The sequence below is a fragment of the Ruegeria sp. BF6 genome (genome assembly GCF_056538665.1).
Genome location: NZ_JBQFTN010000003.1, coordinates 1 through 226,634, shown reverse-complemented (window position 1 = coordinate 226,634; position 226,634 = coordinate 1). Strand labels below are relative to the sequence as shown.

Genomic DNA, 226,634 nt, shown 5'->3' with positions numbered 1-226,634 from the left:
ACGTGCAGCGTGCCGGTGATGCGGCGCGTCTGCTCGTGATCGCCTTGGGTGACGTGTCTGTTACGAAAGGAGATCATGATGACACACACCCGCTATGCTTTTGTCAAAGCCAACTGGCATTCCGATATCGTCGACCGCGCGCTGGACGGGTTCCTTGAACTCATCCCTGCCGAACAGGTTGATGTTTTCGACGTCCCCGGTGCGTTCGAAATGCCGCTGATCGCACGCGATCTGGCACAAACCGGCCAATACGCTGCCGTCGCCTGTGCCGCTTTTGTGGTGGATGGGGGCATCTATCGGCACGATTTCGTGGCACAAGCCGTGGTCGACGGCCTGATGCGTGCCGGAATGGATACAGGCGTTCCCGTCCTCTCGGTCTCGCTCACCCCGCACCAATATCAGGAAACCGATCACCACAACGCCATTTACCGCGCGCATTTCGTGGAAAAGGGGCGTGAGGCTGCACAGGCAGCACTGAATATCACTAAAACCCGCGCCACTCTGACCCGTGCGGCATAGGCACACCTGGTTGGGGCGACCCCGCCCCAACCGCAAATCCGCTTGAGGCCGCGAGCCTTGCCCGCTAATCACGTCGCGCAAAGGAGCACGCCCCATGTCGATGAACAGCTTTGGACACCTCTTCCGCGTCACCACCTGGGGTGAAAGCCACGGGCCCGCCTTGGGTGCCACAGTTGACGGCTGCCCGCCGGGCGTCGCGATTGACGCGGCGATGATCCAGCACTGGCTGGACAAGCGCAAACCGGGGCAGAACAAGTTCACCACCCAACGGCGCGAGCCCGATCAGGTGAAAATCCTGTCGGGCGTGTTCGAAGGTCAGACAACGGGCACCCCCGTGCAGCTGATGATCGAGAACACCGATCAGCGCTCAAAAGACTACGGCGATATCATGGACAAGTTCCGTCCGGGTCACGCCGATATCACCTATTGGCAGAAATACGGGATTCGCGACTATCGCGGCGGTGGGCGTAGTTCGGCCCGTGAGACCGCATCGCGCGTGGCGGCGGGCGGGCTGGCGCGTGAGGCGATCAAGCAGATCGCGCCGAACGTGCAGATCACCGGATACATGACCCAGATCGGCCCGCACAAGATCGACCGTGCCAATTTCGACTGGTCGCAGATCGAACAGAACCCGTTCTGGACGCCGGATGCGCAAGCCGCCGAAGACTGGGCCGTGTATTTGGACGACCTGCGCAAATCCGGCAACTCGGTCGGAGCTGTGGTCGAGGTCGTGGCCCGCGGCGTTCCCGCCGGGCTGGGCGCACCGGTTTATGCCAAGTTAGACACTGATCTGGCCGCAGCGATGATGTCGATCAACGCCGTCAAAGGTGTCGAGATCGGCGAAGGCATGGCCGCCGCCGAACTGACCGGCGAGGCCAATGCTGACGAGATTTTCATGGGTCAGGATGGCCCGCAATACAGCAGCAACCACGCGGGCGGCATTCTGGGCGGCATCTCAACAGGGCAGGACGTCGTCGTGCGGTTTGCGGTGAAACCGACCTCGTCGATCCTGACCACCCGCAAGACCATCACCAAGTCCGGCGAGGAAACCGAGATCATCACCAAAGGCCGCCACGACCCCTGCGTCGGCATTCGCGCTGTGCCGGTGGGCGAGGCGATGATGGCCTGCGTGATCCTCGACCACCTGCTGCTGCACCGTGGCCAGATCGGAGAGAACCGTGGACGGATCGGCTGATCTGCGCTCGCGCCTGCGTGCAGTGGTCGCGCAGCGGATGGAGACCGATCCCGCGCATGACCTGGCTCATTTGGACCGTGTCTGGGTGAATGCTCAGAACATTGCCGATGAGGTAACGGACCGATCCGTGTTGCTGGCCGCCAGTTATCTGCATGATCTGGTCAATCTGCCGAAAGACGACCCCGAACGCCATCTGGCCTCGCGCAAGTCGGCACAAGATTCAGAGCCTATCCTGAGGGAACTGGGCTACAACGAGACCCAGATCAGCGCGATTCAACACGCCATCGAAGCGCATAGTTTCTCGGCAAATATCACCCCGGAAACGCCCGAGGCCTGCATTCTGCGCGATGCCGATCGGCTGGATGCGCTTGGGGCAATCGGGGTGGCACGAAACTTTTCCGTATCGGGCGCACTGGGGCGGACACTATACGATGCGGCGGACCCGTTCGCCGCAAACCGTCCTCTTGAAGATCTCCATTATTCGATCGACCACTGGAAGGTGAAGTTGTTGAACCTTCCGGATGACATGCTGACAGACGCGGGAAAGCGGATCGCCAAGAAGCGCGTTCAGCGTATGATCCGTTTCCTTGAGGAATTTGCAGAAGAGATCGGCAGCCCCCTGCCTCAATCCTGGGCGACCCACCGTTCGGACCGTTGATCTTTGCAAGGTAAAAGCGCAGGGTCGCGCCGATGGCAAAACCCTTAACATCGCATCGACCGGTTCTGGCCGTATCGCTGAAACTTTGCGCGCTGGTGCTGTTCACGGCAATGCAGGCGCTGGTCAAAGCGTTGTCGGTCGATTTCCCGCCCGGAGAGATGGTGTTCTTCCGTTCGCTCTTTGCGGTTCCGGTGATCATCGGCTGGCTGGTCTATCGGGGTGAGCTGGTGCAGGGGTTGGTGGTCAAAAAGCCGATGGGGCATTTCTGGCGCGGCGTTCTGGGCACCAGTGCCATGGGTCTGACCTTTACCGGCCTCAGCCTGCTGCCCCTGCCCGAGGTCACGGCGATTGGCTATGCCACACCGATCTTCACGCTGATTCTGGCCGCGGTCATGCTGGGCGAACGGATCCGCATGATCCGCATTGGCGCGGTCGCCATCGGTCTGCTGGGGGTGCTGATCATGATCTGGCCACGGCTGGGCGGCAACAACATGGACACCGCGGCCACCATCGGCGCGCTCTGCGTGCTGGCGGCCACCATCGCACGGGCGTTCGTGCAAATCCACATCCGGCAACTGGTGCAGGTCGACCATCCCGCTGCTGTGGTCTTTTATTTCTCGCTGACTGCCACGCTGTTATCATCCCTGACAGCCTTTTGGGGATGGACAATGCCGACGTTGGAACAGGCTCTGATACTGGCTTGTATCGGGTTGATCGGTGGCGTGGCGCAGATCCTTGTGACCTCGTCCTATCGTTTCGGGCAGGCGTCAATGCTGGCGCCATATGATTACACGACCATGCTGTTTGCCATTGTCATCGGCTATATGTGGTTCGATGAGTTGCCGACCCTTGTCATGCTGGGTGGTGCGGCGCTGGTGATTGCTGGCAACGTGCTGGTCATTCTGCGCGAACGGCAGTTGGGCGTGGATCGGGGCAAGGACAAATCGGCCCCGGACCCAAAGGCCTGATCTTTACCTTTGGCAAACTTCGCTTAGGTTGGGCGCAAATCAAGAGAGGTTCCGCCGATGAGCGACGCACAAGATCACAAGGAAAAGATGCAGAAGGTGCAGGCCCAGCACCGCAAGAAAGTGTCCGAAGCCGTCGACCCGGAGCGCGGGCTGGTTCTGATCAACACCGGCAAGGGCAAGGGCAAATCCTCGGCCGCGTTTGGCGTGGTGATCCGGGCGTTGGGCTGGGGCCAGAAAGTTGCCGTGGTGCAGTTCATCAAGGGCAAGTGGAAAACCGGCGAGCGGCGCTTTTTCGAAGAGCGCGATCTGGTGACCTGGCACACGATGGGCGAAGGCTTCACCTGGGACACGCAGGACAAGGAACGTGATATCGCCGCCGCCAACGCCGCCTTTGACAAGGCCCGCGCGCTGATGGCCAGCGGTGAGTATGATCTGGTGGTTCTGGACGAGATCAACATCGCCTTGCGCTACGAATACCTGTCGGTGGATCAGGTGATCGACGGGCTGAATGAGCGGTCCGACAAGACCAGCGTGTTCCTGACCGGCCGCGATGCCCCGCAAGCGCTGCGTGACTATGCTGATCTGGTCACGGAAATGACCGAGGAAAAGCACCCGTTCCAAGCCGGCATCAAAGCCCAGCGCGGCGTGGATTTCTGAAGTTTAGAGATTGAACAGCCCCGGCCCAGGGCTGTTACCCCGCCGAGGTTTCATTGAGAAACCGAACCGATCCGCGACGGCTTGTGACGCTGGTCGGCAGGATTTCCGGCAGCTGGTTTTCTGATTTTGGGGTCTTGTCGACATAGGCACAAAAATCATCGTCGCAGCAGCAACCACAAGCGGTGGCTGCCTCGTGCCGTGCCATGATTTCGTCCAGCGGATCACCCATGTTTTACCCTGATCATTCGTTTTCGAGGCGGCGGCGGGCTCTCACCATTTCATGCGCTAAGCCCGCAAACCGCCTCGAAACCCTGTGCCGGATACCTGCGCATCTGGCGTTATGTACTATCTGACTATTTTAGTCGGGAATTTCAAGGGTAAAATGCGCCCCAAAGAACTCTCTGGGGCGCGACGTGGCGGGCGCTCAGATTCCTTGCCGCTGCGGGTCCAGTGTTACCGACCACAGCTCGGTATCGGCGCGATCCATCAGGCGCACGGTCATCTGCTGGGTCGCCCCATCAATGTCGACCAGACCAAAGAACTGCAGGCCCGCACTGGGCGGCAGGTTGGCGCCTTGCTCTTCGGTTGGTGCTTTAACGAATTTCACCTGCGGCCCGAAAGTGCCGTCCAGCGCGTTCGGGCCGAATGTTCCTGCGTGCAGCGGGCCGGAGACGAACTCCCAGAACGGGTTAAATTCCTGAAATTGCGCCTTGTTAGGATCATAATAGTGCGCCGCAGTATAGTGCACGTCCGCCGTGAACCAGACCGTGTTGGTGATGTCTTCGGTCTTGATGAAGCGCAGCAGATCAGCAATCTCCAACTCGCGGCCCTTTGCCGGGCCATTATCCCCGTTCGAGATCGCCTCGGACCCCTTCTGATCCTTCCACCGGTCCCAAACGATCAGACCGATCGGCATGTCGGAAGCGATCACCTTCCACGTGGCCGGAGACGCAGATAGCGCGCGCTTGAGCCAGGCCAGTTGCTCGGCCCCCAGAATGCGGGACTGATCGGTGATTTCGCCCTCCATCGACGGCCCGTTTGGCCCGCGATAGCTGCGTAAATCCAGAAAGAACACGTCCATCATCGGCCCGTACGAGATCTTGCGATACACGCGCCCCGGCTCGGCTGGCGTGATCCGCAGCGGCGTCATCTCGTGGAACGCACGGCCCGCGCGCGATTGCAGGACATGCACCGATTTTTCGGTATAGCGGTCGTCCGAGATCAGGTCCTTGGCGTCCGACCAGTTGTTGACAACCTCGTGGTCATCCCACTGGAAGAAGGTTGGGCAGACGGCATTCATCGCCCGCACATGCGTGTCCATCATGTTGTACTTCCACTGGGCGCGGAATTCGTCCAGCGTTTCAGCCACCTTGCGTTTCTCGTCAATCAAGGTGGTGTTCTTCCAGATCAGCTGGCCATCTTTCTCGACCTGGTCCCGCATCGGGCCGTCGGCATAGACCGTGTCGCCCGAGTGGATAAAGAAGTCCGGTCGATGCTGCGCCATGGTCGCATAGGTGCGCATCCCGTCGTCATCGATGCCCCAGCCCTGCCCGGCGGTGTCACCCGACCACGCAAAGCGGATATTGCGACGCTTGGAGGGTGCAGTGCGGAATTGGCCAATAATAGGCTCTGATACGATGTTGATATCGCCCAGATCAGCGGCCACGAAACGGTAGAAGATATCCTGATCCGAAGCCAGCCCTTCGACCAGCCGCTTCACCGCAAGATCGTTGTTCGGGATGGCGTCCATCGGCGTCAGCTTGCGGGCGTCGGCAAAGCTCTCGGTGGTCGACACCTCCATCATCACCCGGGCCGGACGGTCCGTGCGGGTCCAGATCATGCCCGAACTCATGTCGACATCGCCCGACTGAACGCCGTGCGTGAACGCGGGTCGGGATGATGCACGGCTGATCGCAGGCATGGACAGCGACGCGGCAAAGGCGGTGCTGCCTGCCAGAAAGGCACGGCGGTTGGGGCGAAGGATTGGAGTCATTGGGGCTCTCCTGTCTGGTAACCATTGTTGGCCACGCGATTGGTGAGCGGCAGTGAGCCGCCTGTTTGTAAAACAAGCGGCTCAGATTCTTGAAAGTATCACGATGATTTTGTGACACCTGTGGAAAACCTGCTCAGGCAACCACACCCTGTTCCGGCGTGCTGAGCGATATGACAGCGACCACCGCCGCGCCGTTCAACCAGTAGTATATCGCATCCAGGCCCGAGAACCCAAACAGGCTCGGCGTAGCCAGGAACACGACACCGACCAGCAGATCAACGGCCAGATGGAACTTGTAGGGCAGCACCCGCCAGACGCCGAGATGGTGATCGGTCAGTACGGTCAGCACAAAGGCCGCGACACCGGTGACTACGGAAAGCCACAAGGCCATCGGGTTGGATTGCCCCAACCCCAGAACAAAGGGCAGCCCCATCAGGGCAAGGGCGACAGGGTAATCCAGGTAAGCGTGTATGGTGCGGGTAACGAAACGAACAGACATCGAAATTTCCTTTCCTTGTTTGGCATGAACCCAAACTAGGAAAGAACACTCGGACGCTTAATTCCGGATCGTCCGTGAAACCGTGCAGATCGTTCAGAATTTGGTCGGATCAGTGCATGGATCGATACGCTGCGGGGGACAGGCCGATCTGCTTTTTGAACACACGGGAAAACGCAGCCTCTGACGCATAGCCGACCTCGGCCGCAGCGTCGGCCACATTCCAGCGGTTCTCGGTCAAGCCGTGGCAGGCGATCTGCATCCGCCAGTCGGTCGAGTATTGCATGGGCGTGGTGCCCATCTTCTCGGCAAAAAGCTGAGCAAAGGCGGTGCGCGACATACCAGCTTCCCGGGCCAGCGATTCGACACTCCAATCCTGAGCCGGGGCCTGATGGAACGCGGTCAGCGCGCGGGATATCCGCGGATCAGCGAACCCTGCCAAAGCGGACTCGCTGGGGCTTTGATGTTCAAGGTGAGCTCGGATGGCCTGGGCGAACAACACCTCGGACAGTTTCAGGGCGATCAGGTCGCCACCGATCCGGGCATCGCTGATCTCGGACCCGATCATGCGCAGTGTAGCCTCGATCCAGGCTCCGGCCTCTTCGCCGTAGTTCTCGATCAGGATGTAGGGCGGCAGCCGGTCAATCAGCATATGGCCCGTGCCCTGCCGCCCCGGCGGACCGGTGAACGAGAAATGACCGCAGATCAATTGCGTATCTCGGCTTTTGTCCTCTCCACCATAAATCAGTACGCCATCGCCCTGATACCCGGCGTCATCCAACACCTGCTCAAGCGGCAACGCGTCCATCGGTCTGACTTCGTTGCACAGCAGCGCATGGGCCGAGCCATGCGGGATCAGGATCAGGTCACCTTGCCTTAGACGAAGTGTTTCCCCCGTGTTAGAGACGAAAACCTTCAGTTCTCCGCGCTGCACGAAATGAAATCGGGCCACATTTTCAAAAGCAGGAACCTGGATCCCAAATGGCGGCGTGAAAGAGGTGCGGAAGTAGAATGTACCGCGCAGGGACAAGCGGGTGAGGATATCGCTGAGCAGGTCTAACATGAGGTTAACCTATCCTCAGCTGTGCGTTCGTCCAGCCGGCTGAACGATCTGCACAAAAGTTTGAACGTCAGGCAAAGAAAAACCCCCGCATTTGGCGGAGGTTCAAGAAACATTGGCTTGCGCGGATCAGGCGCGCACGAGCGCCTCATACTCGGCGGCGATCTCGCGGGTCAGGTCTCCGACCTCAAACGTATAGTCACCGATCTGGCCGACCGGGGTAACCTCGGCGGCGGTGCCGGTCAGCCAGCATTGTTCGAAATCAGCCATTTCCTCAGGTTTGATACGGCGTTCGTGAACGGTGATGCCCTTGTCCTTCAGCATCTCGATTACAGTCTGGCGGGTGATGCCGTTCAGGAAGCAATCGGCCAGCGGCGTGTGAACCTCTCCATCCTTGACGAAAAACACGTTGGCCCCAGTCGCCTCGGCCACGTAGCCGCGCCAATCCATGAACAATGCGTCCGAACAGCCTTTGGCCTCGGCTTTGTGCTTGGAGATGGTGCAGATCATATAAAGACCCGCCGCCTTGGCGTGAACCGGAATGGTTTCCGGGCTGGGGCGCTTCCATTCCGCGATGTCCAGCTTGGCGCCCTGCATCTTGGCGTCGCCGTAATAGGCCCCCCAGGGCCAGACCGCGACAGCCATCCGCACCGGGTTCCTGGCCGACGCCACACCCATATCCTCACCCGAGCCGCGCCATACCAGCGCGCGAACATAGGCATCCTTCAGACCGCTGGCTTTCAACGCCTCTTCCTTGGCCGCTTCGATCTCATCGACAGAATAGGGCATCGGCATGTCCAGCGCCTCGGCCGAGGCAATCAGACGTTCAGAATGCTCGCGGCTTTTAAAGATCTTACCGTTATAGGCACGCTCACCCTCGAACACGGATGAGGCGTAGTGCATCGCATGCGTCAGGATGTGCACATTGGCGTCGCGCCAAGGGACCAGTTTGCCATCCAACCAGATGGTGCCATCACGATCATCATACCCCGCCATGCGAAACCTCCAGCCTCGGGTTGAATTTTCCGATTATTGCGCCAATTAAGTCCGATGCGGACATAAAGTTGCGCAGAAACTGCGGTTCGATACCTGTCCACTCTTGGAATGTCAACAACGCTGACATAAAGTCGGTCCGGAGTAACGAATGAGGCAAACCATGTCGGATACGCGCCCCGCACAAGTCTTTGGCGGTGAAAGCCTTTTGTTTCTGACCGACGAACAACTGCGGCAAGGCATCGAGGCGATGTTCTTTGCCTATCGCGGTTTCACCGCAGACCCCGATCGCATTCTGGCGCAGATGGCTTATGGCCGTGCGCATCACCGGGCCGTGCACTTCATCAACCGGGCGCCGGGGACAACGGTCAACAACCTGCTGGCTATACTTGGGGTCACCAAGCAATCGCTGAACCGGGTGCTGCGGACCTTGATCGAGGATGGCCTGGTCGAAAGTCGCGTAGGTACGGTGGACAAGCGCGAGCGTCATTTGTTTCTGACCGAAAAGGGCAAAACGCTTGAGGCCAAACTGTCCGAGGCCCAGCGCGTGCGGATGCGCGCGGCGTATAAAGATGCAGGTCCCGAGGCCGTGTCGGGATTTCGTAAAGTGCTTGAAGCGATGATGGATGCTGATATGCGTCATGCTTACACGAAACTACGGGATACGACCTCATGAGCGATTTGGATGCCCATCTGCTGATCGTCGACGACGATGAGCGTATTCGTGATCTGCTCAAGAAATTCCTGATGCGGAGCGGGTTTCTGGTGACCGCCGCCCGCGACGCAGCCCATGCGCGGCGGGTGTTGTCGGGGCTGGATTTTGACATGATCGTGCTGGATGTGATGATGCCCGGTGAAGATGGCGTGAGCCTGACCAGGACGCTGCGCGAAACCCATACTACACCGATCCTGCTGCTGACCGCACGGGGCGAGACCGAGCACCGCATCGCCGGGCTTGAGGCCGGGGCGGACGACTATCTGGCCAAGCCGTTCGAGCCGAAAGAGCTGCTGCTGCGGATTAATGCGATACTGCGGCGGATGCCGGAAACACCGGCGCAGGACACCGCGACCAAGATATTGAACCTTGGCCCGATCCGCTATGACGTGGAACGCGGCGAGATGTGGCAGGGCGAAGATCCCGTGCGGCTGACCGCCACCGAGAGCCAACTGATGAAGATCTTCTCGGCACAGCCGGGAGAGCCGATCAGCCGCGCCAAGCTGGTCGAAGATCTGGGCCGTGACAAGGGTCAGGCGCAGGAGCGGGCGGTGGATGTGCAGATTACCCGCCTGCGTCGCAAGATCGAACAGGATCCCAAGCAGCCTCGGTATCTGCAGACGGTGCGCGGCGCCGGATATATGTTGGCGCCGGACTGATCTTAGGCAAATGAACAGGGGATCGTGATGAAAACTGCCCTTCTGACTCATGCGGATTGTTTGGGTCATGTGACGCCCAATGGGCACCCAGAGCGAGTCGCACGGCTGGAGCATATCCTGCATTCGCTTGAGGGGTTGGACCTGAACCGGGTGACGGCGCCTCTGGCGGCAGATGATGATCTGTTGCGGGTTCATCCGGAAAGCTACATCCGGGACATTCGCGCCGCGCGCCCGGACGAGGGGTTCGCCCAGATTGACGGGGATACGTTCATGTCTCCGGGCTCGGTGGATGCGGCCTATCGCGCTGCCGGGGCCGTGGTACGGGCGGTGGACATGGTGCTGGGCGGAGACGCTCCGAATGCGTTTTGTGCGATCCGGCCCCCAGGGCATCATGCTGAAACCGACAAGGCAATGGGGTTCTGCCTGTTTGGTAATGCCGCTCTGGGGGCGAAGCATGCGCTGGATCATCACGGGTTGAACCGGGTCGCCGTTGTGGATTTCGACGTGCATCACGGCAACGGCACGCAGGACTTGCTGTGGGATGAAAAACGTGCGCTGGTGATCACCAGCCAGCAGATGCCTTTGTGGCCCGGATCGGGGCGCCCGGACGAGACCGGCGCGTATGAGACAATTCTGAACATTCCCCTGGCCCCAGGTACGGGTGGGGCCGAGATGCGCGCGGCTTATGAAACGCTGGCTTTCCCTCGCCTACGCGCTTTCAGGCCTGAACTGATCATCCTCTCGGCCGGGTTTGACGCCCATCAGGACGACCCGCTGGCCAATCTGAACTGGTCCACCGGCGATTTCGCCTGGGTCACCGCTGAGCTGTGCAGGATTGCTGATGAGCTGTGTGAGGGACGTATCGTCTCGACTCTGGAAGGCGGGTATGATCTGAACGCACTGGCCGAGGCCACACGCGCCCATGTGGAAGAATTGATGAAGGCAGCCCGATGACCGATACCCCCGTTGATCAAATGACATTCGAACAGGCGATGAAAGAGCTGGAGGCCGTGGTCGGCCAGCTGGAGCGCGGTGACGTGGCGCTGGACCAATCCATTGCGCTGTATGAACGCGGGGCGGCATTGAAGAAGCGCTGTGAAGATGAGCTGAAGCGGGCCGAGGAAAAGGTGGCCGCGATCACGCTGGACGCCAATGGTCAGCCGACCGGGACGACCCCTGTCGAAGGTCAGTAAATGTTTCGCGAAAGGCTAGCGCAGGACGCGGCGCGCATTCAGGATCAGTTCGATCTGGTTCTGAGCGCGCTGGACGATCTGGATGTGACCCGGGCGATGGCCTATGCCACCGAAGGCGGCAAGCGGCTGCGCGGGTTTCTTGTGCTGGAAAGCGCGCGTCTGCTTGGCGTGGACGCGCACCGCTCTATCTGGCCCGCGGCGGGGATCGAAGCGCTGCACGCCTACTCGCTGGTGCATGACGATCTGCCCTGTATGGATGACGATGACCTGCGTCGCGGGCGCCCGACCTTGCATGTGAAATGGGACGAAGGCACCGCCGTTCTGGCCGGGGATGCATTGCAGACTTTGGCCTTCGAACTATGTACCCGCCCCGAGGTCGGGAATGCCGAGGTCCGCGCGGACCTGGCCCTGACACTGGCCAAGGCCAGCGGGGCGCAAGGCATGGTGCTGGGGCAGGCGTTGGATATTGCGGCAGAGTCGGCTGCTGCTCCGCTGACACTTGCCGAAATCACCCGTCTGCAGGCCGGTAAAACCGGCGCCCTGATCGAATGGTCCGCCTGTGCGGGGGCTCGGCTGGCGCAGTCCGATCCGGCCCCGTTGCGCCAATATGCCCAAGCTCTTGGCCTTGCTTTTCAGATCGCGGATGACATCCTTGATATTGAAGGTGATGCCGAAAAGGCCGGGAAACGCCTGCAAAAGGATGCTCGGGCCGGCAAGGCCACGTTTGTCTCATTGCTGGGTCTGGACGCGGCAAAAGTCCGTGCTGCGGAGCTGATTGATCAGGCCTGCACTGCACTGGATGGGTACGGACCTTCGGCTGAAACCTTGAAGGACGCCGCCCGCTTCGTTATTGCCCGGGACAGCTAAGCCAGGAATGCGCCACATGTCTGACCGCCCGAACACGCCCCTGCTGGACCTTGTGAACCGCCCTGCGGATCTCAAACAGTTCTCGGACAAACAGCTGCATCAGCTGGCGCAGGAATTGCGGGCCGAGACGATCTCGGCCGTGTCGGTCACCGGTGGGCATCTGGGGGCAGGTCTGGGTGTGGTCGAACTGACTACTGCGCTGCATGCCGTGTTTGACACACCACGCGACAAGATCATCTGGGACGTCGGCCACCAGTGCTATCCGCATAAAATCCTGACTGAGCGGCGCGATCGTATTCGCACCCTGCGTATGAAAGACGGCCTGAGCGGCTTCACCAAACGCAGCGAGAGCCCCTATGACCCGTTTGGCGCGGCGCATAGTTCAACCTCGATCAGCGCGGCGCTGGGATTCTCCGTCGCTCGAGATTTGGGCGGCGTCACGCCCGAAGGTCTGGGCGATGCGATTGCGGTGATCGGCGATGGTTCCATGTCAGCGGGTATGGCGTTCGAGGCGATGAACAACGCGGGCCACCTGAGGAAACGCCTGATCGTCATCCTGAACGACAATGAGATGAGCATCGCCCCCCCGGTCGGCGCGCTGTCTAGCTACCTGTCGCGGATTTACGCCGAAGCCCCGTTCCACGACTTGAAAGCCGCCGCCAAGGGGGCCGTGTCGCTACTGCCCGAACCTTTCCGCGAAGGGGCGAAACGTGCCAAGGAAATGCTGAAAGGCATGGCCGTGGGCGGCACGCTGTTCGAAGAACTGGGCTTTTCCTATATCGGGCCCCTCGACGGCCACGACATGGACCAGTTGCTACCGGTACTGCGCACGGTCAAGGCGCGGGCGACCGGTCCGATCCTGATCCATGTGCTGACCAAGAAGGGCAAAGGCTACGCCCCTGCCGAACAGGCCCGGGACAAAGGCCATGCGACGGCCAAATTCGACGTGGTGACGGGCCAGCAGCACAAAGCGCCATCCAACGCGCCATCTTATACCTCGGTCTTCGGCAAAACGCTGGTCGAAGAAGCCGGGCGCGATGACAAGATCGTGGCAGTGACCGCCGCGATGCCCGATGGCACCGGGCTCAGCCTGTTTGCGGAGCGCTACCCCTCGCGCTGTTTTGATGTGGCAATTGCCGAACAACACGGCGTGACCTTCGCGGCGGCGCTGGCCGCCGGGGGGATGAAGCCGTTCTGCGCGATGTATTCGACCTTTTTGCAGCGCGGTTACGATCAGGTGGTTCATGACGTGGCGATCCAGCGCCTGCCAGTACGTTTTGCCATCGACCGCGCGGGGCTTGTGGGTGCCGATGGGGCAACCCATGCGGGGTCTTTTGACATCGCCTATCTGGCCAACCTGCCCGGCATGGTCGTGATGGCCGCAGCGGATGAGGCGGAGCTGGTGCACATGGTGGCCACTGCCGCTGCCCATAATGAAGGCCCCATTGCTTTCCGCTATCCGCGCGGTGAGGGTGTGGGCGTCGATTTGCCCGAACGCGGCGAGGTGCTTGAAATCGGCAAAGGCCGCATGATCCAGAAGGGCGCGCGGGTGTCTTTGCTGTCCTTTGGCACCCGTCTGGCCGAAGTGCAAAAGGCAGCCGAGGCGCTGTCAGCCCGCGGGATAACCCCTACCATCGCAGATGCCCGCTTTGCCAAACCGCTGGACCGCGAGCTGATCCTTGATCTGGCGGCGAACCACGAAGCCCTGATCACCATCGAAGAAGGCGCGATCGGCGGCTTCGGCAGCCACGTGGCGCAACTGCTGGCGGATGAGGGCGTGTTTGATCACGGGCTGAAATACCGCTCGATGGTGTTGCCGGATATCTTCATCGACCAAGCCAGTCCAGCGGATATGTACGCTGTCGCGGGTATGAACGCCGCACAGATCGAAGCCAAGGTGCTGTCGGTTCTGGGCGTGACAACCATCGGCGAAAAACGCGCCTAAGCGTTAGCAATCTCACCAATCGGGAAAAACGTGTTGCCTAACGAGGGCATCCAATCTTTGTTTTACGGCGTTTCACCGCATCTCAAGAAATCACAAAAAAAATTGATTTTCAGTGATTTTTCAATGTCACTGTGTGCCACTGTGCCCCGCCTATACTATTTGTAGAGGGTGGTTTCTGAGGGGGAAATCACGCCGCTGGAGGGGGCAACTGTCATGGGGCTGGTCGAGCAGTACAGGCGGGTGCTTGAAACCACAGAACTTAAACGCCGGATCACAGCATTGGAGGCAGCAAAGCGAACATCAGGAACCGTATCAACAAGCTGGAAAAGAAGTTTGGCGACGAATTCAAAGTCGTCATCACTAAGGGTGAGTTCTTTGACAAACAAGGAAACCCAATCTCAACAGAGGGTGAATATCCTCAAAATCTGGAGGAAGATGTCCATCGTGCCATCGTGAGCGTTTCGGATTCAGAGGAAACTGTCACTTTGGAGCGAAAAGAAGGCGAGTCAGGCGCTGAATTCATGCGCCGTTTTGATCGAACGGGCGCGCAGATAGGAAGTAGAGCCGGAGCATCAGTGACTTTGCTTTGGAGTGCCAAGTGGATTTGAATGGGATTAAGCACAAACTTGGGCAACCGTTCCCGGCCAAGTTCGGTTTTGTGATGGTGCGTCTGTTGAAGGCATTGCTCCGGCAGTGGGCACGCTCCTGTCAAGTTCAGCTCGGCTCGCAAGCTAGAGCGCATGATTGATGGCGACTAGAGTGTTGTATTGATAGGATTCGGCCAATGCGCGCGTTTGAAATTCTTTGGATCGTCCTTTTCAGGTTCAAACCGGTTGCGAGAGTTTGGGTCATTTGCCTAGTTCTCGTAAATCTGGCCTCGCTGCTTTTCCTCGACACCTTCTATGCATGGTACAACCTGTTTGCGGTTGGGATCGGGATTTCAATAATGATTGCAATCTACCTGAAGCTGGGGTTTGTGAGGCTGCTTGGTCTAGGCCACATTCTGTGGATTCCAATGATACCTTATTTCCTGACGAACCTCCCGAACGTAGAAACCGAACCCACACTTTACTGGTGGGTCATTCTTCTTATCGGCTTCAATACGACTTCACTGGTCATTGATACAGTGGACGTTGCGCGGTTTTGGAATGGCGAGCGGGCTCCGCACTACAAATGGTAGTTTGAAAGTGGTGGCGTTTCGCTTGAATAAACTGAAGATGCGACACGCCGAACTCGTACCCCCTCGTTGAAATCGCTAATCCCCATCAGGCGCGCCGCGTCCTCTTGGTATCTGCTGGCTCTGTCCGAAATGTGTTCGAAAGATTAATTTTGCCAAATACGGGGAACCCCCAATATCGCGGACACGCATAGTTCGTTAATTCTGAGTTAACGGAGCAACCACACACACAACTCCGGGACCCCCAGAGTTTGAGGGGCTGGCTTTACCCCCTCGTCCAGCCCCTCACTCCACCCATCACCTTTAAATTGACGTGACAGGCGGATTCGGTTCTCGGCGGCAGCTTGGTCTAAGTGCATCCTGTTAACCAATCCAGGTACACTCGCTATTTTTGGGGAGGCCATCCGTCCAGCAAAGTGCACCGTTCAACTCTTTTCACTTGCCGAGGTCGCGAAGCGAAACCGTCAAATCGTCCATTACGTAGAAACGGTTTTGGTCCGAAGAGGCGGTCACAGAGATATCTACGAACCCCTCGTTCTGCGGTGCCCCGTCTAGTTCTCTCAGGTCTGCTTCTGCAAATCCTGAATCCAACGATGTCTCGCCAAACATAGCGAGGCGGTACACCATGTTTTCTGGAAACAGGGAAATTAAGACAGTGTGACTGTCACCAATGTTGTAGCTGCCGACTGGGGTGTCGAACATCAACACTTGGCCGTTATCGAACATCACTCTGCCAAAGTATTCCCCCACTACGCCGCTATCTATTATCATTCCTCCGGCATCGAGGAACTGCCCCTGCCACCTTATGTAGATTGGCGCAGCGTCGTCGTTTATGGGCGACGTTCTGAAAATGATGTGGTCCCCGGAAGTGTCTGTAGCAGGGGGTCGCTCGCGGAAATTGAGGGAGAGGTCGCCTTCAATTGCGTCGGCTGTCCCGACAAAGAAGAACTCGTCTGATCCCACGCTGATGCTGTCGCCTGGAGGTGGGCCGGGCGGGTTTGAAAGCGGCGACTGGCCGGGCGTTCCATTTTCGAAATTTGCATGGAAGACATCGCTGCAGGCGGACAGGCTGAAAACAGACCCAAGCAAAAATGCAAGTACTGAATCGAATTTCATTGGGGTGGCTCCAATTACAATTTGGCTTGAAGCGAATACAGAAAGCCTAACCGAATTAATCGTCGCAGCCAAGAAACTCACTGGCACCTTAGTTGCATTCGGCCCCATTTGTTCCGTCCTTGTTCCTTTCTTGTTCTTGCTTTGTATGGGGCGGCTGGTTACCTAATTGCACGTAAACAACAGGGTGGCGACGAAGCTTGCACGGTCGCGAATTGGGGCAATCATGACCACATTCAACGTTTCAAACGCTTCGGAGATAACAACGGCGCTCGGCAACGCAGTTGGCGGGGACAACCGCGCAGTTTCCCGCGCCGAGCTGGTGTGCCAAGAGGCCCACGACCTAATCCGGGAGGTTTGTTTCGTATTATCAGAACGGCAAGTCTTGAGGTAAACCACTTACGACAATTGCCGAAAGTATGACAACAAACCCAGAGGCGTAGTCCGTTAGTTTTCGCTCACGCTTCTTTGGGCGCATAGTCCATTCAGACCACTTGTTTTGGCTATCGCTCAGATCAATGTTCACACCAGTTGACATAACGGCCACCCCTAAACTCGTGCCTTGTATTTTCACATATTTGGAAACAATGCCCCAGCATGGCTGAACTCAGCGAGAACACGTCATTCATGCTGTGTTAATCATACACTATCCGGGCCTCTTCTTTTTTAGGAAGCCAGAGACTCCATCAGGGGTACGACAAGGGGCTGGAAACAAGAATTAGGGCGCGCTCACCACAAGCGCGCCCCAGATGCAGGGAAGATAATGAAAAACTGCGCTCTCAAAACACCATGAGCGCCAACTCGTTAACTGCAATCAGTCTGGCCGATTCTGCGGGGTTGGTCAGTGATGAGGATTACACACTTCGGTTTTTCTTGTTTGAAACTGCTGGGCTGCTTTTAGTGATAACTCCTTCACCTCAACTTAGGAAATCAGACAGTGCGAGTTCTGCAATCAGTTTGCATCATACTCCTTTCAACGGCACCGGCAGCAGCCGATTCCACTAAGCAAAAAGCCAAGGACAACTATTTTCGGTATCTCTTTCGGGAGGAATTGTCAGAACAACAAAACATCGTATTGGCCGATTGTATGATTGAGAAGCTTTCAGTCATTGGCCGAAAAACTATGACATTCGTGAAGTCCCAGAGGGACGCTGAAATTGCCATGCTGTCAGGTGGGCGTAACCCAGTCGATCACGATTGCTAATCCCGGGCGATTAACGAAACAGATTGAAATTCATTTGGGGATGAACCCTTTTCCAGCTTAAAGCCAGGATCGCCGGTTTCATCGATGAATACGAGCAATCCGTTTATCTCCAGCATGCGAAAAGATGAGCCTGCTCAGCAGCGGATTGCAAATCCGACTACCATGCATTCGAACTATTCTTTGTGCCACCCCATTCTTTGTCAGCCTCTGTTGTGGCCTCGGTGTATTCATCCTCGTATGACAATTGATCCGCGTAAGCATCAAGATCTCTAATGTCATACAACTTGTTTCCCACACACACCTTAGCCGGAATTCCCAAAGTTCTAAGCTTGGATGCTGAAACGCCAAGGTAGTGTGCGGCGGCTTTTGCCTGCATGAGACGTGGAGAAAAGTAGAACGGCACTTATTAGTCAACTGTTCCAGCCAAAGCCACACCTGATGGTCCTCAAATTCGGAACCGTTGGCCAGCACAGTACGCATCCAACCTTGCCGACGATCCGGGTAGCTCTGTTTTGACATTTACGTCGTATGGACTGATCGAGAAATCAAACAAGCAAGGACACTTACCCGCAAACCACTCAATCGCAATGTGGAAGGACGACACGGGAAACATCGTTGAAATACCAAGGCCTTCCGGGAGTAAAAGTAGAGGAGTTCTACTGTCACTTTGGTCAGAACATGTTAAAGACATGACAATTATGGGTAAACAATCAGAAGCTCGTGCTTGGCGCTATTCGAGCCATTTTCCAATTTCACTAGACTGAAGTGTCATTAGTTTAACGAAGAGTTTCAAAACCCAGAATGGCTATCGCTACCTTCAATCTTGGAAACCCTAAACACTAACTACATCGACTGTAGAAAGGTGGTTTGAAAGGTGGATTGCTTCACTATGAAAAATGCTAAGTGTGAGAAAATTGACTTTTTATTTCTTTGTCGTGGTGCCTCAAGAGGGACTCGAACCCCCGACCTTGTCCTTACGAAGGACCTGCTCTACCAGCTGAGCTATTGAGGCAAGCGATGGCCCGTTTAAACGGTCGGGGTAGCGCGCGCAAGTCTTGATCTTTGTGATTTTTCCCGCGGCGATTGCGGCGATTCACAGTATCACACCGCCAACGCAACCAGATCTTTTGACCCGAGCCACGACGCCTGCAAGTTCTGACTGTGAAATTTCTGTAACGGCGCATTTCCCGGATTGTCGTGCCATCGTTATTTCTATATTTCATGAAATATGATAGAACAAGTAACTGACCAACTTGCCATCCTCGGGCACCCGCAGCGCATCTCGGTGTTTCGCATGTTGATGCGACGTTTTCCTGACACTGTGCCCGCCGGAGAGCTGGCGGCAGAGCTGGATATCAAGGCCAGCACCCTGTCGAACTACCTGAACGCGTTGCAACGCTCGGGGTTGGTGACGCAGGAACGGTCGGGAACCTCTCTGCTCTATTCGGTCGATATGAAGAACGTGCAGCATATGCTGGATTTTCTGGTCCTCGATTGCTGCCGTGGCCGCCCTGATATCTGCATGCCTTTCAGCCAAGGAAGTGACACCATGACGGACCGCAAGTTCAATGTACTGTTTCTGTGCGTGGGTAACTCTGCCCGCTCGATCTTTGCCGAATCGCTGCTGCGCGAATTGGGCGGCGATCGGTTCAATGTATATTCCGCTGGAACCCAGCCAGCGACCGAGCTTAATCCAATTGCTGTTCAGGTCCTGAGCGACAAGGGGCACGATACCTCGGTCCTGCGTTCCAAGCATATGTCCGAGTTCGCCGCACCGGGCGCGCCCGAAATGGATTTTGTCTTTACCGTCTGCAACCAGGCCGCCAACGAAGAATGTCCGGCCTGGGAAGGCCAGCCGATCAGCGGCCATTGGGGCATGGTGGACCCGGTCAAAGCCACCGGTACCGATGCGGAAAAAAGCCTGGCTTTCCAGAATGCCTATGGCGCGCTGAAGCGCCGGATCGAGGCCTTTACCTCTCTGCCGGTCGAAAGCCTGGACCGAATCGCATTGCAAACTGCTGTCGATGACATCGGCAGAACGTCACTTGAGGACACGAAATGACGACTTACGCTGTAAACGGCCTGGGCCGGATGGGAAAACTGGCCCTGAAGCCGTTGCTGGAAAAGGGCGCAAAGATCGCCTGGATCAATGACGGGGTCGGCGACCCCGAGATGCACGCGCACCTGCTGGAGTTCGACACGGTACACGGGCGCTGGGACGCGGAGTTCTCGCACGACGCGGACAGCGTCACCATCAACGGCACCCGCCTGCCTTTTATCGGCACCAAGAGTCTGAACGATCTGCCTCTGGATGGTGTGGACGTGGTGATCGACTGCACCGGTGTCTTCAAGACCGAGGCCAAGCTAGCCCCCTATTTCGCAGCAGGTGTGAAAAAGGTTGTCGTCTCGGCTCCGGTCAAGGACGGTCCCACCGCCAATATCGTCATGGGCGTCAACGAAGACACCTATGACCCGGCCACGCATCACATCGTGACGGCAGCGTCCTGCACCACCAACTGTCTGGCCCCTGTGGTCAAGGTGATCCACGAAAACCTAGGCATCCGCCACGGCTCGATGACCACGATCCATGACGTGACCAACACGCAAACCATCGTGGACCGCCCGGCCAAGGACCTGCGCCGCGCGCGTTCGGCGCTGAATTCGCTGATCCCGACCACCACCGGCTCGGCCACCGCGATCACGCTGATCTATCCGGAACTGAAGGGACGGTTGAACGGCCACGCGGTACGAGTGCCTCTGCTGAACGCCTCGTTGACCGACTGCGTTTTCGAGGTGGAGCGCGAAACCACCGTCAAAGAGGTCAACGCCTTCTTCAAAGCCGCAGCCGAGGGCGAGTTGAAAGGCATTCTGGGATATGAAACGCGCCCGCTGGTCTCGACCGATTACACCAATGACGAGCGGTCTTCGATCGTCGATGCGCCCTCAACCATGGTGGTGGACGGGACGCAGGTGAAAATCTATGCGTGGTATGACAACGAGATGGGATATGCGCACCGTCTGGTCGATGTCGCGCTCAAGGTTGGAGCCTTGCTGTGACATCCCGGCCCGAAGGACTATCGGCCTATTTTGCGGTCACGGCGGCCTATTGGGCCTTTATGCTGACCGACGGGGCGCTGCGGATGCTGGTGCTGCTGCACTTTCATACGATGGGTTTCTCGCCGGTTCAGTTGGCATATCTGTTTGTTCTCTATGAAATCGCCGGGATGGGGACGAACCTTGCGGCGGGCTGGATCGCGGCGCGGTTCGGCCTGGCTTCGACGCTGTATGCCGGGTTGGCTTTGCAGGTGGGGGCGCTACTTGTTCTAACCCAACTAGACCCTAACTGGGCGATTCCGGCCAAAGTTGCCTTTGTGATGATCGTGCAGGGGGCCAGTGGGGTTGCCAAGGATCTGGCCAAGATGTCGTCGAAATCCGCCGTGAAACTGCTGGCGCCGACCGAAGGCAGCGGGCTGTTCCGCTGGGTCGCTGTTTTGACCGGCTCGAAAAACGCCGTCAAAGGCTTGGGCTTCCTGCTGGGGGCCGCTTTGCTGGCGACGCTGGGTTTTGTCTGGGCCACGCTGGCTATGGCGATCGCGCTGGCGATCATTCTGGTTGCTGTGATCCTGATGATGCCACCCGGCCTGCCCAAGGGGCGCAAGGGAGCGAAATTCTCCGAGGTTTTCTCGAAATCGTCAAATGTGAACTGGCTGTCGGCAGCGCGGGTGTTTCTGTTCGGCGCGCGGGACGTTTGGTTTGTGGTCGGCATCCCGATCTATTTCTATGCGGTCCTGTCCGACGGCACCGAAGAAGGCAACCGTGCTGCGTTTTTTATGATCGGCACCTTCATGGCCGTCTGGGTTATCCTCTACGGAGCCGTTCAAGCCAGCGCACCCAAGATCCTGCGCGCGTCGGAGCGCAGCGAAGGCGACCTGATCTACGCCGCCCGCAGCTGGGCCACTGCCCTATTCTGTGTTCCGGCAGCGCTGACGGTTGCAGTGCTGGTGTCCTCGGGTCCGCAGACATGGCTGACCGTCACGCTGGTTATGGGCCTGCTGGTGTTCGGGGCTATCTTTGCGGTCAACTCTTCGCTGCATTCTTACCTGATCCTGGCGTTTACTAAATCCGAACGGGTGACAATGGATGTGGGCTTCTATTACATGGCCAACGCGACGGGTCGCCTTGTGGGCACCGTGCTGTCCGGGCTGACCTATCAGATCGGCGGGCTGGCATTGGTTCTGGGCACCGCCACCGTGATGGTCGCGCTGGCGGCGCTGACGTCGGGCAAACTGACCGATCAGACCACCGAGGCCTACTCATGAGCATTTTCGAACGCTACCTGACCGTCTGGGTCGCCCTTGCCATGGTTGGAGGCGTACTGATCGGTCTGGCCGCACCGGGTCTGGTCGGGTTGATTGCCTCGGCCGAGGTGTCCAGTGTAAATCTGGTGGTAGCCCTGCTGGTCTGGGCCATGGTCTATCCGATGATGGTCAGCGTCGATTTCGGCGCGGTTGCGGGCGTGGCACGCCAGCCGAAAGGGTTGATCGTGACACTGGTGGTCAACTGGCTGATCAAGCCCTTCACCATGGCACTGCTGGCGGTGTTGTTCTTCGACTATGTTTTCGCACCGTGGATTCACCCCGAAGACGCAGCGCAATACACCGCCGGTCTGATCCTGCTGGGCGCGGCCCCCTGCACCGCGATGGTGTTTGTCTGGTCGCAACTGACCAAGGGGGATGCGACCTACACGCTGGTGCAGGTCTCGGTCAACGATCTGATCATGGTCGTGGCCTTTGCACCCATCGTCGCATTTCTGCTGGGTGTCACCGATATCGCGGTCCCGTGGAAGACTTTGGTGCTGGCGACCGTGCTTTATGTCGTGCTGCCCCTGATCGCGGGGTTGATCACGCGGTGGAAACTGGGCTCGCAAGACGCCATTGACGCGTTTTCGGCCAAGGTGAAACCGTGGTCGGTGCTGGGCCTGATTGCCACCGTTGTTATCCTGTTCGGCCTGCAGGGGCAGACCATTCTGGCGAAACCGCTGGTGATTGTCCTGATCGCCGTACCGATCCTGATTCAGAGCTACGGGATTTTTGCCCTGGCCTATGCAGCGGCCCATGCGTTGAAAATCCCCCATCGTATTGCCGCCCCTTGCGCCATGATCGGCACGTCCAACTTCTTTGAGCTGGCGGTCGCGGTCGCCATCAGCCTGTTCGGACTGAACTCGGGCGCCGCCTTGGCCACCGTGGTGGGCGTTCTGGTCGAAGTGCCGGTGATGCTGTCACTGGTGGCGTTCGCCAACCGCACGCGTGCCCGGTTCCCCGAACCTTCCGATTTCAACAGGCTGAGCACCAAGAATCTCAAACCTTAACGCGAGCACCGCAAGTGATCAGTGGGTCCCGCGCGGCACGAAATAGGGATCGATCAGAAGGGTTTCGCTCGCCTTGCCGGGCTCGGATAGCCGGCGTTCAAGCAAGTGGATCACGTGCTCGACCGACTGGTCGATGGGATTGTTCACGGTGCTCAGATTGAAGGTGGGCCATCGGGCCATTTCGATATCGTCGAAGCCTACAATCGACAGCGCACCGGGTACATCCAGCCCGATTTCCCGCGCCGCGGTCAGCGCGCCGATTGCGCTGGCATCATTGGCACAGACCAGCGCATCCAGGCGGTGATCCCGCAGCAGTTTCATCGACGCTTTATACCCGGCCTCGACGGTAAATTCCCCGGTCTCTTCCGCGATCAGGGATAACCCAACCTTTTCAAGGACAGCCAAAATACCCGCCCGGCGGTCAGCGGACGAAGCAAAGCAAGTCGCGCCTGCGATGTACCCGAAGCGTGTGCGTCCGCGATCAATAAGTGTTTGCGTCGCGATCCGCGTACCCTCGGCGTTTCGACAGCACACGTTATCGACCCCCGGCGCATCCACGATACGGCCGGATGAGATCATGGGGACGCCGAACTTGCTGCACTGCTCGACCAGCGGTCCGGGCATACTACCGCCGCGCAGAATCAGGGCGTCCAGCGGGTATCGCATCACCTGGTCAATTGCTGCTTCGGCGCGGTCATCACCGCCATCAATCAGAATCGGCCACTTGTTCAATGCGTTCAGCCGACCCACCAAACGGTTCACGAATTCGGAATCGTACGTACTGCGCATGTTGCCGACAAAAACTGCCACCAGATGCGACCGCCCCCCCTTTAACCCTGCCGCCAAAGCGTTGGGCTGATAACCCATGCGCGCGGCTATCTTATGGATTTTTTTTCTTTTGTTTACATCAAGATAAGCGCCCGGCGTAAAGGCGCGTGAGACGGCGGAACGCGACACTCCAGCCGCGTCGGCGACGGCTTGCGCCGTCACGCGGCGGGGCCTTTCGGCGGATTTGCTGCTGTCGTCTGTCACGCCAAATCTGTCCTCTTTTTTGGATTAATTTGTCAATATTGCTAGAAATCTTTCATCGAACTGTCATACGTTAACATTATGTGAGCACGTGTGCAGAATCCAGACACGGCTCGCCATGCAGGTCGGAGGGCTGCACGTTGAACAACGCTGCAGGAGAGCCTGCGCAACAACCTGGCATCTGTTGCCACCGGTCTCTTTGCTGCAAGGGGCCGAAATCGAACCGGAGGATCGAAATGACCAACCTGAAGTTTTGCGCAACAGCCGCAGCACTCGCGTTCACCGCGACTGCGGCCTTTGCAGAAACCGAAATCACCTGGTGGCACGCCCATGGCGGACAGTTGGGGGAAACCGTCAACAAGGTTGCCGAGAAGTTCAATGCTTCACAGGACGAATACAAAATCACTCCGATCTACAAAGGCAGCTACGAAGAGACGCTGACCGCAGGTATTGCGGCCTTCCGCGCCGGAGAACAGCCAAACATCATGCAGGTTTTCGACGCCGGTGCTGCCACCGTGATCGCCGCCAAAGGCGCGACCGTTCCGGTTCAGGACCTGCTGGCCGATAACGGCGTTGATTTTGATATCAACGACTACATCGCTGGTGTTCGCTACTTCTACGCCGACAGCGATGGTAAAATGATCGGCATGCCTTTCAACTCTTCGACGCCGATTTTGTATTACAACGTCGACGCGCTGGAAGCTGCAGGCGTGACGCCGCCGAAAACCTGGGAAGAGTTCCAATCGACCACCGCTCCGGCACTGAAAGAAGCGGGCTACATTGCGCTCAGCCAGTCACACCTGCCGTGGATCTTTACCGAGAACTTCATGTCGCGTCATGACCTGCCGTTTGCAACCAACAACAACGGCTATGACGGTACCGACACACAGATTCTGGTCAATAACGATGCGATCAAGGCACATTTCACTGCCGTGAACGAGTGGAAAGACAACGGCCTGTTCGAATGGTACGGCACCGGTTGGGGTGACAACGCCAAGCCGTTCGAAGAAGGCAAAGTTGCCATGTGGCTGGGCTCGTCGGGTTCGTTTGGCGGTCTGCTGCAGAAAGACCTTGGCTTCGAATTCAGCGCAGTTGAACTGCCCTATTGGGAAGCCGTGACAGCTGAGCCGACCCAAACCTTCATTGGTGGTGCTGCCCTGTTCGCGATGTCGGGCAAGTCGGACGAGGAAAACAAGGCGACGGCCGAATTCTTCCGCTTCCTCACCGCGCCCGAAACCCAATACTTCTGGCATCAGGAAACCGGTTACGTACCGATCACCGAGGCCGCCTATGAGCTTGCCAAAACAGAAGGCCACTATGACCGTTTCCCGGCCGCCGAAGTTGGTGTGAACCAGCTGCAGGACAAAGCCGGCGAGAACACCAAGGGATACCGCATGGGCTTCTACGTCCAGATCCGCGACATCATGAACCGCGAATATGGCCGTATCCTGACAGGTGAAACCGACGTGGAAACCGCTTTCAAAACCATCGAAGAGGAAGCCAACGAACTGCTGGCCCGCTTCGCCAAGACCCAGGGTTAAGCTCCGGGATCACCCCCAGGGTGGTCGCGTCTTCTCGGCGCGGCCATCCCTTCTATTCTGAACGGACGGGTCATGAAACGCGCGGGCTTCGACAATATCTGGCTACCTGTGGCGCTGCTGCTGCCACAATTGATGATCATCGGCATCTTCTTCTACTGGCCCGCGGGCTGGGCGCTGCAATCATCGTTCTTTCTGCAGGACCCGTTCGGGTTCGGATCGACCTTTGTCGGGGCAGACAACTACACCTCGCTTATGGGCAATGATCAGTACAAGCGCATCGCCTGGTTCACCGTTGTCTTTTCTATCCTGGTCACCTTTTTCTCGCTGGCCATCGCTCTGTTGCTGGCGGTGAAGGCCGACAAAGTGCTGCGCGGGGCCAAGACCTATCGGACGCTGCTGATGTGGGTCTACGCCATTGCGCCGCCGGTCGCGGGCTTCCTTGGCATCCTGTTTTTCGACCAGAGCACCGGCCCGATGACCAAGTTCTTCCAGATGTTCGGCTGGGATTTCAAACTGGGCGTCGATTACAACGCCACCGCGACCGCAATGATCATCGTGTCGGTCTGGAAGCAGATCCCGGTAAACTTCATCTTTTTCCTGTCGGGCCTGCAATCCATCCCGCGTTCCGTGCGCGAGGCAGCGATGATCGACAACCGCTCGGCCACTGGACGGTTCTGGCAAGTCACCTTCCCCCTGCTGGCGCCGACCGCATTCTTCCTGTTGATCATTAACATCACCTATGCGCTGTTTGACACATTCGGCATCATCGACGCGCTGATGAAGGGCGAACCCGGCAACAACCCGATGACGTTGGTCTACAAGGTCTATCTGGACGGGTTCCGGGGTAATGACCTTGGCGGTTCCTCGGCGCAATCCGTTGTCCTGATGGTTCTGGTACTGATCCTGACCGTCTTTCAGTTCCGGCTGGTTGAACGCCGGATTCACTATACCTGAGGGGGCTTGTCATGGCTGACACAACGCTTGAAACAACCGCCGAGACCCGCCCCCGCCGCATTCGCTGGGAAACAGTCGGAGATCACGTCGTCCTGATCCTCGGCTCCCTGCTGATGATCCTGCCGCCGTTGCTGGCGCTGACCACAGCCAGCCACGATGCGGTGACGATCCACCGCGAAGGGTTGCAACTGACGCTGGGCGACGATCTGGGCAAGAATTTCCACGCTGCCATGCTTGAAAAGGGCGGCTTCACCCAGACGGTCGACGGCACATTGATGCTGATGAATTCGTTCATTCTGGGCATCGGTTTTGCGGTGGGCAAGATCATCATCTCGATGATGGCCGCCTATGCGATCGTCTATTTCCGCCTCCGCTTTGCCACGCTAGCCTTCTGGATGATCTTTACCACTCTGCTGCTGCCGCTCGAGGTGCGTATCCTGCCGTCCTACGAAGCGATTCAGAAGCTGGGCCTGACCAACACCTATACCGGCCTGATCGTGCCACTGATCGCTTCGGCGACCGGCACCTTCTTCTTCCGTCAATTCTTCATGTCCGTGCCTGAGGAACTGGCCGAGGCCGCCCGCATCGACGGTGCAGGCCCGTGGAAGTTCTTCATCGACATCCTCGTGCCCCTCAGCCGGACGATGATCGCGGCGATCTTCATCATCATGTTCGTCTTTGGCTGGAACCAGTATCTGTGGCCGACCCTGATCACCACCGATGAAAGCTTCTTCACCCTGGTCCGGGGCATCAAGCAGATCGTACTGTCCTATACTGACAGCCAGATCCCCGAACATGGACAGGCTTTGGCGCTGGCCATCGTGGCGATGATCCCGCCTGTGGCCATCGTCATCTTTTTCCAGAACTGGTTCGTCAAGGGCCTCACAGAATCCGACAAATAAGGAATACGCGCATGGCTCAGGTTTCTTTAGAGGGCATCCGCAAGGTTTATCCCAACGGCTTTAAGGCGGTAGAAAGCACCAGCTTCACCATTCACGATGGCGAGTTCGTCGTTCTGGTCGGCCCCTCGGGCTGCGGTAAATCCACCCTGTTGCGGATGATCGCAGGGCTCGAGGATATCACCGAAGGTACTCTGAAAATCGGCGACCGGGTGGTCAACGATGTGGACCCGGCGGATCGGGACATTGCAATGGTGTTCCAGAACTATGCTCTGTACCCGCATATGACGGTGCGCAAGAATATCGGCTATGGGCTGAAGAACCGCGGCACACCGGCCGCGGAAATCGCGGCCAAGGTGGAAGACGCCGCCAAGATGCTGAACCTGACCGAGTACCTGGACCGCAAGCCAGCACAACTGTCCGGCGGTCAGCGTCAGCGCGTTGCCATGGGCCGCGCGGTGGTCCGCGATCCGGCATTGTTCCTGTTTGATGAACCGCTGTCGAACCTCGACGCCAAGCTGCGCAACCAAATGCGGATCGAGATCAAGGCCCTGCAGCGCCGCCTTGGCACCACTGCGGTCTACGTGACCCACGATCAGGTCGAGGCGATGACGATGGCGGATCGCATCATCGTTTTGAATGCAGGTCAGATCGAACAGATCGGCACCCCGTATGAAATCTATCACAACCCGGCCTCGACCTTTGTTGCATCCTTCATGGGCGCACCACCGATGAATCTGATCGAGGCTGAGGTGGCCGAACAGCTGGTCCGGATCAACGGGTATGACGGGCTGATGCCCGCCCCCGCCGCCTATGTCGGCCCCGTCACACTGGGCATCCGACCCGAGGATGTAGAACTGGACGATCAGGGTTCCGTCACGTTCCGTGTCGACATTCTTGAAGAACTGGGCGCCCACCGCCTTTTGCACGGCGCGATCGCAGATCAGCCCTTTACTGTGATGGTCGGCAAGGACCACGAAGTTCAAACCGGTGAGATCCGCGTCACCCTCAAGCCAGACGCTCTTAGGCTGTTCGATGTGGAAACGGGAAAAGTCCTTTGATTACTGAAATATTGAAGGTTCTTCCCGCTGTGACTCCGGATCAGCGTCAGGAAATTCTGGACGCGCCACGCACGTCTGAGGCTCACCGGGGCCTGTTGTCCGGCCTGCCCGCCATGAACGCTCTGCAGGTAGGGGGTGACGCTTCGGCTACTCAGTTACCCGCGCAATTCACCGTGGCCGCCTGGAATGTGGAACGCTGTCTGTTCCCCGAAGACACCGCCGCCCACCTGAAACCGATCATTCCGGACGTTGTTCTGTTGTCTGAGGTTGATTACGGCATGGCCCGCACCGCGCAGCGCCACACTACCGAAGAGATGGCGCGCGCACTGGGCATGGTCTACGCCTTCGGGGTCGAATTTCACGAGCTCGACCTGGGCGGCCCGACCGAACGATCCTTCTGCACCGATGCGTTCAACGAATGGGGCTGGCACGGCAACGCGATCCTGTCTTCAGTCCCGTTTGAACGCACTGCCCTGATCCGTCTGGACGATCACGGCCACTGGTTCACGCCCGAGGCCGGCGCGGTCGACCCCGATCAACCCCGTGTCGGCGGTCGAATGGCCATCGCCGCAGTGATCCCCGGTGCCAGCGGCCCTGTCTGCGTGGTCTCGACACACCTGGAAAGCAACGCGGACACGGCGCACCGGCATGCTCAGTTTGAACGGTTGCTGCAAACCGTGGATGCTTTTGCACCCGGTCTCCCGGTTCTCATCGGCGGAGACCTGAACACCGGCAACCACCTTCCGCCCGATTTCGACTGGCGGCAGGAAACCCTGTTCGATCTGGCCGAGGGTCACGGCTATTCCTGGGCTTTCACCCCGCCGGGGCACACGACGCGGCCAAGCCTGATCACCCCGCACCCGAACCGCAAAATGAAACTGGACTGGCTGGCAGGTCGCGGATTCGCACCTGTCGAAAGCGGGCTTCTGACCTCTATTTCCGCCTCAGGCACCCCCTTGTCGGACCACGATTGCGTCTGGAGCACCATTCGCCTGCAGAACGAAACAGCCTGAAACTGGCGACCCCGGCAGGATTCGAACCTGCAACCTGCCCCTTAGGAGGGGGCTGCTCTATCCAGTTGAGCCACGGGGCCGCGCAAGGCCCTCTGTAACGCGGTTTTTTTCGGTTGTCATGAGTTTTGCACAACAGTTGTAAAACGCGTCCTGTTCACGCTACCATCAGGCAAAACAACAGTGCAGGTGCCCTCCGTGACCACAGAAACAAAACGCCCGCTTACCCTTCGTGATGTCTCGGAAGCGTCCGGAGTGTCAGAGATGACGGTCAGCCGGGTTCTGAGAAACCGGGGCGACGTGTCCGACGCCACCCGCACACGCGTTCTGGCCGCCGCGAAAGAGCTTGGATACGTGCCCAACAAGATCGCGGGCGCGCTGGCTTCGAGCCGGGTCAATCTGGTCGCGGTGATCATCCCGTCGCTGTCGAACATGGTCTTTCCCGAGGTTTTGACCGGTATCAATCAGGTGCTGGAAGATACCGAATTGCAGCCCGTAGTCGGCGTCACCGACTATTTGCCCGAAAAGGAAGAAAAGGTCCTGTACGAGATGCTCTCGTGGCGGCCTTCGGGGGTGATAATCGCAGGGCTGGAGCATACCGAGGCCGCCCGTGCCATGCTGGATTCGGCAGGTATTCCGGTGGTTGAGATCATGGATACCGATGGCAAACCGGTGGACGCAATGGTTGGCATCTCGCACCGCCGGGCCGGGCGCGAAATGGCTGAGGCGATTCTGAAAGCGGGTTACGAACATATCGGTTTCATGGGCACCAAGATGCCGCTGGACCACCGCGCGCGGAAACGTTTTGAAGGCTTCACCGAAGTTCTCGGCAAGAACGGTGTCGAGATCGAGGATCGCGAGTTCTATTCCGGAGGTTCGGCCCTTGCCAAAGGGCGTGAGATGACACAGGCCATGCTGGATCGCTCTCCGGATCTGGATTTCCTTTATTATTCCAACGACATGATTGGCGCGGGCGGACTGTTGTACCTGCTGGAACAGGGCATCGACATACCGGGGCAGATCGGCCTGGCCGGGTTCAACAATGTCGAGCTGCTGCAAGGCCTGCCGCGCAAGCTGGCCACGATGGATGCCTGCCGGTTGGAGATTGGACGGAAGGCGGCTGAGATCATCGCCCGGCAACTGGCCGATCCGGAAGCCGAGATCGACACCCGCGTGACCCTGACCCCCAAGATCAGCTTTGGTGACACTCTGAAACGGCGCTAATGCCATGGCGCTGCAACGGCTGGACAACAAGGCGGCTCGTGCTCTGTTCATGGACCGTCATGCGCTGGCCGAACAGCCTTCGGGTGGGGCCAAGGGTGCGGACCTGCTGGACCTGATCCACCGGCTGGGTTTTGTGCAGCTGGACAGCATCAACACCGTCGCCCGCGCCCATGACATGATCCTGTTTTCGCGGCGGTCTTCTTACCGCGCGAAGAACCTCAAACGTCTATTTGAGCGCGACAAGGCATTGTTCGAACACTGGACCCATGACGCAGCGGTCATTCCGATGGAGTTCTATCCGCACTGGCACCTGCGGTTTCAACGGGATGCCGATCTGCTGAAATCTCGCTGGAAGAACTGGCGTCGCGACGGGTTTGAACAGCAATTTGCCACTGTCCTGCAACATATCCGCGACCACGGGCCGGTATCGTCCTCCGATGTGGGCAAAGACGAAAAGAAAGGATCGGGCGGTTGGTGGGACTGGCACCCCTCGAAAACTGCGCTGGAGTTTCTGTGGCGGTCGGGGGCCCTGACGGTGATTGGCCGCAACGGGTTTCAGAAACGCTATGACCTGACGGAACGGGTGATCGACACGCATCTGTGCCCGGGCAACATGCACTGCGATGCCGAGGTAACCGCGGACTGGCTGTGCAATGCCGCGCTGGACCGGCTGGGCTTTGCCACGTCCGGAGAGCTGGCGGCGTTTTGGGACACGGTCAGCGTGTCCGAGGCGAAAACTTGGTGCCAACAGGCTCTAACACGCGGAGATTTGGAGGAAATCGAAGTGACCTGCGCCAACGGGCAGGTGCGGAAACTGCTGGCCCGACCAGAGCTGACCGAGACTGACCTGCCCGCATCACCGGGCCGTATCCGGGTTCTCAGCCCGTTCGACCCCATGCTGCGCGACCGCAACCGGGCCGAGCGGCTGTTCGGCTTCCACTATCGGATCGAGGTCTTCGTCCCTGCCGCCAAGCGGACCTACGGGTATTATGTCTTCCCTCTTCTGGAGGGCGACCGGATGATCGGCCGCATCGATATGAAGGCGCAGCGTGACCGGGGTGTTCTGCAAGTCAGCGCACTGTGGCCGGAACGATCCGTGCGCTGGTCGGATGCCCGTACTCGGCGGCTGCAATCGGAACTGGACCGGGTCCGCCGGTTTGCCGGGCTGGATGACGTAGAATTTGAAAAAGCCTGGCTGAAAGACCCTAAATAAGTTCTATTCTGCATCCGTCAGTGTCAATTGGATCGGCTGCAACCCATCACTACCACCATCTATCACATCGCCAGCCTGCACAGGGCCGACACCGACAGGTGTGCCGGTCAGGATCAGGTCTCCGGGCCGCAGGTGGTAGTAGCCGGGCAGATGGCCGATGATCTCGTCAATCTTCCAGATCAGCTCACTCAGCGTTGCATCCTGACGGACCTCACCATTCACGCTCAGATGAATGCGGGTGGCATCTTGCGGCGACCAATCCGCCGCACGAGTCAGCGGCGCAAACACAGTTCCGGCCTCAAGGTCCTTGCCCTGATCCCAGGGACGCTGCTTGTTTCGCTCGCGGATCTGCAGGTCGGGGCGGGTCATGTCCAGCGCACAGCCATAGGCGTAAACCGCATCCCAAGCCTGCGTACTGGTGGCGCAGAAGACGGGTTTGCCAAGGGCCACCGTCAATTTCATCTCGTGATGAAAATCCCCGGTGCCCGGCGGATACGGCAAGGTCGCCCCGGTCAGCACCGCATTTGGGGCGGATTTGGTGAAATAGAACGGAGCCTCACGATCGACCCCGTGCCCCATTTCGGCCGCGTGTACCGCGTAGTTGCGTCCGACACAGAAAATCCGCCCCACCGGATACGCCTCCTGCTGCCCTAGAACCGGAATTGCAATCGGTTCGGGAAGAGAAAACACAGTGACTGGCATCATGGCTCCCATTTATTTCAGGCAGCCCGCTTCTTGGTGCCGCAATCGGGTAGGACAAGACTCTCGGTATTGCGCATGCCCAAGTGCAGCAGAACAAGCTGTCAGTCCAAGAAAACTTGAGCAATACCTGTCACAATCCAGGCGTTCTGCCTTGGAAACCACCGGAACAGTTCTAAATTGATGAGTGGCAGAGCGATTTCGCCGACTAATCGGGGTACGGCGAGCTCTGGCCGCCGCTCACAAGTACGGCGGGTAAACATGCACCCGTCTGGACGTGAAGACATCCTATAATCCCGCGAACCACGCGGCGTTACCGGGTGCGAATACTTCAGAGAACTACGGCCAAAGACTTTACCCCCAAAGACTTTGCGTCAGAGAGCCGGGTTATTTCGGTCCGGCACGTTTTCTGAAGCGCAGGCCGGACCGTCGGTATCTATCCGACGCAACCGGCCTCGGGCCAGGCACATAATCCAGTACACGTCTGGCCGCCCCGCCGGAGAGAATACCTTTCTCCGGCGGGGTTCGAAGGTGAGGCGTCACGTTTCCAGATCACGCAGTTCATTCAACAGATCTAGCAGCGTCTCATGCCGTTCCGGGCCCAGCTTGGTGCGCAAATCCTCGGCCAGATGAATGGTCACCTGTATGTTGTCGCGGATAATCTGCTTTCCCTTTACCGAGATGTCGACGATCTGCCTGCGCCTGTCACCGGGGTGGACTTCCCTTAGGATCAGGCCCTTGACCTCGAGCTTTTGCAGAATGCGGGTAAGGCTGGGCAACAGCAGGCACGCCCGGTCCGCAAGATGGGTCGGCTCTTGCGGTCCTTCCTCTTCCAGAACGCGCAACACGCGCCATTGCTGTTCGGTTACACCGACATCCGCCAGCATCTTGCGAATGGGCCCCATGACCCGTTCTCTGGCCCGAAGTAATGCAATGGGCAATGAACGTGACGTCAATGGTACTTCATTGGTCATAGGAAATTCTCGCCGAATTCCGGCTGCACTGCAACGGGCCAATCCGTTTTTCTGGGTGTTTATGCGGATTTAGCCCAAAATAGACACTGAATTGTCATGCGCACTTTACTGTGTTCAGGGCTATTGAAAGGTTACATGATCGAAAGATCGTTGACCTTAGGCCACGGATGACCATCACTGTCGGCGGAGTAAAATCCGGCCAGGTAAGACGTGCGCCGGGTCAATAATGAGGTCTGCGATGAAGTGGGATGAGTTCACTGACTGGGGTAAGAAAATTACCGAATGGGCGCAGGATTACCACCTGACCGTGGGTGACAGGCCCGTTCGCGCCCGAATCGAACCGGGCGAGGTTCTGGACGCCCTGCCTGCCCATCCACCGGAACAGGCGCAGGCGATGGAGGATATCTTCCGCGATTTTGAGGATATCGTGATGCCGGGGATCACCCATTGGCAACACCCCCGGTTCTTTGCTTATTTCAATGCCAACACATCGCCTCCGTCGGTTTTGGCCGAGTTTCTGACCAGCGCCATCGCGCCGCAATGCATGTTGTGGCAGACCTCACCCGCCGCGACCGAGATGGAAACGCGGATGATGGACTGGCTGCGTCAGGCGCTGGACCTGCCCAAAGGGTTTGCTGGCGTCATTCAGGACTCAGCCTCCTCGGCGACGCTGGCGGCGGTGCTGACCATGCGGGAAAAGGCGTTGAACTGGCAGGGAAACCAGCAGGGTTTGTTCGGGCAGAAGCCACTGCGCGTCTATTGCTCGGCCGAAGTACATACCTCGGTGGATCGCGCCATCTGGGTGGCCGGGGTCGGACAGGACAATCTGGTGCGCATCCCGATCAAGGGAGACTGGCGCGGCATGGACCCCGAGGCGCTGGAAACGGCGATTCAAGCTGACTTAGACTCTGGTCTACAGCCCGCGGGTGTCATTCTGTGTGTCGGGGGAACCGGCACCGGGGCGACCGATCCGGTGGATGAATGCCTGAAGATCGCGCAGAAATACGGGCTGTATTCCCATGTTGACGCGGCTTGGGCGGGGTCGGCGATGATCTGTCCGGAATACCGCCACTATTGGCCCGGGATCGCGCAGGCCGACAGCATTGTGTTCAACCCGCATAAATGGCTGGGTGTGCAGTTCGACTGTTGCGCACATTTCCTGAAGAACCCCGACGATCTGGTGCAGACGCTGGCGATCAGTCCGGAATACCTCAAGACGCACGGCAAGGACGGGATCATCAACTATTCGGAATGGTCAGTGCCTCTGGGCCGCCGGTTCAGAGCGTTGAAACTGTGGTTCGTGCTGCGCGCCTATGGGTTGGAGGGGCTGCGCGAAAGGCTGCGCAACCATGTCAACTGGTCCATTGACCTGCATGACCGGCTGGCGGCTGCGCCGGATTTTCAAATCGTCACTCCGCCAATGTGGTCGCTCTGGACCTTCCGCTACATACCTGATGGGCATACGGACCTGGACGATCTGAACTTGCGTTTGATCAACTCGATCAACGATGATGGCCGCATCTATCTAACCCAGACCCGCGTCGATGGTGATCTGGTGATCCGCTTTCAGGTCGGTCAGTTCGAAACCACCGAGGATGACGTCCGCATGGCCTATGATGTTATCACCGAAATCGCCCGCTCACTTACCTAGAGGTTCCCATATGGCTGCACCTGATAACTCGTTTAAACAGGCTCTAATAAAGGGAGATCAGTTGATCGGCTGCTGGAGCAGTTTTGCCGAACCCGTCGCGGCTGAGATCATGGGCACCGCAGGTTTCGACTGGCTGGTGATCGACGGAGAGCACGCGCCGAATGACATCCGCTCGCTGCGGGATCAGCTGATGGCGCTTGCCGCCAGCCCCTCGCACCCGGTGGTGCGGGTGCCGGTGGGCGATACCGCACTGATCAAGATGGTGCTGGATATCGGCGCGCAGACCATTCTGGTGCCAATGGTCAACAGCGTCGAACAGGCACGCGAGTTGGTGCGGGCCTGCCGATATCCGCCCGTAGGCCTGCGCGGGGTCGGTGCCGGGGCGGCACGGGCTACGGGTTATGGCTCGGTCTCGGACTATATTCAGACCGCGGATGAGCAGATTTGCCTGCTGGTGCAGGTGGAAAACCGCGCCGGGATGGCGGCACTGGACGACATTCTGCAGGTTGATGGCGTCGATGGCGTGTTCATCGGCCCGGCGGACCTGTCCACCGATATGGGATTTCAGGGCAACAGCGCCGCGCCCGAGGTGCGCGCCACCATCGCCGATGCAATCGTGCGGATCAAAGCCGCGGGCAAAGCGCCCGGCATTCTGGGCACCAATGACGAAACCAATCAGGCTTATCTGGAGATGGGTGCACAGTTTCTGGCGGTTGGGATTGATGTGATGCTGCTGGCGCAAGCCGCAAGGGCACTGGCTGCTAAGTGGAAGGCAAAATAGCGCGCTAACCCTGCATTGCAGCAGCAGCCTGCGCGTAACCGCCCGAAGCCCCGTCAACGAAATGCACATGGTCGTCCCGCATCGCCGAGGGCACAAAACAGGTCATCATCGCCTCGTCCTGTGCGTGCAACCCATAGCGGACCTTGCCCTGTTCGCGCGCCTGTTCCAGCATAATCCTGATTTGCTTGAGCGTCGCCGGATCGCAATCCAGTGTCATCTTCAGCCCGTCATCAAACTTGCGGAAGTCTGCGTTCCGACTGACCATATGTTTATAGTGGCCGGGATCGAACTCACCCAACCGCTTACCGGTTTTGAACAACAGCGCGATGAGCAAGTTCTGCCCCAGCAGCTTTATCCTTTGCCCAAGCAGGTTACGCCCAGCGCGGGAGACACGCGCGTCAAGCTCGACATCCGGGGGTGGCCAACTGATCGGAGGGCCGTTTTCCGGCACCGGGTGGCCGGCACGCTCCAACCGTTCCGAGGCGGTCAGAACCGACCGGGCCAGATCGGCAAAGTCGCTCTCGGTCGCTTTCTGCGTCGGCTGCACCACCAGCGACACGATCTGCCCATGACGCGCCTTGCTGTTGGACCAGCGGCAGGACAGGCCGGTCAGATCAGGCAGTGCGCCCGGTTCGGCGGGCGGCACTTCGAACGTACCGGATTTCATCTGGGTTTCGGCCCAGACCAGCCCGCCGCCCGAGAACATGGCGTAATCCACCCCGTCCGAGGGCGCATAGCGCGCCACTCGCAAGTCCCGGCCCGCCAAGCGGATTTCGGATACCGGCACCAATGCCCCGCGCAATGCGATCGAGAACTCTTCATCGGCCCAGCGCCGCAGCTCGGCCAGCACCGTGCGGGCGGTATCGACGGCGCTTGCGGGGATCGCAAACCCGGCGCCATCGCCACCGAAAACATAGGGAAACTCCTGCCCCTTCAGCGCGTTTATCATGGCCGAGATCACCGCCGCGCCCACCATGTTGACGGTTTTGTAACGACCCCTTGCAATCTCACCGGTGGAATCGACGATATCGGCCACGCCCAGCGCCCAGTCACCCGGCACGGGCGTAAGCCGCGCTGGTTGCGCCAAACTGGTGAAGTCCCGCTGTCGGGGAAGGCTGTCATAAAAGGCGGCCTGTGCGTCTTTCATCGGCACCTCGGGATCATGGGTATCGGAACAAATAGCCCGAATGTGAACGCTGTCCGGTGAAAACAGTATAACACACAAGCTTGTGTGGCGCACCGGGACGTGCCAAGCGTTTCTGCGCAGCTTGGGGGAGAAGGGGCGGTTCATGAAGGCAGGTCTGGTAGTCTTGTGCCTGGGCTATGTGCTCAGCCAGTTCTTTCGCGCCTTTCTGGCGGTGCTGAGCGTTGATCTGGGCCGCGATATAGGCGCCACGCCCGAGGATCTGGCCTTTGCCTCGGGGCTTTGGTTTCTGGTTTTTGCCGCCATGCAGTTGCCAGTGGGCTGGGCACTGGATCAGATCGGGCCGCGCCTGACAGCAGCAGTTCTGTTGCTGGTCGGCGGCGCGGGCGGCGCGGCACTGTTTGCCCTGGCCAGTACACCGTTTCATGTCGCTGTCGCCATGGGGTTGATCGGTGTCGGGTGTTCTCCGGTGCTGATGGCATCTTACTACATCTTTGCGCGGGAATACCCGCCCGCGCGCTTTGCGACGTTGGCGGCGGTGATGCTGGGCGTGGGCTCGGTGGGCAATCTGGTGGCCTCCTACCCCACCGCGCTGGCGGTCGAGCTGATGGGGTGGCGCGCGACGATGTGGGTGCTGGCGCTGTTCTCTGGTGCCATTGCGCTGGGCATCTGGATCACCGTGCACGATCCAAAACGGGTTGAGACCGAGCACCGGGGGTCTGTACTGGACCTGCTGAAGGAACCCGCGCTTTGGGCGATCCTGCCGCTGATGCTGGTGGCCTATGCGCCCGCGGCGGCCACGCGTGGGTTGTGGGCCGGGCCATATCTGAGCGATATCTTCAAACTCAGCACCACCCAGATCGGTACGGCGACGCTGATCATGGGGGCGGCGATGATTGCGGGCACCTTTGCCTATGGTCCGCTTGACCGGATGCTGGGTACGCGGAAATGGGTGATCTTCGGCGGCAATGCGCTGGGCACGGCGGCGCTGGTGCTGCTGTGCCTGTGGATCAACAGCGTGGTCTGGCTGTCAGTACTGCTGATGGCGGTGATTGGCTTCCTCGGGGCCAGCTTTCCGGTCATCATGGCGCATGGCCGCGCCTTTGTGGCTCCGCATCTGGTGGGGCGGGGCATGACCCTGCTGAACCTCTTTGGCATTGGCGGCGTTGGCATTGCGCAATTCGTCACGGGACGCATCCATGCGGCCACAGTGGACATCAGCCCGACCGCGCCCTACACAGCGATATTCGGCTTTTTCGCGATCACGCTTGCCATTGGCTGCGTGATCTACCTATTCAGCCGCGACAGCGTCGACTGACGCTGAAACCGTCAGGAGCACCCATGTCCGACCCGCGCGTCATTGCCCCCAATCTAAAACGCAGGCTTTCGGGCGTGACGGCGACGATTGCCCGGCTGGTGCCTCTGCAGGTTCAATGGATCGACATCGCCGCGACGGGGCCGGGCCTGCCATCGGGCATCCCGCATATCCCTCTGGGCCGCCTACCCTTTCTGTCGCGCAAAACCCAGCGTGTCTGGCACGCCCGCCGCAACACCGAGATGCTGCTGGGCCTGTTCCTGCGCAACATCCTGCGGCTGAAGCTGAAACTGCTTTTCACCAGCGCCTCGCAACGGGCCCACACCGGTTACACCAAATGGCTAATCGAGAAGATGGACGCGGTGGTCGCCACCTCGCGCAAGACGGCCGGGTATCTGGAGCGCGACGCGCAGGTGATCATGCATGGCATCAACCTGCAGGATTTCACTCCGCCCGAAGACAAATCCGCTGTTCGGGCAGAACTGGACCTGCCCGAAGGCCTGTTGCTGGGCTGCTATGGCCGCATTCGCCACCAGAAAGGCACCGACGCCTTCGTTGATGCGATGATCGACCTGTGTGGCCGCTTTGAAGACGTGCACGGCATCGTTATGGGCCGCGCCACCGAGAAACACACCGACTTTCTGGCCGAACTGAAAGACAAGGTCGCCAAGGCGGGCCTGTCCGACCGTATCCTGTTCAAACCCGAGGTGACCGTGGACCAGATCGCCGAGTGGTATCAGGTGCTGGATCTGTTCATCGCCCCGCAACGGTGGGAAGGGTTCGGCCTCACCCCATTGGAGGCGATGGCTTGCGGCGTGCCGGTTGTCGCCACCGATGTGGGCGCGTTTTCCGAGATTGTCACCAACCCGTCGCTAGGCCGCGTGGTGGAGCCCGGTGACATCCCCGCCTTGGCTGATGCCGCCGCCGAAATGCTGACCGACCGCGATTCCCTGACGCAATCCGGCATCGCCGCCCGCGCCCATGTCGAGCAGAATTTCGATATATATGGCGAGGCCAAGACCCTAGTGGCGCTTTACGAACGGCTTCTGAACGACGCCTGACGCTCCTTGCCGCGTAAAATCGGCGTCATTGGGGGAATATCGCCCCGAAAACCCTTTTTTCTTTCTCGCCGCGCGGCTATGAACGCGCGTCCTTAACTTTGGAGACATGAAATGGGCTATCGCGTCGTTGTCGCCGGCGCCACGGGTAACGTGGGCCGCGAAATGCTGAACATCCTGGCGGAACGCCAGTTCCCGGTCGATGAACTTGCCGCCCTGGCAAGCCGTCGTTCGCTGGGTACCGAAGTAAGCTTTGGCGACAAGACACTGACGACCCAGGACATCGACACCTTCGATTTCACCGGCTGGGACATGGCTCTGTTTGCCATCGGCTCAGACGCAACCAAGACGTATGCCCCCAAGGCGGCAGCGGCTGGCTGCGTGGTGATCGATAACTCGTCGCTCTATCGCTATGACCCGAAGATTCCGCTGATCGTGCCGGAATGTAACCCTGAGGCGATCCACGACTACAAGAACAAGAACATCATCGCCAACCCCAACTGTTCGACTGCGCAGATGGTTGTCGCGTTGAAGCCCCTGCACGACCGCGCCAAGATCAAGCGCGTTGTGGTGTCGACCTATCAGTCGGTCTCGGGCGCCGGTAAAGAGGGTATGGACGAGCTGTGGGATCAGACCAAAGCGGTCTACAACCCCACCACCGAGGTTGAACCGAAGAAGTTCCAGAAGCAGATCGCCTTCAACGTCATTCCGCAGATTGACGTCTTCATGGAAGACGGCTCGACCAAGGAAGAGTGGAAGATGGTTGTGGAAACCAAGAAGATCGTCGATCCGTCGATCAAGGTCACGGCAACCTGCGTCCGCGTTCCGGTCTTCGTTGGCCACTCTGAGGCTGTGAACATCGAGTTCGAGGAATTCCTGGACGAAGACGAAGCCCGTGACATCCTGCGCGAAGCACCGGGCATCATGGTGATCGACAAGCGCGAGGCCGGCGGCTACGTCTCGCCGGTCGAATGTGCGGGCGATTTCGCCACCTTCATCAGCCGCATCCGTCAGGACTCGACCATTGAAAACGGCATCAACCTGTGGTGCGTCTCGGACAACCTGCGCAAGGGTGCTGCACTGAACGCAGTGCAGATCGCCGAATTGCTGGGTCGTGAAGTACTGAAAAAGGGCTGAACCCGTTCCAACAGAAATGCCACAAGGGCCACCAAATCCGGGTGGCCCTTTTTCTTTTTCTTGTAGTGAAATAAAGCGCCTGCAACCTTTGCGGGTAGCCGGAACCTTTTCTCTGCGAGCACTTATGAAAAACCTGTTTTATCTGTTGGCGCTTGCGCCGACGTTGCTGTCTGCCGAAACTTTCACAATCGACACCAAAGTCAGCGAAGTGACAGTATACCCACAAGGAGTCGAAGTTCTTCGAACCGGAAGCTATTCGATCCCTGCCGGCACACATCGGCTGGTACTGTTGGGCGTCCCGGCCAGTGATCCGGATACCCAGTTGTCAACGATGCAGGTTCAGGCCGATGGGCTCAGCCGATCCGCGCTCATTGTTCGCGGAGATGATGTGCCCTGGCATGACTACGTCAGCGATGAGGTCAAACAGGCCGAGGATCGCGTCACTGATATCGAAAACCAGATCGCGGCGGTAGAGGACAGGGCCGAAACTGCGCGGCTCAGGGCCGAGGCGGCCCGTCATAAGATCGCATTCCTGTCCAATCTGGGCCGGAACGAGGGTCTGGCAGGTTCAGATGCTGAAAACCTGCGCAGAATTGCTCAAATGGTTGGAGAAGAATCTCTGAACGCCGAGAACACTGCCCAAACCGCCGAAATCGAAGCACGCAAAATCGAAGAGAAACTGGTCGATCTGGAAGAGCAACTGGACGCAGCACAAGCCGATCTGGCTGCCTTGCTGCCAGAAACGGGCGAGCGACTGTTCATCGCTGTGGACGTCACTGCCAAAGCGGCGTCCGAGGGCGCTATTTCCCTGTCTTACATCGAATTCTACAACGCGGAATGGCAACCCGGGTACGAATTTGATCTAAAGACCACAGACACGCCCGAAGTCCGGATCGACCGACGCGTTCTGGTGACGCAGGAGACTGGCGAGAACTGGCAGGACGTCAGGCTTAGCGTGTCGACACTTCAACCCGTTGGGCAAAACAGCGCATCGCGTATCTTTTCCCAACGCAGGTCAATCAGCGAATACGTTGCAAATCTTGAAGAACCAGTTGTCGAAGCCCCGGTGGTGGTGGAGGAAACTGCGGGCTTTGCACCCGATCCCGCATCCGTTCAGGGCACCGGCATTACCTATACCTTGTCCGAGCCGATCTCGATCGCGAGCGGGTCTGAAATTGCCGAATTCGCCCTGGACAGCATGACCCAGTCGGTTGAACTGTTTGCGCTGGCAAACCCACGTCGCGATGAAACGGCGTATCGCACAGCACGTTTCACCAATCCTTACGACCAGATGTTGCTGTCGGCGAACTATGCCAGATGGCGGGTCAACGGAGTGTTGGTGGCAGCGGACAGCACCGCAAGCATTGGTCCACGGGAAGAGGTTGAGATGGGGTTTGGCCCGCTTTACGCCCTGACCGTCAACCGCAACATCCTGGGGCGTAGCCAAGGCGATGTTGGTCTTATTTCACGCTCCAATCAAAGTCAGGAACGCGCCCAGATTAAGATTGAAAATCTGACAGGCGAAACCTGGCCGCTCCGCATTTTGGACCGCGTGCCTTTTTCCGAACAGGACGATCTTGAGATCACCTGGACTGCCCAGCCGAAACCAAACGAAGAAAACGTAGACAACCGGCGCGGCATTCTGGCATGGGAGCTGGAGCTGGCGCCGGGTCAATCGGAGACGATTCAATTGGATACCAAACTCAGTTGGCCCGAAGGAATGGAGCTGCACTGATACGCTCCATCCCATGTCACCTACAGCGCCTGCCCCTCCTCATCAAAAAACTGAAGCTTTTCAGGCGCAAAGTGCAGGCCGATCTTTGCTCCGGCCTTGATCTCGGTATCGCCACCAAGGCGGACGGTGACTTTCTCCTCGGTGCCGCAATCGACAATGACGAACATATCGGCACCGAGGTATTCGACCACCTCGACCAGCCCGTCGCTGTGGCCCGCGCCGGGTTCGACCACACTGATATGCTCCGGGCGAATGCCCAGCATCGTGGCCGTACCGGTGCGGTCGAAAGGTCCGCTGCCGCCGTTTTCCAGTTGGAATTGGTCACCTGACACGGTGCAGGGCAGGACGTTCATTTTCGGGCTGCCGATGAACTGTGCCACGAACAGGTTGGCGGGGCGCTCGTATAGCTCACGCGGCGTACCGACCTGCGCGATTTTGCCGAATTCCAGCACGACGATGCGGTCGGCCAGGGTCATCGCTTCGACCTGATCATGGGTCACATAGATCATGGTGCGATTGAGGCTCTGGTGCAGCTTGGCGATCTCATACCGCATCTCGACCCGCAAAGCGGCGTCGAGGTTGGACAGAGGCTCGTCGAACAGGAATGCGGTGGGGTCGCGCACGATCGAACGCCCGATCGCCACGCGCTGGCGCTGCCCACCGGACAGGTCCTTGGGGCGACGTTCCAGATATGGTTCCAGCTTGAGCACTTCGGCGGCCTTGCCCACACGCTCGGTTATCTCGGCCTTTGGAACACCTGCCACCTTCAACGAAAAGCCCATATTCTCGGCCACGGTCAGATGGGGGTAGAGCGCATAGGACTGGAACACCATCGTCAGCCCGCGTTTCGAGGGCGGGTGATCGGTGACGTCGTCCCCGTTGATCAGAAGCGACCCGCGCGAGATATCCTCGAGCCCGCCGATCATCCGCAACAGGGTGGACTTGCCACAGCCCGAGGGGCCGACGAAGACGACAAACTCACCCTCTTCGATCTGCAGGTCGATGCCTTTGATCACCTGCACTTCGCCGAACCATTTTTCGACGGATTTGAGCTCGATGCTGCCCATCAGTTCCTCCCTGCCCAATGCAGCCAGACGGCGGCTGTCCAAGTGAACGAATTGCCCCCGGCCGGGCTGCCGGTGATCGGGTCGTAATATTCCGCAAAGCCGTGGCCCGCGATCAGACGCGCGGTTTTCAGGCGCAAGGTTTCGGCTTCGACGCCGTGGCCCATTTCCGCCAGTCCGAACCCTATCAGCATGTTCATGAAAGCCCAGGTTGGCCCGCGCCAATACCGGCGCTCATCAAACTTGGGCATGTTCGGGTCATAGCTGGGGATCGGGTGCGGGACGGTGGTCAGCACAGTCTTCACACGGTCCAGCATCTGAGGGGCTTCAATCCCTCCAAACCAGCACAAATAGCTTGCGTTAGAGACACTTTCGGCCCATTCGCCAGTATGCGCATTGCGGGCATCAAAGGCAGCCAGCGGCTCATTCCACAGCGACCGTGCACCGGCCTCAAGCCGGACCACATCCGCGTCAAGACCCTCGGCTTCGATCCCCAGTTCCTCGCTTATCGCCAACAGATCACGGGCGGCGCGCAGTGTGGCGAAACTCATGGTCGGGTCGGCGACGCGGAACGGGTTGACCTCCAGCAGTTTCTGCTGATCCCAACCAACCTCGCGCCCGATCTTCACCAGTTTGATATAGCGATCATAGTCGTATTTGGTGGGCCGGTCGGCGCTGTTCACATGGCTGGTGTCGCGGCGCTGATACTCGCCCACATCCGAGGCATCGATCCCCGCCATCGCGCCATCCCAGTCCGGCGCATTGTCGCGCCCGGCTTCCCAAGGATGGGTGGTGCAGACAGCGCCGTGCTCATCCAGACGCCACGCCATGAACCAGCGATGCCAGGCCAGCATGGCCGGGAACAGAGCACGAAGGCGCACCTCACCGGCCGCACGGTCCTTGTCCCAAACCCGCCGCGCCATAGTGGCGGCCAGCGGTGGCTGGGTGACGCCCGATGACGCAATCGGCCCGGTGCCGCCCCAGACATCCGGCCCGGGGAAATAGCCTGGATCGGGCTGATGAAACAGAATGTGGGGCACCATGCCGTTGTCCCACTGGCCCGAGAACAGCGTTTCAAGCTCGACCCAGGCGCGGTCAATATCGAATTCTGCAAAGCCCAGCGCTGCCACGGCACTGTCCCAGTTCCACTGATAGGGATAGAGGCCGCTGGTCGGGATCGTGTAACCACCCCGATCATTGGCAATCAGAATATTGCGGGCCGATTCACCCGGTGTTGTATAATAGTTCATCTCAGTCATCCTTTGACCGAGCCTGCGGTCAGGCCTTTGGTCATGAAACGTTCAAGCCCCAGGAACAGGGCCATGATCGGAACGGTGGCAATCACCGCACCGGCCATCAGGTGTTGGCGGGGAATTTCCGAGGAGTTCAGCATCGTGACGCCTCGGGTCAGGGTAAATTTCGACGGATCGTCCAGCAGCATGAAAGCCAGCAGGAATTCATTCCAGGCGATCATGAAGACATAGAGCGAGACCGACGCCAGCGCTGGCAGGCTGAGCGGCAGGGTGATTTTCCAGATCACCGCCAGCCGCGACAGGCCATCCATCAGACCGGCCTCTTCCACCTCGGTCGGCAGGCCGCGGAAATAGCCTTGCAGCATGTACAGCGCGACCGGGATCGTGGTGACCGGGTAGATCATGACGATGCCAAGGATCGAATTGCGCAGACCTGTCAGAGAGAACGCGATATAGATCGGCAGTGCCAGCACGATCATCGGCACCATGTAGATCAGCAGGATCGAGCGTGAGAACGCTTTTTGCCCCTGAAACCGGAATCGTGCCACTGCATAGGCACCCGGCACGCTGAACAGCAACGTGATGAACACCGTCAGGACCGAGACGTAGAAGGATGTCAACAGGTAGCTGCCGAAATTGAAATCGCGGAACAGCTCGGTATAGCTGCGGAACAAAGCCATGCCCTGGCTCAGATCGACCGAGAAATCCAGCGGGTTCTGCAGCAGTGCCTGCTGCGACTTCAGGCTGGTCATCACCATGACGTAGAACGGGATGACCACGATGGCGGTGAAGAAGATATAGCCGAAGCCGGTGCAGAAGCGGATCACCGCGTCCTCGTATTCGTGGCGGGTCAGCTCTGCAAACGGCAGGTCCTTGAGGATCGCGGCCAGTGACATATGCATTACCACGGCCACCGCGACCACAGTGACCAGCACCGATTGCAAGGTCGTTTCCGATCCGATCAGAACCGGGCCAAAGCCGGTCAGGCAAGACAAGCCCAGCAGGGCTGCCACTCCCAAACGCGAAGGCGCGCGGCGGGCCGCAAAACGGACATAGACCAGCCCGGCAACCGCGCCCCAGATCAGGCTTAGCAGAACCTGCGGTCGAAACGCCGCACCGGTGGCGAAGGACATGGTGACCGCGATGGTGGTGGCGATTACCAGCATCCAAAGCGCGCCCAAAACCGGGCCGGTGATGTATCCTTTGCGCATCACAGACCCTCCTCACGGCTGATGAACTTGAAGAAGACGAAACTGAAGGCGATCAGGCACATCAGGATTACGACGGCCACCGCAGCGCCTGCCCCGATGTTCGAGACCGCAAAGGCCTGTTCATAAACATTCACGGTCAGCGTGCGCGTGCCTGCATTGCCGCCGGTCAACAGGAAGATGTCGTCGAACTTGTTGAACGTCCAGATAAAGCGCAGCAGGAACAGCACCGACAGGATACCCAGCAATTGCGGGATACTCAGCAGCCAGAATTTCTGGAACGGAGAGGCACCGTCCATATCCGCCGCCTCATACATACTGGAGTCGATGGACTGCATCCGCGCAAGGATGAACAGGAAGGACAGCGGAAAATAGCGCCAGATTTCGAATACGGTAACCATGATCAGGGCTAAGGGCCGTTCCCCGAAGAAATTGATCGGCTCACTGCTCAGCCCCATCTGCACCAGCAGCGCATTGGCCGAACCCGAGAAAGGATCAAACAGCGTGACCCAGGTGAAGGCCACGGCGATCACCGGGGCCACATAAGGGAAAAGGTAGAGACCACGGATAAAGCCTTGCCCCTTGAAGCTCTTGTTCAACAGCAGCGCGGCAAACAGGCCCATCACCAGTGCGCCGATGGTGCCAAAGACGGTGTAGAACAGCGTCACCCACAACACGCCCCAGAATTCGGAACCGTCAAACACGCGGGCAAAGTTCTCAAGGCTGAATTCCAGATTGGTCAGGACACTCGGCCCGCTGCCGGTCACGCGGGGTTCAGACGCTTCGACCAGTTCTTCGAACGCGTCCGGATCGCCATCGAATTCAACCGGAATGCGGATACGCTCACGCTGACCGCCTTCCAAAGTGCCGAAATCGCAGAACAATTCCTGACCATTCAGAACACAGGGCGCGGCGACCTCCCCGGCGGTCACACCGTCGGGCAGCACATCACTCAGGGTCACGCCGTCGATGGCGAACTCCTGACTGGAGTTGCGCAGGCGGTATTCGATCCGCAGTTCGTCGCCTGATCCGCGCAGGCTTTCACGCACGACCGGTGCGGGCGGGCGCAGGTCGGACAGGGTAAACGGTTTGAAGCTGATCCAGATGATCGCCAGCAAGGGCAGGATCACCACAAGAGACACGCTGATCACGGTCGGAGCCAGCAGCGCCCAGGCCAGACGCGCCTCGCGTTTGGCAAGAGCCCCGGTTCCGGTCGGTGGGGTGGCCGAAGACATGGGGTACCTCGAAGGGTTGTGCGCAGCGGCGCAGACGCCGCTGCAGGTGCTGGTTGATTACTGAACCTTGGCCAGTTCGTCGTTCATGGCCGCAACGGCGGCGGCGGCGTCGATTTCGTCATCGATATACTGACGCACGATCCGGTTGATGGCCTGAGAGTTGATCATCTTCGAGGCCAGCGACAGCTGCCCCTCGGCCACGCCCCAACGCTGTGCCACGTCCAGACCGCCAACGATTTCGTCGATCATCGCCTGCTCGTAAAGCTCGCCCAGCGGGGCCTTGCGATCCACGCCCACGGGCAGCTCAGCCCATGCATCGGCAAAGGCGGTCGGGTTATCTGCATTGCCGCGACGGACCGGGAATTTGCCTTCGGGCGCAATGGCCAGCGTCTGGGTATAACCCTGATCCATGGCGTATTTCACGAAGTCCATTGCCGCGTCGGTATCCGCGTCGTTGGTGATACCAAAGTAACGCACGTCCCCCCAGGCCGCGCCATCAGGATTCGACGGGCCGGACAGTTTGGTGACAATACCGGTCTTGCCCGCCAGATCGCGCGAGGTCGGGTCGTCGGTGATGGTTGGCGGGGCGCTGTCGCGCAGACCTGCGAGCTCATCCAGAATGAAGGGCGACCAGATAATCATCGCGGCCTTGCCGTCAAAATACAATTCGCGCGATTGCTTCCAATAGAGCTCTCCCGGAGGCGAGGCCTTGGAAATCGCCTTGTAGAAATCCAGAACCTCGGTGGTCTTGGCCTCATCCAGCGGTTTGAACCCATCGGGGCCAACCGGGCTGACGCCGTTGGCGAGGAAGACATGTTCCAGCACCTGGCTCATGAAGTTTTCGTCGACCTTGGTTGCCGAGACAAAGCCGTACATCTCCGGCGGGTTATGTAGGGCTTCAAGCGCGACCTGAATGTCGGCAAAGCTGTCGGGTGCGTCCAGACCGGCCTCATCGAACAGGTCCTTGCGGTAGACGACCATCTGGGTCCAGCCATCCACTGGTACCGACGCGGTTTCACCGTTGAAAGCAGCCATGGCCAACGCGCCAGGGGCAAAAGTGTCGGTGCCCAGTTCCTCGATCACTTCGGTGGCAGCTTCGGTGTCGAGAATGCCGGCTTCTGCCCAGGGCAGAGCGTATTGCAGCGTGTGATAAACTACATCCGGCAGATCACCAGCAGCAAACGCCGCTGTGGCGCGGGTGCCCAGGTCGCTTTCGGTGACGGGGATCACCTCGACCGTGGTGCCGGTTTCAGCCTTGAACTGATCGGCCATCTCCTGCTGTTTGGCCAGACGCTCGGGCTGTTCCTCGGTGGTCCAGAACCGGATTGTGTCAGCCTGCACGGACAGCGCAGTTAGCGCCAGCGCCAACGACGATCCAAGCATCAGCCTGGCGACTTTGGGTGTCAGTTTCATGTGTGGTCTCCTCCCGGTTAGTCTTTATTGAGCTGTGTGCGTTTTACCGCCAGTTCCGCTGATGTCAGATGCGGCGGCCCGTCCGATTCCCCTTCGACCAGAGTCGCCTCGGTCAACTCGCGCAGGGTGCCGGGCGCCTCACCCCGGATCTGCCGGATCAGCAAGGTTGCCAGCCGCTGCCCGGCCATGCGGGAATCAACGGCGAAAGTGGTCAGCGCGGGGCGGGCGTAGCGGCATTCCGGAATCCCGTCATAGCCGATCACCGCAACGTCACGGCCAATCTCGAACCCTCGATCTTGCGCGGCCGAACAGAACCCCAAAGCGGCCAGGTCGGTGGCAAACACAATCGCGGTCGGCGGCTGATCCAGTTGCATCAGCGCCATCGCCTGCGTCGCACCGTCTTCCCGCGTCCGGGCGCCTTCGCGGATCAAATCGGGGTCTAGCGGCAGACTTGCCTCGTGCAGACCCTCGGCATAGCCGTCGCGTCGCAGATGGCTGTAATTGAACTTGGGGTCGCTGCCGACATAGCCGATGCGCGTATGCCCGAACCCTGCCAGCCGCAGCACCGCCTTGCGCATGGCGGTTTCGCCCGCGATGTCAAACCACGAGGTCTCCTCCCACGTGTTCGACTGCCCGTACCCGGTTCGGCCATAAAGAATATGCGGCACTTCGAGGTTGCGCAAAAGCCCAACGCGCGCATCCTTGACCATCGTTCGCGGCAGGATGAAGCCGTCCGCTTTTCGTTCCTCGAACAGGCGGCTGAGCACTTTCAACGCGTCGCGCTCCGAGGTCGCCGTGGATATGGTCATCGTCCAATCAAGGTTGCTGGCGGCCTCACAGGCACCGGCCAGAAAATCCTGCAGGAACGGGTTGTGCTGGTCGGGCTCTTCGCTGTTCAGCACCATCGCAATGGCGCGCACCTGTCCGGTTCGGATCGCCTGCGCATGGCTCAGCGGCCGGTAGCCCAGCTTGCGGGCGGCGGTCTCGACCCGCGTGCGCGTAACTTCGGAGATATCGGAATAGCCGTTCAGCGCCCGCGACACCGTGCTTTTCGACAGGCCCAGATGTGCCGCCAATTCGTCCAGCTTGACCCGGCCAGAGACCGAGGTGCGATTCGCGGATTCGAGCGATTGATATGATAGATTCGGAGCCATTTCTTACATTTGTTTGCTCCGAAACCGGTTTCGGCAACAAAAAAGTTAAAAAAAGTGCAAACTGGTCAATTTTTAGCGCCTATGCGGATTTCTTATTCCGTTGCTGCGACTTACCGAGGGGCCGAGGTCTTTAACTCTGTGTTTCGACCAGCATTTTCAAATTGGACAGTCCCCGTTCGTAGTCACCGCCCACCCATTCATCCATCATCAGCCCCATCCACCGCGCCATCGGATTCAGGCCCAGATCGGTGACAAAACCCCAAGTCACCTGCGTCTGATCGCCCTCGGGCACCAGGGCGAACGACGCCGAAGCGGTACCCATCGACCCGAAATCCAGCGCCGTTCTGACCGTTTGATCGGGGACGCTTTCGATGATCTCCTGCGATCCGGTCCCGACCTGCGGATGCTCCGAGCTCCAGTTAAGGGTATTGCCCACCCCGGCCTCGGGGCCGCTGTATGTCAGTTGCGTTTCAGGATCGCGCTCCAGCCAGGGCGACCATTTCTCGGTCTCCTGCATTGAATTCACGTAAGGAAAGATGGCAGCGGGTGGGGCGTCGATCGTGATGCTGCGTGATACTTCGGCTTTTCCGGGCAACAGGTAGGAAACCCCTATCAGCAGCAAAACAAGCACAAGCAGAGCCAGAAGAATGCGTTTGATGAATCGCATGATACGTCCCCGATCCAAACCCGGATAAGGCGACTATAGCAAAAAATCGCGCGGAATCAGAGGCCTGATCCCGCGCCTGTCAAAACTGCGGACTATTCCTGCGGATCAGACGACCACGAATTTCTTTTCCTTTGGGTCATAGCATTGCAGCCCGCCCTCACCGATATCGGTCCACAGCCCATGCAGGCTGAGCGAGCCGTCCTGCACCGCCGAGGACACAAACGGGAATGACATCAGGTTCTCGAGCGAGGCGACAACCGCCTGCCGTTCGAACTGCCGCGCCTGATCGACACTGTCTTCGATATCGGCCACCAGCTCGTATTTCGGCTTCAGAATATCCATCCAGCGACCGACAAAGCTGTCTTTGGCTTCCAGTTGCGGGGCCTGGCCCTTGCACATGTCGATGCAACCCTGAACGCCACCGCATTGCGAATGGCCCAACACTATCAAATGTGCCACCTTCAACGCAGTAACGGCGTATTCGATCGCGGCACTGGTACCGTGGTGATCACCATCTGGTGCGTAAGGCGGCACCAGATTGGCGATATTGCGGTGGATGAAGAAATCGCCCTGGTCCGCCCCAAACATTGACGTCACATGAACGCGGCTGTCGCAGCAGGAAATCACCATCGCGCGCGGACGCTGCCCTTCGGTCGCCAGGCGGCGGTACCAGACCTGGTTTTCGGAATAGGTGGTGGCTTTCCAGCCGTGGTACCGTTTGACCAAATAGCCCGGCAGGGGTTTCGCTAAATCCATTCTTCTGTCCATTTTCGAGTTCCTGAAGGCTGCTCTACCCGGAATTCGCAGAAAATTCGAGCCATTATCCTGCGCGGATGCAAGGTTTTGCAAAGGAAATCACGTTCAAAGTCGGTCTGTGCCGTGGGGGCGAAAAGAATTGGGGTGAATGTGGTGGATAAGATACTCACGCTTGAACACAAGGAAACCGTCCGGCTGGATCCGGACCAACTGAACGGATTGTACCGGCAACTGGGGGACAAGAACGCGCTGGACGTGCTGTGCCGCACGGTGGAGGAACTAGCCGTACGCCTGTCGAACTGCGAACGGTTCTGGCGGCAGCGCGACTGGGCGGGGCTGCGCAAATGCGCGCGGTCACTGGTCGCGATTGCGGACCAGATCGGCATGGTTGCGCTGGCCCGCGTCGCCGGGGATGTGGCGCAGACCGTCGACAAGGGCGATGCGGTGGCTACTGGAGCCACTCTGTCGCGGCTGATCCGGGTCGGAGAAAAATCGCTGACCGTGATCTGGGATCAGCAGGATCTTTCCGTCTGACGGGGCTTGCGGACAAGCCGTAGGCGGATAGGCTGGGCGCAAACCAAACCAGTCGAGATTTCTATGACCCTGTCCTTTGCTTCGCCCTCTGACCCCTCGCTGCCGCTGCATGTCGTCGCGCAACCCGATCTGGACGATTGGCTGCTCAACCAGCCGGATCGCGTGTCGAATTGGGTGCAGGCCGGCGGCTTTACCGGCGCACTGGGACAGGCCGCGCTGATCCCCGGTTCGGACGGCGCGCCTGAATTCGCTTTGGCGGGCTATGGCAATGCCGCAGGCCGCGCGCGTAAACGGTTTCCCTTGGCCGCCGCAGCCGAATCCCTGCCCAAAGGCACCTATCACATCGCCTCGGGCGTGCCCGTGGGTGCGTTGGGCACCGAATGTCTGGGCTGGCTGCTGTCCGGCTATGCGTTTGATCGCTACGCCGCGCAATCTCCGGCCAAGGCCCGTCTGGTTGCGCCCGAAGGAATTGATGCCGTGCGGATTGAGGTTCTGGCACAGTCCGAGGCCCTGACCCGCGATCTGGTCAACACGCCCACCTCAGATATGGGACCGGACCAGTTGCAAGCCACTGCCGAGGCACTGGCGCAGGAGTTCGGTGCGTCCTGCGAGGTGATCAAGGGGCAGGCTTTGCTGGAGCAGAACTTTCCGATGATCCACGCCGTCGGTCGCGCCGCCGCGCAAGAGCCCCGCCTGATCGAGATGAATTGGGGCAGTTCCGGCCCCAAACTAACGCTGGTCGGCAAAGGCGTGTGTTTTGACACCGGAGGGCTGAACCTAAAGCCCGGCAACTCGATGGCGCTGATGAAGAAAGACATGGGCGGATCGGCAAATGTTCTGGGTTTGGCGCGAATGATCATGGCTCTGAAACTGCCGGTCCAAATGCGCGTGCTGATACCGGCGGTTGAAAACTCGGTGGCTGGAAACGCGTTTCGCCCGGGCGACATCCTGACCTCGCGCAAGGGTCTGACGGTCGAGATCAACAACACCGATGCCGAGGGGCGGCTGGTGCTGGCCGATGCACTGGCGCTGGCGAATGAGGGCAATCCGGATTTGGTGATCTCGATGGCCACGCTGACCGGCGCGGCGCGGGTGGCCGTCGGCGCTGATCTGGCACCGTTTTACACCGATGACGACAATGCCGCCGAAACACTGGTGCGGGCCGGGCAACAGGCCGCCGATCCGGTCTGGCGGATGCCCTTCCACGAGCCCTATGAGGCGATGATCGAACCGGGTATCGCCGATCTGGACAATGCGCCCTCGGGCGGGTTTGCTGGATCGATCACCGCCGCGCTGTTCCTGCGACGCTTTGTCGGCGACTGCCGCTATATGCATTTCGACATCTATTCCTGGCAATCCAGCAAAGCGCCGGGTCGCAGCAAGGGCGGCCTCGGCCAAGGCCCACGGGCGCTGCTGGCCGCCCTGCCCGAGATTCTGGACCTATGACCAAGCAGCGCATCATAAACCCCGTGGTCGACCTGCTGCGCCACCCCGATGGCCCCCGCGACCGGCAGGTGTTGTTTGGCGACGCCGTAACCGTGACCGAAACCCAAGGCGGCTGGAGCCGGGTCATCGCGGAAAAGGACAGTTACTCCGGCTGGGTGGCCTCGGACCAGTTGGGGGCACCGGTTGCCGATACCCACTGGATCACCGCCCCCGCAACCCATGCCTATGCAGAGCCGGATATGAAAAGCCCCGACCAGGTTTCGCTGAGTTTCGGTAGCAGGGTTCAGGTTCTGTCGGAACAGAACCGGTTTCTGGAAACCGAGCTGGGTTTCATCCCTGCCGTGCACGCCAAGCTCAATGCTACTCACCTGACTGATCCGGTCGCAGTGGCCGAACTGTTTCTCGGCACACCCTATCTGTGGGGTGGCAACAGCCGGTTCGGGCTGGATTGTTCGGGTCTGGTGCAGGCCGGGCTATTGGCTTGCGGCATCCCCTGCCCCGGCGACAGCGGTGATCAGGAACGGGAACTGGGCGAGTCCCTGTCCGCAGGGACGGAACCGAAACACGGCGATCTGCTGTTCTGGAAGGGCCATGTCGCTTGGGTCTATGGTAAAAACATGCTGCTGCACGCCAATGCCTATCACATGGATGTGACATTCGAGCCGATGGATCAGGCAATCACCCGCATTCTAGACCAGGGCGACGGGCCTGTTACATCCCACAAAAGGCTCTAATCAAGGTCAACCGAGCGGATCAGCTTGCGTTCCAGCACTCGCAACACGGTGCGCAGGTCGTGGCCGCGCTTCAGGATGCGGCCATCCATGCCAATCACTGAATACATCCCCTGCCTTTGCCGCAGGCGCGGGTGTTTCTCGACCCGGTAAATCGGATGCTCGGTCGTGCGTCTAAAAATGGAAAACACCGCCATGTCTCGAAGGTTGGAAATTCCGTAATCGCGCATTTCTCCGGCGGCGACCATCCGGCCATAGACGGACAGGATATGGGACATCTCGTGCCGGTTAAACGCGACGGGCATCTGTGCCGAGTTAGCAGAAAACCGGCTGGGAGGCTGCATGTTCATACCCTCAGCCTTGCCGGAAAATGCGTTTGAATCAAGCCCGAGCACAACAAGGTGTGGTTTTTTGGTCAATCGTGACCTAGCGCCGCCCGACCTGACGACAAATCAGAATCACCGGCAACAACCCCACCGCAAGGATGACCAGAGAAGGCACGGCCGCCCCCTCGAGTCGTTCGTCCGAGGCCAGCCGATAGGCCTGCACCGCCAGCGTGTCAAAGTTGAAAGGGCGCATGATCAGGGTCGCTGGAAGTTCTTTCATCACGTCGACAAAGACGATCAGCAGCGCCGTCAGCAACGATGGCGTCAGGATCGGCAAATGCACCCGGCGCAACGTGCCCAGCGGTGTCTGCCCCAAGGACCGCGCGGCCGCGTCCATATTTGCGTGAACGGTGCTTTGCCCGCCCTCATAGGCGCTGAGCGCTGCGGCCAGAAAACGCACCATATAGGCAGAGATCAGCAGCCAGATCGAACCGGTCACCAGCAACCCGGTCGAGATATCGAAAGTCTGCCGCATCCACGCATCCAGCGCGTTGTCGAAGCTGGCAAATGGCACCATCAGGCCCACGGCGATCACCCCGCCCGGCACCGCATATCCCAGCCTTGCCAGATAACCCGCGGTGGCCGATCCCCGACCCGGACGCAGGCGTTGAAAGAAGCCTACGCAGATCGCGGCAAACACAGTGACCACCGCCGCTGTACCCGCAAGCGTAAGTGAGTTCTGGATGAAACCGATATAACGGCGCGACAGCAGGTTCTGTTCCGACTGAAGACCCATCTGGATCAGGATGAAGACCGGCAGCAAAAAGCCTAGAAAAACCGGAACGGCGCAGAGCGTGAAGGCCGCCGCAGATTGCCAGCCTTTCAGTTGCGCCGAAGGCAGCGAAGCATGGCTTTTACCCGCCTGATAGTATTTCGCCCGGCCCCGCTGTATCCGCTCGGCCATCGCCATGACCAGCGCGAACCCTAACAGGCACAGGGCAAGCTGCGCAGCGGCGGCGCGGTCTCCGATCGAGAACCAACTGGTGTAAATACCCGTGGCAAAGGTTTGGACGCCGAAATAGGCCACCGTACCGAAGTCGGCGATGGTCTCCATGATGGCCAGCAGGACACCCCCTGCAATCGCCGGGCGCGCCATCGGCAGCGAGACGTGCCAGAAAGCCAGCCACGGGCTTTTGCCCAGTGCGCGGGCAGCCAGAAAGGCGGTGGCGCTTTGCTGCAGAAACGCGGCACGGGCCAGCAAATAGACATAGGGGTACAGCACGAGGATCAGCATCACCGCCGCGCCCTCGGTCGAGCGGATCTCGGGGAACCAATAGTCGCGCGGCCCCCAACCCGTCAGGTCACGCAAGGTGGTCTGGACGATGCCGGGATGATCCAGAATGAAGGTATAGGCATAGGCCAGAACATAGGCCGGAAACGCCAGAGGCAGAACCAGAGCGATCTCAAGGAAGCGCACACCGGGAAAACGACACATCGTCACCAACCACGCCGCGCCCACGCCGATGGAAAAGGTGCCCGCGGCAACCAGAACCACCAGGATCACCGTCGTCAGCGCATAACGGGGCAGAACCGTGTCCAGCAGATGCGAGATCGTGTCCGTCCCACCCGTCACCGCCGCCAGAACAACCGCCACCATCGGCAACAGACAGGCGGCCGCCACCAGACAGGCCACCGTGCCAACCAGCCGGGTGCCAAACACGCCCCTATGGCGTGTTCCGTGTTCTGAGAATTCGATTTCGGCCATGTTTCCGGTCGTGACAGGCAAAGGCGCAGGTTCCGCCTTTAATTGACCAAAACGCTAAGAAACACCAGTGGGCTGCGAAACAAATCTGCGGCGCATACTGCCGCAGAGCCGTTTTTCTGGGTCACTCGTAAACCCGCTGATCCTCGATCACCAAACCGTCCTTGGGCAGCGATCCGGGGGCCACCACCTCGATCGCACCTTTCAGCTTCAACACTTCGACCACCGATTTAGCATAGGCCACATCGTCGTCGCGGGGGCTTTCGATCTGAACGGTCATGGTGTCCATCTCGCCCTGACGGGCGGCGATAACGCGGGCCTTTACGATCTCTTCATGCTTGTCGACCAGCGCGGCCACCTGCTCGGGGCGCACGAACATGCCTTTGATCTTGGTGGTCTGATCGGCCCGGCCCATCCAGCCCTTGATCCGCAGATTAGTGCGGCCACAGGGGGATACCCCCGGCATAATCGCTGACAGATCACCGGTGGCAAACCGGATCAGCGGATAGTCGGGGTTCAGCGAGGTCACCACGACCTCACCCACCTCACCCTCGGCCACGGGGGTTCCGGTACCCGGTGTTACGATCTCGACTATGACATGCTCGTCGATAATCATCCCCTCCATCGCGGGGCTTTCATAGGCGATATTGCCAAGATCGGCGGTGGCATAGCACTGCAGGCAGGAAATGCCGCGGTCGGCATATTCCTGACGCAAGGACGGGAACAGCGCGCCGCCGCCTACAACGGCTGCGTTGAAGCCCAACGCCACGCCCATTTCATCCGCCTTGTCCAGAATGACCTTCAGATAATCCGGGGTTCCCGCATAAGCAGTGCAGCCTACGTCGCGCGCGGCAGTCACCTGCAGCTCGGTCTGGCCGGTGCCGGCGGGCAGCACTGCTGCCCCCACAGCCCGCGCGCCGCTTTCAAAGATCATGCCCGCAGGGGTCAGGTGGTAACCAAAGCAGTTCTGCAGGATATCGCCCGGACCTACGCCCGCCGCATGCAGGAACCGCCCCATGCGCCACCAATCGGGGTCGGTGCTGCCGGGTTCGTAAATCGGGCCGGGGGATTGAAACACATGGTGGAAATGCCGCGCCGGTTTGACGGTAAACCCGCCAAACGGAGGCCGCGACGCCTGCGCTTGCGCCAGATCGGATTTACGCAAAACCGGCAACTTTACCAGATCCGCAACCGAGGCGACGGCATCGGTGTCTGCCTCGGCCAGATGCGCCTCGAACCCCGGCGCGGACAAGGCCCGCTGAAGCTGTACGCGCAAGGCCTGCGCCTGATCGGAGGCACGTTGGTCGGCTGAACGGGTCTCGAGCGCGTCGTAGTAATTGGTCATGACCATATCCTCCATCCGCTTACAACCACCTCTTGCGGCGGCGATATGAGCGTACGTCGCGGAAGCTTTTGCGCCCCTCATCCGACATGCCCAGATAGAATTCCTTTACGTCCGGGTTTTCACGCAGATCGGCCGCCGGGCCATCCATCACCACGCGGCCCGATTCCAGAATGTACCCGTAATGGGCAAACCGCAGCGCCACATTGGTGTTCTGTTCGGCCAACAGGAAGGACACGCCTTCTTTCTCGTTCAGATCCTTCACGATACCGAAAATCTCTTCGACCAGCTGCGGCGCCAGTCCCATCGAGGGTTCGTCCAGCAGGATCGTTTCGGGGCGCGACATCAGGGCCCGGCCCATCGCCACCATCTGCTGTTCACCGCCCGAGGTATAACCCGCCTGACTTCGGCGGCGTTCCTTGAGGCGGGGGAAATAGGTATAAACCAGATCAAGGTCCTGCTGGATTGCCGCTTTCCCGTCCTTACGTGTATAGGCACCAGTCAGCAGGTTTTCTTCGACCGTCAGATGCTCGAAACAATGGCGACCCTCCATCACCTGGATGACGCCCTTTTCCACCAGATCAGCCGGATCACTTTCATGCACGCTGGTTCCGCGATATTTGATCGAGCCCTTGGTGACCTCGCCGCGTTCCGATTGCAGCAGGTTCGACACCGCCTTGAGCGTCGTGGTCTTGCCCGCCCCGTTGCCGCCGAGCAGGGCGGTAATGCCCCCTTTGGGCACGGTCAGGCTGACACCCTTCAGAACCAGGATGACGTGGTTGTAGATCACCTCGATGTTGTTCACCTCAAGCAGGGTTTCTGCCTGAACTTCGGTGTTTTGAGCCGCATCCAGCATCTGCGCGTGTCCTTGTGCGAGTGTGGGGTTCGGGGCGGCAGTTCACCGCCGCCCCGGTGTTTAAAAGCGCCTTAGTTGCAGCGCGAGTCGATGTTGTTTTCCGCTGCGTAAGCCGCAGAATCTTCGTCTATCAGCGCGCCGATCACTTCACCGTCGGTCGGCTTGAAGTCAGAAACAACATTCCACGTTTGTGCAGATGCATCCCATTGCGTGACACCAACCAGACCGGGGCCACCGTGGTTTTCACAACTGACATCGAATGTCGGGCCAAAGCCGCTCATTCCAAGCTCGGCCATTCTATCCTCGGTGATGCTGAGTGCTTCCATTCCATCGCGCATCATGACAGGCGTGATATCGGCGACGCCGTGAATTTCCTGCGCTGTCCGGATGGCTTCGGCCGCCAACATCGCGGCGTAGACCGCGCGGTTGTACTGAACAGTACCTACCTTGTCACCGGCGCCAGCCGCCTTACCTGTTTCGTGGACGTATTTCTTGATGTCGTCGAAAACAGGAAAATCATCGCCCGTTGCGGTAAAGGCCAGCGCTTTATACCCGTTGGACGCCTCACCCGAAGGGATAACGTCCGGTTCCGCGCCAGACCACCAGATACCGATCATGTTCTCCATCGGGAAGCGGATATTCGCAGCTTCCTGAATGGCAACCTGGTTCATAACGCCCCAACCCCAGAGAATGACGTAATCAGGTCGATCACGACGAATTTGCAGCCATTGCGACTTCTGTTCCTGACCGGGGGAATCGACGGGCAGCAGGGCAAGCTCGTAGCCGTGCTTTTTGGACAGTTCTTCCAGCGTGCGGATCGGTTCCTTGCCGTAAGCCGAGTTGTGATAAACCAGCGCGACTTTCTTGCCGCTAAGATCGCCGCCGTTTTCCTCCAGCAGATGATTGATCGCGCCGGATGCTCCGTTCCAGTAATTGGCGGGGTAGTTAAAGACCCACTCAAAGACCTTGCCATTGGCGGCCGATGTCCGGCCGTAGCCCATTGTGTGCAACGGAATGCCATCCGCCGAAACCTTTGGAATCAACTGATACGTGATGCCGGTGGACAGTGGCTGATACACCAGTGAACCTTCGTTCTTTGTGGCTTCGTAACATTCGACGCCCTTTTCGGTCGTGTATCCGGTTTCGCATTCAACCATGCGGATTGGAACGCCGCCGATGCCACCATCGCGTTCATTGAGCATCGTGAAATAGTCGTTGTAGCCATCCGAGAACGGAATGCCGCCAGCGGCAAATGGACCAGTACGATAGCTCAGATCGGGGATCACTAGATCCGCCAGAGCCGGCCCTGCGGCCATCAGGGCGCCAAGCGCCGCGGTTGCCAGTTTCAATTTCATCGGGTGTTTCCTCCCTTGGTTTATCCGATGTTGGGGTCGGGCTTTTGCACCCGTTATCTGATTGGGCCTGCCCCTTAGTGCGGGAACGGCCAGAGTCTGAGTTTTTCTTTCGCCACGCGCCACAGCTGCGCCAGACCATGCGGTTCAAGGATCAGGAACAGGATGATCAGCCCGCCAACGATCACCAGCTGCAGATGCGCCACGATATCCGTGGGCCAGCCCAGCCAGTCAGCGCCGACCACTTTCAGTACCACCGGCAGCAGCACCAGAAACGCCGCCCCCGCGAACGAGCCGAAAATCGAGCCCAACCCGCCGATAATGATCATGAACAGCACCAGGAACGATTTCTGGATTCCAAAAGCCTCGCCGACCTCGACCGCGCCCAGATAGACCGCAAAGAACAGTGCTCCTGCGATGCCCACAAAAAACGAGCTGACGGCAAAGGCGGTCAGTTTCGCCTTCAGCGGATTCACCCCGATGATCTCGGCCGCGATATCCATGTCGCGGATTGCCATCCAGCTGCGCCCGGTGGTGCCGCGCGTCAGGTTGCGTGCGATCAGGGCACAGACGGTCAGAAAGATCAGGCAGAACAGGTAGGTCGCCCATGCGGGCGCGTTCGGCCCGGTGATGATGATGCCAAACACGTCACGTTCCGGCGCGTTGATCTGACCCGAAGCCGAGTAGTTGTAGAACCACGGCACCCGGTTGAACAACCACACCAGAAAGAACTGCGCTGCCAGCGTGGCCACCGCCAGATAGAAGCCCTTGATCCGAAGTGATGGCAGACCGAACAACACGCCGACAAAGGCCGTGATCCCCCCGGCCAGGATCACATGGATGAACATGCTGACATCCGGGAAAGCGGTCATCAGCTTGTAGCAGGCATAGGCGCCCACGGCCATGAATCCCCCGGTGCCCAACGACACCTGACCGCAATACCCCACTAGAATGTTCAGGCCGATCGCCGCGATCGCGTAGATCAGGAACGGCAGCAACAGCGCGTTGGCCAGATAGTCGTTGATCAGGAACGGAATGATCCCGAACGCCACCGCCAGCACGACATAGTACCGATATCGGTCGAACTTAATCGGAAAGGTCTGGCTGTCATCAATGTACGAGGTTTTGAAGTCCCCGGCCTCACGATAGAACATGTCTTACTTTTCCCATTCTTCCTGCGCCCGATTGCGGGCTTCGGTGTCAAGTTGATTGGACCCTTTGGCGTACCCGCTCGCCTCGGAAGCGCGGACCAGTTTCAGATAAGCCAGCACGCCCATGATCAGCCCGGCGAAGGCCAAGATCGCAGCGATGGTCAGCTGACCGTCCGTCAGATCTTCCGAGGTGATGGCGATGTACCCAAAGGCCCAGAACCCGGCCCATGCGATCACGTTGATGATGGCGATGAGTTTGGTCATTACGAACCCCACCACGTAAACCACATCACCAACACGAACATCACAGCAGCTGAAATCCCCATGAGCGCTATCGTACCTATCGTATCCAGTGCAGGTTCTACGCCGGGTCCGCGATACTTGCCGCCCGAATGAACAGCGATACCCGACACCATGGCTGCAACACACGATACGGCCACGGCGAACATCAGACGGCTCCTAAACCCTCTCAATGATCTTCTCCCCAAACAGGCCCTGGGGACGGAACACCAGGAAGATCAGCGCCAACACATAAGCAAACCAGTTCTCGGTTGCGCCGCCGACCAGTGGGCCGATGGCAAACTCGAACAGTTTCTCACCCACGCCGATGATCAACCCGCCCACGATGGCTCCGGGGATCGAGGTGAACCCGCCCAGCATCAGCACCGGCAGCGCCTTGAGCGCGATCAGCGACAGCGAGAACTGAACGCCCGACTTGGTGCCCCACATGATGCCCGCGACCAGTGCCACAAATCCGGCCACCGACCACACCATGATCCAGATGAAGTTCAGCGAGATGCCCACCGACAGCGCCGCCTGGTGGTCATCGGCCACAGCGCGCATTGCCCGGCCCTGTTTGGTATATTGGCTGAACGCCACCAGAGCCGCTACCAGCAGAGCTGCAATCACCGTCGCCACGATGTCCAGATTGTCGATGAAGAAGCCGTAACCAAAGATGTTATAGGTGCTTTCATCGATCCACAGGTTGATGCCCTGCGGCAGGCCTACATCCAGCGTCTTGATCTCAGAGCCCCACATCAGGTCGGCCACGCCCTCAAGGAAATACGCCAGGCCGATCGTGGCCATGAACAGGATGATCGGTTCCTGCCCCACCAGATGGCGCATGACGAACCGCTGCACCGCCCAGGCCAGCAGCACCATGACACCCATGGTCAGGATGATCGCCAGCAGTGCCGGCACATTCCAGCCGAACTTGTGCACATGCGTTCCGAAGGTCGCGTTGATCATGTGCGCAAATGGAACTTGGCCGCTCATGATTCCGACCAGCGTCATTGCCGCGAAAAGAGCCATAACCCCTTGGGCGTAATTGAAAATTCCGGAGGCCTTGTAGATCAGTACAAAACCCAGCGCGACCAGCGCATACAGCACCCCGGCCATCAGACCGTTGAGGATGACCTCCATCGCGAATACGAGTTGTTCAGGCATCTGCGCCGCTCCTCATGTCTGTCGGATGCTTAGTCATGGCTGACCCCCAGATAGGCATCGATGACGTCCTGATTGCTGCGCACCTCGTCTGGTGTGCCGTCGCCGATCTTCTTGCCGTAATCCATCACGACCACCCGGTCGCTCAGGTCCATCACCACGCCCATGTCGTGCTCGATCAGGGCGATTGTGGTGCCGAACTCGTCATTCACATCGAGGATAAAGCGGCTCATGTCCTCTTTCTCTTCGACATTCATGCCGGCCATCGGTTCATCCAGCAGCAGCAGCTTGGGTTCGGCCGCCAGCGCGCGCGCCAACTCGACCCGTTTTTTCAAACCGTAGGGCAGGCGGGAAACGGGTGTCTTGCGGATGTGCTGGATTTCCAGAAAGTCGATGATCTTCTCAACGGCTTCGCGGTTTTGCACCTCTTCCGCCTCGGCCTTGCCCTTCCACCAGGCCTGCTGGAACATGTTGGTCTTCATGTAGTTCAGCCGCCCGGTCATGACGTTGTCCAAAACGCTCATGCCTTCGAACAGGGCAATATTCTGAAACGTGCGGGCAATGCCCTGACGTGCCACCTCATAAGGCCGCATCGGCGGGCGCTTGGCGCCGTGAAACCAAACCTCGCCCTCCTGCGGGACATAGAACCCCGAGATCACGTTCAGCATCGAGGACTTGCCCGCCCCGTTCGGCCCGATGATGGCGCGAATCTCGCCCTCACGAATGTCGAACGAGATATCCTTGATCGCAATCACACCGCCAAAGCGCAGGGTGATGTTTTTCATCTCCATCACCACGCCGCCGATCTTGCGACCGTCCTCGGTGACATATCCTTCGGTACTATCCAGCATCAGTCACTCCCTGACTTTTGCAAAAACGGGACGGCGGGCGGGGCGACGACCAGAGGTCGAGCGGCGCACGACCGGCACTCATTCCGCAGCCACCTTGTGCTGCGCCACCGGCACCACCGGTGCGTCCACAATCTCCAGCGTCGCCGAGATCGACCCCTTACGGCCGTCCTCATAGGTCACCTCGGTCGTTGTTGAGACACTCTTGGACCCGTCGTAAAGCGCATCAATGATGTCCTGGAACTTCTCTTCGACGAACCCGCGCCGCACCTTCCGCGTGCGGGTCATCTCACCGTCATCCGCATCCAGTTCCTTGTGTAGAACTACAAAGCGATGCACCTGGCAGCCCGACAGCATCTCATCCGCCGCCACGGATTTGTTCACCTCTTCCACGTGGGATTTTATCGTCTCTAACACACGGGGATGACCCGCCAGTTCCTGGTAGGACGCATAGGCCACATTGTTGCGCTCGGCCCAGTTCCCCACTGCGGTAAGGTCGATATTGATGAAGGCGACGCAGCGATCCTTGCCATTGCCGAACAGCACGACCTCCAGAATATCTGGATAGAACTTCAGCTTGTTCTCGACATATTTCGGCGCGAACATCGAGCCGTCGGCCATCTTGCCTACATCCTTAGCGCGGTCGATGATACGCAGATGACCCGAGCTTTCCTCGATGAATCCAGCGTCTCCGGTGGCCACCCAGCCTTCGGCATCCTTGGTCGAAGCGGTGGAATCGGGGTTGTTGTAGTACTCGACGAACACACCGGGCGAGCGATAATAGATCTCGCCATTATCGCCGATCTTCAACTCAACCGCCGGCGCGGGCACACCAACCGTATCCGCACGCACCTCACCATCCGGCTGTACCGTGATGAAAACGGTGGCTTCGGTCTGGCCGTAGAGCTGCTTCAGGTTGATGCCCAGCGAACGATAGAAGTCGAAAATCTCCGGCCCGATCGCCTCACCAGCAGTATACCCCACACGAAAGCGGCCATAGCCCAGCGTATCCTTGAGCGGGCCATAAACCAGCAAATTGCCCAGCGCATATTTCATACGGTCCCCAAAACCGACGGGCTTACCGTCCAGCAGCAAGCCGCCGACTTTCTTGGCGTGCGCCATGAAGTGGTGAAACATGCGTTGCTTCAACTTGCCCGCATCCTCCATCCGGATCATCACATTGGTCAGCTGAGTCTCGAACACGCGCGGCGGGGCGAAGAAATAGGTCGGCCCGATCTCGCGCAGGTCGGTCATCATCGTGTCGGCGCTTTCGGGGCAGTTCACGCAGAACCCGCACCAATAGGCCTGACCGATGGAGAAGATGAAATCGCCCACCCAGGCCATCGGCAGGTAAGACAGGATGTCCTCGTTCCGGGTCAGGTGATCAAATTTGGCCGAATTCTTGGCGCTTTCGATCACGTTGCGGTTCGACAGCACCACACCCTTGGGCTTACCCGTGGTGCCCGAGGTATAGAGCATCACGCAGGTGTCGTCATAGGTGATCGCAGCAGTTCGCTGGTCCAGTTCCGCATCAAAGCGCTGATGGCCCGCGCTGCCCTCGGCCTTCAGGTCTTCCAGCGCATTCATCTGGGAGTGGTCGTATTTCCGCATCCCGCGCTTGTCGGTATAGAGGATGTGTTTGACCTGATGCAGGTTTTCCTGAATCTCGATGACCTTGTCGACCTGCTCCTGATCACCGCAGACCACGTATTTCGCGCCGCAATGCTCCAGCACATAGGCCATCTCTTCGGCCACCGAGTCCTGATACAGAGGCACCGGAACCGCACCGACCATCTGTGCGGCAACCATCGACCAGTAATGTGCCGGACGGTTGCGGCCGATCACGGCAATATGGTCACCCTTTTCAACGCCAATCTCCAGAAATCCAAGCGCCAGCGCGCGGACCTCGGCAGCGGTTTCCGCCCAGGTCCAGCATTGCCAGATGCCGAATTCCTTTTCCCGATAGGCCGGGGCATCCCCGAACTGTGTCGCATTTCGATGTAGCAGCGCCGGAAGGGAGGCCATCCCGTCCGCGCCCGACTGCGTCTGAGCCAATCTCTTTCTCCTCCCCACCCGACCCCTCCTCCGGGTCGGAAATGGCGGGTCCGGGATGGTGCCCGAACGCCAATGCCCCGATAAGGGACGCGAGAAAGATCAGCGTCAAGTTTTGCCTGATGTTTTCTCAATTATTACGAATTGTAACAGGCGACCGGAAAGGTGCTGCGCCAAACCAATGTAGTCTCATTGGGAAAGGGTGAGGTGGCAACAATCGCATCTCTCCCTCCACGATGCCCGAAAGTTGACGTAAGGACACTCGAATGCGATCCTGAACCTTATTTTCTTTGGGAGAGTAATTATGAAACATATTGTAGCCGCCATGATACTGGCCTTTGCGTCAACCGGCGCTTTGGCGGATGATCAGAGTTCTGACGACGTCCACTGGAGCATTGTTATGTCCATCAACGAAGGCATGGGGGACAACGTTGTGCCACTGTTGACCCGGATGTCGGACGCAACGATGACCAACGAACCTGACGCATTGATCTATGAATACATGCGGTCCGGCGACACGGTACATATCTATGAACGTTATGCCAACAATGCGGCAGCAATGGTCCATATGGGGAATTTTGGATCAAATTTTGCTGACGATTTTTTTGCCACCTTCACTGTCGAAAGCATAGCCGTCTATGGCCCGGCCGAAGATGACCTCAAAGAAGTCTTTGCAGACGCACCAGCGGTCTACCTGGAGAAAATTGCAGGCTTTGCCCGCTGAGCATCCCAAGGCATTGATTGATGCGGTTTGCCTAATTCAACAGAGTTCGGCACCGGCGGCGCAGTGCTGCTACAACCAATCCCGCAATATCGGGATCAGCGGCACGTCCGCCGCAGGCATCGGGTAATTGCGCAGCTCTTTCGCATGCGCCCATTTCAGCGCCTGACCTTCTTTGGACTGAGGAATGCCTTCCCACTTCCGGCAGGCAAACAGAGGCATCAGCAGGTGGAAATCGTCATAGCTGTGGCTGGCAAAGGTCAGTGGCGCGAGGCACGAGGCCCAGGTGTCGATGCCCAGTTCCTCGTGCAATTCGCGGATCAGGGCGGCCTCGGGGGTTTCGCCGGGTTCTATCTTGCCGCCGGGGAACTCCCACAAACCGGCCATGGATTTGCCCTCCGGGCGCTGCGCCAGCAGCACCCGGCCCTCAATATCGATCAGGGCGACAGCAGATACCAGAACAGTTTTCACGAGCGGTAATCCGCGTTGATCTCAATATATCCATGGGTCAGGTCGCAGGTCCAAACGGTGGATTGCCCCTCACCCAGCCCCAGATCGACGGCGATCACCAGATCCTGACCTTTCATATAGGTGGCCGCGTCTTCCTCGCGGTAGTCCGGGCTGACCCAGCCTTTTTCGGCCACCAGAATGTCGCCGAAAGAGATGCTCAACAGGTCGCGATCCGCTGCCGCACCGGATTTACCGATGGCCATGACGACGCGGCCCCAATTCGGGTCCTCACCCGCGATGGCGGTTTTCACCAGCGGAGAGTTGGCGATGGCCAGCCCGTGCACCTTGGCATCCGCGTCCGAGGCGGCCCCGGTCACGCGGATTTCCACGAACTTCGTGGCGCCTTCCCCGTCGCGCACAACCTGCTGCGCAAGGTCCAGCATTACGGTTTCCAACGCCTCGGCAAAGGCGGCGTTGCCGGTGGCAACCACACCTGACGCGCCGGTGGCGCACAGCAGCAGGCTGTCCGAGGTCGAAGTATCGCTGTCCACGGTGATGCAGTTGAAGGTCCGGTCGGTCTGCGCACCCAGCATCGCCTGCAATGCCAATTGCTCGACCTGCGCATCGGTGAAGATATAGACCAGCATCGTCGCCATATCCGGCGCGATCATGCCGGAACCCTTAGCAATCCCTGCAATAGAGACTGTTTTGCCGTCAATCTCGACCTGAGCCGAGGACCCTTTCGGGAAAGTGTCGGTGGTCATGATGGCGCGTGCGGCATCCTCGATGGCATGGCGGCTGAGCCCCGCTTTCAGCGTCTCAAGCTGGGCAACGATGCGGTCGTGGGGCAGCGGTTCGCCGATCACTCCGGTAGACGAGGTAAAGACTCGCTCGACCGGAACTCCAGTGGCTTTGGACACAGCCTGCGTCACCTCGGCCACCGAAGTCTGACCGTAATGCCCGGTGAAAGCGTTGGCATTGCCCGAGTTCACAAGAATCGCCGCCGGGCCGTCACTGGCCCCACCGATCTTGTCCTGACAATCCAGCACCGGTGCCGCGCGGGTGGCAGACCGGGTAAAAACCCCGGCCACCGAAGTGCCCGGATCCAGAACCGCCAGCATGACGTCGGTGCGTCCCTGATAACGCACGCCTGCCTCGACGGTGGCGAAACGCGCACCGTCAATTGCGGGCAATTCGGGAAAAGCCGCCGGAGCCAGCGGAGAGACCTTGGTGATCGTGGCCACGAGTGTTTACTCCTGAATCAGATCGGTCTGACGCAGAACCTCGGGACCGGCGCCTTCCAGCGCGGGGCGTTCGATCTCGGCCTGCTGTGTCAGTTCGTCGATCCGGGCCTGAATGACTTCTTGCTGCAGGGTCTGGCTCAACTCGGCACGGACCTGCTCCAGTTCGGGCGCTTCGGATTTGCGCTTGTCGTTCAGGGTGACCACGTGCCAGCCGAACTGGGTTTTCACCGGCTCAGATACCTGACCCTTTTCCAGGCTGATCACGGCCGCCTCGAAGGCTGGAACCATCTGGCCCGAGCCGAACCAGCCCAACTCACCCCCATTCGGACCGGAGGGGCCGGTCGATTTTTCCTTGGCCAGCTCGGCAAAATCGGCGCCGTCGTCCAGTTGCGCCTTGATCTCTTTGGCTTCTTCTTCAGTTTCCACGAGGATGTGGCTGGCGTTGAATTCATCCGCACCTTTGAAATCGGCGTATTTCGCGTCATAGGCCGCCTGGATCGTCTCATCCGTCAGCTCTTCTTCGATCAGCGCATTCACTGTCTGCACCGCCCGCAGGGACCGCGTCTCGTTTTCGATCGCCAGCGTATTCAGCTTGGACAATGCATCCTGCTGCTGGCCCAGCAGGGTCTGCTGGATCAACTGGTCGACTATCAGTTCGTACAGGACGTCGTCTTCGATCTGCTGGTATTGTTCCGGCAGAACCGCTCCGGTGGCGATGACGTGACCCAATGTGATCTCATCCCCGTTCACGCGCGCGATGACAGTGCTGGCGTCGGGTTTGGTTTCGGCGGCCAATGGCAGGGCCATCGTTGCGGCAAGCGCCAGCGATGGCAGAAAAGTGAGGCCTTTGGGCATGGAATCATCCTATTTCTTTGCCGCGACAGGGCGCAGCGTTGACACTCTGGGACCTGCCGCTTACATCGCTTTGAAGCCTTGGACAGGGCCGCCTTTCACCCCCCGTATCTATGGGTTGCGCGCAAGGTGGGCAAGCCTGTCGCAACCACGATAAGAACAGATCCGCTGGAGTGAACATGCTGGGACTCGGAACGCTCGCCAAAAAGGTGTTCGGAACACCGAACGACCGCAAGATCAAGGCGACCCGCCCGCTGATCGAAAAGATTAACGCGCTGGAACCCGAGTTCGAGAAGCTGTCCGACGAAGGCCTGATCGAAAAGACCGCCGAGTTGCGCAAGCGCGCGCTGGATGGCGAAAGTCTGAATGATCTTCTGCCAGAAGCCTTTGCCAACGTGCGCGAAGGCGCCAAGCGCGCGTTGGGTCTGCGTGCCTTTGACGTGCAGCTGATGGGCGGAACCTTCCTGCATCAGGGCAACATCTCGGAAATGAAAACGGGTGAGGGCAAGACGCTGGTCGCCACCTTCCCTGCCTATCTGAACGCGCTGACCGGCAAGGGCGTGCATGTGGTCACGGTGAACGAATACCTGGCCAAACGGGACTCGGAATGGATGGGCAAGGTGTTTGCTGCCGTCGGCATGACCACCGGCGTGATCTGGTCGGGCCAGCCCGATGCCGAAAAGAAAGCCGCCTACGCCTGTGACATCACCTATGCCACCAACAACGAGCTGGGCTTCGATTACCTGCGCGACAACATGAAGGCCGATCTGGCCGAGATTTACCAGAAGTACCACAATTTCGCGATCGTGGACGAGGTCGACTCGATCCTGATCGACGAGGCGCGGACGCCGCTGATCATCTCGGGTCCGTCGCAGGACCGCTCGGACCTGTATACCGCCATCGACGCACTGATTCCGTCGCTGAGCGATGATCACTTCTCGCTGGACGAGAAATCTCGCAACGTGACTTTCACCGACGAGGGCAACGAGTTTCTGGAACAGCAGCTGATTGCCGCAGGCCTGATCCCCGAAGGCCATTCGCTTTATGATCCCGAAAGCACCACGGTCGTGCATCACGTGAACCAGGGCCTGCGCGCGCACAAGCTGTTCACGCGCGACAAGGATTACATCGTGCGTGACGGCAATGTCGTGCTGATCGACGAATTCACCGGCCGCATGATGCCGGGCCGCCGCCTGTCGGAAGGCCTGCATCAGGCCATCGAAGCCAAGGAAGGCGTACAGATCCAGCCCGAGAACGTGACGCTGGCCAGCGTGACCTTCCAGAACTATTTCCGCCTGTACGACAAGCTGAGCGGCATGACCGGCACCGCGCTGACGGAGGCCGAGGAGTTTGCCGAAATCTACGGTCTGGGCGTGGTCGAGGTTCCAACCAACAAGCCGATCGCCCGTGTGGACGAAGACGATCAGGTCTATCGCACCGGTGCCGAGAAATACAACGCGATGATCGAACAGACCAAAGAGGCGCAGGAAAAGGGCCAACCGGTCCTGCTGGGCACCACGTCCATCGAGAAATCCGAACTGCTGAGCCAACTGCTGCAAAAAGAAGGAATCGCGCATAACGTTCTGAACGCCCGCCAGCACGAGCAAGAGGCGCAGATCGTCGCCGATGCCGGCCGTCTGGGCGCGGTGACCATCGCCACCAACATGGCCGGCCGCGGTACCGACATTCAGTTGGGCGGCAATGTGGAAATGAAGGTTCTGCAGGCGCTGGCGGAAAACCCCGAAGCCGACCCGGCACAGTTGCGCGCCGCCGAAGAGGCGCGTCACGCGGAAGAAAAAGAAAAGGTTCTCGCCGCAGGTGGTCTTTACGTGATGGCGTCCGAACGCCACGAAAGCCGCCGCATTGACAACCAGCTGCGTGGCCGTTCGGGCCGTCAGGGCGACCCGGGCCGCACGGTGTTCTACCTGAGCCTCGAAGACGACCTGATGCGCATTTTCGGGTCAGAGAGGCTGGACAAGGTCCTGACCACACTGGGCATGAAAGAGGGCGAGGCCATCGTTCACCCTTGGGTCAACAAGTCGCTGGAACGCGCGCAATCCAAGGTCGAAGGCCGCAACTTCGACATGCGCAAGAATGTTCTGAAATTCGACGACGTGATGAACGATCAGCGGAAAGTGGTGTTCAGCCAAAGGCGCGAGATCATGTCCTCGGATGATCTGTCCGAGATCGTCTCGGACATGCGCGAACAGGTGATCGACGACCTGATCGACGAATACATGCCGCCGAAATCCTATGCCGATCAGTGGGACACCGACGGCCTGCACGAGGCGATCAAGGAAAAGCTGACCATCGATGCACCCGTACAGGACTGGGCCGCCGAGGAAGGCGTCGATGATGAACAGGTGCGCGAACGTCTGGTCAATGCCGCCGACGAGATGATGGCGCAGAAGGCAGCTGCCTTCGGTCCCGAAAACATGCGCAACATCGAAAAGCAGGTTCTGCTGCAGACCATCGACAGTAAATGGCGCGAGCACTTGCTGACGCTGGAACATCTGCGCTCGGTCGTAGGCTTCCGCGGTTACGCCCAGCGCGATCCGCTGAACGAATACAAAAACGAAAGCTTCCAGCTGTTCGAAGGGATGCTTGACAGCCTGCGCGAAACCGTGACCCAGCATTTGTCGCGCGTGCGTCCGTTGACCGAGGAAGAGCAAAAGGAAATGCTGGCGCAGATGGCGGCTCAGCAGGCACAGGCGCAAAAGTCCGTTGATCAGGCTGCGGACCGTGCCGAAGCCACGGCCGAGGCCCAAGCCTCGGGCGATCCGCTGCCCGGTTTTGACGAGAACGATCCCAGCACATGGGGCAACCCGTCGCGCAACGACCGGTGCCCCTGTGGGTCGGGCAAAAAGTTCAAACATTGCCACGGACGCCTGACCTAACGTCAGCTAATCGCAGACACATTGAGTCCCCGCCACGGCCACATATTGGCCGTGATTGACCATCAATGTCCGACTCGCTCCTTCAACTGGGGAGGGTGTCTTGTTTGTAATTAAGAACTACGTGACCACCGGCGGCACTGTCGTATGCGCGTTGGCGATTGGTTACCTGATGCAAAACGGGTTTCCTGCCGGACCAAACGGTTCGCAGGATCCTGAAATTGTGGCCACCGCCCCGAACGCAGCTGTGTCCGGGCTCGAGGACATTGTCCTGACTTCCTCGCCACCCGCCCCGGGAACGGACCAGATCACATCATCAACGCAACGGACGTTAAAGCCCCGCCGGTCAACGCCCTCTGACCGCGCCGATTGTGGCCTCAGCGCCCGGGCTCGTGCCGTGCCCGGTGCCGCCGCCCGCCTGATCGTCAAAGCCCCCTGCCACGGCAATGAGCGGATCGAGGTGCATCATAGCGGTCTGACCGTCACGCAGGAAACAGACGCAAACGGCACATTGGATCTGACTATACCGGCCCTGTCGGAATACGCGATCTTTCTGATCTCGCTTGACGATCAGAAAGGGACCGTAGCCACCACTCACATTCCCGACATTGGCCAGTATTCCCGCGTCGCCCTGCAGTGGCAGGGTGAAACCGAGCTACAGCTGCATGCGCTGGAATTTGGCGCCAGCTATGGCGACGCGGGTCATGTCTCGGCCGGGTCCGACACGCAGGGTACGGGCAACGTCGTGCATCTGGCACAGCCTGCATTTAATGATGCCCGCAACGTGGAGGTCTACTCTTTTCCAGCGGCGCAGTCGCCCCAATCTGGGTCGATCGTTGTGACGGTCGAGGCCGAGGTGACCGAGGCCAATTGCGGTCAGGACCTGAGCGTTCAGTCCCTGGAACTTCAGTATGACCGGAGCTTGCGTTCGCGTGACCTGACGCTGAACTTTCCGGATTGTTCCAGAACCGGTGAGTTTCTGGTGTTGAATAATCTGTTTCAAAACCTGACAATCGCGGCAAACTAAACCCGCAGGCAGGCTCGATTTTCCAATGACATTTCTTCGTGTGGCGGCGGCCGCACTGTTTTCGGCAACATTTGCCTCAGCTGTTCAGGCGCAAGACATTACGCTCACCTCTCATGACGGCAAGGTCGAGGTGACCGGAACCCTTCTGGGCTTCGATGGCGAGTTTTACCGCGTCGACACCCAGTTCGGCGAGCTGACCGTCGACGGCTCAGGGGTCAGCTGCGACGGACCCGCCTGTCCCAACCTGATCGACTTCGTGGCTGAACTGCGGTTTTCGGGATCGTCCGTTATGGCCGAGAAGGTGCTGCCCGCGCTTCTGATGGGCTTTGCTGAACAGGAGGGGTTGTCCGCAAAGCCCCTTACGAAGCAAAGCGACAAACTGATGTATGAACTGCACCAGACCGGGCGCGAAGCCCCGCTTGGACGGTTCTTTTTCGACATCGGCAATACAGGTCGCGGTTTTACCGACCTGATCGCAGGGCAAACCGATATCGTGATGGCCTTACGCGAAATCCGCCCGGCTGAGCACAAGGCCGCCGAGGCCGCCGGTCTGGGAGACCTGACCCGTGCGCGCCGGTCGCGGGTTGTGGCACTGGACGCGCTTGTTCCCATTGTGGCACCCGGCAACCCGGTCCCGCATATTTCCCTATCCGATCTCGCGCTGGTGCTGTCCGGTGAGATTGCCAACTGGTCTGCCCTGGGTGGGCCGGACGCACCGATTGCCTTGCATCTGCCCGATGCCGGGTCGGGATTGGCGCAAGGGGTCGAGGATCGTTTTCTAACCCCCGCCGACGCTTCCCTGTCGGAAGCCGTCCTTCGACATACGCGCAGCAGCGACCTGGTACGTACAGTGGCCGATGATCCCTTTGCCATCGGTATCGCCAGTCAGGCCGAGGCCGATATGGCCCGTGCCTTGCCGCTGGCTGGAGGGTGTGGTCATGCTCTGATGGCCACCCGGCAAACGATCAAGACCGAGGATTACCCGCTGACCTCGCCCATGTTCCTGTATCTGCCCCAGCGCCGCCTGCCCCGTATCGCCCGTCAGTTTCTTGCCTATACCCAAAGCTCTGAGGCACAGATGGTGATCCGCGATGCGGGTTTTGTCGATCAGGCACCCGAGAGGATGCCCATCGAACTGCAGGGAAACCGGTTTGCAAATGCCGTTGCCACGGGTGGCGCCGAGGTTGGTCTGGAAGAGCTGCAGCGTATGGTCACGACGTTGCGGCCTTTGTCCCGTTTGTCGTTGTCTTTCCGGTTCGAGGCAGGGTCCTCGCGGCCCGACGCGCAATCGCGGTCAAACATCCAGCACCTGGCCCAGCAGCTTGAGGCTGGTACGCTGAATGCACGCAAACTGGTCTTTGTCGGCTTTAGCGACGGCGAAGGCGAAGCAGCGGCCAATGCGCAGATTGCCCTGCTGAGGGCAAAAACGGTGCGCAATGCGGTGCTGGCTGCGGTGGAAACCGCGATCCCCGAAAGTATCGAACTTGAGGTCGACGGGTTCGGCGAGGCCATGCCGATGGCCTGCGACGACACCGATTGGGGCCGCAAGGTCAACCGCCGGGTCGAGGTCTGGGTTCGGTAACCCGCTACAGATACCCTTCCGATCGAAAGCTCAGTTCATTTGATTTTCCGATGATCAGGTGGTCATGCAGTGTCAGGCCCAATGCCAGACAGGCGTCCTGAATCCGGTTGGTCATGTCGATATCTGACTGCGACGGGGTCGGATCGCCTGATGGGTGGTTGTGCACAAGAATCAGGGCCGATGCATTCAGTTCCAGTGCCCGTTTCGCCACCTCACGCGGGTAGACCGGCACGTGATCGACGGTGCCCTTGGCCTGTTCCTCATCTGCGATCAGTACGTTCTTGCGGTCCAGATAGAACACCCGGAACTGCTCGGTCTCGCGATGGGCCATGGTGGTATGGCAGTAATCCAGCAGCGCGTCCCAGCCCGAGATCACATGTCGCTGCATCACCCGCGCACGCGCCATGCGGTGGGCGCAGGCCTCGAGGATTTTCAGATCGGTGATAACCGTATCCCCAACGCCCTTGATCTGGCGCAGCCGTTCTTCGGGTGCGGTCAGCACCCGGTTGAAATCGCCAAATGTATCCATCAGCGCCCGTGCCAGTGGTTTGACGTCCTGCCGGGGGATGGATCGGAACAGGGCCAGTTCCAAAAGCTCATAATCCGGCATCGCCGCTGATCCACCGGACATGAACCTTTCGCGCAGCCGCTTGCGGTGATCTTCGATATAGGATGGCAACCGCCCCGAAGGCAGCGGCTGCACCGGGGCTTCGTCAGTTTCAAACAGCATCGGGGCTTCGGCAAAGGCGTCCTGGGTCATACGCCAAGACTGGCGCAGAATCGGTTTCCGAAAGGTTAACGCGCCTCACCCGCCATGCGGGCCGTGGCGCGGCGGACCAGCATATGCAGCAGGATCGAGAACACCCCCAGCGTCAGCATCGCCGCAAACATCAGATCGGTCTTGGCCCGGCCATTGGCCAACAGCATCAGATACCCCAAACCTTGCGAGGAACCGACCCATTCACCGATCACCGCCCCGATGGGCGCATAAACCGCCGCCAGTCGCATCCCCGACGCCAGCGAGGGCAAGGCGGCCGGTATCCGGATATGCCACAACACAGCGCGCGGGTTGGCCTGCATGGTGCGCGCCAGATCGAGATACCCGGCTGGCGTCCGCATCAGCCCGTCGAAAAAGGACGAGGTAATCGGGAAATAGATGATCAGCACCGCCATCGCCACCTTGGACCACAACCCGTAGCCCAGCCAGAGGGTCAACAGAGGAGCCAGCGCAAAAACCGGCAGCGCCTGCGTGAACACCAGCATCGGTTGCACCAGAACCCGCGCGGCGCGGGAATTGGCCAGTTGCAACGCAGTGACCACCCCCAGAACCGTGCCACAAGCAAGCCCGACCACCACCTCAATCGCAGTGATCCACGTGTGTTCGGCAATCAGCCAACGGTTCTGCCACCATGTTTCTGCGACCAAGGCGGGTCCGGGCAGGATGAATTTGGGCAGACCGGTCAACGAGACAATGGCCTGCCAGACCGTCAGTGCAAACAGGGTCGCGGCAAGGGCCGAAAGGTACTTCACGCCGCCTCCTCTCGCAAAAGACGCAGCAGCGCACCTTGTGTCTCCAGCGACCCAAGGTCATCGACCTTGCGCGGAACGGGCGCGGCTGGCGGCTGGCAGGGGGTCAGGCCGTGCTGAGTCATCACCAAGATGGACTGGCCCAGCCGGGCGGCCTCGGCCGGGTCATGGGTGACCAGCAGGACGGTCCGCCCCTGCAAAGCCTCAGCCGCCAGATCCTGCATGTCCGCGCGGGTGCGGGCGTCGAGCGCTGAAAACGGCTCATCAAGCAGCACAATCGGCCGATCTTCCATCAACGTGCGCGCCAAGGCCACGCGCTGCCGCTGCCCTCCCGAGAGTTCGCGGGGTCTCTTGGTCACGTGATCCTGCAGGCGCATCCTTTCGATCAGCCGGTCGCGGCGGGCAAGATCCGGCTTCTCACCCCGCAGCCGCGCGCCCAGTGAAACATTCTGCGCCACCGTCGCCCAGGGCAACAGCAGATCGTCCTGCGCCATATAGGCTACGCGCTCGGTCACCAGTTGGATATCGCTGGCCGCAATCTTGCCGGTGAACTCAGCCCCGGTGTCCAGCCCTGCAATCAAGCGCAGAACCGTGGTTTTTCCAACACCCGACCCGCCCAACAGGCACGTCCATTGCCCCGCCCCAAGGGTCAGCGTCAACGGTGCGAACAGAGTCGCGCCACCGATTGTGGCCGAACCGCTGATGGTCAGGTCGGGTGCCGGGGTCACGGGGTCAGGCCCATTTGCCAGAAATTCTCCTCAAGCTCGGTCGCGGTGCGGAAGGTCCGACACAGACGTTGCCACCGCGGTGAGGCCTCAAAATCCACCCCAATGCGACGTGTTAGAGCCGTATCCAGCAATTCTCCGACCGCCTGGCACGCCTCTTGAAAGTCTGGACTGGCATAGGTGTTGATCCAGTCCTGATAGGTGACGGATGTGGCCTCGGTGGCCAACCGGGCACCGATCTCACCATATCCCATCACACAGGGCGTCAGCGCGGCCAGCAGGTCCAACAGATCGCCACTATACCCGGCCTCGAGCACGAAGCGGGTATAGGCCATGTTTTCCGCCCGTTCCTCGGTCGCGAACAATTCTTCGCCCGAGATGCCTTCTGCCGCGCAAATACCGATATGCAGCTGCATCTCTTCGGCCACCAGCGCGTTTACCGTCGCAACAGATGTCAGCATCTCGGAATGGGTCTCGGATTTCACCACCGCCAGTGCCCAGGCGCGGGAAAAGTGGATCAGGAACACGTAGTCCTGCCGAAGGTAATGCAGAAACGCCGCGCGCGGCAGGGTGCCGTCCTTCATCCCTTCGACAAAGGCGTGGCGGGTATAGTCCCGCCACGGCCCCTGCGCAGTGTCACGCATAAGCGTGAATGCTTTGCCGTATCCGCTCATTGCACGGTCACGTCGATGGTGATGTCGCTGACCGGGTTGATGCCGTCGATCATGCCGCTGTCTTTCAGGAATGCCTCGAACCGGGCATATCGGCCAGCGTCAAAGCCCGCGGGACGCAGGGCAAAGCGGGGCAGCGTGTCGACCCAGGCGCGGGCGTTCAGCTCATCCTGCAACTCGGGCGAGGTGGCGGCGAAAATCTCCCAGCTTTTCTCCGGGTTGTTGACGATGAACTGGGTCGCCTTTTCGGTGGCAGCCAGAAAACGTGCAACCTTTTCGGCGTCCATTGTTTCGGGGTTGGCCACATAGATCAGCTCATCGTAGGGCGGTACACCTTCTTCTTCGATATAAAAGCACCGGCCCGCTACGCCTTCGATATCCATCTGGTTCAGTTCAAAGTTGCGGAAAGCCCCGATCACCGCGTCCACCTGACCGCTCATCAGTGACGGCGACAGCGAGAAGTTCACGTTGATCATCTCGATATCGTCCAGCGCGACGTCATGGGTGTTCAGCATCGCCGACAGAACCGCCTCTTCCACACCGGCGACAGAGAACCCGACTTTCTTGTCCTTGAGGTCGGCCAGCGTTTCAATCGGACCATCCTCAAGCACCAGCAGGCAGTTCAGCGGAGTGGCAACCAGTGTGCCGACGCGTTTCAGCGGCAGGCCCTCGTGAATCTGCAGGTGCAACTGGGGCTGATAAGACACCGCCAGATCCGCCTGACCAGCGGCCACCAGACGCGGTGGCGCCGAGGGATCGGCGGGCGGAATGATTTCGACCTCAAGCCCCTCATCGGCGAAGTAACCGTTTTCCTGTGCCACGATAATGGGACCGTGGTCGGGATTGATGAACCAGTCCAGCAGAACGGTCATCTTGTCTTCGGCCCAGGCGGGCGCGGCGGCCAGCAGGGCGATCATTGTGATCAGTTTCTTCATGTCTCGCGTTTCCTTTTCGCTCATGAGGTCGAGGCCGCGACGAGGACAATCTCGCCCGGCCAATCCGGTTGCAGTTCTTCAGCGGCCCGCCACGCGCGAAGGCCGGTAGCGCAGCAAAGCGCCAGTCTTTTCCCTTTGTTTGGCTCTGATTTGAGTGACTCCACGGATTCGCGCCGGACATTGGGATGGATCGGACCTGGGACCTCATCCGGACCGCGCAATTCGATGATCAGGTCTTCTGAGGTCAGTTGATTGGCCGATATGAAAGCAAAGTGCCGTTCTGGCTCGGGAGCTCCGTCAAAGCGAAATGTGGTGCTGCGGAACGTTTGCCCATCGATCTGCAACATCTGTCCCAGCGGCGAAGGCTGAAGGCCAAGGATCAGGTTCAGTGCCATCTGCGCCTGCATCGCGCCGATAATTCCCACGACGGGGCCGAGCACACCAGCCGTCGCACAGCTTGCACCGCTGTCAGGTGCATCGGGAAAGACCGCCCGCAGGGACGGCGCTCCACCGCAAAAGCCGCCAACATATCCCGTGAACCCCAGCACCGATGCTGAAATCAAAGGCTTACCGAGCGCGAAACAGGTGTCAGACAGGACATAGCTGGCCGCATAGCTGTCAGCGCAATCAAGAACCAAATCAACCTGTTCCACGGATTCAGTCACATTTTTATTTGTCAGAGTCTGTTTTTTGGCAATCACAATGACTTCCGCGTTCAGGGATCGACAGCGATCCGCCGCGACCTCAACCTTCGAACGGCCGCTGTCTGCCTCGGCAAACAACGTCTGCCGGTGCAGGTTCGACAGCGCGACCTCATCACGGTCCATGATGGTCAATTGACCTACCCCAGCCCCCGCCAGTAGTGGCAGCGCCGGGGCAGCCAGCCCGCCCGCGCCCACCACCAGAACGCGCGCGACGGACAGGCGGGCCTGTCCTTCTGCCCCGACCTCGGGCAGGATTGTCTGACGAGAGTAGCGGTTCATCGCGTGGCCTCGATCCATTGGCGCACGCGGGCCTCTGGATCAGCGTTCAACGTGATATCAGTGACGGCTGATACGATATCGGCCCCCGCCTGCAACACACCCGGCGCGCGTTCAACGCTCATCCCGCCGATACCGACCAGAAGGATTTTACCCACCCGCGCCTTCCATTCGGTGACCCGGGGCAAACCCTGCTGATGCCACTTCATCTTTTTCAGGATCGTCGGATAGACCGGCCCTAACGCCACATAGTCCGGGTCTATCGCCAGAACTCGCTCCAACTCATCGTCATCGTGGGTCGAGACGCCCAGTTTCAGCCCCGCCTTGCGGATGGCAGTCAGATCGGCCTCGTCCAGATCCTCCTGCCCGAGGTGAATCCAGTCACACCCGGCCTCAATCGCCTGCTGCCAGTAGTCGTTGATCACCAGAACCGCGCCATGCTGGCGGCAGAGATCGCGCGACAGGGCAATCTGTTCGCGCACCACCGCATCGGGCTGGTCCTTGATCCGCAACTGTACCAGTTTCACACCCAAGGGCAGCATCCGGCGCAGCCAATCCGAGTGGTCGAAAATCGGGTAAAACCGGTCGAGGGTCATGACAGAAAGGCCTTTCCGATCACCGGGGTGGAGGGTTCCGCCATATCGCGCGCTTCGATCGGGTCAGCCTGATAGGCCAATTGTCCGGCTTCAATCGCCAGCATCATCGCGCGGGCCATGGCGGTAGGATCTCCGGCCCGGGCCACCGCGGTGTTCAGCAGAACCGCGTCATATCCCAGCTCCATCGCCCGCGCCGCATGGCTGGGCAGTCCGATCCCGGCGTCGATCACCAGCGGTACCTCCGGGAATTCAGCCCGCATCGCGCGCAGAGCGTATACGTTGTTCAAGCCCCGGCCTGACCCAATGGGCGCGCCCCAGGGCATCAGAACCTCGCAACCCGCCGCCAGCAGACGTTCTCCCACAATCAGGTCGTCAGTGGTGTAGGGGAAAACCTGAAACCCGTCCCCGGTCAGGACGCGTGCGGCCTCGACCAGTTGAAACACATCCGGCTGGAGGCTGTCGGTGTGACCGATCAGTTCCAGCTTGATCCACCTTGTTTCAAACACTTCCCGCGCCATATGGGCGGTGGTCACGGCCTCTTTGACGGTGTGGCACCCGGCGGTGTTCGGCAGGACCAGCACGCCCAGGTCGCGGATCATCTGCCAAAAGGTTTGCCCGGCCCCGGCTTCGCGCCGCAGCGACACAGTGGCAACCCCGGCACCACTGTCCCGAAACGCCTGTTCCAGGATCGCGGGGCTGGGATATTGCGCCGTACCCAGCATCAGAGGGTTGGGCAGTTGGGTGCCGTAGAAGCTCTTCATTTTCACCCCCCCTGCATCGGCGCGACAACCTCGATCCGGTCGCCGTCAGCCAGTTTGTGGGTAATGCGCAGACCCGAGGGCACGAAATCCTCGTTGACGGCCGTCGCCACCCGGCCTGAGAACCCGCATTCGACCAGCAGGTCCGAGAGGGTTTCGGCGAGCACCTCGCGCGATTCACCATTAAGCTCGATCTTCATCGACCATCTCCGAATGTTTGTTATCCAGCGCCAGATCTGCCGCGCCCTGCGCCAGCGCCGGGGCCAGCAGATAGCCGTGGCGGTATAGTCCGTTGGCATAAATCGTGCGCCCCAGCCGCCGGATACGCGGCAAGTTGTCAGGAAAGGCCGGGCGCAGATCGACCCCGATCTCGAGCACTTCGGCCTCACCAAAGGCGGGGTTCAGCGCATAAGCCGCGCTGAGCAGTTCCAGCATCGAGCGCGCGGTGATGCGGCTGCTGTCCTCGCTTTCGATCATCGTCGCGCCCAGCATGTAAATACCGTCGCCACGGGGTACGATGTAAAGCGGCATCCTTGGGTGCAGCAGACGCACGGGCCGCGTCAGGGTCACGTCCGGGCAGCGGATTACCAGCATCTCACCCTTCACGCCCCGCAGATCATGCAGCACTTCGCGGGCGTGCAAACCCCGACAGTCGATTGCGTTTTCAAGCCGCGATGGAGCGAGTTTGCGGTGAAATTGAACCCCGTGTTCCAGCAAATGCTTATGAAGGTCCCGCAAGGCCTGGCGTGGGTTTAGATGCGCTTCATTCGTGAAATGGAGACCCTTGCTGAATCCGTTCAGATCAGGCTCTAACTTGGCGATTTGGGGCTGCTCGACGTCCCTGTAGCCTTCGGTCCGGCGGGCAAACCGGCGCAGATCGGGCAGGTCGCGCGGGCGGGCCACGACCAACGTGCCCCGCCGGTCCACCGGCGTTCGCTTCGCCCACCAGCCCAGCGCAGCCTGACCCAACCGCAACACCGGCTCCTCGGCGTTTTCATACTCACACCACGGGGCCAGCATGCCACCCGCCCACCAGGAACACCCATGCGGACCCGGCGGGCCAGCGGGATCGAAGACCTGAACCTTGACGCCGCGCGAAACAAGCTCGCTGGCCACGGCCAAACCAGCCACACCCGAGCCTATGACCGACCAGACCGTCACGCGGGCCAGACCCGGTGAAAATGGTGGACCGGCCCGTGTCCATGTCCGATCATCAGACCGTCCGCCCGGGCAATAGCGCCCTGCAGGTACTCATGCGCCTGCGCGACGGCCTCAGTCAGGCCGAAGCCCCGAGCCAACCCCGCTGCAATCGACGACGACAAAGTGCACCCGGTGCCATGTGTATTGCGCGTTTCCCTCCGAGGGGCGGTGAACTCGGCCACCCGACCGGAGGTATCAACCAGCAAGTCATAGCAGATTTTCCCGTGGCCATGTCCCCCTTTCATCAGCACCGAACCCGCGCCCAACCCACACAAGGCAAGCCCTTGCGCGATCATCTGATCGGGAGAGTCGGCCTCGGCACCACCCAGTAAACAGGCGGCTTCGGGCAGGTTCGGGGTCAGTACGGTAGCGCACGGCAGAAGAAGATCGCGCAAAGTCTGCACCGCGTCCCGCGCCAACAACGCATCGCCGGATTTCGCAATCATCACCGGGTCCAGCACGACGGGGCCATCAAACCCGGCAATGGATTCCGCAACCGTTTGTATAATCTCTGGCGTCGCCAGCATCCCGATCTTGATCGCGCCGACGTCCAGATCGGTCAGAACCGCCTCGATCTGGGCGGACACCACATCCAGCGGTATCCCATGCACTGCCGTCACCGCTTGGGTATTCTGCGCCGTCACTGCCGTAATCACGCTGGCGCCGTACACGCCCAAGGCGGACATCGCCTTGAGGTCTGCCTGTATCCCGGCCCCGCCACCACTGTCCGAGCCCGCAATTGTCAGGGCAATATGCGCCATATCGTTGCTCCAATTCAAAATGGGCAACGGGGCATGGAAAACGTCTTAGCACTGTGAGACCGTTCCCTACGCCGGTATTGCCCGGATCAGGTTCGATGGGTTAGCGCATTCACGCCTCTCAGCCCTTTGATCAGGGCACCCCAACGGTTGGGCGGACAATCTCAGGGGTTGGCAGGGGAATCAAGGGCCAATTTTGGCGCAGTTGACAGGCAAACTGGACTTATGGGGTGAAAAAAAGCCGGCCCATTGGACCGGCTCATTTATTACAATTACTGGATGCGGACTCAGCCTTTCATCCCGTCCCAAAAGGACTTGACGGAAGAGAAAAAGCTATTCGATTCCGGGTGGTTATCCTCACCCAGATCGTCGAACTCGCGCAGAAGTTCTTTCTGGCGAGCGGTCAGGTTGACCGGAGTTTCCACAGCCAGTTCGATGAACATGTCACCAACACCGCCGCCGCGCAGGGCAGGCATACCCTTGCCGCGCAAGCGCATCTGACGGCCCGATTGGCTACCGGCCGGAATCTGCACGCGACCACGGCCACCGTCAATGGTCGGCACTTCGATCGATCCGCCCAGCGCGGCCTTGGCCATGCTGACCGGCACGCGGCAATACAGGTTCACGCTGTCGCGTTCGAACAGTTTGTGATCGGACACTTCGACAAAGATATACAGATCACCCGGAGGACCACCGCGCATCCCGGCCTCACCCTCGCCTGCCAGGCGGATTCGGGTACCGGTTTCGACACCGGCGGGGATATTGACGGACAGCGCGCGTTCTTTTTCGACGCGACCTGCTCCGCTACAGGACTTGCAGGGATTCTTGATGATCTGGCCCAATCCGGAACATGTCGGACATGTGCGTTCAACAGTAAAGAAACCCTGTTGCGCACGAACCTTGCCCATGCCCGAGCAAGTTGGACAAGTGACTGGTTCCACACCACCTTCAGCACCCGAACCGTCACAGGCCGAACAGGCAACGGCTGCGGGCACGCTGATGGTTTTCTGCAGGCCCGAGAACGCCTCTTCCAGTGACACCCGCAGGTTATAGCGCAGGTCGGACCCGCGTGCGGCCCGACGTCCGCCACCAGCGCCACCGCGTTGGCCACCCATGAAATCGCCGAACAGATCGTCGAACACATCAGAGAACGCGCTGGAGAAATCGCCTTGACCGAAGCCGCCGCCGGGACGACCGCCGCCACCGCCCATGCCGTTTTCAAAGGCGGCATGACCAAATCGGTCATAGGCGGCCTTTTTGTCGGCATCGCGCAGAACGTCATAGGCCTCGTTGGCTTCTTTGAACTGCGATTCAGCGTCCGGGTTGTCCTTGTTGCGATCGGGATGCAATTCTTTGGCCTTCTTGCGAAAGCCCTTCTTGATCTCGTCCGCCGATGCGCCCTTGGACACGCCGAGCACATCGTAGTAGTCGCGTTTTGACATCAGTGTTTCCTTCTGCCTCAACGTAATCGGGCCGGCCCGGCAACCGGACCGGCCCGAATTGGCCCGGTTACCCGTTAGTTACGCTTATCGCCGTCCAGATCTTCGAACTCGGCGTCGACGATGTCGTCATCACCAGCCGGAGCAGCATCTGCCGCTGCAGGTTCGTCGTCGGCCTCTTCGGACTGCGCCTTGTAGATGGCCTCGCCCAGCTTCATCGCAGCTTCGGTCACGTTCTGGATACCGGACTTGATCTTGTCAGCATTTTCGGTTTCCAGCTCGTCCTTCAGTGCGGCAATCGCCAGCTCGATGGCTTCGATGGTGGTCGGGTCGACCTTGTCGGCATGCTCTTCCATCGACTTCTCGGTCGAATGGATGAGGCTTTCCGCCTGGTTCTTGGCATCGACCAGCTCGCGGCGTTCCTTGTCGGCTTCCGCGTTCTCTTCGGCATCCTTGACCATCTTTTCGATGTCCTCGTCGGACAGACCGCCCGATGCCTGGATGGTGATCTTCTGCTCTTTGCCGGTGCCTTTGTCCTTGGCCGAAACCGAGACAATACCGTTGGCGTCGATGTCAAAAGTCACCTCGATCTGAGGCATGCCACGCGGTGCGGGCGGGATGTCTTCGAGGTTGAACTGACCGAGGATCTTGTTGTCCGCAGCCATTTCACGCTCACCCTGGAACACGCGGATGGTTACGGCGTTCTGGTTGTCCTCGGCGGTCGAGAAGACCTGAGACTTTTTCGTCGGGATCGTGGTGTTACGGTCGATCAAACGGGTGAACACGCCACCCAGCGTCTCGATACCCAACGACAGCGGGGTCACGTCCAGCAGAACCACGTCTTTGACGTCACCCTGCAGAACACCGGCCTGAATGGCGGCACCCATGGCAACCACTTCGTCCGGGTTAACACCTTTGTGCGGCTCTTTCCCGAAGAACTTGGTGACCTCTTCGATCACTTTCGGCATCCGGGTCATGCCACCGACCAGAACAACTTCGTCCACGTCGGCGGCCGACAGACCGGCGTCTTTCAGAGCAGCGGCACAAGGCTTCATCGACTTCTTGATCAGGTCGGAGACCAGCGATTCCAGCTTGGCACGGGTCAGTTTCATGACCATGTGCAGCGGCTGACCGTTCGAGCCCATCGAGATGAACGGCTGGTTGATTTCGGTCTGCGAGGTCGAGGACAGCTCGATCTTGGCTTTTTCAGCGGCTTCTTTCAGACGCTGCAGGGCCATCTTGTCGGCAGACAGATCGACACCGTGTTCCTTTTTGAACTCGTCCGCCAGGTAGTTGACGATGCGCATGTCAAAGTCTTCACCACCCAGGAAGGTGTCACCGTTGGTCGATTTGACCTCGAACAGGCCGTCATCGATTTCCAGAATGGTCACGTCGAAGGTACCGCCACCAAGGTCATAGACCGCGATGGTTTGGGTTTCCTGCTTGTCCAGACCATAGGCCAGCGCGGCAGCAGTCGGCTCGTTGATGATCCGCAGCACTTCCAGACCGGCGATTTTACCGGCGTCCTTGGTGGCCTGACGCTGTGCGTCGTTGAAATAGGCCGGAACGGTGATGACCGCCTGCGTGACTTCCTCACCCAGATAGCTCTCGGCAGTTTCCTTCATCTTACCCAGAGTGAAGGCCGAGATCTGGCTTGGGGAGTACTTTTCACCGCGAGCTTCCACCCACGCGTCGCCATTGCCGCCATCGACGATGGCATACGGCACCATTTTCTTGTCTTTTTCGACTTCTGCATCATCCACACGACGACCGATCAGACGCTTGACGCCAAAGATCGTGTTGTCAGGGTTGGTGACCGCCTGACGCTTTGCAGGCTGACCGACCAGTCGCTCATCTTCGGTGAAGGCGACGATCGAGGGCGTGGTCCGCGCCCCTTCTGCGTTTTCGATGACCTTGGGCTGCGAGCCGTCCATGATGGCCACACACGAGTTGGTGGTCCCGAGGTCAATTCCGATTACTTTTCCCATATGTTCAATCCCTTTCTCTTCAAGGCGATGTCCGAGGTCCGAACCCGTTATGGCACCCGGCCCCGATCTGATATGCACGAACGGTCCTACACCATCGCGCGTCCCGGCGTATATAAGGGCGTGAAACGAGCCCTGCAAGCGGTGTAAAAGGCAGGTTTTCGGGAATCTGCAGCCTTTTTGGCAAGGTTTTGGTTAGGATTGGGGAATCTTGAATGGCGCGACTACTTTTGCGCGGTTTTGAAATCAGGAAAGGCTATCTGGACAGCGCAGCCCAAGTGCAGTTGATCGAGGTACTGCGCCCGATTCTGAAATCGGCCCCCTTGTTTCGGCCAGTGACGCCTTCGGGCAAAGAGATGTCGGTGCGCATGACTTCGGCCGGGTCGCTGGGCTGGGTGACCGACAGGGCCGGATACAGATACCAAGGACAGCACCCCAAAGGGGCGGACTGGCCCGCGATCCCTGATCCCATCCTTGATATCTGGCACCAATTGGCCAGCCCTGACCGCGACCCCGATTGCTGTCTCATCAACTATTACGGTGAAGGTGCCCGGATGGGGCTGCATCAGGACAAGGACGAGGTCGATTTTTCCTGGCCGGTGCTGTCGATCTCATTGGGGGATGACGCGCTGTTTCGCATCGGCAACCAGACGCGCGGCGGCAAGACCGAGTCGATCTGGCTGAACTCCGGCGACGTGGTGATCATGGGTGGTCCGGCCCGGCTGACATATCACGGGATTGACCGTATCCGGTTCGGGTCTTCGAAACTGCTGCCCAAGGGCGGTCGGATCAATCTGACCCTGCGCGTGGCAGGCTAGCGGCGCGCGCTCCAGCTCTGGGATACATGCTGACGCGAGAAAAAGATCCCCAAAAGCCCGATCAGCAGCAAGGCCAGCCCAACCCAAAGCGCATATTCCCAACTGGTATTGCGGGGAAAGTAGTTGCGGAACACGAACCCCCTGCACTGGTCGATGATGTGAAACAGTGGGTTCCACGCAAACATGGCCAGCGTGGCGCCACCCAACGCATTTGCCAGAAACATTTTCCCCGAAAAGATCATGTTCAGACGGCGGTAGATGTTGCTTAGAATCGTGGAAACGGTTGGCAACCATGGTTTCAGGGCCATGAATACCACACCGACGGAACATCCGGTGAACCAGGCCAGTATCAACATCCCAAAAGCACCGCCTGGGTCCTGAATCTCAATTGGCGACACAGTGACACTGTAAAGGAACAGTATGATGATGATTGTGACCATCTGCGTATAAAGCGTGCCGAACGCGGTCGCCAGCAACATGACCATCATGTTCATCGGCGAGTGCAGCATCATCGGGTTACCCCCGGTGCTGACCCCCGCCACCGAACTGACAGATCTGATATGCGTCACAAACAAGAAAACGCCGGACAGCAGATACAAAACGAACTCGCCCCGGATTCTGGCAATACGCGGGCCCATGAAGGACATGATCACGTAAATCACCGCGACCAGGGCCAGGACTTGCAGAATATTGACCAGGATGGCCAGCACCGCGTTGCTGTGTTGTGATCGCACACTGCGCACAACGGCATGGAAAATAAGCTCGGCGGTTGTGAACGCGCCGCCCAGTAATGTCTGGTTTCGCTTGAAATAATACACCCGAAGCGTCTTTCCCGTTTTTCGCCTGTAATCTGCCACGAATTTCTTGCCGATCCGTAACCGGCACATCATAAGACCGTCAGGATATTCGATCAACAAATCGCAGGAACGGAGCATTTTTGTGACCTACGACGCCCTCATCCCCGTCATTCGTCGTCTGGCCCTGGAAGCGGGCGACAAGATCATGGAGATTTACAATTCGGATGATTTCGACGTCAAAGTCAAATCCGACGCCAGCCCTGTGACCGAAGCGGACGAGGCCGCCGATGCGTTGATCTCGGCCGGTCTGCGCGACGCCTTCCCCGACATCCTGCTGGTGACCGAGGAACAGGCCGCTTCACATTCGAAAAAGGGTGACACGTTCCTGATCGTCGATCCGCTGGACGGCACCAAGGAATTCATCAACCGCCGCGGCGATTTCACGGTGAACATCGCGCTGGTGGAAAACGGCGTTCCAACCCGCGGCGTGGTTTATGCGCCTGCGAAAGAGCGAATGTTCTATACGCAGGCCAATGGTCAATCGGTCGAAGAAACCGGCGCGCTGGACAAAGCGCAAGCCGGGGATGCTTTGCCGATATCAGTCTCTAAACCAGACAATTCGGCGCTGTTGATCGTGGCGTCGAAATCGCACCGGGATCAGGCGACCGAGGATTACATCAACAAATACCAGGTACAGGACAGCAAGAGCGCGGGCTCGTCGCTGAAATTCTGTCTGGTGGCAACGGGTGAGGCCGATCTGTATCCCCGTGTAGGTCGCACGATGGAGTGGGATACCGCCGCAGGTCACGCCGTTCTGGCGGGCGCCGGCGGTAAGGTTGTGCGCTTTGATGACCACACACCGCTGACCTATGGCAAAGACGAATATGCAAACCCGTTCTTTATCGCTTACGCTCCGGGCGTTGAGCTGAAGGAGGCCTGATGTCCGTTCTGATCGCCATTCCCGCCCGTTACGCCTCGACCCGGTATCCGGGCAAACCGCTGGTCCCGCTGACCGGCGCCAGTGGCAATGCAATGACCCTGATCGAACGGTCCTGGCGCGCGGCATGTTCGGTCTCGGGCGTCGACAAGGTGGTTGTCGCCACCGATGACGACCGCATCCGCGAGGTGGCCGAAGGCTTCGGGGCCGAGGTTGTGATGACTTCGGAAACCTGCGGCAATGGCACCGAACGCTGCGCCGAAGCGCATACTGAGCTTGGTGCCGGTTACGACATCGTGGTGAATCTGCAGGGCGATGCGCCGCTGACCCCACACTGGTTTGTTGAAGACCTGATCGCCGGATTGCGCGCCGCGCCCGAAGCCGGGGTAGCGACACCGGTTCTGCGTTGTGACGGCAACGCGCTGAACAGCCTGCTGAACGACCGCAAGAACGGGCGCGTCGGCGGCACCACCGCGGTGTTCGCCGCCGACAACAGCGCGATGTATTTCTCGAAAGAGGTCGTCCCCTATACCGCCGAAACCTTTGCCGGAGACGACGCAACCCCGGTTTTCCACCATGTCGGCGTCTATGCCTATCGCCCCGATGCGCTGGCCGCCTACCCCGCATGGCCCGTTGGTCCGCTGGAGCAACTGGAAGGGCTGGAACAGCTGCGTTTCATGGAAAACGGCCGCAAGGTTCTGTGCGTCGAGGTCGAGGCCAAAGGCCGCCAGTTCTGGGAGCTGAACAACCCTCAGGACGTCCCCAAGCTGGAAGAAATGATGGCCGCCATGGGGTTGGAGTGAGGTTATTCCCCCAATCGACATAGGCCTGACGGCGTAGCTGTGCACAGTTAATAAACCTGGAAGAATAGATGACCAACATTCTTGTAACCGGCGGTGCCGGATATATCGGATCGCACGCCTGCAAGGCGCTGGCGCAGGCAGGCTATACACCAGTGACCTATGACAACCTGATCACTGGCTGGCAGGACGCAGTAAAATTCGGCCCGTTTGAACAGGGTGACCTGCTGGATCGCGCCCGACTGGATGAGGTCTTTGGCAAGTACAAACCTGCCGCCGTGATGCACTTTGCCGCCCTCAGCCAGGTGGGTGAAGCCATGTCCGAACCCGGCAAATACTGGACCAACAACGTCACCGGCTCGCTGTCCCTGATAGAAGCTGCGGTCGCCGCAGGTTGCCTGAACTTTGTCTTCTCGTCGACCTGCGCCACCTATGGCGAACATGACAATGTGGTGCTGGACGAAGACACGCCGCAGGAACCGCTGAACGCCTATGGCGCATCGAAACGCGCCATCGAGGATATCCTGCGCGATTTCCAAGCCGCACACGGTCTGAATCACGTCATCTTCCGCTATTTCAACGTCGCCGGCGCCGATCCGGACGGCGAGGTGGGCGAATTCCACCGCCCCGAGACCCATCTGGTGCCGCTGATGCTGGACGCCATCGACGGCAAGCGCGACGGGCTGACCGTGTTCGGCACTGATTACGACACGCCGGACGGCACCTGCATCCGCGACTATGTGCATGTCTGCGATCTGGTCGATGCACATGTGCTGGGTCTCAATTGGCTGGAACAGGGCAAAGGCAGCCGGGTGTTTAACCTGGGAACCGGCTCGGGCTTTTCGGTGATGGAAGTAATCGGCCATTCCAAAGCCGTCACCAATCGCGAGGTGCCGTATTCTATCGGCCCCCGCCGCGCCGGGGATTGCACCAAACTGGTCTCGGGCTCGGTCCGCGCCGGGCAAGAGCTGGGCTGGACGCCGAAAAAATCAACGTTAGAGACAATGATCGGCGATGCCTGGCGCTGGCATCAGAACGGCAATTACGCGAAATGAGCCGCCCATGACCGACCGTGCAACCGATACTCTTCCGGCCATAGGATGGGTGCAGAAATACCGGTTGCGTCTGAAACGGCGGCGGCTGCTGTGGCGATCCTTCCGCAGCCGCCATCAACTGACCAGCCTGAACGATCAGACTGCACAGATCAGGCCCGGTGCCGTTCTGGCATTCACCACGCTGCGCAATGAACTCAACCGCCTGCCGTGGTTCTTCCGCCACTATCGCGCGCTGGGGGTAGATCATTTTCTGATCGTGGATAACGGCAGCGATGACGGCTCGGTCGATTTCCTGCGTGATCAGCCGGATGCGTCGCTGTGGCAAACCCCGACCAGCTATCGCGAGGCGCGATACGGGCTGGATTGGCTGACATGGCTGCAAATGCGCTATGGGCATGGTCACTGGACCTTGATGGTGGATGCTGATGAGCTGCTGATCTATCCCCAGCACGACAGCAAACCCCTGCAGGACCTGACCGCAGAGCTTGACCGGCAAGGCCGTGCCGCCATTGGCGCGCTGATGCTGGATCTTTATCCCAAGGGTCCGCTGGGTACGCAAAGCTTTGACCCTGAAACCGACCCGACCGAGGTTCTGAACTGGTTCGATCCCGGCCCCTACCGGGCGCAGCGGCAAAGCCCTTTGGGCAACCTGTGGGTACAGGGCGGCGCGCGGGAACGCATGTTCTTTGCCGACCGGCCCCGCCATTCGCCGACGCTGAACAAAATCCCTCTGGTCCGGTGGTCGCGACGCTATGCCTTTGTGAACTCGTGCCACTCGGCCCTGCCCCGGTATCTGAACGCGATCTATGACGGACCCGGGGGCAACACCCCTGCAGGGGTGTTGCTGCACACCAAATTCCTGCCCGAAGTGGTCGGCAAGTCAAAATCCGAGAAAGCGCGGCGTCAGCATTTCCACGATCCCGACCAGTTTGCTGCCTATTATGATGCAATCGCCGATCGTCCCGACATGTGGACGCCCCAATCGGTCCGCTTTCAAGACTGGGCCCAACTGCAGAAACTGGGCCTTATGGGGAATATTTGCTGAAAAGCCGCATATGTGACTAACCAATTTTAAATGCGTTGCTATGAAAGATGCAAAGGTGGCATAAATCGGCAATTGCCCGGCACCACTCTGGATCGTCCAGCCCCCGGGCAAGCTCGCGGAACAAAAAAAGGCAGAGCGCACGCGTGAGCCTGTTGGATTCATACCGAATGAGATTGCGGCGCAAGCGCCGCCTTGCGCGCTGCGTTCTGAAACAGCGACAGCTGAAGCCGGTGTCCGACAAAACCGCCAACATCCGAAGCAACGACGTGTTGTTGATGAGCGTGTTGCGAAACGAAAAAATCCGCCTGCCCTATTTCTTGGATTATTACCGCAAGCTGGGCATCGACCATTTTCTGTTCGTCGACAATGACAGCGATGACGGATCGCGCGAATATCTGGTCAGTCAGCCCGACACCTCAGTCTGGCACGCGCAAGCCAGCTACAAACGAGCCTCGTTCGGGCTGGACTGGTCTAATTACCTGCTGCGCAAATACGCGCATGGGCGCTGGGTCCTGACCGTCGATCCGGATGAGTTCTTCATCTACCCGTTCTGCGACACCCGCCCGATCGGTGCCCTGACCGATTGGCTGGATGGCTGCGCTGTGCGCAGTTTCGGCACCATGCTGATCGACATGTACCCGCAGGGGCCGGTGGATGCGGAACCCTATCGTGAGGGGCAGGATCCGTTTGAGATCGCCCGCTGGTTCGATTCCGGCAATTACATGATCACCAAAAACCCGGATTACGGGAATCTGTGGATTCAGGGTGGCCCGCGCGCGCGGGTGTTTTTCCGTGACACCCCCTCGAAGGCGCCGGCGCTGAACAAGATCCCTTTGGTCAAATGGGACCGGCGCTATGTCTATGTCAGTTCGACACACTCGTTGCTGCCGCGCGGGCTGAACCAGGTCTATGACGAATGGGGCGGCGAAAAGGCCAGCGGCGCCTTGCTGCATGCCAAGCTCATCAACACTTTGGGTGAAAAGGCGCAGGAAGAGATGCAGCGCCGCCAGCACTTCCGCCGGTCGGGCGAGTACCGCGCTTATGCCGAGGGATTGGGGGACAAGCCGGTTTTCTGGTGCGAGCAATCCGAGAAACTCATCAACTGGCGGCAGCTTGAGATCCTTGGCCTGATGTCGAAAGGAAACTGGGCATGAGCCGTCTGGGCGTCATCATGCTGGTCCACACGGCGCTGCACCGGGCCGAGCAGGTGGCGCGCCATTGGACAGCCTCAGGCTGCCCGGTGGTGATCCACGTGGACCGCAAAGTGCCCGCCCGGGTCTACGCCGAATTCACCGCTTCATGCGCCAACGACCCGCTGATCCGGTTTTCCGACCGTCATGTCTGCGAATGGGGTAGTTGGGGCATCGTTGCGGCCTCGCAATCCGCTGCGGAACTGATGCTTAGCACCTTTCCGGACGTGCATCATGTCTACCTGTCATCAGGCGCCTGCCTGCCGTTGCGGCCGGTAGAAGAACTGATCGACTATCTCGCGGACCGGCCCCGCGTTGATTTCGTCGAAAGCGCCACCACCGCCGATGTCAGCTGGACCATTGGCGGGTTGGATCAGGAACGATTCACCCTGCGGTTCCCGTTTTCCTGGCGCAGGAACCGCAAACTGTTCGACGCCTATGTGAAGTTGCAGCGCGCGCTCGGCATACGCCGAAAAATCCCCGACGGGTTGGTGCCGCATATGGGCAGCCAGTGGTGGTGCCTGACTCGCCAGACCCTCTCGGCCATTCTGCAGGACCCCAGGCGACAGACTTATGACCGCTATTTCCGGCGTGTCTGGATTCCGGATGAAAGCTATTTTCAGACGCTGGCGCGGCTCTATTCCACCCATATCGAAAGCCGGTCGCTGACCCTGTCCAAATTCGACTATCAGGGTCGGCCGCATATCTTTTATGACGACCATCTGCAGCTGCTGCGCCGCTCAGACTGCTTCGTGGCGCGGAAAATCTGGCCGCACGCAGATCGGTTGTATCAATCCTTCCTGACCGATCAGAACAGCGCCATGCGACCGGCCGAGCCCAACCCGGGCAAGATCGACCGTGTGTTTTCCAAAGCGGTCGAGCGTCGGACCTGTGGGCGCGACGGGCTGTATATGCAAAGTCGCTTCCCGCGCCACGGCAGCGAGAATGGACTTACCTCTTTCCCCTATTCGGTGTTCCAAGGCTTTACAGAGCTGTTCGAAGGGTTCGAGCCCTGGCTGACCGAAACCACGGGTGCGCGCGTGCACGGGCATCTGTTCGGCCCCGAACGTGCCGAGTTTTCCGGAGGTCAATCGATTATCAACGGGTCGCTCAGCGATTGCGCCGTTCTGAGGGACTATAACCCCACGGCCTTTGTCTCAAACCTGATCTGGAACACCCGAGGCGAGCGGCAGTGCTTTCAGTTCGGTCCCGCGGATACCCAGCAAATCAACTGGTTTCTGACCCGGGACAGGAACGCGCAAATCTCGGTCATCACCGGGGCCTGGGCGATCCCGCTGTTTCGGTCAAACAGGAACTTTGCCGACATCCGCAATGAAGCCGCCCGCCTGCAGCAAATCGAGACCAAACAGCTTGAGGTTCTGAACTCGGTCTGGACCAAGGCGCGGGTGCGTATCTGGTCGCTGGCCGAGTTTGTGGAATCTCCGATGGAGCCCTTGCAGACGGTGATCGAGGAAATCGGTACCTCACGCGCCAGCCACCTGACAAAAGCACCGTTGATGGTGGATCTTTCGGGGTTCGGGAAATTCCTTCAAAATCTCAAGAATCAGGGGATGCACCCCTATCTGATGGGCGACTTCCCCACCGATGATGTGTTTGGCGCCCGCGCCCGGCCGTTCAAAAAACCCTATCTGGTGCAATAGCCTGTGATGACGTCGGAATTTGACTATTTCATCGTTCTTGCCGCGATGCGCACCGGGTCCAACCTGTTGGAATTCAACCTGAACGCACTGGATGGGGTTACCTGCCATGGCGAAGCGTTCAACCCGCATTTCATAGGCCGCCTCAAATCCGAAAGCTTGCTGGACGTAACGCTTGAGGAACGGGACGACGACCCGATGAAACTGGTCCAGGCGATCAGGTCCGCACCGGGCGAGATCAACGGGTTTCGGTTCTTTCAGGGGCACGATCCCCGTGTATTAGAGCCTGCATTGTCCGACCCGCGTTGTGCCAAGATCATCCTGACGCGCAACCCGCTGGACAGTTACGTTTCGCTGAAAATCGCGCGCGAAACCAAGCAGTGGCAACTGAAGAACATCAAACGTCGCCGCGAGGCACAGGTTGAATTCGAGCCGCAGGAATTCGAGAAGTACCTGGACCAGCAGCAGGAGTTTCAACTTCTGCTGCTCAACGCGCTTCAAACCTCCGGGCAGACCGCGTTTTACATCGCCTATGACGACCTGACCAATCTGGACGTTCTGAATGGGTTGGCCGCATGGCTGGGGGTTCCGTCGCGGCTGTCCTCGATCGACGACACGATCAAGCCGCAGAACCCTGAAACGGCCCTGTCAAAGGTGACTAATCCGGAAAAGGCCGAGCAGGCGCTGGCCCGGATCGACAGTTTCAATCTGCACCGCACTCCGAATTTTGAGCCCCGTCGCGGGCCCGCGATCGGCACTTATGTCGCCACACCTGAAACGCCGCTGATGTACCTGCCAATACGCGGCGGGATCGAGGGACCCGTGACCCAGTGGCTGGCCGATCTGGATGCGACCAAGACCGACAAGCTGATCACAAATCAGAACCGCAAACAGACGCGGCGCTGGCTGCAGTCCCACACCGGACACCGGAAATTCACCGTGCTGCGGCACCCGCTGGCGCGGGCGCATTCGGCTTTTTGCTCCTATATCCTCAGCACCGAACCCGGTGCCTACCTGAAAATCCGCAACATGCTGCGCAACCGGTTCAAGATGCCGATCCCCGGCCAGCTGCGTAAAGGTAACTATTCGCGCGATCAGCACTATGAGGCGTTTTCTGCCTTCCTCACCTTTCTGCGGCAAAACCTGGCCGGACAGACGCCGGTGCGGGTGGACGGTGTGTGGTGCAGCCAATCTCAAGCCCTTGAGGGGGTGGCTACTTTTGCTATCCCCGACCTGATCCTGCGAGAGGACGAGATCACTGCCGCCCTGCCCGATCTGGCGCGCCGGATGGGGCACGACCGCCCGCCGACACCCGGCCTTAGCGCACCGGATGTCCCGTTTACGCTGGCCGAGATTTTCGACGACACGCTTGAGGCGCTGGCGGCGGATGCTTACCAGCGCGATTACTTGCAATTCGGGTTCGAGGCTTGGAAGCCGCTTACGGGCGCAGCGTGATCAGCGTACCCCGGTTTACCATCGCATAGATCTCTTCGATCTCTTCATTCTTGACTGCGATGCAGCCCGCGGTCCAATCCGGCGTCTTTTTGGCGCGCTTACGCTCGGACCGTTTCTTGGGCTCACCGTGAATGAAAATATCACCGCCCGGATCCACACCCGCCGCCTTGGCCTGCGCAATGTCATTCGAATTTGGATAAGAAATGCCCAGCGAAAGGTGATAGCTGCTATTGGGGTTGCGCCGATCAATCAGATAGCTGCCCTCGGGCGTGCGACCATCGCCACGCTGGGTCTTTGTCCCCGTCGGAGCAAACCCAAGTCTGACATCGTATGATTTGAGGATTTTCTCATTGTGCAGAAGGTACATCTTCCGCGCACCCTTGTTGATGACCAGTGAGGTCACTTCGGGTCCATCATAAGTTAGAAATCTGGGGCTTGCCGAGGCACAAGCTGAAAGACTCAGCGTTGCCATTGCGCCCAATCCAAATGCTCGACGATCCATGTTTCACTGCCTGCTCATTTTTTTCAGCATTATGCCAGAAAATGGAAAAACTGAAATCACTTTTTGCTGTGTGATTGTTCGGTCAGACGACGTTCGATGCTTTCCAACCGTTCCAAAACCTCATCACGATAGGCGTCGGTTTTCACCTCATCCTCGGCATGGTGTGCATCCTGCATCGAGTTCACGATCAGACCCACCAGCAGGTTCACCACCGCAAAGGTGGTGACCATGATGAAGGGCACAAAGAACACCCAGGCATACGGGTACACCTCCATGACCGGGCGCACGATGCCCATCGACCAGCTTTCCAGCGTCATGATCTGGAACAGCGTATAGGCCGACTGACCCAAGTCACCGAACCATTCAGGGAAAGACGTCGAGAACAGCTTGGTCGAGATTACCGCACCGATATAGAACAGGATCGCCATCAACAGGAACACGCTGGCCATGCCCGGCAGAGCCGAAATGAAGCCTTCGACAACCCGCCGCAGGCGGGGTGCCACCGAGATAACACGTAAAACCCGCAATATTCGTAGCGCCCGAAGCACCGACAGCCCCCCGGCACTGGGAATCAGGGCAATGCCGACGACGATGAAATCAAAGACATTCCAGCCGTTTAGAAAGAACCGCCGCCCAGTGGCCAGCAATTTCATGGCGATCTCGGCCACAAAGATGGTCAGACAGATGCTGTCAAGCGTCACGATCAAGGGGCCGGCGGCCTCCATCAGGGTGGGTGATGTCTCCATCCCCAGCAAAATTGCATTGAAAATGATGACCCCGGTGATGAACCGGCCGAAGATGGGATTTTCAATGATGCCAAGCAGGCGTTGATTGAATCCCATTGTGACTTTCTCCTGTGTGCTCATGATGTGGGCCCCAAGACAAACCGCGCGGCCAGTTCGGTGTGTGATGACCATCGAAATTGGTCCACCACCTGTACCCATTCAAGGGTGTAGCCCGCGTTAACCAGCGTTTTTGCATCCCGGGCGAAGGTGACCGGATTGCACGACACATAAGCGATCACCGGGCGCTGCGCCTGCGCCAGTTCGGATATCTGTGCCTCGGCCCCTGCGCGGGGCGGGTCGATGACGACAGCGTCAAAGCTCTTCAATTCATCCGGCATCAGCGGGCGGCGGAACAGATCGCGGGCCTCGGTGGTGACGCGTTTCAAGCCTTGCGCACGACGCCAGCCCTGATCCAGGGCGTCGGTCATCGCCGCCTCACCTTCGACCGCGTGGACCTCAGCAGTTTCGGCCAGGGGCAGTGAGAAGGTACCGCTGCCTGCAAACAGATCAACAACCCGCTTTGCACTCTGCGTGGCCAGCAAAACCGCCTGCATTAGAGCCTGTTCACCGTCTTTTGTCGCCTGCAGGAACGCACCCGACGGCGGCACAACCCCGGCCACGCCAAACCGCTGCACCGGAGGATGGCGCATCGCGATCACCTCACTATCCCAGCTCAGCCGCGCCAGCCCGTGTTTCTCGGTTGCCTGCGCCAGCGCCAGTTCCAGAGGACCATCCAGAGGCTTGCCGCCCTTGACCGCCACATCCAGACCGCCTTCGGACAGGGTCAAAGTCACCGCCAGTACACCCTTGCGGCTGCCACCCAGAACAGCAAGCGCTTCGGCCACCGGAATGGCCGCGATCAGGGCCGGGTCCAGCAAATGACAGTCAGGAATCTCGGTAATCGTGTCCGAGGCGCGGCCATGAAACCCGGCCAGCGTGCCCTTTTTCGTCCGTCTTACCGCGATTGTCGCCCGGCGGCGCGAGCGTTCCGCAGAGGTGTGGATCGGACGCATCGGCGCCTCCAACCCCTGTGCCGTCAAGGCGGTACGCACTACCTCGACCTTCCAATCGGCCACGAATTCATCCGCGGCGTGCTGCAACTGACAGCCACCGCAGGCCTTGTAGTGGCGGCACCGAGCCTTCACCCGCTCATCCGAGGGCGTTTCAACCCGGATATCGGTCAGCAACTGGCCAACCAACGTGCCGCTGACCACCTCACCCGGCAGGGTCCGGGGTGCGTAAACAGGGCCGTCGGCGATGCCATCGCCCTGATGGCCCAAGCGGGTTATGGTGAACTGCTGCGTCATGGAAGGCCTGATACCGGGGCTTTGCGCGCAACAAAACCCCTTTGCACGCAATGCGCGTTATTCGGCGGCTTCAGCCTGAATGAACCCGCCGGATTGACGGTGCCAGAACCGGGCATAGAGCCCGCCTTGATCCAACAGCGCGTCATGAGTGCCTGTCTCCACAATCCGCCCTTCATCCAAGACAATGATCCGGTCCATCTCGCTGAGCGTGGACAAGCGATGTGCAATCGCCAGCACGGTTTTGCCCTGCATCACCCGGTGAAGCGCTGTCTGGATCGAGGCCTCAACCTCAGAATCCAGCGCGGACGTCGCCTCGTCCAACACCAGTATCGGCGCGTCCTTGAGAATGGCACGGGCCAGGGCGATCCGCTGCCGCTGTCCACCGCTGAGCTTCACACCGCGCTCGCCCAGATGCGCGTCATAGCCGATGCGACCATGGGCATCCTGCAGGCTGAGAATAAACTCATGCGCCTCGGCCTTTTTGGCGGCCGCGATCATCTCATCCTCGTTGGCATCCGGGCGGCCATACAGGATGTTCTCACGTGCTGATCGATTGAACATCGCGGTTTCCTGCGTAACCATGCCGATCTGCCCGCGCAGACTGTCCTGCGTCACATGGCGCACATCCTGCCCGTCAATGCGAATTGCGCCATTTTCCCCGTCATAGAGCCTGAGTAGCAGCGACACCAAAGTCGATTTCCCCGCCCCCGAGGCGCCAACAATGCCCAGCTTCTCTCCCGGGTGAACGGTCATGGTCACTTCAGTTACACCGCCCACATCGCGGCCATAGGCAAAGCTGACATGGTCGAAATCAATCTGTCCTGCCGTTACGGTCAGGCCGGTCGCGTCGGGCACATCCTCGACCCGCTCGCGCTTGGCCAGCGTTTTCATTCCATTTTCGATCTCGCCCACATTGGCATAGAGCCCCATCAGCGTAAAACTGACCCAGCCGGTCATCTGCGAAACACGGATCGAGATCGCACCCGCAGCCACAATATCCCCCGCCGTCGCAACTCCGTTGCGCCACAGCAACAGCGTTGCACCGATCAACAGAACTGGCAGAACACCTGCCAATACCATCAGAATAAAGCGGAAGCTGGCAGACAGTTTGCCGAAGGCCAGCATTTTCTCGCGCAGATCGACCATCGAGCTTCGCGCGGCCTGATCCTCGAACGCGGAATGAGCGAACAGCTTGACGGTCTTGATATTGGTGATCGTGTCGACCACCTGCCCCGACACCATCGCCCGCGCTCCCGCCCGCGCCGAGGACCGCACGCGAATGCGCGGCAGATACCAGCGGATCAGCAGGAAATAGACCGACAGCCAGGCAGCAAAGGGCAGGATTACCAGCGGATGAATAGACCCTAACAAAAGCAAAGAGCCTACAAGTGAGGCCAAGGCGAACACAATTGCGCTGATCGTCTCGGACACCACCGAGGCCATCGCGTTCGACGTCTGCATTTGTTTCTGAGCAATTCGGCCCGCGAAATCGTCATCGAAATAAGTGACCGACTGGCCCAGCGTCCAGCGGTTCAGCTTCGCCAGAACCAGAGGTGGGATGTTGGGCATGACGACATAGTTGTTCGAAAACGCCGAAACCCCGAAAAACACCGGGCGCAACAGCATGAAAAAAGCGGCAACACCCAGAATCGTCCACAAATTGCTGCCTGTCAGGATGTTCTGTGGACCGCTCTCGGTTGCAAGATCGATCACGAGTCCCAGCATCCAGGCCGTCCCGGCCTCCATCGCGCCCGCCGAGGCCGAGAAAAAGGCCGCAACAAAAATCATCGGCCACGCACCCGACAGGCACCAGCGAATAAACGCCCCCAGCGTTTGCGGCGGGGGCGTTTCAGTGTTTTTGAACGGATCGATCAGGTCGGCAACCTTCATTCCGCGGCCTCCGGGTTCAGGAAGCCTCCAGATTGCCGCGCCCAGAACTGGGCGTAAAGCCCACCATGCGCCAACAACTCGGAATGTCCGCCCTGTTCCACGATCCGGCCGCCATCCATGACCAGAATGCGGTCCATCTGGGCAATCGTACTCAGTCGGTGGGCAATTGCGATCACGGTTTTACCTTGCATCATGCCGTAGAGAGTTTCCTGAATCGATGCTTCGACCTCGGAATCCAGGGCGGATGTCGCCTCATCCAACAACAAGATCGGCGCGTCTTTCAGGATCACCCGCGCCAACGTCACCCGCTGCCGCTGACCACCAGAGAGTTTCACGCCGCGTTCCCCTACATGCGCGTCGTAGCCGGTGCGCCCCTGCGGGTCCTGCAGATCGAGGATAAACTCATGCGCCTCAGCCTGTTTTGCAGCGCCGATCATCTGCTCTTCGGTGGCCTCGGGACGGCCATAGAGAATATTGTCCCGCACCGAGCGGTGCAGCAAAGCGCTGTCCTGCTGCACCATACCGATATGACTGCGCAAACTGTCCTGCGTGACGCTTGCAATGTTCTGCCCGTCGATCAGGATCGCCCCCTTTTCCACGTCGTAGAACCGTAAAAGCAGCTTTACTAGGGTCGATTTCCCGGCACCAGACCGCCCGATCAACCCGATCTTTTCGCCGGGATGCATTGTCAGGTTGATATGATCCAGGCCACCTGTCTTGCGCCCGTAATGGTGCGACAGGTCGCGAATGTCGATCTGTCCTTTGGTGAGTTGCAACGGTTTGGCCGCTGGCGCATCCAACAGATCGATGGGTTGGGCAATTGTCTCCATCCCCTCGGCCACAACACCCAGTTGGCGGAAGAAACTGGTCAGTGCCCACATGATCCATCCGGTCATCGCGTTCAGCCGCAGCGTGAGCGCGGTGGCTGCAGCGACCACACCGACAGAGGCACTGCCCTGCATCCACAGGGCAATCGCCCAGCCGACAACGCCGACGATCAGCAGACCGTTCAGCGTGACCAGAACCGCATCCATGATGGTGAAAATCCGCATCTCGACCTGAAAGGTCCGGCGGGTTTCCTCGATGGCTTCGCGGGCATAGTCCAGCTCTTGATCGTCATGGGCAAACATCTTGACCGAGTGGATGTTGGTATAGCTGTCTACGACGCGACCCGTTACCGCTGAGCGCGCATCGGACGCCGCCTGCGATGCCGGGCCAACCCGCGCCACTGTCCAGCGCACCAGCAGGCCATAGAGCACGAGCCAGATCAGCAGCGGCAGAAGCAGCCGTGGATCTGCCGCCATCAACAAGATCGCCGCCCCGATCAGATAGGCCAGCGAGAAAGAAATGGCGTCAAACACCTGAAACACCGCCTCACCCGCCGCGGGCGGTGTTTGCATGATCCGGTTGGCGATGCGACCGGCAAAGTCATTCTCGAACCACCCCACCGATTGCCGCAGCACGTGCTTATGTGCCCGCCAGCGGATCAGGGTGCCGAAGTTCGGCAGGATCGTGTTGTTCAGCAACAGCACGTCGACCACATGCAGCATCGGGCGCAGCAGCAGCACGAACACAGCCATCAGGATCAGTTCAGTGCCGTGGGCCTGCCAGACCTCGGCAGGTGACCCGGACAACAGGTCAACAACCCGACCCATGTAATAGATCAGACCGACTTCGACTGCCGCAACAATGACCGAGATCAGCGCGGCCCAGAAGAAAACCCGCACGAACGGCCGGGAATAGTCCAGCATGAACGGCCACAACCGCGTGTGCGGCGTGTCGGTCTCTTCATACGCAACAAAAGGGTCAACTAGGTTTTCGAAATAGCGAAACATGGAGGATGCTCCGATTGAGCAGGAAATTCAGGACGTGCGAAAACAGATGGCGCCAGAACACCACCCTTACGGGTCAAAGTGTTCCGGCTTTAGCCGAACCAGATCCCGTAATACATTCGCATGCCTCCCTCCAAATCAGGTAACAGGGGCACGTAACCACAATATGATTATTTTGTCATCCCTTTTTGAGACTTCGTCTCAACCGCCCAGCAGGTCCTTGCGATTCAAGGAAAAGCCAGAAGCGATCCAGCGGGTTTCAAGCTCGGCCAGTTTTTTACCCAGCGCGGGGCCGGTGAAGTCAGGGATCAGGTCGGTCGCCTGAACCGGAAAATCGGCGGCGGCACCTTTGCGCAAATCCTGCCGCATGTCTTCGGACCAGGGCTGTTCCAGAAAAGCGCAGCGCAACAGGGTTTCGTGCATCCCGCCTTCTTCCCCATAGCGGAAGCCCAGTTCGGCAATACTGGCGGTGCCTGCGGCCTCATCCCGCATCCGGGTCAGCCGTTGCAACTGCGCCTTGCTCAGGCGCAAGGTTTTGGCGATCTCAGGGGTGGCAATGGCGGCCAGACGTCGGATCGGCTCGGGGGTGACCCCGGCCTGGTGTTCCAAAACGACCAGAGGCGCCAGCGACCGGTCTTCGGCCCCCGGGGTCAGCTGTGCCAGGACACCCGCCTGACGCATGGCAGCAACCGAAGGCGCGGGATCGGGTGCGCCCATAAGCTTCAGCAGCTCGGCCCCGACCCGTTCGCGCGACAGGCCAGCCAGCCCGTCCAGATTGGCCGCAATCGCCGCCAGTGCGTCCGGGTCGAACCCGGCCTCGGCATCGCCATACCAGGCGTGGAACCGGAAATAGCGTAGCGAGCGCAGGTAATCCTCGCGAATTCGGTTTTCGGCCGTGCCGATGAACCGCACCCGTCGCGCCTGCAGGTCGGGCAGACCATTCAACGGGTCCAGCACTGTGCCATCGGGCCGGGCATAGATCGCGTTCATGGTGAAATCGCGGCGCGCGGCGTCCTCTTCCACCTTGTCAGAAAAGGCCACCACAGCACGGCGGCCATCGGTTTTTACATCGCGGCGAAAGGTGGTGATCTCGTGCGGGGCACCACCACTGACCACGGTAATGGTGCCATGATCAATGCCGGTGGGAATAGCCTTGAGACCTGCCGCCTGTGCCAGTTCCATCACCCGCTCAGGGTGCGCATCAGTGGCAATGTCGATATCCGAGACTGGTGCACTCAGCAGCGCGTTTCGAACGCAGCCACCCACAAACAGCGCCTGTGCCCCAGCCCCGGTCAACGCCGCGCAGACCTTTTGTGTTGCCGGGTCAGTAACCCAGTCTTCCGATATTTGCGTCATTCACTCACCCGCGCGGCCAATCCCCGCAACATCCGGGCCGTCGCGCCCCAGATGTAATAAGGACCGAACGGCACAGTGTAATAATTCCTTTTGTGACCCCGCCAACGGCGCGATTCAACGATATAATTCGCAGGGTTGAGCACATGTGCAAGCGGAACCGAGAATACCTCATCAACTTCACCGGGTTCCGGGGTCAGTTGGAACGGTGCCCGTAAGATCGCGACAACCGGCGTCACGGTAAAAGATGTGACGGTCTCATGGGTCGGCAGGTGTCCCAGAATCTCGGGCAAGTCAGGCGGCAGACCGATTTCCTCCTGCGCCTCACGCAGGGCAGTGGCGGTGACATCCACATCGCCCTCATCCTGCTTGCCGCCAGGAAAGGCGATCTGGCCGGGGTGATGTTTCAAGGCCGAGGACCGTTTGGTCAGGATCAGCCGTGGTATTCCGGTTGAAACCGAGATCGGCACCAGAACGCCTGCCGGGCGCAACTTGCGGCCCTCGGGTAAAACGGTTTCCGGGTTAAGGTCGAAATCGCTCGACCCGGGACCAGGGCGGCTGAGCGCCACCCGTAATTGCTCGGTTGGATCAGGTGTCGTCCGCATCAAATCCGACCGTGCCCGGTTCCAGCACATAATGGGCACCGCAGAACTGGCAATCGGCGGTCACTTTGCCCTCGGGCGTTGTCATCTTTTCGATGTCCTTGGCCGAGTAGATCGACAGGCTTTGCCGCACGCGGTCCTCGGAACAGGTGCAGCCGAACTGCACCGCTTGCGCGTCGTAAACCCGCGGCTGTTCCTCGTGAAACAGGCGGACCAGCAGGTCGGTCGGTGCGATCGAAGGCCCGATCAATTCCAGATCTTCGACTGTATCCAGCAGGATATTGACGCGGCCCCAGTTTTCACCCTCTTCACCATCCACCAGATCTTCGGCGGTCAGGATCTGGCCTTCACCCTCGCTGGTTGCCACAAACGGCGAGGCTTTGGGCATGTGCTGTAACATGACCCCGCCGGCGCGCCAGTGCTCACCAACACCCGGCTCGGTCGATTTGCCGAAGCTTAGCGAGAACCGGGTCGGCAGCTGTTCGGACTGCGCAAAATATGCCTCGGCACAGGCGCTGATCGAACCACCGGCCAGAGGTGTGATCCCCTGGTAGGGCTGCGAACCCTTGCCCTGATCGATCATGATGGCGAAATAACCTTCACCCACCTGATCAAACGGCGCGCCATTGGTCAGGCGGTCGCGGTCGAAACTGGCATAGGCGCGGATCCGGGCCGGTTCACCCTCTTGCTTGGGTGCGTAATAATCGGTGGCAATCATGCGCACCGGGCCCTTGGACTGAACCTGCAACGACAGTTTCCAGCGCAGCGAAATGGTCTGGCCGATCAATGCGGTCAGCAGGGCCATCTCGGCCACCAGCGCCTCGACCTTTTCTGGATAATCATGCTGCTTCAGGATGCCGTCGAGTACGCCATCCAGACGGGCCACACGGCCGCGCATATCCGATACATCAAGTTGAAAGGGCAGGACGGTATCGTCCCACGCTATTTTCGTTCCAAGAGACATGGGGTTTCCTTAAACGCCACAGGTTGGCATACCGCCACCATATAGGTCGAACACTTCGGGTTGTAAGGGGCCATACATGATCAGACGGTTCGGTGAAACCCCGCAAGCGGGGCAGAAATACATCAGACGTGTGGGTGTTTATGCATTGTTGCCTCGTGGTCGGCACCTTTTGCTGACTTGTCAGATGGAGCCCGGCCCCGACCTGCAACTGCCCGGCGGCGGGATCGACCCCGGCGAATCACCTGTCACCGCCCTGCACCGCGAAGTGTTCGAGGAAACCGGCTGGCTTGTGGCCGCGGCACGTCGCGTTGGCGCGTTCCGGCGGTTCACCTACATGCCCGAATACGACCTGTGGGCGGAAAAGGTCTGCCTGATCTACCGCGCCCGCCCCGTACGCCGTATCGGCCCGCCGACCGAGCCGTTTCATGAGGCGTTGTGGATGGATACCGCAGATGCAACGCAAATGCTGGGCAATGCCGGTGACCGTCACTTTGCCGCTCAACACCTGAACCGGCTCTAGGGCCCGTTATATTCAAAGAATACGGCCGAGACGTCGTCATCCGTGCCGCTGCCGGGGGCCATGGCCTGTGTCAGGCGCCAGAACATGTCGTCCAGAAACTCGGTCCCGCTGCGGCCGGGGGCGCATTCCAAAGCCATCCGGCGCAGCCCTTCCTCTTCCAACAGCCCGCCACTGGCGAGCCCGCATTCGGTAAAGCCATCTGAATACAGCAACAGCTTGTCGCCGGGATGCAGATAGGTTTCGGTCTGCTGAAACGAGACGTCCGACAGCAATCCGATGGGCAGCCCGCCTTCGCCCAGAAACTCGGTCCTGCCATCGTGGCGCAACACCAGCGGGTGTGGGTGCCCGGCTTGCACCATTTTCAGATGCCCATTGCGCAAGTCAACGATCGCATAAACCATGGTAAAATACTCTTCGACACCCGCATCGGCCATCAGGCGGCAATTGAGCATTTCGGCCACCTGCTCGGGCGGTAGCAGCGCATAGAACTTGTCCATCCGCTTTTCCATCGCCACGTTCTGGTCAAAATGCTTGCTGGACAGATAGCCTCCCAGCCGCGCTGTCATCATCGCCGAGGTGATGCCGTGGCCCGACACGTCGATGCTGTAGAACCCAAGCCGATTGACCCCGGGCGAGAACATTCCCACCAGATCGCCGCCAATATGGCCACAGGGTTTCAGCAACATGCTGACCCGCGACTTGCCGAATTCGCGGGTCAGTTCCGGCACCAACGAGTCCTGAATTTTCCGGGCCTGCATCAGATCCTTGTCGATGGCATCATGCGCCACGCGCAGTTCTTCCAGAGCGGTTTCGATCAACCGGTTTTTCTCGGACAGTTCCCGCTGCATATCTAGAATACGCGCCCCAGCCGAAATGCGCGCGCGCAGCTCATCGGCCTCAAGCGGTTTGATCAGAAAGTCGTCGGCCCCTGCATCCAGTCCTTTTGCCACCTCCTGCTTTTCGCTTTTTGAGGTCAGCAGGATGAAGTAGCTGTACTGCTCACTGTCCAGCGCCCGGAAGGCGCGGCAGAATTCCAGCCCGCTCATCCCCGGCATGACCCAGTCGCTGACCACCAGATCCGGGGGGTAGGCGTGGCACATCTCGATGGCCGCATCACCGCTGTCGGCCTCAAGCACTTCGAAGCCCCATTTTTTTAGCGAGGCAACCAAAATCCGCCGTTGCAGGCGACTGTCATCAACGACAAGTACCTTTTGGATCGCGCCAAAATCCAGCTCTGTCCTGGCCTCTGCCTGACTGCCTTCTGCCACCTGTACCCTCTGCACTGCAACCATACCTGAACGCGCCGACCCTAGCGCGCGGCTATTTAACATCCCGTGAAGGCGTCTTGATTGCGTTGCTTAACCCGCTCTTTACCCGCCTCGGGCTACGCAGGTCATGTCGCGATAAGTGTGGAGAGGCAGAACATGATCGACTGGTCCAGGGTCAGACAGCTGCGGAATGAGGTGGGCGCCGGTGAGTTTGACGAGGTGGTGCAAGTCTTTCTGGACGAAGTGCAGGAAACCATTGAACGGGTGCACCGGGACACAAACCGGGCCGAGTTCGAGCAAAACATGCATTTCCTCAAGGGCAGCGCGCTGAGCCTTGGGTTCGACCGCTTCTCAAGCCTCTGTCAGGATGCCGAACGCAACGCCGCCGCTGGCAAGGCGGCTGAGGTTGATCTGCCCGCGATTTTGAAGATCTATGACGAGTCCCGCACTGTGTTCCTGACTGCCAAGGCCGTGAACCTGACCTAGATCACGAACTGCGCCAATGTCTCGTCTTCGGTGATGTCGGTATAGGTGAACCCGGCCTCATCCAGATGCGCGAACAGGCGGGCGAAGTTTTCGGGCTTGCGGGTTTCGATTCCGATCAGGACCGAGCCGAAATTGCGCGCCGATTTCTTCATGTATTCGAACCGGGCGATGTCATCCTCAGGGCCGAGAATGCTTAGAAACTCCTTCAGCGCGCCGGGGCGCTGCGGCAGGCGCAGGATGAAGTATTTCTTGACGCCGGAGTAACGCTGCGCCCGCTCCTTGACTTCGGGCAGACGCTCGAAATCGAAATTACCGCCTGAGGTGACGCAGACCACAGTCTTGCCACGAATAAAGCTTTGGACATCAACAATGGCCTCGATCGCCAGTGCGCCGGCGGGCTCCAGCACGATGCCTTCGACATTCAGCATCTCGATCATGGTAGTGCAGATGCGGTCTTCGGACAGGACCAGCACGTCGGACAGATGGCGATCCTTCAACAGCTCAAAAGGTTTCGCACCGATTTTCCCCACAGCCGCGCCGTCGACAAAGTTGTCCACCTGATCCAGCGCCACCGGATGCCCCGCCGCCATCGCCGCGTGCAGGCAAGCCCCACCCTTAGGCTCGACAAACAGGCAATGGGTCCGGTCGCCGAACCACGTCGCCACGCCCGAGGACATGCCACCGCCACCCACCGGCAGGATCACGTGATCGGGCAAGCCGCCCAACTGGGCCTCAATCTCAACGGCCAATGACGCCTGACCTTCGATCACATCCTCATCGTCGAACGGAGACAGAAAATGCCCGCCCTGCTGTGCACACCAAGCTTGCGCGGCCGCCAATGTGTCGTCGAAATAGTCGCCGATCAGGTGAATCTCGGTATTGTCGCCGCCAAAGATGCGGGTCTTTTGGATTTTCTGCTGCGGCGTCGTCACCGGCATGAAGATCACACCCTTCACGCCCAGATGCTTGCACATATAGGCCACGCCTTGCGCGTGGTTGCCCGCACTGGCGCAGACAAAAAGGTCCTGCCCCTGCTGCTTGCGCATGGCATTGAACGCGCCGCGGATCTTGTAGGACCGCACCGGGCTCAGGTCTTCCCGCTTGAGCCAGATATCCGCGCCATAGCGGTCGGACAGATGGGCATTCCGCTGCAGAGGTGTGGGCGGAAACACGGTGCGCATTGCCTGTTCGGCGGTGCGGGCGCGGGTCATGAAATCAGTCATGACCGTTTCACTGCCGTATCACCGCCGAAAGGGCAAGGAATACATATGTGTACGTGGCTCAGGAGAGGTCGCGTTTTTCAACACAAACCCCATAAAACGTTGTCAGAACGCTCAAACTGGTCATTGCAATCACCCAGTTCACAACAGACTGAAGCACAAACCCAAGAAGTTCAGAAAACGCTCCGAAAAACCCTGATACAAGACCAAGAGCAAAGCCAAACGCGCCCAAAATTACAAAAACGAGCAGGACCGCCGTCGCAATGGGCCGCGTAGCACGCCACGAGTCATCAAGCTTAATTGGCTTACCTACAGCGCTTGCTGGAAGCACCAAGCTAAGCCGCTGAATAACCCAAAACATGAAAATCAACCCGACGACCAAAAGAGCTCCGCCAAACAATGAAAGCGAACCGCCTGCAAAACCTCCGGCTGCGTAAACTACGCCGAACAGCAGAGCTCCCAAACCTATGAGGATCGCCCCCAACAAGAAACCCCATCCAAAATACGAAACGATGCGTGCCCCGTTGAAATCCGGAAATGTTTTTTCCGGGTACTCTTCCAGCAGGCAATAACGATGCCATGAAACGGCCACCCAAAGGGCCGCAACGTAGTTCAAAAGGCCAAACAGCAATACGCCGCCAAACTCTCCTTGTTCTCCGCTGAGATAGGCCGGCCCCTTAACAATGAACAGCACCACCCCCAGTAAGGAAACTGCAATGATCGGAGAAGACACGCGCAACGCAGTTCCGAAATCATTGAAAATCATCCCAAGCGCATGTTTGAAAATCTGCCAACTCAACATCGAAAACCGCCCTCTCAACCAATCCTTGTTCTCTTTGCACCCGTTTCACCCCAATTCCCGCCCAGCGTCAACGCAGATAACTTGCCCCCGCTTTCAAAACCCGTTAGGGGCCAAGCGTTCTACGCATAAAGGGAAGTCAGATGTCCGCGCCCAAGAAAGTTGTTCTGGCCTATTCCGGTGGCCTTGATACCTCGATCATCCTGAAATGGTTGCAGACCGAGTATGGCTGTGAGGTCGTCACCTTCACCGCCGATCTGGGTCAGGGTGAGGAACTGGAACCCGCCCGCAAGAAGGCCGAGATGCTGGGGATCAAGCCCGAGAACATCTATATCGAGGATATCCGCGAAGAGTTCGTCCGGGACTTCGTCTTCCCCATGTTCCGCGCCAACGCACAGTACGAAGGCCTGTATCTGCTGGGCACCTCGATCGCGCGCCCGCTGATCTCGAAACGTCTGGTTGAGATTGCTGAAGAAACCGGTGCTGACGCCGTAGCACATGGCGCGACCGGCAAGGGCAACGATCAGGTTCGCTTTGAGCTGGCAGCTTATGCGTTGAACCCCGAGATCAAGGTTATTGCCCCATGGCGTGAATGGGATCTGACCAGCCGTACCAAGCTGCTGGAGTTTGCCGAAGCAAACCAGATCCCGATTGCCAAGGACAAACGCGGCGAGGCACCCTTCTCGGTCGATGCCAACCTGTTGCACACCTCGTCGGAAGGTAAGGTTCTGGAAGACCCCGCCGACATGGCGCCCGACTATGTCTATCAGCGCACCGTCCACCCCGAGGATGCGCCGAACGAGCCCGAGTACATCGAGATCGGTTTTGAAAAAGGCGACGCGGTCAGCATCAATGGCGAAGCGATGAGCCCCGCCACCATCCTGACCAAGCTGAACGAATATGGCGGCAAGCACGGTATTGGCCGTCTGGACCTGGTCGAAGGTCGTTTCGTGGGTATGAAATCGCGCGGCATCTATGAAACGCCGGGCGGCACCATCCTGCTGGAAGCACACCGTGGCATCGAATCCATCACCATGGACCGCGGCGCGATGCACCTGAAAGATCAGCTGATGCCGCAATATGCCGAATTGATCTATAACGGTTTCTGGTACTCGCCCGAGCGTGAGATGCTGCAGGCCGCAATTGACAAGAGCCAAGAACACGTCACCGGCACCGTCCGCGTGAAACTGTACAAAGGCCTGGCCTCGACCGTTGGCCGCTGGTCGGATCACTCGCTCTATTCCGAAGCACATGTGACCTTTGAGGAAGATGCAGGCGCTTACGATCAGAAGGACGCGGCAGGCTTCATCCAGTTGAACGCGCTGCGCCTGAAACTGCTCGCAGCACGGGACAAACGCCTGAAGTAGAGGAACTTCTGCACAAAAAAGTTGAATTGACCGGACGGGTCGCAACTTTGCCGCAGAATTGCCCGGTTGGTTGAACACACAGAACGGGTCGGCCCAGTAAGGAGTCCGGCCCGTTTTTCATTCAATCCAATCGAGGCATTCATGCAGGCAGATCACCGACAGGAACCCCCGGCAGAATTTGAGTTTCGGGGATCAGCGAGCGAGTACTTCGGCATCTGGATCGTAAACCTGCTGTTGTCGCTATTGACCTTTGGCATCTACAGCGCCTGGGCCAAGGTGCGCACGAAAAAGTACTTTTACCAGAACACCTATGTCGCCGGGCGCAGCTTTGACTATCACGCGACGGGCGCGCAGATCCTGATCGGGCGGCTGATCGTGATCGCCGGGATCATCGCCTTCACCGTTCTGGGCGCAATTCCGCTGGTGAACCTGGTCATGTTGCTGGGTTTGGTGTTCCTGATCCCCTACCTGCTGGTGCGGTCCTTGCGGTTTCAGGCACGCATGTCCAGCTGGTCGAACGTGCGGTTCGATTTTCAGGGCACATGGGGGTCGGCCGCGGCCAACTATTTCCTATACCCCCTCATCGCGGCGCTGACGATCTATACCACATGGCCCTTCGTGACCCGCTCGATCCAGAGGTTTCACGTGAACGGGCACAGCTTCGGCACCACGCCTCTGCATTTCGACAGCCCGATCGCGCCTTTTTACAAGGCCTTTCTGGCAACAGCTGCCTGGGTCATTGTCAGCGTTGCCGTGATCGGTACCCTGCTGGGAGTGAACCTGTCCACGTTCGACGCATTTCTGGCCCTTGAAGACAACCCCGAAGACATCACGGCAATCCTGGCCGTTTTCACGATCTACGCATTTCTTCTGCTGGTGCTGGTTCCAGCAACGATCATTTATCGCGCCATGGTTCGCAATACGGTCTACAACTACACTATTCTGGGCGACGGGCACCGGTTCTATTCGGATGTGAACGCCCTGCGTCTGCTGTGGATTTCCGTTTCGAATGCTGTAATTGTCGCGATTACACTGGGTCTGATGCTGCCCTGGGCGCATGTACGCCGGGTACGCTATCTGGCCAATCACACCACATTCGTCCCTGCCGGTCCGCTGGATGATTTCGTGGGCGACGTCAGCGCACAAGTCAGTGCCATTGGCGACGCCTACGGGGATATCGAGGGCTTTGACATCGGCATCGCGGTCTGACCTTTGAGCACGTTTCCCGAAGATATCGGCGCGCCTGTCCACGGGCGCGCCTATCCGCCTCTCAGCTCGCGCGAGATCCCTGCGCGGCTGGCAGTGGGCACCAATACCGTCTGGCTGATTGGCGATCAGGGTCAGATCCAGACCCGCTGCACCCCCGAAGAGCTGTCGGTGGAGACCCGCGTCGGATCAACCGAACGGCGGGTGAAATTCCCGGACGGCACCCTGTTTCTGACCGACAAGCACGCAGCGCTCGAGCATCTGATCGCCGACTCCAGCGGATCGCGCCTGCATCAGGCAGAGAAGTTCCACCCCCGTCTTATCCTTGTCACACTGGCCAGTCTGGTCGCGATCTGGGGTGTGTGGAAATACGGGCTTTCGGTGCTGGTGGCGCTGGCGGTGTGGATGACCCCTCCGCCGCTTGTGGCCGCCATTGATGCCGGTGTGATGCAGGCGCTGGATCAGATCATGACCGAGCCCAGCGCCCTGAGTGATCGGGACAAAGCCAGGGTTCAGGACAGCTTCGACCGGGTTCTGGCGGCGCTGGGTCCCGCAGCCGAGGATCACGACTACACTCTGGAATTCCGCGACCTTCCGGGAATGGGTCCGAACGCTTTTGCCCTGCCGGGTGGCACGATTGTGGTGACCGACGACCTGGTGCGGCGGGTCTCAACCGATGCGCTGGCCGGGGTGATCGGGCATGAGATCGGGCATGTGGCCGAACAGCACGGGCTGACACAAATCTACCGCTCGCTTGGAGCGTTTGTGCTGATCGGGATGATGGCGGGCGATACCGGCCCGGTGCTGGAACAGGTGCTGCTGGAAGGTAACCTGATCCTGTCCCTGTCCTATTCCCGCCAGCACGAGTTGGCAGCGGACCAGTTCGGCGTCGATCTGGCCAAAAAGGCTGGTTTCGACCCCAATGGCCTGTCGGACTTCTTCGAGTTGCTGGAACAGGAATTCGGCGATCAGGATATAGATTGGCTCAGCACGCACCCACGGTTCGAGGATCGTCTGGAAAACCTGAAATCCGTGACCCAAGGTCACTAGGCGCGGGCTATTGCCTGCGCCCCGACTGCCCCCTAACCCTGTGGCTGAAACAGGAGGGGCCCCCATGACACTTGCCGCTATCGCCGATGGCATTCAGAAAAATCTGGTCGGGCGCAGCTTTGAAGGCTCGTTGAAATTCGACTGCGGCGATGACGGCGTCATCGTGCTGGCCGACAATCAGGCCAGCACGCAGGATCGCGACACCGATTGCACCATCCGCATCTCGCAGGACAACCTGACCAAGCTGCTGACCGGCAAGCTGAACCCGATGACCGGGGTGGCACTGGGCAAGCTCAAGATCTCGGGCAATATGGGTGTGGCGATGAAGCTGGGGCAACTGTTGGGCTGAGGCGATAAACTCGTCTCACCACCGCGTGACAAACCATGTCAGCGGATTGCGCCGGTGCATAAGTCAGGGCAGCCTGATCCCGAAAGGAGCCCTGCCATGACCCGCATCGCCTATTTCGACTTCGTCAAGCCAACGCTGCTGTTTGCTTTGATCGCGCTGGCCGCCCTGCTGCGCGCCGCGCCCGCGCCGGCCGCCGGGACCGAGACCCTGACAGTTGCGGGGGGCTGTTTCTGGTGTGTCGAATCCGATTTCGAATCCGTACCAGGCGTGATCGGAGCGGTCTCGGGCTTTACCGGCGGTAAAACCGCAAACCCGACCTATGATCAGGTTACCAAAGGCGGCACCGGTCATTACGAGGCGGTCCAGATCACCTTTGACCCGGCCCGGGTGTCCCGTGAAACGCTGCTGAACATGTTCTTCCGCTCGGTCGATCCAACCGATGCAGGCGGTCAGTTCTGCGACCGGGGGGACAGTTATCGCACGGCGATTTTCGTCTCTAACGCGGGGGAAAAGGCGCTGGCGCAGCAGGCCAAGGCTGATGCGCAGCGCGCCTTGGGGCAAACGGTTGTCACGCCGATCCTGCAGCAAGGCGCGTTCTTTCCGGCAGAAGCCTATCATCAGGATTATTACAAGGGCACCAAGCTGGTCCTGACCCGCTTTGGCCCCAAGCGCCAGCACAGCGCCTACAAAGCCTATCGCAAAGCCTGTGGCCGCGATGCCCGGGTCAAGCAACTCTGGGGCAGCGCGGCGCCGTTTGCCGGGTCTTAATCGAACCGCGCCTCGTGCACTTCTTTGAGGTCGGGGATCACATCCGCCGTTCCGTGCCGCGTGACCATCAGGGCCGCGGCACGATTTGCCTGGGCGATGGCTTGCGCCATCGGCATCCCGTGATCCATTCCCGCCAGGACATATCCGGTGAACGTATCGCCGGCACCTGTAGTATCCACGGCTTGCACCTTATGGGCGGGAAAGTCCGAGGCCTCGCCGCGATGGTAATACCGCGCGCCTTTTGAGCCCAACGTGACGATCACATGTTCGATATTCAGGTCGGTCACCGATTGTCCGGTGGCATCGCGCAACTGCTCGGCCTCGACCTCATTCAGGATCAGAAAATCCAGATAGGGCAATACGGCCTGCACCGCCGCGGCCTGAAACGGGGCTGCGGCGTAGCAGACGGACAAGCCCAGCGCACGGGCTATCTTTGCGGCCTCGACCTGCAGGGTGGTTTCGTTCTGCATCACCAGCAGATCACCCTGCGATGCAGAGGACAGCGCCTGCCCTAGCTGGTCCGGCGTGATTGCGTGGTTCGAACCCGGAAACAGGATGATATTATTCTCGCCCTGCGCATCCACAGCAATGATGGCGTGACCGGTGGGTACATCGACCTCAGCAACATAGCGGGTGTCGACGCCGTATTCCGTCAACCGATCCCGCGCCCAGCGCCCATCTGGCCCCACGGCCCCGATATGCGCCACCTGTGCCCCGGCTCGCGCCGAGGCCACGGACATATTTGCCCCCTTGCCACCCAGAAACCGATCCAGTCGATTGGCCGAAAGGGTCTCTCCCGGCCCAGGCAGGTGCGGCACATCATAAATCATGTCCGCGTTGATCGAGCCGAGATTCCAGATCGTCATGGTTTGCCCGAAATATCGCACGAGGCCAGAATGGCCATGTTCAGGATGTCATTCGCCGTCGAGACGGTCGAACAGATCTGGATCGGCTTGTCGACACCCGACAGGATTGGGCCGATCACCGTGGCGCCACCCATTTCCTGCATCAGCTTGGTCGAAATCGACGCCGAGTGCCGTGCGGGCACGATCAGGATATTCGCAGGGCCGGTCAGACGCTGGAACGGGTAACCCGCCTGTTGGTCCACGTTCAGGGCCACATCCACGGTCATTTCGCCTTCGTATTCGAAATCGACACCGCGTTGGTCCAGAACGGCAGGAGCGCGGTGCATTTTCTCGGCCCGTTCCGACACCGGGTAACCGAAGGTTGAAAAGCTGACGAAAGCCACGCGCGGCTCAAGCCCCATGTGGCGGGCCACGGCGGCCGCCCGTTCGGCAATATTCGCCAAGTCGTTCTCATCCGGCCATTCATGCACCAGCGTATCCCCGATCAGAACGATGCGGCCCTTGTGCAGCAGCGCGGTGACACCGGCCGCACCATGGGCCGCGTCAGCGTCGAACACGTGGTTGATCCGGTCCAGAACATGCGCCGATTTGCGCGTGGCCCCGGTTACCAGACCGTCGCCATGCCCGTGCGCCAGCATCAGGGAGGAGAACACATGCCGGTCGCGGGCGGCCAGCCGGTGAATGTCCTTGCGGTCAAACCCCTTACGCTGCAGGCGTTTATACAGGAAGTCGTTATAGGTATCGAGATGCGCGGTGTTGGCGGCATTCACCACTTCCAGCTCGCGCACGGCATCGCCCAGACCGGCCTCTTCCAGCTTTTTCTTGACGTCCTCGACACGACCCACGACCAGCGCCTTGCCAAAGCCCGAACGCTGATAGGTCACCGCCGCGCGCAGCACGCGGGGATCGTCGCCCTCGGCAAAGATCATGCGGCTTTGGGCCTGGCGCGCACGGGCGTTCAGGCCGCGCAGGATGCTGGCGGTCGGATCCATGCGGGATTTCAGACTCAGCTCATACGCGTCCATGTCGATGATCGGACGGCGGGCCGCGCCGGTATCCATACCCGCCTTGGCCACGGCGGGTGGGATACGGTGGATCAGACGCGGATCGAACGGCGTTGGAATAATATAGTCGCGACCAAAGGTCAGCGATTTGCGATAGGCCATGGCGACCTCATCCGGCACATCCTCGCGCGCCAGACGGGCCAGCGCGTGTGCACAGGCGATCTTCATCTCGTCATTGATGGCGCGGGCGTGAATATCCAGCGCGCCCCGGAACAAGTAAGGGAAGCCCAGAACGTTGTTCACCTGATTCGGGTAGTCGCTGCGACCGGTAGCGACGATGGCATCCACGCGGACCTCATGGGCTTCTTCCGGTGTGATCTCGGGATCGGGGTTCGCCATGGCGAAGATCACCGGGTTGTCGGCCATGCTGGCAACCATATCCTGCGTCACCGCCCCTTTGACCGACACGCCCAGGAACACGTCGGCACCTTTCATCGCATCTTCCAGCGTTCGCAGATCGGTGGTGATCGCGTGGGCCGATTTCCACTGGTTCATGCCCTCGGTCCGGCCCTGATAGATCACACCCTTGGTGTCACAGACGATGCAGTTCTCATGCCGCGCGCCCATCGACTTAAGCAGTTCGATGCAGGCAATCCCCGCCGCCCCCGCACCATTCAGGACGATCTTCACATCCTCGATCTTCTTACCCGAGATATGCAGCGCGTTCAGCAGGCCCGCCGCACAGATCACTGCTGTGCCATGCTGGTCATCGTGGAAGACCGGAATATCCATCTCTTCCTTTAGGCGTTGTTCGATGATGAAACACTCGGGCGCCTTGATGTCTTCCAGATTGATGCCACCGAAGGTCGGTCCCATCAGCCGCACCGCACGACAGAACTCATCCGGGTCCTCGGTGTCCAGCTCGATATCGATCGAGTTCACGTCGGCGAACCGTTTGAACAGGACTGATTTGCCTTCCATTACCGGTTTCGACCCCAGTGCGCCCAGATTTCCAAGGCCCAGAACCGCGGTCCCGTTCGAGATCACCGCAACAAGGTTGCCCTTGTTGGTATAGTCATACGCCGTCTCAGGCGCTTCGGCGATGGCTTCACATGGAACAGCAACTCCCGGGCTGTAGGCCAGCGACAGATCGCGCTGCGTGGTCATGGGAACGGTGGCTTGCACCTCCCACTTGCCGGGGGTCGGATCGAGGTGAAAGGCCAGCGCCTCTTCTTTGGTGATCTTCGTTTTGGGCATCTTTTTGGTCGTTTCCATGACTTCGGGGCTGTCGCCTCATAACGCAGGAGAACGCGCGCCTCAACGAGAATGAGTTTTCGGCTTTTACAGAAGATGCGGGATTTGTAAGGTCGCGCCCGGAACACGCCAGAAAGGGACCGCTTTTGTCCATAGTCACGCCGATGATGGCGCAATATCTCGAGATCAAAGAGGCCCATTCGGACGCCCTGCTATTTTACCGCATGGGCGATTTCTACGAGATGTTTTTCGAAGACGCGGTGAACGCGGCCGAGGCGCTGGACATCGCCCTGACCAAGCGCGGCAAGCACAATGGCGAAGATATCCCGATGTGCGGTGTCCCAGTGCATTCGGCCGAAGGGTACTTGTTGACCCTGATCCGCAAAGGCTTTCGCGTCGCCGTCTGCGAACAGATGGAAAGCCCGGCTGAGGCGAAGAAAAGAGGCTCTAAATCGGTTGTAAAACGCGATGTGGTGCGTCTGGTGACCCCCGGCACACTGACCGAGGACGCCCTGTTGGAAGCCCGTCGCCACAACTTCCTGGCCGCCTATGCCGAAGTCCGGGACGAGGCGGCGCTGGCCTGGGCAGATATCTCGACCGGCGCGTTTCACGTGATGCCTTTGACCTCCGTCCGCCTCAGCCCAGAGCTGGCGCGGCTGGCCCCGTCCGAGTTGATCGTGGCCGATGGTGTACAGGACAAGCTGGGAGAACCGGTGCGCGATCTGGGGATCTCATTAACCCCGGTTGGGCGGGCCAGCTTCGACAGCACCGCCGCCGAAAAACGCATCTGCGGATTGTTTCACGTGGGCGCGCTGGACGCGTTTGGTTCGTTTGGGCGCGCCGAGATTTCGGCCATGGGCGCGCTGATCGACTATCTCGAGATTACGCAAAAGGGCAAACTGCCCCTTTTGCAAACACCGCTGAAGGAATCCGAAGACCGCGTTGTACAAATTGACGCCGCCACGCGCCGCAATCTGGAACTGACGCGATCCCTGTCGGGGGGTCGCGCCGGATCACTGTTGTCCGTGATCGACCGAACCGTGACGCCGGGCGGCGCGCGCTTGCTGGAGCAACGCCTCTCCAGCCCCTCACGCAATTTAGATGTAATCCATGCCCGGTTGGACGCGGTGTTCTACGCCACCGATGACAGCCTGACCGCCTCGGACCTGCGCGAAGCGCTGCGCAAAACCCCCGATCTCGACCGCGCCTTGTCTCGCCTGTCGCTGGACCGCGGCGGCCCCCGCGATCTGGCCGCCATTCGCAACGGGCTGACCCAAGCCGCGGCAATTGCCGGAATTTGCGAGGGTCAGGACCTGCCGGTTTTGCTGGCGACCGCTTTGCAAAACCTCGTGGGTTTTGATGATCTGCTGAACCTGCTGAACGAGGCCCTTGTCGCTGAACCGCCCCTTTTGGCCCGCGACGGCGGTTTCATCGCCCCCGGTTTCGACGCCGAGCTGGACGAAGCCCGCACCCTGCGCGACGAAGGCCGCTCGGTCATCGCCGGATTTCAGCAGAAATACGCGGAACATACCGGCATCACCTCGTTGAAGATCAAACACAACAACGTGCTGGGCTATTTCATCGAAACCACGGCCACCCATGCCGAGAAGATGCTGAACCCGCCATTCTCCGAGACCTATATCCACCGCCAGACCACCGCCAATCAGGTGCGGTTCACAACTGTGGAACTCTCCGAGATCGAAACCCGCATCCTGAACGCCGGAAACTTGGCGCTGGAGATCGAAAAGCGGCTCTATCAAAGGCTTTCTGATGGTATTCTGGCCCTTGCTGCCCATCTTAACCAGGCCGCCCGCGGGCTGGCCGAGCTGGATTTGACCACTGCTCTCGCCGATCTGGCGCGTGGAGAAAACTGGTGCCGTCCGCAGGTCGACACCTCGCGCGCCTTTGATATACAGGGTGGCCGTCACCCCGTCGTGGAACATGCGCTGCGCCAGCAAAGCGGCGACGCCTTTATTGCCAACGACTGCGATCTGAGTGCTGACCAAGGCGCTGCGATCTGGTTGCTGACCGGTCCCAACATGGCTGGTAAATCGACTTTCCTGCGCCAGAACGCCTTGATCGCACTGCTGGCCCAAATGGGCAGCTATGTCCCTGCGGAACAGGCGCATATCGGTGTCGTCAGTCAGCTTTTCAGCCGGGTCGGAGCCTCGGACGATCTGGCCCGGGGCCGCTCGACCTTTATGGTCGAGATGGTTGAAACCGCCGCCATCCTGAATCAGGCAGATGACCACGCGCTGGTCATTCTGGACGAAATTGGTCGCGGTACCGCCACTTATGACGGCCTGTCCATCGCCTGGGCCACGCTGGAACATCTGCACGCCGCTAACAAATGCCGCGCGCTTTTCGCCACCCACTACCACGAATTGACTGCTCTGGCCGGTAATCTGGAAGGTGTCGACAACGCCACCGTCGCCGTCAAGGAATGGGAAGGCGAGGTGATCTTCCTGCACGAGGTTCACAAAGGCGCCGCCGACCGGTCCTATGGTGTTCAGGTTGCGCAGTTGGCTGGCCTACCTGCCTCGGTCGTGGAGCGCGCCCGCGTGGTTTTGGATCAACTGGAGAAAACTGAACGCGAAGGTGGCAAACAGAAAGCCCTGATCGACGACCTGCCGCTGTTCTCAGCCGCCCCGCCGCCGCCTCCGGCGCCCAAAACCTCACCGGTTACGGATTTGCTGGATGACATCCTGCCGGATGAATTGACCCCGCGCGAAGCCCTGGATCTGATCTACAAACTGAAAGAGGCGGCCAGAACCTGACCGCCTCGACACTGTTCAGTACCATAGCCTCTTAGCTTGCGGGCGTCGATGACACGCCAACCTGCGCCGGGCGCAGCAAGCGGTCATGCAGCATGAAACCTTCGGCTGAAACCTGAATGATGTCACCAGCACGGGTACCGGGCACCGGCGCTTCGAACATGGCTTCATGGATATTCGGATCGAATCGGTCACCAACCTCGGGCGTGATGACTTCAATTCCGTGTTTCTGGAACACGTCCTTCAGCGCGCGCATGGTCAGTTCCACTCCTTCCAGCAGGCCAGCAGCAACTTCTTTCTGCTCATCGGTCGCCGCTTCAAGTGCGCGTTTCATGTTGTCATAGACCGGCAGCATGTCACGCGCCAGCTTCGACCCACCATACTGTTCCGCATCCCGGCGGGCTTTGTCACCACGCTTGCGCGCATTCTCGGCATCCGCCAAGGCGCGCATGAACTTGTCCTTGTAATCGTCACGCTCGGCACGCAGCTCATCCAGTTCCAGCGCTTCGTCGCTGAATTCCGCGATTTCTTCCGCCAGCTCTTCCGCTTCGGCCGTTGCGATATCGTCCAGAAAATCTTCGTTCTTGGGCTCTGCCATCTCTTACCCTCTAGCTCCGGTCGGATATCAGCTTGCCGACCAGTTGCGCCGTATAATCCACGATCGGCACGATCCGTCCATAATTCAGACGCGTAGGCCCGATGACCCCGACCGCACCGATTATCTTTCGATCAGCGTTCATATAAGGAGACACCACCAAAGAGGAACCCGAAAGTGAGAAAAGTTTGTTCTCAGAGCCGATAAAAATGCGCACACCCTCGCCTTCTTCGGCCAATTCGAGGAATTCGGCGATGTCACGCTTGCGTTCGAGATCGTCAAACAGGGTTCGGATACGGTCCAGTTCCTCTTGCTGACCCGGTTCATTCAGCAGATTCGCCCGTCCGCGTACGATCAGACGGGCCGAGTCGCCTCCGTCCCCGTCCCAGGCGGCCATACCGCTTTCGACCATCGCCCGCGCCAGCGCGTCGATCTCTTGCTTACGGGCGTCGATCTGGGTCTGCATCTGACGGCGTACTTCACCCAGTGTTCGCCCCTCGATCAGCGCGTTCAGGAAATTCGCCGCCTCGCGCATAGAACTGGGCGTCTGCCCGGGTGGCGGCGTGAACAGGCGGTTTTCCACCTGACCGTCCGAGAACACCAAAACCACCAAAGCCCGGTCATGACCCAGAGAAACGAACTCAATATGCTTGATCTCGGCCTCATGCTTGGGTGTCAGCACCAGCGAGGCGCCTTGTGTCACGTGTGACAATGCCGCACCCACACGATCCAGCATTCCGCCCACATCACCTGCGTTAGAGCCTAACGTCTCGTCCAGTTTCTGCCGATCATCCGCACCCAGATCGCCGACTTCAAGCAACCCATCCACGAACATACGCAGACCCTGCTGTGTTGGAATCCGTCCCGCACTAACATGCGGGCTGTCCAATAAGCCCAGAAACTCCAGATCCTGCATCACGTTCCGCACTGTCGCGGCACTGACCTTTTCCGATAGGGTACGGGTCAGGGTACGGCTACCGACGGGCTCGCCGCTATCCAGATAGCTTTCTACGATCAACCGGAATACTTCGCGTGACCGGTCGTTCATCTCATTCAGAATTTTGCTCGCTTCGCTCATCGGCGGCCCCCTGCTGGGTCGTCATTAAATCGCAGGCAAATGAAAGGTCAATCGGGGTTGCATCGTAACGCCGCGGGGCGTTATCCCCAACCCAGCAATCAAAGGATTTTTCATGCGACCCTCAGGACGAGATTTAAGCGAAATGCGCACCGTTTCAATCGAAACGGGGTTCACCAAACATGCCGAAGGTTCCTGCCTGATAAAAATGGGCGACACCCACGTGCTGTGCACCGCCACGATCGAAGATCGCGTGCCGCCCTTCATCAAAGGCTCGGGCCTGGGTTGGGTAACTGCCGAATACGGAATGCTGCCCCGTGCGACCAACACCCGGATGCGGCGTGAGGCTGCAAGCGGCAAGCAGGGCGGTCGCACCGTTGAAATCCAGCGCCTGATCGGCCGCGCCCTGCGCGCCGGTGTGGATCGGGTTGCGCTGGGTGAACGCCAAATCACTGTGGACTGCGATGTGATCCAGGCCGATGGCGGCACCCGCTGCGCGTCGATCACCGGTGGTTGGGTTGCACTGCGCCTGGCCGTGAACAAGCTGATGAAGGCGGGTGACGTGATATCCGATCCGCTGGTCGATCCGGTTGCCGCAGTGTCTTGCGGTATCTATGCCGGTCAGCCGGTTCTGGATCTCGACTACCCCGAGGACAGTGAGGCAGGCGTGGACGGCAACTTCATCATGACCGGTTCCGGCAAACTGATCGAAGTGCAGATGAGCGCCGAAGGCTCGGTCTTCAGCCGCACCCAGATGGATCAGTTGATGGATCTGGCTGAAAAAGGCGTGGCCGAACTGGCTGCTGCGCAAAAGGCCGCCACTGCATGACCCGCAAGTTCGACAGCGACAAGCTGCTGGTGGCCACGCATAACAAAGGCAAACTCGAGGAGATGGCCCATCTCCTCGAACCCTTTGGCGTGACGGTCATTGGCGCGGCAGAGATGAACCTGCCCGAACCGGAGGAAACCGAGGACACATTCGTCGGCAACGCCCGGATCAAAGCCCATGCCGCCGCCAAGGCGACCGGCCTGCCTGCCCTGTCGGACGATTCCGGGATCACTATCGATGCGCTGGGCGGCGCACCAGGTGTTTACACCGCCGATTGGGCCGAAACCGGCAACGGCCGCGATTTCCTGATGGCGATGACCCGCGCCCATGACGAGCTGGAGGCGAAGAACGCCGCCCATCCCCGCACCGCACAGTTCCGCAGCACGTTGGTTCTGGCCTGGCCAGACGGCCATGACGAGGTGTTCGAGGGTATCGCCCCCGGCCATCTGGTCTGGCCGATCCGGGGCGAAGGCGGATTTGGTTATGACCCGATGTTTGTCCCCGACGGGTACGACATTACCTTTGCCGAAATGGATCGCTGGGAAAAGAACAAGATCAGCCATCGCGGCCGCGCGGTGGAGATGTTCGTGAAAGGCTGCTTTGGCGGATGATTGGCGCAACGGGGGCTTTGGCCTGTATGTGCATTGGCCTTTTTGCGAGGCCAAATGCCCCTATTGTGACTTCAACAGCCATGTTTCCCATAATATTGATCAAAAACAATGGCTTAGATCTTACTTAAGCGAGTTGCGCCGTTCGGCCGCTGTAACGCCTGACCGCGTCCTGAACACGATCTTCTTTGGCGGCGGCACCCCGTCCCTGATGGAGCCCGACACCGTCGCCGCCGTCATCGACGAGGCTCGTGCCCTTTGGCGGCCATCCAATGACATGGAAATCACGCTCGAGGCCAATCCCGGATCAGTTGAGGCTGGTCGCTTTGCCGCCTATCGCGATGCTGGCGTGAACCGCATCTCGATGGGTGTGCAGGCCTTGAACGACGAAGACCTGCGCCGACTGGGTCGCATTCACACCGTGGCCGAGGCCCGCGTCGCCTTTGACATCGCCCGCAATTGTTTTGACCGGGTGAGCTTTGACCTGATCTACGCCCGCCAGCATCAAACCCCGGATGCCTGGCGCGCGGAACTGACCGAGGCACTGTCGATGGCCGTCGACCACCTGTCGCTGTACCAGCTGACCATCGAGGAAGGCACAGCGTTTGGCGACCGCTACGCCATCGGAAAACTGCGCGGGTTGCCTGAGGATGACAGCGCCGCCGATATGTATCTGGCGACGCAAGAAATCTGCGAGGCACACGGCCTGCCCGCCTATGAGGTGTCCAACCACGCCAGACCCGGCGCGGAATCGCTGCACAACCTGATCTATTGGCGCTATGGCGATTATGTCGGTGTCGGACCCGGGGCGCATGGGCGCATCACGCTGAACGGTCAAAAACTGGCGACGGAAACCTATTTGTCGCCTGCCGCGTGGCTGAACGCTGTTGAAAGCGGGTCCGGAGAAAAAGAGCGCACCACACTTTCACGGCAAGATCAGGCAAATGAATACCTTATAATGGGTCTACGTATCAGGGAGGGGCTAGATATTGATAGATATAACAATTTATCAGACCTACCTTTGCCACAGGATAAACTGTCTGATCTGGCTGGGTTTGGCATGATCGATCAGACAAACGGACGACTAATCGCCACCAAAGACGGGCGAGCCGTGCTGAATGCGGTTATCCGGGAATTGTTAGGATAGATGATGCAATATATCTGGGCCATTCTGGGATTGATCTGCGTCGGCCTTGCGATGGTGGGCATCGTCCTGCCCCTGCTGCCAACGGTGCCATTTCTGCTTTTGGCAGCGTTCTTCTTCGCTCGGTCGTCCTCGCGCCTGCATAATTGGCTGATCACGCACCGCTCCTTCGGGCCGTTGATTGTAGACTGGCAATCTTCGGGCGCCATTCGCCCGGGCGCAAAAAAGGCGGCGACCATTTCGATCGCCGCCGTATTTGGCTTGTCTATCTTGTTGGCCTTGCCCTCCCATGTCCTGATCATCCAGGCCTTGGTGTTGGGCTGCGTAATGGTCTTTATCTGGACCCGGCCTAACGGCTGAGCTTGCCGCAAAGATCGTCCAACTGATCCAGGTTTTCATAGGTCAGCACCACCTGCCCGGTTTCGGTTCCGGCCTTGTGGTTGATCACAACCTTCATCGCCAGAATCGCGGACAGATCCTTCTCAAGCGCCCGCGTGTCTGCGTCCTTACCTGCATCCAGGTTTCTGGAGCGTGGTGCAGCCTTAACCTGATCGCCCTGCTGTTTCTTCACCAGCGCTTCTGTCGCCCGCACCGAAAGCCCGTCGCGCACTACGATTTTCGCCAACTCAGACGGGTTTTCCGCGGTAATCAGCGCCCGTGCATGGCCCGCCGACAGCTTTCCTTCGATCACCAGAGTCTGCACATCCAGCGGCAGCGACAGCAAACGCAGCAGGTTCGCGATATGGCTGCGGCTTTTGCCCAGGGCTTCGGCCAGTTTTTCCTGCGTATGCCCGAACCGATCCATCAGCTGTTTGTAGCCTGCAGCCTCTTCTACGGCATTCAGATCTGCCCGCTGAATGTTCTCGATAATCGCGACTTCCAGCACCTCGGTATCGTCAAAATCACGCACGATGACCGGAATATCGTGAAGCTGTGCCATCTGAGCGGCCCGCCAGCGGCGCTCACCAGCCACGATTTCATATTGGCTACCGTTAACTTCGCGCACGATCAGCGGCTGAATGATGCCTTTTTCTTTGACCGAGGCCGCCAATTCGTCCAGCTGGTCCGGCGAAAAGGTCCGGCGCGGCTGGTTCGGGTTGGCCCGCAGCTTTTCGATCGGGACTTTCATATCCGGCCGACGGGGTTCCGACGGGACAAGACCTTGGGATTCCTGCGTCACATCTGCCATCAGAGCGGACAATCCGCGGCCCAAACCTCGGGGTTTTGATTTCTTGACAACCACTGAGCCCTCCTCACTGCCGCTCAGGCGGCGGCTTTCTTATTCTTATATATGACTTCGCGCGCCAGGTGCCGATACGCCATCGCCCCCAACGACCCCGAATCATACTGCAGAACCGGCAAAGCGTAAGACGGCGCCTCGCTGACCCGCACATTTCTGGGTATCTTGGTCTTAAATACCATCTCACCCAGATTGTCACGTGCATCCTTTTCGACCTGACGGGACAAGTTGTTGCGGTTATCATACATGGTTAACACAACACCTTCGATTCTGAGATCCGGGTTCGCGGTTTGGCGGACTTCCCGTATCGTCAGCATCAACTGCGACAACCCCTCAAGTGCAAAGAACTCGCTTTGCAGCGGAACCAGAACGGAATGAGCCGCAACCATGGCGTTTACGGTCAGCAGGTTCAACGAAGGCGGGCAGTCGATAAGTACAAAATCAAGCTCGAACTTATCAATTGACGTCTGCCGCAGCGCGTCATGCAAAAGGTAGCTGCGCTTTTCGTTCGAAATCAGTTCGATGTCGGCCGAACTCAAGTCGACGGTTGCGGGGATTACAAACAGGCCTTCTATTTCTGTCTCTTGCACGACCGCCTCAAGCGGCGCGTCGTCAAGGATCAAATCGTAAGTCGTCCAGTCCCGGTCTTCGACACCTAGGCCAGTTGACGCGTTTCCTTGTGGATCGAGGTCGACAACCAGTACCCTGCACCCGGCTTCGGCCAAACCTGCAGCCAGATTGATAGCCGTCGTCGTCTTTCCCACCCCACCCTTCTGATTGGCAACCGCAATTATCCGGGGCCCTGAGGGACGAGACAGATCAACCACGCGATACTCCTTTGATCCTTAGGATAACAGCTTGGGGTTCAGTTAAACTTGTAATCGCCTCGCACTCGAAATTCCATTCCTCACGTGCGGCTTCCAGCTCTTTTTTCCAGCTTGCACCTTTCGGCAACAAAGCTGTACCAGTTTTTCCTAAATGCCTGTCACAAAATGACAATAATGCTTTAAGATCAGCAAGAGCCCGCGCAGAAAGAACGTCCGCTAGTATCGGTTCCACGGTTTCGATTCGCTTTGAAACGACAGTACAATTGGCGCCGCATTCTCTTGCCACGCTGCGCAGGAACGCCGATTTACGCTGATCGCTTTCCACGAATGTGAACTTGGCTTCTGGCGCTTCTTCGATGCCCATGATTGCGCAGACCATACCGGGGAACCCGCCCCCGCTGCCCAAATCCACCCAGGTTTTGAACGCATCTGCACAGCGGTAAACCTGTACGGAATCCAGAATGTGCCGCGTCCAGATGTCCTTTAAACTGTTGCGGGATACCAGATTGATCTTCGGATTCCAGCGTTGCACCAGATCTACATAGGTCTCGAGCCGCTCGAATGTTTCACGTGAAACACTCAAACCATCAAAGATTTCGTGGCTCATGCCTTGCGTACCTTTTGCCCGCGCCTCAATTTGGCCAACAGCAATGTAAGTGCTGCTGGTGTCACTCCTTCGACGCGCCCGGCCTGAGCGATATTCACCGGTCGGGCCTGTGAAAGCTTTTGTTTCATCTCGGAAGACAGACCTTCCAGCGAAGAATAGTCGAAATCCCACGGAATTTCATAAGATTCATCACGTTTCATCGCTTCGACATCTTTTTGCTGACGCGCGATGTAGTTTGCATAAAGCGCGTCACGCTCAACTTGAAGCCGGATATCTGTTTCGACATCTCCCAATTCAGGGACAAGGGGAACCAGATCATCAAACGAGACATCTGGGAACGCCAATAGCGCCATACCATCCCTGCGATTGCCGTCCTGATTGACGTTAATTCCCACGGCGCGCGCCTCTTTCGGCGTGTATGTGCGATCCGTCAACATGGATTTGGCAGAGGTGAGTTTGCCCATCTTCTCGGCAAACCGGGCTTGGCGTTCCTCTCCCACGCACCCAAGGTCTGTACCCAAAGGTGTCAGCCGCTGATCGGCATTGTCTGCTCGCAAGGACAGTCGAAACTCCGCCCGAGAAGTGAACATACGGTACGGCTCCGCCACACCACGTGTGGTCAGATCGTCAATCATCACACCGATATAGCTGTCGGCCCGGGTGAAATGAACGGGATCTCGTCCAAATACAGCCAAAGCGGCATTCAGCCCCGCGACGAGGCCTTGGGCAGCAGCTTCCTCATATCCTGTTGTACCGTTGATCTGACCCGCAAGGTATAGTCCCGGTGCTTCAGGTAAGGACAAAGAGGATGTCAGAACACGTGGGTCGACATAATCGTACTCAATTGCATAACCAGGCTGCAGGATTTTGGCATTCTCAAGCCCTTTAATTGAGTGCACATAATCTTGCTGCACATCTTGAGGCAAAGACGTTGAAATGCCGTTTGGATAGATCGTGTGATCATCAACCCCTTCGGGTTCAAGGAAAATCTGATGGGAGTCCTTTTCCGCAAATCGCACGATCTTGTCTTCTATCGAAGGGCAGTATCTGGGCCCCACCCCATCGATATGTCCACCATACATAGCAGATCGAGACAGGTTCTTTTCGATGATCTCATGGGTGCGCGCGTTTGTATGCGTGATGCCGCATGAAATCTGCGGTGCGACAACGGACGTGGAGAGAAAGGAAAACAGCGTGGGGTCGTCGTCTCCGTCCTGACGTTCAAGATCGGACCAATCGATTGTCCGACCGTCCAACCGTGGCGGTGTCCCGGTTTTCAAACGACCCATTGGTAGATCAAGACTGTCCAACCGTTCTGCCAGCTTGACTGAGGGCCGGTCCCCCATCCGCCCCCCTGGCCGGGAAACATCGCCAATATGGATAATACCGCGCAGGAACGTGCCCGAAGTCAGAATAACTGCGCCAGCGTGGATTTCAGAATCGTCTGCCATCCTGATTCCAACCACCTTGTGCCCGTCCATCAGAAAGTCGACGACCTCTCCGACTACGACAGACAAAAGATTCTGTGCCTGCGTTTCCTTTTGCATGGCAGCCCGGTATAGCGCACGATCAGCCTGGGTTCGGGGGCCTTGTACTGCCGGACCTTTGCGGCGGTTCAGCAAGCGAAACTGAATACCGGCCTGATCCGCGACCCGGCCCATAACGCCATCCAGCGCATCGATTTCACGGACCAAATGGCCTTTTCCCAATCCGCCGATAGCCGGGTTACAAGACATCACACCAATATCGGAGGCGGATAGGGTGACCAGCGCAGTCTCGGCTCCCATACGTGCTGCAGCATGAGCAGCCTCAGTACCAGCGTGGCCAGCCCCAACAACGACAACATCAAACTTCGAATGTTTCACGTGAAACACTCCCTACTTACCCAGGCAGAAACTGGAGAATATCTCGTCAAGAAGGTCTTCAACCCCGATCCTGCCAACCAGTGTTTCCAAGGCACGGATCGCCGTGCGCAGTTCTTCAGCAGCGATATCATACAAGTCCGGGCCTGATTCCAGAACCGCCATCGCCGCAGCCAATGCTGACCGGGCATCAATCAGCGCAACGCGGTGCCGTTCACGGGTTGCAATACCATGTTTGGTAGACCGATCACCAAGAACGCACGATATATGGGAAATTAGCCGATCAATCCCCTGCCCCGTTTTTCCGGAGATTCCGCCATTATGATCTTTCCGAAGGTCAGATTTCGGCAACATCTGAATATCGCCGTCCAGCATTTGAACGCCAAGCTCTGAGGGGTCTTCGGTCAAAAACACCCGCAAATCAGCCGCGTCTGCGCGTTTGCGAGCCAACTCGATCCCAAGGTTTTCGACATGATCCTCGGTTTCGCGCAGCCCGGCCGTATCCAGCAGTGTCACCGGCAGGCCGGCCAAATCCATGCGAACCTCAATGACATCACGGGTTGTACCAGCATATTCCGAGGTGATTGCGGCCTCTCGCCCGGCCAAGGTATTCAGCAAGGTCGACTTGCCCGCGTTTGGCAGGCCAACAATCGCGACCTCAAAACCGGTCCGGATGCGTTCGGCAATTTTCACGCCCTCCGCTTCACGCTGCAGGTCCTGCATGACACCGGTCACCAACATACGCACTTCGGGTGTGACATCCGTCGGCACCTCTTCGTCGGCAAAATCAATGACGGCTTCCAACAACGAAGCCGCCCGGATCAAATCACGACGCCAGCGTTCGGCCAATCCGCCCAGCTCCCCGGCCAGAATGGTCTGCGCTTGCTTGCGCTGCGCCTCGGTTTCGGCGTCAATCAGGTCGGCAAGCCCTTCGACCTGGGTTAGGTCCATCTTGCCGTTTTCCAGCGCCCGGCGCGTGAACTCACCGGGTTCTGCCAATCGCAACCCGTCCGTATCCGACAGGCACCGCATCACGGCATTAACCGAGGCGGTGCTGCCGTGAATTTGCAGCTCGGCCACATCTTCACCGGTGAAACTGACCGGCCCCTGAAAGGTCAGGACCAACCCATCGTCCAAACGCGAGCCATCAGCCGCATGCAAGGACCGAACCCGCATACCACGGAGTGGCAGCGGGCCGCCGGTCAGGCCAGCCGCAGCGGAATGCGCCAAAGGGCCTGAGAGGCGGATGACCGCCACCCCTGCTTTGCCTTGTGCGCTGGCCAAGGCGAATATCGTATCCATTCGAAGGCCTCGCGTCAGTTAAGACCTGTGTCAGGTGTTCATCGAATCGAAGAACTCGCCATTCGTCTTCGTTTGCTTCAACTTCGACAACAAGAACTCGATTGCGTCTGTGGTTCCCATCGGGTTGAGGATACGACGCAGAACGAAGGTCTTGGCCAGGTCGCCCTTGTCGACCAGCAGGTCCTCCTTCCGGGTACCGGACTTGAGGATGTCGATCGCCGGGAACACGCGCTTGTCTGCGATCTTGCGATCCAGAACGATTTCCGAGTTACCGGTGCCTTTGAATTCTTCAAAGATAACCTCATCCATACGGCTGCCGGTATCGATTAGCGCGGTGGCGATGATGGTCAGCGAACCGCCCTCTTCTATGTTCCGCGCCGCACCAAAGAACCGCTTGGGCCGTTGCAGGGCGTTTGCATCCACACCACCGGTCAGAACTTTACCCGAGGACGGTACCACTGTGTTAAAGGCCCTACCAAGTCTTGTGATCGAATCGAGAAGAATAACAACATCTCGTTTATGTTCGACCAAACGCTTGGCTTTTTCGATCACCATCTCAGACACGGCCACGTGACGCGTTGCCGGCTCGTCGAAGGTCGAAGATACAACTTCACCCTTCACCGAACGCTGCATGTCGGTCACCTCTTCCGGGCGTTCGTCGATCAGAAGGACGATCAGGTAGCACTCCGGATGGTTCTGTTCGATCGAATGCGCGATGTTCTGCAGGATCACCGTCTTACCGGTCCGCGGCGGCGCCACGATCAGAGACCGCTGGCCTTTACCGATAGGCGAGACCAGATCGATCACCCGGGCGGACTTGTCCTTGATGGTGGGATCTTCGATCTCCATCTTCAGACGTTCGTCCGGATACAAAGGCGTCAAGTTGTCGAACAGGATCTTGTGCTTGGCTTTTTCAGGTTCTTCAAAGTTGATCTTGGTGACCTTGATCAGTGCAAAGTACCGCTCGTTTTCATCCGGTGCTTTGATATCGCCTTCGACCGTATCGCCGGTCCGCAGCGAGTGCTGGCGGATCATGTCGGGTGAGACATAGATGTCATCCGGACCCGGCAGGTAGTTCGCCTCGGGCGAGCGCAGGAAGCCGAACCCGTCCTGCAGGACCTCAAGGACACCGTCGCCGCCGACGGTCCAGCCTTCATCCGCGCGTTCGCGCAGGATCTGGAACATCATCTCGCCTTTTCGCATTGTCGAGGCGTTTTCGATCTCCAACTCTTCGGCCATCGCCAGAAGGTCTTTGGGGCTTTTGGCCTTCAGGTCGGCCAGATTCAGGGCATCAGTTGTCATGATATATACCTTCACCGCTGACAGCGCGGCACGAAGTGGAATTTCAGTACGGAAGATACGCCGCCCGGACGGGCGAGTTGATCCCTACATAAGCGCGGCAGCCGTCGGAGTCAAACAGGCCCTCAGAACTTCAGAATGACCGCCAGAACGATGGCAACCATCAGAATGGTCGGAACCTCGTTCATCATGCGGTACTGCCGCCCAGTGAGCTTGTTTCGGCCTTCCACGAAGTCCTTGCGCCGCGCCATCAGCCAATGATGGAACCAGGTCATCCCAAGCACCGCCGCGCCCTTGACCCAGGGCCAGGACCAGTCCCAGCCGACAATGCCCGGTGTGAAGACCATGATCAGCCCGCAGATCCACGCCACGTACATTGCAGGACGCATGATCACACGCAGTAGCTTGTCTTCCATTTCAAAGAAAATGGTTTCAGCCCCATCGACTGCCTGTGCCTTTTCTACGTGATAGACGAACAGTCTTGGCAGATAGAACAGGCCTGCCATCCACGAGATCACGGCCATGATGTGTAAAGACTTCACCCACGGGTAAATCGTGAAAAGAAGATCGGTCATTCTGGCTCCGGGCGTTGCTCGGAACTCTCCCTATTAAAAAAATAAGAAAAGAAAAAGGATGATGGTTTTGTAGGGTGAACAAAATCCGTGGATTACTTTTTTAAACATGTGTTTTCCCCAGGTGGAAAATTATCCGGTACAGGGGAGCGATTCTGTGAGTTACAACAATAATCGTTTAATTACAGTCAGATACCATGTATATTCTGCAATCTGTCTGGGGATAAATCGCGGGGTATCTGTGGAGTTTCCGCTTATCCCCCCTGTTCGACTTATCCTTGTCCCGGATGGACTGCGTTCGAGCGACTCAGGGAAGTTTTGCGCGAAATTCCCGGGGTTGCGTGTCAATCGGAAAACCATACAAACCGTTCAAGAACGCTCAACGATTTGCACACGGGGTTGTCCACATGTCTGTCCCCATGATCCTGGCCTCGGGGTCATCCATTCGCGCGCAGTTGCTGGAAAACGCAGGCGTGCCGTTTTCCGTTCAGGTCGCGCGCGTGGACGAAGAGTCCATGAAACGCGCGCTGCTGGCCGAAGGTGCCCCGCCCCGCGATATCGCCGACGCTCTGGCTGAGATGAAGGCGCGCAGGGTCAGTGACAAGACCCCCGGGGCGATGGTTCTGGGCTGTGATCAGGTGCTGGATTTCGACGGGCAGTTGCTGTCGAAACCCGAAACGCCCGAGGATGCGCTGGCACAGCTCAAGACAATGCGGGGCAAGCGGCACATGCTGTTGTCGGCTGCGGTGATCTATCAGGATGGCGAGCCGATCTGGCGCCACGTTGGCCAAGTACGCCTGCGGATGCGGATGAGCTCGGACGCTTATCTGCGCGACTATATAGAACGCAACTGGGACAGCATTCGCCACGCGGTCGGCGCTTATAAGCTGGAAGAGGAAGGCGTTCGCCTGTTCGCCACCATTGACGGCGACTATTTTAATGTCTTGGGTATGCCCCTGTTGGAACTGCTCAATTTTCTGGCCGCCAAAGGGGTGATCGATCAATGACGCATAACCGTATTCCGTTGGCAGGCGTGATCGGGCACCCGATTGCGCATTCCAAATCGCCGAAACTGCATGGCCACTGGCTAAAGAAATACGGACTGGATGGGCATTACGTCCCGATGGACGTAGCCCCCGAAGATTTTGAAACCGTTCTGCGGTCCCTGCCCAAGGCCGGGTTCGTCGGCACCAATGTGACGGTCCCCCATAAAGAGGCCGCGCTGCGCGTTGCCGATCACGTATCCGAGCGGGCCTCGGTCATCGGTGCGGCGAATACGCTGGTGTTTCATGAGGACGGCACGATCCACGCGGACAACACCGACGGCTACGGGTTCCTGGAGAACCTGCGCAGCGGCGCGCCGGATTGGACGCCCTCGGATGGCCCGGCCGTGGTGTTTGGCGCAGGCGGCGCGGCGCGGGCGGTGATACAGAGCCTGCTGGACGCGGACGTGCCTCAGATCTTGCTGACCAATCGCACCCGCGCCCGTGCAGACCAGTTGCAGAAGGAATTCGGCGACCGCGTTACCGTGGTCGATTGGCTGCAGGCTGGGAATGTCATCGAAAATGCGGAGCTGGTGGTCAACACGACCTCATTGGGTATGCAGGGGCAGCCCGAGTTGCGGGTGCCGCTGGATGGACTGCAACCCGGTGCCGTTGTGACCGATCTGGTCTACGCCCCGCTGAAAACCCATCTGCTGCAAGTGGCAGAAGAGGCCGGCTGTACCACTGTCGACGGGTTGGGCATGCTGCTGCATCAGGCGGTTCCCGGGTTCGAACGCTGGTTCGGTACCCGCCCCGAGGTGACAGATGACCTGCGCGCGGCGGTTTTGGGATGAGTTTCGCGCTTGGCCTGACGGGCTCGATCGGAATGGGCAAAAGCACGACGGCGCAGATGTTCGTCGCCGAAGGCTGCGCGCTGTGGGATGCAGATGCGGCCGTACATAGACTCTATACAAGGGGCGGAGCCGCTGTTGAGCCCATGCGGGCGGCCTTTCCCGGTGCCATTGTCGAGGAAGCGGTCAGCCGAGAGGCGCTGAAACAGATCATCGCGCGGGACTCGTCTGCGCTGAAACAGATCGAAGCCATCGTGCATCCGTTGGTGGCCGCTGATCGCGCTGCTTTCCGGGAACAGACCAAGGCCGATATTTTGGTGTTCGACATTCCGCTGCTGTTCGAAACAGGCGGAGATGTGGCGATGAATGCGGTTGCCTGTGTCTCGATTTCGGCCGACGAGCAAAAGCGCCGGGTGATGGAGCGTGGCACCATGACCGAGGCGCAGTTCGAGCAGATCCGCGCCAAGCAGATGCCGAATGAGGAAAAATGCGCGCGGTCGGATTTTGTGATCGTGACGGATACGCTGGACCACGCCCGCGCGCAGGTGCAGGATGTGGTCAGGCAGATACGGGCGGGACTGGCTGATGCGTGAGATTGTACTCGATACCGAAACCACGGGGTTTGATCCCGAAAGCGGCGACCGGATCGTAGAAATCGGTGCGGTTGAGCTGTGGAACCACGTGGCCACAGGCGAAACCTACCACGTCTACATCAACCCCGAGCGTTCGATGCCTGAAGAGGCGTTTGGCGTGCATGGAATTGGTCCCGACATATTGGAAACGCCGCGCCCGCCGGAAAAGGGTGAGGTCACGCTGAAGGACAAGCCGGTTTTTGCCAAGGTCGGTCAGGGGTTTCTGGATTTCGTCCGGGATTCCAAGCTGGTCATCCACAACGCGTCCTTCGATATGAAATTCCTGAATGCGGAACTCAGATGGATGGGGTTGCCGCAGCTTCCAATGGATCAGGCGCTGGACACTCTGGCGATTGCACGCAAACGGTTTCCGGGCTCGCCTGCCTCTCTGGACGCATTGTGCCGGCGGTTCAATATCGACAATACGAACCGGGTGCTGCACGGGGCGTTGCTCGACTCCGAAATTCTGGCCGAGGTCTATCTGGAGCTGATTGGCGGACGGCAGCCTGATTTCGGCCTGTCCACCAGCGCGGCGTCTGCGGGTGGCGGAGGCGACGACTGGCGTCCAACGGCGCGCCCGACAGCCCTGCCGTCAAAGATCACGGCGGAAGAACGCGCGGCGCATGATAAATTTGTAGAGAAACTGGGCGAAAACGCCCTGTGGACCCGCGCCTGAGCCCCTGCCCGGCGCGGGTGCAACCGATTAGGCTTCGGTTTTCTGAGATTCGGCCTGACGGCGCATCAGCTCATTGCGATACAGCGCAACAAAGTCGATGTTGTCCAGGTTGACCGGCGGGAAACCACCGTCGCGGGTGATGTCGCTGACGATGCGGCGCAGGAACGGGAACAGCATGCGCGGGCACTCGATCATCAGGAACGGATGCAGCTGATCTTCGGCCACGCCTTCGATGTGAAACAGACCGCAATAGTCCAGCTCGCACAGGAACAGCACGTCTTCCATGCCTTTGGCCTTGGAAGTCAGGTTCAGTTTGACGGCAACTTCGTACTGATGCTCGGTCGGACGCTTTTTGGCGTCCAGATTCACCTGAACGGCGATCTCGGGCTGTACGTCGCCGGACACGCCTTTTTGCGCCATCACGTTTTCAAAAGACATATCCCGAATGAACTGTCCCAGAACGCGCATCTGGATCTGAGGGGCGGCCTGTGCCGCGGTGTTTTCTGCTGGGCTTTCGTCAGCCATGGATCTACTCCGAAAATGAAATTCGCCACTGCTTAGCAAGTTGAGCGCGGCACCTCAATGCAGGTCACGGGCCTTCGACCCATTTGGATGGCTTTGAGGTGTTCTGACGGGGGCGAACCTCGGTAAAATCGCCGTCGATCACGTCATCCTGATCAAATTGGGTCGGACCGCTGCGAAATTGCGCTCCGGTGCCCATCTGGAAATGCGTGATGGTCGCCTTGGATTTCAGGTATTTGAAAACGGCAACCCGAATGCCAGGAATAAGCAGCGCAAAACCAATGGCATCGGTGAAAAAACCTGGGGTCAGAAGCAAAACGCCGGATAACAAGATCATTGCACCATGGGCCAGTGGTTCCGTCGGATCGTCCAGTTCGGCAAAGGATCGCTGCAAATTGGCCAGTGCCATGCGACCTTGTGTCCTGACCAAAGCGGTGCCGATCACGGCCGTCAGAACGACTATCGCCAGTGTCGGCCACAGACCGATCAGGCCGCCGACCTGTATGAACAGGGCGATCTCGATGATGGGCACCAACAAAAATGCCAAGAACAGGTACATTTGCGTTATCCTTTCCCCTAGGCCGGGCTGTGGACTTGCCACGATCTGTCACCTACATAGTGGCATGAGGCTGCGTATACAAAGTCGCGGTCTGAAAAGAGGATGAAATGAACGAACCGATGATCCAGTTGCTGGTCCTGGCCGGAATTGCCATTTTCCTGATCCTGCGCCTGAAAAGTGTGCTGGGTACGCGCGAAGGTTTTGAGAAACCTCCTGTTCAGCAGCAACCCGAAGGGCATAGCGCCCGCCGCGGGTTCGAGGTGATCGACGGCGGCCCGGATCATGACATTACAGACCATGTTGCCGAAGACAGCGAGCAGGCTCAGACGCTGGCCGCGATGAAGCGGGTTGAACCCAGCTTCTCGGTCAGTGAGTTCGTGCAGGGCGCGCGCGGTGCCTATGAGATGATCGTCATGGGGTTCGAAAAAGGCAATCTGGATGAAATCCAGCCGTTCCTGTCCGAAGAGGTGTTTGACACATTCGTCTCGGTCGTCGCGGCTCGTGAAGATCAGGGCCTGACCATCGAGGCCGAATTTATCGGCGTGCGTGAAACCACGCTTGCCGATGTGACCTTTGACAAAGACACAAACCAGGCGGAAATCACCATGCGGTTTGTGGGTGAGCTGACCTCGGTCGTGCGGGATCGTGGCGGTGATATCATCGAAGGCAACCCGAACACCGTGAAACGCCAAAAGGACAGCTGGACCTTTGCCCGAGTGATGGGCGCAGACGATCCAAACTGGCTGCTTGTTGCCACGGACGCATGATTGGCGCGCTCCGGTCGCTATTTCTGGTGGCAGTCATGACCACTGCCGCCAGCGCTGAACCGACGCGATCAATCCTGTCTTTCGACGATCTTGATGGCTGGGCTGCCGACGATCACGGGGCGGCCCTTTCGGTTTTTCTGAACACCTGTGGCGATCTGGATGACCCGGACTGGCGCGCGTTGTGTGGCGTGGCGAAGACCTATGAGGCCGACGCCGCGCGGTCGTTCTTTGAGCTGTTCTTCCGCCCGGTTTTGGTCGAAGACGGCAATGATGCGCTGTTCACCGGGTATTTTGAACCCGAATTGGACGGGTCCCGCAGTCGGACAGATCGATTTAAATACCCGGTCTATAAGATGCCGCCTGAGGCGCGGGCCGAAGGACCTTGGCTCAGCCGCCGGGAAATCCTGACCGGCGATGCAATGACCGGCCGGGGGCTTGAGATTGCCTGGGTCGATGACCCGGTCGAGCTCTTCTTTTTGCAGATTCAGGGCTCGGGCCGTATTCGCTTGGCCGACGGCGGGGCCTTGCGGGTGGGGTATGGCGGTGCCAACGGGCACCCCTATCGTTCCGTCGGAGTTGAACTGATCCGGCAGGGCGCATTGGGGGCACATCAGGTCAGTGCCCAAATGATCAAGGCCTGGGTGCGCAAAAACCCCGAGGCCGGGGCGGAACTGCTTTTTCACAACCCCTCTTACGTGTTTTTTCGCGAGGTGACCCGTGTTGCGCCCGAATTTGGGCCGCTGGGTGCGATGAACCGATCCGTCACCACCATGCGCAGCATCGCCGCCGATCCGGCCTATACGCCGCTGGGGGCTCCGGTCTGGGTGGAAAAGGACGGGAAAGAGCCCATGCGCCGACTGATGATCGCGCAAGACACAGGTGCGGCCATCAAGGGGGCGCAGCGGGCGGATATCTTCTATGGCACCGGGGATGAGGCCGGACAGGCCGCCGGACGTTTGAAGGATCCGGGTCGGATGGTCCTGCTGCTGCCGATCCAGCGTGCCTATGCCCTGATCCCGGATGAGTTCTGATGCCCCGCCGCAAATTGACCTCTGAAGAGATCGAGCTGTGGCGCAAGGTCACCAAACAGGCCGAACGCCTGCACCCCGAGCTGCCGCAATCGGTGCATCCGACCTCTCTGCCCAAGCCCAAACCGACCAAAGCGCCGAAATTCCGGCTGGAGGGGTTTGAGGTCGGTCAGAATGCGCAGATAAAGCCGGTGCGGAATGCGTTGAAACCCTCGGTCACTGACAACCTGCGGGCCAGCCCGGTGCAGATGGACATCAAGGCCTATGGGCGGATGAAACGCGGCAAGCTCAAGCCCGAAGGAAAGCTGGACCTGCACGGGATGCGGGTTGACACCGCGCATCCGGCGCTGATCCGGTTTGTCCTGACATCGCAGGCGCAGGGCAAGCGGCTGGTTCTGGTGGTGACCGGCAAGGGCAAGGATCGGGATGAACCCGGGCCTATTCCCACCCCGCGCGGTGTGTTGCGCAATCAGGTGCCGCACTGGCTGTCGATCCCGCCTCTGGCGCAATCAGTGCTGCAGGTGACGCCCGCGCATATCAGCCATGGTGGCGACGGGGCCTATTACGTTTATTTGCGGCGCACTCGCTAGAACTCGCCCCGGGCACGGCGGATACCGGTCCAGGCCAACGCGCAGACCAGAACAAAGAAAACGGCAATCCACAGGAACTGAGCGCCCAGCGATACGCCCCGGTCGATCAGCACCCCGGTCAGCGCCGGGCCGATGGCTGATCCCAACACCATCACTGCCGTTGCCAGCGCCTTGATCGCGCCTATGTGCCGTGTGCCGTAGAACTCGGCCCAAAAGGCGCTGGGCAAGGTGTTGTTCGCGCCGACGGTCAGGGCCAGAAAGATTAGCCCGATCAGTGCACCGCTGATTGTGTCGACTGCCGAGAGGATGGCAAAGCCGACAGCCATGGGCAGTTGGTAGAACGGCATGATCCGTGCGGTGCCCCATTTATCCAGCGCCCAGCCCGCCGCAAACATCGACAGGATCGAAACGCCGGTGAATACCGGGAACAAAGCGACCAGTTGGATATGCGGCCAGTCCTTGACCGCGGCCAGATGGACCTGATGAAAGAAGAAGGCCGTGATGAAGGCCGATGGCCCCAGGATCGCGGGTGCCATGAACCAGAACAGCGGATGGAGCAGCGCCGCGCGCCGGGTCCAGTGCCGATCCTGCATTCCAGTGGCGGTCTGATCGCCGGAGAGGCTCTGCGGGGTGCGTTCCTGCCGCAGCAAACCAATCAGAACCGGGATGCTCAGGATCGCCACCCCCGCGGCAATCACCCACAACCAGCGCCAGTCCAGAAAAGTCATCGCGGCCACAAAGATCAGTGGCAGCAGGGATTCCCCGATCGCGTAACCCAATGAGGCGATGGACAGCGCCTTGCCCCGGGTCGCGGTGAACCAACGCGCCATGGCGACCTGCGCCAGATGAATGCTCATCCCCTGACCGAACAGGCGCAGCAGAAAGATCACGATCGGCAGCAGCAACAATGCGCTGTTTGTCGCCATCGCCAACGCCGCAAGCGCCAAACCGGCCAAAACCACCGGCCCTAAGATCCGCACGCGGAAGATGTCGGTCAGCCCCCCTGCCCAGATCATAACGATGGCCGACACGGTGGTGCCTAGCGAATAGATCGCCCCCCATGAACCATGGCTCAGGCCGAATTCAGCACGGATCTGCCCCGAGAAGATCGAGATGAAAAAGGTCTGCCCAAAGCTGGACAAAAAGGTCAGAAGGACACCCGCGCTCAGCCAGTTCGCATTTTCGATCAGATACCGACGCAGGCTGAACGTCACGGAGTGGTCACCTCGGCCTCGCCGGTTTCTGTCAGGACGATCTCGGTCGCACCATCGGGGTTGCGTTGGTTGCGCGGTACCAGAACGTCGATTCCGGGTCGCTCATCGGGTCCGAAGGTATTGCTGACCCGTCGGACCGAGCTGAGGATTGCTAACAGTGCGGGAGAGGTCGCTGCCACGAAATGTGAAGATTGTGCATCACTGTTGAAGGCCGTGGTGTCGATCACGTTGATCGGAAACTCTGCCAGTTCGCCGATCGAGCTGATATTGCCCAACCTTTCCCCTTCCGCAGTTCCACGCAGACGGGCCGAGATGTTCAGGATTTTGTCTTTCTGCGACACCATAACAATAAAGGGGTCGGGCGGTGTGTCGATCCGCTCCATCTGCGAGCGGAACAGGTCCACGTCCAGGTCAGGCGAGATCAGAATAACCCCTTCGAGGTTCCTGTTGGCCCAGCCGGGTTCCTGCAATTCGGTTTGCCGCATCATTTCCATCGACAGTGCGCTGCCCATCGAATGCGCCACCAGAACGACACGCTTGACGCCCATGGATTTAAGTTCGCGGATGGTCTGCTCTAACCCGTCGCGGGCGAACAGCATACTGTCCAGGTCGTAGGCATAACCGTACCCTGTCGCGCGGCTGGGCCAGGAATAGACTAGGATTGAACCGGGCAAACCGATGTCATGAGTCAGCTGCGCCGCACGGAAGATAGTTTCCGTCTGAGTCGAGTTATAGCCGTGCACAAAGATCGTGACGTCGTCCTGGCCACGCAGGTGCTCTCGTAAACCCTGAGGACCGTCCAATTCTGTTATGTCAGCCAGAACGAATTCTTTTTGCGGGTTCGGATTCGCGTAGGAAAACTTAAGCGTTCCTGGAGTGTGGTTTGGCGGGATCGAAACCTTGGTTTCCAGAAACTGTAAAGTTTCACCGCGACGGAAGCCGTAAGACCCGTCCGGCTCGCGGGCGCGCGTTGTGCTGGCAAACACGGTTTGAGGCGTGCCAACGGTCAGGGCCGAGGGCACGGTCTCCGTAATCGTCCGGTCGACGCAGGCGGTCAAAGACACGGAGGCAATCAGAACAATAAAATAGCGCAGCACGGAAAACCCTCAGAGCATTTTGCGCTAAGCTATCGATTTCTGACCCCACGTCCAGCGACATGGGGCAAGGGGAACGGCAAAAACCAGCTGGCCGTGTTACAGAACGTAACGGCTGAGGTCGGTGGATTTGGTCAATTCACCCAGATTGTCGTCCACGAACTGCGCGTTCACTGTGATCTCGGCGCCAGCCTGATCGGGGGCGGTAAAGGACAGCTCTTCGAACACCCGCTCCATCACCGTGTAAAGCCGCCGCGCACCGATGTTCTCGATGGTCTGATTCACATTCGCGGCTATGCGGGCCAGTGCCGCGATGCCGTCTTCGGTAAAGCTGACGATGACTTCTTCGGTACGCATCAAAGCGGTGTACTGGAGGGTCAGGGCGTTGTCGGTCTCAGTCAGGATGCGCACGAAGTCCTCTTCGGTCAGCGCGCGCAGTTCCACGCGGATTGGCAGCCGACCCTGTAGTTCCGGCAGCAGGTCCGAGGGTTTGGCGATGTGGAACGCCCCAGATGCGATGAACAGGATATGGTCGGTTTTCACCGGCCCGTGTTTGGTGGATACGGTGGTGCCCTCGATCAGAGGCAACAGATCGCGCTGAACGCCTTCGCGGCTGACATCGCCGCCGCGCGCGTCGGACCGGGCGCAGACCTTGTCGATCTCGTCCAGGAACACGATGCCGTTCTGTTCAACCGACTCCAACGCCACACGGTTGACGGTTTCGTCGTCCAGCAGCTTGTCGGCCTCTTCCCCGATCAGGGCGTCATAGCTTTCGGCGACGGTCATACGCTTCTTGACGGTACGCCCACCAAAGGCTTTGCCAAAGATATCGCCCAGATTCATCATGCCCATCTGGCTGCCGGGCTGGCCAGGCACGTCAAACATCGGCATCGGGTTTGAGGTGTCGGACAGCTCCAGCTCAATCACCGTGTCGTCCAGCTCACCGGCTTTCAGTTTTTTGCGGAACATCTCGCGGGTGCCCTCGCGGGCGTCTTCACCGGCGATGGCCGCGATCACGCGGTCTTCTGCCGCCTGATAGGCCTTGGCCTTCACGTCCTCGCGCATGTATTCTCGGGTCTGGATGATGGCGGCATCGGCCAGATCGCGGACGATCTGTTCCACGTCACGGCCAACATATCCGACCTCGGTGAACTTGGTGGCCTCGACCTTTATGAACGGCGCGCGGGCCAGTTTGGCCAGACGGCGGCTGATCTCGGTTTTACCTACACCAGTGGGGCCGATCATCAGGATGTTCTTGGGATAGACCTCGTCTCGGATGTCGTCGTCCAGCTGCTTGCGCCGCCAGCGATTGCGCAGGGCCACGGCCACGGCACGCTTGGCATCCTTCTGACCGATAATGAAACGGTCCAGTTCCGAGACAATCTCGCGCGGGGTGAGGTCGGTCAAAGCGCATCCTTTCGGTCGGCATAGCAAAACTTGGGCTTAGGTAATCACCGCTGAGGCGAAAACAACCAAGCCTTTTTCATTGGCAGCGTTGGTTAGCAATGCCCTACCCGGTTTGCAAATGCTTTCCATAGGTGAAACGCGGGCGTTCTGTTACATTGTTTTCAAGGCGTTGAACGTCAGGAGCGCGGACATGACGAAAATTGCCAAGATCACCTTGCTGTTTGTGGTGTTTGTCGACCTGATCGGACAGGGGCTTGTCTTTCCGATCATCAACTCGCTGATCATGGAGACGAAATCCGGTTTCCTGCCTGACAACACGCCGGATGGCCGACGCCATTTCTATTACGGGCTGGTGATTGGGTGTTTCTTTCTGTCGTGGTTTCTGGGAGTGGTCTATGTCTCTAAGGTTTCGGATTCCATCGGGCGCAAGAACGCGCTTTTGGTCTGCTTGTGTGGAGCGCTGGCGGGCTATGCCATCACCATCGCTTCGCTCTATATGGACAGTCTGCTTCTGTTGATCCTTGGGCGGTCGATCACCGGGTTCACGGCCGGAAACCAGCCCATCGCGCAGGCGGCGATGATTGATGGCAGCACCGATGCTGCCGATCGAGACCGAAACATGGGCTATATCGTGACCGGTGTCAGTTTTGGCCTTGTTGGCGGCCCGATCATTGGCGCTGTTTTGTCGGACTCGGCTCTGTTGGGTAGTATTGCCACGCTGAAAACCCCTTTCTACGGTGCATTTATTCTGGTGCTGATTGCCATCTTCCTTGTTCTGACATTCTTCAAAGACACGCGCACAGAACGCACAGCCTTTGTCTTCCGCCCCCGCGACATCACCGACAGTCTGATCGCGGTGCGCGGGCATCCGATGGTTCTGAAAATCCTGCCAGTCTATTCGTTCTTCATGATTGCCAATGTCACATTCTACGTGTTTGTCGACAATTTCCTGACCAGTCGCTTTGGCTATGGCGTGATCGGCGGCAGCGTGGCGATGGTGGTAATCGGCTTTGCGCTGGCCTTTTCCAGTACCTTCCTGGTGAAACCGGCGCAGGAGAGGTTCAGCAAGCACCAGATCGTCTATACTTCGCTAATCGTCATGGTGATCTGCGGCTTTGCCTTCGCCTTCAGCCCCAGTGGTGTGCTGAGTTACGTGCCGGTCTTCTTCTTCTATTTCTTCTTCGGAGTTTCTTACCCGACCCTGCTGGGCTTGTTTTCGTCCAGCGTAAGCGAGACGGATCAGGGCTGGGTCATGGGTGTGACCACGGCGGTCTTCTGCCTGGCCGGAGGGATAATGTCCCTGATCGGCGGCGGGTTGATGAGCATCGATATCCGCGTGCCCTACTACATAGTGATCATCGCCGCGATCATTGGCCTGATCGGGATGCATCGCCGCTGGAAAGGGAAAGAGATCAAGGCGCTTTTAGCCTGAAATAGTCTCGACCGTCAGATTGCCGTTGGTATAGACGCAGATATCTGCGGCGATCGCCATCGCCTCACGCGCGACCTGTTCGGCCGGTTTGTCACCGTCCATCATCGCACGGGCTGCGGCCAGAGCAAAATTGCCGCCCGACCCGATGGCCGCCACGTTGTGTTCCGGCTCCAAAACGTCCCCTGCTCCGGTGATTACCAGCAGATCCTTGCCATCGGTGACAATCAGCATCGCCTCGAGCTTTTGCAGGTACTTGTCGGTGCGCCAGTCCTTGGCCAATTCGACTGAGGCGCGGGCCAGTTGACCGGGCGTGGCCTCAAGCTTGGCTTCCAACCGTTCCAGCAGAGTGAACGCGTCGGCGGTCGATCCGGCGAACCCGGCGACGACTTCGAACCCGCCCGGTGACAGGCGGCGGACCTTGCGGGCGGTGCCCTTGATCACAGTCTGACCCAGGCTGACCTGTCCGTCGCCGGCAATCACCACGTGGCCGCCTTTTTTGACGCCAATGATCGTTGTGCCGTGCCAACCGGGAAATTCGCTGTCTGCCATCAGGGCCTCCGTTCTTCGCTGGCATCCTATATGGGCCGGACCCGCCCGCAGCGCAACAGTTCACAAACTGCTCAAAAGATATGCAAGAATCGCAAATCGGGGTTACCGGACTAGCAATTGTGAGTCGCGCCGCCTGGTCCTAAATGAGGCTTACAACCGACGAAGGGTCGGCTGTTTCAGTTTGAAGGAATGCGCAAATGGCAACCACCGCAAATATCCATGCGCCGCTCGGAGCAGCTACCATCCTGCATGTAGTGGACGCGTTCACCGCAGCTTTCGAAAAAGCTGCCGAGTGGAATGAAACCCGCAAGACACGCAAAGTTCTGTCGGAACTGAGCGACGCACAGCTGGAAGATATCGGCCTGTGCCGCGCGGACATCAAGAATATCTGATCCGCGATCAGTACGACCGCAAAAGATGAGCCGCTCATTCGAGCGGCTTTTTCTTTGTCACACCAGTTTGTATTGACCCGAACGGTCAGGCAAGAAGGCCTCAATCGCAGCTGTAGCCACGACATGCCGGGTACCAGCTTCGGCGTCTTCTATATCCAGACCGCCTTTAACGGCCCGCACCTCGGCTCGGCCGCGAGGCAGATCAGCGGCTATTAGTTCACAATCCACACGCTCAGGTTCCTGTGCGCCAATCGTGACCATAACGCGCATTTCGGAATGGTCGATACCCAGCTTGAAAAACAGGGTGATCGAGGAATGATGCAGCGCGTCCTGCACCGCCCGCCGTGCCGCCTTGGTGTAATCCTGCCCATACAGGTCGTTGCCGGTGCCCATCTCAAGTATGATGCGTTTTTCGGTCATCCCACGGGCTCCATGTCGAACGAGACAACGATGGCCGCATTGGCAATGACTGTGTGTCCCGCGGTATGCGGTTTTTCGATATCCAACCCGCCCAGCGTGACGGTGATATTCGGCTGGCCATAGGGAAAGATGGCTTTCAGCGCGTCCTGATCCACCTGATCGGGTTTCTGCACCCCAATCTCGGCGTCGATGACCATCGCTTCTTTCGGGAAGTCGAACAGCTCGGCCATGTTGACCGAATTGTGCCACAACGCGTCTTTGATCGCCCGCAGCGCGGCCTCGGTATAGTCTTCCCGCCGCAGCGAGGTGCCCATGCCGAATTCCACAAGAACCCGTGTTTTTGCCATTTGATCCTCCGGCGTAAAAAAGGCGCCCAGTGCGGGGCGCCTTTGATCTGTCTGCATCGAAACGGATCAGATGGATTCGTCGATCCAGCTTTGCAGCGCAGCCTTCGGGGCGGCACCTGCGCGGTTCGAGACAACCTGACCGTCCTTGAAAATGAACAGCGCCGGGATGCCGCGCACGCCCATGGCGGCTGCCGCGTTCGGGTTGCTGTCCACATCCACCTTGGCGATCTTCACTTTGCCGCCGTATTCAGCGGCCAGCTCTTCCAGAGCGGGGCCGATCTGCTTACAGGGGCCACACCATTCGGCCCAGAAATCGACAACAACGGGGATGTCGGAATTCTTGACTTCGGCGTCAAAGGTATCGTCGGTTACGGCTACGGTCGACATTTTCTGTCTCCTGAATGGGGTAAACTCGGGATCAGAACGTAGGGGCCGGGCATGGCAAGGTCAAGATATATGGGTGCGGGCCAGTGCATCCGTCACAAGATCGTGTGGCAACCACATAAGCTCCGCCGTTCGTGTCCAAAGGACTGCCGTTCGGATTTCACGACCCGGATATATCTGGGCCAGCGCATGCGCATAAGCCCCCATCTGCCTCAACAGGCCTTCGGGGCAGGCCGATGGGCTGCTGGGAACCATGGCATTTGATTTGAAATCAACCACCTGCACTTCGGTATCCGTCACGATCAGCCGGTCTATAACTCCGTGCATCCGCCGCCCGCTCAGCTCGGCAGTCACCGGAACCTCGGCCAGTGCGTCGCCTGCAAAAACGGCTTGCAGATGGTCCGCTGTCAGCACGTTTTGCGCCTCGGTCAGTAGCTCTTGCCTGTCCACTTCCTGCATATCGGGCAGAACCCGGGCGCAGATCTGAGGCCAATTTTCTTGCGTATCCGACGACAAGTGTTCCAACAGCAGGTGCAGACGCGTACCGCGCAGCTTGGCGGCCTCTTCATCCTGACCGGTATCGCCGGGCAATGCCTTGGCCCCGCCCAGATCAGAGGGGCTGAGCGTTTCAGGTGCCGGCTCCGGTGCCGTGGCGGTGTTCAGGAACTGGTCCGGCAGCGGAGTTTGGGCAACCTCGGCCGCAGTGTGTTCCACAATCGGCAGCGCGTCCCAATCCGCATGGGACAGGCGCAACGTGTCAGTCTCTGACAGTTGAGTGGCCCCTGCCCGCGCCATCGCCGCCTCGACCATCTGATACCAGCTGGTTCCGTCCTTGCCGACATCCCCGGCCGCGCCCACGATTAACCACTTTTCAGCACGTGTTAGAGCCACATACAGAAGCCGAAGCCGTTCATTCTCCTCCCTTGTCCGCGCCTCGGTTCGTGCCTTGGCGATCAGGGCTGGCGATGCGTCCGCAGGCACTTTCCACAGCGGTGTGCCCTCACTCACCATGATCTCGGCGTCGCGCGGAGCCTGCCGTTTGCCGGTGTCCGGCAGGATCACGATCGGCGCCTCCAACCCTTTGGATCCATGCACCGTCATCACCCGGATCATGTTGCCGACGCCGCTCATCTGCCGCTTGATTTCCAGATCGTCTGTCTGCATCCAGACGAGAAATCCGGTCAGGCTGGGGATATCGGTGCGTTCATAAGCCAGCGCCTGCGACAGCAGCGCGTTGATGCCATCCTCGGCCTCGGCCCCCAGACGCCCCAGCAGTTTACGCCGTCCGTCATGGCGGGTCAGGATTCGCTCGATCAGGTCATAGGGGCGCAGGAAGTCGATTTGACCGCGCAAGTCGTTCAGGATTTCCAGTGTTTTCGGAAACTCCTCGACGCGCTGTCGTAGTGCAGCCCACAGGAATTGCTCCTGCCGCCGATGCGCTAGGTCGAAAAGTTGCTGTTCGCTCCAACCAAACAAGGGTGATTTCAGCACGGTCGCCAGCGACAGGCTGTCCTCGGGCGTGGCCAGAAAACTCAGCAGCGCGGCCAGGTCTTTCACGGCCAGTTCGGCGCCGACTTTCAGGCGGTCAGCCCCGGCAATGGGCAGGCGCAGGGCCTTGCACGCTCGGATGATCTCGGCAAACAGATCGGAGCGGCGCTGCACGAGGATCAGGAAATCCCCTGGTTGCACCTTGCGGCGTACAAATGTGCCTGACGGGTCGCCATCCTCAGGGATCGTCTCTCCGCGGTCGATCATGTCCTTGATCGACCGGGCCACCTTCTCGGCCAGAATGACGGTGTGGTGCCGCGCGCCGGGGCGATCGACCGGATCGGTCCAGTCGCCATCATTGTCTTCTTCCACCTTCTCGACCACTGGCCACAGATCAACCCGACCGGGCAGATCAGCTTTGAAGGCACGGTGCAAGCTGTCCTTGTGAAACCCGGCCTCGGCGCGGTTCTCGAACAGAATATCGACCAGCGTCAGGATCGCGCTGGAGGATCGAAACGAATACTCCAGCGTCGAATCCCAAAGTTTAGAGCCTGATTCTGCCAGTCTGCGCCCAAACTCGGCCTGCATCCGATCAAAAGCCTGCGGGTCGGCGCCCTGAAAGGAATAGATCGACTGTTTCTTATCGCCGACGACGAAGATTGTGCGCTCGACCCCGGAACGGGCCCCTTCCCCGCTGGTGAATTCCTGCGCCAGTTTTTCAACCACGTCCCATTGGTCGGGGCTGGTATCCTGCGCCTCATCGACCAGAATATGGTCGATACCACCGTCCAACCGGTACAAAACCCATTCCGCCACGGCCGGGTCGTTCAGCACTTGCCGTGCGCGCAGGATCAGATCGTCGAAATCCAGCCAGCCGCGCAGCTGCTTGCGGCGTTCGTATTCCGGCAGGAAGGCGGCGGCAAAGCGGTGCAGCACATGGGTTTTGCGCGCCGCAACCAGCGCCAACCGTTGCTCTCGCGCGGCCTCGATGCGCAGCATGAAGGATTCCAGCTGCGGCATCTGAGCGGCCAACGCGCCTTCGCGCAGGGCCTTGGTGGGAAAGCTGTTTATCTTGGCTGTAAAGGGTTCCTTTGCGGATTTCCCTGTCAGAAACACGCTTTCCAGTACAGTAAGGCTGCTTATCCGCGCCTCGGTGAAGGCCGACAGTTTGGTAGCCGCTTTGGCGTTGTTGCCGCCACTTTCGGTTAGCGCTGGCAGGATCGAGCGGATAAGGTCAACCTCACCGCCCAGAAAAACGCGGGCCTGCAGGGTGTCTTCATCAAGCCCCTCCGGCAGGTCGAACCGTTGCTGCAGGTCGCGCCAGTCCAGCGGTTGCGCAAACAAGTTGCGTTTATGAGTGATGGCCGCGGTCAGGTTTTCAAACCCGGTATCGGTGACGAATCGCGCGACATCCTCGATCAGCGCGGCTTGCGGGCCTCCGGCGAAATCTTCCACGATTTCTTCCCGCAGCAATGCCGCCGCGCGATCCTCCATTTCCGAGAATTGTGGACTGACCCCGGCCTCCAGCGGAAAACGGCGCAGCAGTGAGGCGCAGAACGAGTGGATCGTCTGAATCTTCAACCCACCCGGCGTCTCGATGGCGCGGGCGAACAAGGTGCGGGCCTGCGCCAACCTGTCGGAGTCAATGACGCCCGGCACGCCCAGGTCGGTCAGTTGAGCCAGCAGCGTACTGTCGCCCAACATCGCCCACTCACCCAGCCGTTTGAACAGCCTGTTCTGCATTTCGCTGGCAGCGGCTTTGGTGTAAGTCAGGCACAAGATGTGCTGCGGTTGCACCCCACCCAGCAGCAACCGCGCCACCCGATCGGTCAAAACCCGCGTCTTGCCCGAGCCGGCATTGGCCGCCAGCCAGGTCGAGGCGTCGGGCCGTGCGGCCTGCACCTGCCGCTCGGTTGCGTCGTTGCGTGCACTCATTTCAGCACCTCTGGATCGGTCTCATCGGTGCGATCCCATTCGCCGAAGCGGGCCAGATGGTCATAGTCGCCGATGTCGGTGTCTTTGTGCAGCATTCGGCGGGATGTGAAGCCTTGATCAGGCTCTAAATATGCGGAAACAAGCTCTGTCAGCTCGGCAAGAACCTTGTCGGGCGGTTCCTTGGCCAACGGGGCTGTGACCTCTTTATACGTGCCGCCCATGCCAATAAAGAAAGCCTCGGCCACGGGGATCGGGTCGATTCCGTCGATGGCGCCCCGCTCGGCCATCGCAGCTTCGATCAGCAATTGTTTGTCGAACTTGGCTTGCTGGCTTTCGGTCGGAGGCGTGCCTGTCTTGTAATCCACAATCCGCAGCGCGCCGCGACTGTTGTGGTCGATCCGATCCGCCCGGCCTGCGATGGTGAAATCCACAGGGCTCAGCACCAGTTTCATCGCGGCCTCAAAGGCCACCGGACCTCCGTCGCCGCGCCGGGCGGTTTCGGCGGTCAGAAAGTCGTCGGCAATGCGTTCCAATCGCGCCAACCAGAGTTTGCGGGCCGTGGGCCAGGCCACATGTTGATCCAGCAGCGTCTCGGCCCGTTTCAGGAAGTTCTCGCGGGTCAGCAAGGCGCTGTCAAAAACACTGTCCTTGATGAAATGTTCGAGGATTTCGTGGATGACAATCCCGCGCAACAGGGCGTCCGGGGCCTGAACCAGAGGGTCCAGGGGCCGCAGCCGCAGCACATGTTTGGCATAGATCGCGTACGGGTCGCGGATCAGGCGTTTGATTTCGGTGACGCTCAGACGGCGCGGACGTGCGGTGATCGGCGGGCGTGGAGACGGGCGCGGTGCGGGGTCGATCCGGGGCGCGGCTTCAAGTTGTTCCGACCAACGCAGGTACGACTGTCCACGGCCACGCATCGCCGACAAAGCCACAGGGCCACCCTGCCCCGGCAAACCCTGCAATAGGTTCGTCATCCGGTTCAGCCAGCGCGAAGGCACGGTTTCGGCGTCGTCCGACCGGGTCGCGCGGGTCAGCCAGACCTCGGGCGCGCCGACAGCCTGTTGAAAGTCGTGGGCTGACAGGCCAATGCGGCGTTCGGGCAGCAACAGCCTGGCCTTGTCGCGCATCTGGCGGTTCAGCCAGGGGTCAGGTGCAGCGGCTTCGGGCCAGCTGCCTTCGTTGAGGCCCCCAAGGATCAGCAGTTCGGCGCCCTGCACCCGTGCCTCAAGCGTGCCCCAGATCATGATATGCGGATGCGGCGCGTCGCGGTCGCGGACCTCTTCCCCGGCCAGCAAGGCACCCAGCAGGTCGGCGAAGTCATGGGCGGTCATCGGGCCACCATGTTCAGCCTCATCCTCTAGCGCTGTCAGAACCGACAGTGCCTTTTGACCTGCGTTTTTCTCCCACAGCGGGCCGGTTTCGCCCTCGCTACCGGCGGAAATCGCCTCGGCCAAACTCCGCAGGCGCGTCACCCAGTCCGACAACGGCAGTTCGTCGTTCACATTCTGGTCGCAGAAATGCGTCGACAGCCAGCGCATCCAACTCTCGGGCACCTCTTTGCGGATGGCGAACGCGGTCAGGCTGGCGCTGTCAGGGTATGGTGGGCCGTGACGCCGCAAATCCAGTTCAAGATCGCGGCTATGCAGCAGATGTGCACCGCGATCACCGCCACCATGGCAGAGCGGATGTTTAAGGAGGGTCAGCAGCGCCTCACCTTCCAGCCGCCGGGCGAACAGACCTGCCACATGGCGCAGGAATCGGCCCGGAGGTGACAATTGCAGCGGCAGGCCCGCACTGTCATCAGGCAGGATGTTCCAACGATCCAGCGCGGCGCTGACCTGACGGGTCAGCATCCGGTCCGGGGTGATCAGTGCGGCGGTCTGGCCGGTTTCAGCCGCTTCGCGCAGTCGCAGCGCGATGACCAGCGCCTCGGCCCGGGGGGATTGCGCCTCGACCAGTGTCAGGGTTTGCGTGGCATCGTCCAGATCGGTCAACTGCGGCCCTTCGGACATCCAGGCATCAGTGATCGGAGCGGGACGTAACGCCAGTGAAATCAATTTGTTGCGGGCAGGTGAGGGCGCAGGATCATCGGTCCAAGGTTCGATCTGACCAGGTTGCATATCAAGCCGTGCCATCAGCTTGCGGAACCGGTATTGCGGGTGATCTTCTGACGTCAGCGCCTCGTCCAGCCCCTGCCAGACGTGATCCGGCTGATCGAAATCGTAACCGGGCAGAATCAGAGCGCCTTGGGGCAGGCGCGCGACGGCCTCCATCAGCATCAGCGTGGTGCCGCGCGACCCGGTTGAACCCGCAAGGATCACGGGATGCTGCGGCGGTGCCACCTGCCAGCGGTCGATCAGGTTTTCCACCACACGCCGTTGCCGCGCCTGAACGTCCAGCGCATTTGGGCCGGAGTCGATGATTTGATCGGCAATCCCAATGAACTTTTGCGCGCGTTCCCAATGCCCGGACATGTCGCTGACATCCAACTGCCGGATTGCATCAGGCAAAACGCCTTCGCCCTGCATCTCATCAATCAGCGCGGCCAGACTGTCGGACAAGTCGAACAGAGAGGACCGCGCCGCCAGATCCGGCTGCTGTTCCAACAACTTGGCGACTAGTTGCGTCAGTTTCAGCCGGAGCCGAAGCGGCGGAATGGCGGGTGGAATTTGCGCCAGATCGGCGCTTTCGCCTAGATCGGTGACCAGTGAAAGACGCGGCAGCAGGCAAGCGGGCCCCTGATCGAACAGATCCCGTACGCGGCGGGCCATGCGGCGGGTGTTCACGACAAGCTGAATACGTGCCAAGGCCTCGGGTGGGTGTTTGGTGCCGCGTAGGTGAAGCCCATCCACCAGTGCTTTGGGAAAATCTGATCCGGGCGGAACGGCAAAGACACGAGGTGTGGCGCTGGGCTTAAACATCCGCAATCAGCCCCTCGGCCAATGTAATCCCTTCGGGTCGTCCTACATCGCACCAGCGGCCGGGATAAATAGCCGCGAACAGGCGACCTTGGCTATGCATTTGATCCCAAAGCAGGTTTAGCGAGAACGCCTTATCCGGTATGGCCATCAGACCCTCGGTCTTGAGAATCTGCGTTCCGCCATAAATCAAACCGGGACCACGGGTGATCCGGCCTTCGGCATCGGCGGTGAAATCACCTGTGCCGGAGTACCCGATGGTCTGGTCGATAGGTACGCACATCAGTAACGCATCCATTCGATCAGGATCCCACGCATCGCGCAGCAGGGTCAAAGGATTCGGCCCGGCCCAAATCGCATCGGTGTTCAGGGTGAATACCGGATTCGCCCCCAACAGGGGCAATGCGGCGCGCAACCCACCGCCGGTTTCCAGAATCTCGGGTGCTTCCCGGGACAACAGGACACCTTTGGGGGCCAGATGGGCCTCAAGCTGATCGGGCAGATAGTGCAGATTGGCCACGACACGTTCCGGACCCAGATCATCTACCAAATCCAGCGCATGATCGACCAGGGGGCGGCCTGCGACCTCGATCAGCGGTTTTGGGCGGTCTCTGGTCAGCGCGGCCATGCGGGTGCCAAACCCGGCGGCAAACAGCATCACGGCTTCGGGAAGTCGGGTCATGTCTGTCTGAGCCTGTCCAGGTTTTCCGGTGTTGGCGCGGGCAGGGCCGTACGTAGCAGATCAGCTATGGTTGCAAGTGCCGGGTGGTCCAGATCGCGCATCAGATGTGCCCACGTGGCCGGGATAAAATCAACATATTGAGGTTTACCGTATTCCGTCGCCAGACGGGCAAACACGCCCAGAATTCGCAGGTTCCTTTGCGCCCCCAGGACGGCATAGGCGGTGCGGAAATCGTGATCATTCACACCGGTCGCGGCGATATAGCGGTTAACCATTCGCATCTCGGTGCCCGGGGCTACGTCGCGGCGGACATCCTGCAGCATCGACACAAGGTCATAGGCCGGATGGCCCAGCATGGCGGTCTGGAAATCCAGCAAACCCACGCGTTTCACGCCTTTACGGCCCGGTAGCCAGACCATGTTTTCGGCGTGGTAGTCGCGCTGGATCACCACTTTGGTCCCCGAGGTTTCCTGGTGCAGAATGTCCGAAAACCGGTATTCAAACTGTTGCCGCGCGTCCGTGTCGTGCTGACCCAGAACCGCCTGCGCGTATTTGGTGAAGGACAACGCCGCCAGCTCGGTCATCAGGGATGGGCCGTATGAGGGCAAAGACAGGATGGGGGCCTGATGCAGCGCAATCAAAACGTCGGTTGCGGCCTCGTATAGCTGCCGCTCCATCTTTGGGTCTTGCTTCAGAACGCGGGCAAACAGGTCGTCGCCCAGATCTTCCAGCAGCAGAAAGCCGAATTCCGTATCTTCAGCATAAATCTCGGGCGCGCTGAGGCCGATAGAGCGCAGGTGGTTTGCCATACGCACAAAGTTCTCGACCGGTTCGGCCTTGCCCGGAGGGGAGTCCATCAACACGGCGGTCCGGCCGGTTTCGGGATCGGTCAGACGCTCGTATCGGCGGTTCGAGGCATCCCCGGCCAGTGGCGCACGCCTTGCGTTGGCCCACGGTGTTTGTGCAATCAGCGCCTCGGCCAGCACAGCGCGGTTCGTCATGCGGCGCTCTCCATCTTGCGGGGCCATTTCGGATCGGACCACGACAAGGTCAGATGGCGGCTTTCCATCGTATCAGGATTTGTTTCAAAGCTAAGTTTCAGGGCAGTTTCAGGGGTCAGAGGACCCAGCTTGTCGGGCCATTCGATCAGACAGATGGCTGTATCAAATGCCTCGGTCAGGCCCAGCTCCTCGATCTCTTCCACGGCGCTCAGCCGGTAGAGATCGCAATGCCAGATCTCGCCCGCCGGTGTGTCATAGGCCTGCACCAGCGTGTAGGTGGGCGAGGGCACATCCTCGGGCTCAGTCATCAGGGATTGGATCAGGCTGCGGGCGAAATGTGTCTTTCCGCTGCCGATTACACCTTCAAGCAGCACCACGTCGCCGGGGCGCAATTCCGCCCCCAGCCGCGCGGCGAATTGCGATGTTTCTTCGGGCGAACTCAGGGTGATCGAACGAGGGTGCAACGTCATGGCGCCACAATGACCTCAGGCCCTGTCGGCTGCAACCCGGTTCAGGCGCTGATTTGGCGGATAGGCTGTGTTGTCGCAAGCTCCTCCACCACGAACCGGACAATCGTTGCGCCGTTCTGCATCGGGCTGACGACACAGGTCAGATCGGTGCCGTTGCGCATACGTATCTCACCCGACCATTCGGCGCGTTTGTCGCGCATCCCGACAAAGTCGCGAACCTCACCCAGCAGCGGTGTGGCGGCACATTGGTCCTGCCAGCTACGGGTCACGTCCAGCACGGAATCCGGTTCGAACCCGGTCTCATCAGAAGCCCCCCACAATTCTTGATAGGCGCGGTTGGTGAAGGCCAGCGTTCCGTCATCGCCGAACACCGCGATTGCATCGGCCAGCTTGTCCAGCACCGATTGCATCAGGTCCATTTCCGAGCGGAACCGGCGGGTCAGGGTAATCTCGGCGGTGATATCTTCGAACAGGAACGCCACCGCACCGTCGGGATGCGGGCGCCCGCTGACCGAATAGACCGATCCTGAAGGCAGCGACCAGGTTTCCTGATAATTCCCGTCCTCGGCGGCCTCGAGCAGATCATTCATCTGGCTGCGCCAACTGCGGTAATTCTTGGGTTCCGGCATCATGTGATGATCGCGCAGCCGGTCGAAAAAACTGGACAGGCTGGGGCGGCAACTGAGGAAGTCCGGGGGCAGGGTGGTCAGGTCAATCAGCGCCGGGTTGAACAGCGCCAGTTGCCGGTTGCGGTCGAAAATCGCCAGCCCGATAGATAGCTGGGCAAAGGTTTTCGTCATGGTCTGAACGAATTTGCGCTGGGCGGTTTCAGCGGCAACAATGGCATTGATATCAACGGCATAGCACAGGTGACCTTCGGGGTGATCGACCAGCGTCAGGTCGAACCACAGCTTGTTCTCACTGCTCTCGGACGAGATTGAGATGCGGGTTTTTGCACCCAACCGCGCATCCCCGTCCGCGCCGGGAAACAGCGGCGCGGTCAGATCGGTATCGGGACCACGGACCTTTCTGACCAATGTGACATAGGCAGCATTGCACCAACGGACATTGCCTTGATGATCCAGCAGCCAGACAGGATACGGAGCTTGCTCCATCGCCAGACGGATCGGATCCTGCGCATCGCGCTGGACCAGGGTGGGGCGTTCGGCGCTGTCGCGAAGCTGAACGCGGACGATGCCGTCAACCCATTCGCACAGAATGTCCCGCTCGACGGTGCAGTCGATCGGGGGAATGACCAGCGAGCCCTGATGACGAATTTGGTCGGGGGTTTCGGGAAAGCTGGGAAAATCCCGCTTTAACAGGCGGCGCAGGTCGGGCCAGTCGCGGACGGCTTCGAACCCTTCGAGCGCGATATCGGAATGGCTGATCAGGCGGTTGCCGTCGAACAGAAACACCGCATCATACAGCGATGCGGGCGTGGACAATCCGAAATTGTCACCCTTGTGCCGTCGGCGGGGCAGAAGCCATTGTACGGCCAGGCTGGCAGACACCAGACTGATCGCGGCCAAAATGATCCAGTCGACCATGCGACCTCCGGAACTTATACCGAAGAAACTATGCGTGTTAATGGTTAACGGGGTCTTAACTCAGACCTGGATTTGCTGGTTCTCACCCGACGGAACGGGGGTGTCGCCAATCTGGGCATCCACCATATTGCGCGGCCACGACACACGAACAATCGCGCCTCGGCGCTCGGGATTGTCACATAGGGTTTGGTATGGGTCCGCGCCGTTTGCAAAATCCAGCTCGGCGCCGCTGCGTTCCAGCAGGGTCTTGGCGATGAACAGGCCCAGCCCCATGCCCTCATATTCCGGGCGGGTTCTTTGATCGTTCTCGACCCGGCGGCGGCGCATGAAAGGGTCTCCGATCCGGCCAATCATCTGCGATGGATACCCGCGCCCGTCATCCATGATGTTAACGGTGATCTGATCCGTGCTCCATTCGGCCTCGACCCAGACGTTTGCGCGGGAAAAGTCCACCGCGTTCTGGATAAGGTTGCGCAGCCCGTGAATGATCTCGGGCTTACGCAGGATCGAGGGTTGTTGCACATCGCCATCCCCGGCCGGACCTTCGGAAAAGTGCACGGTCTTGCCCCGATGAAGGTGCGGCTCGGCTGCCTCATGCACCACGGTGGACAGGGGTGCCTGCCGCAGATGCAAGTCGTCTTTGCCAGCCCGGCCCATATCGCGCAGGATATCACGGCAGCGGTTGGCCTGTTCGCGGATCAGAGCGGCGTCGTCCTTCAGGTCGGGGCGGTCATCCAGTTCTTCGATCAGTTCGGAACTGGCCAGTTTGATGGTGGCCAGCGGCGTGCCCAGCTCATGAGCTGCTGCTGCGACCACGCCGCCCAGATCGGTCAGTTTCTGCTCACGCGCCAGGGCCATATGCGTGGCGGCCAGCGCCTCGGACATCGATTGCACCTCAGCGCTGACGCGGTGAGAATAGGCCCCGATGAATACGATCGCGATGACAACCGCCGCCCAGTTGCCGAACAGAAGCATATCCGGAATCTGCAGTATGAGACCCTGTTCGGTGCGCAATGGAAGGTGAAACTCAGCCAGTAAGCTGGTCAACACGATTGCCACTGTACCAACAATCAGAGTTGAACGCGTGCTCATAACATTGGCCGAGATTGTCACTGGTCCCAACAGCAACAGGGCAAAGGGGTTGTTCAGGCCGCCGGTCAGGTACAACAGGATCGCCAGTTGCGAGAGGTCGAACAACACCATCAGAAAGTTTTCGAATTCGGTCAGGCGCTTGTTTTTCGGGAACAGCAGAATGGCGGTCGTGTTGCCCATGACCGAAATACCGATAGCCAGATAGCAAAGCGCCAACTCCAGCTGCACCTGAAAATACTGCTGCGCAACAGTGATGGCGGTAAACTGACCGATGATGGCCACCCAGCGCAGCAGGATCAGCGTGCGCAGGCGGATCCAGCTACTGCGTTCCTGACTGCGCCATAATGTGATGTTGGAATTTGCCATCGGTCTATTATGTCCTGTTGCATCGGCTGATCATCTTGATAGGTGTCCGCGTCGAAACGATCAACAACCCCTCTCATCCCAGGATTGATGCCATGATCCGCCTTTACGCCATCCTTGCAACCGTTGTTCTGGCCGTCGGTCTGGGCGCCATGTGGCTGCTGACGCGAGGGGCGGGATCGAACGATCAGTTCGCACAATGCCGTTCGGCGCAGATCGCGGGCGGTACTGCTGCAATTGGCGGCCCGTTCGAGCTGGTCAACGGCAAGGGCGAAACGGTCACCGACAAGGACGTGATCACCGAACCGACATTGGTCTATTTCGGCTATACGTTTTGCCCCGATATCTGCCCGTTCGACATGTCGCGCAACGCCGAGGCCGTCGATATTCTGGCCGAGCGTGGCCAATCGGTGACGCCGCTGTTTATTTCGATCGACCCGGATCGTGACACGCCGCCGGTGGTAGATGACTTTGCCTTCAACCTTGGCGGCAAGACCATCGCACTGACCGGATCGCCCGAGCAGGTCAAAGCCGCCAGCCAAGCCTACAAGACCTATTACCGGGCACATGACAAGAGCGACGAATACTACCTGGTCGACCATTCCACCTTTACCTACCTGGTGACGCCCGAGCACGGCTTCCTCGAGTTTTTCAACCGCGACGACACCGCCGAGCAGATGGCCGACAAGGTTGGATGTTTTCTGGACAAGCTCTGATGCGTTTGACCTTTGAAATGGCGCTGCTATTACTCATGTTTAAGCCAAAGGCGTGAAATAGCGGAAAGAACAGAATATGGCGGACAGCTCTGACCTCGATATCGGCCCCGATAAATCCCTGCTTCTGGTGGATGATGACGAGCCGTTTCTGAGACGTCTTGCCAAAGCGATGGAAAAGCGCGGGTTCGAAGTTGAAACCGCAGGCTCCGTCGCCGCAGGCCGCGCAATATCCACCGCCCGTCCACCAGCTTACGCGGTCGTCGACCTTCGGTTGGAGGATGGCAACGGTCTGGATGTGGTTGAAGTGCTGCGCGAAAAGCGCCCCGACAGCCGGGTAGTGGTTCTGACCGGATACGGCGCGATTGCCACCGCAGTGGCAGCGGTAAAGATCGGCGCGACCGATTACCTGTCAAAGCCCGCCGACGCCACCGACATCACCAGCGCATTGCTGGCCAAGGGCGACGAACTGCCCCCGCCGCCGGAAAACCCCATGAGCGCGGACCGTGTACGCTGGGAGCATATCCAGCGTGTCTATGAGCTGTGTGACCGGAACGTCTCTGAGACCGCGCGGCGTTTGAACATGCACCGTCGGACATTGCAGCGGATTTTGGCGAAGCGTAGCCCGCGATAGTGAGCAGTATATTGGGTTCGATCTGAACAGGTTTCTGTTCAGAGGATATTCATTTAGTCTTCTTGTCAGAGTTCGGATAGATGAACCCGTTCACTGGGTACAAGCTGCCATACTGACCCGGAAGGCTTTCGACCCGAACCAGCGTCCAGTCATTGTGCTTGGATACGTCCTTGACCCCCATTTTCAAGGATACCTTGTTTCGGTGCCAGTTGGCGTGGTTCACAATGACTTCCCGGTCGGTGACAACATTGGACACGACAGCCACATGGCCAAGCGGCATCCCGTGGGTCGCCCGAAACGACATGACCGCGCCCACAACCGGCTCACTGCCTCGATCAAAAGTACTGCGCGCCTTACCCCACCAGTCCTTTGCGTTGCCGCGAATTTCGATACCGCTGAGGCTACGTGCGTAGGGAACACACCATACCCTTTGCCCTCTGGCCTGCTTTTGCGAGACCTCGCGCAACGCCATCGATTGACGTTCAGGATCGAGTTCTGCATTGGTTGGGCTATCGGTGCAGGCAGAGACCAGACCAAAAAGCCCCAACGCAATTGCGGTTCGGGCGGAGCCGGACAAGCGCGGCCAGCGCGTGTTCGTTTTGCGTACGCTGTTTTTCAAGAAGCTCTATTGCCCGTTGCAAGACAAATGGGGTTGTACGGTGACTTTACGGGTTGTGAAAAGAGGCCAGACTATTCCACGGCAAGATTTCGCCGGTTCCTCGTTCCGCGATTGAGAAGACACCTGAATGAGCAGAAGCGTAAGTTGCATCTTTAATGTCTAGTACCGGGCTTGAAAACATAGCCCACTATGGGAGGAGAGCCGACATTGGAACGGGTTTGTATTCTATAGCAAGGATATCAACGCCTCATGCCGTGCCATATACGCCTCTCGTACCTCAACTGGAGGCCTAAGCGTTATCCTTAAACCCTCCATCACCGCCTGATCCGGGCGACCGAAGAACTTCGTCGCTTCAGCCTCGGAGAACCCCGCGATTTGGGTGGCTTCCATCCAGGCGCTGATCTTGTCGGCCTTTTTGATCTGACGTTTCACCGTTTTCGGCACTGCAGCGGGCAGGCCAAAGCGGATGTGGATCGCAGCCGCCAACCGGTCATCCAGCGCGCCGTAATCGGGTCCGACGGCGGATTTCACCGGTGAGATCATATCTCCGATCACATATTCCGGCGCATCATGTAACAAGGCCGCGAGCCGCCATTTCACCGGTGTTTTGGGGGCAATCCGGCCAAAAAGCTCTTCGACCAGCAGGGAATGTTCGGCCACGGAATAGGCGAAATCGCCAGCGGTTTGGCCGTTCCAACGGGCCACAAAGGCCAGTCCGTGGGCGATATCTTCGATTTCGATGTCCACAGGGGTCGGGTCCAGCAGGTCCAGCCTGCGCCCCGACAGCATTCTTTGCCATGCCCTAGGTTGTGTTGCCATTCCGCCATACCATGTGAAGTTGGACACGTTAGTTTCGCGCTTTTGTGTTATGATGTACCTGTCGAGATCACCAGCTGCCAACTTTTTCTTGACCAGACGTGCTTTGAACCAGCGCGTGGTGATACCGACATTTGTGCTGAGGGGGGCGCATGCTCCTCCTGGTGTGCCCCTCTCGGAACGTAACTCGTATCGAAAGGAGCTAGCTATGTTTAAGCGACTGTTTGGAATCACCATGGCCTTTGGAATGGCCGCCACTGCCCCACCCGCATTTGCCCAAAGTTGTGCACAGCGCGAGCACGTGATCGCCAAGCTGCAGGACAGCTATTCAGAAGAGCTGGTCTTTGGCGGATTGCAGAAAACACGCGGTGCGCAGACGATCATGGAGGTCTGGACCTCGAAGGAAACCGGAAGCTACACGGTTCTGGTGACTCAGGCGAACGGCATTAGTTGTATTGTCGCCGTTGGCACAGATTTTTTTGAAGCGATCCCGAAGATTAAGCTAAAGGGTCAACCCAGCTGAATTGAACGGCGGAATACCCCGTTTCCGGCCAATAACGTTGCCACCTGCCCCAAGGAATGCTAGGGGCAGCCGGAACGTGATTTACCTCAATGGAGCACCTGATGGCCGGGGACTATATCGTTAAAGACATTTCATTGGCCGGGTTCGGCCGCAAAGAGCTGGATATTGCTGAAACCGAAATGCCAGGTCTGATGTCCCTGCGCGCGGAATATGGCGAGAGCAAGCCGCTGAAAGGCGCACGGATCGTCGGCTCGCTGCACATGACCATCCAGACAGCTGTGCTGATCGAAACACTGGTTGCGCTGGGCGCGGATGTGCGCTGGGCGTCGTGCAACATTTTCTCGACGCAGGACCATGCCGCCGCCGCGATTGCCGAGGCAGGCATCCCCGTCTTCGCCATCAAAGGCCAGACGCTGGAAGAGCACTGGGATTACCTGGACAAATCCTTCCTGTTCGACGAAGGCCCGAACATGATTCTGGACGATGGCGGCGACGCGACGCTGTACATCCTGCTGGGCGCACGCGCCGAAGCGGGTGAAGACATCATCCCGGTTCCCGGTTCGGAAGAGGAAGAGGTCATCAAGGCCCAGATCGCCAAGCGCATGGCAGCAAGCCCTGGCTGGTTCACCAAGATGCGTGATCAGATTCAGGGCGTGTCCGAGGAAACGACCACCGGCGTGAACCGCCTGTATCAGTTGGTCAAAGACGGTCACCTGCCGTTCCCGGCAATTAACGTGAACGACTCGGTCACCAAGTCGAAATTCGACAACAAATACGGCTGTAAAGAATCACTGGTCGACGGTATCCGCCGCGCCACTGATACCATGATGGCCGGCAAGGTTGCAGTGGTTTGCGGCTACGGCGACGTAGGCAAAGGTTCGGCCGCATCGCTGCGCGGCGCTGGTGCCCGTGTGAAAGTGACCGAAGTTGACCCGATCTGCGCCTTGCAGGCTGCGATGGACGGGTTCGAAGTTACCCTGCTGGAAGACGAAGTCGCCAGCGCGGATATCTTCATCACCACCACCGGCAACAAGGACGTGATCCGCATCGACCATATGCGCGCGATGAAGGACATGGCTATCGTCGGCAACATCGGCCACTTTGACAACGAGATTCAGGTGGCCAGCCTGAAGAATCACAAGTGGACCAACATCAAAGAACAGGTGGACATGATCGAGCTGCCTTCGGGCAACCGCATCATCCTGCTGTCCGAAGGCCGTCTGCTGAACCTCGGCAACGCCACCGGTCACCCATCCTTTGTGATGTCGGCCTCGTTCACCAACCAGGTTCTGGCGCAGATCGAACTGTTCACCAAGGGTGACGAGTACGAAAATAAGGTCTACATCCTGCCCAAGCATCTGGATGAGAAAGTGGCCCGCCTGCATCTGGACCGCATCGGTGTCAAACTGACCAAGATGGACAACGAGCAGGCCGCTTACATCGGCGTGAAGCCTGAAGGCCCGTACAAGCCCGAGCATTATCGTTACTGATTTCCGTTTCTGTCGGAAATGAAACGGCGGCCGGTTGGCCGCCGTTTTCTTTTGCAGTCAGCGTAGCGATGGTATGAAGTCACCTCGGCCCTGCGGAGTGAAATCCAGTATGTTCCACAGGGGCCAGGCCGCATCCACATGCCGCGGATGCCATTCGCTGGGCTCAAAAAACAGCTCAGAACTCCAGAAATGAGTGATACTGCCTTGATCGCGTTGAAAGATATTCAGGATCGGTAATTGGCTTCCGTCCTCAGCCTGGGCCAGATAGTCGTGCTGATAGTCTGTACCAAGTGCGGAATAGAGCGGCAGATCGCTCCATCCCATCTTGGTTTTGAGACCAACCAGTTTATCCGGTGTGTTCTGAGCCACTACTGCAAAGGCAATATTCTGGGAAATATGCGTCACTTGCCCATTCAACCCATCCAGGAAGGCTGAGCACATGGGACAGGGCGACTGTGCTTCCGGACCGTACATGAGGGAGTAGACGGCCAGCGTATCATGAGAACCGAACAGAGAAGACAATTTTACAGTCTCACCCCGTTCTGATCTGAAAGTATAGTCCTGCGGAACCTCCCCTCCTTTGGGAAGGCTGCGCCGCAGGTTTGCGACATTCTCGACACTGGCTCTTAGTTCGGTTTCTGCCTTCAGCAAGGTGTTTCGGGCAGCTCTGTATTGCGGGCTCTCATTTGGTAGCGACACGGGCATTTTGTCCTCCTGATTCCAAGTGGCAACATCATTTAACTTAATTGTTAAATAATGTCGTGCGAAAATCAAGCCGAGGATGTACCGCGTGATTTTTGGGGGGAATGCTGGAGAATTTTCCCTTTGTGCTATTTTTCGCACCCGTTACCGTGTTCGCGGCGCTGGTGTAGCCAGAAACCAATATTGAACCAGGAGATGACAATGGGAAAACGCGACGAGTTGATCGCCAAATACGCTGCAGATCTGAAAGAAAAATGCGGGATGGACGCTGATATGGACCTGCTGACCAAGGTTACCATCGGCTGTGGTCCGGCGATCTATGACGCCGACGCGTCAACCGTTGCGGCCACGCAAGAAGGCGAGCTTGAGACGGTCAAGAACAACTTCCTCATCAAGAAACTGGGCTTGGCTGATGGGCCCGAACTGATGGAAGCCATAAATAAAGTGCTGGAAACCTATGGCATGTCCGAGCGCAACAAACACCGCGCCGTGGTCTATTACATGCTGACCAAGCATTTCGGCAAAGAAGCCGTCTACGGCTAAACTGTTCATTTTCAATTGAAACGCCCGCCTCCCCATCGGCGGGCGTTTCGTATTTGAGCTATTTTTTAAAGACTTGGTATTTGAAATGCTTGCTGAAACCCGGCTAGGGTCAAAGTGTGACCAGGACGGTCAGAACCAGAGATTTCCATACGCGTGTGGTGAGTAGGGAGCACGCGGGGGTAGGGAAGGTTCTGCATCCGTCAGAGCCTTCCCTTTTTTCTTGATCAGCCCGCTTGCGTGTCGCTCAGGGCACAGATTACCTGCCATTCCGCCTCGCTGACCGGTTGAACCGAAAGGCGCGAATTCTTCACCAGCACCATCTCGGCCAGGCGCTCATCTGCTTTGATCTGGTCCAGAGTCACCGGCGTTGTGAACGGTCGCACCGCCTTGATGTCCACGCATTCCCAGCGTTCGTCCTCGGTGGTGCTGTCGGGATGGGCCTCGGCGCAGACCTCGACGATACCGACGATCGCCTTGTCCTTTTGCGAGTGGTAAAAGAACCCGCGATCGCCAACCGCCATCTGCCGCATGAAATTGCGCGCCTGATAGTTACGCACGCCGTCCCATTCTTCACCCGCATCCCCTTTGGCAACCTGCTGGTCCCAGCTCCAGGTCGACGGCTCGGATTTGAACAGCCAGTACGCCATCAGCCGATCACTTTCTTCCAGGGGATCAGGTCGACGGAATCGAACAGCCCCGCCTTGGCATAGGGATCGTTTTCGGCCCAGGTTTCGGCGGCCGACATGCCTTCGACCTCCAATATCACCAGAGAGCCGATCATCGCGTCTCCGTCCAGCAACGGACCGGCCTGAGAAACAACACCGGTTTCCTCGATATAGGCCAAATGGGCGGCGCGGTTGTCCAGCCGGGTTTGCAGGGCGCCGTCCTTGTCACGGGCGATGAGAGCAATCAGCATGTTATTCCTCCTTGAGGGGGCGGTTGAGCAGGGTTTCGATGGCTTGCGCCACACTGTAGGCGCCGTGGCTCAGGTCTGCCACCGTGGCGCTGATAGGCATGTCCAACCCTTCTTTCGCGGCGATCTTGGACATGGCGCGGGCCGTGGCGACACCTTCGACGGTCGTATGGCTGTCAAAGGGGCGATTCAGACCCAAACTCAGGCCAAAACGGTAATTTCGGGACAGTTCGGACGAGCAGGTCAGTACCAGATCCCCCAACCCTGACAGGCCCATCAACGTATCGGGTCGTGCACCACGCATCAGGGCGAACCGCTGCATTTCGGCGAACCCGCGGGTCATCAGGGCGGCGCGGGCACTGTCACCAAGGCCCGCCCCGATGGTGGCCCCGCACCCGATGGCCATGACGTTTTTCAACGCGCCGCCCAGTTCGGCCCCAACGACATCGGTTGTGCGATAAAGGCGCAGGTTGGCCGTGGTCAACTCGTGCTGCAGGTTCTGGCTCAGGGCGTCATCGGCGCATGCCAGGGTCAGTGCCGTGGGTAGGCCTCGCGCGATGTCATCGGCAAAGCTGGGCCCGGTCAGAAGAGCGGGTTGCGCGTCCGGGATGGTTTCACGGATCACGGAAATGGGCCCGAGGCCCGTGGACAATTCAATCCCTTTGCAGCAGGCGACCAGCGTTTTTCCGGCCAGCGCCGAAGCGTGTTCGGTTAATGCTGCGCGCAATTTCTGCATGGGAACCGAAACAAGCAGCATCTGGCTGTCAGCGGCCTTAGTGATATCAGAGGTGACCGAGACACCTTCCGGCAAACTCACATTGGGCAGCCGCGCAGCGTTCTCGCGGGTGGTTTGCATCAGATTGGCCTGATCCGCATTCCGCGCCCACAGGGTTACCGGCCCGTTTCCTGCCAGCGATATTGCCAACGCCGTTCCAAAAGCCCCTGATCCCAGAACAGAAACACTCATGCCTTTGCGCCTTTCTTGCCGCTGCCCAACATGGCGGGGCTGGTTTGGTCCAAGGGCCAGCGGGGCCGGGCCGTCAGGTCCAGACCATCGCGGGCGCCCGTGCGAAACCGCTCCAACCCGGCATAGGCGATCATGGCCGCGTTGTCAGTGCAAAGGGAGAGAGGCGGGGCGGTAAAACACGCGCCTTTCTCGCTGCAAACAGTCTCTAACGCAGACCGAATGGCGGAGTTAGCGGCCACGCCGCCCGCCACGGCAATCACCGGGCTTGAAGGGTTTTCCTCCAGATACCGATCCATTGCGCGGCGGGTTTTCTCGGCCAGAGTATCCACGATGGCTTGTTGGAACCCAGCGCACAGATCAGCGCGGTCCTGACGGGTCAGGCCGCCCTTCTCGGCGACGATCTGGTCCCGCATCCGCATCAGCGCGGTTTTGAGTCCGGAAAATGAGAGGTCACATCCGGGCCGGTCCAGCAGCGGCCGGGGAAAGCGGAACCGTTTGGGATCGCCAGACCGCGCTTCGGTCTCGACCGAAGGACCGCCGGGTTGCGGTAGGCCCAAAAGGCGCGCGGTTTTGTCGAAGGCCTCGCCCGGTGCATCGTCAATGGTGCCGCCCAGGCGGGTGAACTGCTCCGGCCCGTGGGCGATCAAATACTGGCAATGCCCGCCCGATACCAGCAGCATCAGGTAAGGGAACGCGATCCCGTCTGTCAGGCGCGGCGTCAGGGCGTGGCCTGCCAGATGGTTTACCCCGATCAACGGCAGGCCGGTTGCGGCGCTCAAGCCCTTGGCGCACATGACGCCGGACATAACGCCGCCGATCAGGCCCGGCCCGGCGGTCACCGCGATGGCGTCCATATCAGCCAAAGTCAGACCCGCGGCCTCCAGCGCCTGAACCACGCATATATCCAGTTTTTCCGCATGGGCACGGGCAGCGATCTCGGGGACCACACCGCCAAAGGTGCTGTGCAACTCGGTCTGTCCATGAACGATGGATGACAGCACTTCAGCCCCGGCGCCGTCGGATTGGCGCACGACGGCGGCGGCCGTGTCGTCACAGCTGCTTTCCAGTCCGAGGACGGTAAGTGTTTGCACCATTGGCTCGATCCGCTACACCTTGATTGCCAAGCGGGGTATCACCCTGCGCGGACGCAAACAATCCCAAGGCGGAAGGCGCCGACTGTTGTATTTGCTGATGACCCGCCCGCGTGCTGCCTCTGAACGATTCGTTGCGCAGCTGCCGACCCGCACCAGATCCCGGGTCCAGGTCATCTATTCCCCGATCCTCGAAATCAGACCTCTGCCGGTCAAAGTGAACACGCAGGGTTTTCAGGGGTTGATCTTTACCTCGGCCAATGCGGTGAATGCCGCCGTGTCCCTTGGCCTGGCACGGGACATGCCCGCCTTCTGTGTCGGCCCTGCGACGACGGGTACAGCAAAAGTGGCCGGATGGGACGCGCAGATGGTCGGCACAACCGCCGAGGAACTGGTGGCCTATCTGCTGAAACACCGGCCAGACAGTCCGCTGTTGCATCTGCGCGGCGAGCACAGCCGGGGCAATATAGCCACCCGCCTTACCGAGTCGGGTTTGACCGTGCGCGAACAGCCTGTCTATCTGCAGCGCCTGTTACCGCTGACACCCGAGGCTGCCGCGACCGCCGACGGAGATACACCGGTGATTGCGCCCCTGTTTTCACCCAGAACGGCGCGACAATTTGCCGATATCTGGACCGGTACGGCACCCTTGTGGCTCGTCGCAATCAGCGAAGCGACGGCGGAACCCCTTTATTCCTTGGACTATGCGCACCTGAAGATCGCCAAGGAGCCGACCCCGAAGACAATGCAGAAAGCTGTTAAAAAGCTTGTGAAACATGCGATGCGGGTTGAGGGCAGCGAGACCACCGATTAACCTAGAGTGGCCTGTTATTCATGTGAAATTGGATTCGATAAGGGGAATGTTGCGGTGGCTCGTAAGAAAAAAACCGATCAAAAGCCAGTGGAAGACCCCAAGTCGGACGAAGCGGTTGAAACTGTTTCCACCCAGGACGATGCGTCTGTTGACGCGGCTGAGCCGGTAGAAGAGGTCCTTTCCGAAGCCGAAGCCGAAGCCGAAGCCGAAGCCGAAGCCGAAGCCGAAGCCGAAGCCGAAGCCGAAGCCGAAGCCGAAGCCGAAGCCGAAGCCGAAGCGGCCGTCAAGCCGGTTGTGGAAGAGCCCGTTGCGACGGTGGCAGAAAAACCCGCCGAACCTGAACAGGAAAAACGCGGCGGCTTTGTGCCAGCCCTGCTTGGCGGTGTACTTGCGGCCGGGATCGGTTTTGCGGCAGGCAGCGCGGGATTTTTCGGGTCAGGCGAATCTGATGGCCTTGCGGCGCTTGAGGCGAAACTCAATGATCAGTCCAGCCAGATCGAGGCACTTTCGAAATCGCTGGCCGACAGTTCAGACACTTCGGAAGTGGACAGCAAAATCGCCGCCCTGACAGATCAGATAACGCCACTCAGCGCGGAACTAAACGCGGTGAAATCCGGCCTCGACGGGCTTGCGGGGAAGATCGATCCTCTGGCCGGCCGCCTGAGCGATCTGGAAAGCAGTGCGCTGACGCAAGGTGCATCGCCCGAAGTGTCAGCCGCTTTTGAGGCCGAGTTGAAGAAACTGCAGGATTCGCTGGCCGCGCAACGCGCCGAGGTCGAGAAAATGGTCTCGGACGCGCAGGCGCTCGAGGCGCAGGCCGCTGCCAAGGCGCAGGCGGCAACCAATGCATCGATCCTGTCTCAGGTGCACAGCCAATTGGACGCGGGTCAGCCTTATGAAAGTCTGGTTGCCGAGTTGGCAGCCGGTGGTGTGACCGTACCAGAGGCACTGACGGCCCCGGCAAAAGAAGGCGTTGCCTCCCTGGCCGCGCTGCGGGAGTCTTTCACGCCCGCAGCCCGCACTGCCCTTGCAGATGCGCGGGATGCGGACAAGACCACGGGTCTGGTCGCGTTTCTGCAACGCCAGACCGGCGCGCGTTCGGTCACTCCGCAAGAGGGCGATAGCCCCGACGCGGTGCTGTCGCGGGCCGAGGCTGCTCTGGCGGGCGGCGATGTCGCTGCGGCGTTGAGCGAACTAAAATCCCTGCCCGAGGCGGCAAAGGCGGCACTGGCCGGTTGGGAACAGGCGGCCCAGACCCGTGAGGCCGCCGTGGATGCCGCAAATGCGCTGCAATCCAGCGTAAACTCGAACTGAAGGACCTGCCATGCTGTGGTCATTGTTAAAGATCCTTGTTTTTGTAGCGATTATCGGCCTGCTGGCCATAGGCGCCATGTTCCTGATGGAAACCAGTGGCGGCGTGCAGATCACGGCGTGGGGTCAGGAATTCACCTTGGGGCCGCTGCAATCGGTGATCGCGCTGGGCGTGCTGGTTGTTTTGATATGGGTGTTCTTCAAACTGCTGACGCTGCTGATCGCGACACTGAAATTCCTCAACGGGGATGAAACCGCCCTGTCGCGTTACTTCGACCGCAACCGCGAGAAGCGGGGCTATCAGGCGCTGTCCGATGGTTTGATGGCGCTGGCCTCGGGCGAGGGGCGCGTGGCGATGAACAAGGCGTACAAGGCCGAGAAGCTGCTGAACAAGCCGGAATTGACCAATCTTCTGGTCGCGCAGGCGGCCGAAATGAACGGCGATACCAAAAAGGCGTCAGATACCTACAAGAAGCTGGTCACCAACAACGCCACCCGCTTTGTCGGGGTGCGCGGCATCATGAAACAGAAACTGGCCGAAGGCGATGATGACACCGCCCGCAAGCTGGCCGAAAAGGCGCTGGCGATCAAACCGCGCCATGCCGAGAGCCAGGATATCCTGCTGGGTCTGCAGACAAAATCGCAGGACTGGACCGGCGCGCGTTCGACTCTGACCGCCAAGCTGAAGGCCGGTCATCTGCCGCGCGACGTGTTCAAGCGCCGCGATGCGGTGCTGGCCTTGTCCGAAGCCAAGGATATTCTGGCCGAGGGTGCCACCGTAGAACAGCAGGAACACGCGATTGAGGCCAACCGCCTGTCGCCCGATCTGGTGCCGGCCGCCGCGATGGCCGCACGCGCTTATATCAAAAAGGGCAAGCCGCGCGCCGCCACCAAGATCCTGAAAAAGGCGTGGGAGGTGCATCCGCATCCCGATCTGGCCCATGCCTTTGCCGAGATTTCACCGGATGAAACGCCGGAGGCGCGGATCAAACGCTTTGCGGCGTTGACCCGCATTCACCCGGAAAACCCGGAAACCCGTCTGATCGTGGCCGAGTTGAACATCGTCGCCGAGGATTTCCCCGAAGCCCGCCGGGCGCTGGGAGATGTGGTGGAAAAACAGGCCGATGCGCGCGCTTACACCCTGATGGCGGCGATTGAACGGGGCGAGGGTGCCTCGGACGCCGTGGTGCAGGGCTGGTTGGCCAAGGCGCTGAACGCGCCGCGTGGGCCGCAATGGGTTTGCGACAACTGCCATGACATTCAGGCCGAATGGGGCCCGGTCTGTCAGAACTGCCACAGCTTTGACACGCTCAGCTGGCAGACCCCGCGAACGCCCGAGATCGCAACGGCCACCGGCGTTCACATGCTGCCGCTGATTGTCGGCGCGCTTGAGGACAAACAGGAGCCCGAACCCGAGCCCGAAATCGAAGAAGTCGAAGAGATAGTCGAGCCCGAGGTTATCGAGATGGAGGCGGAACCTGTCCGGCCCGATGTCGAACCGGCGGTCAATGCCGAGGGAGAGCCGGTGGTCGAGAAACAGGCCTAGCGCGCGGTTTCCACGTCAAAGGCATCGTTCCACAGTTTGAACAGCTCTGCCCGGCGGTTCTGGTCCCGTGCGACCAGCAGCGCCGGGGACAGTGCAATAAAACGGCGGGCGCTGGGTGTCAGGCCGGTTTCAGCCGCATCCATCTGGGCAACAAGGCCCGAGGCCGCCAGCAGGCTCTGCGCCTCGGTAGACAGCAGAAAATCCAGAAACCCGGTTGCGGCGTCCTTGTTGCCCGCCTGCGCCGGGATCATCAAGGCGCGGGACAGGACCAGCGTGTAGTCTTCGGGCAGGATCACTCCCACGCCCGGCGCATGGGCATTGGCCACATAGGATCCCAGAACGTTATAGGCGATAAGGAACCGGCCCTCGGCCACGTCGCGAATAATCTCGGACGAACAGCAGGTGGCCACGGCATCGATGCGGGCAAACCCCTCGATCAGAGAGCCAAAGGTTGTAGCCTCGAGGCTGTCACCATAGGCGAACAAATACCCAAGGCCCGAGGCGGCGATGTCATAAGTCGCCACCCGGCCCCGCAGCAGTTCGGGCTGCGTGCGCATCGCGTCCAGCAGGGCAAAGCGATTGCGAGGGACGTGCTGGTCGTCCAGGAGGACTTTGTTATAGGCGATGACGGCGGGTTCGGTGGTGATGCCCCAAAGCTCATCGCGCCAGCGCCGCGCGTCCGGCAGCGCCTCGGTCCGGGGCGAGCGGTAGCGGTGGGCACAGGCGGAATTGACCAGCCACACCATCTGCTGAATCGCCGAAGAAAACACCACATCGGCGGGAGCCTGACCGCCCTTGCAGACGGTGCGACTGTGCTGGAACAGCGCGTTCGAGCCCCATTGCTCGTAGTTGATCACCAGGTCGGGATTCAGCTCGACGAACCGTTCCAGAACCGGAGCGATGATGGCGATATCGGTGGTTGACCGGATCAGCATCGGGTCGTCTCCACCGCCGAAGCTGGCCGTGGCTTCCTGCGCGCGCAGAGTGCCGGGCAGAGCAAACAGAAGGCAGAACAACAGGACGCGGATCATTCTATTCCCCTTGTGGCCGGAAAATTGAGTGCCGCGCGAAATCCAGTTTCGTCGCGGACCATCTCAACCGTGCCGCCAAAAGCCTCGGCGGTAGATTTCACGATGGACAGGCCCAGCCCGCTGCTGTCCTCGCCCGAGCCGGTGGTGCGGTTGAACCGATCTCCGACGTGATCGGCGATGGGCGTGGCGGGGCCGGGGCCGTGATCGCGGACCCACAGAACGGCGTGGTTGCCCTCCTGCTTCGCGCCAATGCTGACCGGCGGTTCACCGTGCCGCAATGCGTTGCCCAGGAGGTTCTTGGCCGCCTCGCCAAGGGAAAAGGCATCGGCATTCACCAGCACCGGGGTTTCTCCGATTTCCAGCCGAACCTCAACGCCCGGCGCAACCAGTTCGTGATCGCTCTGTTCCAGCACATCCAGCGCCACCTCGCGCAGATCAACGGGGCGGCGGGGTGCGCTGTCGATGCGGTGGATCACCATGGCGCGGGACAGCAGCTGATCCAGCAAAGTGCCCAGTGACCGCGTGCGTCTTAGCAACCGATCCAATGCCCGCGCGCGGGCCGGGGGGTCGGGGTCGTCCTGCGCGATCTCGGCCTGTACTCGGATCGCAGCGACGGGTGTGCGCAGTTGATGCGCGGTGTCGGCGATCAGGTTGCGCATCGTCTCCACTTGCCGGTCCAATCGCCCCATGAACCGGTTCATCGCGGTCAGCATCACCTGCAGCTCACGCGGCAACCCGGCGCTGGCCATCGGTGTGAGGTCATGCGGATCGCGGCGGGTGAGGTCTTCGGACAGCGCCTCGAGCGGGCGCAGGGCGGAACGGGTAACAAACCACGACATGACCAGCAGCAAAATACCCGCGACGGCCATAGGCAGCAGCGCGTCGCGCATCAGCCCGGCGGTCATGGACTGGCGTGCGCGCAGGGTCTGGCCGACCAGCACCTCAACCTCGCCCGAGAAATCCCGTTCGGCAAACAGGCGGGCGACACGGACAAAGCGCGCGGGTTCTCCGTTCAGGTCGGCGGTGAAGTAGAAGGGTGCGGTGCCGGGTTGCTGTGGTACCTCGATCACCGTGTCGCGGTCCAGCCCGGTGATGAACGGACCACCGGGCACCTGCACCGCATAGAATATCCGGTCATCCGGGGCCTGCGCCAGCAGTTGAAAGGCCGAGACCGGCAGATCCACAAACGGCTCGCCATCCTGTATGCGCACGGATTCTGCAATGTCGCTGGCTGCGCCCAGCAGCAGGCGGTCATAAGCCTGCCGCGCCGCCAATCGTCCATTTGCCCAGATCGACAGCGCCACAAGGCAGCCGCCGAGTATCAGGATCAGCATCACCGCGCTTAGAACACGGGCGGTCAGACTGTGGGGCATGAGCAGTCTAGCCATCCAGACCGATCCGATAGCCCACTCCGCGCTGGGTGGTGATGCCGACTGTGCTGCCGGTGAATTTCTTCCGCAGGCGCGCGATATACAGCTCGATCGCGTTCTCGCCTACATCTGCGTCTTCGAACCCGTAAAGCGAGTCATACAGCCGCGTTTTCGATAGATACTGCCCCTCGTGCCGGATCAGTTCGTCCAGCACGGCGGCCTCGCGTGCGGTCAGGTTCAGGCGCTTTCCGTCCAGCGTGGCGCTGCGATCCTTGGGGGCGTAGATCAGTGGACCCAGCGTGATCTGTTCGCTCTTGCGGTTAGCGTCCCGGCGGACGAGGGCGCGCAGCCGCGCTTCCAACTCGCGCTGATCGAATGGTTTGCCCAGATAGTCGTCGGCGCCTTTGTCCAAGGCGGCCACGCGATCCTCGACCGAGGTCAGCGCGGTCAGCATCAGCACTGGGGTGCGGTCGCCCGAGGCTCGGATCTTGCCCAGGAAGTTCAGGCCGGACCCGTCGGGCAAGTTAATGTCCAGCAGCATGGCATCATAGCTTTGTACCGCACGGAAATCGCGGGCGGATTCCACGGTGGTTGCCAGATCACACACCACGCCGGAGCGGGCCAGATGGGCCACGACACCCTCGGCCAGATCCTCTGCATCCTCGATCATCAAAACGCGCATGACCCCTCCCAAAGCCGGACGCAGGAACCGTGACAGGTTCGTGACAGCATTATTCGGTAAACAGATACGACCTGCAAGGACACGCGCCTGCGGGGATCGGTTTCGGCCGCTGAAATGTGGCCCAAAAAGACCAAGGAGGAGACACGAATGAAACTGTTTGGAACCAGTGGCGCAATTGCAGCTGCTGTCTTTGCCCTGTCCGGCGTGGCCGCCAGCGCACAGGAATGTATCGCCCCGGCCAACCCCGGCGGTGGCTGGGATTTCACCTGCCGTCAGGTGGGTAAGTCGCTGCAGGATCTGGGCCTGATCGACCAGACCATGCAGGTGGTGAACCTTGCCGGTGGCGGCGGTGGCGTGGCCTTTGCCGAAGTGGTGAACAAGCGCGGCGAAGATAACGAGCTGATCGTTGCGGCCAGCGCGGCCACTGCGACCCGCCTGGCGCAGGGGGCCTATCCGGGCAACACCATGGAACAGGTGCGCTGGCTTGCCGCCATCGGGGCCGACTATGGCGTGATTGCCGTAGCCGCTGACAGTGCGGTCAACACGTTGCCGGAACTGCTGGACCAGATCAAGGCGGACCCGGCTTCGGTGTCGGTTGCGGGCGGGTCCGCGGTGGGCGGATGGGACCACCTGAAGGTTCTGATCGCAGCCAATGCCTATGGCATCGACGATGTGCGCTCGGTCAAATACATCGCCTTTGACGGCGGTGGCGAGGCTGTGACCCAGCTGCTGGCCGGATCGGTTCAGGCGTTCACCGGCGATATCTCCGAGGCCAAAGGTTTCGTCGATTCCGGTGACATCAAGGTGATCGCGGTGCTGGCCCCCGAACGGCTGCCCGGTGAATTCGCGGATTTCCCGACCGCCAAGGAGCAGGGCGTTGACGCCATCGGTGCCAACTGGCGTGGGTTCTACGCTCCTGGCGGTATGACCGATGAGGCCTATGGCGATTGGGTCGGCAAGATCGGTGACCTCTATGCCTCGGACGAATGGAAACAGGTGATGGCTGCCAACGGTCTCGCCCCGCTGGACCTGCAGGGCGCGGCCTTCCAGGACTTTGTCGCGGAATCCGTGGGTCAGATCCAGACCATCTCGAAAGAGATCGGGATCATCAAATAACCACTCACAGCGATCCGGGCACCCAGCCGTGCCCGGATCGACCCATTTACCCGAACAATAGGAGACACCGATGAGTGACCGTATCTTCGGGGTCGTCGGACTGCTACTCGCCATCGGATTTGCTTTTTCCGCATTGGCGATCGAGGAGAGCTTTCTGTCCGATGCCGTCGGACCCAAAGCCTTCCCCCTGATCATCGCCGCCATTCTGGGCCTGTCGAGCATCGTCATCGCCCTGCGCCCGGATACCGAGCCCGAATGGCCCACGCTGAGCCGTCTGGTCGAGGTCGGCGCCGCCGTGGTCATGATGATCCTTTACGCTGAACTGCTGCCCGAGCTTGGCTTTGTCATCGCCACCGCATTCGCCGCCACCTATCTGGCCTGGCGTCTGGGGTCCGGCCTGATCGAAAGCGTGCTTGTGGGTGTCGGCACGTCCGTCGGCATCTACGTCATTTTCCATCTGGTTCTGGGCCTTTCGCTGGCCCGCGGCCCGCTGGGGTTCTGAGGAATAGGACATGGAAACTCTTGCATCCCTCGCAGACGGTTTCGCCATCGCGCTGACATGGCAGAACCTGATGCTGGCCCTGCTGGGCTGTTTTCTGGGCACGATCATGGGCGCGCTGCCCGGTCTTGGCCCGTCGAACGGCGTGGCCATCCTGATCCCGCTGGCGTTTACGCTGGGGCTGGGCGCCACTCCCTCGCTGATCCTGCTGACCAGTGTCTATTACGGGGCAATGTACGGGGGGCGTATATCCTCGATCCTGCTAAACATCCCCGGCGACGAGCCCGCGATGATGACCTGCCTCGACGGCCATCCCATGGCCAAGAAGGGTTTGGCAGGAGAGGCTCTGTCGCTGTCCGGCATCGCCTCATTCGTTGGCGCGTTTCTGGCCACATGGGGCCTGATCCTGCTGGCACCGCAGCTGGTCAAGGTTGCCCTGCTGTTCGGCCCGGCCGAGTATTTCGCCCTGTTCGCTTTGGCCTTCATGACGTTGGGTGGCGTGTCCTCGACCAACCAGGCCAAATCGGCCTTTGCCGCCGCGCTGGGTCTTGGCTTGGCGACCATCGGCGTCGACACCCAGACCGGCGTGCCGCGCTTTACCTATGGCGAGGTGCATCTGTACGACGGGATCGATTTCCTGGTGGCCATTGTCGGTCTGTTCGCCCTGTCCGAAGTGTTCATCTTTCTTGAACATCGCCACGGAGGGTCGGATGCCGAAGGCCGCAAACTGAACATCGGTCGCCTCTATCCGCCAATGTCGATGGTCAAGAAATGCACGCCGACCATGCTGCGGACCTCTTTCCTTGGCTTCATCGCGGGTGTTCTGCCTGGGGCAGGGGCATCGCTGGGATCGTTCATTTCCTATTCGATGGAGAAACGGCTAGTCGATAAGGAAAACACCTTTGGCACCGGCGATCCCCGTGGCGTGGCCGCACCCGAGGCCGGAAACAACGCGGCCGCCGGTGGTGCCCTGGTGCCGATGCTGGCGCTGGGCGTGCCGGGGTCGGGGACAACGGCTGTTCTGCTGGCGGTGCTTCTGGCGCTGAACATCACGCCGGGACCGCTGCTGTTTACGCAGAACCCGGATGTGGTCTGGGGCCTGATCGCCGCGCTGTTCATTGCCAACTTCATGTTGCTGGCGATGAACATCCCGATGGTTGGCCTGTTCACCCGCGTGCTGATGATCCCCTCGCGCATCCTGATGCCGATCGTGGCGATGGTCAGCTTTGTCGGCATCTACGGCATCTCGGGCTCCAGCTTTGATTTGCTGGTGATGATCGGATTCGGCGTTATGGGTTGGGTTTTGCGTAAGCTGGACGTGCCTTTGGTGCCCATCATCCTTGGCACACTGCTGGGCAACTCGATGGAGAACAACCTTCGCCGTGCGGTCACCATCGACAATGGCAACTGGTGGACCCTGATCGACAGCCCGCTGTCCATCGCGTTGTGGTCCATCGCCATCATCGGCTTTGTCCTGCCCCTGATCGTGGGGGCCCGGGTCAAGGCCAAGATGCACCAGCGCCGGGATGAAGAAGGCGCGATCAGCGACTGATGAACCATGTGCCGCCGGTCAGGGATCGGCGGCGCCGAAACAGACTCTGGAAAGATGCGGTGGAACCTGTAACTTTGCTGAACAGGGCAAGTCACTGATCAAAGGAAGCGCGCATGGACCTGAGTGATGAAATCCGCATCTCGGCACCACGGGATGTCGTGTACCAGGCTTTGAACAACCCCGAGATTTTGCAGGAATGCATCCCGGGTTGCGAGGAGCTGACCCAGAACGCGCCCGATGAGCTGGCGGCCAAGGTCGTGCTGAAGATCGGGCCGGTCAAGGCAAAATTCGCCGGAGAGGTCACGCTGGACACCTCCAACGCTCCAGACGGGTTTTCCCTGTCCGGCGAAGGTAAGGGCGGGGCGGCAGGCTTTGCCAAAGGTGGGGCCGACGTGACGTTGACCGAAGACGGGGATGAGACGGTGCTGTCCTATACTGCCAAGGTTGATGTCGGCGGCAAGATCGCCCAGTTGGGCAGCCGCCTGATCGCGGGCACCGCGAAAAAGCTGTCGGGCAAGTTTTTCACCCGGTTTGGTGAGATCGTGTCCGAGCAATCGGTGCCCTGACCGTCAGAACATCCTGCCCGTTACATGTGATAAAACTGCTGCGCGGTGCGTCCGAAAACCTGATCATGATGGGCCTCAGAGATGAGTGCTTTGTGTCTGGCGATCAGGTCCGCGTAACTGGATGACAGGATGTCGACCGGAAAGTTCGACCCGAACATGCAGCGTTCAGGCCCAAATTGGTCCAGGCAGTGATCGACGATTGGCCTGACGCTGTCGGTGCTCCAATTGGGATCGAACATGCCGAGGCCCGAGAGTTTGCAGGTGACTTGCGGCAGTGCCGAAAGCGATTGCAGCGCCTTGGCCCAGCCTTCCAGTCCCTGTGCGGACCGGTCATGCGGCGACCCCGCGTGGCACAGCGCCACTTGCGTTGCCGGTGCCTGAGCCAGCACGGCCGCGGTCCGCTCCATCAACTCGGGCAACAATTGCAGGTCAAAGGACAGGCCGCGGTCGCCCAGTTGTTTCAGCCCCGCCAGAAACTTTGGATTGTCCAATAGGTCATTTGTACCCGACAGCTCATCCTCACCCGGCGCGCGGCCGATGATCTGGCGCACCCCGCGTAGCGTGGGCAGAGTTTGCAGCAGGTCCAGCTTTTCCGCTAGGTCGCCTGCGGTCAAATCACAATAGGCGACCTGCACCAAAGGCCAGTCGGGGAACTGATCGGCGACGGATTGAACCCATTGTGCCTCGGCCCATGAATCGGCTGCGCCGACCTGAATATGCACTGAGGCAGTAAACCCGGCGGCCTCGGCATCTTTGCGGAATTCAGGCAGCAGATAGTCGCGCTGAATCGGAGTGGGATCACCAAAGAACCGCACCGCTCCCTTGTCCATGAGCCATGGGTATTCCACCGCTTTCAGGTTCCACAGGTGGTGATGCGCATCGATTCTCATGGCGTTTCAATCCCAGTTGTGCGGGCCAGAATATCGACTCCCTGCTGTTTCCAGAAGTGCAGAAGGTCGATGAAAATCCAGTTCTCGGCCAGTTTGTCACCCGCGCGGCGATAGATGTCGATCACCCGGAACTCGCCGGGTTTTCCGGTGGCGGGCATGCCCATGAAACCGCCTGTCGGTACGGCGGTGAAGTTAGGCCAGCCGAAGAAGCCGCCGTAATGCCCCTCGGCCAGACGGCAGATATGCCTGGTCTTGGAGCGTTCGGTGAATGACGCACGGAATGGGCCGGAATGTTGCTTGGCATACCGCTCGATCGTGTAGGTGGCACCGATCCCTTCGGGGCCCCACCAGATCATGTCGTCATGCCATGTGCGGGCCAACTCGTCTTCAAGCGACAAGCCGCTGTTCCACTGACCAAGGTCCGCGATCATCGCATTGATCGCCGCCAGTGTCTTGCGGCCTTCTTCCTCGGGCTGGTCCTCGGTCAGCAGTCCGTCATGGGTCAGCGGCCCAGGTTGGATCAGATGCGCTGCAGTTTGCGGTGGAAACGGGTTTTGTCCGGCCTGAACCATCAGATGCGGAATGTCGAAATACATCGCCGTTTCGACGATCTTGCCGCCCGTGATCCTGTGAAACTCGCAACAACGCAGAAACACCATCTTGCCGGTGGGGCGAATCCCCAACCATGGCGCATCGAACAGGCCCATCAGATGACCCATCGAAACCACCCAGACATCCGCATCCGGTTCCAGAGAGTTGGTGCCCGCGAAAAAGACATCCTGCCGGCGCTGCATCCGCTTCAGGCTGGTTTTCAGCGGCTGCCAGAACGCCCGTGCCACCGCGTCTGCACCGGTTATTTCGTCGAACGGATGGAAGCCGCGCCATAAAACATCATCAGCGCAGAACTGCCCAACAACGTCGGGCAGATTCGACCCGTTGGCTGAGTCGAGGGTTTCGAAGAACGAGGAGACGAGTGTTTTTTCTTTCTGAAAGCTCACGTTTGTACTGCTTTTCTGATGGTTAGCTTCGGATTTAAGCGATTGAGAATCGCTGGTTAGGAACTTTTTTGCATACGTATGCAAAAAAGTCTTGCCAGAAATGATTACTGAAGAATACAGTTTTGCAAACGTATGCAAAGCGAATCCTTGCAGGGGGCACCATGGCGGAAATTCAACTTCGCAACGTCGGCAAACGCTGGGGCAGCTTTGTCGGAGTCCACAATTTCGACCTGACCATCGCGGATCGCGAGTTTCTGGTGCTGCTGGGCCCGTCGGGCTGCGGCAAGACTACCACGATGCGGATGATCGCCGGTCTGGAAGACGTCACCGAGGGCGAGATTCTGGTCGATGGCAAGGTGGTCAACGATCTGGAGCCCAAGGACCGCGACGTGGCGATGGTTTTCCAGAGCTATGCGCTCTACCCGAATATGAACGTCTATGAGAATATCCGATTTCCGCTGAAAGTGCGCGGCATCGACCCATCAACGCATGACGAAAAAGTGCGTCGTGCCAGCGCGATGGTCGAACTGGACGAATTCCTGCATCGAAAGCCCGCCGAACTGTCCGGTGGTCAGCGGCAGCGTGTGGCATTGGCCCGCGCCATCGTCCGTGAACCCAACGTATTCCTGATGGATGAGCCGCTGTCGAACCTCGACGCCAAACTGCGGGTTTCAACGCGAGCACAGATCAAGAACCTAAGCCACGAACTGGCAGTCACCACCATCTATGTGACCCATGACCAGATCGAAGCGATGACCCTGGCCGATCGCGTTGTGGTCATGAAAAAAGGTGTGGTTCAGCAGGTCGGCAGCCCGACCGAGATCTATGACCGCCCGGCAAACACCTTTGTCGCCAGCTTCATCGGCTCGCCTGCGATGAACCTAATGGACGGTGAGGTTTCGGGCGGTGTGTTCCGGACAAAGCACGTGGAAATTCCGGTCGATGCCACAGATGGTCCCATGACCCTTGGCTTCCGCGCCGAGGACGCCAGCATTGCCAAAGGGCAGGGCCAGATCACGGCACCGATCTACACACTGGAACTGCTGGGCGACGCGACCATGATCTCGGTCCGGGTCGGTGGTGCGCTTGTATCGGTCAAGGCTGACAAAGCCTTCCGAGCCGAGATCGGCGAGATGGTCTCGTTCTCGGTGCCAACGGAAATCTGTCACCTCTTTGAAGCTGAAAGCGGTGCGCGGATCGGGGAGCAATCCCACAAACAGCCCATTCGGGCATAACACCGGTCCGGACGTCGACGACGGACCGATCCTGACAGGGAGAAACGCATGAAACTCAAATCACTCTTCATGGCAGGCGCCATGTCCCTCGCAGCAACTGGCGCATGGGCCGAATGCGCATATGAAAACGAAGTACCGCTGAAATCGCTTTCGGCTGGTTTTGAGGCCTGGAAAGCTGTCACCGACGCGATGGCCGAATGCGGCAACTTCAGTGCTTCGCTGGACCAGGAATTCCGCGAGAAGCAGCCTGAAGCCTTTGCAGCGAGCCCTTCGCTGTATCAGATCGGTGGCGTTGCAAACGAGACAATGATCCCGCTGCTGAACGCAGGCTCGTTGCGTCCGCTGGATGATCTGGTCGAAAAGTACGGCCAGGACCTGCTGCCGAACCAGCTGATCAAGGTGGACGGTAAAGTCATGGCGATTGCGATGATGGTGAACGCACAGCACCTGATGTACCGCGACGACGTTCTGGCTGATCTGGGTATCGAAGAGCCCAAGACCTATGACGACGTTCTGGCCGCCGCTGCCAAAATCAAGGAAGCCGGCGTCATGGAGTACCCGATTGGCGGAACCTTCAAGACCGGCTGGAACCTCGCGCAGGAATTCGTCAACATGTACATGGGCGAAGGCGGTGAGTTCTTTGGCGAAGGCAACATGCCCTCGATCAACAACGAACAGGGCGTCAAAGCGCTTGAGACCATGAAAGCGATGACCGAGTACATGGATCCGGAATTCCTGGTTTCTGACTCGACCTACGTTCAGCAACAGTTCCAGCAGGGCAAGATCGCCATGGCGAACCTGTGGGCCAGCCGCGCCGCTGCAATGAATGACGAGGCCGAAAGCCAGGTGGTCGGCAAAGTGACCATGGCGTCGGCCCCGATGGGTGCCGCTGCACCGTCGACCACCATCTGGTGGGACGGTATCGTTCTGGCCGCGAATATGAGCGACGAAGAAGCGGACGCCGCGTTCCGCCTTGTTCTGGAAGGCATTGATGGCGAGATGGTCAGCGCCAACAACGATGTCGCGGTCTGGCTGAGCCCGGCCTACACACCGGGTGATCTGGCAGCCGGTGCCGCGGCTTCGGCAGAGAACGGCGCCAAGGCGTATCCCGCATCGGCCCCGATGGGCGTTCTGCACAGCGCGCTGGGTAACGGTCTGGCCGACTATCTGACCGGTGCCAAGGATGCGCAGACGACTCTGGCCGATATCGAGGCCGAGTATCTGACCGCCGCCAAAGAAGCGGGCCTGATCAACAACTGATCCTCCCGGGGGGAGGGCTCCGGCCCTCCCATCCGCTCTCTATCCCTCGAGAACCATGAGAAAGGCAGAGCCATGAATTTCCGGACATTTGCCGCCTTTGTTGGCCCCTCTGTCTTTATGATGCTTCTCTTTATCGCTTTCCCGCTGGTCAGCGTGTTCAAGCAGAGCTTTTACATCACCCAGCCGATCTATGAGACGGTCGAGGTCGAAACCTGCACACCCGGTTTCCTAACTCAGACCTGTGTCACCGAGTTGAAATCGCAGCCGAAGCTGGATGAACATGGCGAGGTCATCACCCAGACCCAGTACGTGGGGCTGCAAAGCTATCGCAACGTGCTGGAACCGGAACGGGCCTGGCGAGCGATCAGCGAAGGCAGCCTGAGCGTTCTGTCCACCATCAACTTCTGGAAGGCGCTGCGGTTCACCCTGACATTCACGTTGATCACTCTGCCTCTGGTGATTGTCTGCGGGTTGGGCATTGCGGTTCTGATCAACAACGCGGCGCGGTCTATCCGCGGGCCGGTGATCTTTATCTCGCTGCTGCCTTTCATCATCACGCCGGTCATTGGGGTGTTGTCGATCAACTGGCTGTTCCGGGGTGACGGTATCCTGACCGCGCTGATCGAATGGTGGCTGAACCGCGATATTGCCCTGTTCGCACAAGCTTGGACCATTGAAATCCTGATGATGCTCTACCGCGTCTGGCACGTTGCGCCCTTTGCTGCCATCGTGTTCTATGCCGGTCTGCAAACGGTTAATCAGGACAGCCTTGAAAGCGCCGTGATAGACGGGGCGACCCGCTGGCAGCGGATGAAGTACATTGTCATCCCACACCTGATGCCGCTGATCATATTCGTGGCCATGATTCACCTGATGGACGCCTACCGCGTGTTCGAAGAGATCGTCGGTTTCTCTAGCCAGGGCTATGTCATCTCGCTGCAGTGGCTGACCTATGACTTCCTCGTGCCGGACCAGGCCGGTAACCGGTCGATTAGCCGGGCTTCGGCCAGTGCCATGCTGACCATGATCGGTATCGTCATCCTGCTTATCCTTCCGCTGCGCCGGACATGGCGCGATCACAAAGGGGGTCACTGATATGTCCTCACGCGCGCTTCGCCAACCGTTCGGCCTGCGACTGACCTCGAACGTCTTCCTGGTCTTCTGGTGTCTGGTCGCTGCTTTCCCGATCTTCTGGATCGCGGTGATGAGTTTCAAATCCCCTGTGGATGCCTTTGACAGCAATGCGCTGAACGTGATCTTCGGGCCCGCGACTCTGGCCAAGGGAAACGGCCTGTCGCTGCTGGATATCATTCTGGGTATCGCGGTGATCTGGGGCACTATATTGGTGGCGACCAAGATCCTGCCTTCGATGGTGAAATCCTATTCCAAGCCGGGTCAGGAATGGATCGGCTGGATTATCGGGGTGCTGGTCGTGGCCGTGGGTTTTCTGGTGGTGTTTTTCGTGATCCTGCCCGCAATCCTTGGTGTACTGAACCCGATCCTTGGCCCGTTGGGCCGGGACGTTCTGGGTCTGACGACCGAACACTATAAGACCGTCTGGATTGATCGCGGCTTTTCCAACAACTTCCGGAACTCGCTGATTGTGACCACCGGTGTAGTGACGGTCTCGCTGACGGTTGGGACGCTGGCGGGGTATGGCCTGGCGCGCTCGGGGTCTACCTTTGCGTTCTGGATCCTGATCGTGGCACTGGTGTTCCGCGCCCTGCCGCACTCGGTTCTGGTGGCGGGCTACCTTCCGGTCTTCATCAACTCTGCGGAATGGCTCAGCCCGATCCTGGGCGAAAATGCCCCGACGCTTTACGGCAAGCCCTTCGCGGTGATTGCGGTTCTGGTTGCGATCAACCAACCCTTCACCATCTGGATGCTGCGGTCGTTTTTCCAGAATATCCCGGCCGAACTGGATGAGGCCGCCCGCGTCGATGGGTGCAGCCACTTCCAGGCCTTCCGCCGTGTCATCATGCCGGTGATGTGGCCGGGTGTGATTACCACGGGTCTGTTCAGCTTTTTGCTGGCCTATAACGACTTTCTGGTGACCTCGTTGCTGTTGGACGCGCAGAACCAGACCATGGTTCCGGCCATCGTCGGCATGTTCAACCGCGAAACCACCACAACCGATCAGGTAGTCGCCGTGGCTGCCGCCGTGTCGATCACCGCGCCGCTGATCTTCCTTGTTCTGATCTTCCAGCGCCAGATCGTCAGCGGACTGACCGCAGGGGCGGTGAAAGGCTGATGAGCAGTCGGTCGCGCACCGGCGCTGTATCGCGCCACCCGGCGCTGAACAGAATGCCGAGGGACTTTTTGTGACGGCGGGGTTTTCGCCCCCCTCACACACTCTTGCGATCTGAAAGGATAGAAAATGAAAGGTTCTCGTCCCGAACAAGCGGTTTTGACCCGCGACACGGACATGAGCAAAACCGCAGACACCCGCCGTGTCATCGAAACCATGGTTGACGGTCTGAACGACCACCGGATCGACGATATCGGCGAGTTTTTCTCGGAAGGTTTCCGTTGGCTGGGCAACCAGGGCTGTGGCACCAAAACCGGCCTGAAGGAGTTTCAGGACAACTGGCAACGCCCGTTTCAGGCGGCGTTCTCGGACAAGACCTGCATCGACGAAGCGCGCCTTTACATGGGTGAGTGGGCTGCGGCCTTTGGTCGGCAAGAGGCCACCCACTCCGGCGAGTTTCTGGGCATCGCGCCCACCGGCAAACGGGTCGAGATCCGCTACATGGATTTCTGGAAAGTGGTCGATGGCAGGATCGTCGACAACTGGGTGAACGTCGATTTTGCCCATGTCGCCGCGCAGCTGGGTGTCGATATCTTCAACGGTGAAGGCTGGGAAGCCTATGACCGTGGTGAGAAAACAGCTCCTCGTCCTGCATAAAAAAGGTTTAGACAATGGCAATTGAGTATCTCAAACGCGGTAAGTCTGACGCCGACCGGGCCGAGGATGACGCCAAAACCCGCGCCGTGGTGGAAGCCACGCTGAAAGACATCGAAACCCGTGGCGACGCCGCCGTGCGCGAGCTGAGTGAGAAGTTCGACAATTACTCGCCCGCGTCCTTCCGGCTGTCGCATCAAGAGATTGACGATCTGATCGGCCAGCTGACCGAGCGTGAACTGGCAGACATCAAATTCGCGCAGGAGCAGGTGCGCAACTTTGCGCAGGCACAGCGCGACTCGATGCTGGATATCGAGGTTGAAACCCTGCCGGGCGTGATCCTGGGTCACAAGAACATCCCCGTTCAGTCCGTTGGCTGCTATGTGCCCGGCGGCAAGTTCCCGATGGTTGCTTCGGCGCATATGTCCGTGGCGACAGCCTCGGTCGCGGGTGTTCCGCGCATCATCGCCTGCACGCCCCCTTTCAACGGCAAGCCGAACGCAGCCGTGATCGCGGCCATGCATCTGGGCGGTGCGCACGAGATTTATGTGATGGGCGGCATTCAGGCCATCGGTGCCATGGCGCTGGGAACCGAGACCATCGATCCCGTTCACATGCTGGTTGGTCCCGGCAACGCCTTTGTTGCCGAAGCCAAGCGCCAGCTGTTCGGCCGCGTGGGCATCGACCTTTTCGCAGGTCCGACCGAGACCATGGTCATCGCCGATGAAACCGCAGCCGACGCCGAGCTGTGCGCCACCGACCTGCTGGGTCAGGCCGAGCATGGCTATAACAGCCCCTGCGTTCTGCTGACCAATTCGCGCAAACTGGCCGAAGAAACCCTGTCGGAAGTAGACCGTCTTCTGGGCATTCTGCCGACCGCTGGCACTGCGAAAGTGTCCTGGGATGAGTATGGCGAAGTGATCGTCTGCGACACCTATGACGAGATGCTGCAGGTCGCCGATGATATCGCGTCCGAGCACGTCCAGGTCATGACCGACCGTGACGACTGGTTCCTTGAGAACATGACCTGCTATGGCGCGCTGTTCCTTGGTCCGCGGACCAATGTTTCGAACGGCGACAAGGTTATCGGCACCAACCACACGCTGCCGACCAAGAAAGCGGGTCGTTACACTGGTGGCCTTTGGGTCGGTAAATACCTGAAGACGCATAGCTATCAGAAGATTGTAACCGATGAGGCGGCAACGCTGATCGGTGAATATGGCTCGCGCCTGTGTCTGCTCGAAGGGTTTGTTGGCCATGCCGAGCAGTGCAACATCCGAGTGCGCCGCTATGGCGGGATCAACGTACCTTACGGTGAGCCCGCGCCTTATCGGGACGCCGCTGAATGAGTGACACACAAACACATCACAAATCGCTGATCTCGCCGCTTCGGACGGCAATGTACGACTTCAGCGAGGACGGTGTGCGCAGGGCGCTGGCAGAAGTCAGCGCCCCTGACGCTGTTTTCAGGCTGGGCCATCCCTTTGGCGACAGCACCGGCAGCGACGCGTACTACGATACCGCCTACAAATACCTGCTATCGGCCTGGCCCGATCTGGAGCGTCGCGACTATATCGTCATGGCAGGCCCGGATGAACATGGGGCTGATTGGGTCGGATGCGGTGGTTACTACACCGGCACTTTCACCGGGCCTTGGCTGGATATCCCGCCGACCGGCCATCAGGTGACGATGCGGTTCCATGAATTCTACCGTTTCGAAGACGGCAAAGTGGTCGAGATTCAGGCCCTGTGGGACATTCCCGAGGTGATGATGCAGGCGGGTGCCTGGCCGATGGCCCCCAGCCTTGGTCGCGAATGGCATGTGCCCGGACCGGCCACGCAGGACGGTTTTGTGCCCGGCCCTTATGATGCGGCCAAGGGACAGGCGGCCTGTCAGCATATCATCGACATGCTTGAACACCTGAAGAAGCACCCCTCACAGGGCGGGCCGGAGGTGATGGAGCCAGAGCGGTTCTGGCATCCTCGGATGAATTGGTACGGACCGGCGGGCATCGGTACTGGGCGTGGGTTTTCCGGGTTCCGGAACTGGCACCAGATTCCATTTCTGAACGGGATGCCGGATCGTGGGCAATATGTGGATGACATTACCTATCACTTCTTTGGTGATGGTGACTATGCCGCCGTGACCGGCTGGCCCAACATGATCCAGACCGTGACCCACGATGGCTGGATGGGGATCGCACCCTCGGGCAAGCGCATTACCATGCGCAGCCTCGATTTCTGGCGGGTGGAAAACGGCAAAATCCGCGAAAACTGGGTTCTGGTCGATCTTCTGGACGCGTATCGTCAGCTTGGCGTTGACGTTTTCGCCCGACTGCGGGAATTCAACAAGGCCCGCAACATGGGGCGTATCAATATCCCGGATGGAATGAGCTGATGAGTGATCTGCCCCGCACCCCTTCGTTTTCTCTGGCGGGCAAGACCGCCCTTGTTACTGGCGCGTCATCTGGCATCGGGCAGGGCTGTGCCGTGGCGCTGGCCGAAGCGGGCGCGCATTTGGTTTGCGCTGCGCGTGGGGCGGATCGTTTGAACGAAACCGTCGCCGCGTTTCAGGCGCAGGGCTGGTCGGCAGAGGCAGCCGTGGTGGATCAGGGTGATCTTGAGGCGCTGCGTGGCCTGTTCGACGGTCGTGTCTTTGATGTGGTGGTGAACTCTGCCGGAACGGCGCGTCACGGCCCGGCGGTTGAAACTTCACCTGAGGATTTCGACGCGGTCACCAACGTCAACCTGCGCTCGGCCTACTTTCTGTCGTCTTATGCAGCCAAGGCGTTGATGACGGCGGGCAAGCCCGGGTCGATCATCCATATTTCAAGCCAGATGGGTCATGTGGGTGGCGTTGACCGTGCGCTCTATTGCGCCACCAAACATGGGCTGGAGGGCATGGTCAAAGCCATGGCCATTGAATGGGGCAAGCAGCGCATCCGCATCAATACGGTGTGCCCGACCTTCATCCGCACGCCGTTGACCCAATCCACATTCGACAATCCCGAGCGGGCCGCCTGGATCATGGACAAGATCAAGCTGGACCGGATCGGCGAGGTCGAGGACATCATGGGCGCGGTGACCTACCTGGCCTCGGACGCCTCGGCGCTGGTGACGGGCACCTCGATGCTGATTGACGGAGGTTGGACGGCGGACTGATGGCTGAGAAAGTTACCTCTCTTCAGGTTGCGCAGCTGGCGGGTGTTAGCCAATCGGCGGTCAGCCGAGTGTTCACGCCCGGTGCCTCTGTAAGCAAGAAGACTGAAGAAAAGGTGCGCAAGGCCGCCGCCGAACTTGGTTATCGCCCCAACGTACTGGCGCGGGCGATGGTTTCGGGAAAAAGCCGGATCATCGGTTTGGTGGTCGGGTATCTGGATAACTACTTTTACCCCGAAGCGCTTGAGAAACTGTCCAATGCGCTGCAGGAAAAGGGCTATCATGTTCTGATCTTCATGGCTTCGAGGACGGCCGGGAACATCGAAGACGTGATGGCGGAGATTCTCGACTATCAGGTGGATGGGGTCATTTTGGCCTCGGTTGCCATGTCGTCGGAAATTGCAATGCGTTGCCAGCAGGCCGGTGTGCCGGTCGTGCTGTTCAACCGTAGTCAGGATATCGAGGGCATCACCTCGGTCACTTCCGACAACTATGTGGGCGGGCGCAAGGTGGCCGAGTTCCTTCTGGCGGGCGGGCACGAGCGTATCGGCTACATCGCTGGCTGGCAGGGTGCCTCGACGCAGCGCGACCGCGAGGCCGGGTTCCGTGCCGTACTGTCGGAAGCCGGACAGAGCCTGTTTGCCCATGAGGTCGGTGACTTTGACACTGAAAAGACGCGGGCGGCGGCACGGCGCATGTTTGTTGTCCCGCCCGAGACTCGACCGGACGCGGTTTTTGTCGCCAATGATCACATGGCGCTGGCAGTGATGGACGTGATCCGGTTTGAACTGGGTTTGCGCGCGCCCGAGGACGTTTCGGTCGTGGGGTATGACGACGTGCCACCCGCCGGGTGGCCTGCATACAACCTGACAACGATCCGGCAGCGCGCCAATCTTATGGTGGCCGAAACCGTCGCCGCATTGCTTGAACATATCGACGCCCCGGCAACGGCGAAACCGCGCAAAGTGGCCATTGATGGGCCTCTGGTCGTGCGGACATCGGCCCGGTTGCCCAAAGGGTGGAACCCACAAAGGACAGAGACATGAAAGGCTTCGATCCGAAGTTCCGGGATTTTCCCGACTATATCATCGGTATTACCAAAGAGATTTGGGAAGACCGCGGCATCTCGACCTTGCACGAGTACTACGCCGAGGACATTGTTGTCCGCTCACCGGGGTCTGTCGTGATGGGCAACCAGAATGTCATCGGCGCTACAATGGCCACGCTTGCCGAGTTCCCGGATCGCCAACTGTTGGGAGAGGACGTGATCTGGTCGGGAACACCGGAGGACGGCATGCTCAGCTCGCATCGGATCATCTCAACCGCGACGCATTTGGCCGAGGGGGTGTATGGCAAGCCCACCGGAACCAAACTGCGGTACCGAATCCTGGCCGATTGCCATGCGATCGACAACATGATCAATGACGAATGGCTGATCCGGGACCAGGGCGCCATCGTCCGCCAGATGGGCTGGGATCCCAAGGAATACGCTGCCGATCTGATTGCGCGGGAAGGTGGCGCAGAAAACTGCGTCAGGCCGCTGACCCCGGCCAACGATGTCGAAGGCCCCTACAAGGGCCGCGGAAACAACAACGAGTGGGGTCAGCGTCATGCCGATCTGCTGACCCGGATGATGAGCGCGGACATGGGTGCGGTCGAACGTGACTATGACCGGGCCGTGCAGTCCGAATACCCGGGTGGCGTCACCGGACACGGATGGGACTCGGTGGATCGGTTCTGGATGTCGTTGCGTGCGGCGATGCCCAATGCGACCTTCACCGTTCATCACCAGATCGGACGCGATGACGCGAACATGCCTCCACGCTCGGCGATCCGGTGGAGCCTTCACGGTAAGCACGATGGCTGGGGCGCATTTGGTAAGCCAACCGGCGCTGAAATTTATGTGCTGGGCATCAGCCACGCCGAATGGGGAGAACTGAGCGGCGGTGATGTCAGGCTGCGCCGTGAGTGGACCCTGTTCGATGAAACATCGGTCTGGAAGCAGATTATTCTGGCAACCGGGGGCGTGTGATGCCCTTGGTGCCTGCCCCTCTTGATACCAGCGAAGGGACCCGGCGGTATCACTGCCACCGGGCCTCTTTGCGGGCAAAGCGGCTTAACAACCGCCCTCCCGGGGCAACGGGCTGACCCCCCTGTTGCAACACCAAACCCGTTAGGAGACCAAAATGAGCACCATCCAGGAACGCATCGTCCGCTATGGCGAGCTGCAACCCTGCAAAACTGCCTTTATCGACGCCCACACCCCGGGCAGCGATCAGAAAGAGAACTTTACCATCGTCGGCGGTGGCGTATCGGAATCCCCGGATCAGCACGTTCACATCACCGACAAGATCGGTTTCAATATCGGCGCGGCGGGACAGCCTCCGAAATGCCGTAACTCGCTGCATAGCCACACCACGGCCGAGGTCTTCTTTGTCGCCAAAGGCCGTTGGCGTTTCTTCTGGGGCCGCTATGGCACGGCCGGAGAGTTCATCGCCGAGGAAGGCGATATTTTCAACATCCCGACTGGCATCTTCCGCGGGTTCGAAAATGTGGGCGACGACTACGGCATGATCATGTCGATGCTAGGCGGCGACGATGCCGGTGGCGGCGTGACATGGGCACCGCAGGTGATCGAAGACGCGCAGGCGCATGGTCTGATGCTGGGTGACAATGGCGTGCTGTATGACAGCAAAAAGGGTCAGGAACTGCCGCACAACGTGCGTCCGATGCCTCTGCTGACCGAGGAAGAGCTGAAAGCCTATCCAGAGGTGCCCGTCGATGCCGTGATCGGCAAGTACGTGGCGCGGTATTGGGACCTGATGGCGCTGGCGGCAGACAAACCTGCAACGGTGATCGGTGAGACCGGTATCATCAAGGATAAACCGGGCTTCGAGGTTGATTTCCTGACCCGTGGCTCGGCCGTCAACGATCCGGTCAAAGCCGAAAAGCCTGTGGTTCTGATGCCGGCCAGCGGCCATTGGCGCATCACCGTGGATGACTATTCCACCACCTTGTCCAACGGCGATACTGCGGTTGTCATGCCGGGTGAAACCTATACCGTCGCGCCGTCCATGACCGGGCAGGCGGGACTTTATCGTATCACGGCCACCGACGATCCTGCCGGTGCGACCTGGGTCGGATGACCGTCGATCCGGACGATACCCACGCCGTTTACGAACGGCAGGCTAGGGCCTATGACGAGCAACGCTCGAAGGCCCTGTTCGAAGCGCGCTGGCTGGCGCGCTTCACCGCCAGTTTGAAAGCGGGCGATCACGTTCTGGATCTGGGCTGCGGTACAGGCGAACCCATCGCCCGCTGGTTCAAGGCCGAAGGGTTCACCGTCACCGGCGTCGATTTTTCCGAAGCCATGCTTGAGATCGCCCGCGACCGCTGGCCCGATGGCAATTGGTTGCAGGCAGACATGCGGGATTTCGAACTGGATCAGAGATTTGATGGCATTATCTCCTGGAACAGCTTTTTCCACCTGACGGCTGACGAACAGAAAGATTGCATCGCCCGCATGGGGCGTCATCTGCGTTCGGGCGGGATGCTGATGCTGACGGTCGGTCCCAGCGCTGGTGAGGAACAGGGAACTGTCGGCGGAGAGCCGGTGTATCACGCATCCCTTTCGCCCGCAGCCTATGCCACCTGCCTTGAAGAAAACGACATGATCCTGACTGGGTTTCTGGCCAAAGACCCGGACACCCAAAGCCATACCGTGCTGATGGCGCGCAAAAATTAACGGAGGTTCCATGACCATAAAGACAACGCATGTCGGCTCCCTGCCGCGCTCGCAAGAGGTGGTGGATTTCATTTTTGCCCGCGAACGGGAAGAGTCTTTCGATCAGGCTGCTTTCGATGCGAGCATGGCGAATGCCGTGTCCGAAACTGTGCGCAAACAGGTTGCGGCCGGGGTGAATATCGTCAGTGATGGCGAGACCTCAAAGATTTCCTACGCAACCTATGTCAAAGATCGCTACACCGGGTTTTCGGGCGACAGCCCGCGCAATGCGCCGGCCGATCTGAAGATGTTCCCCGGTTTCCTGCAACGGCTGGCCGATGACGGTGGCACCCCCCAATACGCCCGCCCGCAATGCACCGGAGAGGTGCGCTCCAAAGGGCAGGGCGAGCTGGAGAAGGACATCGCCAACCTCAAAGCCGCGATGGCGCAGCACGAGGCTGAGCGGGGGTTCATGAATGCCGCATCTCCGGGTGTGATTTCGTTGTTTCTGCAAAACGATTTCTACCCCACGCGCGAGGCGTATCTGGCCGCGCTGGCGGATGCGATGAAGGACGAGTACGAAACCATCGTGGCCGCCGGATTGGACTTGCAACTGGATTGCCCCGACCTTGCGCTCTCTCGCCACATGCTGTTCACCGATCTGTCCGACGTGGAATTCGTCAAGATCGCCGACATGCATGTCGAGGCCCTGAACCACGCGCTGCAAAACGTTCCCCAGGACCGCGTTCGGGTGCATATCTGCTGGGGCAATTACGAAGGGCCACATTGCTGTGATATCGCCATGGACAAGGTGTTTACGACGCTGATGAACACAAAGTCCCGCTATGTGCTGTTCGAAACCTCGAACCCGCGCCACGCGCATGAATGGACCGTGTTCCGCGACCGCAAGTCCGAGATTCCGGACGACAAGGTTCTGGTCCCCGGCGTTGTCGACACCACGACGAATTTCGTGGAACACCCCGAGCTGGTCGCGCAGCGCATCACGCGTTTCACCGATATCGTCGGCGCGGACCGGGTGATCGCGGGCAGTGACTGCGGTTTCGGCACATTTGCGGGCTTTGGTGCGGTCGATCCCGATATCGCTTATGCCAAGCTGTCCGCGCTGTCCGAAGGCGCGAAGCTGGCCGACATATGACACCGCTGGTTCTTTTGCCCGGTATGATGTGCGATGCGCGGTTGTATCAGCCGCAGATCGCAGCTTTGTCCGGGTCCAGACCCTTGCTGACCTTCCCGTTGGCGGCGCGGGACAGCATACAGGCGATGGCCGCCGATATCCTGGGCAACGCGCCGCCGATCTTTGCACTGGCGGGGCTGTCGATGGGCGGCATCGTCGCGATGGAGGTTGTCCGGCAGGCGCCCGATCGGGTCGAAAAGCTGGCCCTGCTGGACACCAACCCGCTGGCCGAAAAACCCGAGGTCAAGGAACGGCGCGGACCGCAGATGGAGGCTGTGCGCGGGGGCAAGCTGCGGCAGGTGATGCGGGATGAAATGAAGCCCAATTATCTGGCCGATGGGCCCAATCAGGGTGCCATATTGGACCTGTGCATGGCGATGGCCGAGGATCTTGGCGCGGATGTATTCCTGCGTCAGTCCCGCGCTTTGATGGATCGCCCCGACCAATCTGAAACCTTGAAAGCTTACACCGGCAAATCGGTTGTTCTGTGCGGCCGTGAAGACGGCTTGTGTCCGGTCGAGAGGCACCAGCTCATGCATGAGCTGCTACCCAACAGTACCTTGGAAATCATCGAGCAGGCCGGGCACCTGCCCACTCTGGAACAACCCAACGACACGACAGCGGCCCTGATCCGCTGGCTGGAGGCCAAATGACACCGTCCCTTCTGACCCTGTTGCGCAAGGTCGACACGCCCACCGTCTGCAATGCCATCGAGGTGGCGCAGGGCAAGCGTGGGTTCAATGCGTTCACCCGCGGTACAATGCTGTGTTCGGCCCCGTCCGAGCCCGCGATCGTGGGATATGCCCGCACCGCAAAGATCGCCGCAGTACGGCCGCCCTCCGAGGCGCCGGAAGTCATCAAGGAACGCCGCATGGCCTATTACAAGTACATGGCCGAAGGCCCTGCGCCCTCGGTTGCGGTGATCGAGGATGTCGATTTCCCCAACTGCATCGGTGCCTATTGGGGTGAGATCAACACCACCGTGCACAAAGGTTTTGGCATGTCGGGCGCCCTGACCAATGGTGTCATGCGTGACCTCGGCGATCTGCCCGAAGGTTTCCCAGTGGTTGCCGGATCGATCGGGCCCAGCCATGGCTTTGTCCATGTGCGCGAGGTCGATACACCGGTGTCTGTCTTTGGTCTGACGGTCAACCCCGGTGATCTGATCCACGCCGACAGGCATGGTGCGCTTGTGGTGCCAGCGGGTGTTGTCGATCAGCTTGAGGCCGCGATCCAGAAACTGCTGTCCACGGAACGCGTCGTCCTTGATGCTGCCACCCAGCCGGGATTTGATTTTCAGGCTTTTCAATCGGCCTGGGAAAAGTTCGAAAAGTCGCGGATTTGAAACGGTTCCCGGTTACGCAATAATACCGGGGAGCAGGAAGGTCAGGCGCAGGTTACTTGCGCCCGGCCCGAAGATCGTCGCGTTTTTCTTCCAAAACGGTTTGGAACAGCGCGGTCAGTTCGGATTTTTTGATCGGTGGAACCCTGCGGCCCGTTGCCGTTGTGGGTTGCACGTCCTCAGAAACAGCGCCCTGCACCGATTTAGTCGTTTTGAAGCGATTGAGAAATGATCTGATCTGCATTGTCACTTTCCTCCAAAATTCCGGTCTTATAAACTTGCCGCTGCGGACCTGATCCGAACCCGCTGGTTTCGGGCTCAAGGATCGATGATCCGTGAGTGGCGATCCGCAGCGACAGGGGGCATTTACGCACCGTGTTTTTTCGGACAAGGGGGAAGAATTTACCCATTTGCGTCATTTTTTAACCGTTCAATCAAAAAATGATTTCAAACCTTACCTTTACGTAAAGACGTTGAAGGAGAGGTTTACGCGCCGCGACGCTACGTCACTTTTTAAGCTGCTATCCCAACCGCCTGCGCGGAGCGTCGGCCCAGTAGGATTTGCCCGGGTTCTGAGGCCGGAACCATGGCCTGACTCGGTGAAATTTCGATCTGTGAAAACAGGGGCGACTCCCGCAGACACGGTTAGCATCCGCATGTGCGAATTGGTCTTTTACGTTGTCGGGGATATGGTGCCCAGGAGAGGACTCGAACCTCCACGTCCATACGGACACTAGCACCTGAAGCTAGCGCGTCTACCAATTCCGCCACCTGGGCAGGTGTCGTGGAGGGGCGTTTAAGCCTACTGGCCGGGAGCGTCAACACGATTCGGAAAGATTTTTTGAAAGTTTTTTGACCCTTGCCTAAAACCGTCCGGAATCCGTTGGTTTTTTCCCGGACGCGCGGCGTTATTGCGCCTTGTTTGCCGGGGCTTTGGGCGGTAGATCGGATCAAGACCCATCAGCAGGAGCCCTCGCATGTCCAAACTGGTCACGATTTATGGTGGATCGGGATTTGTCGGTCGTTACATTGCACGTCGCATGGCGAACGAAGGTTGGCGCGTGCGGGTCGCGGTGCGCCGCCCGAACGAAGCGATGTTCGTCAAACCCTACGGTGTGGTCGGCCAGGTCGAACCCATTCTGTGCAACATCCGCGATGACGCCTCGGTGGCCGCGGTTATGCATGGCGCGGATGCGGTGGTGAACTGCGTCGGCGTGCTGAACGAGCTGGGCAAGAATGAATTTGACGCCGTTCAGGCCGAAGGGGCAGAGCGGATCGCGCGGATCGCCGCCGAACAGGGCGTTGTACGGATGGTGCATATCTCGGCGATTGGGGCGGACGCGGATTCCAATAGCGAGTATTCCCGCACCAAGGCGCAGGGTGAGGCCGGCGTACTGGCGCATATGCCGAACGCGGTGATCCTGCGTCCGTCGATCATTTTCGGGACAGAGGATCAGTTCTTCAACCGCTTTGCCGGAATGACCCGGATGGGGCCGTTCCTGCCTCTGGTCGGGGCCGAAACCAAGTTCCAGCCAGTTTATGTGGATGACGTAGCCAAAGCTGCCGTTCAGGGCGTATTGGGTCAGGCTGTGGCTGGTACCTACGATCTGGGCGGGCCCGAGGTGAAATCCTTCCGCGCGCTAATGCAGCAGATGCTGGGGGTGATCCACCGCCGCCGCGTCATCATCGGGGTGCCGTTCTTTGCCGCCAGGATCATGGCTGGCGTGCTGGATATAGCGAAATTCGTCAGCTTTCAGCTGTTCCCGAACCACATCCTGACCCGCGACCAGCTGAAGAACCTGCGTCGTGACAACGTGGTGTCCGAGGCAGCCAAGGGCTTCGACGATCTGGGAATCGAACCGGCCACGCTGGAATCGATACTGCCGGATTACCTGTGGAAGTTCCGCCCGGCCGGTCAGTATGACGACATCCAGAACTCGGCCAGCAATCTGCGGACCTGATCAACTGTAGGCGATCACCAGCAGGATCGCACCCAGGATCACGCGATAGACGACATAGGGCGTGAAGCTGACGCTGCGCAGCAGGCGCATCATCAGGGTCAGCGCCAGCAGGGCCGAGACAAAGGCGAAAAAGGCGGCAATTGCGCCGTCCTTCGCCAGTTGCGCGTCCGCCTCTTGGATCACATCCGCCGATAGCAGCACGCCCGAGGCCAGAATCGTCGGGATTGACATCAGCATCGCAATCCGTGCGCCGTCTTCGCGGCTGTAACCCAGCTGTCGCGCGCCGGTTATCGTGATGCCTGACCGCGAAGTGCCGGGGATCAGCGCCAGAACCTGCCACAATCCCATGATAAAGGCGTCCCGCAGGCCCCAATCTCCGGCCTGCTTGGTCTGAGGACCTTTCTGGTCCATCCAATACAGCACCAGCCCGAAACCCAGCATAGTCCAGCCAATCACGGCCATCGAACGCAGGGACTGACTGAGCCCGGTTTTGAACAGGATGGCGCCAACGATGACGGTGGGAATCGTTGCGATGATCAGCCCCAGTGCCAGTCGGGCCTGCGGGGTATCGACACGCCCGGTCAGGGCGCGCGGCAGACCAGCCATGGCTTGCTTCACGTCGGACCAGAAATACAGAACCACGGCGCCCAAAGTACCCACATGCACGGCAACATCGATCGCCAGCCCCTGATCGTCCAAACCGGTCAAGCTGGGCAACAGGATCAGATGGCCCGAGGAGGAGATCGGCAAAAATTCGGTGATACCCTGAATAACTGCCGCGAGAATCAACTGAAAAAAACTCATTTAACCTGCCGTGCTGCCGTCACGTGTTCTTTGCGCGCAATGGGTATAAGTGTGGTGCCGAAAAGGAAAGCGTGTAAATAGGTCCGATTCGGTACTAAAAAACCGATTACTTTTCGAAGAATTGGATTTTCAGCTCGGGTTTTTTCAATTTAGGTCAGCACAATTGACTTTTCATTCGACGCCGTATCTCTTAAAGAAGTTCGACCAAGCCAATTCATGGAGTCTGACCCGTGGCCAAGCAACCGATGCTGAAATTTGTGCAGATCGACCGCGTCATGCCTGAAAAGCGTGCCGCCGAAGCACGCAGAGAAGACTTTGACGAAATCTATGCTGAATTCGCGTCGGCCAAGGCAGAAGAGCAGGCCAGTCGCTGCAGCCAATGCGGTGTGCCCTATTGTCAGTCGCACTGCCCGCTGCACAACAATATCCCCGACTGGCTGCGCCTGACCGCGACCGGCCGTCTGGAGGAGGCCTACCAGACCAGCCAGGCCACCAACACTTTCCCCGAAATCTGTGGCCGTATCTGCCCGCAGGACCGTCTGTGTGAAGGCAATTGCGTGATCGAACAATCCGGTCACGGCACCGTTACCATTGGCACCATCGAGAAATACATCACCGACACGGCCTGGGATAAAGGTTGGGTGAAACCGGTCGCTCCGGGCGCCGAACGCAGCGAGAGCGTCGGCATCATCGGCGGTGGCCCCGGTGGTCTGGCCGCAGCCGACATGCTGCGCCGCGCCGGCGTTCAGGTCACCGTCTACGATCGCTATGACCGCGCAGGTGGCCTTCTGATGTACGGCATTCCGGGCTTCAAACTGGAAAAAGACATCGTCCAGCGTCGCAATGACCTGTTGGCTGATGGCGGGGTCGAGTTCGTTTTGAGCTGCGACGTGGACGCCGCCAAGTTTGCGGAAATCCACGCCAAGCATGACGCGGTGATCATTGCGACCGGCGTCTACAAGTCGCGTGACCTGTCCATGCCGGGCAGCGGTCTTGCCGGCATCGAGAAGGCCATCGACTTCCTGACCGCCTCGAACCGAAAGAGTTTTGGCGACGCAGTTGAAGACTTCGACAATGGTCGCCTGAACGCTAACGGAAAGAAGGTTGTTGTCATCGGCGGTGGCGACACCGCGATGGACTGCGTGCGCACTTCGATCCGTCAGGGGGCGACTTCGGTCAAGTGCCTGTACCGCCGCGACCGCGCGAACATGCCGGGCTCGCAGCGGGAAACGCAAAACGCTGAGGAAGAAGGCGTGATCTTCGAATGGCTCAGCGCACCCAAGGGATTTACCGGTGACGAAAAGGTCTCGGGCGTCATGGTGCAGAGGATGCGTTTGGGTCAGCCCGATGCCTCGGGCCGTCAAGCGCCCGAACTGATCGAAGGTGCCGATTACGTCGAAGAGGCCGATCTGGTGATCAAGGCGCTGGGTTTCGAGCCCGAAGACCTGCCCACCCTGTTCGACCAGCCCGATCTGCCGGTGACCCGTTGGGGAACCGTAAAGGCCGCGTTCCAGACCGGCGAGACCGAAATGGACGGTGTCTATGCGATTGGTGACATCGTACGTGGTGCCTCGCTCGTGGTCTGGGCGATCCGTGACGGCCGCGACTGCGCCGATGCGATCATCGACCGGTTCAACACCAAGGCTGCAGTCGCAGCCGAGTAACCCAATGCCCAGCGACAGGAGGGTTCGAATGCCCGAATTGCAAGGCCAATGTATGTGTGGCGCGGTCACCGTGACCGCCACCCCGGCGGAAGACTCGCTGGGTGCATGTCATTGCGACCAATGTCGTCGCTGGACCAGCTCGATGCTGGTGACGTTTCAGACCGAGCCCGGCTATGCCGCATTGGGCCCTGTTAAAACCTTTACCTCGTCCGACTGGGCCGAGCGTGCCTTTTGTGCCGAGTGTGGCTCGGCGCTGTGGTACCGGGTCACCCTGCCGGGCGAGATGCACGGACACACTCAAATGGCAGCGGGCCTGTTCGAAGACACAGGAAACCCGCTGAAACTGGAACTTTTTATCGACAAAAAGCCCGACGGGTACGCGTTCGCAGGCGAACGCCGGCAGATGACCAAAGCCGAGGTCGAAGCCATGTTTGCCCAACCGGAAGAAGGAGACAGCCAATGACCAAATATGATGCCGATTGGGTGCGGGCCGAGGAGGCCAAGCGCAAATTCATGGCGGAAAACGGTCTCTATTCCGAGGAAGAAGAGCATTCCTCCTGTGGTGTGGGCCTTGTTGTATCCATTGACGGTAAGCCGTCGCGCAAGGTTGTGGATGCCGGGATCGACGCGCTCAAGGCGATCTGGCATCGCGGAGCGGTGGATGCTGATGGCAAAACTGGCGACGGCGCGGGTATCCATGTGCAGATCCCGGTGCCCTTCTTCTATGATCAGATTCGTCGTACCGGCCACGAACCGAAGCTGGGTGAACTGATCGCTGTTGGTCAGGTCTTCCTGCCCCGTACCGATTTCGGCGCGCAGGAAAGCTGCCGGACCATCGTGGAAACCGAAGTCCTGCGGATGGGCTATTACATCTATGGCTGGCGCCATGTGCCGGTCGATGTGACCTGTCTGGGCGACAAGGCCAATGCGACCCGCCCCGAAATCGAGCAGATTCTGATCTCGAACTCCAAGGGCGTCGACGAAGAGACGTTCGAGCGTGAACTGTACGTCATCCGTCGCCGCATCGAAAAGGCCGCCACTGCTGCTGGTATCTCTGGATTGTATCTGGCGTCGCTGTCCTGCCGTTCGATCATTTACAAAGGCATGATGCTGGCCGAGCAGGTCGCCGTGTTCTACCCCGACCTGATGGACGAACGCTTTGAATCAGCCTTCGCCATCTATCACCAGCGCTATTCGACCAACACCTTCCCGCAATGGTGGTTGGCGCAGCCGTTCCGCATGTTGGCCCATAACGGCGAGATCAACACGCTGAAGGGCAATATCAACTGGATGAAGAGCCACGAGATCCGCATGGCCAGCGGCACCTTTGGCGACTATGCCGAAGACATCAAGCCGATCATTGCCGGTGGATCGTCAGATTCGGCCGCATTGGACTCGGTCTTCGAGGTTCTGGTGCGTGCGGGCCGTTCCGCTCCGATGGCGAAAACCATGTTGGTGCCGGAAAGCTGGTCCAAGCAGGCGGTCGAGTTGCCACAGGCATGGCGTGACATGTACTCCTACTGCAATTCGGTGATGGAACCGTGGGACGGCCCCGCCGCGTTGGCGATGACCGATGGCCGTTGGGTCTGTGCCGGCCTGGACCGGAACGGTCTGCGCCCAATGCGCTATGTGGTGACCGGCGATGGGCTCGTCATCGCGGGTTCCGAGGCGGGTATGGTGCCGATTGACGAGGCGTCCGTGACCGAAAAGGGCGCGCTGGGGCCGGGGCAGATGCTGGCCGTTGATATGAGAAAGGGCAAGCTGTTCCGCGACAAGCAGATCAAGGACAAGCTGGCGCGGGCGCTGCCCTTTGGTGACTGGGTCGGCAAGATCAACGATCTGGATGACACGCTGGCCGAATTGGCAGAAGCGCCAATTTTCTCGGGTGAAGAGCTGCGCAAGCGGCAGATCGCGGCGGGTTATTCGATTGAGGAACTGGAGCAGATCCTCGCGCCAATGGCCGAAGACGGCAAGGAATCCATCGCTTCGATGGGCGACGACACCCCGTCGGCGGTTCTGTCCAAGCAATACCGCCCGCTGAGCCATTTCTTCCGCCAGAACTTCAGCCAAGTGACCAACCCGCCGATCGACTCTTTGCGTGAATATCGCGTGATGTCGTTGAAAACGCGGTTCGGCAACCTCAAGAATGTGCTGGACGAAGACAGCAGCCAGACCGAGATCATTGTTCTGGAGAGTCCCTTTGTCGGCAACGCGCAATGGGACAAGCTGGTCGAGAACTTCAATTCGCCGTTGGCCGAGATCGACTGCAGCTTTGAACCCGGCCGTGGCGCGCTGAGCGCCGCCTTGGCCCGTGTCAGAGCCGAAGCAGAAGAGGCCGTGCGGTCCGGTGCCGGGCATCTGGTTCTGTCCGACATGAACTCGGGCGAGGGTCGTGTGGCGATGCCGATGATCCTGGCGACCAGTGCCGTGCATTCGCATCTGACCCGTCAGGGGCTGCGCACCTTCTGCTCGTTGAATGTCCGTTCGGCAGAATGTGTCGATCCGCATTACTTTGCCGTGCTGATCGGTTGTGGTGCGACCGTGGTCAACGCCTATCTGGCCGAGGATTCGCTGGCTGACCGCATCGACCGTGGTCTGCTGGACGGCACCCTGACCGAGAACGTCGCCCGCTTCCGCGAGGCCATCGATCAGGGCTTGCTGAAAATCATGGCCAAGATGGGCATCTCGGTAATCTCGTCCTACCGTGGCGGTCTGAACTTTGAGGCCGTAGGCCTCAGCCGTGCCATGGTGGCCGAGTATTTCCCGGGTATGACCAGCCGGATTTCCGGTATCGGCGTGACCGGTATCCAGACCAAGGTCGAGGAAATCCACGCCAAAGGTTGGGACAGCGGTTTGGATGTGCTGCCCATCGGTGGATTCTACAAAGCGCGCAAGTCGGGTGAGACCCACGCGTGGGAAGCGACCTCGATGCATATGATGCAAATGGCCTGTAATAGAGCCTCATATGAGCTGTGGAAGCAGTATTCGGCCAAGATGCAATCGAACCCGCCGATCCACCTGCGCGATCTGATGGATTTCAAACCGCTGGGCAAGCCGGTGCCGATTGAAGAGGTTGAATCGATCACCTCGATCCGCAAGCGTTTTGTCACGCCGGGCATGTCGCTGGGCGCGCTGTCGCCCGAAGCGCACAAGACGCTGAACGTGGCGATGAACCGGATTGGGGCCAAGTCGGATTCCGGTGAGGGTGGCGAAGATCCCGCACACTTCGTGCCGGAACCCAACGGCGACAACCCCTCGGCCAAGATCAAACAGGTGGCGAGCGGTAGATTCGGTGTGACTGCCGAATACCTGAACCAGTGTGAAGAGCTTGAGATCAAAGTCGCCCAGGGTGCGAAACCGGGTGAGGGTGGTCAGCTGCCGGGTATGAAGGTCACCGACCTGATTGCGCGTCTGCGCCACTCGACCAAGGGTGTGACCCTGATCTCGCCGCCGCCGCACCACGACATCTATTCGATCGAAGATCTTGCGCAGCTGATCTATGACCTGAAACAGATCAATCCGCGCTGTAAGGTGACGGTCAAGCTGGTGGCCTCCTCGGGCGTTGGCACGATTGCAGCCGGTGTGGCCAAGGCGAAAGCGGATGTTATCCTGATTTCGGGTCACAATGGCGGTACGGGTGCGTCGCCCGCGACCTCGATCAAATATGCAGGTCTGCCGTGGGAGATGGGCCTGACCGAGGCGCATCAGGTTCTGGCGATGAACAACCTGCGCGACCGTGTCACCCTGCGGACCGACGGTGGCCTGCGGACCGGTCGTGACATTGTTATGGCTGCGATGATGGGGGCCGAGGAATACGGTATCGGCACTGCCGCTTTGATCGCGATGGGCTGCATCATGGTGCGCCAGTGCCAGTCGAACACCTGCCCGGTTGGCGTCTGTACGCAGGATGAAGACCTGCGCGCTAAATTCACCGGCAACGCGGACAAGGTGGTGAATCTGATCACCTTCTACGCACAGGAAGTGCGCGAACTGCTGGCCAGCCTTGGTGCGCGATCGGTTGATGAGATCATTGGCCGGGCCGATCTGCTGGCGCAGGTCAGCCGTGGTTCGGCGCATCTGGACGATCTGGATCTGAATCCGCTGCTGATCACCGTCGATGGTGCACATGACATCGTGTACGACCGCGACAAGGACCGCAACGCAGTGCCGGATACGCTGGATGCCGAGATCGTGCGCGATGCGGCCCGGTTCCTGAAAGACGGTGAGAAGATGCAGCTGTCTTACGCGGTGCAAAACACACACCGGACTGTGGGTACCCGCGTCTCCAGCCATATTGTGCAGAATTTCGGCATGCGGAACACGTTCCAGTCCGACCACCTGCATGTGAAACTGCAGGGCTCGGCCGGTCAGTCGCTTGGGGCGTTTGCGGCGCCCGGTCTGAAACTGGAAGTATCCGGTGACGCCAACGACTATGTCGGCAAGGGCCTGTCGGGCGGCATGATCGTCGTGCGCCCGCCGCAGGTCAGCCCGCTGAAGGCGGATGACAACACCATCATCGGCAACACCGTCCTGTACGGGGCTACCGATGGGTATCTGTTCGCTGCCGGTCGTGCCGGCGAGCGGTTTGCGGTGCGCAACTCGGGCGCCAAGGTGGTGATCGAGGGCTGTGGCTCGAACGGGTGTGAATACATGACCGGCGGTGTTGCAGTGATCCTGGGTGATATCGGGGCCAATTTCGGTGCAGGTATGACAGGCGGTATGGCCTATCTGTACGATCCGGAAGGTAGGGCCGAAAAGCTGATGAACATGGAAACCCTGGTGACCTGCCCGGTGACCGTCGACCATTGGGAAGAGCAGCTGAAAACGATGATTGAGACCCATCAGGCCGAGACCTTCAGCCGTAAGGCCGCAGACATTCTGCAGCATTGGGATGTGGAAAAAGCCAACTTCTTGCAGGTTTGCCCGAAAGAGATGCTGAACAAGCTCAGCCATCCTCTGACCAACGAGGCAGAGGCGGTTCCGGCTGAGTAAGCGACTGGCAATGCCCTGAAGAAAAAACCCGCGTGTCACCTGGAACACGCGGGTTTCTTCCGATTTGGGGTAATTAACCCGCATTTATTGCATTTTTGCGCTGTTCGCGCCTAGCTATGGCCATAGTTTCTTCGGGATTTGCAGTGACACTGCTGTCCAAGGTGACGAATAGGCAGGAGCAGGCACATGCCAACGACCTATACAGACCAGTTCTTTGACATGGACCCGGCGAACCCGCCCGCAGCGGGAACGACGCTGACGGTGCAGAAATACGATCTGGTGGACCAGAATGACGACGGCGATATCGACCGGTTCAACAACGATACCGTCAATGGTGTGGATGTCACCCGGTCGTGGCCTGGAGATACGGTGACGATCAATGTGCCCGGTCAGGGGAACGTAACCTATATCGGTACGACGTTTTATCTTGCAGATGGAACGCGGGTTTTTACGCCAACTGATGGCAAGGTATTGCAAAGTGGTACTTTTGTATCCTCAACCTTCGTTACCTCGCAGGGCCCACTGGACGTTGATGATCTGGGTCCGCCCTGTTTCACACCTGGCACCATGATCGAAACACCGGACGGCCCGCGCCGGGTCGAAGATTTGCAGCCGGGAGATATGGTCACCACTGCCGATCACGGCGCGCAGCCTTTGCTGTGGTTGGGCAGCACCCGTGTCGAGGCGCGGGGCAAACTGGCACCGATCCGGTTTGAGGCCGGCGTTTTGGGGCTTGATCGCCCTCTGACAGTGTCGCCGCAGCACCGGATGCTGGTGGCCGATTGGCGTGCGCCTTACCTCTTCGGTCATTCCGAGGTTCTGATCGCAGCGCATAGTCTGGTCAACGACGACACGGTGACCCGTATCGAAAGCGATGAGGTCGAATATATCCACCTTCTGTTTGCCCGGCATGAGATCGTCATTGCCAACGGGGCAAAAAGCGAAAGCTATTATCCCGGACATGCGGTGAGTCAGGCGGATCGTGACACACAGGCCGAAGTGCTGCGCCTGTTCCCGGAATTGCGCAGCCGAGATCCGGTGATGCCGGAAACCGCGCGTCCCGTCGTCCGCCCGCGCGAGGCGCGCGCGCTGGTGATTTAAACCGTTTCAAACCAGTTCGCCGCGTCGTATAGCAACATCATGGCAAAAAAAGCAGCGCGCAAGTCGAGCAGTAAGAAAAGCAAGGCGTCACAGGCAAGAAAACCAATCACATTGCGGATTCGCCGTTGGGTGACTCGGGCTGTGTTGGGGGTGGTTGTCTTTGTGGTTGGGCTGGTGGCGCTTTACTCGGTGTTGAACCCGCCGGTGACCCATACGATATGGTCCGAATGGCGCCGGCTGGGCAAGGTCGAGCGCGATTGGGTGCCGATCGAGGAAATCTCGCCTGTCATGGCTCGCTCGGTCGTGGCGGCCGAGGATGCCAATTTCTGCCTGCACTGGGGCTTTGACGTCGAAGCGATCCGCGATGCGCTGGAAAATGGTGGTACGCGCGGTGCATCGACCATCACACAGCAGGTGGTGAAGAATGTCTTCCTGTGGCAGGGCCGCAGCTGGGTGCGTAAGGCGTTGGAAACCTCGATTACGCCGGTTGTCGAGGTTTTCTGGAGCAAGCAGCGCATTCTCGAGGTCTATCTGAACGTGGCCGAAACCGGGCAGGGCGTGTTCGGAGTCGAGGCCGCGGCCCAGCGCAATTTCAGCGTGCCCGCCTCTCGGCTAAGCCCGGTACAGGCCGCGCGGATCGCGGCGATTCTGCCCTCACCCCGTAATCGGTCGGTCACTGACCCCTCAGTTCGGACGCGTCGGCGGGCTGCGTCAATCCTGGACGGGGCGGCCACCATCCGCGCAGATGGTCGCGCGGATTGTTTCGAGGATTGAAAACCATCGCCCCTCAAGGCTAAAGCTGATGGGGTATTCACTGGTTCGATTAGGAAGCCCATGGCGCGTCTGTTTCACGTTCCCCTGTCCCCTTATTGCCGTAAGGTCCGCTTGTCCCTGGCGGAGAAGAAGATCGAGGTTGAGCTGGTCGAGGAGAAATACTGGGAGAAAGACCCGGATTTCCTGCGCCGCAACCCCGCCGGGAAAGTGCCGGTGTTGCGACTGGACGGGCAGGTGATGTCGGAAAGCGCTGCCATTTGCGAATATATCGAGGAAACGCGCCCCGAACCTGCATTGATGCCGAAAACACCCGAAGCGCGCTACGAAGTCCGGCGTCTGGTGGGATGGTTCGATGACAAGTTCCATCACGAGGTCACTTCGAAACTGCTGTATGAGCGGGTGAATAAGAAAGTGACCGGCGAGGGATATCCCGACAGCAAGAACGTCAAAGAAGGCGCCCGTGCGATCAAATATCACCTGGATTACATGGCCTGGCTGCTGGATCACCGTCGCTGGCTGGCGGGGGATCAGATGACTCTGGCCGATTTTGCCGCTGCGGCCCATCTGTCGGCGCTGGATTACATCTCGGACGTGGATTGGAACCGGTCTCAGGCGGTCAAAGACTGGTATGCCAAGATAAAGTCGCGGCCAGCGTTCCGGTCGATTCTGGCTGATCAGGTGCCGGGGTTCAGGCCGCCAGTCCATTACGCTGATCTGGATTTCTGATAGAGTAATTCAGGGCTGCTGCTTCCCCCATCTTGGCCTTTTGGGCCAATTCACCGCCGAGGATTTTGTTGGCCAGATGAAGAGCGGAACGGGTTTAAAGGAAAGATTGACAGAACAGGCGCTGAGCGAAGGCTTTGTGTCCTGTCGCGTGTGTCGGCCTTGGGACGTGCCCGAGGTTCCCGCCCGGTTGGAGGCGTTTTTGCAGGCCGGGTATCATGGGCAGATGGGGTGGATGGCGGAGCGGACCCACTGGCGTGGCGATCCGGCGGCATTGTGGCCCGAGGCACGGTCGGTGATCATGCTGGCCGAGAGCTATACGCCCGACCATGATCCCACTGAGGTGCTGGATCACCCGGACAGGGCTGCGATTTCGGTTTATGCCCAGAACAAGGATTACCATGACCTGGTCAAGAAACGGCTAAAGCGCCTGGCGCGCTGGTTAATTGCCGAGGGCGGCGGAGAAGTGAAGGTCTTTGTCGATACGGCTCCGGTGCCGGAAAAGGCTTTGGGGCATGCCGCAGGATTGGGATGGCAGGGTAAGCACACCAACCTGGTCAGTCGAGATTGGGGCAATTGGGCCTTTATAGGGTCTGTTTTCACCACTTTGGACCTGCCATCAGATATGGCCGAGGTGGATCATTGCGGATCGTGTCGGGCCTGTCTGGACGCCTGTCCGACGGATGCGTTTCCGGCGCCGTACCAGTTGGATGCAACGCGCTGTATTTCATACCTGACCATCGAGCACAAAGGACCGGTGGACGAGGGCTTGCGAGCCAAGCTTGGTAACCGGATATACGGCTGCGACGATTGTCTGGCGGCTTGTCCGTGGAACAAGTTTGCCGTTGCCGCGAGCGATATGCGCTACGCCGCCCGAGATGATCTGAAAGCGCCTTCCCTCGCGGATTTGGCGACGCTGGATGATACCTCTTTTCGCGCGAAGTTTTCCGGATCGCCGGTCAAACGCATTGGGCGGGATCGGTTTGTACGCAATGTGCTGTATGCCATCGGCAACTCGGGCATGGATGACTTGCGGTCCGTTGCACAGGATCTGACAGATGATCCGGACCCAACCGTGGCCGATGCGGCGCGCTGGGCGGTGCAACGATTATCATAAGTGCCGCAAACAGGCTGGACGTGTCGGTCCAAACCGCTACACCCATCTGCAGCGAACAGAAAGGAGATCCCGATGGCGTTGGCTTTGGGGGTGGATACGGGCGGAACCTATACCGATGCGGTGTTGATCAGGGATGAGCGTGAGGTGATAGCCTCGGCCAAATCTCTGACCACTCGGGCTGACCTGGCGATTGGTGTGGGCAAGGCGATTCAGGCGGTTCTGGACACCGCGCAGGTGGCGCCCGAGCAGATTTCGATGGCGTCGTTGTCGACCACCCTGGCAACGAACGCGCTGGTCGAAGGACAGGGCGGGCGCGTGGCGCTGGTCTATATCGGGTTCAAGGACGGTGATCTGGACAAGCACGGGCTGCGGGACGCCCTGAAAGGTGATCCGGCCCTGGTTGTTGGGGGCGGTCATACCCATGCCGGAGGAGAGGCCGTGCCGTTGGACGTGGCGGCGCTTGAGGCCTTTATAGACTCTCATAAAGGCATTTCGGGCTTTGCTGTCGCGGCGCAGTTCGCAACACGGAACCCCGCGCATGAGTTGGAAGCCGCGCGGATCATTACCGAGCGGACCGGTGCTCCGGTCACTTGCTCGCATCACTTGTCGGCCAAGTTGAACGGTCCGAAACGGGCAGTGACTGCGGTGCTGAATGCCCGGCTGATCGGGATGATCGACCGGTTAATCGGGCGTGCTCAGGACCGGCTGTTGGAGATGGGCATTACCGCGCCAATGATGGTGGTGCGCGGGGACGGTGCCCTGATGAGCGCCGAGCAGGCACGCGAGCGACCGATTGAAACCATCCTCAGTGGCCCGGCGGCGTCGATTGTCGGGGCAAGCTGGTTGACGGGAACAGAGAACGCCCTTGTGTCGGATATCGGCGGGACGACCACGGATGTGGCGCTGATCCGGGACGGCAAACCTGCGATTGACCCGGCGGGGGCGCAGGTTGGCGGGTTTCGCACCATGGTCGAGGCGGTCGCGATGCGCACTCATGGTCTGGGTGGTGACAGCCAGGTGCATGTGATGACCGAAGGCTTGGGCGGTGGCGTGTTTCTGGGTCCGCGCCGTGTGCTGCCGGTCTCGCTGATTGCATCCGAAGCGCCCGATGCCGTTCATGCCGCTTTGGACGCGCAATTGCGAGCGACAACGGTGGGCGAGCATGACACGCGTTTCGCTCGTCGCGTTCCCGGTATTCATGCCGAAGGCTTGGGTGCGCGGGAAGAGGACCTGCTGGAAAGGCTGGGTGCCAAAGTTCTACCGCTCAGCGAATTGCTGCGGACCCGGATGGAGAACGGGGCTTTGGCGCGGTTGGTTGATCGCGGGATCGTACAGGTCTCGGGTGTGACACCATCAGATGCCAGCCATGTTCTGGGCCGGTTGGGCACGTGGGATGCGGACGCCGCTCTTAAGGCGCTGGAACTGGTCGCGCGCAAGCGAATTGGAACTGGTGACAGGTTGGCCAAGACGCCGGAGGAGCTGGCGCAGGTCATCGTGGATCAGTTGACTGAACAAACCACATTGACCTTATTAGAGACTGCTTTTGCAGATGAGTCCGAGCCGTTTGGCGTGCCATCGGCCGAGTTGGCACGCCATGTTCTGACGCAAAAGGGTCTTTCCAGCCATCGCGGCCTTTTGGCGCTGGATACGGCGTTGAACGTGGATGTTGTGGGGCTTGGGGCGTCGGCGTCCAGCTATTACCCGGCGGTTGGTGAGCGTCTGCGCTGTCGCATGATCCTGCCGGAGCATGCGGGCGTTGCCAATGCCATCGGTGCCGTGGTGGGCCGCCTGACCCTGCGCAGGACGGGCACGGTCACGTCTCCGTCCGAGGGCCGGTTCAGGGTGCATCTTGAAGACGGGCCGCAGGATTTCAACGAATCCGAAGCGGCGTTGGAATTACTGGAATCTGTGTTGCGGACCGAGGCAGAGGGAGCCGTGCGTCAGGCGGGCGCCGAGGATATCCGGATCGTGGTTGACCGGGATATCCGCACCGCCCGGATCGAGGCGCAGGACGTGTTCGTCGAAGCCATGATCACTGTTGAGGCCAGCGGCCGCCCGCGAGTGGCGACAGGATAGCCCCCAAAGGGCTATCCCTTTATTCAGCTGCGTCGCGTTTGGGTAGCACCCAATCGGGGCGCGGGAAGTGGCAGGTATAGCCGTTCGGGATACGCTCGAGGTAATCCTGATGTTCTGGCTCGGCCTCCCAGAAATCGCTCACGGGTTCGACCTCGGTCACCACTTTGCCGGGCCAGATGCCGCTGGCGTTGACGTCCGCGATTGTGTCCAGGGCCACCTGTTTCTGGGCATCGTCCACATAATAGATGGCCGAGCGGTAGCTCATGCCGCGGTCATTGCCCTGACGGTTCAGCGTGGTGGGATCGTGAATCTGGAAGAAGAACTCCAGCAACTCGCGATAGGTGATCTTGGCAGGGTCGAAAACGATCTCGATCCCCTCGGCATGGGTGCCGTGGTTGCGATAGGTGGCGTTGGGCACGTCACCGCCGGTATAGCCGACGCGGGTGCTGGACACGCCCGGCAGTTTGCGGATCAGGTCCTGCATACCCCAAAAACAGCCCCCGGCAAGTACGGCGCGTTCATCGGTCATTGGATGTCCTCCACGTGGATCAGGTATTCGCCATAGCCTTCGGCCTCCATCTCGTCCCGATGGATGAACCGTAGCGCGGCAGAGTTGATGCAATAACGCAGCCCGCCATGTTCACGCGGGCCGTCCGGGAACACATGCCCCAAATGGCTGTCACCGTGTTTCGAGCGGACTTCGGTGCGGATCATACCATGAGTGGTGTCGTGAAATTCCTCCACATGTTCATGGATGATCGGTTTTGTGAAACTGGGCCAGCCGCAGCCGGACTCGTACTTGTGGGTCGAGGCGAACAACGGCTCGCCCGAGACGATGTCCACATAAATGCCTGGCTCCTTGTTGCTCAGGTATTTGCCGGTGCCCGGATGCTCGGTCCCGCTGCGCTGCGTGACGTGGAATTCTTCGGGGGACAGGGCGGCGACGGCCTCGGGGTCTTTGGTATAACGGGTCATGGCTCCTCCGGTCGTATTTCTTGTGGCATAATCTGGGGGCAGGGGCGCGGAAATCAAAGTCCTATTTCAGTGGCCTCGCGCGTTCGTGCGGGTGATCTGCAACCGGTTTTGAAACGTAGTGCAAGTAAAGGGAGTCCAAATCATGCTCAGAATTTTTCTTTTGACGGTTTTGATCCTGCTCGGCCGCGCGGTGCAAGCGGCTCCGTTGGCAGGGGAGTTCGCATCGATCGATGGGGGAACCTTGTCGATCGAGGACTGGAGGGGCCAGCCGGTTCTGGTGGTGAACACCGCCTCGCATTGCGGGTTCACCGGTCAATATGCGGCTCTGCAAAAGGTATTTGAGACCTATTCGGATCAGGGCCTTGTGGTTCTGGCGGTGCCATCGGATTCGTTTAATCAGGAACTGGCCTCGGCCGATGAGGTGAAGGAGTTCTGTGAGATGAACTATGGCCTGACCCTGCCGATGACCGACATCACCCCGGTGAAAGGTGCGAATGCGCATCCCTTCTACAAGGCGGTGGCAGCGCAGACCGGGTTCGAGCCCCGGTGGAATTTCAACAAGATCCTGCTGGACCCTAATGGCGAGGTGGTGGCCACCTACGGCGCGAACACAAAACCGGACGCGCCAAAGTTGCTGCGTCAGGTCGAGGCCTTGCTGCCCTGAGCAGGTTGCCGTGCCAACTGAACCGCCAGAATCCCGAGTGTCGTGATCCCGACCCCCACCGCATCCAGCGGGCCCAGTTTTTCACCCAATAGGATGGCGGCGATGGTGACACCGAAGACCGGGTTGAGGAAATGGAAGGTTGCCGCGCGGGTGGCGCCGATCCGGTCCAGCAGCAACACCCAGATCAGCGTCGCCAACAGGCCGGGGAACAGGGTCGTGTAGGTGAAGGCCAGCGCCAGTGGCACGGTTGGATGGATGTAGATTGTTTCAAACACCGGTGCTGAGACAAACAATACGGCAGAGCCTACCATCATCTGCAGCCCGACCACCATCATGAAGTTGCCGCCCGAAGTGGCGCCACGAATGGTCAAGGTGGCAAAGGTCAAAGCCAAAGCTCCGACACAGCATAATGCGACGCCGAACATATCAACGCCGCCGCCGATCCGTGTGCTCATGATCAGGGCCACGCCAGCAAAACCTGCAAACAAGCCCAGTACCGCGATCGGTCGTAGTTTTTCCCCCAGAAACACCCACCCCGCCAGTGCCACCAGAAGCGGCATGGTCGAAGCGATGATGGCGGCGAGCGAGGCCTCAACCGTCTGCATCGCATAGAAATTAAGACCCAAATACAGGGCATTCTGGCAAATTCCGAACAAGATGGTCGCTCGCCACTGGGGTCGGGTCAGGTTCCAGCTTTGACCCATCGCACGCGCGATGGCGACACCGATTACCCCTGAAATCAGGAACCGCAACGCCAGTGAAAACAACGGAGACGCATCTGCAACGATAATCCGGGCCGAGGTAAAGGCCGAGGACCAGATGAACGCAAATGTCAGCCCCATGGCAATGGCGCGAAGATCCATTCCGGTCCCCCTTAGAACTTTCGCGCACTGTTCATCAATTTCGCAACCGCCGCAAGAAGCGGCGTTTCTTGCGTCAAAAAAGGCACATTTGGCGCGTGTTATAGGTTGTTCGGTCGTTTTTATTGATTGACTGGCCAATAAAAGTTAACAGCATCTGCATCCGAAATATCATGGGAGGCGTTTTGGTGCTTTTGGAATACATTCTGTCGTTTGGCGTCCTGCTGGCCTTGGGCCTGGTCGCTTTCTTTGTAGTGAAGTGGTGGAACCTGCGCTGTGTCGGCGTGACCCCCGTCCATCTGTTCACTTTCATTGCGATCCTGTTCACATCCGGTCTGGATGTGGGACTGATCATGTTCCCATTGACCGAGTTCGGTGGTTATGCCGAAGATCCCGCTTATGCCTTCGCCAATCCGCTGGCAATCGAGTTCGGCTTCTGGGGCTTTCTGATCTGGGCGTTCTACTTCCTGACAGCATTTTATTTCTGCGTTATCGAGCCCCGCGTGAAGTTCTTTGAGATCCCGTTGGTCAAGCTGATCAACAACGTGGTCATCATCGGCACTTGCGCTTTCACCGCCAGCCTGTTCCTGATCTACCTGCCCGGCTACCTGCCCGAGGTCGGCGACGGAGAATCCGTGGTCGGTACCTTCTATATCATCGTGTTCGTCGTCATTCTGGCTGCGGCCTATTCGTCGACAGACCTGAAATACGTGCGCATCCTGTCGGTGGGTTCGACCTTCCTGTTTCTGGCGCTGATCCTCGGCATGTGGATGGCTGCGGGCATGGGCATGACAGGGTTCGTGGAAAGCGGCAGCAATATCGGCGCCTATTTTGCGAACATCCACAAGTTCGTTCTGCCGCTGACCGATTATCACGCCTTCTACCTGTTCTGGTGGTTTGCTTGGTCAATCATGATCGGCCAGTTCACCTCGCGTTTTGTCGGCGGCCTGACCACGTGGCAGTTGCTGGCGGCACTGCTGATCTTCCCGTCGATCCCGCTGGGCATCTGGTTCTCCGTTCTCTACTACTACCACCTGAACGGCATCAACACCGCAGGCCTCACCAACATCGCGATGGTGATTGTCGGCGTGACCTTCGTGATCAACTCGCTTGATTCGCTGATCCGTCTGTACACCGACAACCTGAACCTGACGGTCGAGCGTCTGGGCAAACTGGTCTATGTCGGCGGCAATGTTGCGCTGCTGTTCATCCTGACCCTGCTGTTCCAGAGCCAGTGGCTGCAGATTCAGTGGATCGGCGCCGTGGTCGTCGGCCTGTACTTGGCCTGTGTGGTCTACATCCTGATTGCCAAGCGCAAAGAGGTGATGAGCATCGACTCGATGCCGGAAGACCGCGATCTGGACTTCCACAAGGTCGAGACGGTTCACTGATAAACCTTGGCAATGAAACAAGAACGGGCGCCTCGGCGCCCGTTTTTTTTGCACAGCTTCTGGCCGCGTCTTTGCCCGCGATGCGGACATTGCCGCAGAAGAACTGAGGCCAAAAGTGACTTGTCCTGCGGCAATAGGTATTCTGTTCAATGTATCGCCACCAATCGAGTCGGGCACAATCTATGTGGGAGCAAGGCGAAAAAGACTCTCAGCAACCCAATCTGATCGCACGGAGCGTGGCAAAAGCGGCGTTATCTGTTCACGTTAAACTGCTGGTCGCTTTTTTGGGGATCACCTTGTTGCTTCTAGGCTTGGCGCTTTTTGCAATGGCGGCGTTGCAGCAATCGAACGGACGTGTCGATGCTATGATTCACGATCAGGAGAGAATTGCATATTTCAACGAAATCCATTTGGCTTTGAGCGAGTTGAACCTGATGAACTTGTCCCTGGTCATTGATCAAACGCCCGGAGACGATTCGGACGAAATTTTTGCATTTTCAACCGGCAACTTCATCGGTCAGATCGAGAATCTGCAACATCACATTGCGCAAGGGATACGTCGATTCGTGCAATCGGGCAGCGAAGAGGCTCGAGCAATAAATGAAATCCGCGTAGAATTGAGTGACATCAAAACCAAGGCAGTCGCCATCCTCCGATTTCGAAGAGACGGAAACACGAAGAATGCCGCTGAATTGGGATTGAACCAGATCTTTCGCCGCATTCGTTCAATGCAAGACGACGCATATACCCTCGTGCAGACTGCTGAAGCTGAAATGCGCGACCGCGCAATCAGGAACGCTGAAGTTTTTCAGTCGACGCGTGAAATGGTCGTAATGGCGGCAACAATTGCAACGGGGACCGCCCTTTTTCTGGGTTACGCGATCTCTTCTTCTCTGATCTGGCCAATGCGCCGAATTGGTCAAACACTTAGCGTTGTCGCCAAAGGGGATTTCGGGGCGCGCGTTAAAGTACCGAATCGTGACGAGCTTGGTACATTGGCGGACAACGTGAATGCCACAAGTAAGCGTCTTGGTTATCTATATGAAAAGGTAGAGACCCAGCGAGCCGAATTGGAAGCGGAATACGCCCGGTCGGAGAAGTTGCTTTACAACCTGCTGCCAGAAGACATTGCGGCAAGACTAAAGGTCGAGCCAGACCGGACCATCGCAGACAACTTGCCCAATGTCGCAGTGCTTTTTGCGGACATCGTCGATTTCACACCCCAGGCATCGAAACTGCCGCCGGAAGATGTAGTAGGGTTTCTGAACAAGATCTTCCGCGTATTTGATGAGTTGGCCGAAAAGCACGGTTTGGAAAAGATCAAGACGATTGGTGACGCCTACATGGTAGCGGCAGGTATTCCGTCGCCGGTGGGCGACCCAGTGCATCGTGTCGCCGAAATGGCTCTGGACATGCAAAGATTGGTCGCTGAAATGTCACCTGAATTCCCGGATGGGCTCCAAGTACGGATCGGACTTCACCTGGGTCCTGCTGTCGCCGGTGTAATTGGAAACCAAAAGTTATTCTACGATGTTTGGGGAGAAACGGTAAACACCGCCAGCCGGATGGAGAGCCACGGTGAACCGGGGAAAATTCAAGTGACAGGTGCCGCAAAGGAGGAGTTAGAGGCGGGCTACGAATTTGAACCTCGAGGCGTGATCGAGATAAAGGGAATGGGTGCTGTGAACACTTGGTTCCTTACCGGCTCCAAGGCCAAAGTCTGACCGTTACACAACAACTGTTTCGGGCACTTTGCAGACAAACGCAAAAGACTCGTTTTGAGGGGGCCAAAAGAAAAAGGACCCCCAAACGGCGGCCCTCAATCGTTTGCGGTGAAGACTGAAATCAGCCGTTCACGCTGTCCTTCAGCGCCTTCGCGATGGTCATTTTGACCACCTTGTCGGCCTCTTTCTTGAACTGCTCGCCGGTGGCGGGGTTGCGCACCATGCGCTCGGGGCGCTCGCGGCAGTAGATTTTGCCAACGCCGGGCAGGGTCACCGCACCGCCCGCCGAAACTTCGCGGGTGATCAGGCCGGTCACGGCCTCCAGCGCGGCGTTTGCGGCTTTCTTGTCGGTTCCCATTTCCTCAGCGAGAGCAGCAACCAGCTGAGTCTTTGTCATAGGCTTTGCCATTTCTTGGTCTCCTTAACGTGCCCGATAGATAGGGCCTCACCGCGTAACTGTAACGGGATATTGTGGGCGAACACAACGAATAGTAGCGCGGAAAACCCTAAAAATATGGGGAAATCGTTGCTTTTTTGCGTCAGAGAAAGGCTGTTTCGTCAAACGAACGCAATTTCCGGCTGTGCAAACGCTCCAACGGCATGCCGCGCAAGTGTTCCATCGCGCGAATTCCGATCGCCAGATGACGGCTGACCTGTGTGGTATAAAACGCAGAAGCCATGCCGGGAAGCTTTAATTCGCCGTGCAAAGGTTTGTCTGAAACACATAGCAAAGTACCGTACGGCACCCGAAACCGATAGCCGTTGGCAGCGATGGTGGCGCTTTCCATATCCAGCGCAATCGCGCGGGATTGGCTGAGGCGTTGCACCGGGCCGGACTGATCGCGCAGCTCCCAATTGCGGTTGTCGACCGAGGCGACGGTGCCGGTGCGCATGATCCGTTTCAGCTCATAGCCTTCCAGTTCGGTGACCTCGGCCACGGCCTGTTCCAAAGCCACCTGAATCTCGGCCAGCGGCGGGATCGGCACCCAAACCGGAAGATCGTCGTCCAGAACTTTGTCTTCACGCAAATAGGCATGGGCCAGTACGAAATCCCCCAGCGCCTGCGTGTTCCGCAGCCCGGCGCAATGGCCAACCATCAGCCAGGCATGAGGGCGCAGTACCGCTATATGGTCGGTGGCGGTTTTCGCATTCGACGGACCGACGCCGATATTGACAAGCGTGATCCCCGCCCCATCCGCGCGTTTCAGGTGGTAGGTCGGCATCTGCGGCAGTTTCAGCGGTTGTTCCAGGGGGCCGTCAGGGGTTGTGATCTCGACATTCCCGGTCGAGACGAAACTGGTGTAGCCGCTATTCGGGTCGGCCAGCTGCTCGCGCGCGTAGTTTTCGAACTCGGACACGTAGAACTGGTAGTTGGTGAACAGAACATGGTTCTGGAAATGGCTGGGGTCGGTCGCCGTGTAATGTGACAGCCGTGCCAGCGAGTAATCCACTCGTTGTGCCGTGAAAAGCGACAACGGGCCGATCTCATTCTCGAGGTCATGGATCCCGTTGACGATGTCATCATTGGTGGTGGTCAGGTCCGGCACGTCGAACACATCACGCAGGGTGAATCCCGCTGCTCCCTGATGCGGCACCACAAGGTCGGGGTTGTTGGCCACCGCGAAATGCACCGGTATGGGCGTGTCGGATGCCTGAATCGTCACCGGCTGATCGTGGTTCCTGATCAGAAGCGCGATCTGTTGCGTCAGATAGGAGCGGAACAAATCGGGCCGCGTCACCGTTGTCGCGTGGGTGCCGGGCTCGGATACGTGGCCAAAGCTCAGGCGGCTGTCGACTTGCGCATAGGACGAGGTCTTGATCCGGATTTCCGGGTAATAGGCCCGGTACCGTTCGGCCGGTACGCCTTGTTCCATTGCGATGGCAAAGCTGTTGCACAGAAACTGCGTTGCCTTTTCGTACAGCTCTTCCAGACGGGTCACTGCGGCGGCGGGATCTGTAAACTTTTCAGGCGACGGGACGTTGGGTGTTTTAATTATTGTCATGCAAGAGGTTCCAGAAGATCGATCTTTTTGAATGTGCGCACGTCTACTAACCCCAGATCGGAGATCCGCAATTCCGGAATAACGACGAGGGCCAACAGCGAGTGCTGCATGTAAGCGTTGTTCAGCTGACAGCCGCAGGCCAGCATAGCTTCGACCATCTTGTCCGCTTTGGCAGCAACCTCGGCGGCGGGGCTGTCGGACATCAGCCCGGCAATCGGCAACTCCACCAGCGCCAGTTCCTCTCCATCGCGGAAGATCGTGATGCCACCGCCGATCTCGGCCAGCCGGTTTGCAGCCAGCGCCATCTGTTCCCGGTCGGTGCCGACTACGATCATATGGTGGCTGTCGTGGGCCACGGTCGAGGCCATGGCCATTTTGCCCTGATACCCGAAGCCCGAGACAAAAGCGTTCGTCACCCCTCCGGTTGCGCGGTGGCGTTCGACCAGCGCGATCTGGCAGACGTCGCCTTCGCCCTCGACCAGCCCGCCGATAATCGGCAATTCCGCCTTCAGCGCCTTGGTCGGGGCCTGGTTTTCGACCACGCCGATCACATTGGCCTGAACACGGTTGGCACCGGCCGGGGCCTTGATCTCAAAATCCACGTGCGAAAGATTATGGCCCAGATGCACCGTTTTGCGCGCAGGTTCGGGCCAATCCAGATGCGGGCAGTCCACCTTGATCGCGCCATCCTGGGCCACGATCTGACCGCGTGCGATAACCATTTCGATGGGCAATTCGGTCAGGTCCGAGCTGAGAATGACATCCGCCCGTCTCCCTGGCGTGATTGAACCGATCTCACGTTCTAAACCGAAATGGGTGGCTGTGTTGATCGTCGCCATCTGTAGCGCGACCAGCGGGTCGCATCCGCAGGCAATTGCGTGGCGCACCACCCGGTTCATATGGCCGTCATTGACCAGTGTTCCGGAGTGGCAATCATCCGTGCACAGGATGAAATTGCGCGGGTCCAGCCCTTTTTCAGTTACAGCCGTGATCTGGCTTTCGACGTCATACCAGGCTGAACCCAGCCGCATCATCGACCGCATTCCCTGCCGCACGCGGGCAATGGCGTCAGCCTCACAGGTACCTTCGTGATCGTCTGCCGGGCCACCTGCTACATAAGCCGCGAAATCAGGCCCTAAATCAGGCGAAGCGTAATGCCCGCCCACGGTCTTGCCCGCCCGCTGAGTAGCTGCGATCTCGGCCAACATCTTCGGGTCACCATGAATCACACCGGGGAAATTCATCATCTCACCCAGCCCGATGATACCGGGCCAGTTCATCGCCTCAACCACGTCATCAGGCGTGATCTCATAGCCTGTGGTCTCCAACCCCGGAGCCGAGGGCGCACAGGACGGCATCTGGGTAAAGATGTTCACCGGCTGCATCAGCGCCTCGTCATGCATCATGCGTACGCCGTCCAGCCCCAGCACATTAGCAATCTCATGCGGGTCGGTGAACATCGAGGTAGTGCCATGCGGAATCACCGCGCGGGCAAATTCGGCCGGGGTCAGCATGCCCGATTCGATATGCATATGGGCATCGCACAGACCCGGCAGCATGTATCGCCCGTGCGCCTCGACGATCTGTGTGTCGGGGCCAATGCAATGCGACGCATCCGGCCCGACAAAGGCTACGCGCCCATTGGAAATGGCGATGTCATGATCGGGCAGCGTCTCACGGCTGTGGACATTGACCCAGATCCCGCCACGAACGACCAGATCCGCGGCCTCGCGTCCTGCGGCAACTGCAATCAATTGGGGGGCGACATCGGGCCAGCTTGGGAAGGGCGTATTTTCCATGGCTCAACTTTCCCAATTGCGGGGAAAGGTGCAACCCCCAGAGCGCAGCTATCATCAAACCGTCACGCAGCGCGCCAGTGCTGCCCGGCCCAACCAGAGGAGATGTCGCGCAGCGGCATTGACGATGGGCGGGAGTGCCCCGGTCACGCCAACCCGTCCGCCTCCATCTCGCGCCGCAGCCAATCGGCAAAGGCCAGTGCCCCCGGAGTTTCTTCGGCCTGTGGGGACAACAGCAGGTAATAGGCCTCAGGCATCACCGCGCGGTGGGCAAAAGGCGCTACCAATCGCCCCTGCCGGATCAGGTCGCGGGCGATGGTGTCATGGGTCAGGCAGAGCCCGCCTCCGGCCATCGCCACGGACAGGCTGACCAGATAGGTGGTCGAATAGGTTATTGGCGGGTTTTTCCAGTTCAAAGGCTGATCTTCTGCCCAACTTGCCCAGTTGGACATCAGGTTGGAACAGTCAAACAGCGGCTGCTGCTGCAACGTGTCCAGTGTCACCTCGTACCCAGGGGCGCAGACCGGATAATAGTGATCGGTCCGCAGCATTTCGGTACGCACCGTATCGGAGGGCCGCAGCGAATAGCGGATTTCCACCGCAGCGCCCTCGGCCATTTCGCGTGGTTCCCACAGTTCGGTAAAGATGTTCAGTTGCACCTCGGGGTGTTCGGATCGAAACTGGGGCAGGCGCGGGGCCAGCCAGTTGACCGCAAAACTGATGTTGCTTTGTACCTGCACCGCGTTTTGCTGCGCCCCGGTGACAGCTTGCGTGCCGCGCACCAGTGTCCGAAACGCCTCGCGCACCACTGGCAGGTAGGTGATGCCAGCTTCGGTCAGTTCGAGAGCGCGCGGGCGGCGCAGGAACAGTGGCTGACCCAGGTAGCCTTCCAGCGATTTGATCTGCTGACTGACCGCGCTTTGGGTCATGTTCAGGTCCCGGGCCGCTCCGGTAAAGGACAGATGCCGGGCCGAGGCCTCGAACGTGCGCAGCCAGCCCAGGGGAGGAAGCGAATTCTGCATGTGCATAACCCTGCCATTAGTTCAGCTAATGAGATAGGTCTGTTTTTTTCGTTGGTCAAACATTCGCGCCGCAGGCACGTTTTTCCTATGTCCGAGCTATTCCAACAGGAGCCCGCAATGACCGTCACCAACCTGCGCCCCAATATCGACCACTGGGCGGAACGCGTTGATCTTGCCGCCACTTTCCGCTGGACCGAACGGCTGAACATGCATGAAGGCGTGGCCAATCATTTCAGCCTTGCGGTGAATGAAGACGGCACGCAGTTCCTGATGAACGCCAACCAGATGCATTTCGCGCGGATCAAGGCGTCGAACCTGCTGTTGCTTGATGCCAAAGACCCGGACGTGATGTCTCAGCCCGGTGCGCCCGATCCAACCGCTTGGGGTCTGCACGGATCGATCCACCGACACTGCCCGCATGCGCGCTGCGTGATGCATGTGCATTCGATCTTTGCCACCGTGTTGGCATCTCTGGCGGACAGTTCGCTGCCGCCGATCGATCAGAACACGGCCACTTTCTACAACCGCTATGTGGTCGATCAGGAATTTGGTGGATTGGCCTTTGAAAGCGAGGGCGAGCGCTGCGCCGGGATGCTGTCGGACCCGAAAAAGAAGGTCATGATCATGGGCAATCATGGCGTGCTGGTGATCGGCAGCGACCCCGCGGATACCTTTAACCGGCTCTATTATTTCGAACGCGCGGCGGAGACCTATATCCGTGCGCTGCAAACCGGTCAGCCCCTGCGTGTGCTGTCGGACGAGATTGCCGAGAAGACTGCAGAGGAACTGGACGACTATCCTGATCAGGCCGAGGCACATCTGCGCGAGATCAAGGCTTTGCTGGATGCCGAAGGCTCCGACTACGCCACATAAAGGGTACCGCCATGACTGACACCGCTCAGGACCCCGAAGCCGCCCGCTGGCATTATCACCCCGAGGGGCCGGTGGGGCTGAATCCGCTGTTCAACTGGCCTCCGCGCCCTGCTGCCGTGTTGAAATGGTATAGCAGCGCATGGCTGCAGATCACGGCGCTGACATTATGCATGGCCCTGGCCGTCACAGCCTACGCGTTCTTTTTCCCAGCGTTGGAAACGATGCAGAGCTTTGCGCCGGGTTGGATGTTCCGCATCTGGCTGCTGAACATGGTGCCGCAGATCCTGGTCGCTGGCAGCCTGCATTGGTGGCTTTACATGCGCAAAGGCCAGGGCATGTACAAGAAATTCGACCGTCGGGACCTGACCCGCAACAATGGGAATTTCACATTCCGCAATCAGGTCTGGGACAATATCTGGTGGACGCTGGGCAGCGCGATGACCGTGGCGACCGTCTATCAGTGGGTGATCTACTGGGCGATGGCCAACGGTTATGTGCCCACTGTCACCTGGGCCAGCGCGCCGGTCTGGTGTGTGGTATGGATGCTGTTCATTCCGATGTGGTCGGGGCTGCATTTCTACTGGGTGCACAGGCTGGAACATCACCCCAAGCTCTATAAACACGTCCACGCGGTGCATCACCGGAACGTCAATATCGGGCCGTGGTCGGGGATTTCGAACCACTGGTATGAGAACCTGCTCTACTTCACGACCTACTTCATCCACCTGATCGTGCCGTCACATCCGCTGCATGTGCTGTTCCATACCTACTTCCAGCAGATCAGCCCGGTCCTGTCGCATTCAGGCTTCGAAAAGCTGAAGGCCGGGAATACCGATGCCGCCCGTGCCGGGGATTTCTTTCACCAGCTGCATCACCGGTATTTCGAGTGCAACTATGGCACCTCTGAGATCCCCTTTGATAAGTGGTTCGGCACCTATCATGACGGTTCAGCCGAGGCGACGACGCGGACCCGGGCGTTCAAGAAACAGATGTATACGTAAGGGTCAGGTCCTCTCGAACAATGCAATCAGCGCGGTGTCGTCCTTGTTGGGACCCACGGCCAGATCGCCGTAAATCCGCACCTCGGGCAGGGTCAGGTTTTGTATCTGACCCTGTGCCAGTTTGTGCAAAGCCTCGGCAAAACCCAGTGTTTCATAGTGCTGCGCATTGATTGACAGGGCAAATTGCGCGCCAGGGCGGGCAACACGCAGAAGGGCGGGCAGGGCCTCTGGCCCCAGATGGCCATGAGTGAACGTGCCGGATGACACAATCCCCGAATAACACTCACCCGGAACGGGGATGCCCTGGTTCAGATCGGCCTCGATCGCATCACGATAAATGTCCTTGCGCATGGCCTGATCCAGCATTTCGGCGCTGATGTCGGTGGCGTCGATCGGACCAACACCTAACCCGGCCAATACTGCGCCACATAGTCCCGTGCCCGCGCCGACATCAAGGACCGGGCCTTGGCCGCCTGCCGCCACAAAGGCGCGGGCCGTGTGAATGTGGAGCTGGTAATCCTCGCGCGCGGCGAAGGTTTCGTCATAATCTCCGGCCCATTCGGCATAGAGTTCTTTGTGACCCTCGGGCGATGCCAGGGAATAAGCGGTGTGCAGGTTTGGTTTTTTCTCAGCCATGCCTAAAAGAAAGGCGCATTGAGGGATTCGAATCAAGTATTCAAGCGCAGGTGCTTGCATCTGCCGGGATTGCGGATCATCAAAGGCGACATGACAGGAACTCTTTTTTCGTTCGGCCACGGATACTCGGCGCAAGCCTTGTCCCAGCTACTGGACCCAAAAGGTTGGCGCATCATCGGCACCACCCGCGACCCCGCCCAAGCCCCCACCATTCGTGCATCCGGCGCTGAGCCATTGATCTGGCCCGGACAGACACCGGAACTGGACGGGGTGACGCATCTGCTGATCTCAACGGCACCCAGCAAGGACGGTGATCCTGTATTGTCCGCGTTGCAGGACGAGATCACCGCGCGTGCCGCGCAATTCAAATGGGTCGGCTACCTGTCGACGACCGCCGTTTATGGCGATCATCAGGGGGAATGGGTGGATGAAACCACGCCGCCCACACCCACGGCCGAGCGGGGCCGTTGGCGGGTCAAGGCGGAACAGCAATGGCAGAGCATCCCCGGATTGCCTGTCCATATCTTCCGGCTGGCCGGTATCTATGGCCCCGGTCGCGGTCCGTTTTCCAAGCTCAAGCGAGCGGGAATGCGGCGCATCATCAAGCCCGGGCAGGTGTTTTCCCGCATTCACGTAGCCGACATCGCGCAGGTTCTGGCTGCGTCGATGGCCGCACCCAATCCCGGCGCTATATACAACGTCTGCGATGATGAGCCGGTGCCGCCGCAGGACGTAATCGCTTATGCCGCCGAGCTGCAGGGCCTGCCATTGCCGCCTGCAGTTCCGTTTGATCAGGCCGATCTGACGCCGATGGCCCGCAGTTTCTATAATGAAAACAAGCGCGTCCGTAATGACCGGATCAAGGATGAGCTGGGCGTGCACCTTCTGTATCCGGACTATCGCGCCGGGCTTGAGGCCCTGATGGAAGACACCTGAGGATCAGCCTGCGGCCTTGATCAGGTCGGCGGCTTTCTCGGCGATCATGATGGTCGGTGCATTGGTGTTGCCCGAGATCAGCGTCGGCATCACCGAGGCATCAATCACACGCAGCCCCTCGATCCCACGCACACGCAGTTCCGGGTCAACCACGGCCATCTCATCCACCCCCATCTTGCAGGTTCCGACCGGGTGATAGATCGTATCGGCGCGGTCGCGGATATGCCGTTCCCAATCGGCGTCGGTGCGGGCAGTGTCGGTTCCGAACATCTCTTTGTGCCGGTATTTTGCGAGGGCGGGGGCCTCGAGGATCTCTCGCATCATCCGCGCGCCTTTGATCAGCGTGGCCAGATCGCGGTCGTCGGACAAAAACGCCGGGTCGATGGTGGGCGCAGCAAAGGGATCGGCGCTGTTCAGGCCAACCGTTCCACGGCTTTCGGGGCGCAGTTTGCAGACATGGCAGGCGAACCCGTGGCCGAAATGCAGCTTGCGGGCGTGATCATCGACCAGTGCGATGGTGAAATGCAGCTGAATATCAGGCCGGTCCAGATCGGCTGCGGTTTTCAGAAACCCCGCCCCTTCGGCAAAGGGTGTCGCAGCCATCGACACGCCGGTCTTTCGCCAGCGCAGAAGATGTCGGGTCAGGTTTACCGATGCCGTCGGGCTGATCCCGAAATTGTCGGTGTCCCTGGTTTTGTAGGACAGGATGAAATCCAGATGGTCCTGCAGGTTCTTGCCCACACCGGGCAGGTTGTGACGGACGCCGATGCCGTGTTTGGTCAGGTCCTCTGCGGCCCCGATCCCGGACAGTTGCAGCAAGTGCGGGGATTTCAGCGCGCCGGCGCAGATCAGAACCTCACGCTTGGCCCTGACCGTGATGTCTGGCCCTTTGGCTTTCTTTTTGTAGATCACCCCGGTCGCGCGCTTGCCGTCAAAGGTCAGCTCTTTGGCATGGGCCTGAGTGATGACCGTCAGGTTGGGGCGGCCGATGACAGGAAAAACATAGGCCGCTGCGGCCGAGCACCGCTCGCCGTTTTTGGCCGGGTCGTGGAACTGTGTGACCTGATAAAGGCCGATCCCTTCATTGTCGCCGCGATTGAAATCATCAGTGCGGCGGTGCTGCATCTGCTCGGCCGCTTCGATGAATGCATGAGTGATCGGGCGCGGCTCTTTCTGGTGTGACACCTGCAGCGGGCCGCTGGCGCCATGCAGGTCATCGGCGCCGTCCTCATTGTTCTCGGACCGTTTGAAATAGGGCAGCACACTGTCCCAGCCCCAGCCGGTACAGCCCAGTTCTTCCCAGCCGTCATAGTCCTGACGATGGCCCCGTACATAAAGCATCGCATTGATCGCGCTGGACCCGCCCAGTGCCTTGCCGCGCGGTTGATATCCACGCCGCCCGTTCAGCCCCGGTTGAGGCACCGTTTCAAAAGCCCAGTTGTTGATCTTGGGACGACCGGGCAGGGCGGCAACAACGGCCGAAGGCATTCGGACCAGAATGCTGTCGCCGCGCCCGCCGGCCTCGAGCAGGCAAACGCTCTTGCTTGGGTCTTCGCTCAGACGGCTGGCAAGCACCGAACCTGCGGACCCGCCGCCGACAATGACATAGTCGAATTCCATTCCGATTTCCCCTCCTGCCCGACCGGGCGGAGCGATGCCCAGGTCAGCCTTGTCTAAGACTGTGGCCGAGCGGCTGGAAAAAACAATTGCCGTATCCGGGGTGTGACCCAAGGTTACTATTGTCAGGTAGGATCAAATCTAAAAGTATCATAATCATTTCCTATTAAACTCATCACTAAACAAAACTTTTTTGCATGGCTTTGGTTTGCTACTTCTTTAAGGGACAAGACAACAGAGTCGCCAATACCTTGCTCGGGACGCACTACGCATCCTTGGCGGGGTAAAAGTGTCATCTAGATGTGCTCTTGATCGACCGAGTTTTGACCGCGCGAACCTGCCGGAAATTAGCCAGGATTGGAGATCGATATGGACGGAAGTGATAACCCCAAAACGGGCGGTTGCCCGGTAATGCACGGCGCGGGTACCCGGTCGAACCGGGATTGGTGGCCGAACCAGCTGAACCTGTCGATCCTGCACCAGAACACGCCGGCGTCGAACCCGTTGGGTGCGGATTTTGACTATGCCGAAGAATTCAAGAAGCTGGACATGAAGGCGCTGAAAGAAGACCTTTATGCGCTGATGACGGACTCGCAGGACTGGTGGCCTGCGGATTATGGCCATTATGGCGGTCTGTTCATCCGCATGGCCTGGCACAGCGCCGGTACGTACCGGACGGCGGATGGCCGTGGCGGTGCCTCGACCGGCAACCAGCGGTTCGCGCCGCTGAACAGCTGGCCGGACAATGGCAATCTGGACAAAGCGCGCCGTCTGCTGTGGCCGATCAAGCAGAAATACGGCAACCAGCTTTCCTGGGCTGACCTGATGATCCTGGCCGGGAACTGCGCCATCGAGTCGATGGGCGGCAAGACCTTCGGCTTCGCCGGTGGCCGCGAAGATATCTGGGCGCCGGAAGAAGACATCTATTGGGGCTCGGAAACAGAATGGCTCGCCCCGACCGACAACCCGCACAGCCGCTACTCGGGTGAACGCGATCTGGAAAACCCGCTGGCAGCTGTGCAGATGGGTCTGATCTACGTGAACCCCGAAGGCCCGGATGGGGAACCGAATGTTCTGGCCTCGGGTCGCGACATCCGTGACACCTTTGGTCGGATGGCGATGAATGACGAGGAAACCGTCGCTCTGGTTGCCGGTGGCCATACCTTTGGCAAAGCGCATGGTGCGGGTGACCCCGATCTGGTGGGTCCGGACCCTGAAGCCGCCCCGATTGAGGACATGGGTTTTGGCTGGATCAACAAGTTTGGGTCCGGCAAGGGTGACGACACCACGACCTCGGGCATCGAGGGCGCATGGACCGCGAACCCGATAAAATGGGACAACGGTTATTTCGACCTGCTGTTCGGCTATGACTGGAACCTGACCAAGAGCCCTTCGGGTGCTTATATCTGGGAACCGGTCGGCGTTAAGGAAGAAGACATGGCCCCGGCGGCGCATGATCCGTCGAAAAAGGTCAAAACCATGATGACCACCGCCGACATGGCGATGCGCATGGACCCGATCTATGGCCCGATCTCAAAGCGCTTTCACGAGAACCCGGACGAGTTCGCTGATGCCTTCGCCCGCGCGTGGTTCAAACTGACCCATCGCGACATGGGTCCGCGAGCGGCCTATATCGGCCCGGAAGCTCCGACCGAAGAACTGTTGTGGCAGGACAATGTTCCCGCCGTGGATCACGATCTGGTTGACGACGCCGATGTGGCCGACCTGAAAGCCAAGATCGCTGCAAGCGGACTGTCGGTGTCCGAGCTGGTTTCGACCGCATGGGCCTCGGCCTCGACCTTCCGCGGGTCTGACAAGCGGGGCGGAGCCAACGGCGCCCGCATTCGTCTTGCTCCGCAGAAAGACTGGGATGTGAACGAGCCGATGAAACTGTCCAAGGCGCTGGATGCGCTGCAAGGCGTGCAGACGGCGTTCAACGCTGCGCAGTCGGGCAACAAGAAAGTGTCCCTGGCCGATGTGATCGTGCTGGCTGGTGCCGTCGGTGTCGAACAGGCCGCCAAAGCTGGTGGTCAGGATGTCGAAGTTCCGTTCACTCCGGGACGTACAGACGCGACGCAAGAGCAGACGGATGTGGACAGCTTCGCAGTGATGGAGCCAATTGCTGACGGCTTCCGCAACTATCAGAAGGCCGACTACACGGTCTCGCCGGAAGAGCTGCTTGTCGACCGGGCGCAATTGCTGACACTGTCCGCGCCCGAGATGACGGTGCTTGTTGGTGGTCTGCGTGTGCTGGGCGCCAATTTCAGCGACAGCGCGCATGGCGTGTTCACTGACCGCGTCGGAACACTCAGCAATGACTTCTTCACCAACATTCTGGACATGAGCACCGAATGGAAACCTGCAGGCAAGGGCGTCTACGAGGGTCGCGACCGCGCCAGCGGTGAGGTCAAATGGACCGGCACACGCGTTGATCTGGTCTTTGGCTCGAATTCGCAACTGCGGGCGCTGGCCGAGGTCTATGGTCAGGCAGATGCCGAGGGCAAATTCGTCTACGACTTTGTCTCGGCCTGGAACAAGGTGATGAACGCAGACCGCTTCGATCTGAAGTAAGAAGGAACAACCACTCACGAAGCGACGCCGCCCGTAGAGACTCGGGCGGCGTTTTCTTTGGCCAGGCCCCGCGTGCATACCGAGCATTGGGTACGATTCCGTCTGAAGGCCAGCGTTATTTAGCTTCCTGTCGGTAAGTGCACGCGCCAGCAGAGAGAATTCTAAAGCTAACCTGTTGTTTTTATTAACATGAACAAATTTCTGCTGAGAAATGTGAAGTTTTTTCAAAATGGGGGTTGCAGGCCCCAGACCTAATCCGTAAATACCCCTTCACCGGCGCTGCTGAGGCGCTTGGGACGCACTGGTGAGACGGTGGGACGGGCCGGAGAGACGGTTGAGACGCTCAGGAGAGACTGGGGGCATCTTGGGAATGAGTTAGGCGGGCGCGCTGAGGTTTTGGCGCAACGGTCTGGTTTTTGGCTCTTGGTGTTTTTGTTCTTTGACATTGATGGATAACTGAAGAGATATGTGGGCGGTTTGGTTCGTTTCGACGGATTGAATGTCTGTATATCGCGCTCTTAGGGTTTCGGCCCGATGATTGAGTGTCAGCTTCACTGTTTGAGTGGTTCACCGGTTTCTTAGGAAACCAGTGTACATCAAACAGATGACTTTTGGTTGTACTCTCGGCTAGCCGGCTGAGGGTGTCGCTTACTCGTGCTCAAGTAGCCGAATAGGCGGTAGCACAACCAAAGATGTGCAGAGGTTCGAACGTCAAGGATAGGTTAGCAATAGCCTTTCAACTTGAGAGTTTGATCCTGGCTCAGAACGAACGCTGGCGGCA

At 59.3% G+C, this 226,634-nt stretch carries 217 protein-coding genes, 3 tRNA genes and 2 riboswitches (1 of these 222 running past the window's edge); of the genes, 108 read left to right on the top strand and 112 right to left on the bottom strand.

Going from position 1 to position 226,634, the window contains the following annotated elements; translation table 11 throughout:
- A riboswitch (FMN riboswitch) is annotated at nt 1-6 on the top strand; it begins 142 nt to the left of the window's first position.
- 72 nt (nt 7-78) lie between these two features.
- The 5 genes from ACR0IM_RS11470 (at nt 79) to cobO (ending at nt 3,997) form a co-directional block, all read left to right on the top strand.
- Nucleotides 79-519: a 6,7-dimethyl-8-ribityllumazine synthase gene (locus tag ACR0IM_RS11470; protein WP_480592197.1), complete on the top strand. Its 441-nt coding sequence runs from the start codon at nt 79-81 to the stop codon at nt 517-519.
- Between the two features lie 94 nt (nt 520-613).
- Nucleotides 614-1,714, top strand: a complete 1,101-nt coding sequence (gene aroC / locus ACR0IM_RS11465; protein WP_480592195.1) for a chorismate synthase — start codon at nt 614-616, stop codon at nt 1,712-1,714.
- On the top strand, nt 1,698-2,372 hold the full coding sequence (locus tag ACR0IM_RS11460) for an HD domain-containing protein (RefSeq protein WP_480592193.1): 675 nt from the start codon (nt 1,698-1,700) through the stop codon (nt 2,370-2,372). The genes aroC and ACR0IM_RS11460 overlap by 17 nt, the downstream gene beginning before the upstream one ends.
- Nucleotides 2,373-2,404: 32 nt before the next feature.
- On the top strand, nt 2,405-3,340 hold the full coding sequence (locus ACR0IM_RS11455; protein ID WP_480681985.1) for a DMT family transporter: 936 nt from the start codon (nt 2,405-2,407) through the stop codon (nt 3,338-3,340).
- Between the two features lie 57 nt (nt 3,341-3,397).
- Nucleotides 3,398-3,997 carry a cob(I)yrinic acid a,c-diamide adenosyltransferase gene (gene cobO, locus ACR0IM_RS11450; RefSeq protein ID WP_170672728.1) on the top strand — a complete coding sequence of 200 codons (600 nt, stop codon included), beginning with the start codon at nt 3,398-3,400 and terminating at the stop codon, nt 3,995-3,997.
- 34 nt (nt 3,998-4,031) lie between these two features.
- Here cobO and ACR0IM_RS11445 read toward each other — a convergent pair whose 3' ends face one another.
- The 5 genes from ACR0IM_RS11445 to ACR0IM_RS11425 all read right to left on the bottom strand — a co-directional run bounded on the left by ACR0IM_RS11445 (nt 4,032) and on the right by ACR0IM_RS11425 (nt 8,542).
- Complete coding sequence (locus tag ACR0IM_RS11445) at nt 4,032-4,226, bottom strand: hypothetical protein (RefSeq protein ID WP_480592189.1); 195 nt, start codon at nt 4,224-4,226, stop codon at nt 4,032-4,034.
- Nucleotides 4,227-4,421: 195 nt separating this feature from the next.
- Nucleotides 4,422-5,990 (bottom strand): alkaline phosphatase D family protein, encoded by a 1,569-nt coding sequence (locus ACR0IM_RS11440; RefSeq protein ID WP_480681984.1) that lies wholly within the window; start codon nt 5,988-5,990, stop codon nt 4,422-4,424.
- A gap of 133 nt (nt 5,991-6,123) precedes the next feature.
- On the bottom strand, nt 6,124-6,489 hold the full coding sequence (locus ACR0IM_RS11435) for an SPW repeat domain-containing protein (protein ID WP_480681983.1): 366 nt from the start codon (nt 6,487-6,489) through the stop codon (nt 6,124-6,126).
- 109 nt (nt 6,490-6,598) lie between these two features.
- A complete protein-coding gene (locus ACR0IM_RS11430; RefSeq protein WP_480681981.1) occupies nt 6,599-7,549 on the bottom strand; it encodes an AraC family transcriptional regulator in 951 nt (316 codons plus the stop codon).
- Nucleotides 7,550-7,675: 126 nt separating this feature from the next.
- Nucleotides 7,676-8,542, bottom strand: coding sequence for a branched-chain amino acid aminotransferase (locus ACR0IM_RS11425; RefSeq protein WP_480681980.1), 867 nt, complete (start codon nt 8,540-8,542; stop codon nt 7,676-7,678).
- Nucleotides 8,543-8,702: 160 nt separating this feature from the next.
- Between ACR0IM_RS11425 and ACR0IM_RS11420 the strand changes: the two genes are divergently transcribed.
- Genes ACR0IM_RS11420 through dxs form a run of 6 tightly spaced genes read left to right on the top strand, consistent with a single transcriptional unit; the run spans nt 8,703 to nt 13,918 of the window.
- A complete protein-coding gene (locus ACR0IM_RS11420) occupies nt 8,703-9,215 on the top strand; it encodes a MarR family winged helix-turn-helix transcriptional regulator (RefSeq protein ID WP_420585637.1) in 513 nt (170 codons plus the stop codon).
- Entirely contained in the window at nt 9,212-9,913 is a 702-nt protein-coding gene (locus ACR0IM_RS11415) for a response regulator (protein ID WP_480592179.1), read from the top strand. The genes ACR0IM_RS11420 and ACR0IM_RS11415 overlap by 4 nt, the downstream gene beginning before the upstream one ends.
- Before the next feature lie 27 nt (nt 9,914-9,940).
- Nucleotides 9,941-10,867: a histone deacetylase family protein gene (locus ACR0IM_RS11410; RefSeq protein ID WP_480592177.1), complete on the top strand. Its 927-nt coding sequence runs from the start codon at nt 9,941-9,943 to the stop codon at nt 10,865-10,867.
- Complete coding sequence (locus ACR0IM_RS11405; RefSeq protein WP_058272726.1) at nt 10,864-11,106, top strand: exodeoxyribonuclease VII small subunit; 243 nt, start codon at nt 10,864-10,866, stop codon at nt 11,104-11,106. The genes ACR0IM_RS11410 and ACR0IM_RS11405 overlap by 4 nt, the downstream gene beginning before the upstream one ends.
- Nucleotides 11,107-11,973: a polyprenyl synthetase family protein gene (locus tag ACR0IM_RS11400; RefSeq protein ID WP_480681979.1), complete on the top strand. Its 867-nt coding sequence runs from the start codon at nt 11,107-11,109 to the stop codon at nt 11,971-11,973.
- A 16-nt stretch (nt 11,974-11,989) separates the two neighbouring features.
- Nucleotides 11,990-13,918, top strand: coding sequence for a 1-deoxy-D-xylulose-5-phosphate synthase (gene dxs, locus ACR0IM_RS11395; RefSeq protein ID WP_480681978.1), 1,929 nt, complete (start codon nt 11,990-11,992; stop codon nt 13,916-13,918).
- 155 nt (nt 13,919-14,073) lie between these two features.
- Here dxs and ACR0IM_RS11390 read toward each other — a convergent pair whose 3' ends face one another.
- Entirely contained in the window at nt 14,074-14,304 is a 231-nt protein-coding gene (locus ACR0IM_RS11390; RefSeq protein ID WP_480681977.1) for a hypothetical protein, read from the bottom strand.
- A 398-nt stretch (nt 14,305-14,702) separates the two neighbouring features.
- Between ACR0IM_RS11390 and ACR0IM_RS11385 the strand changes: the two genes are divergently transcribed.
- Nucleotides 14,703-15,098 (top strand): hypothetical protein, encoded by a 396-nt coding sequence (locus tag ACR0IM_RS11385; RefSeq protein ID WP_480681976.1) that lies wholly within the window; start codon nt 14,703-14,705, stop codon nt 15,096-15,098.
- Nucleotides 15,099-15,530: 432 nt separating this feature from the next.
- Here the strand turns inward: ACR0IM_RS11385 and ACR0IM_RS11380 are convergent, their stop codons facing one another.
- Nucleotides 15,531-16,211, bottom strand: coding sequence for a hypothetical protein (locus ACR0IM_RS11380; RefSeq protein ID WP_480681975.1), 681 nt, complete (start codon nt 16,209-16,211; stop codon nt 15,531-15,533).
- A 2,137-nt stretch (nt 16,212-18,348) separates the two neighbouring features.
- Nucleotides 18,349-18,424, bottom strand: a tRNA-Thr gene (locus ACR0IM_RS11375).
- Nucleotides 18,425-18,640: 216 nt separating this feature from the next.
- On the opposite strand from ACR0IM_RS11375, the gene ACR0IM_RS11370 reads away from it, so the two are divergent.
- Genes ACR0IM_RS11370 through arsB form a run of 4 tightly spaced genes read left to right on the top strand, consistent with a single transcriptional unit; the run spans nt 18,641 to nt 22,780 of the window.
- Nucleotides 18,641-19,474: an arsenate reductase/protein-tyrosine-phosphatase family protein gene (locus ACR0IM_RS11370; protein WP_480591675.1), complete on the top strand. Its 834-nt coding sequence runs from the start codon at nt 18,641-18,643 to the stop codon at nt 19,472-19,474.
- Nucleotides 19,471-20,469, top strand: coding sequence for an ArsJ-associated glyceraldehyde-3-phosphate dehydrogenase (locus ACR0IM_RS11365; protein ID WP_480681974.1), 999 nt, complete (start codon nt 19,471-19,473; stop codon nt 20,467-20,469). The genes ACR0IM_RS11370 and ACR0IM_RS11365 overlap by 4 nt, the downstream gene beginning before the upstream one ends.
- On the top strand, nt 20,466-21,731 hold the full coding sequence (gene arsJ / locus ACR0IM_RS11360; RefSeq protein ID WP_480681972.1) for an organoarsenical effux MFS transporter ArsJ: 1,266 nt from the start codon (nt 20,466-20,468) through the stop codon (nt 21,729-21,731). The genes ACR0IM_RS11365 and arsJ overlap by 4 nt, the downstream gene beginning before the upstream one ends.
- Complete coding sequence (gene arsB, locus ACR0IM_RS11355; RefSeq protein ID WP_480681971.1) at nt 21,728-22,780, top strand: ACR3 family arsenite efflux transporter; 1,053 nt, start codon at nt 21,728-21,730, stop codon at nt 22,778-22,780. Before arsJ ends, arsB begins: the two co-directional genes overlap by 4 nt.
- An 18-nt stretch (nt 22,781-22,798) precedes the next feature.
- Here arsB and ACR0IM_RS11350 read toward each other — a convergent pair whose 3' ends face one another.
- Nucleotides 22,799-23,812, bottom strand: a complete 1,014-nt coding sequence (locus ACR0IM_RS11350; protein WP_480591691.1) for a LacI family DNA-binding transcriptional regulator — start codon at nt 23,810-23,812, stop codon at nt 22,799-22,801.
- Between the two features lie 233 nt (nt 23,813-24,045).
- On the opposite strand from ACR0IM_RS11350, the gene ACR0IM_RS11345 reads away from it, so the two are divergent.
- The 5 genes from ACR0IM_RS11345 (at nt 24,046) to ACR0IM_RS11325 (ending at nt 29,277) form a co-directional block, all read left to right on the top strand.
- Nucleotides 24,046-25,350 carry an extracellular solute-binding protein gene (locus ACR0IM_RS11345; RefSeq protein WP_480641349.1) on the top strand — a complete coding sequence of 435 codons (1,305 nt, stop codon included), beginning with the start codon at nt 24,046-24,048 and terminating at the stop codon, nt 25,348-25,350.
- 72 nt (nt 25,351-25,422) lie between these two features.
- Complete coding sequence (locus ACR0IM_RS11340; protein WP_480681970.1) at nt 25,423-26,304, top strand: ABC transporter permease subunit; 882 nt, start codon at nt 25,423-25,425, stop codon at nt 26,302-26,304.
- 11 nt (nt 26,305-26,315) lie between these two features.
- Nucleotides 26,316-27,206, top strand: a complete 891-nt coding sequence (gene ugpE / locus ACR0IM_RS11335; RefSeq protein WP_480591700.1) for a sn-glycerol-3-phosphate ABC transporter permease UgpE — start codon at nt 26,316-26,318, stop codon at nt 27,204-27,206.
- A gap of 11 nt (nt 27,207-27,217) precedes the next feature.
- The gene (locus ACR0IM_RS11330; protein WP_480681969.1) at nt 27,218-28,264 is read left to right on the top strand and encodes an ABC transporter ATP-binding protein; all 1,047 of its coding nucleotides are present in this window, start codon (nt 27,218-27,220) and stop codon (nt 28,262-28,264) included.
- Complete coding sequence (locus ACR0IM_RS11325; protein WP_480591706.1) at nt 28,261-29,277, top strand: endonuclease/exonuclease/phosphatase family protein; 1,017 nt, start codon at nt 28,261-28,263, stop codon at nt 29,275-29,277. Before ACR0IM_RS11330 ends, ACR0IM_RS11325 begins: the two co-directional genes overlap by 4 nt.
- Before the next feature lie 3 nt (nt 29,278-29,280).
- Here ACR0IM_RS11325 and ACR0IM_RS11320 read toward each other — a convergent pair.
- Nucleotides 29,281-29,357 (bottom strand) — tRNA-Arg (locus ACR0IM_RS11320).
- Nucleotides 29,358-29,472: 115 nt separating this feature from the next.
- On the opposite strand from ACR0IM_RS11320, the gene ACR0IM_RS11315 reads away from it, so the two are divergent.
- Together ACR0IM_RS11315 and ACR0IM_RS11310 are read left to right on the top strand one after the other, a co-directional pair.
- Nucleotides 29,473-30,498: a LacI family DNA-binding transcriptional regulator gene (locus tag ACR0IM_RS11315; protein ID WP_480591713.1), complete on the top strand. Its 1,026-nt coding sequence runs from the start codon at nt 29,473-29,475 to the stop codon at nt 30,496-30,498.
- A gap of 4 nt (nt 30,499-30,502) precedes the next feature.
- Nucleotides 30,503-31,711 (top strand): winged helix-turn-helix domain-containing protein, encoded by a 1,209-nt coding sequence (locus ACR0IM_RS11310; RefSeq protein WP_480681968.1) that lies wholly within the window; start codon nt 30,503-30,505, stop codon nt 31,709-31,711.
- A gap of 3 nt (nt 31,712-31,714) precedes the next feature.
- Here the strand turns inward: ACR0IM_RS11310 and ACR0IM_RS11305 are convergent, their stop codons facing one another.
- Entirely contained in the window at nt 31,715-32,413 is a 699-nt protein-coding gene (locus ACR0IM_RS11305; protein WP_480682115.1) for a fumarylacetoacetate hydrolase family protein, read from the bottom strand.
- A 536-nt stretch (nt 32,414-32,949) separates the two neighbouring features.
- Nucleotides 32,950-33,384, bottom strand: coding sequence for a homoprotocatechuate degradation operon regulator HpaR (hpaR, locus tag ACR0IM_RS11300; protein WP_480681967.1), 435 nt, complete (start codon nt 33,382-33,384; stop codon nt 32,950-32,952).
- Nucleotides 33,385-33,622: 238 nt separating this feature from the next.
- Between hpaR and ACR0IM_RS11295 the strand changes: the two genes are divergently transcribed.
- Entirely contained in the window at nt 33,623-35,035 is a 1,413-nt protein-coding gene (locus ACR0IM_RS11295; protein ID WP_480681966.1) for a pyridoxal phosphate-dependent decarboxylase family protein, read from the top strand.
- Nucleotides 35,036-35,045: 10 nt separating this feature from the next.
- On the top strand, nt 35,046-35,816 hold the full coding sequence (locus ACR0IM_RS11290) for an HpcH/HpaI aldolase family protein (RefSeq protein ID WP_480641353.1): 771 nt from the start codon (nt 35,046-35,048) through the stop codon (nt 35,814-35,816).
- A gap of 4 nt (nt 35,817-35,820) precedes the next feature.
- On the opposite strand, the gene ACR0IM_RS11285 is transcribed toward ACR0IM_RS11290, so the two are convergent.
- Nucleotides 35,821-36,963 carry a DUF3095 domain-containing protein gene (locus ACR0IM_RS11285; protein WP_480681965.1) on the bottom strand — a complete coding sequence of 381 codons (1,143 nt, stop codon included), beginning with the start codon at nt 36,961-36,963 and terminating at the stop codon, nt 35,821-35,823.
- A gap of 142 nt (nt 36,964-37,105) precedes the next feature.
- On the opposite strand from ACR0IM_RS11285, the gene ACR0IM_RS11280 reads away from it, so the two are divergent.
- From ACR0IM_RS11280 to ACR0IM_RS11265, 4 genes are all read left to right on the top strand, one after another.
- Nucleotides 37,106-38,278 (top strand): MFS transporter, encoded by a 1,173-nt coding sequence (locus ACR0IM_RS11280; RefSeq protein ID WP_480681964.1) that lies wholly within the window; start codon nt 37,106-37,108, stop codon nt 38,276-38,278.
- 23 nt (nt 38,279-38,301) lie between these two features.
- Nucleotides 38,302-39,336, top strand: a complete 1,035-nt coding sequence (locus ACR0IM_RS11275; protein WP_480681963.1) for a glycosyltransferase family 4 protein — start codon at nt 38,302-38,304, stop codon at nt 39,334-39,336.
- A gap of 111 nt (nt 39,337-39,447) precedes the next feature.
- On the top strand, nt 39,448-40,470 hold the full coding sequence (locus ACR0IM_RS11270) for an aspartate-semialdehyde dehydrogenase (RefSeq protein WP_480591756.1): 1,023 nt from the start codon (nt 39,448-39,450) through the stop codon (nt 40,468-40,470).
- 124 nt (nt 40,471-40,594) lie between these two features.
- Nucleotides 40,595-42,205 (top strand): DUF4139 domain-containing protein, encoded by a 1,611-nt coding sequence (locus ACR0IM_RS11265; protein WP_480681962.1) that lies wholly within the window; start codon nt 40,595-40,597, stop codon nt 42,203-42,205.
- 20 nt (nt 42,206-42,225) lie between these two features.
- On the opposite strand, the gene ACR0IM_RS11260 is transcribed toward ACR0IM_RS11265, so the two are convergent.
- From ACR0IM_RS11260 to ACR0IM_RS11225, 8 genes are all read right to left on the bottom strand, one after another.
- Nucleotides 42,226-43,272, bottom strand: coding sequence for an ABC transporter ATP-binding protein (locus tag ACR0IM_RS11260; RefSeq protein ID WP_480591764.1), 1,047 nt, complete (start codon nt 43,270-43,272; stop codon nt 42,226-42,228).
- A complete protein-coding gene (locus ACR0IM_RS11255; RefSeq protein ID WP_480641359.1) occupies nt 43,272-44,519 on the bottom strand; it encodes an MGH1-like glycoside hydrolase domain-containing protein in 1,248 nt (415 codons plus the stop codon). Before ACR0IM_RS11255 ends, ACR0IM_RS11260 begins: the two co-directional genes overlap by 1 nt.
- A gap of 5 nt (nt 44,520-44,524) precedes the next feature.
- Nucleotides 44,525-45,733 carry a carbohydrate ABC transporter permease gene (locus ACR0IM_RS11250; RefSeq protein ID WP_480591773.1) on the bottom strand — a complete coding sequence of 403 codons (1,209 nt, stop codon included), beginning with the start codon at nt 45,731-45,733 and terminating at the stop codon, nt 44,525-44,527.
- Complete coding sequence (locus tag ACR0IM_RS11245) at nt 45,733-46,965, bottom strand: carbohydrate ABC transporter permease (RefSeq protein WP_480681960.1); 1,233 nt, start codon at nt 46,963-46,965, stop codon at nt 45,733-45,735. Before ACR0IM_RS11245 ends, ACR0IM_RS11250 begins: the two co-directional genes overlap by 1 nt.
- A 57-nt stretch (nt 46,966-47,022) precedes the next feature.
- Nucleotides 47,023-48,378 carry an ABC transporter substrate-binding protein gene (locus tag ACR0IM_RS11240; RefSeq protein ID WP_480591781.1) on the bottom strand — a complete coding sequence of 452 codons (1,356 nt, stop codon included), beginning with the start codon at nt 48,376-48,378 and terminating at the stop codon, nt 47,023-47,025.
- A 17-nt stretch (nt 48,379-48,395) separates the two neighbouring features.
- Complete coding sequence (locus ACR0IM_RS11235; RefSeq protein WP_480681959.1) at nt 48,396-49,532, bottom strand: LacI family DNA-binding transcriptional regulator; 1,137 nt, start codon at nt 49,530-49,532, stop codon at nt 48,396-48,398.
- A gap of 130 nt (nt 49,533-49,662) precedes the next feature.
- Nucleotides 49,663-50,199 (bottom strand): SRPBCC family protein, encoded by a 537-nt coding sequence (locus tag ACR0IM_RS11230; RefSeq protein ID WP_480681958.1) that lies wholly within the window; start codon nt 50,197-50,199, stop codon nt 49,663-49,665.
- A 105-nt stretch (nt 50,200-50,304) separates the two neighbouring features.
- Nucleotides 50,305-50,955 carry a carbonic anhydrase gene (locus ACR0IM_RS11225; RefSeq protein ID WP_480591791.1) on the bottom strand — a complete coding sequence of 217 codons (651 nt, stop codon included), beginning with the start codon at nt 50,953-50,955 and terminating at the stop codon, nt 50,305-50,307.
- 144 nt (nt 50,956-51,099) lie between these two features.
- Here ACR0IM_RS11225 and ACR0IM_RS11220 point away from each other — a divergent pair, with 144 nt between their 5' ends.
- From ACR0IM_RS11220 to ACR0IM_RS11210, 3 genes are all read left to right on the top strand, one after another.
- Nucleotides 51,100-51,489: a hypothetical protein gene (locus ACR0IM_RS11220; protein WP_480641485.1), complete on the top strand. Its 390-nt coding sequence runs from the start codon at nt 51,100-51,102 to the stop codon at nt 51,487-51,489.
- 63 nt (nt 51,490-51,552) lie between these two features.
- Nucleotides 51,553-52,935 (top strand): leucyl aminopeptidase family protein, encoded by a 1,383-nt coding sequence (locus ACR0IM_RS11215; RefSeq protein WP_480681957.1) that lies wholly within the window; start codon nt 51,553-51,555, stop codon nt 52,933-52,935.
- A complete protein-coding gene (locus ACR0IM_RS11210) occupies nt 52,932-53,669 on the top strand; it encodes a C40 family peptidase (RefSeq protein WP_480681956.1) in 738 nt (245 codons plus the stop codon). Before ACR0IM_RS11215 ends, ACR0IM_RS11210 begins: the two co-directional genes overlap by 4 nt.
- Here ACR0IM_RS11210 and ACR0IM_RS11205 read toward each other — a convergent pair.
- The 11 genes from ACR0IM_RS11205 to ACR0IM_RS11155 form a co-directional block, all read right to left on the bottom strand.
- Entirely contained in the window at nt 53,666-54,016 is a 351-nt protein-coding gene (locus tag ACR0IM_RS11205; RefSeq protein ID WP_480591800.1) for a DUF2794 domain-containing protein, read from the bottom strand. The genes ACR0IM_RS11210 and ACR0IM_RS11205 overlap by 4 nt on opposite strands.
- A 76-nt stretch (nt 54,017-54,092) precedes the next feature.
- Entirely contained in the window at nt 54,093-55,757 is a 1,665-nt protein-coding gene (locus tag ACR0IM_RS11200) for an ABC transporter permease (RefSeq protein WP_480591803.1), read from the bottom strand.
- 121 nt (nt 55,758-55,878) lie between these two features.
- Nucleotides 55,879-57,099 (bottom strand): phenylacetate--CoA ligase family protein, encoded by a 1,221-nt coding sequence (locus ACR0IM_RS11195; RefSeq protein WP_480681955.1) that lies wholly within the window; start codon nt 57,097-57,099, stop codon nt 55,879-55,881.
- A gap of 19 nt (nt 57,100-57,118) precedes the next feature.
- Nucleotides 57,119-57,952 carry an ABC transporter ATP-binding protein gene (locus ACR0IM_RS11190; RefSeq protein ID WP_480591809.1) on the bottom strand — a complete coding sequence of 278 codons (834 nt, stop codon included), beginning with the start codon at nt 57,950-57,952 and terminating at the stop codon, nt 57,119-57,121.
- 71 nt (nt 57,953-58,023) lie between these two features.
- Nucleotides 58,024-59,307: an ABC transporter substrate-binding protein gene (locus tag ACR0IM_RS11185; protein ID WP_480591812.1), complete on the bottom strand. Its 1,284-nt coding sequence runs from the start codon at nt 59,305-59,307 to the stop codon at nt 58,024-58,026.
- A gap of 74 nt (nt 59,308-59,381) precedes the next feature.
- Nucleotides 59,382-60,458 carry a branched-chain amino acid ABC transporter permease gene (locus ACR0IM_RS11180; RefSeq protein ID WP_480591815.1) on the bottom strand — a complete coding sequence of 359 codons (1,077 nt, stop codon included), beginning with the start codon at nt 60,456-60,458 and terminating at the stop codon, nt 59,382-59,384.
- Nucleotides 60,459-60,461: 3 nt separating this feature from the next.
- Nucleotides 60,462-60,719: a hypothetical protein gene (locus ACR0IM_RS11175; protein ID WP_480641368.1), complete on the bottom strand. Its 258-nt coding sequence runs from the start codon at nt 60,717-60,719 to the stop codon at nt 60,462-60,464.
- Nucleotides 60,719-60,928 (bottom strand): hypothetical protein, encoded by a 210-nt coding sequence (locus ACR0IM_RS11170; RefSeq protein ID WP_480681953.1) that lies wholly within the window; start codon nt 60,926-60,928, stop codon nt 60,719-60,721. Before ACR0IM_RS11170 ends, ACR0IM_RS11175 begins: the two co-directional genes overlap by 1 nt.
- Nucleotides 60,915-61,901, bottom strand: a complete 987-nt coding sequence (locus tag ACR0IM_RS11165) for a branched-chain amino acid ABC transporter permease (RefSeq protein WP_480641370.1) — start codon at nt 61,899-61,901, stop codon at nt 60,915-60,917. Before ACR0IM_RS11165 ends, ACR0IM_RS11170 begins: the two co-directional genes overlap by 14 nt.
- Nucleotides 61,902-61,930: 29 nt before the next feature.
- On the bottom strand, nt 61,931-62,749 hold the full coding sequence (locus tag ACR0IM_RS11160; RefSeq protein WP_480591824.1) for an ABC transporter ATP-binding protein: 819 nt from the start codon (nt 62,747-62,749) through the stop codon (nt 61,931-61,933).
- Between the two features lie 78 nt (nt 62,750-62,827).
- Nucleotides 62,828-64,771, bottom strand: coding sequence for an AMP-binding protein (locus ACR0IM_RS11155; protein ID WP_480682114.1), 1,944 nt, complete (start codon nt 64,769-64,771; stop codon nt 62,828-62,830).
- A gap of 331 nt (nt 64,772-65,102) precedes the next feature.
- Between ACR0IM_RS11155 and ACR0IM_RS11150 the strand changes: the two genes are divergently transcribed.
- Complete coding sequence (locus tag ACR0IM_RS11150; protein WP_480591826.1) at nt 65,103-65,522, top strand: putative quinol monooxygenase; 420 nt, start codon at nt 65,103-65,105, stop codon at nt 65,520-65,522.
- Between the two features lie 69 nt (nt 65,523-65,591).
- Here ACR0IM_RS11150 and mutT read toward each other — a convergent pair whose 3' ends face one another.
- Genes mutT through ACR0IM_RS11135 form a run of 3 tightly spaced genes read right to left on the bottom strand, consistent with a single transcriptional unit; the run spans nt 65,592 to nt 68,068 of the window.
- A complete protein-coding gene (mutT, locus tag ACR0IM_RS11145) occupies nt 65,592-65,990 on the bottom strand; it encodes an 8-oxo-dGTP diphosphatase MutT (protein WP_480591829.1) in 399 nt (132 codons plus the stop codon).
- Entirely contained in the window at nt 65,987-67,213 is a 1,227-nt protein-coding gene (gene argJ, locus ACR0IM_RS11140) for a bifunctional glutamate N-acetyltransferase/amino-acid acetyltransferase ArgJ (protein ID WP_480681952.1), read from the bottom strand. Before argJ ends, mutT begins: the two co-directional genes overlap by 4 nt.
- 6 nt (nt 67,214-67,219) lie before the next feature.
- Nucleotides 67,220-68,068: a peptidylprolyl isomerase gene (locus ACR0IM_RS11135; RefSeq protein WP_480591834.1), complete on the bottom strand. Its 849-nt coding sequence runs from the start codon at nt 68,066-68,068 to the stop codon at nt 67,220-67,222.
- 176 nt (nt 68,069-68,244) lie between these two features.
- On the opposite strand from ACR0IM_RS11135, the gene secA reads away from it, so the two are divergent.
- The 3 genes from secA (at nt 68,245) to ACR0IM_RS11120 (ending at nt 73,568) form a co-directional block, all read left to right on the top strand.
- Entirely contained in the window at nt 68,245-70,962 is a 2,718-nt protein-coding gene (gene secA / locus ACR0IM_RS11130) for a preprotein translocase subunit SecA (RefSeq protein ID WP_480681951.1), read from the top strand.
- Between the two features lie 100 nt (nt 70,963-71,062).
- Nucleotides 71,063-71,986: a hypothetical protein gene (locus ACR0IM_RS11125; RefSeq protein WP_480591840.1), complete on the top strand. Its 924-nt coding sequence runs from the start codon at nt 71,063-71,065 to the stop codon at nt 71,984-71,986.
- A 25-nt stretch (nt 71,987-72,011) separates the two neighbouring features.
- Entirely contained in the window at nt 72,012-73,568 is a 1,557-nt protein-coding gene (locus tag ACR0IM_RS11120; RefSeq protein ID WP_480681950.1) for a phosphate ABC transporter substrate-binding/OmpA family protein, read from the top strand.
- Nucleotides 73,569-73,572: 4 nt separating this feature from the next.
- Here the strand turns inward: ACR0IM_RS11120 and radC are convergent, their stop codons facing one another.
- The 13 genes from radC to dnaK all read right to left on the bottom strand — a co-directional run bounded on the left by radC (nt 73,573) and on the right by dnaK (nt 85,145).
- Nucleotides 73,573-74,328, bottom strand: coding sequence for a RadC family protein (gene radC, locus ACR0IM_RS11115; RefSeq protein WP_480681948.1), 756 nt, complete (start codon nt 74,326-74,328; stop codon nt 73,573-73,575).
- A 35-nt stretch (nt 74,329-74,363) separates the two neighbouring features.
- Nucleotides 74,364-75,098: an ABC transporter permease gene (locus ACR0IM_RS11110; RefSeq protein WP_480591849.1), complete on the bottom strand. Its 735-nt coding sequence runs from the start codon at nt 75,096-75,098 to the stop codon at nt 74,364-74,366.
- Nucleotides 75,095-75,823 (bottom strand): ABC transporter ATP-binding protein, encoded by a 729-nt coding sequence (locus ACR0IM_RS11105; RefSeq protein ID WP_480591852.1) that lies wholly within the window; start codon nt 75,821-75,823, stop codon nt 75,095-75,097. The genes ACR0IM_RS11110 and ACR0IM_RS11105 overlap by 4 nt, the downstream gene beginning before the upstream one ends.
- Complete coding sequence (gene tenA, locus ACR0IM_RS11100; RefSeq protein ID WP_480681947.1) at nt 75,820-76,494, bottom strand: thiaminase II; 675 nt, start codon at nt 76,492-76,494, stop codon at nt 75,820-75,822. The genes ACR0IM_RS11105 and tenA overlap by 4 nt, the downstream gene beginning before the upstream one ends.
- Nucleotides 76,491-77,426, bottom strand: coding sequence for an ABC transporter substrate-binding protein (locus tag ACR0IM_RS11095; protein WP_480681946.1), 936 nt, complete (start codon nt 77,424-77,426; stop codon nt 76,491-76,493). Before ACR0IM_RS11095 ends, tenA begins: the two co-directional genes overlap by 4 nt.
- A 20-nt stretch (nt 77,427-77,446) precedes the next feature.
- The gene (locus ACR0IM_RS11090) at nt 77,447-78,409 is read right to left on the bottom strand and encodes a ThiF family adenylyltransferase (protein ID WP_480681944.1); all 963 of its coding nucleotides are present in this window, start codon (nt 78,407-78,409) and stop codon (nt 77,447-77,449) included.
- Nucleotides 78,406-79,002: a thiamine phosphate synthase gene (locus ACR0IM_RS11085; RefSeq protein WP_480681942.1), complete on the bottom strand. Its 597-nt coding sequence runs from the start codon at nt 79,000-79,002 to the stop codon at nt 78,406-78,408. The genes ACR0IM_RS11090 and ACR0IM_RS11085 overlap by 4 nt, the downstream gene beginning before the upstream one ends.
- Nucleotides 78,999-79,763 carry a thiazole synthase gene (locus tag ACR0IM_RS11080; RefSeq protein ID WP_480681940.1) on the bottom strand — a complete coding sequence of 255 codons (765 nt, stop codon included), beginning with the start codon at nt 79,761-79,763 and terminating at the stop codon, nt 78,999-79,001. Before ACR0IM_RS11080 ends, ACR0IM_RS11085 begins: the two co-directional genes overlap by 4 nt.
- Nucleotides 79,764-79,765: 2 nt before the next feature.
- Nucleotides 79,766-79,960 carry a sulfur carrier protein ThiS gene (gene thiS, locus ACR0IM_RS11075; protein ID WP_480681939.1) on the bottom strand — a complete coding sequence of 65 codons (195 nt, stop codon included), beginning with the start codon at nt 79,958-79,960 and terminating at the stop codon, nt 79,766-79,768.
- Nucleotides 79,944-80,921, bottom strand: coding sequence for an FAD-dependent oxidoreductase (locus ACR0IM_RS11070; protein WP_480681937.1), 978 nt, complete (start codon nt 80,919-80,921; stop codon nt 79,944-79,946). Before ACR0IM_RS11070 ends, thiS begins: the two co-directional genes overlap by 17 nt.
- Complete coding sequence (gene thiD / locus ACR0IM_RS11065; RefSeq protein ID WP_480681936.1) at nt 80,918-81,721, bottom strand: bifunctional hydroxymethylpyrimidine kinase/phosphomethylpyrimidine kinase; 804 nt, start codon at nt 81,719-81,721, stop codon at nt 80,918-80,920. Before thiD ends, ACR0IM_RS11070 begins: the two co-directional genes overlap by 4 nt.
- A 46-nt stretch (nt 81,722-81,767) precedes the next feature.
- A riboswitch (TPP riboswitch) is annotated at nt 81,768-81,874 on the bottom strand.
- Between the two features lie 131 nt (nt 81,875-82,005).
- On the bottom strand, nt 82,006-83,160 hold the full coding sequence (gene dnaJ / locus ACR0IM_RS11060) for a molecular chaperone DnaJ (RefSeq protein ID WP_480591880.1): 1,155 nt from the start codon (nt 83,158-83,160) through the stop codon (nt 82,006-82,008).
- 74 nt (nt 83,161-83,234) lie between these two features.
- Nucleotides 83,235-85,145 (bottom strand): molecular chaperone DnaK, encoded by a 1,911-nt coding sequence (gene dnaK, locus ACR0IM_RS11055; protein WP_480641383.1) that lies wholly within the window; start codon nt 85,143-85,145, stop codon nt 83,235-83,237.
- A gap of 212 nt (nt 85,146-85,357) precedes the next feature.
- On the opposite strand from dnaK, the gene ACR0IM_RS11050 reads away from it, so the two are divergent.
- Nucleotides 85,358-85,960, top strand: a complete 603-nt coding sequence (locus tag ACR0IM_RS11050; protein WP_480681934.1) for an alpha-ketoglutarate-dependent dioxygenase AlkB family protein — start codon at nt 85,358-85,360, stop codon at nt 85,958-85,960.
- Here the strand turns inward: ACR0IM_RS11050 and ACR0IM_RS11045 are convergent.
- Entirely contained in the window at nt 85,957-86,778 is an 822-nt protein-coding gene (locus tag ACR0IM_RS11045) for an ABC transporter permease (protein WP_480591891.1), read from the bottom strand. The genes ACR0IM_RS11050 and ACR0IM_RS11045 overlap by 4 nt on opposite strands.
- A gap of 121 nt (nt 86,779-86,899) precedes the next feature.
- On the opposite strand from ACR0IM_RS11045, the gene cysQ reads away from it, so the two are divergent.
- The 7 genes from cysQ to ACR0IM_RS11010 all read left to right on the top strand — a co-directional run bounded on the left by cysQ (nt 86,900) and on the right by ACR0IM_RS11010 (nt 94,897).
- The gene (gene cysQ / locus ACR0IM_RS11040; RefSeq protein WP_480591894.1) at nt 86,900-87,697 is read left to right on the top strand and encodes a 3'(2'),5'-bisphosphate nucleotidase CysQ; all 798 of its coding nucleotides are present in this window, start codon (nt 86,900-86,902) and stop codon (nt 87,695-87,697) included.
- Nucleotides 87,697-88,497, top strand: a complete 801-nt coding sequence (locus tag ACR0IM_RS11035; protein ID WP_480591897.1) for a 3-deoxy-manno-octulosonate cytidylyltransferase — start codon at nt 87,697-87,699, stop codon at nt 88,495-88,497. The genes cysQ and ACR0IM_RS11035 overlap by 1 nt, the downstream gene beginning before the upstream one ends.
- A gap of 68 nt (nt 88,498-88,565) precedes the next feature.
- Complete coding sequence (galE, locus tag ACR0IM_RS11030; RefSeq protein ID WP_480681932.1) at nt 88,566-89,549, top strand: UDP-glucose 4-epimerase GalE; 984 nt, start codon at nt 88,566-88,568, stop codon at nt 89,547-89,549.
- 7 nt (nt 89,550-89,556) lie between these two features.
- On the top strand, nt 89,557-90,594 hold the full coding sequence (locus tag ACR0IM_RS11025; protein WP_480681931.1) for a glycosyltransferase family 2 protein: 1,038 nt from the start codon (nt 89,557-89,559) through the stop codon (nt 90,592-90,594).
- A gap of 167 nt (nt 90,595-90,761) precedes the next feature.
- Nucleotides 90,762-91,748 carry a glycosyltransferase family 2 protein gene (locus tag ACR0IM_RS11020; RefSeq protein WP_480681930.1) on the top strand — a complete coding sequence of 329 codons (987 nt, stop codon included), beginning with the start codon at nt 90,762-90,764 and terminating at the stop codon, nt 91,746-91,748.
- Nucleotides 91,745-93,445 (top strand): DUF5927 domain-containing protein, encoded by a 1,701-nt coding sequence (locus ACR0IM_RS11015; protein WP_480641388.1) that lies wholly within the window; start codon nt 91,745-91,747, stop codon nt 93,443-93,445. The genes ACR0IM_RS11020 and ACR0IM_RS11015 overlap by 4 nt, the downstream gene beginning before the upstream one ends.
- Before the next feature lie 6 nt (nt 93,446-93,451).
- A complete protein-coding gene (locus ACR0IM_RS11010) occupies nt 93,452-94,897 on the top strand; it encodes a nodulation protein NodH (protein WP_480681928.1) in 1,446 nt (481 codons plus the stop codon).
- On the opposite strand, the gene ACR0IM_RS11005 is transcribed toward ACR0IM_RS11010, so the two are convergent.
- From ACR0IM_RS11005 to hslO, 8 genes are all read right to left on the bottom strand, one after another.
- A complete protein-coding gene (locus ACR0IM_RS11005) occupies nt 94,881-95,399 on the bottom strand; it encodes a L,D-transpeptidase family protein (RefSeq protein ID WP_480591917.1) in 519 nt (172 codons plus the stop codon). The genes ACR0IM_RS11010 and ACR0IM_RS11005 overlap by 17 nt on opposite strands.
- Before the next feature lie 56 nt (nt 95,400-95,455).
- Nucleotides 95,456-96,241, bottom strand: a complete 786-nt coding sequence (locus ACR0IM_RS11000; protein ID WP_480591921.1) for an ion transporter — start codon at nt 96,239-96,241, stop codon at nt 95,456-95,458.
- Nucleotides 96,242-96,261: 20 nt separating this feature from the next.
- Nucleotides 96,262-97,491, bottom strand: coding sequence for a class I SAM-dependent RNA methyltransferase (locus ACR0IM_RS10995; RefSeq protein WP_480681927.1), 1,230 nt, complete (start codon nt 97,489-97,491; stop codon nt 96,262-96,264).
- A 57-nt stretch (nt 97,492-97,548) separates the two neighbouring features.
- A complete protein-coding gene (locus ACR0IM_RS10990) occupies nt 97,549-99,381 on the bottom strand; it encodes an ABC transporter ATP-binding protein (RefSeq protein WP_480681926.1) in 1,833 nt (610 codons plus the stop codon).
- Nucleotides 99,378-101,216 carry an ABC transporter ATP-binding protein gene (locus ACR0IM_RS10985; protein ID WP_480681925.1) on the bottom strand — a complete coding sequence of 613 codons (1,839 nt, stop codon included), beginning with the start codon at nt 101,214-101,216 and terminating at the stop codon, nt 99,378-99,380. Before ACR0IM_RS10985 ends, ACR0IM_RS10990 begins: the two co-directional genes overlap by 4 nt.
- A 198-nt stretch (nt 101,217-101,414) precedes the next feature.
- Nucleotides 101,415-102,569 carry a CCA tRNA nucleotidyltransferase gene (locus tag ACR0IM_RS10980; protein ID WP_480681924.1) on the bottom strand — a complete coding sequence of 385 codons (1,155 nt, stop codon included), beginning with the start codon at nt 102,567-102,569 and terminating at the stop codon, nt 101,415-101,417.
- On the bottom strand, nt 102,566-103,171 hold the full coding sequence (locus ACR0IM_RS10975; RefSeq protein WP_480681923.1) for a CoA pyrophosphatase: 606 nt from the start codon (nt 103,169-103,171) through the stop codon (nt 102,566-102,568). Before ACR0IM_RS10975 ends, ACR0IM_RS10980 begins: the two co-directional genes overlap by 4 nt.
- The gene (hslO, locus tag ACR0IM_RS10970) at nt 103,155-104,132 is read right to left on the bottom strand and encodes an Hsp33 family molecular chaperone HslO (RefSeq protein WP_480641394.1); all 978 of its coding nucleotides are present in this window, start codon (nt 104,130-104,132) and stop codon (nt 103,155-103,157) included. Before hslO ends, ACR0IM_RS10975 begins: the two co-directional genes overlap by 17 nt.
- 76 nt (nt 104,133-104,208) lie before the next feature.
- Between hslO and ACR0IM_RS10965 the strand changes: the two genes are divergently transcribed.
- Nucleotides 104,209-104,652: an NUDIX hydrolase gene (locus ACR0IM_RS10965; RefSeq protein WP_480681922.1), complete on the top strand. Its 444-nt coding sequence runs from the start codon at nt 104,209-104,211 to the stop codon at nt 104,650-104,652.
- Here ACR0IM_RS10965 and ACR0IM_RS10960 read toward each other — a convergent pair.
- Nucleotides 104,649-105,944: a PP2C family protein-serine/threonine phosphatase gene (locus tag ACR0IM_RS10960; RefSeq protein WP_480592162.1), complete on the bottom strand. Its 1,296-nt coding sequence runs from the start codon at nt 105,942-105,944 to the stop codon at nt 104,649-104,651. The genes ACR0IM_RS10965 and ACR0IM_RS10960 overlap by 4 nt on opposite strands.
- 132 nt (nt 105,945-106,076) lie before the next feature.
- Between ACR0IM_RS10960 and ACR0IM_RS10955 the strand changes: the two genes are divergently transcribed.
- Nucleotides 106,077-106,406 carry an Hpt domain-containing protein gene (locus ACR0IM_RS10955; RefSeq protein ID WP_480641395.1) on the top strand — a complete coding sequence of 110 codons (330 nt, stop codon included), beginning with the start codon at nt 106,077-106,079 and terminating at the stop codon, nt 106,404-106,406.
- Here ACR0IM_RS10955 and ilvA read toward each other — a convergent pair.
- Both ilvA and ACR0IM_RS10945 read right to left on the bottom strand, forming a co-directional pair.
- Entirely contained in the window at nt 106,403-107,629 is a 1,227-nt protein-coding gene (gene ilvA, locus ACR0IM_RS10950) for a threonine ammonia-lyase IlvA (protein WP_480681921.1), read from the bottom strand. The genes ACR0IM_RS10955 and ilvA overlap by 4 nt on opposite strands.
- 58 nt (nt 107,630-107,687) lie before the next feature.
- Nucleotides 107,688-108,428: a hypothetical protein gene (locus ACR0IM_RS10945; protein WP_480681919.1), complete on the bottom strand. Its 741-nt coding sequence runs from the start codon at nt 108,426-108,428 to the stop codon at nt 107,688-107,690.
- A 140-nt stretch (nt 108,429-108,568) separates the two neighbouring features.
- Here ACR0IM_RS10945 and ACR0IM_RS10940 point away from each other — a divergent pair, with 140 nt between their 5' ends.
- From ACR0IM_RS10940 to msrA (ACR0IM_RS10920), 5 genes are all read left to right on the top strand, one after another.
- Nucleotides 108,569-109,792: an argininosuccinate synthase gene (locus ACR0IM_RS10940; RefSeq protein WP_480641397.1), complete on the top strand. Its 1,224-nt coding sequence runs from the start codon at nt 108,569-108,571 to the stop codon at nt 109,790-109,792.
- Between the two features lie 141 nt (nt 109,793-109,933).
- A complete protein-coding gene (locus tag ACR0IM_RS10935) occupies nt 109,934-111,001 on the top strand; it encodes a YjgN family protein (RefSeq protein ID WP_480681918.1) in 1,068 nt (355 codons plus the stop codon).
- A gap of 3 nt (nt 111,002-111,004) precedes the next feature.
- On the top strand, nt 111,005-112,048 hold the full coding sequence (locus ACR0IM_RS10930; RefSeq protein WP_480681917.1) for a M48 family metallopeptidase: 1,044 nt from the start codon (nt 111,005-111,007) through the stop codon (nt 112,046-112,048).
- A 64-nt stretch (nt 112,049-112,112) separates the two neighbouring features.
- A complete protein-coding gene (locus ACR0IM_RS10925; RefSeq protein ID WP_170326135.1) occupies nt 112,113-112,397 on the top strand; it encodes an SCP2 sterol-binding domain-containing protein in 285 nt (94 codons plus the stop codon).
- 96 nt (nt 112,398-112,493) lie between these two features.
- Complete coding sequence (gene msrA, locus ACR0IM_RS10920) at nt 112,494-113,165, top strand: peptide-methionine (S)-S-oxide reductase MsrA (RefSeq protein WP_480591948.1); 672 nt, start codon at nt 112,494-112,496, stop codon at nt 113,163-113,165.
- Here msrA (ACR0IM_RS10920) and ACR0IM_RS10915 read toward each other — a convergent pair.
- Both ACR0IM_RS10915 and ACR0IM_RS10910 read right to left on the bottom strand, forming a co-directional pair.
- Nucleotides 113,162-114,031, bottom strand: a complete 870-nt coding sequence (locus tag ACR0IM_RS10915; protein ID WP_480641401.1) for a ribokinase — start codon at nt 114,029-114,031, stop codon at nt 113,162-113,164. The genes msrA (ACR0IM_RS10920) and ACR0IM_RS10915 overlap by 4 nt on opposite strands.
- The gene (locus ACR0IM_RS10910) at nt 114,028-116,292 is read right to left on the bottom strand and encodes an NADP-dependent malic enzyme (protein ID WP_480681916.1); all 2,265 of its coding nucleotides are present in this window, start codon (nt 116,290-116,292) and stop codon (nt 114,028-114,030) included. Before ACR0IM_RS10910 ends, ACR0IM_RS10915 begins: the two co-directional genes overlap by 4 nt.
- Nucleotides 116,293-116,453: 161 nt before the next feature.
- Between ACR0IM_RS10910 and mutS the strand changes: the two genes are divergently transcribed.
- Nucleotides 116,454-119,066 (top strand): DNA mismatch repair protein MutS, encoded by a 2,613-nt coding sequence (gene mutS, locus ACR0IM_RS10905; protein WP_480682113.1) that lies wholly within the window; start codon nt 116,454-116,456, stop codon nt 119,064-119,066.
- Between the two features lie 31 nt (nt 119,067-119,097).
- On the opposite strand, the gene ACR0IM_RS10900 is transcribed toward mutS, so the two are convergent.
- On the bottom strand, nt 119,098-119,661 hold the full coding sequence (locus ACR0IM_RS10900) for a nucleotide exchange factor GrpE (protein WP_480591953.1): 564 nt from the start codon (nt 119,659-119,661) through the stop codon (nt 119,098-119,100).
- Nucleotides 119,662-119,671: 10 nt separating this feature from the next.
- Nucleotides 119,672-120,736 (bottom strand): heat-inducible transcriptional repressor HrcA, encoded by a 1,065-nt coding sequence (gene hrcA, locus ACR0IM_RS10895; protein ID WP_480681914.1) that lies wholly within the window; start codon nt 120,734-120,736, stop codon nt 119,672-119,674.
- A gap of 112 nt (nt 120,737-120,848) precedes the next feature.
- Here hrcA and rph point away from each other — a divergent pair, with 112 nt between their 5' ends.
- Genes rph through ACR0IM_RS10875 form a run of 4 tightly spaced genes read left to right on the top strand, consistent with a single transcriptional unit; the run spans nt 120,849 to nt 123,674 of the window.
- Nucleotides 120,849-121,562: a ribonuclease PH gene (gene rph, locus ACR0IM_RS10890; RefSeq protein WP_480681913.1), complete on the top strand. Its 714-nt coding sequence runs from the start codon at nt 120,849-120,851 to the stop codon at nt 121,560-121,562.
- The gene (rdgB, locus tag ACR0IM_RS10885) at nt 121,559-122,173 is read left to right on the top strand and encodes an RdgB/HAM1 family non-canonical purine NTP pyrophosphatase (RefSeq protein WP_480591957.1); all 615 of its coding nucleotides are present in this window, start codon (nt 121,559-121,561) and stop codon (nt 122,171-122,173) included. The genes rph and rdgB overlap by 4 nt, the downstream gene beginning before the upstream one ends.
- A complete protein-coding gene (gene hemW, locus ACR0IM_RS10880; RefSeq protein WP_480681911.1) occupies nt 122,163-123,317 on the top strand; it encodes a radical SAM family heme chaperone HemW in 1,155 nt (384 codons plus the stop codon). Before rdgB ends, hemW begins: the two co-directional genes overlap by 11 nt.
- A gap of 3 nt (nt 123,318-123,320) precedes the next feature.
- Nucleotides 123,321-123,674: a YbaN family protein gene (locus ACR0IM_RS10875; protein WP_480641488.1), complete on the top strand. Its 354-nt coding sequence runs from the start codon at nt 123,321-123,323 to the stop codon at nt 123,672-123,674.
- Here the strand turns inward: ACR0IM_RS10875 and ACR0IM_RS10870 are convergent.
- The 7 genes from ACR0IM_RS10870 to ACR0IM_RS10840 form a co-directional block, all read right to left on the bottom strand.
- On the bottom strand, nt 123,664-124,557 hold the full coding sequence (locus ACR0IM_RS10870) for a ParB/RepB/Spo0J family partition protein (protein ID WP_480681910.1): 894 nt from the start codon (nt 124,555-124,557) through the stop codon (nt 123,664-123,666). The two genes, ACR0IM_RS10875 and ACR0IM_RS10870, sit on opposite strands and share 11 nt — an antisense overlap.
- 20 nt (nt 124,558-124,577) lie before the next feature.
- Nucleotides 124,578-125,381 carry a ParA family protein gene (locus tag ACR0IM_RS10865; protein ID WP_480681908.1) on the bottom strand — a complete coding sequence of 268 codons (804 nt, stop codon included), beginning with the start codon at nt 125,379-125,381 and terminating at the stop codon, nt 124,578-124,580.
- Nucleotides 125,374-125,988, bottom strand: coding sequence for a 16S rRNA (guanine(527)-N(7))-methyltransferase RsmG (gene rsmG, locus ACR0IM_RS10860; RefSeq protein WP_480681906.1), 615 nt, complete (start codon nt 125,986-125,988; stop codon nt 125,374-125,376). The genes ACR0IM_RS10865 and rsmG overlap by 8 nt, the downstream gene beginning before the upstream one ends.
- Nucleotides 125,985-127,853: a tRNA uridine-5-carboxymethylaminomethyl(34) synthesis enzyme MnmG gene (mnmG, locus tag ACR0IM_RS10855; RefSeq protein ID WP_480681905.1), complete on the bottom strand. Its 1,869-nt coding sequence runs from the start codon at nt 127,851-127,853 to the stop codon at nt 125,985-125,987. The genes rsmG and mnmG overlap by 4 nt, the downstream gene beginning before the upstream one ends.
- A gap of 12 nt (nt 127,854-127,865) precedes the next feature.
- Nucleotides 127,866-129,152: a tRNA uridine-5-carboxymethylaminomethyl(34) synthesis GTPase MnmE gene (gene mnmE, locus ACR0IM_RS10850; RefSeq protein ID WP_480681904.1), complete on the bottom strand. Its 1,287-nt coding sequence runs from the start codon at nt 129,150-129,152 to the stop codon at nt 127,866-127,868.
- 30 nt (nt 129,153-129,182) lie between these two features.
- Nucleotides 129,183-130,454, bottom strand: a complete 1,272-nt coding sequence (rho, locus tag ACR0IM_RS10845) for a transcription termination factor Rho (protein WP_480591973.1) — start codon at nt 130,452-130,454, stop codon at nt 129,183-129,185.
- A 122-nt stretch (nt 130,455-130,576) separates the two neighbouring features.
- Nucleotides 130,577-131,026: a CopD family protein gene (locus ACR0IM_RS10840; RefSeq protein ID WP_480681902.1), complete on the bottom strand. Its 450-nt coding sequence runs from the start codon at nt 131,024-131,026 to the stop codon at nt 130,577-130,579.
- 404 nt (nt 131,027-131,430) lie between these two features.
- Between ACR0IM_RS10840 and ACR0IM_RS10835 the strand changes: the two genes are divergently transcribed.
- Genes ACR0IM_RS10835 through dnaQ form a run of 4 tightly spaced genes read left to right on the top strand, consistent with a single transcriptional unit; the run spans nt 131,431 to nt 134,165 of the window.
- Complete coding sequence (locus ACR0IM_RS10835; protein WP_480681900.1) at nt 131,431-132,030, top strand: Maf family protein; 600 nt, start codon at nt 131,431-131,433, stop codon at nt 132,028-132,030.
- Complete coding sequence (locus tag ACR0IM_RS10830) at nt 132,027-132,860, top strand: shikimate dehydrogenase (RefSeq protein ID WP_480591979.1); 834 nt, start codon at nt 132,027-132,029, stop codon at nt 132,858-132,860. The genes ACR0IM_RS10835 and ACR0IM_RS10830 overlap by 4 nt, the downstream gene beginning before the upstream one ends.
- Complete coding sequence (gene coaE, locus ACR0IM_RS10825) at nt 132,857-133,450, top strand: dephospho-CoA kinase (protein ID WP_480681898.1); 594 nt, start codon at nt 132,857-132,859, stop codon at nt 133,448-133,450. Before ACR0IM_RS10830 ends, coaE begins: the two co-directional genes overlap by 4 nt.
- A complete protein-coding gene (gene dnaQ, locus ACR0IM_RS10820; RefSeq protein ID WP_480681897.1) occupies nt 133,443-134,165 on the top strand; it encodes a DNA polymerase III subunit epsilon in 723 nt (240 codons plus the stop codon). The genes coaE and dnaQ overlap by 8 nt, the downstream gene beginning before the upstream one ends.
- A gap of 27 nt (nt 134,166-134,192) precedes the next feature.
- On the opposite strand, the gene secB is transcribed toward dnaQ, so the two are convergent.
- Both secB and ACR0IM_RS10810 read right to left on the bottom strand, forming a co-directional pair.
- Nucleotides 134,193-134,690 (bottom strand): protein-export chaperone SecB, encoded by a 498-nt coding sequence (secB, locus tag ACR0IM_RS10815; protein ID WP_480681896.1) that lies wholly within the window; start codon nt 134,688-134,690, stop codon nt 134,193-134,195.
- Between the two features lie 64 nt (nt 134,691-134,754).
- Complete coding sequence (locus ACR0IM_RS10810) at nt 134,755-135,246, bottom strand: FxsA family protein (RefSeq protein WP_480681894.1); 492 nt, start codon at nt 135,244-135,246, stop codon at nt 134,755-134,757.
- 107 nt (nt 135,247-135,353) lie between these two features.
- On the opposite strand from ACR0IM_RS10810, the gene ACR0IM_RS10805 reads away from it, so the two are divergent.
- From ACR0IM_RS10805 to ACR0IM_RS10795, 3 genes are read left to right on the top strand one after another with little or no spacing between them, the layout of a single operon-like run.
- Nucleotides 135,354-136,013 (top strand): Tim44/TimA family putative adaptor protein, encoded by a 660-nt coding sequence (locus ACR0IM_RS10805; RefSeq protein ID WP_480681893.1) that lies wholly within the window; start codon nt 135,354-135,356, stop codon nt 136,011-136,013.
- Nucleotides 136,010-137,044, top strand: coding sequence for a murein transglycosylase A (mltA, locus tag ACR0IM_RS10800; protein WP_480681892.1), 1,035 nt, complete (start codon nt 136,010-136,012; stop codon nt 137,042-137,044). Before ACR0IM_RS10805 ends, mltA begins: the two co-directional genes overlap by 4 nt.
- Nucleotides 137,044-137,631 (top strand): Smr/MutS family protein, encoded by a 588-nt coding sequence (locus tag ACR0IM_RS10795; RefSeq protein ID WP_480681890.1) that lies wholly within the window; start codon nt 137,044-137,046, stop codon nt 137,629-137,631. Before mltA ends, ACR0IM_RS10795 begins: the two co-directional genes overlap by 1 nt.
- Here ACR0IM_RS10795 and ACR0IM_RS10790 read toward each other — a convergent pair.
- From ACR0IM_RS10790 to hslU, 3 genes are all read right to left on the bottom strand, one after another.
- Nucleotides 137,628-138,845: an MFS transporter gene (locus ACR0IM_RS10790; protein ID WP_480681888.1), complete on the bottom strand. Its 1,218-nt coding sequence runs from the start codon at nt 138,843-138,845 to the stop codon at nt 137,628-137,630. The two genes, ACR0IM_RS10795 and ACR0IM_RS10790, sit on opposite strands and share 4 nt — an antisense overlap.
- A complete protein-coding gene (locus ACR0IM_RS10785; RefSeq protein WP_480681886.1) occupies nt 138,842-139,942 on the bottom strand; it encodes an alpha/beta hydrolase in 1,101 nt (366 codons plus the stop codon). Before ACR0IM_RS10785 ends, ACR0IM_RS10790 begins: the two co-directional genes overlap by 4 nt.
- Nucleotides 139,943-140,038: 96 nt before the next feature.
- Nucleotides 140,039-141,346, bottom strand: a complete 1,308-nt coding sequence (gene hslU / locus ACR0IM_RS10780; RefSeq protein WP_480641420.1) for an ATP-dependent protease ATPase subunit HslU — start codon at nt 141,344-141,346, stop codon at nt 140,039-140,041.
- Between the two features lie 190 nt (nt 141,347-141,536).
- Between hslU and ACR0IM_RS10775 the strand changes: the two genes are divergently transcribed.
- Nucleotides 141,537-142,778: an MFS transporter gene (locus tag ACR0IM_RS10775; protein ID WP_480592002.1), complete on the top strand. Its 1,242-nt coding sequence runs from the start codon at nt 141,537-141,539 to the stop codon at nt 142,776-142,778.
- Here ACR0IM_RS10775 and hslV read toward each other — a convergent pair.
- On the bottom strand, nt 142,770-143,327 hold the full coding sequence (gene hslV, locus ACR0IM_RS10770; RefSeq protein ID WP_480681884.1) for an ATP-dependent protease subunit HslV: 558 nt from the start codon (nt 143,325-143,327) through the stop codon (nt 142,770-142,772). The two genes, ACR0IM_RS10775 and hslV, sit on opposite strands and share 9 nt — an antisense overlap.
- A 197-nt stretch (nt 143,328-143,524) precedes the next feature.
- Between hslV and ACR0IM_RS10765 the strand changes: the two genes are divergently transcribed.
- Nucleotides 143,525-143,719: a DUF1127 domain-containing protein gene (locus ACR0IM_RS10765; protein ID WP_480592006.1), complete on the top strand. Its 195-nt coding sequence runs from the start codon at nt 143,525-143,527 to the stop codon at nt 143,717-143,719.
- A 57-nt stretch (nt 143,720-143,776) separates the two neighbouring features.
- On the opposite strand, the gene ACR0IM_RS10760 is transcribed toward ACR0IM_RS10765, so the two are convergent.
- From ACR0IM_RS10760 to regB, 10 genes are all read right to left on the bottom strand, one after another.
- Entirely contained in the window at nt 143,777-144,139 is a 363-nt protein-coding gene (locus ACR0IM_RS10760) for a Lin0512 family protein (RefSeq protein ID WP_480681882.1), read from the bottom strand.
- Nucleotides 144,136-144,486, bottom strand: coding sequence for a Lin0512 family protein (locus tag ACR0IM_RS10755; RefSeq protein WP_480641424.1), 351 nt, complete (start codon nt 144,484-144,486; stop codon nt 144,136-144,138). Before ACR0IM_RS10755 ends, ACR0IM_RS10760 begins: the two co-directional genes overlap by 4 nt.
- Before the next feature lie 66 nt (nt 144,487-144,552).
- The gene (gene trxA / locus ACR0IM_RS10750; protein ID WP_480681880.1) at nt 144,553-144,873 is read right to left on the bottom strand and encodes a thioredoxin; all 321 of its coding nucleotides are present in this window, start codon (nt 144,871-144,873) and stop codon (nt 144,553-144,555) included.
- A 60-nt stretch (nt 144,874-144,933) separates the two neighbouring features.
- A complete protein-coding gene (addA, locus tag ACR0IM_RS10745) occupies nt 144,934-148,293 on the bottom strand; it encodes a double-strand break repair helicase AddA (protein WP_480681879.1) in 3,360 nt (1,119 codons plus the stop codon).
- Complete coding sequence (gene addB, locus ACR0IM_RS10740; protein WP_480681877.1) at nt 148,290-151,217, bottom strand: double-strand break repair protein AddB; 2,928 nt, start codon at nt 151,215-151,217, stop codon at nt 148,290-148,292. Before addB ends, addA begins: the two co-directional genes overlap by 4 nt.
- Nucleotides 151,210-151,896 (bottom strand): nucleotidyltransferase family protein, encoded by a 687-nt coding sequence (locus ACR0IM_RS10735; protein ID WP_480681875.1) that lies wholly within the window; start codon nt 151,894-151,896, stop codon nt 151,210-151,212. The genes addB and ACR0IM_RS10735 overlap by 8 nt, the downstream gene beginning before the upstream one ends.
- Nucleotides 151,893-152,897: an aminoglycoside phosphotransferase family protein gene (locus ACR0IM_RS10730; protein ID WP_480681873.1), complete on the bottom strand. Its 1,005-nt coding sequence runs from the start codon at nt 152,895-152,897 to the stop codon at nt 151,893-151,895. Before ACR0IM_RS10730 ends, ACR0IM_RS10735 begins: the two co-directional genes overlap by 4 nt.
- Nucleotides 152,894-153,367 carry a tRNA (adenosine(37)-N6)-threonylcarbamoyltransferase complex ATPase subunit type 1 TsaE gene (gene tsaE / locus ACR0IM_RS10725; protein ID WP_480592020.1) on the bottom strand — a complete coding sequence of 158 codons (474 nt, stop codon included), beginning with the start codon at nt 153,365-153,367 and terminating at the stop codon, nt 152,894-152,896. Before tsaE ends, ACR0IM_RS10730 begins: the two co-directional genes overlap by 4 nt.
- Nucleotides 153,368-153,408: 41 nt before the next feature.
- Nucleotides 153,409-154,914: a PAS-domain containing protein gene (locus tag ACR0IM_RS10720; protein WP_480681872.1), complete on the bottom strand. Its 1,506-nt coding sequence runs from the start codon at nt 154,912-154,914 to the stop codon at nt 153,409-153,411.
- Between the two features lie 60 nt (nt 154,915-154,974).
- Nucleotides 154,975-156,372, bottom strand: a complete 1,398-nt coding sequence (gene regB / locus ACR0IM_RS10715) for a sensor histidine kinase RegB (RefSeq protein ID WP_480681870.1) — start codon at nt 156,370-156,372, stop codon at nt 154,975-154,977.
- A 92-nt stretch (nt 156,373-156,464) separates the two neighbouring features.
- On the opposite strand from regB, the gene ACR0IM_RS10710 reads away from it, so the two are divergent.
- A complete protein-coding gene (locus ACR0IM_RS10710) occupies nt 156,465-157,085 on the top strand; it encodes an SCO family protein (RefSeq protein WP_480592025.1) in 621 nt (206 codons plus the stop codon).
- 76 nt (nt 157,086-157,161) lie between these two features.
- Nucleotides 157,162-157,716, top strand: coding sequence for an ActR/PrrA/RegA family redox response regulator transcription factor (locus ACR0IM_RS10705; protein ID WP_058283361.1), 555 nt, complete (start codon nt 157,162-157,164; stop codon nt 157,714-157,716).
- Nucleotides 157,717-157,765: 49 nt separating this feature from the next.
- On the opposite strand, the gene ACR0IM_RS10700 is transcribed toward ACR0IM_RS10705, so the two are convergent.
- Nucleotides 157,766-158,335, bottom strand: coding sequence for a CHAP domain-containing protein (locus tag ACR0IM_RS10700; protein ID WP_480641432.1), 570 nt, complete (start codon nt 158,333-158,335; stop codon nt 157,766-157,768).
- A 225-nt stretch (nt 158,336-158,560) separates the two neighbouring features.
- Nucleotides 158,561-159,154, bottom strand: coding sequence for an HD domain-containing protein (locus ACR0IM_RS10695; protein ID WP_480641433.1), 594 nt, complete (start codon nt 159,152-159,154; stop codon nt 158,561-158,563).
- Between the two features lie 205 nt (nt 159,155-159,359).
- Between ACR0IM_RS10695 and ACR0IM_RS10690 the strand changes: the two genes are divergently transcribed.
- Nucleotides 159,360-159,674: a hypothetical protein gene (locus ACR0IM_RS10690; protein ID WP_480641434.1), complete on the top strand. Its 315-nt coding sequence runs from the start codon at nt 159,360-159,362 to the stop codon at nt 159,672-159,674.
- 101 nt (nt 159,675-159,775) lie between these two features.
- Entirely contained in the window at nt 159,776-161,164 is a 1,389-nt protein-coding gene (ahcY, locus tag ACR0IM_RS10685) for an adenosylhomocysteinase (protein ID WP_480592033.1), read from the top strand.
- A 57-nt stretch (nt 161,165-161,221) separates the two neighbouring features.
- Here ahcY and ACR0IM_RS10680 read toward each other — a convergent pair whose 3' ends face one another.
- Nucleotides 161,222-161,869, bottom strand: coding sequence for a DUF899 family protein (locus tag ACR0IM_RS10680; protein WP_480592038.1), 648 nt, complete (start codon nt 161,867-161,869; stop codon nt 161,222-161,224).
- 198 nt (nt 161,870-162,067) lie between these two features.
- Between ACR0IM_RS10680 and ACR0IM_RS10675 the strand changes: the two genes are divergently transcribed.
- Nucleotides 162,068-162,409, top strand: a complete 342-nt coding sequence (locus tag ACR0IM_RS10675) for a DUF2853 family protein (RefSeq protein ID WP_480641436.1) — start codon at nt 162,068-162,070, stop codon at nt 162,407-162,409.
- Nucleotides 162,410-162,633: 224 nt separating this feature from the next.
- Here ACR0IM_RS10675 and ACR0IM_RS10670 read toward each other — a convergent pair whose 3' ends face one another.
- From ACR0IM_RS10670 to tsaD, 4 genes are read right to left on the bottom strand one after another with little or no spacing between them, the layout of a single operon-like run.
- Nucleotides 162,634-163,056, bottom strand: a complete 423-nt coding sequence (locus ACR0IM_RS10670; protein WP_480641437.1) for an EVE domain-containing protein — start codon at nt 163,054-163,056, stop codon at nt 162,634-162,636.
- Nucleotides 163,056-163,325: a YciI family protein gene (locus ACR0IM_RS10665; protein ID WP_480592044.1), complete on the bottom strand. Its 270-nt coding sequence runs from the start codon at nt 163,323-163,325 to the stop codon at nt 163,056-163,058. Before ACR0IM_RS10665 ends, ACR0IM_RS10670 begins: the two co-directional genes overlap by 1 nt.
- Nucleotide 163,326: 1 nt before the next feature.
- Nucleotides 163,327-164,289, bottom strand: coding sequence for an NAD(P)H-dependent glycerol-3-phosphate dehydrogenase (locus ACR0IM_RS10660; protein WP_480681868.1), 963 nt, complete (start codon nt 164,287-164,289; stop codon nt 163,327-163,329).
- Nucleotides 164,286-165,383, bottom strand: coding sequence for a tRNA (adenosine(37)-N6)-threonylcarbamoyltransferase complex transferase subunit TsaD (gene tsaD, locus ACR0IM_RS10655; RefSeq protein WP_480681866.1), 1,098 nt, complete (start codon nt 165,381-165,383; stop codon nt 164,286-164,288). The genes ACR0IM_RS10660 and tsaD overlap by 4 nt, the downstream gene beginning before the upstream one ends.
- Nucleotides 165,384-165,468: 85 nt before the next feature.
- On the opposite strand from tsaD, the gene ACR0IM_RS10650 reads away from it, so the two are divergent.
- Genes ACR0IM_RS10650 through ACR0IM_RS10640 form a run of 3 tightly spaced genes read left to right on the top strand, consistent with a single transcriptional unit; the run spans nt 165,469 to nt 169,051 of the window.
- Nucleotides 165,469-166,194: a uroporphyrinogen-III synthase gene (locus ACR0IM_RS10650; protein ID WP_480681865.1), complete on the top strand. Its 726-nt coding sequence runs from the start codon at nt 165,469-165,471 to the stop codon at nt 166,192-166,194.
- Between the two features lie 54 nt (nt 166,195-166,248).
- On the top strand, nt 166,249-167,508 hold the full coding sequence (locus ACR0IM_RS10645; protein WP_480681863.1) for a COG4223 family protein: 1,260 nt from the start codon (nt 166,249-166,251) through the stop codon (nt 167,506-167,508).
- 10 nt (nt 167,509-167,518) lie between these two features.
- Nucleotides 167,519-169,051 (top strand): heme biosynthesis HemY N-terminal domain-containing protein, encoded by a 1,533-nt coding sequence (locus tag ACR0IM_RS10640; RefSeq protein WP_480681861.1) that lies wholly within the window; start codon nt 167,519-167,521, stop codon nt 169,049-169,051.
- Here ACR0IM_RS10640 and ACR0IM_RS10635 read toward each other — a convergent pair.
- Genes ACR0IM_RS10635 through ACR0IM_RS10625 form a run of 3 tightly spaced genes read right to left on the bottom strand, consistent with a single transcriptional unit; the run spans nt 169,048 to nt 172,134 of the window.
- Nucleotides 169,048-170,082 carry an ABC transporter substrate-binding protein gene (locus ACR0IM_RS10635; protein WP_480681859.1) on the bottom strand — a complete coding sequence of 345 codons (1,035 nt, stop codon included), beginning with the start codon at nt 170,080-170,082 and terminating at the stop codon, nt 169,048-169,050. The two genes, ACR0IM_RS10640 and ACR0IM_RS10635, sit on opposite strands and share 4 nt — an antisense overlap.
- Nucleotides 170,079-171,470, bottom strand: a complete 1,392-nt coding sequence (locus ACR0IM_RS10630; protein WP_480681857.1) for a sensor histidine kinase N-terminal domain-containing protein — start codon at nt 171,468-171,470, stop codon at nt 170,079-170,081. The genes ACR0IM_RS10635 and ACR0IM_RS10630 overlap by 4 nt, the downstream gene beginning before the upstream one ends.
- Entirely contained in the window at nt 171,463-172,134 is a 672-nt protein-coding gene (locus ACR0IM_RS10625; RefSeq protein WP_480592061.1) for a response regulator transcription factor, read from the bottom strand. The genes ACR0IM_RS10630 and ACR0IM_RS10625 overlap by 8 nt, the downstream gene beginning before the upstream one ends.
- Nucleotides 172,135-172,281: 147 nt before the next feature.
- Here ACR0IM_RS10625 and ACR0IM_RS10620 point away from each other — a divergent pair, with 147 nt between their 5' ends.
- The 4 genes from ACR0IM_RS10620 (at nt 172,282) to ACR0IM_RS10605 (ending at nt 175,867) form a co-directional block, all read left to right on the top strand.
- The gene (locus ACR0IM_RS10620; RefSeq protein ID WP_480592063.1) at nt 172,282-173,250 is read left to right on the top strand and encodes a Bug family tripartite tricarboxylate transporter substrate binding protein; all 969 of its coding nucleotides are present in this window, start codon (nt 172,282-172,284) and stop codon (nt 173,248-173,250) included.
- Between the two features lie 70 nt (nt 173,251-173,320).
- On the top strand, nt 173,321-173,752 hold the full coding sequence (locus ACR0IM_RS10615) for a tripartite tricarboxylate transporter TctB family protein (protein ID WP_480592065.1): 432 nt from the start codon (nt 173,321-173,323) through the stop codon (nt 173,750-173,752).
- Between the two features lie 10 nt (nt 173,753-173,762).
- A complete protein-coding gene (locus ACR0IM_RS10610) occupies nt 173,763-175,301 on the top strand; it encodes a tripartite tricarboxylate transporter permease (protein ID WP_480592066.1) in 1,539 nt (512 codons plus the stop codon).
- 113 nt (nt 175,302-175,414) lie between these two features.
- A complete protein-coding gene (locus tag ACR0IM_RS10605; RefSeq protein ID WP_480592068.1) occupies nt 175,415-175,867 on the top strand; it encodes an SRPBCC family protein in 453 nt (150 codons plus the stop codon).
- A gap of 20 nt (nt 175,868-175,887) precedes the next feature.
- Here ACR0IM_RS10605 and ACR0IM_RS10600 read toward each other — a convergent pair whose 3' ends face one another.
- Both ACR0IM_RS10600 and ACR0IM_RS10595 read right to left on the bottom strand, forming a co-directional pair.
- A complete protein-coding gene (locus ACR0IM_RS10600) occupies nt 175,888-176,757 on the bottom strand; it encodes an amidohydrolase family protein (protein ID WP_480681855.1) in 870 nt (289 codons plus the stop codon).
- Nucleotides 176,754-177,755, bottom strand: a complete 1,002-nt coding sequence (locus ACR0IM_RS10595; RefSeq protein ID WP_480681853.1) for an ester cyclase — start codon at nt 177,753-177,755, stop codon at nt 176,754-176,756. Before ACR0IM_RS10595 ends, ACR0IM_RS10600 begins: the two co-directional genes overlap by 4 nt.
- A gap of 161 nt (nt 177,756-177,916) precedes the next feature.
- Here ACR0IM_RS10595 and ACR0IM_RS10590 point away from each other — a divergent pair, with 161 nt between their 5' ends.
- From ACR0IM_RS10590 to ACR0IM_RS10520, 15 genes are all read left to right on the top strand, one after another.
- Nucleotides 177,917-178,990, top strand: a complete 1,074-nt coding sequence (locus ACR0IM_RS10590; RefSeq protein WP_480681851.1) for an ABC transporter ATP-binding protein — start codon at nt 177,917-177,919, stop codon at nt 178,988-178,990.
- A 48-nt stretch (nt 178,991-179,038) separates the two neighbouring features.
- The gene (locus tag ACR0IM_RS10585; RefSeq protein ID WP_480681849.1) at nt 179,039-180,250 is read left to right on the top strand and encodes an ABC transporter substrate-binding protein; all 1,212 of its coding nucleotides are present in this window, start codon (nt 179,039-179,041) and stop codon (nt 180,248-180,250) included.
- Nucleotides 180,251-180,322: 72 nt separating this feature from the next.
- Entirely contained in the window at nt 180,323-181,345 is a 1,023-nt protein-coding gene (locus ACR0IM_RS10580) for a carbohydrate ABC transporter permease (protein ID WP_480592079.1), read from the top strand.
- A 1-nt stretch (nt 181,346) separates the two neighbouring features.
- The gene (locus ACR0IM_RS10575; protein WP_480592081.1) at nt 181,347-182,501 is read left to right on the top strand and encodes a carbohydrate ABC transporter permease; all 1,155 of its coding nucleotides are present in this window, start codon (nt 181,347-181,349) and stop codon (nt 182,499-182,501) included.
- A 126-nt stretch (nt 182,502-182,627) separates the two neighbouring features.
- On the top strand, nt 182,628-183,155 hold the full coding sequence (locus ACR0IM_RS10570) for an ester cyclase (RefSeq protein WP_480592083.1): 528 nt from the start codon (nt 182,628-182,630) through the stop codon (nt 183,153-183,155).
- A gap of 14 nt (nt 183,156-183,169) precedes the next feature.
- Nucleotides 183,170-184,501: a histidinol dehydrogenase gene (hisD, locus tag ACR0IM_RS10565; RefSeq protein WP_480592085.1), complete on the top strand. Its 1,332-nt coding sequence runs from the start codon at nt 183,170-183,172 to the stop codon at nt 184,499-184,501.
- Nucleotides 184,498-185,550, top strand: coding sequence for an ester cyclase (locus ACR0IM_RS10560; RefSeq protein WP_480641452.1), 1,053 nt, complete (start codon nt 184,498-184,500; stop codon nt 185,548-185,550). The genes hisD and ACR0IM_RS10560 overlap by 4 nt, the downstream gene beginning before the upstream one ends.
- Nucleotides 185,550-186,314, top strand: a complete 765-nt coding sequence (locus tag ACR0IM_RS10555) for an SDR family NAD(P)-dependent oxidoreductase (protein WP_480681847.1) — start codon at nt 185,550-185,552, stop codon at nt 186,312-186,314. Before ACR0IM_RS10560 ends, ACR0IM_RS10555 begins: the two co-directional genes overlap by 1 nt.
- Entirely contained in the window at nt 186,314-187,357 is a 1,044-nt protein-coding gene (locus tag ACR0IM_RS10550; protein WP_480681845.1) for a LacI family DNA-binding transcriptional regulator, read from the top strand. Before ACR0IM_RS10555 ends, ACR0IM_RS10550 begins: the two co-directional genes overlap by 1 nt.
- Nucleotides 187,354-188,343 (top strand): nuclear transport factor 2 family protein, encoded by a 990-nt coding sequence (locus tag ACR0IM_RS10545; RefSeq protein WP_480681843.1) that lies wholly within the window; start codon nt 187,354-187,356, stop codon nt 188,341-188,343. Before ACR0IM_RS10550 ends, ACR0IM_RS10545 begins: the two co-directional genes overlap by 4 nt.
- A 154-nt stretch (nt 188,344-188,497) precedes the next feature.
- The gene (locus ACR0IM_RS10540; protein ID WP_480592095.1) at nt 188,498-189,457 is read left to right on the top strand and encodes a cupin domain-containing protein; all 960 of its coding nucleotides are present in this window, start codon (nt 188,498-188,500) and stop codon (nt 189,455-189,457) included.
- On the top strand, nt 189,454-190,056 hold the full coding sequence (locus ACR0IM_RS10535) for a class I SAM-dependent methyltransferase (RefSeq protein WP_480592096.1): 603 nt from the start codon (nt 189,454-189,456) through the stop codon (nt 190,054-190,056). The genes ACR0IM_RS10540 and ACR0IM_RS10535 overlap by 4 nt, the downstream gene beginning before the upstream one ends.
- Before the next feature lie 10 nt (nt 190,057-190,066).
- Nucleotides 190,067-191,191 (top strand): cobalamin-independent methionine synthase II family protein, encoded by a 1,125-nt coding sequence (locus ACR0IM_RS10530; protein ID WP_480641458.1) that lies wholly within the window; start codon nt 190,067-190,069, stop codon nt 191,189-191,191.
- The gene (locus ACR0IM_RS10525; protein WP_480592100.1) at nt 191,188-191,883 is read left to right on the top strand and encodes an alpha/beta fold hydrolase; all 696 of its coding nucleotides are present in this window, start codon (nt 191,188-191,190) and stop codon (nt 191,881-191,883) included. The genes ACR0IM_RS10530 and ACR0IM_RS10525 overlap by 4 nt, the downstream gene beginning before the upstream one ends.
- Nucleotides 191,880-192,575, top strand: a complete 696-nt coding sequence (locus ACR0IM_RS10520) for an RraA family protein (protein WP_480641460.1) — start codon at nt 191,880-191,882, stop codon at nt 192,573-192,575. Before ACR0IM_RS10525 ends, ACR0IM_RS10520 begins: the two co-directional genes overlap by 4 nt.
- Nucleotides 192,576-192,627: 52 nt before the next feature.
- Here the strand turns inward: ACR0IM_RS10520 and ACR0IM_RS10515 are convergent, their stop codons facing one another.
- Nucleotides 192,628-192,816, bottom strand: a complete 189-nt coding sequence (locus tag ACR0IM_RS10515; protein WP_480641461.1) for a hypothetical protein — start codon at nt 192,814-192,816, stop codon at nt 192,628-192,630.
- 446 nt (nt 192,817-193,262) lie between these two features.
- Nucleotides 193,263-193,349, bottom strand: a tRNA-Leu gene (locus ACR0IM_RS10510).
- Nucleotides 193,350-193,549: 200 nt separating this feature from the next.
- On the opposite strand from ACR0IM_RS10510, the gene ACR0IM_RS10505 reads away from it, so the two are divergent.
- The gene (locus ACR0IM_RS10505) at nt 193,550-194,533 is read left to right on the top strand and encodes a complex I NDUFA9 subunit family protein (RefSeq protein ID WP_480681840.1); all 984 of its coding nucleotides are present in this window, start codon (nt 193,550-193,552) and stop codon (nt 194,531-194,533) included.
- Here ACR0IM_RS10505 and ACR0IM_RS10500 read toward each other — a convergent pair whose 3' ends face one another.
- Complete coding sequence (locus tag ACR0IM_RS10500; RefSeq protein ID WP_480681839.1) at nt 194,534-195,337, bottom strand: undecaprenyl-diphosphate phosphatase; 804 nt, start codon at nt 195,335-195,337, stop codon at nt 194,534-194,536. It abuts the gene before it with no gap.
- 230 nt (nt 195,338-195,567) lie between these two features.
- Here ACR0IM_RS10500 and ACR0IM_RS10495 point away from each other — a divergent pair, with 230 nt between their 5' ends.
- The 8 genes from ACR0IM_RS10495 (at nt 195,568) to ACR0IM_RS10460 (ending at nt 207,784) form a co-directional block, all read left to right on the top strand.
- Entirely contained in the window at nt 195,568-197,001 is a 1,434-nt protein-coding gene (locus ACR0IM_RS10495; RefSeq protein WP_480681838.1) for an NAD(P)-dependent oxidoreductase, read from the top strand.
- 28 nt (nt 197,002-197,029) lie between these two features.
- The gene (locus tag ACR0IM_RS10490; RefSeq protein WP_480641465.1) at nt 197,030-197,464 is read left to right on the top strand and encodes a GFA family protein; all 435 of its coding nucleotides are present in this window, start codon (nt 197,030-197,032) and stop codon (nt 197,462-197,464) included.
- On the top strand, nt 197,461-201,993 hold the full coding sequence (gene gltB, locus ACR0IM_RS10485) for a glutamate synthase large subunit (RefSeq protein ID WP_480681837.1): 4,533 nt from the start codon (nt 197,461-197,463) through the stop codon (nt 201,991-201,993). Before ACR0IM_RS10490 ends, gltB begins: the two co-directional genes overlap by 4 nt.
- Before the next feature lie 186 nt (nt 201,994-202,179).
- Nucleotides 202,180-203,094 (top strand): Hint domain-containing protein, encoded by a 915-nt coding sequence (locus tag ACR0IM_RS10480; RefSeq protein ID WP_480681836.1) that lies wholly within the window; start codon nt 202,180-202,182, stop codon nt 203,092-203,094.
- A gap of 39 nt (nt 203,095-203,133) precedes the next feature.
- A complete protein-coding gene (mtgA, locus tag ACR0IM_RS10475; RefSeq protein ID WP_480592119.1) occupies nt 203,134-203,868 on the top strand; it encodes a monofunctional biosynthetic peptidoglycan transglycosylase in 735 nt (244 codons plus the stop codon).
- 60 nt (nt 203,869-203,928) lie between these two features.
- Nucleotides 203,929-204,594: an FtsZ-binding protein FzlA gene (gene fzlA / locus ACR0IM_RS10470; protein WP_480592121.1), complete on the top strand. Its 666-nt coding sequence runs from the start codon at nt 203,929-203,931 to the stop codon at nt 204,592-204,594.
- Nucleotides 204,595-204,670: 76 nt separating this feature from the next.
- Nucleotides 204,671-205,708, top strand: coding sequence for a tRNA epoxyqueuosine(34) reductase QueG (gene queG, locus ACR0IM_RS10465; protein ID WP_480592122.1), 1,038 nt, complete (start codon nt 204,671-204,673; stop codon nt 205,706-205,708).
- 72 nt (nt 205,709-205,780) lie between these two features.
- Entirely contained in the window at nt 205,781-207,784 is a 2,004-nt protein-coding gene (locus ACR0IM_RS10460; protein ID WP_480681835.1) for a hydantoinase/oxoprolinase family protein, read from the top strand.
- A gap of 19 nt (nt 207,785-207,803) precedes the next feature.
- On the opposite strand, the gene msrA (ACR0IM_RS10455) is transcribed toward ACR0IM_RS10460, so the two are convergent.
- Complete coding sequence (gene msrA, locus ACR0IM_RS10455) at nt 207,804-208,313, bottom strand: peptide-methionine (S)-S-oxide reductase MsrA (protein ID WP_480592126.1); 510 nt, start codon at nt 208,311-208,313, stop codon at nt 207,804-207,806.
- Nucleotides 208,310-208,759, bottom strand: a complete 450-nt coding sequence (msrB, locus tag ACR0IM_RS10450; protein ID WP_480681833.1) for a peptide-methionine (R)-S-oxide reductase MsrB — start codon at nt 208,757-208,759, stop codon at nt 208,310-208,312. The genes msrA (ACR0IM_RS10455) and msrB overlap by 4 nt, the downstream gene beginning before the upstream one ends.
- A gap of 142 nt (nt 208,760-208,901) precedes the next feature.
- On the opposite strand from msrB, the gene ACR0IM_RS10445 reads away from it, so the two are divergent.
- Nucleotides 208,902-209,423 carry a glutathione peroxidase gene (locus ACR0IM_RS10445; RefSeq protein WP_480641470.1) on the top strand — a complete coding sequence of 174 codons (522 nt, stop codon included), beginning with the start codon at nt 208,902-208,904 and terminating at the stop codon, nt 209,421-209,423.
- On the opposite strand, the gene ACR0IM_RS10440 is transcribed toward ACR0IM_RS10445, so the two are convergent.
- Entirely contained in the window at nt 209,399-210,286 is an 888-nt protein-coding gene (locus tag ACR0IM_RS10440; protein WP_480681832.1) for a DMT family transporter, read from the bottom strand. The genes ACR0IM_RS10445 and ACR0IM_RS10440 overlap by 25 nt on opposite strands.
- 191 nt (nt 210,287-210,477) lie before the next feature.
- On the opposite strand from ACR0IM_RS10440, the gene ACR0IM_RS10435 reads away from it, so the two are divergent.
- Together ACR0IM_RS10435 and ACR0IM_RS10430 are read left to right on the top strand one after the other, a co-directional pair.
- Complete coding sequence (locus ACR0IM_RS10435; protein WP_480682112.1) at nt 210,478-211,674, top strand: BCCT family transporter; 1,197 nt, start codon at nt 210,478-210,480, stop codon at nt 211,672-211,674.
- A gap of 182 nt (nt 211,675-211,856) precedes the next feature.
- A complete protein-coding gene (locus tag ACR0IM_RS10430; RefSeq protein ID WP_480681831.1) occupies nt 211,857-213,398 on the top strand; it encodes an adenylate/guanylate cyclase domain-containing protein in 1,542 nt (513 codons plus the stop codon).
- Nucleotides 213,399-213,519: 121 nt separating this feature from the next.
- Here ACR0IM_RS10430 and ACR0IM_RS10425 read toward each other — a convergent pair whose 3' ends face one another.
- From ACR0IM_RS10425 to ACR0IM_RS10410, 4 genes are all read right to left on the bottom strand, one after another.
- Complete coding sequence (locus ACR0IM_RS10425; protein WP_170349467.1) at nt 213,520-213,807, bottom strand: HU family DNA-binding protein; 288 nt, start codon at nt 213,805-213,807, stop codon at nt 213,520-213,522.
- Nucleotides 213,808-213,937: 130 nt separating this feature from the next.
- Nucleotides 213,938-215,401 (bottom strand): AMP nucleosidase, encoded by a 1,464-nt coding sequence (locus ACR0IM_RS10420; RefSeq protein ID WP_480681830.1) that lies wholly within the window; start codon nt 215,399-215,401, stop codon nt 213,938-213,940.
- Nucleotides 215,398-217,200: an adenine deaminase gene (gene ade / locus ACR0IM_RS10415; RefSeq protein WP_480681828.1), complete on the bottom strand. Its 1,803-nt coding sequence runs from the start codon at nt 217,198-217,200 to the stop codon at nt 215,398-215,400. Before ade ends, ACR0IM_RS10420 begins: the two co-directional genes overlap by 4 nt.
- A 143-nt stretch (nt 217,201-217,343) precedes the next feature.
- Entirely contained in the window at nt 217,344-218,219 is an 876-nt protein-coding gene (locus tag ACR0IM_RS10410; protein ID WP_480681827.1) for a LysR family transcriptional regulator, read from the bottom strand.
- Nucleotides 218,220-218,336: 117 nt separating this feature from the next.
- Here ACR0IM_RS10410 and ACR0IM_RS10405 point away from each other — a divergent pair, with 117 nt between their 5' ends.
- Entirely contained in the window at nt 218,337-219,092 is a 756-nt protein-coding gene (locus tag ACR0IM_RS10405) for a class II aldolase and adducin N-terminal domain-containing protein (RefSeq protein WP_480681826.1), read from the top strand.
- An 11-nt stretch (nt 219,093-219,103) separates the two neighbouring features.
- Nucleotides 219,104-220,093, top strand: coding sequence for a sterol desaturase family protein (locus ACR0IM_RS10400; protein ID WP_480592145.1), 990 nt, complete (start codon nt 219,104-219,106; stop codon nt 220,091-220,093).
- 3 nt (nt 220,094-220,096) lie between these two features.
- On the opposite strand, the gene ACR0IM_RS10395 is transcribed toward ACR0IM_RS10400, so the two are convergent.
- Nucleotides 220,097-220,729 (bottom strand): class I SAM-dependent DNA methyltransferase, encoded by a 633-nt coding sequence (locus ACR0IM_RS10395; RefSeq protein WP_480592148.1) that lies wholly within the window; start codon nt 220,727-220,729, stop codon nt 220,097-220,099.
- A gap of 90 nt (nt 220,730-220,819) precedes the next feature.
- Between ACR0IM_RS10395 and ACR0IM_RS10390 the strand changes: the two genes are divergently transcribed.
- Complete coding sequence (locus ACR0IM_RS10390) at nt 220,820-221,665, top strand: SDR family oxidoreductase (RefSeq protein ID WP_480681824.1); 846 nt, start codon at nt 220,820-220,822, stop codon at nt 221,663-221,665.
- Nucleotides 221,666-221,668: 3 nt separating this feature from the next.
- Here ACR0IM_RS10390 and ACR0IM_RS10385 read toward each other — a convergent pair whose 3' ends face one another.
- On the bottom strand, nt 221,669-223,285 hold the full coding sequence (locus ACR0IM_RS10385) for a GMC family oxidoreductase (RefSeq protein ID WP_480681823.1): 1,617 nt from the start codon (nt 223,283-223,285) through the stop codon (nt 221,669-221,671).
- 122 nt (nt 223,286-223,407) lie between these two features.
- Nucleotides 223,408-223,578, bottom strand: coding sequence for a hypothetical protein (locus ACR0IM_RS10380; RefSeq protein ID WP_480681821.1), 171 nt, complete (start codon nt 223,576-223,578; stop codon nt 223,408-223,410).
- A 73-nt stretch (nt 223,579-223,651) separates the two neighbouring features.
- On the opposite strand from ACR0IM_RS10380, the gene katG reads away from it, so the two are divergent.
- Complete coding sequence (katG, locus tag ACR0IM_RS10375) at nt 223,652-225,853, top strand: catalase/peroxidase HPI (protein ID WP_480681820.1); 2,202 nt, start codon at nt 223,652-223,654, stop codon at nt 225,851-225,853.
- Nucleotides 225,854-226,634 lie beyond the last annotated feature (781 nt).

What these genes read in the sequence shown, in the direction of transcription:
- ACR0IM_RS11470 (WP_480592197.1), top strand. Translation starts at nt 79, where the DNA reads ATGACACACACCCGCTATGCTTTTGTCAAAGCCAACTGGCATTCCGAT.
- aroC (WP_480592195.1), top strand. Translation starts at nt 614, where the DNA reads ATGTCGATGAACAGCTTTGGACACCTCTTCCGCGTCACCACCTGGGGT.
- ACR0IM_RS11455 (WP_480681985.1), top strand. Translation starts at nt 2,405, where the DNA reads ATGGCAAAACCCTTAACATCGCATCGACCGGTTCTGGCCGTATCGCTG.
- cobO (WP_170672728.1), top strand. Translation starts at nt 3,398, where the DNA reads ATGAGCGACGCACAAGATCACAAGGAAAAGATGCAGAAGGTGCAGGCC.
- ACR0IM_RS11445 (WP_480592189.1), bottom strand. Translation starts at nt 4,226, where the DNA reads ATGGGTGATCCGCTGGACGAAATCATGGCACGGCACGAGGCAGCCACC.
- ACR0IM_RS11440 (WP_480681984.1), bottom strand. Translation starts at nt 5,990, where the DNA reads ATGACTCCAATCCTTCGCCCCAACCGCCGTGCCTTTCTGGCAGGCAGC.
- ACR0IM_RS11435 (WP_480681983.1), bottom strand. Translation starts at nt 6,489, where the DNA reads ATGTCTGTTCGTTTCGTTACCCGCACCATACACGCTTACCTGGATTAC.
- ACR0IM_RS11430 (WP_480681981.1), bottom strand. Translation starts at nt 7,549, where the DNA reads ATGTTAGACCTGCTCAGCGATATCCTCACCCGCTTGTCCCTGCGCGGT.
- ACR0IM_RS11425 (WP_480681980.1), bottom strand. Translation starts at nt 8,542, where the DNA reads ATGGCGGGGTATGATGATCGTGATGGCACCATCTGGTTGGATGGCAAA.
- ACR0IM_RS11420 (WP_420585637.1), top strand. Translation starts at nt 8,703, where the DNA reads ATGTCGGATACGCGCCCCGCACAAGTCTTTGGCGGTGAAAGCCTTTTG.
- ACR0IM_RS11415 (WP_480592179.1), top strand. Translation starts at nt 9,212, where the DNA reads ATGAGCGATTTGGATGCCCATCTGCTGATCGTCGACGACGATGAGCGT.
- ACR0IM_RS11410 (WP_480592177.1), top strand. Translation starts at nt 9,941, where the DNA reads ATGAAAACTGCCCTTCTGACTCATGCGGATTGTTTGGGTCATGTGACG.
- ACR0IM_RS11405 (WP_058272726.1), top strand. Translation starts at nt 10,864, where the DNA reads ATGACCGATACCCCCGTTGATCAAATGACATTCGAACAGGCGATGAAA.
- ACR0IM_RS11400 (WP_480681979.1), top strand. Translation starts at nt 11,107, where the DNA reads ATGTTTCGCGAAAGGCTAGCGCAGGACGCGGCGCGCATTCAGGATCAG.
- dxs (WP_480681978.1), top strand. Translation starts at nt 11,990, where the DNA reads ATGTCTGACCGCCCGAACACGCCCCTGCTGGACCTTGTGAACCGCCCT.
- ACR0IM_RS11385 (WP_480681976.1), top strand. Translation starts at nt 14,703, where the DNA reads ATGCGCGCGTTTGAAATTCTTTGGATCGTCCTTTTCAGGTTCAAACCG.
- ACR0IM_RS11380 (WP_480681975.1), bottom strand. Translation starts at nt 16,211, where the DNA reads ATGAAATTCGATTCAGTACTTGCATTTTTGCTTGGGTCTGTTTTCAGC.
- ACR0IM_RS11370 (WP_480591675.1), top strand. Translation starts at nt 18,641, where the DNA reads ATGATAGAACAAGTAACTGACCAACTTGCCATCCTCGGGCACCCGCAG.
- ACR0IM_RS11365 (WP_480681974.1), top strand. Translation starts at nt 19,471, where the DNA reads ATGACGACTTACGCTGTAAACGGCCTGGGCCGGATGGGAAAACTGGCC.
- arsB (WP_480681971.1), top strand. Translation starts at nt 21,728, where the DNA reads ATGAGCATTTTCGAACGCTACCTGACCGTCTGGGTCGCCCTTGCCATG.
- ACR0IM_RS11345 (WP_480641349.1), top strand. Translation starts at nt 24,046, where the DNA reads ATGACCAACCTGAAGTTTTGCGCAACAGCCGCAGCACTCGCGTTCACC.
- ACR0IM_RS11340 (WP_480681970.1), top strand. Translation starts at nt 25,423, where the DNA reads ATGAAACGCGCGGGCTTCGACAATATCTGGCTACCTGTGGCGCTGCTG.
- ugpE (WP_480591700.1), top strand. Translation starts at nt 26,316, where the DNA reads ATGGCTGACACAACGCTTGAAACAACCGCCGAGACCCGCCCCCGCCGC.
- ACR0IM_RS11330 (WP_480681969.1), top strand. Translation starts at nt 27,218, where the DNA reads ATGGCTCAGGTTTCTTTAGAGGGCATCCGCAAGGTTTATCCCAACGGC.
- ACR0IM_RS11310 (WP_480681968.1), top strand. Translation starts at nt 30,503, where the DNA reads ATGGCGCTGCAACGGCTGGACAACAAGGCGGCTCGTGCTCTGTTCATG.
- ACR0IM_RS11305 (WP_480682115.1), bottom strand. Translation starts at nt 32,413, where the DNA reads ATGCCAGTCACTGTGTTTTCTCTTCCCGAACCGATTGCAATTCCGGTT.
- hpaR (WP_480681967.1), bottom strand. Translation starts at nt 33,384, where the DNA reads ATGACCAATGAAGTACCATTGACGTCACGTTCATTGCCCATTGCATTA.
- ACR0IM_RS11295 (WP_480681966.1), top strand. Translation starts at nt 33,623, where the DNA reads ATGAAGTGGGATGAGTTCACTGACTGGGGTAAGAAAATTACCGAATGG.
- ACR0IM_RS11290 (WP_480641353.1), top strand. Translation starts at nt 35,046, where the DNA reads ATGGCTGCACCTGATAACTCGTTTAAACAGGCTCTAATAAAGGGAGAT.
- ACR0IM_RS11285 (WP_480681965.1), bottom strand. Translation starts at nt 36,963, where the DNA reads ATGAAAGACGCACAGGCCGCCTTTTATGACAGCCTTCCCCGACAGCGG.
- ACR0IM_RS11280 (WP_480681964.1), top strand. Translation starts at nt 37,106, where the DNA reads ATGAAGGCAGGTCTGGTAGTCTTGTGCCTGGGCTATGTGCTCAGCCAG.
- ACR0IM_RS11275 (WP_480681963.1), top strand. Translation starts at nt 38,302, where the DNA reads ATGTCCGACCCGCGCGTCATTGCCCCCAATCTAAAACGCAGGCTTTCG.
- ACR0IM_RS11270 (WP_480591756.1), top strand. Translation starts at nt 39,448, where the DNA reads ATGGGCTATCGCGTCGTTGTCGCCGGCGCCACGGGTAACGTGGGCCGC.
- ACR0IM_RS11265 (WP_480681962.1), top strand. Translation starts at nt 40,595, where the DNA reads ATGAAAAACCTGTTTTATCTGTTGGCGCTTGCGCCGACGTTGCTGTCT.
- ACR0IM_RS11260 (WP_480591764.1), bottom strand. Translation starts at nt 43,272, where the DNA reads ATGGGCAGCATCGAGCTCAAATCCGTCGAAAAATGGTTCGGCGAAGTG.
- ACR0IM_RS11255 (WP_480641359.1), bottom strand. Translation starts at nt 44,519, where the DNA reads ATGAACTATTATACAACACCGGGTGAATCGGCCCGCAATATTCTGATT.
- ACR0IM_RS11250 (WP_480591773.1), bottom strand. Translation starts at nt 45,733, where the DNA reads ATGCGCAAAGGATACATCACCGGCCCGGTTTTGGGCGCGCTTTGGATG.
- ACR0IM_RS11245 (WP_480681960.1), bottom strand. Translation starts at nt 46,965, where the DNA reads ATGTCTTCGGCCACCCCACCGACCGGAACCGGGGCTCTTGCCAAACGC.
- ACR0IM_RS11240 (WP_480591781.1), bottom strand. Translation starts at nt 48,378, where the DNA reads ATGAAACTGACACCCAAAGTCGCCAGGCTGATGCTTGGATCGTCGTTG.
- ACR0IM_RS11235 (WP_480681959.1), bottom strand. Translation starts at nt 49,532, where the DNA reads ATGGCTCCGAATCTATCATATCAATCGCTCGAATCCGCGAATCGCACC.
- ACR0IM_RS11230 (WP_480681958.1), bottom strand. Translation starts at nt 50,199, where the DNA reads ATGCGATTCATCAAACGCATTCTTCTGGCTCTGCTTGTGCTTGTTTTG.
- ACR0IM_RS11225 (WP_480591791.1), bottom strand. Translation starts at nt 50,955, where the DNA reads ATGGATTTAGCGAAACCCCTGCCGGGCTATTTGGTCAAACGGTACCAC.
- ACR0IM_RS11215 (WP_480681957.1), top strand. Translation starts at nt 51,553, where the DNA reads ATGACCCTGTCCTTTGCTTCGCCCTCTGACCCCTCGCTGCCGCTGCAT.
- ACR0IM_RS11210 (WP_480681956.1), top strand. Translation starts at nt 52,932, where the DNA reads ATGACCAAGCAGCGCATCATAAACCCCGTGGTCGACCTGCTGCGCCAC.
- ACR0IM_RS11205 (WP_480591800.1), bottom strand. Translation starts at nt 54,016, where the DNA reads ATGAACATGCAGCCTCCCAGCCGGTTTTCTGCTAACTCGGCACAGATG.
- ACR0IM_RS11200 (WP_480591803.1), bottom strand. Translation starts at nt 55,757, where the DNA reads ATGGCCGAAATCGAATTCTCAGAACACGGAACACGCCATAGGGGCGTG.
- ACR0IM_RS11195 (WP_480681955.1), bottom strand. Translation starts at nt 57,099, where the DNA reads ATGACCAATTACTACGACGCGCTCGAGACCCGTTCAGCCGACCAACGT.
- ACR0IM_RS11190 (WP_480591809.1), bottom strand. Translation starts at nt 57,952, where the DNA reads ATGCTGGATGCGGCTCAAAACACCGAAGTTCAGGCAGAAACCCTGCTT.
- ACR0IM_RS11185 (WP_480591812.1), bottom strand. Translation starts at nt 59,307, where the DNA reads ATGAAATTGAAACTGGCAACCGCGGCGCTTGGCGCCCTGATGGCCGCA.
- ACR0IM_RS11180 (WP_480591815.1), bottom strand. Translation starts at nt 60,458, where the DNA reads ATGTTCTATCGTGAGGCCGGGGACTTCAAAACCTCGTACATTGATGAC.
- ACR0IM_RS11175 (WP_480641368.1), bottom strand. Translation starts at nt 60,719, where the DNA reads ATGACCAAACTCATCGCCATCATCAACGTGATCGCATGGGCCGGGTTC.
- ACR0IM_RS11165 (WP_480641370.1), bottom strand. Translation starts at nt 61,901, where the DNA reads ATGCCTGAACAACTCGTATTCGCGATGGAGGTCATCCTCAACGGTCTG.
- ACR0IM_RS11160 (WP_480591824.1), bottom strand. Translation starts at nt 62,749, where the DNA reads ATGCTGGATAGTACCGAAGGATATGTCACCGAGGACGGTCGCAAGATC.
- ACR0IM_RS11155 (WP_480682114.1), bottom strand. Translation starts at nt 64,771, where the DNA reads ATGGCCTCCCTTCCGGCGCTGCTACATCGAAATGCGACACAGTTCGGG.
- ACR0IM_RS11150 (WP_480591826.1), top strand. Translation starts at nt 65,103, where the DNA reads ATGAAACATATTGTAGCCGCCATGATACTGGCCTTTGCGTCAACCGGC.
- ACR0IM_RS11135 (WP_480591834.1), bottom strand. Translation starts at nt 68,068, where the DNA reads ATGCCCAAAGGCCTCACTTTTCTGCCATCGCTGGCGCTTGCCGCAACG.
- secA (WP_480681951.1), top strand. Translation starts at nt 68,245, where the DNA reads ATGCTGGGACTCGGAACGCTCGCCAAAAAGGTGTTCGGAACACCGAAC.
- ACR0IM_RS11120 (WP_480681950.1), top strand. Translation starts at nt 72,012, where the DNA reads ATGACATTTCTTCGTGTGGCGGCGGCCGCACTGTTTTCGGCAACATTT.
- radC (WP_480681948.1), bottom strand. Translation starts at nt 74,328, where the DNA reads ATGACCCAGGACGCCTTTGCCGAAGCCCCGATGCTGTTTGAAACTGAC.
- tenA (WP_480681947.1), bottom strand. Translation starts at nt 76,494, where the DNA reads ATGAGCGGATACGGCAAAGCATTCACGCTTATGCGTGACACTGCGCAG.
- ACR0IM_RS11095 (WP_480681946.1), bottom strand. Translation starts at nt 77,426, where the DNA reads ATGAAGAAACTGATCACAATGATCGCCCTGCTGGCCGCCGCGCCCGCC.
- ACR0IM_RS11090 (WP_480681944.1), bottom strand. Translation starts at nt 78,409, where the DNA reads ATGAACCGCTACTCTCGTCAGACAATCCTGCCCGAGGTCGGGGCAGAA.
- ACR0IM_RS11085 (WP_480681942.1), bottom strand. Translation starts at nt 79,002, where the DNA reads ATGACCCTCGACCGGTTTTACCCGATTTTCGACCACTCGGATTGGCTG.
- ACR0IM_RS11080 (WP_480681940.1), bottom strand. Translation starts at nt 79,763, where the DNA reads ATGAAGAGCTTCTACGGCACCCAACTGCCCAACCCTCTGATGCTGGGT.
- thiS (WP_480681939.1), bottom strand. Translation starts at nt 79,960, where the DNA reads ATGAAGATCGAGCTTAATGGTGAATCGCGCGAGGTGCTCGCCGAAACC.
- thiD (WP_480681936.1), bottom strand. Translation starts at nt 81,721, where the DNA reads ATGGCGCATATTGCCCTGACAATTGCGGGCTCGGACAGTGGTGGCGGG.
- dnaJ (WP_480591880.1), bottom strand. Translation starts at nt 83,160, where the DNA reads ATGTCAAAACGCGACTACTACGATGTGCTCGGCGTGTCCAAGGGCGCA.
- dnaK (WP_480641383.1), bottom strand. Translation starts at nt 85,145, where the DNA reads ATGGGAAAAGTAATCGGAATTGACCTCGGGACCACCAACTCGTGTGTG.
- ACR0IM_RS11050 (WP_480681934.1), top strand. Translation starts at nt 85,358, where the DNA reads ATGGCGCGACTACTTTTGCGCGGTTTTGAAATCAGGAAAGGCTATCTG.
- ACR0IM_RS11035 (WP_480591897.1), top strand. Translation starts at nt 87,697, where the DNA reads ATGTCCGTTCTGATCGCCATTCCCGCCCGTTACGCCTCGACCCGGTAT.
- galE (WP_480681932.1), top strand. Translation starts at nt 88,566, where the DNA reads ATGACCAACATTCTTGTAACCGGCGGTGCCGGATATATCGGATCGCAC.
- ACR0IM_RS11025 (WP_480681931.1), top strand. Translation starts at nt 89,557, where the DNA reads ATGACCGACCGTGCAACCGATACTCTTCCGGCCATAGGATGGGTGCAG.
- ACR0IM_RS11020 (WP_480681930.1), top strand. Translation starts at nt 90,762, where the DNA reads ATGAGATTGCGGCGCAAGCGCCGCCTTGCGCGCTGCGTTCTGAAACAG.
- ACR0IM_RS11015 (WP_480641388.1), top strand. Translation starts at nt 91,745, where the DNA reads ATGAGCCGTCTGGGCGTCATCATGCTGGTCCACACGGCGCTGCACCGG.
- ACR0IM_RS11010 (WP_480681928.1), top strand. Translation starts at nt 93,452, where the DNA reads ATGACGTCGGAATTTGACTATTTCATCGTTCTTGCCGCGATGCGCACC.
- ACR0IM_RS11005 (WP_480591917.1), bottom strand. Translation starts at nt 95,399, where the DNA reads ATGGATCGTCGAGCATTTGGATTGGGCGCAATGGCAACGCTGAGTCTT.
- ACR0IM_RS11000 (WP_480591921.1), bottom strand. Translation starts at nt 96,241, where the DNA reads ATGGGATTCAATCAACGCCTGCTTGGCATCATTGAAAATCCCATCTTC.
- ACR0IM_RS10995 (WP_480681927.1), bottom strand. Translation starts at nt 97,491, where the DNA reads ATGACGCAGCAGTTCACCATAACCCGCTTGGGCCATCAGGGCGATGGC.
- ACR0IM_RS10990 (WP_480681926.1), bottom strand. Translation starts at nt 99,381, where the DNA reads ATGAAGGTTGCCGACCTGATCGATCCGTTCAAAAACACTGAAACGCCC.
- ACR0IM_RS10985 (WP_480681925.1), bottom strand. Translation starts at nt 101,216, where the DNA reads ATGTTTCGCTATTTCGAAAACCTAGTTGACCCTTTTGTTGCGTATGAA.
- ACR0IM_RS10980 (WP_480681924.1), bottom strand. Translation starts at nt 102,569, where the DNA reads ATGACGCAAATATCGGAAGACTGGGTTACTGACCCGGCAACACAAAAG.
- ACR0IM_RS10975 (WP_480681923.1), bottom strand. Translation starts at nt 103,171, where the DNA reads ATGCGGACGACACCTGATCCAACCGAGCAATTACGGGTGGCGCTCAGC.
- hslO (WP_480641394.1), bottom strand. Translation starts at nt 104,132, where the DNA reads ATGTCTCTTGGAACGAAAATAGCGTGGGACGATACCGTCCTGCCCTTT.
- ACR0IM_RS10965 (WP_480681922.1), top strand. Translation starts at nt 104,209, where the DNA reads ATGATCAGACGGTTCGGTGAAACCCCGCAAGCGGGGCAGAAATACATC.
- ACR0IM_RS10960 (WP_480592162.1), bottom strand. Translation starts at nt 105,944, where the DNA reads ATGGTTGCAGTGCAGAGGGTACAGGTGGCAGAAGGCAGTCAGGCAGAG.
- ACR0IM_RS10955 (WP_480641395.1), top strand. Translation starts at nt 106,077, where the DNA reads ATGATCGACTGGTCCAGGGTCAGACAGCTGCGGAATGAGGTGGGCGCC.
- ilvA (WP_480681921.1), bottom strand. Translation starts at nt 107,629, where the DNA reads ATGACTGATTTCATGACCCGCGCCCGCACCGCCGAACAGGCAATGCGC.
- ACR0IM_RS10945 (WP_480681919.1), bottom strand. Translation starts at nt 108,428, where the DNA reads ATGTTGAGTTGGCAGATTTTCAAACATGCGCTTGGGATGATTTTCAAT.
- ACR0IM_RS10940 (WP_480641397.1), top strand. Translation starts at nt 108,569, where the DNA reads ATGTCCGCGCCCAAGAAAGTTGTTCTGGCCTATTCCGGTGGCCTTGAT.
- ACR0IM_RS10935 (WP_480681918.1), top strand. Translation starts at nt 109,934, where the DNA reads ATGCAGGCAGATCACCGACAGGAACCCCCGGCAGAATTTGAGTTTCGG.
- ACR0IM_RS10925 (WP_170326135.1), top strand. Translation starts at nt 112,113, where the DNA reads ATGACACTTGCCGCTATCGCCGATGGCATTCAGAAAAATCTGGTCGGG.
- msrA (WP_480591948.1), top strand. Translation starts at nt 112,494, where the DNA reads ATGACCCGCATCGCCTATTTCGACTTCGTCAAGCCAACGCTGCTGTTT.
- ACR0IM_RS10915 (WP_480641401.1), bottom strand. Translation starts at nt 114,031, where the DNA reads ATGACGATCTGGAATCTCGGCTCGATCAACGCGGACATGATTTATGAT.
- ACR0IM_RS10910 (WP_480681916.1), bottom strand. Translation starts at nt 116,292, where the DNA reads ATGCCCAAAACGAAGATCACCAAAGAAGAGGCGCTGGCCTTTCACCTC.
- mutS (WP_480682113.1), top strand. Translation starts at nt 116,454, where the DNA reads ATGATGGCGCAATATCTCGAGATCAAAGAGGCCCATTCGGACGCCCTG.
- ACR0IM_RS10900 (WP_480591953.1), bottom strand. Translation starts at nt 119,661, where the DNA reads ATGGCAGAGCCCAAGAACGAAGATTTTCTGGACGATATCGCAACGGCC.
- hrcA (WP_480681914.1), bottom strand. Translation starts at nt 120,736, where the DNA reads ATGAGCGAAGCGAGCAAAATTCTGAATGAGATGAACGACCGGTCACGC.
- rph (WP_480681913.1), top strand. Translation starts at nt 120,849, where the DNA reads ATGCGACCCTCAGGACGAGATTTAAGCGAAATGCGCACCGTTTCAATC.
- rdgB (WP_480591957.1), top strand. Translation starts at nt 121,559, where the DNA reads ATGACCCGCAAGTTCGACAGCGACAAGCTGCTGGTGGCCACGCATAAC.
- ACR0IM_RS10875 (WP_480641488.1), top strand. Translation starts at nt 123,321, where the DNA reads ATGCAATATATCTGGGCCATTCTGGGATTGATCTGCGTCGGCCTTGCG.
- rsmG (WP_480681906.1), bottom strand. Translation starts at nt 125,988, where the DNA reads ATGAGCCACGAAATCTTTGATGGTTTGAGTGTTTCACGTGAAACATTC.
- mnmE (WP_480681904.1), bottom strand. Translation starts at nt 129,152, where the DNA reads ATGGATACGATATTCGCCTTGGCCAGCGCACAAGGCAAAGCAGGGGTG.
- rho (WP_480591973.1), bottom strand. Translation starts at nt 130,454, where the DNA reads ATGACAACTGATGCCCTGAATCTGGCCGACCTGAAGGCCAAAAGCCCC.
- ACR0IM_RS10840 (WP_480681902.1), bottom strand. Translation starts at nt 131,026, where the DNA reads ATGACCGATCTTCTTTTCACGATTTACCCGTGGGTGAAGTCTTTACAC.
- ACR0IM_RS10835 (WP_480681900.1), top strand. Translation starts at nt 131,431, where the DNA reads ATGTCTGTCCCCATGATCCTGGCCTCGGGGTCATCCATTCGCGCGCAG.
- ACR0IM_RS10830 (WP_480591979.1), top strand. Translation starts at nt 132,027, where the DNA reads ATGACGCATAACCGTATTCCGTTGGCAGGCGTGATCGGGCACCCGATT.
- coaE (WP_480681898.1), top strand. Translation starts at nt 132,857, where the DNA reads ATGAGTTTCGCGCTTGGCCTGACGGGCTCGATCGGAATGGGCAAAAGC.
- dnaQ (WP_480681897.1), top strand. Translation starts at nt 133,443, where the DNA reads ATGCGTGAGATTGTACTCGATACCGAAACCACGGGGTTTGATCCCGAA.
- secB (WP_480681896.1), bottom strand. Translation starts at nt 134,690, where the DNA reads ATGGCTGACGAAAGCCCAGCAGAAAACACCGCGGCACAGGCCGCCCCT.
- ACR0IM_RS10810 (WP_480681894.1), bottom strand. Translation starts at nt 135,246, where the DNA reads ATGTACCTGTTCTTGGCATTTTTGTTGGTGCCCATCATCGAGATCGCC.
- ACR0IM_RS10805 (WP_480681893.1), top strand. Translation starts at nt 135,354, where the DNA reads ATGAACGAACCGATGATCCAGTTGCTGGTCCTGGCCGGAATTGCCATT.
- mltA (WP_480681892.1), top strand. Translation starts at nt 136,010, where the DNA reads ATGATTGGCGCGCTCCGGTCGCTATTTCTGGTGGCAGTCATGACCACT.
- ACR0IM_RS10795 (WP_480681890.1), top strand. Translation starts at nt 137,044, where the DNA reads ATGCCCCGCCGCAAATTGACCTCTGAAGAGATCGAGCTGTGGCGCAAG.
- ACR0IM_RS10775 (WP_480592002.1), top strand. Translation starts at nt 141,537, where the DNA reads ATGACGAAAATTGCCAAGATCACCTTGCTGTTTGTGGTGTTTGTCGAC.
- hslV (WP_480681884.1), bottom strand. Translation starts at nt 143,327, where the DNA reads ATGGCAGACAGCGAATTTCCCGGTTGGCACGGCACAACGATCATTGGC.
- ACR0IM_RS10765 (WP_480592006.1), top strand. Translation starts at nt 143,525, where the DNA reads ATGGCAACCACCGCAAATATCCATGCGCCGCTCGGAGCAGCTACCATC.
- ACR0IM_RS10760 (WP_480681882.1), bottom strand. Translation starts at nt 144,139, where the DNA reads ATGACCGAAAAACGCATCATACTTGAGATGGGCACCGGCAACGACCTG.
- ACR0IM_RS10755 (WP_480641424.1), bottom strand. Translation starts at nt 144,486, where the DNA reads ATGGCAAAAACACGGGTTCTTGTGGAATTCGGCATGGGCACCTCGCTG.
- trxA (WP_480681880.1), bottom strand. Translation starts at nt 144,873, where the DNA reads ATGTCGACCGTAGCCGTAACCGACGATACCTTTGACGCCGAAGTCAAG.
- addA (WP_480681879.1), bottom strand. Translation starts at nt 148,293, where the DNA reads ATGAGTGCACGCAACGACGCAACCGAGCGGCAGGTGCAGGCCGCACGG.
- addB (WP_480681877.1), bottom strand. Translation starts at nt 151,217, where the DNA reads ATGTTTAAGCCCAGCGCCACACCTCGTGTCTTTGCCGTTCCGCCCGGA.
- ACR0IM_RS10735 (WP_480681875.1), bottom strand. Translation starts at nt 151,896, where the DNA reads ATGACCCGACTTCCCGAAGCCGTGATGCTGTTTGCCGCCGGGTTTGGC.
- ACR0IM_RS10730 (WP_480681873.1), bottom strand. Translation starts at nt 152,897, where the DNA reads ATGACGAACCGCGCTGTGCTGGCCGAGGCGCTGATTGCACAAACACCG.
- tsaE (WP_480592020.1), bottom strand. Translation starts at nt 153,367, where the DNA reads ATGACGTTGCACCCTCGTTCGATCACCCTGAGTTCGCCCGAAGAAACA.
- ACR0IM_RS10720 (WP_480681872.1), bottom strand. Translation starts at nt 154,914, where the DNA reads ATGGTCGACTGGATCATTTTGGCCGCGATCAGTCTGGTGTCTGCCAGC.
- regB (WP_480681870.1), bottom strand. Translation starts at nt 156,372, where the DNA reads ATGGCAAATTCCAACATCACATTATGGCGCAGTCAGGAACGCAGTAGC.
- ACR0IM_RS10710 (WP_480592025.1), top strand. Translation starts at nt 156,465, where the DNA reads ATGATCCGCCTTTACGCCATCCTTGCAACCGTTGTTCTGGCCGTCGGT.
- ACR0IM_RS10705 (WP_058283361.1), top strand. Translation starts at nt 157,162, where the DNA reads ATGGCGGACAGCTCTGACCTCGATATCGGCCCCGATAAATCCCTGCTT.
- ACR0IM_RS10695 (WP_480641433.1), bottom strand. Translation starts at nt 159,154, where the DNA reads ATGGCAACACAACCTAGGGCATGGCAAAGAATGCTGTCGGGGCGCAGG.
- ACR0IM_RS10690 (WP_480641434.1), top strand. Translation starts at nt 159,360, where the DNA reads ATGTTTAAGCGACTGTTTGGAATCACCATGGCCTTTGGAATGGCCGCC.
- ahcY (WP_480592033.1), top strand. Translation starts at nt 159,776, where the DNA reads ATGGCCGGGGACTATATCGTTAAAGACATTTCATTGGCCGGGTTCGGC.
- ACR0IM_RS10680 (WP_480592038.1), bottom strand. Translation starts at nt 161,869, where the DNA reads ATGCCCGTGTCGCTACCAAATGAGAGCCCGCAATACAGAGCTGCCCGA.
- ACR0IM_RS10675 (WP_480641436.1), top strand. Translation starts at nt 162,068, where the DNA reads ATGGGAAAACGCGACGAGTTGATCGCCAAATACGCTGCAGATCTGAAA.
- ACR0IM_RS10670 (WP_480641437.1), bottom strand. Translation starts at nt 163,056, where the DNA reads ATGGCGTACTGGCTGTTCAAATCCGAGCCGTCGACCTGGAGCTGGGAC.
- ACR0IM_RS10665 (WP_480592044.1), bottom strand. Translation starts at nt 163,325, where the DNA reads ATGCTGATTGCTCTCATCGCCCGTGACAAGGACGGCGCCCTGCAAACC.
- ACR0IM_RS10660 (WP_480681868.1), bottom strand. Translation starts at nt 164,289, where the DNA reads ATGAGTGTTTCTGTTCTGGGATCAGGGGCTTTTGGAACGGCGTTGGCA.
- tsaD (WP_480681866.1), bottom strand. Translation starts at nt 165,383, where the DNA reads ATGGTGCAAACACTTACCGTCCTCGGACTGGAAAGCAGCTGTGACGAC.
- ACR0IM_RS10640 (WP_480681861.1), top strand. Translation starts at nt 167,519, where the DNA reads ATGCTGTGGTCATTGTTAAAGATCCTTGTTTTTGTAGCGATTATCGGC.
- ACR0IM_RS10635 (WP_480681859.1), bottom strand. Translation starts at nt 170,082, where the DNA reads ATGATCCGCGTCCTGTTGTTCTGCCTTCTGTTTGCTCTGCCCGGCACT.
- ACR0IM_RS10630 (WP_480681857.1), bottom strand. Translation starts at nt 171,470, where the DNA reads ATGGCTAGACTGCTCATGCCCCACAGTCTGACCGCCCGTGTTCTAAGC.
- ACR0IM_RS10625 (WP_480592061.1), bottom strand. Translation starts at nt 172,134, where the DNA reads ATGCGCGTTTTGATGATCGAGGATGCAGAGGATCTGGCCGAGGGTGTC.
- ACR0IM_RS10620 (WP_480592063.1), top strand. Translation starts at nt 172,282, where the DNA reads ATGAAACTGTTTGGAACCAGTGGCGCAATTGCAGCTGCTGTCTTTGCC.
- ACR0IM_RS10615 (WP_480592065.1), top strand. Translation starts at nt 173,321, where the DNA reads ATGAGTGACCGTATCTTCGGGGTCGTCGGACTGCTACTCGCCATCGGA.
- ACR0IM_RS10610 (WP_480592066.1), top strand. Translation starts at nt 173,763, where the DNA reads ATGGAAACTCTTGCATCCCTCGCAGACGGTTTCGCCATCGCGCTGACA.
- ACR0IM_RS10605 (WP_480592068.1), top strand. Translation starts at nt 175,415, where the DNA reads ATGGACCTGAGTGATGAAATCCGCATCTCGGCACCACGGGATGTCGTG.
- ACR0IM_RS10600 (WP_480681855.1), bottom strand. Translation starts at nt 176,757, where the DNA reads ATGAGAATCGATGCGCATCACCACCTGTGGAACCTGAAAGCGGTGGAA.
- ACR0IM_RS10590 (WP_480681851.1), top strand. Translation starts at nt 177,917, where the DNA reads ATGGCGGAAATTCAACTTCGCAACGTCGGCAAACGCTGGGGCAGCTTT.
- ACR0IM_RS10585 (WP_480681849.1), top strand. Translation starts at nt 179,039, where the DNA reads ATGAAACTCAAATCACTCTTCATGGCAGGCGCCATGTCCCTCGCAGCA.
- ACR0IM_RS10580 (WP_480592079.1), top strand. Translation starts at nt 180,323, where the DNA reads ATGAATTTCCGGACATTTGCCGCCTTTGTTGGCCCCTCTGTCTTTATG.
- ACR0IM_RS10575 (WP_480592081.1), top strand. Translation starts at nt 181,347, where the DNA reads ATGTCCTCACGCGCGCTTCGCCAACCGTTCGGCCTGCGACTGACCTCG.
- ACR0IM_RS10570 (WP_480592083.1), top strand. Translation starts at nt 182,628, where the DNA reads ATGAAAGGTTCTCGTCCCGAACAAGCGGTTTTGACCCGCGACACGGAC.
- hisD (WP_480592085.1), top strand. Translation starts at nt 183,170, where the DNA reads ATGGCAATTGAGTATCTCAAACGCGGTAAGTCTGACGCCGACCGGGCC.
- ACR0IM_RS10560 (WP_480641452.1), top strand. Translation starts at nt 184,498, where the DNA reads ATGAGTGACACACAAACACATCACAAATCGCTGATCTCGCCGCTTCGG.
- ACR0IM_RS10555 (WP_480681847.1), top strand. Translation starts at nt 185,550, where the DNA reads ATGAGTGATCTGCCCCGCACCCCTTCGTTTTCTCTGGCGGGCAAGACC.
- ACR0IM_RS10550 (WP_480681845.1), top strand. Translation starts at nt 186,314, where the DNA reads ATGGCTGAGAAAGTTACCTCTCTTCAGGTTGCGCAGCTGGCGGGTGTT.
- ACR0IM_RS10545 (WP_480681843.1), top strand. Translation starts at nt 187,354, where the DNA reads ATGAAAGGCTTCGATCCGAAGTTCCGGGATTTTCCCGACTATATCATC.
- ACR0IM_RS10540 (WP_480592095.1), top strand. Translation starts at nt 188,498, where the DNA reads ATGAGCACCATCCAGGAACGCATCGTCCGCTATGGCGAGCTGCAACCC.
- ACR0IM_RS10535 (WP_480592096.1), top strand. Translation starts at nt 189,454, where the DNA reads ATGACCGTCGATCCGGACGATACCCACGCCGTTTACGAACGGCAGGCT.
- ACR0IM_RS10530 (WP_480641458.1), top strand. Translation starts at nt 190,067, where the DNA reads ATGACCATAAAGACAACGCATGTCGGCTCCCTGCCGCGCTCGCAAGAG.
- ACR0IM_RS10525 (WP_480592100.1), top strand. Translation starts at nt 191,188, where the DNA reads ATGACACCGCTGGTTCTTTTGCCCGGTATGATGTGCGATGCGCGGTTG.
- ACR0IM_RS10520 (WP_480641460.1), top strand. Translation starts at nt 191,880, where the DNA reads ATGACACCGTCCCTTCTGACCCTGTTGCGCAAGGTCGACACGCCCACC.
- ACR0IM_RS10515 (WP_480641461.1), bottom strand. Translation starts at nt 192,816, where the DNA reads ATGCAGATCAGATCATTTCTCAATCGCTTCAAAACGACTAAATCGGTG.
- ACR0IM_RS10505 (WP_480681840.1), top strand. Translation starts at nt 193,550, where the DNA reads ATGTCCAAACTGGTCACGATTTATGGTGGATCGGGATTTGTCGGTCGT.
- ACR0IM_RS10500 (WP_480681839.1), bottom strand. Translation starts at nt 195,337, where the DNA reads ATGAGTTTTTTTCAGTTGATTCTCGCGGCAGTTATTCAGGGTATCACC.
- ACR0IM_RS10490 (WP_480641465.1), top strand. Translation starts at nt 197,030, where the DNA reads ATGCCCGAATTGCAAGGCCAATGTATGTGTGGCGCGGTCACCGTGACC.
- gltB (WP_480681837.1), top strand. Translation starts at nt 197,461, where the DNA reads ATGACCAAATATGATGCCGATTGGGTGCGGGCCGAGGAGGCCAAGCGC.
- ACR0IM_RS10480 (WP_480681836.1), top strand. Translation starts at nt 202,180, where the DNA reads ATGCCAACGACCTATACAGACCAGTTCTTTGACATGGACCCGGCGAAC.
- mtgA (WP_480592119.1), top strand. Translation starts at nt 203,134, where the DNA reads ATGGCAAAAAAAGCAGCGCGCAAGTCGAGCAGTAAGAAAAGCAAGGCG.
- fzlA (WP_480592121.1), top strand. Translation starts at nt 203,929, where the DNA reads ATGGCGCGTCTGTTTCACGTTCCCCTGTCCCCTTATTGCCGTAAGGTC.
- queG (WP_480592122.1), top strand. Translation starts at nt 204,671, where the DNA reads ATGAAGAGCGGAACGGGTTTAAAGGAAAGATTGACAGAACAGGCGCTG.
- ACR0IM_RS10460 (WP_480681835.1), top strand. Translation starts at nt 205,781, where the DNA reads ATGGCGTTGGCTTTGGGGGTGGATACGGGCGGAACCTATACCGATGCG.
- msrA (WP_480592126.1), bottom strand. Translation starts at nt 208,313, where the DNA reads ATGACCGATGAACGCGCCGTACTTGCCGGGGGCTGTTTTTGGGGTATG.
- msrB (WP_480681833.1), bottom strand. Translation starts at nt 208,759, where the DNA reads ATGACCCGTTATACCAAAGACCCCGAGGCCGTCGCCGCCCTGTCCCCC.
- ACR0IM_RS10445 (WP_480641470.1), top strand. Translation starts at nt 208,902, where the DNA reads ATGCTCAGAATTTTTCTTTTGACGGTTTTGATCCTGCTCGGCCGCGCG.
- ACR0IM_RS10440 (WP_480681832.1), bottom strand. Translation starts at nt 210,286, where the DNA reads ATGGATCTTCGCGCCATTGCCATGGGGCTGACATTTGCGTTCATCTGG.
- ACR0IM_RS10430 (WP_480681831.1), top strand. Translation starts at nt 211,857, where the DNA reads ATGTGGGAGCAAGGCGAAAAAGACTCTCAGCAACCCAATCTGATCGCA.
- ACR0IM_RS10425 (WP_170349467.1), bottom strand. Translation starts at nt 213,807, where the DNA reads ATGGCAAAGCCTATGACAAAGACTCAGCTGGTTGCTGCTCTCGCTGAG.
- ACR0IM_RS10420 (WP_480681830.1), bottom strand. Translation starts at nt 215,401, where the DNA reads ATGACAATAATTAAAACACCCAACGTCCCGTCGCCTGAAAAGTTTACA.
- ade (WP_480681828.1), bottom strand. Translation starts at nt 217,200, where the DNA reads ATGGAAAATACGCCCTTCCCAAGCTGGCCCGATGTCGCCCCCCAATTG.
- ACR0IM_RS10410 (WP_480681827.1), bottom strand. Translation starts at nt 218,219, where the DNA reads ATGCAGAATTCGCTTCCTCCCCTGGGCTGGCTGCGCACGTTCGAGGCC.
- ACR0IM_RS10405 (WP_480681826.1), top strand. Translation starts at nt 218,337, where the DNA reads ATGACCGTCACCAACCTGCGCCCCAATATCGACCACTGGGCGGAACGC.
- ACR0IM_RS10400 (WP_480592145.1), top strand. Translation starts at nt 219,104, where the DNA reads ATGACTGACACCGCTCAGGACCCCGAAGCCGCCCGCTGGCATTATCAC.
- ACR0IM_RS10395 (WP_480592148.1), bottom strand. Translation starts at nt 220,729, where the DNA reads ATGGCTGAGAAAAAACCAAACCTGCACACCGCTTATTCCCTGGCATCG.
- ACR0IM_RS10390 (WP_480681824.1), top strand. Translation starts at nt 220,820, where the DNA reads ATGACAGGAACTCTTTTTTCGTTCGGCCACGGATACTCGGCGCAAGCC.
- ACR0IM_RS10385 (WP_480681823.1), bottom strand. Translation starts at nt 223,285, where the DNA reads ATGGAATTCGACTATGTCATTGTCGGCGGCGGGTCCGCAGGTTCGGTG.
- ACR0IM_RS10380 (WP_480681821.1), bottom strand. Translation starts at nt 223,578, where the DNA reads ATGACACTTTTACCCCGCCAAGGATGCGTAGTGCGTCCCGAGCAAGGT.
- katG (WP_480681820.1), top strand. Translation starts at nt 223,652, where the DNA reads ATGGACGGAAGTGATAACCCCAAAACGGGCGGTTGCCCGGTAATGCAC.